The organism is Flavobacterium coralii (assembly GCF_019891545.1).
In the GTDB taxonomy this organism is placed as follows: Bacteria; Bacteroidota; Bacteroidia; order Flavobacteriales; family Flavobacteriaceae; genus Flavobacterium; species Flavobacterium coralii.
Window position 1 is genome coordinate 171269 of sequence record NZ_JAHDIU010000003.1, and the last position, 230686, is coordinate 401954.

The 230686-nt window shown below is 41.0% G+C and carries 229 protein-coding genes, 4 tRNA genes and 1 riboswitch (2 of these 234 cut by a window edge); of the genes, 151 read left to right on the plus strand and 82 right to left on the minus strand.

The window, feature by feature from the left end:
- The 3 genes from KJK34_RS05940 to KJK34_RS05950 all read right to left on the minus strand — a co-directional run.
- Nucleotides 1-1069 carry the 5' portion of a GNAT family N-acetyltransferase gene (locus tag KJK34_RS05940; RefSeq protein ID WP_236937599.1) on the minus strand. The gene continues 101 nt to the left of window position 1, outside the view, so the window shows 1069 of its 1170 coding nt (coding positions 1-1069); the start codon lies at nucleotides 1067-1069; its stop codon lies off the left edge, out of view.
- 140 nt (nucleotides 1070-1209) lie between these two features.
- A complete protein-coding gene (locus tag KJK34_RS05945; RefSeq protein ID WP_223052944.1) occupies nucleotides 1210-1692 on the minus strand; it encodes a DUF1761 domain-containing protein in 483 nt (160 codons plus the stop codon).
- Nucleotides 1693-1765: 73 nt separating this feature from the next.
- Nucleotides 1766-2092: a hypothetical protein gene (locus KJK34_RS05950; protein WP_236937600.1), complete on the minus strand. Its 327-nt coding sequence runs from the start codon at nucleotides 2090-2092 to the stop codon at nucleotides 1766-1768.
- 28 nt (nucleotides 2093-2120) lie between these two features.
- Between KJK34_RS05950 and KJK34_RS05955 the strand changes: the two genes are divergently transcribed.
- The 3 genes from KJK34_RS05955 to KJK34_RS05965 all read left to right on the plus strand — a co-directional run bounded on the left by KJK34_RS05955 (nucleotide 2121) and on the right by KJK34_RS05965 (nucleotide 4957).
- A complete protein-coding gene (locus KJK34_RS05955) occupies nucleotides 2121-2297 on the plus strand; it encodes a C1orf53 family protein (protein ID WP_223052945.1) in 177 nt (58 codons plus the stop codon).
- A gap of 63 nt (nucleotides 2298-2360) precedes the next feature.
- A complete protein-coding gene (gene hutU, locus KJK34_RS05960) occupies nucleotides 2361-4349 on the plus strand; it encodes a urocanate hydratase (protein ID WP_223052946.1) in 1989 nt (662 codons plus the stop codon).
- Between the two features lie 68 nt (nucleotides 4350-4417).
- Nucleotides 4418-4957 carry a DUF4136 domain-containing protein gene (locus tag KJK34_RS05965; protein WP_223052947.1) on the plus strand — a complete coding sequence of 180 codons (540 nt, stop codon included), beginning with the start codon at nucleotides 4418-4420 and terminating at the stop codon, nucleotides 4955-4957.
- 56 nt (nucleotides 4958-5013) lie between these two features.
- Here the strand turns inward: KJK34_RS05965 and KJK34_RS05970 are convergent, their stop codons facing one another.
- Nucleotides 5014-6618 (minus strand): S8/S53 family peptidase, encoded by a 1605-nt coding sequence (locus tag KJK34_RS05970; protein WP_223052948.1) that lies wholly within the window; start codon nucleotides 6616-6618, stop codon nucleotides 5014-5016.
- A gap of 400 nt (nucleotides 6619-7018) precedes the next feature.
- Between KJK34_RS05970 and KJK34_RS05975 the strand changes: the two genes are divergently transcribed.
- Entirely contained in the window at nucleotides 7019-7450 is a 432-nt protein-coding gene (locus tag KJK34_RS05975; RefSeq protein WP_223052949.1) for a DUF4890 domain-containing protein, read from the plus strand.
- 82 nt (nucleotides 7451-7532) lie between these two features.
- Nucleotides 7533-7898, plus strand: coding sequence for a hypothetical protein (locus KJK34_RS05980; RefSeq protein WP_223052950.1), 366 nt, complete (start codon nucleotides 7533-7535; stop codon nucleotides 7896-7898).
- A gap of 63 nt (nucleotides 7899-7961) precedes the next feature.
- On the opposite strand, the gene lysS is transcribed toward KJK34_RS05980, so the two are convergent.
- Nucleotides 7962-9653: a lysine--tRNA ligase gene (lysS, locus tag KJK34_RS05985; protein WP_223052951.1), complete on the minus strand. Its 1692-nt coding sequence runs from the start codon at nucleotides 9651-9653 to the stop codon at nucleotides 7962-7964.
- Nucleotides 9654-9786: 133 nt separating this feature from the next.
- On the opposite strand from lysS, the gene lipB reads away from it, so the two are divergent.
- Nucleotides 9787-10509 (plus strand): lipoyl(octanoyl) transferase LipB, encoded by a 723-nt coding sequence (lipB, locus tag KJK34_RS05990; protein WP_223052952.1) that lies wholly within the window; start codon nucleotides 9787-9789, stop codon nucleotides 10507-10509.
- Here lipB and rnhB read toward each other — a convergent pair.
- Nucleotides 10501-11118: a ribonuclease HII gene (gene rnhB, locus KJK34_RS05995; protein ID WP_223052953.1), complete on the minus strand. Its 618-nt coding sequence runs from the start codon at nucleotides 11116-11118 to the stop codon at nucleotides 10501-10503. The genes lipB and rnhB overlap by 9 nt on opposite strands.
- A 172-nt stretch (nucleotides 11119-11290) precedes the next feature.
- On the opposite strand from rnhB, the gene KJK34_RS06000 reads away from it, so the two are divergent.
- From KJK34_RS06000 to KJK34_RS06145, 30 genes are all read left to right on the plus strand, one after another.
- On the plus strand, nucleotides 11291-13198 hold the full coding sequence (locus KJK34_RS06000) for a S8 family serine peptidase (RefSeq protein WP_223052954.1): 1908 nt from the start codon (nucleotides 11291-11293) through the stop codon (nucleotides 13196-13198).
- A gap of 193 nt (nucleotides 13199-13391) precedes the next feature.
- On the plus strand, nucleotides 13392-16469 hold the full coding sequence (locus KJK34_RS06005) for a SusC/RagA family TonB-linked outer membrane protein (RefSeq protein WP_223052955.1): 3078 nt from the start codon (nucleotides 13392-13394) through the stop codon (nucleotides 16467-16469).
- A gap of 11 nt (nucleotides 16470-16480) precedes the next feature.
- Complete coding sequence (locus tag KJK34_RS06010; protein WP_223052956.1) at nucleotides 16481-17929, plus strand: RagB/SusD family nutrient uptake outer membrane protein; 1449 nt, start codon at nucleotides 16481-16483, stop codon at nucleotides 17927-17929.
- 17 nt (nucleotides 17930-17946) lie between these two features.
- Nucleotides 17947-18807 carry a hypothetical protein gene (locus tag KJK34_RS06015; protein WP_223052957.1) on the plus strand — a complete coding sequence of 287 codons (861 nt, stop codon included), beginning with the start codon at nucleotides 17947-17949 and terminating at the stop codon, nucleotides 18805-18807.
- 23 nt (nucleotides 18808-18830) lie between these two features.
- On the plus strand, nucleotides 18831-19685 hold the full coding sequence (locus tag KJK34_RS06020; RefSeq protein ID WP_223052958.1) for a hypothetical protein: 855 nt from the start codon (nucleotides 18831-18833) through the stop codon (nucleotides 19683-19685).
- 102 nt (nucleotides 19686-19787) lie between these two features.
- On the plus strand, nucleotides 19788-21758 hold the full coding sequence (locus KJK34_RS06025) for a putative porin (RefSeq protein WP_223052959.1): 1971 nt from the start codon (nucleotides 19788-19790) through the stop codon (nucleotides 21756-21758).
- Nucleotides 21759-21835: 77 nt separating this feature from the next.
- A complete protein-coding gene (locus tag KJK34_RS06030) occupies nucleotides 21836-23197 on the plus strand; it encodes a pyridoxal-phosphate dependent enzyme (RefSeq protein WP_223052960.1) in 1362 nt (453 codons plus the stop codon).
- A gap of 56 nt (nucleotides 23198-23253) precedes the next feature.
- Nucleotides 23254-23766, plus strand: a complete 513-nt coding sequence (locus KJK34_RS06035) for a 3'-5' exonuclease (RefSeq protein ID WP_223052961.1) — start codon at nucleotides 23254-23256, stop codon at nucleotides 23764-23766.
- A 23-nt stretch (nucleotides 23767-23789) separates the two neighbouring features.
- Nucleotides 23790-25058, plus strand: coding sequence for a DUF2851 family protein (locus tag KJK34_RS06040; protein WP_223053207.1), 1269 nt, complete (start codon nucleotides 23790-23792; stop codon nucleotides 25056-25058).
- 55 nt (nucleotides 25059-25113) lie between these two features.
- Nucleotides 25114-25341, plus strand: a complete 228-nt coding sequence (locus tag KJK34_RS06045; protein ID WP_223052962.1) for a PspC domain-containing protein — start codon at nucleotides 25114-25116, stop codon at nucleotides 25339-25341.
- 4 nt (nucleotides 25342-25345) lie between these two features.
- Nucleotides 25346-26248: a helix-hairpin-helix domain-containing protein gene (locus tag KJK34_RS06050; RefSeq protein ID WP_223052963.1), complete on the plus strand. Its 903-nt coding sequence runs from the start codon at nucleotides 25346-25348 to the stop codon at nucleotides 26246-26248.
- 15 nt (nucleotides 26249-26263) lie between these two features.
- Complete coding sequence (locus KJK34_RS06055) at nucleotides 26264-27406, plus strand: acyl-CoA dehydrogenase family protein (protein ID WP_223052964.1); 1143 nt, start codon at nucleotides 26264-26266, stop codon at nucleotides 27404-27406.
- Nucleotides 27407-27571: 165 nt separating this feature from the next.
- Nucleotides 27572-28936 carry an alpha-amylase gene (locus KJK34_RS06060; protein ID WP_223052965.1) on the plus strand — a complete coding sequence of 455 codons (1365 nt, stop codon included), beginning with the start codon at nucleotides 27572-27574 and terminating at the stop codon, nucleotides 28934-28936.
- Nucleotides 28937-29005: 69 nt separating this feature from the next.
- Entirely contained in the window at nucleotides 29006-29200 is a 195-nt protein-coding gene (rpsU, locus tag KJK34_RS06065) for a 30S ribosomal protein S21 (protein WP_223052966.1), read from the plus strand.
- A gap of 71 nt (nucleotides 29201-29271) precedes the next feature.
- On the plus strand, nucleotides 29272-30168 hold the full coding sequence (locus KJK34_RS06070) for a tyrosine-type recombinase/integrase (RefSeq protein WP_223052967.1): 897 nt from the start codon (nucleotides 29272-29274) through the stop codon (nucleotides 30166-30168).
- A 30-nt stretch (nucleotides 30169-30198) separates the two neighbouring features.
- Nucleotides 30199-30501 (plus strand): ribosome hibernation-promoting factor, HPF/YfiA family, encoded by a 303-nt coding sequence (gene hpf / locus KJK34_RS06075; protein WP_223052968.1) that lies wholly within the window; start codon nucleotides 30199-30201, stop codon nucleotides 30499-30501.
- Between the two features lie 95 nt (nucleotides 30502-30596).
- Nucleotides 30597-30670: transfer RNA gene (locus KJK34_RS06080), tRNA-Thr, on the plus strand.
- Between the two features lie 36 nt (nucleotides 30671-30706).
- Nucleotides 30707-30788 (plus strand) — tRNA-Tyr (locus KJK34_RS06085).
- 9 nt (nucleotides 30789-30797) lie between these two features.
- Nucleotides 30798-30869 (plus strand) — tRNA-Thr (locus KJK34_RS06090).
- Between the two features lie 54 nt (nucleotides 30870-30923).
- Nucleotides 30924-32111 carry an elongation factor Tu gene (gene tuf, locus KJK34_RS06095; RefSeq protein ID WP_223052969.1) on the plus strand — a complete coding sequence of 396 codons (1188 nt, stop codon included), beginning with the start codon at nucleotides 30924-30926 and terminating at the stop codon, nucleotides 32109-32111.
- Between the two features lie 58 nt (nucleotides 32112-32169).
- Nucleotides 32170-32240: transfer RNA gene (locus KJK34_RS06100), tRNA-Trp, on the plus strand.
- A gap of 16 nt (nucleotides 32241-32256) precedes the next feature.
- Nucleotides 32257-32451 (plus strand): preprotein translocase subunit SecE, encoded by a 195-nt coding sequence (gene secE / locus KJK34_RS06105; RefSeq protein ID WP_223052970.1) that lies wholly within the window; start codon nucleotides 32257-32259, stop codon nucleotides 32449-32451.
- Between the two features lie 11 nt (nucleotides 32452-32462).
- Nucleotides 32463-33014 carry a transcription termination/antitermination protein NusG gene (gene nusG / locus KJK34_RS06110; RefSeq protein ID WP_223052971.1) on the plus strand — a complete coding sequence of 184 codons (552 nt, stop codon included), beginning with the start codon at nucleotides 32463-32465 and terminating at the stop codon, nucleotides 33012-33014.
- Between the two features lie 70 nt (nucleotides 33015-33084).
- Nucleotides 33085-33522, plus strand: a complete 438-nt coding sequence (gene rplK, locus KJK34_RS06115) for a 50S ribosomal protein L11 (RefSeq protein WP_223052972.1) — start codon at nucleotides 33085-33087, stop codon at nucleotides 33520-33522.
- 21 nt (nucleotides 33523-33543) lie between these two features.
- Nucleotides 33544-34233 carry a 50S ribosomal protein L1 gene (gene rplA, locus KJK34_RS06120; RefSeq protein WP_223052973.1) on the plus strand — a complete coding sequence of 230 codons (690 nt, stop codon included), beginning with the start codon at nucleotides 33544-33546 and terminating at the stop codon, nucleotides 34231-34233.
- Between the two features lie 22 nt (nucleotides 34234-34255).
- Nucleotides 34256-34777, plus strand: a complete 522-nt coding sequence (gene rplJ, locus KJK34_RS06125) for a 50S ribosomal protein L10 (RefSeq protein ID WP_223052974.1) — start codon at nucleotides 34256-34258, stop codon at nucleotides 34775-34777.
- Nucleotides 34778-34838: 61 nt separating this feature from the next.
- Nucleotides 34839-35219: a 50S ribosomal protein L7/L12 gene (gene rplL / locus KJK34_RS06130; RefSeq protein WP_223052975.1), complete on the plus strand. Its 381-nt coding sequence runs from the start codon at nucleotides 34839-34841 to the stop codon at nucleotides 35217-35219.
- Between the two features lie 125 nt (nucleotides 35220-35344).
- A complete protein-coding gene (rpoB, locus tag KJK34_RS06135; protein WP_223052976.1) occupies nucleotides 35345-39157 on the plus strand; it encodes a DNA-directed RNA polymerase subunit beta in 3813 nt (1270 codons plus the stop codon).
- Between the two features lie 69 nt (nucleotides 39158-39226).
- Nucleotides 39227-43528: a DNA-directed RNA polymerase subunit beta' gene (rpoC, locus tag KJK34_RS06140; RefSeq protein WP_223052977.1), complete on the plus strand. Its 4302-nt coding sequence runs from the start codon at nucleotides 39227-39229 to the stop codon at nucleotides 43526-43528.
- Between the two features lie 4 nt (nucleotides 43529-43532).
- Nucleotides 43533-43841, plus strand: coding sequence for a DUF3467 domain-containing protein (locus KJK34_RS06145; RefSeq protein WP_223052978.1), 309 nt, complete (start codon nucleotides 43533-43535; stop codon nucleotides 43839-43841).
- Nucleotides 43842-43906: 65 nt separating this feature from the next.
- Here the strand turns inward: KJK34_RS06145 and KJK34_RS06150 are convergent, their stop codons facing one another.
- The 12 genes from KJK34_RS06150 to KJK34_RS06205 all read right to left on the minus strand — a co-directional run bounded on the left by KJK34_RS06150 (nucleotide 43907) and on the right by KJK34_RS06205 (nucleotide 53698).
- Complete coding sequence (locus KJK34_RS06150; RefSeq protein ID WP_223052979.1) at nucleotides 43907-44953, minus strand: endonuclease/exonuclease/phosphatase family protein; 1047 nt, start codon at nucleotides 44951-44953, stop codon at nucleotides 43907-43909.
- 72 nt (nucleotides 44954-45025) lie between these two features.
- On the minus strand, nucleotides 45026-46171 hold the full coding sequence (gene alr, locus KJK34_RS06155) for an alanine racemase (protein ID WP_223052980.1): 1146 nt from the start codon (nucleotides 46169-46171) through the stop codon (nucleotides 45026-45028).
- The gene (locus tag KJK34_RS06160) at nucleotides 46168-47289 is read right to left on the minus strand and encodes an amidohydrolase (RefSeq protein WP_223052981.1); all 1122 of its coding nucleotides are present in this window, start codon (nucleotides 47287-47289) and stop codon (nucleotides 46168-46170) included. Before KJK34_RS06160 ends, alr begins: the two co-directional genes overlap by 4 nt.
- Nucleotides 47290-47351: 62 nt before the next feature.
- Nucleotides 47352-47975 carry an alpha-ketoglutarate-dependent dioxygenase AlkB family protein gene (locus KJK34_RS06165; RefSeq protein ID WP_223052982.1) on the minus strand — a complete coding sequence of 208 codons (624 nt, stop codon included), beginning with the start codon at nucleotides 47973-47975 and terminating at the stop codon, nucleotides 47352-47354.
- A 28-nt stretch (nucleotides 47976-48003) separates the two neighbouring features.
- A complete protein-coding gene (locus tag KJK34_RS06170) occupies nucleotides 48004-48456 on the minus strand; it encodes a hypothetical protein (RefSeq protein ID WP_223052983.1) in 453 nt (150 codons plus the stop codon).
- Nucleotides 48441-48926 (minus strand): dihydrofolate reductase, encoded by a 486-nt coding sequence (locus KJK34_RS06175; protein ID WP_223052984.1) that lies wholly within the window; start codon nucleotides 48924-48926, stop codon nucleotides 48441-48443. The genes KJK34_RS06170 and KJK34_RS06175 overlap by 16 nt, the downstream gene beginning before the upstream one ends.
- Complete coding sequence (locus tag KJK34_RS06180) at nucleotides 48926-49264, minus strand: 2TM domain-containing protein (RefSeq protein ID WP_223052985.1); 339 nt, start codon at nucleotides 49262-49264, stop codon at nucleotides 48926-48928. The genes KJK34_RS06175 and KJK34_RS06180 overlap by 1 nt, the downstream gene beginning before the upstream one ends.
- A 33-nt stretch (nucleotides 49265-49297) precedes the next feature.
- Nucleotides 49298-50143, minus strand: coding sequence for a thymidylate synthase (locus KJK34_RS06185; RefSeq protein ID WP_223052986.1), 846 nt, complete (start codon nucleotides 50141-50143; stop codon nucleotides 49298-49300).
- Nucleotides 50144-50336: 193 nt separating this feature from the next.
- Complete coding sequence (locus tag KJK34_RS06190; protein WP_223052987.1) at nucleotides 50337-50954, minus strand: bifunctional nuclease family protein; 618 nt, start codon at nucleotides 50952-50954, stop codon at nucleotides 50337-50339.
- 93 nt (nucleotides 50955-51047) lie between these two features.
- On the minus strand, nucleotides 51048-52016 hold the full coding sequence (locus tag KJK34_RS06195) for an electron transfer flavoprotein subunit alpha/FixB family protein (RefSeq protein ID WP_223052988.1): 969 nt from the start codon (nucleotides 52014-52016) through the stop codon (nucleotides 51048-51050).
- Nucleotides 52017-52103: 87 nt separating this feature from the next.
- The gene (locus KJK34_RS06200; RefSeq protein WP_223052989.1) at nucleotides 52104-52850 is read right to left on the minus strand and encodes an electron transfer flavoprotein subunit beta/FixA family protein; all 747 of its coding nucleotides are present in this window, start codon (nucleotides 52848-52850) and stop codon (nucleotides 52104-52106) included.
- A gap of 185 nt (nucleotides 52851-53035) precedes the next feature.
- Nucleotides 53036-53698, minus strand: coding sequence for a hypothetical protein (locus tag KJK34_RS06205; protein WP_223052990.1), 663 nt, complete (start codon nucleotides 53696-53698; stop codon nucleotides 53036-53038).
- 184 nt (nucleotides 53699-53882) lie between these two features.
- Between KJK34_RS06205 and KJK34_RS06210 the strand changes: the two genes are divergently transcribed.
- The 7 genes from KJK34_RS06210 to KJK34_RS06240 all read left to right on the plus strand — a co-directional run bounded on the left by KJK34_RS06210 (nucleotide 53883) and on the right by KJK34_RS06240 (nucleotide 63022).
- Complete coding sequence (locus KJK34_RS06210; protein WP_317196872.1) at nucleotides 53883-54887, plus strand: pyruvate dehydrogenase complex E1 component subunit beta; 1005 nt, start codon at nucleotides 53883-53885, stop codon at nucleotides 54885-54887.
- A gap of 70 nt (nucleotides 54888-54957) precedes the next feature.
- Nucleotides 54958-57450, plus strand: a complete 2493-nt coding sequence (locus KJK34_RS06215) for a DUF5686 and carboxypeptidase-like regulatory domain-containing protein (RefSeq protein ID WP_223052992.1) — start codon at nucleotides 54958-54960, stop codon at nucleotides 57448-57450.
- 64 nt (nucleotides 57451-57514) lie between these two features.
- Nucleotides 57515-58009, plus strand: coding sequence for a hypothetical protein (locus KJK34_RS06220; RefSeq protein ID WP_223052993.1), 495 nt, complete (start codon nucleotides 57515-57517; stop codon nucleotides 58007-58009).
- 96 nt (nucleotides 58010-58105) lie between these two features.
- Complete coding sequence (locus KJK34_RS06225) at nucleotides 58106-58669, plus strand: hypothetical protein (protein WP_223052994.1); 564 nt, start codon at nucleotides 58106-58108, stop codon at nucleotides 58667-58669.
- A gap of 188 nt (nucleotides 58670-58857) precedes the next feature.
- The gene (locus KJK34_RS06230) at nucleotides 58858-59388 is read left to right on the plus strand and encodes an inorganic diphosphatase (RefSeq protein ID WP_223052995.1); all 531 of its coding nucleotides are present in this window, start codon (nucleotides 58858-58860) and stop codon (nucleotides 59386-59388) included.
- Nucleotides 59389-59502: 114 nt separating this feature from the next.
- On the plus strand, nucleotides 59503-61959 hold the full coding sequence (locus KJK34_RS06235; RefSeq protein ID WP_223052996.1) for a sodium-translocating pyrophosphatase: 2457 nt from the start codon (nucleotides 59503-59505) through the stop codon (nucleotides 61957-61959).
- A 394-nt stretch (nucleotides 61960-62353) separates the two neighbouring features.
- A complete protein-coding gene (locus KJK34_RS06240) occupies nucleotides 62354-63022 on the plus strand; it encodes a hypothetical protein (protein ID WP_223052997.1) in 669 nt (222 codons plus the stop codon).
- Nucleotides 63023-63054: 32 nt separating this feature from the next.
- Here the strand turns inward: KJK34_RS06240 and KJK34_RS06245 are convergent, their stop codons facing one another.
- Together KJK34_RS06245 and KJK34_RS06250 are read right to left on the minus strand one after the other, a co-directional pair.
- Nucleotides 63055-63669, minus strand: coding sequence for a deoxynucleoside kinase (locus KJK34_RS06245; RefSeq protein WP_223052998.1), 615 nt, complete (start codon nucleotides 63667-63669; stop codon nucleotides 63055-63057).
- Nucleotides 63669-64475 carry a hypothetical protein gene (locus tag KJK34_RS06250; protein WP_223052999.1) on the minus strand — a complete coding sequence of 269 codons (807 nt, stop codon included), beginning with the start codon at nucleotides 64473-64475 and terminating at the stop codon, nucleotides 63669-63671. The genes KJK34_RS06245 and KJK34_RS06250 overlap by 1 nt, the downstream gene beginning before the upstream one ends.
- A gap of 195 nt (nucleotides 64476-64670) precedes the next feature.
- Between KJK34_RS06250 and KJK34_RS06255 the strand changes: the two genes are divergently transcribed.
- The 4 genes from KJK34_RS06255 to KJK34_RS06270 all read left to right on the plus strand — a co-directional run bounded on the left by KJK34_RS06255 (nucleotide 64671) and on the right by KJK34_RS06270 (nucleotide 69806).
- Nucleotides 64671-65549 carry a GLPGLI family protein gene (locus KJK34_RS06255; RefSeq protein ID WP_223053000.1) on the plus strand — a complete coding sequence of 293 codons (879 nt, stop codon included), beginning with the start codon at nucleotides 64671-64673 and terminating at the stop codon, nucleotides 65547-65549.
- A gap of 90 nt (nucleotides 65550-65639) precedes the next feature.
- The gene (locus KJK34_RS06260; protein WP_223053001.1) at nucleotides 65640-66419 is read left to right on the plus strand and encodes a GLPGLI family protein; all 780 of its coding nucleotides are present in this window, start codon (nucleotides 65640-65642) and stop codon (nucleotides 66417-66419) included.
- A 29-nt stretch (nucleotides 66420-66448) separates the two neighbouring features.
- Complete coding sequence (locus KJK34_RS06265) at nucleotides 66449-69196, plus strand: TonB-dependent receptor (RefSeq protein WP_223053002.1); 2748 nt, start codon at nucleotides 66449-66451, stop codon at nucleotides 69194-69196.
- A gap of 118 nt (nucleotides 69197-69314) precedes the next feature.
- Nucleotides 69315-69806, plus strand: coding sequence for a hypothetical protein (locus KJK34_RS06270; RefSeq protein ID WP_223053003.1), 492 nt, complete (start codon nucleotides 69315-69317; stop codon nucleotides 69804-69806).
- Nucleotides 69807-69879: 73 nt separating this feature from the next.
- Here KJK34_RS06270 and metK read toward each other — a convergent pair whose 3' ends face one another.
- A complete protein-coding gene (gene metK / locus KJK34_RS06275) occupies nucleotides 69880-71130 on the minus strand; it encodes a methionine adenosyltransferase (RefSeq protein ID WP_223053004.1) in 1251 nt (416 codons plus the stop codon).
- 227 nt (nucleotides 71131-71357) lie between these two features.
- On the opposite strand from metK, the gene KJK34_RS06280 reads away from it, so the two are divergent.
- The 8 genes from KJK34_RS06280 (at nucleotide 71358) to KJK34_RS06315 (ending at nucleotide 83266) form a co-directional block, all read left to right on the plus strand.
- Nucleotides 71358-72530 carry a hypothetical protein gene (locus KJK34_RS06280; protein WP_223053005.1) on the plus strand — a complete coding sequence of 391 codons (1173 nt, stop codon included), beginning with the start codon at nucleotides 71358-71360 and terminating at the stop codon, nucleotides 72528-72530.
- A 450-nt stretch (nucleotides 72531-72980) separates the two neighbouring features.
- Nucleotides 72981-73418 (plus strand): OsmC family protein, encoded by a 438-nt coding sequence (locus tag KJK34_RS06285; RefSeq protein ID WP_223053006.1) that lies wholly within the window; start codon nucleotides 72981-72983, stop codon nucleotides 73416-73418.
- Nucleotides 73419-73517: 99 nt separating this feature from the next.
- Nucleotides 73518-74039: a hypothetical protein gene (locus KJK34_RS06290; protein WP_223053007.1), complete on the plus strand. Its 522-nt coding sequence runs from the start codon at nucleotides 73518-73520 to the stop codon at nucleotides 74037-74039.
- A gap of 90 nt (nucleotides 74040-74129) precedes the next feature.
- Nucleotides 74130-74236, plus strand: a riboswitch (SAM riboswitch).
- Nucleotides 74237-74353: 117 nt separating this feature from the next.
- A complete protein-coding gene (metH, locus tag KJK34_RS06295) occupies nucleotides 74354-78640 on the plus strand; it encodes a methionine synthase (protein ID WP_223053008.1) in 4287 nt (1428 codons plus the stop codon).
- Between the two features lie 90 nt (nucleotides 78641-78730).
- Nucleotides 78731-79687: a methylenetetrahydrofolate reductase [NAD(P)H] gene (gene metF, locus KJK34_RS06300; RefSeq protein ID WP_223053208.1), complete on the plus strand. Its 957-nt coding sequence runs from the start codon at nucleotides 78731-78733 to the stop codon at nucleotides 79685-79687.
- Nucleotides 79688-79740: 53 nt separating this feature from the next.
- Nucleotides 79741-81423 (plus strand): RDD family protein, encoded by a 1683-nt coding sequence (locus KJK34_RS06305; RefSeq protein WP_223053009.1) that lies wholly within the window; start codon nucleotides 79741-79743, stop codon nucleotides 81421-81423.
- The gene (locus KJK34_RS06310; RefSeq protein WP_223053010.1) at nucleotides 81423-82526 is read left to right on the plus strand and encodes an acyloxyacyl hydrolase; all 1104 of its coding nucleotides are present in this window, start codon (nucleotides 81423-81425) and stop codon (nucleotides 82524-82526) included. The genes KJK34_RS06305 and KJK34_RS06310 overlap by 1 nt, the downstream gene beginning before the upstream one ends.
- Nucleotides 82523-83266 carry a head GIN domain-containing protein gene (locus tag KJK34_RS06315; protein ID WP_223053011.1) on the plus strand — a complete coding sequence of 248 codons (744 nt, stop codon included), beginning with the start codon at nucleotides 82523-82525 and terminating at the stop codon, nucleotides 83264-83266. The genes KJK34_RS06310 and KJK34_RS06315 overlap by 4 nt, the downstream gene beginning before the upstream one ends.
- On the opposite strand, the gene gldA is transcribed toward KJK34_RS06315, so the two are convergent.
- Nucleotides 83263-84171, minus strand: coding sequence for a gliding motility-associated ABC transporter ATP-binding subunit GldA (gene gldA, locus KJK34_RS06320; RefSeq protein ID WP_223053012.1), 909 nt, complete (start codon nucleotides 84169-84171; stop codon nucleotides 83263-83265). The genes KJK34_RS06315 and gldA overlap by 4 nt on opposite strands.
- A 67-nt stretch (nucleotides 84172-84238) precedes the next feature.
- Between gldA and KJK34_RS06325 the strand changes: the two genes are divergently transcribed.
- The 12 genes from KJK34_RS06325 (at nucleotide 84239) to kynU (ending at nucleotide 99116) form a co-directional block, all read left to right on the plus strand.
- On the plus strand, nucleotides 84239-85330 hold the full coding sequence (locus tag KJK34_RS06325) for a bifunctional 3-deoxy-7-phosphoheptulonate synthase/chorismate mutase type II (protein ID WP_223053013.1): 1092 nt from the start codon (nucleotides 84239-84241) through the stop codon (nucleotides 85328-85330).
- A gap of 48 nt (nucleotides 85331-85378) precedes the next feature.
- Nucleotides 85379-86335, plus strand: a complete 957-nt coding sequence (gene rsgA, locus KJK34_RS06330) for a ribosome small subunit-dependent GTPase A (RefSeq protein ID WP_223053014.1) — start codon at nucleotides 85379-85381, stop codon at nucleotides 86333-86335.
- Nucleotides 86335-86787, plus strand: a complete 453-nt coding sequence (gene dtd, locus KJK34_RS06335; protein ID WP_223053015.1) for a D-aminoacyl-tRNA deacylase — start codon at nucleotides 86335-86337, stop codon at nucleotides 86785-86787. Before rsgA ends, dtd begins: the two co-directional genes overlap by 1 nt.
- 50 nt (nucleotides 86788-86837) lie before the next feature.
- Nucleotides 86838-88733 (plus strand): DUF3858 domain-containing protein, encoded by a 1896-nt coding sequence (locus tag KJK34_RS06340; protein ID WP_223053016.1) that lies wholly within the window; start codon nucleotides 86838-86840, stop codon nucleotides 88731-88733.
- A 31-nt stretch (nucleotides 88734-88764) separates the two neighbouring features.
- Nucleotides 88765-90771, plus strand: coding sequence for a DUF3858 domain-containing protein (locus tag KJK34_RS06345; protein WP_223053017.1), 2007 nt, complete (start codon nucleotides 88765-88767; stop codon nucleotides 90769-90771).
- A gap of 3 nt (nucleotides 90772-90774) precedes the next feature.
- Nucleotides 90775-92766 carry a DUF3858 domain-containing protein gene (locus tag KJK34_RS06350; RefSeq protein ID WP_223053018.1) on the plus strand — a complete coding sequence of 664 codons (1992 nt, stop codon included), beginning with the start codon at nucleotides 90775-90777 and terminating at the stop codon, nucleotides 92764-92766.
- A gap of 7 nt (nucleotides 92767-92773) precedes the next feature.
- On the plus strand, nucleotides 92774-94717 hold the full coding sequence (locus tag KJK34_RS06355; RefSeq protein WP_223053019.1) for a transglutaminase family protein: 1944 nt from the start codon (nucleotides 92774-92776) through the stop codon (nucleotides 94715-94717).
- 2 nt (nucleotides 94718-94719) lie between these two features.
- Nucleotides 94720-95046 carry a nucleotide pyrophosphohydrolase gene (locus KJK34_RS06360; protein WP_223053020.1) on the plus strand — a complete coding sequence of 109 codons (327 nt, stop codon included), beginning with the start codon at nucleotides 94720-94722 and terminating at the stop codon, nucleotides 95044-95046.
- A 35-nt stretch (nucleotides 95047-95081) separates the two neighbouring features.
- Nucleotides 95082-95294 carry a hypothetical protein gene (locus KJK34_RS06365; protein ID WP_223053021.1) on the plus strand — a complete coding sequence of 71 codons (213 nt, stop codon included), beginning with the start codon at nucleotides 95082-95084 and terminating at the stop codon, nucleotides 95292-95294.
- A gap of 10 nt (nucleotides 95295-95304) precedes the next feature.
- On the plus strand, nucleotides 95305-96543 hold the full coding sequence (locus KJK34_RS06370; protein ID WP_223053022.1) for a 3-phosphoshikimate 1-carboxyvinyltransferase: 1239 nt from the start codon (nucleotides 95305-95307) through the stop codon (nucleotides 96541-96543).
- Nucleotides 96544-96681: 138 nt separating this feature from the next.
- Nucleotides 96682-97731, plus strand: coding sequence for a tRNA preQ1(34) S-adenosylmethionine ribosyltransferase-isomerase QueA (gene queA, locus KJK34_RS06375; protein WP_223053023.1), 1050 nt, complete (start codon nucleotides 96682-96684; stop codon nucleotides 97729-97731).
- Nucleotides 97732-97838: 107 nt separating this feature from the next.
- Nucleotides 97839-99116: a kynureninase gene (kynU, locus tag KJK34_RS06380; protein WP_223053024.1), complete on the plus strand. Its 1278-nt coding sequence runs from the start codon at nucleotides 97839-97841 to the stop codon at nucleotides 99114-99116.
- Nucleotides 99117-99259: 143 nt separating this feature from the next.
- Here the strand turns inward: kynU and KJK34_RS06385 are convergent, their stop codons facing one another.
- The 5 genes from KJK34_RS06385 to KJK34_RS06405 are packed head-to-tail and all read right to left on the minus strand — an operon-like array spanning nucleotide 99260 to nucleotide 101650.
- Complete coding sequence (locus KJK34_RS06385) at nucleotides 99260-99760, minus strand: DinB family protein (protein WP_223053025.1); 501 nt, start codon at nucleotides 99758-99760, stop codon at nucleotides 99260-99262.
- Between the two features lie 36 nt (nucleotides 99761-99796).
- Entirely contained in the window at nucleotides 99797-100177 is a 381-nt protein-coding gene (locus KJK34_RS06390) for a VOC family protein (RefSeq protein ID WP_223053026.1), read from the minus strand.
- A gap of 36 nt (nucleotides 100178-100213) precedes the next feature.
- Nucleotides 100214-100669 carry a VOC family protein gene (locus KJK34_RS06395; protein ID WP_223053027.1) on the minus strand — a complete coding sequence of 152 codons (456 nt, stop codon included), beginning with the start codon at nucleotides 100667-100669 and terminating at the stop codon, nucleotides 100214-100216.
- Between the two features lie 22 nt (nucleotides 100670-100691).
- The gene (locus KJK34_RS06400; protein WP_223053028.1) at nucleotides 100692-101222 is read right to left on the minus strand and encodes an SRPBCC family protein; all 531 of its coding nucleotides are present in this window, start codon (nucleotides 101220-101222) and stop codon (nucleotides 100692-100694) included.
- Between the two features lie 8 nt (nucleotides 101223-101230).
- Nucleotides 101231-101650 carry a DoxX family protein gene (locus KJK34_RS06405; RefSeq protein WP_223053029.1) on the minus strand — a complete coding sequence of 140 codons (420 nt, stop codon included), beginning with the start codon at nucleotides 101648-101650 and terminating at the stop codon, nucleotides 101231-101233.
- A 164-nt stretch (nucleotides 101651-101814) separates the two neighbouring features.
- Here KJK34_RS06405 and KJK34_RS06410 point away from each other — a divergent pair, with 164 nt between their 5' ends.
- Entirely contained in the window at nucleotides 101815-102780 is a 966-nt protein-coding gene (locus KJK34_RS06410) for a GlxA family transcriptional regulator (protein WP_223053030.1), read from the plus strand.
- 1 nt (nucleotide 102781) lies between these two features.
- Here the strand turns inward: KJK34_RS06410 and KJK34_RS06415 are convergent, their stop codons facing one another.
- Together KJK34_RS06415 and KJK34_RS06420 are read right to left on the minus strand one after the other, a co-directional pair.
- Entirely contained in the window at nucleotides 102782-103231 is a 450-nt protein-coding gene (locus tag KJK34_RS06415; protein ID WP_223053031.1) for a thioredoxin family protein, read from the minus strand.
- 3 nt (nucleotides 103232-103234) lie between these two features.
- Nucleotides 103235-105484 carry a TonB-dependent receptor gene (locus KJK34_RS06420; RefSeq protein ID WP_223053032.1) on the minus strand — a complete coding sequence of 750 codons (2250 nt, stop codon included), beginning with the start codon at nucleotides 105482-105484 and terminating at the stop codon, nucleotides 103235-103237.
- Nucleotides 105485-105663: 179 nt separating this feature from the next.
- On the opposite strand from KJK34_RS06420, the gene KJK34_RS06425 reads away from it, so the two are divergent.
- From KJK34_RS06425 to KJK34_RS06435, 3 genes are read left to right on the plus strand one after another with little or no spacing between them, the layout of a single operon-like run.
- A complete protein-coding gene (locus KJK34_RS06425) occupies nucleotides 105664-106725 on the plus strand; it encodes an efflux RND transporter periplasmic adaptor subunit (RefSeq protein ID WP_223053033.1) in 1062 nt (353 codons plus the stop codon).
- A 2-nt stretch (nucleotides 106726-106727) separates the two neighbouring features.
- On the plus strand, nucleotides 106728-109808 hold the full coding sequence (locus KJK34_RS06430) for an efflux RND transporter permease subunit (RefSeq protein ID WP_223053034.1): 3081 nt from the start codon (nucleotides 106728-106730) through the stop codon (nucleotides 109806-109808).
- 7 nt (nucleotides 109809-109815) lie between these two features.
- Nucleotides 109816-111117, plus strand: a complete 1302-nt coding sequence (locus tag KJK34_RS06435; RefSeq protein WP_223053035.1) for a TolC family protein — start codon at nucleotides 109816-109818, stop codon at nucleotides 111115-111117.
- An 88-nt stretch (nucleotides 111118-111205) separates the two neighbouring features.
- Here the strand turns inward: KJK34_RS06435 and rpe are convergent, their stop codons facing one another.
- The 4 genes from rpe to KJK34_RS06455 all read right to left on the minus strand — a co-directional run bounded on the left by rpe (nucleotide 111206) and on the right by KJK34_RS06455 (nucleotide 113827).
- Nucleotides 111206-111868 (minus strand): ribulose-phosphate 3-epimerase, encoded by a 663-nt coding sequence (rpe, locus tag KJK34_RS06440; protein ID WP_223053036.1) that lies wholly within the window; start codon nucleotides 111866-111868, stop codon nucleotides 111206-111208.
- 248 nt (nucleotides 111869-112116) lie between these two features.
- Nucleotides 112117-112980, minus strand: coding sequence for a sigma-70 family RNA polymerase sigma factor (locus tag KJK34_RS06445; RefSeq protein WP_020212501.1), 864 nt, complete (start codon nucleotides 112978-112980; stop codon nucleotides 112117-112119).
- 164 nt (nucleotides 112981-113144) lie between these two features.
- The gene (locus KJK34_RS06450; protein WP_223053037.1) at nucleotides 113145-113459 is read right to left on the minus strand and encodes a DUF2752 domain-containing protein; all 315 of its coding nucleotides are present in this window, start codon (nucleotides 113457-113459) and stop codon (nucleotides 113145-113147) included.
- Nucleotides 113460-113482: 23 nt separating this feature from the next.
- Nucleotides 113483-113827 carry a TM2 domain-containing protein gene (locus tag KJK34_RS06455; protein WP_236937601.1) on the minus strand — a complete coding sequence of 115 codons (345 nt, stop codon included), beginning with the start codon at nucleotides 113825-113827 and terminating at the stop codon, nucleotides 113483-113485.
- A gap of 59 nt (nucleotides 113828-113886) precedes the next feature.
- On the opposite strand from KJK34_RS06455, the gene KJK34_RS06460 reads away from it, so the two are divergent.
- Nucleotides 113887-114765 carry a hypothetical protein gene (locus tag KJK34_RS06460; protein WP_223053039.1) on the plus strand — a complete coding sequence of 293 codons (879 nt, stop codon included), beginning with the start codon at nucleotides 113887-113889 and terminating at the stop codon, nucleotides 114763-114765.
- 17 nt (nucleotides 114766-114782) lie between these two features.
- Here KJK34_RS06460 and KJK34_RS06465 read toward each other — a convergent pair whose 3' ends face one another.
- Nucleotides 114783-115745 carry a hypothetical protein gene (locus KJK34_RS06465; protein WP_223053040.1) on the minus strand — a complete coding sequence of 321 codons (963 nt, stop codon included), beginning with the start codon at nucleotides 115743-115745 and terminating at the stop codon, nucleotides 114783-114785.
- Between the two features lie 98 nt (nucleotides 115746-115843).
- On the opposite strand from KJK34_RS06465, the gene KJK34_RS06470 reads away from it, so the two are divergent.
- Together KJK34_RS06470 and KJK34_RS06475 are read left to right on the plus strand one after the other, a co-directional pair.
- Entirely contained in the window at nucleotides 115844-116497 is a 654-nt protein-coding gene (locus tag KJK34_RS06470; protein ID WP_223053041.1) for a hypothetical protein, read from the plus strand.
- A gap of 25 nt (nucleotides 116498-116522) precedes the next feature.
- Complete coding sequence (locus KJK34_RS06475; protein ID WP_223053042.1) at nucleotides 116523-117125, plus strand: CDP-alcohol phosphatidyltransferase family protein; 603 nt, start codon at nucleotides 116523-116525, stop codon at nucleotides 117123-117125.
- Nucleotides 117126-117327: 202 nt separating this feature from the next.
- On the opposite strand, the gene KJK34_RS06480 is transcribed toward KJK34_RS06475, so the two are convergent.
- The 3 genes from KJK34_RS06480 to KJK34_RS06490 form a co-directional block, all read right to left on the minus strand.
- A complete protein-coding gene (locus KJK34_RS06480) occupies nucleotides 117328-119640 on the minus strand; it encodes a polyribonucleotide nucleotidyltransferase (protein WP_223053043.1) in 2313 nt (770 codons plus the stop codon).
- A 159-nt stretch (nucleotides 119641-119799) separates the two neighbouring features.
- Nucleotides 119800-120069 (minus strand): 30S ribosomal protein S15, encoded by a 270-nt coding sequence (gene rpsO / locus KJK34_RS06485; RefSeq protein ID WP_223053044.1) that lies wholly within the window; start codon nucleotides 120067-120069, stop codon nucleotides 119800-119802.
- A 213-nt stretch (nucleotides 120070-120282) separates the two neighbouring features.
- Nucleotides 120283-120738, minus strand: a complete 456-nt coding sequence (locus tag KJK34_RS06490; RefSeq protein WP_223053045.1) for an XrtF-associated fRMsr-like GAF protein — start codon at nucleotides 120736-120738, stop codon at nucleotides 120283-120285.
- Between the two features lie 85 nt (nucleotides 120739-120823).
- Here KJK34_RS06490 and xrtF point away from each other — a divergent pair, with 85 nt between their 5' ends.
- The 8 genes from xrtF to KJK34_RS06530 all read left to right on the plus strand — a co-directional run bounded on the left by xrtF (nucleotide 120824) and on the right by KJK34_RS06530 (nucleotide 127267).
- A complete protein-coding gene (xrtF, locus tag KJK34_RS06495) occupies nucleotides 120824-121369 on the plus strand; it encodes an exosortase family protein XrtF (RefSeq protein ID WP_223053046.1) in 546 nt (181 codons plus the stop codon).
- Nucleotides 121353-121790: an exosortase F system-associated membrane protein gene (locus KJK34_RS06500; protein WP_223053047.1), complete on the plus strand. Its 438-nt coding sequence runs from the start codon at nucleotides 121353-121355 to the stop codon at nucleotides 121788-121790. The genes xrtF and KJK34_RS06500 overlap by 17 nt, the downstream gene beginning before the upstream one ends.
- A gap of 56 nt (nucleotides 121791-121846) precedes the next feature.
- Nucleotides 121847-122290 (plus strand): HYC_CC_PP family protein, encoded by a 444-nt coding sequence (locus tag KJK34_RS06505; protein WP_223053048.1) that lies wholly within the window; start codon nucleotides 121847-121849, stop codon nucleotides 122288-122290.
- 69 nt (nucleotides 122291-122359) lie between these two features.
- A complete protein-coding gene (locus tag KJK34_RS06510; RefSeq protein ID WP_223053049.1) occupies nucleotides 122360-124627 on the plus strand; it encodes a TonB-dependent receptor in 2268 nt (755 codons plus the stop codon).
- Between the two features lie 46 nt (nucleotides 124628-124673).
- Nucleotides 124674-125015, plus strand: coding sequence for a heavy-metal-associated domain-containing protein (locus tag KJK34_RS06515; RefSeq protein WP_223053050.1), 342 nt, complete (start codon nucleotides 124674-124676; stop codon nucleotides 125013-125015).
- Nucleotides 125016-125212: 197 nt separating this feature from the next.
- Nucleotides 125213-125665, plus strand: a complete 453-nt coding sequence (locus KJK34_RS06520; protein ID WP_223053051.1) for a gliding motility lipoprotein GldH family protein — start codon at nucleotides 125213-125215, stop codon at nucleotides 125663-125665.
- Between the two features lie 64 nt (nucleotides 125666-125729).
- The gene (locus tag KJK34_RS06525; protein WP_223053052.1) at nucleotides 125730-126830 is read left to right on the plus strand and encodes a carboxypeptidase-like regulatory domain-containing protein; all 1101 of its coding nucleotides are present in this window, start codon (nucleotides 125730-125732) and stop codon (nucleotides 126828-126830) included.
- A 77-nt stretch (nucleotides 126831-126907) separates the two neighbouring features.
- The gene (locus KJK34_RS06530) at nucleotides 126908-127267 is read left to right on the plus strand and encodes a CoA-binding protein (protein ID WP_223053053.1); all 360 of its coding nucleotides are present in this window, start codon (nucleotides 126908-126910) and stop codon (nucleotides 127265-127267) included.
- On the opposite strand, the gene KJK34_RS06535 is transcribed toward KJK34_RS06530, so the two are convergent.
- Entirely contained in the window at nucleotides 127251-128756 is a 1506-nt protein-coding gene (locus tag KJK34_RS06535; RefSeq protein WP_223053054.1) for a sodium:solute symporter, read from the minus strand. The two genes, KJK34_RS06530 and KJK34_RS06535, sit on opposite strands and share 17 nt — an antisense overlap.
- Before the next feature lie 111 nt (nucleotides 128757-128867).
- Between KJK34_RS06535 and recR the strand changes: the two genes are divergently transcribed.
- The 33 genes from recR (at nucleotide 128868) to KJK34_RS06700 (ending at nucleotide 163871) form a co-directional block, all read left to right on the plus strand.
- On the plus strand, nucleotides 128868-129488 hold the full coding sequence (gene recR / locus KJK34_RS06540; RefSeq protein WP_223053209.1) for a recombination mediator RecR: 621 nt from the start codon (nucleotides 128868-128870) through the stop codon (nucleotides 129486-129488).
- A gap of 251 nt (nucleotides 129489-129739) precedes the next feature.
- Nucleotides 129740-130723 (plus strand): SDR family oxidoreductase, encoded by a 984-nt coding sequence (locus KJK34_RS06545; RefSeq protein ID WP_223053055.1) that lies wholly within the window; start codon nucleotides 129740-129742, stop codon nucleotides 130721-130723.
- A gap of 27 nt (nucleotides 130724-130750) precedes the next feature.
- Nucleotides 130751-132022, plus strand: coding sequence for a nucleotide sugar dehydrogenase (locus KJK34_RS06550; protein WP_223053056.1), 1272 nt, complete (start codon nucleotides 130751-130753; stop codon nucleotides 132020-132022).
- 21 nt (nucleotides 132023-132043) lie between these two features.
- Nucleotides 132044-133435, plus strand: coding sequence for a UDP-glucose 6-dehydrogenase (locus KJK34_RS06555; protein ID WP_223053057.1), 1392 nt, complete (start codon nucleotides 132044-132046; stop codon nucleotides 133433-133435).
- Between the two features lie 33 nt (nucleotides 133436-133468).
- On the plus strand, nucleotides 133469-134476 hold the full coding sequence (locus KJK34_RS06560; protein WP_223053058.1) for an NAD-dependent epimerase: 1008 nt from the start codon (nucleotides 133469-133471) through the stop codon (nucleotides 134474-134476).
- 14 nt (nucleotides 134477-134490) lie between these two features.
- On the plus strand, nucleotides 134491-135285 hold the full coding sequence (cysQ, locus tag KJK34_RS06565; protein ID WP_223053059.1) for a 3'(2'),5'-bisphosphate nucleotidase CysQ: 795 nt from the start codon (nucleotides 134491-134493) through the stop codon (nucleotides 135283-135285).
- The gene (locus tag KJK34_RS06570; RefSeq protein WP_223053060.1) at nucleotides 135282-135716 is read left to right on the plus strand and encodes a DUF2061 domain-containing protein; all 435 of its coding nucleotides are present in this window, start codon (nucleotides 135282-135284) and stop codon (nucleotides 135714-135716) included. The genes cysQ and KJK34_RS06570 overlap by 4 nt, the downstream gene beginning before the upstream one ends.
- Nucleotides 135706-136299, plus strand: coding sequence for an adenylyl-sulfate kinase (cysC, locus tag KJK34_RS06575; RefSeq protein WP_223053061.1), 594 nt, complete (start codon nucleotides 135706-135708; stop codon nucleotides 136297-136299). Before KJK34_RS06570 ends, cysC begins: the two co-directional genes overlap by 11 nt.
- Before the next feature lie 4 nt (nucleotides 136300-136303).
- Nucleotides 136304-137209, plus strand: coding sequence for a sulfate adenylyltransferase subunit CysD (cysD, locus tag KJK34_RS06580; RefSeq protein ID WP_223053062.1), 906 nt, complete (start codon nucleotides 136304-136306; stop codon nucleotides 137207-137209).
- A gap of 48 nt (nucleotides 137210-137257) precedes the next feature.
- Entirely contained in the window at nucleotides 137258-138517 is a 1260-nt protein-coding gene (locus KJK34_RS06585; protein WP_223053063.1) for a sulfate adenylyltransferase subunit 1, read from the plus strand.
- A 2-nt stretch (nucleotides 138518-138519) separates the two neighbouring features.
- Entirely contained in the window at nucleotides 138520-139965 is a 1446-nt protein-coding gene (locus KJK34_RS06590; RefSeq protein ID WP_223053064.1) for a lipopolysaccharide biosynthesis protein, read from the plus strand.
- A 4-nt stretch (nucleotides 139966-139969) separates the two neighbouring features.
- A complete protein-coding gene (locus tag KJK34_RS06595) occupies nucleotides 139970-141199 on the plus strand; it encodes a UDP-N-acetylglucosamine 1-carboxyvinyltransferase (RefSeq protein WP_236937602.1) in 1230 nt (409 codons plus the stop codon).
- 7 nt (nucleotides 141200-141206) lie between these two features.
- Nucleotides 141207-141719 (plus strand): serine O-acetyltransferase, encoded by a 513-nt coding sequence (locus KJK34_RS06600; protein WP_223053065.1) that lies wholly within the window; start codon nucleotides 141207-141209, stop codon nucleotides 141717-141719.
- A 4-nt stretch (nucleotides 141720-141723) separates the two neighbouring features.
- Nucleotides 141724-142584 carry a sulfotransferase family protein gene (locus KJK34_RS06605; RefSeq protein ID WP_223053066.1) on the plus strand — a complete coding sequence of 287 codons (861 nt, stop codon included), beginning with the start codon at nucleotides 141724-141726 and terminating at the stop codon, nucleotides 142582-142584.
- 13 nt (nucleotides 142585-142597) lie between these two features.
- Nucleotides 142598-143455 (plus strand): UDP-N-acetylmuramate dehydrogenase, encoded by an 858-nt coding sequence (gene murB / locus KJK34_RS06610; RefSeq protein ID WP_223053067.1) that lies wholly within the window; start codon nucleotides 142598-142600, stop codon nucleotides 143453-143455.
- Nucleotides 143456-143459: 4 nt separating this feature from the next.
- Nucleotides 143460-144620 carry a glycosyltransferase family protein gene (locus tag KJK34_RS06615; RefSeq protein ID WP_223053068.1) on the plus strand — a complete coding sequence of 387 codons (1161 nt, stop codon included), beginning with the start codon at nucleotides 143460-143462 and terminating at the stop codon, nucleotides 144618-144620.
- Nucleotides 144621-144630: 10 nt separating this feature from the next.
- Nucleotides 144631-145926, plus strand: coding sequence for a hypothetical protein (locus tag KJK34_RS06620; protein ID WP_223053069.1), 1296 nt, complete (start codon nucleotides 144631-144633; stop codon nucleotides 145924-145926).
- 10 nt (nucleotides 145927-145936) lie between these two features.
- On the plus strand, nucleotides 145937-147049 hold the full coding sequence (locus KJK34_RS06625; RefSeq protein WP_223053070.1) for a polysaccharide (de)acetylase: 1113 nt from the start codon (nucleotides 145937-145939) through the stop codon (nucleotides 147047-147049).
- Complete coding sequence (locus KJK34_RS06630) at nucleotides 147049-148185, plus strand: polysaccharide (de)acetylase (protein WP_223053071.1); 1137 nt, start codon at nucleotides 147049-147051, stop codon at nucleotides 148183-148185. Before KJK34_RS06625 ends, KJK34_RS06630 begins: the two co-directional genes overlap by 1 nt.
- Nucleotides 148178-149335 carry a glycosyltransferase family 4 protein gene (locus KJK34_RS06635; protein ID WP_223053072.1) on the plus strand — a complete coding sequence of 386 codons (1158 nt, stop codon included), beginning with the start codon at nucleotides 148178-148180 and terminating at the stop codon, nucleotides 149333-149335. Before KJK34_RS06630 ends, KJK34_RS06635 begins: the two co-directional genes overlap by 8 nt.
- A gap of 5 nt (nucleotides 149336-149340) precedes the next feature.
- Entirely contained in the window at nucleotides 149341-150447 is a 1107-nt protein-coding gene (locus KJK34_RS06640; protein ID WP_223053073.1) for a glycosyltransferase, read from the plus strand.
- Between the two features lie 4 nt (nucleotides 150448-150451).
- A complete protein-coding gene (locus tag KJK34_RS06645) occupies nucleotides 150452-151621 on the plus strand; it encodes a glycosyltransferase family 4 protein (RefSeq protein WP_223053074.1) in 1170 nt (389 codons plus the stop codon).
- Nucleotides 151622-151632: 11 nt separating this feature from the next.
- Complete coding sequence (locus KJK34_RS06650) at nucleotides 151633-152730, plus strand: acyltransferase family protein (RefSeq protein ID WP_223053075.1); 1098 nt, start codon at nucleotides 151633-151635, stop codon at nucleotides 152728-152730.
- 98 nt (nucleotides 152731-152828) lie between these two features.
- The gene (locus KJK34_RS06655) at nucleotides 152829-153947 is read left to right on the plus strand and encodes a glycosyltransferase family 4 protein (protein ID WP_223053076.1); all 1119 of its coding nucleotides are present in this window, start codon (nucleotides 152829-152831) and stop codon (nucleotides 153945-153947) included.
- Between the two features lie 2 nt (nucleotides 153948-153949).
- Nucleotides 153950-154567 (plus strand): sugar transferase, encoded by a 618-nt coding sequence (locus KJK34_RS06660; protein WP_223053211.1) that lies wholly within the window; start codon nucleotides 153950-153952, stop codon nucleotides 154565-154567.
- A gap of 13 nt (nucleotides 154568-154580) precedes the next feature.
- Nucleotides 154581-154805, plus strand: a complete 225-nt coding sequence (locus KJK34_RS06665; RefSeq protein WP_223053077.1) for an acyl carrier protein — start codon at nucleotides 154581-154583, stop codon at nucleotides 154803-154805.
- Nucleotides 154806-154814: 9 nt separating this feature from the next.
- The gene (locus tag KJK34_RS06670; protein WP_223053078.1) at nucleotides 154815-155873 is read left to right on the plus strand and encodes a ketoacyl-ACP synthase III; all 1059 of its coding nucleotides are present in this window, start codon (nucleotides 154815-154817) and stop codon (nucleotides 155871-155873) included.
- Nucleotides 155870-156643, plus strand: a complete 774-nt coding sequence (locus KJK34_RS06675) for an SDR family NAD(P)-dependent oxidoreductase (protein ID WP_223053079.1) — start codon at nucleotides 155870-155872, stop codon at nucleotides 156641-156643. Before KJK34_RS06670 ends, KJK34_RS06675 begins: the two co-directional genes overlap by 4 nt.
- Nucleotides 156644-156668: 25 nt before the next feature.
- Nucleotides 156669-157322, plus strand: a complete 654-nt coding sequence (locus KJK34_RS06680; RefSeq protein WP_223053080.1) for an acetyltransferase — start codon at nucleotides 156669-156671, stop codon at nucleotides 157320-157322.
- A 104-nt stretch (nucleotides 157323-157426) separates the two neighbouring features.
- On the plus strand, nucleotides 157427-158563 hold the full coding sequence (locus KJK34_RS06685) for a DegT/DnrJ/EryC1/StrS family aminotransferase (protein ID WP_223053081.1): 1137 nt from the start codon (nucleotides 157427-157429) through the stop codon (nucleotides 158561-158563).
- A gap of 86 nt (nucleotides 158564-158649) precedes the next feature.
- Nucleotides 158650-160629, plus strand: coding sequence for a polysaccharide biosynthesis protein (locus tag KJK34_RS06690; protein WP_317196870.1), 1980 nt, complete (start codon nucleotides 158650-158652; stop codon nucleotides 160627-160629).
- 91 nt (nucleotides 160630-160720) lie between these two features.
- A complete protein-coding gene (locus KJK34_RS06695; RefSeq protein WP_223053082.1) occupies nucleotides 160721-161491 on the plus strand; it encodes a polysaccharide biosynthesis/export family protein in 771 nt (256 codons plus the stop codon).
- A gap of 1 nt (nucleotide 161492) precedes the next feature.
- Nucleotides 161493-163871 carry a GumC family protein gene (locus tag KJK34_RS06700; protein WP_223053083.1) on the plus strand — a complete coding sequence of 793 codons (2379 nt, stop codon included), beginning with the start codon at nucleotides 161493-161495 and terminating at the stop codon, nucleotides 163869-163871.
- Nucleotides 163872-163914: 43 nt separating this feature from the next.
- Here the strand turns inward: KJK34_RS06700 and KJK34_RS06705 are convergent, their stop codons facing one another.
- The 3 genes from KJK34_RS06705 to KJK34_RS06715 are packed head-to-tail and all read right to left on the minus strand — an operon-like array spanning nucleotide 163915 to nucleotide 166888.
- Complete coding sequence (locus tag KJK34_RS06705) at nucleotides 163915-164646, minus strand: tyrosine-protein phosphatase (RefSeq protein ID WP_223053084.1); 732 nt, start codon at nucleotides 164644-164646, stop codon at nucleotides 163915-163917.
- Between the two features lie 26 nt (nucleotides 164647-164672).
- Nucleotides 164673-165803, minus strand: a complete 1131-nt coding sequence (locus KJK34_RS06710; RefSeq protein ID WP_223053085.1) for an Lnb N-terminal periplasmic domain-containing protein — start codon at nucleotides 165801-165803, stop codon at nucleotides 164673-164675.
- An 11-nt stretch (nucleotides 165804-165814) separates the two neighbouring features.
- Nucleotides 165815-166888, minus strand: a complete 1074-nt coding sequence (locus KJK34_RS06715; RefSeq protein WP_498366260.1) for a putative type IX sorting system protein PorV2 — start codon at nucleotides 166886-166888, stop codon at nucleotides 165815-165817.
- 101 nt (nucleotides 166889-166989) lie between these two features.
- On the opposite strand from KJK34_RS06715, the gene KJK34_RS06720 reads away from it, so the two are divergent.
- Together KJK34_RS06720 and KJK34_RS06725 are read left to right on the plus strand one after the other, a co-directional pair.
- Nucleotides 166990-167733 carry a CDP-alcohol phosphatidyltransferase family protein gene (locus tag KJK34_RS06720; RefSeq protein ID WP_223053086.1) on the plus strand — a complete coding sequence of 248 codons (744 nt, stop codon included), beginning with the start codon at nucleotides 166990-166992 and terminating at the stop codon, nucleotides 167731-167733.
- Nucleotide 167734: 1 nt separating this feature from the next.
- Nucleotides 167735-168625, plus strand: a complete 891-nt coding sequence (locus KJK34_RS06725) for a glycoside hydrolase family 25 protein (RefSeq protein WP_223053087.1) — start codon at nucleotides 167735-167737, stop codon at nucleotides 168623-168625.
- Between the two features lies 1 nt (nucleotide 168626).
- Here KJK34_RS06725 and KJK34_RS06730 read toward each other — a convergent pair whose 3' ends face one another.
- The 7 genes from KJK34_RS06730 to recF form a co-directional block, all read right to left on the minus strand.
- On the minus strand, nucleotides 168627-169199 hold the full coding sequence (locus KJK34_RS06730; protein WP_223053088.1) for an RNA polymerase sigma factor: 573 nt from the start codon (nucleotides 169197-169199) through the stop codon (nucleotides 168627-168629).
- A complete protein-coding gene (locus KJK34_RS06735; RefSeq protein WP_223053089.1) occupies nucleotides 169190-170296 on the minus strand; it encodes a glycosyltransferase in 1107 nt (368 codons plus the stop codon). Before KJK34_RS06735 ends, KJK34_RS06730 begins: the two co-directional genes overlap by 10 nt.
- A 113-nt stretch (nucleotides 170297-170409) precedes the next feature.
- Nucleotides 170410-171423, minus strand: coding sequence for a UDP-N-acetylmuramate dehydrogenase (gene murB / locus KJK34_RS06740; protein WP_223053090.1), 1014 nt, complete (start codon nucleotides 171421-171423; stop codon nucleotides 170410-170412).
- A gap of 31 nt (nucleotides 171424-171454) precedes the next feature.
- On the minus strand, nucleotides 171455-172129 hold the full coding sequence (locus KJK34_RS06745) for a DUF2461 domain-containing protein (RefSeq protein ID WP_223053091.1): 675 nt from the start codon (nucleotides 172127-172129) through the stop codon (nucleotides 171455-171457).
- A 1-nt stretch (nucleotide 172130) separates the two neighbouring features.
- On the minus strand, nucleotides 172131-172412 hold the full coding sequence (locus tag KJK34_RS06750; protein ID WP_223053092.1) for a type II toxin-antitoxin system RelE/ParE family toxin: 282 nt from the start codon (nucleotides 172410-172412) through the stop codon (nucleotides 172131-172133).
- Between the two features lie 2 nt (nucleotides 172413-172414).
- The gene (locus tag KJK34_RS06755; RefSeq protein ID WP_223053093.1) at nucleotides 172415-172645 is read right to left on the minus strand and encodes an addiction module protein; all 231 of its coding nucleotides are present in this window, start codon (nucleotides 172643-172645) and stop codon (nucleotides 172415-172417) included.
- Nucleotides 172646-172696: 51 nt separating this feature from the next.
- On the minus strand, nucleotides 172697-173776 hold the full coding sequence (gene recF / locus KJK34_RS06760; RefSeq protein WP_223053094.1) for a DNA replication/repair protein RecF: 1080 nt from the start codon (nucleotides 173774-173776) through the stop codon (nucleotides 172697-172699).
- A gap of 144 nt (nucleotides 173777-173920) precedes the next feature.
- Here recF and KJK34_RS06765 point away from each other — a divergent pair, with 144 nt between their 5' ends.
- From KJK34_RS06765 to KJK34_RS06775, 3 genes are all read left to right on the plus strand, one after another.
- On the plus strand, nucleotides 173921-174697 hold the full coding sequence (locus tag KJK34_RS06765) for a tetratricopeptide repeat protein (protein WP_223053095.1): 777 nt from the start codon (nucleotides 173921-173923) through the stop codon (nucleotides 174695-174697).
- A gap of 5 nt (nucleotides 174698-174702) precedes the next feature.
- The gene (gene ribH, locus KJK34_RS06770; RefSeq protein WP_223053096.1) at nucleotides 174703-175194 is read left to right on the plus strand and encodes a 6,7-dimethyl-8-ribityllumazine synthase; all 492 of its coding nucleotides are present in this window, start codon (nucleotides 174703-174705) and stop codon (nucleotides 175192-175194) included.
- Nucleotides 175195-175352: 158 nt separating this feature from the next.
- Nucleotides 175353-176717, plus strand: a complete 1365-nt coding sequence (locus KJK34_RS06775) for a TIGR00341 family protein (protein WP_223053097.1) — start codon at nucleotides 175353-175355, stop codon at nucleotides 176715-176717.
- On the opposite strand, the gene nhaA is transcribed toward KJK34_RS06775, so the two are convergent.
- The gene (gene nhaA / locus KJK34_RS06780; protein ID WP_223053098.1) at nucleotides 176707-177906 is read right to left on the minus strand and encodes a Na+/H+ antiporter NhaA; all 1200 of its coding nucleotides are present in this window, start codon (nucleotides 177904-177906) and stop codon (nucleotides 176707-176709) included. The genes KJK34_RS06775 and nhaA overlap by 11 nt on opposite strands.
- A gap of 142 nt (nucleotides 177907-178048) precedes the next feature.
- Between nhaA and KJK34_RS06785 the strand changes: the two genes are divergently transcribed.
- Complete coding sequence (locus tag KJK34_RS06785) at nucleotides 178049-178504, plus strand: GNAT family N-acetyltransferase (RefSeq protein ID WP_223053099.1); 456 nt, start codon at nucleotides 178049-178051, stop codon at nucleotides 178502-178504.
- Nucleotides 178504-179601, plus strand: coding sequence for an alanine racemase (locus KJK34_RS06790; RefSeq protein ID WP_223053100.1), 1098 nt, complete (start codon nucleotides 178504-178506; stop codon nucleotides 179599-179601). Before KJK34_RS06785 ends, KJK34_RS06790 begins: the two co-directional genes overlap by 1 nt.
- Here KJK34_RS06790 and KJK34_RS06795 read toward each other — a convergent pair.
- Complete coding sequence (locus KJK34_RS06795) at nucleotides 179594-181129, minus strand: SulP family inorganic anion transporter (RefSeq protein ID WP_223053101.1); 1536 nt, start codon at nucleotides 181127-181129, stop codon at nucleotides 179594-179596. The genes KJK34_RS06790 and KJK34_RS06795 overlap by 8 nt on opposite strands.
- A 246-nt stretch (nucleotides 181130-181375) precedes the next feature.
- On the opposite strand from KJK34_RS06795, the gene KJK34_RS06800 reads away from it, so the two are divergent.
- The 6 genes from KJK34_RS06800 (at nucleotide 181376) to chrA (ending at nucleotide 185485) form a co-directional block, all read left to right on the plus strand.
- Nucleotides 181376-181708, plus strand: a complete 333-nt coding sequence (locus KJK34_RS06800; protein ID WP_223053102.1) for an ArsR/SmtB family transcription factor — start codon at nucleotides 181376-181378, stop codon at nucleotides 181706-181708.
- Nucleotides 181709-181721: 13 nt separating this feature from the next.
- Complete coding sequence (locus KJK34_RS06805) at nucleotides 181722-182192, plus strand: DUF6428 family protein (protein WP_223053103.1); 471 nt, start codon at nucleotides 181722-181724, stop codon at nucleotides 182190-182192.
- Between the two features lie 19 nt (nucleotides 182193-182211).
- Nucleotides 182212-182628: an arsenate reductase ArsC gene (locus tag KJK34_RS06810; protein ID WP_223053104.1), complete on the plus strand. Its 417-nt coding sequence runs from the start codon at nucleotides 182212-182214 to the stop codon at nucleotides 182626-182628.
- Nucleotides 182629-182713: 85 nt separating this feature from the next.
- Complete coding sequence (gene arsB, locus KJK34_RS06815; RefSeq protein WP_223053105.1) at nucleotides 182714-183775, plus strand: ACR3 family arsenite efflux transporter; 1062 nt, start codon at nucleotides 182714-182716, stop codon at nucleotides 183773-183775.
- 181 nt (nucleotides 183776-183956) lie between these two features.
- Nucleotides 183957-184382, plus strand: a complete 426-nt coding sequence (locus KJK34_RS06820; RefSeq protein ID WP_223053106.1) for a DoxX family protein — start codon at nucleotides 183957-183959, stop codon at nucleotides 184380-184382.
- A gap of 11 nt (nucleotides 184383-184393) precedes the next feature.
- On the plus strand, nucleotides 184394-185485 hold the full coding sequence (gene chrA / locus KJK34_RS06825) for a chromate efflux transporter (RefSeq protein ID WP_223053107.1): 1092 nt from the start codon (nucleotides 184394-184396) through the stop codon (nucleotides 185483-185485).
- A 1-nt stretch (nucleotide 185486) separates the two neighbouring features.
- Here chrA and KJK34_RS06830 read toward each other — a convergent pair whose 3' ends face one another.
- The 3 genes from KJK34_RS06830 to dnaA are packed head-to-tail and all read right to left on the minus strand — an operon-like array spanning nucleotide 185487 to nucleotide 188091.
- Nucleotides 185487-186200, minus strand: a complete 714-nt coding sequence (locus KJK34_RS06830) for an SAM-dependent methyltransferase (protein ID WP_223053108.1) — start codon at nucleotides 186198-186200, stop codon at nucleotides 185487-185489.
- On the minus strand, nucleotides 186200-186664 hold the full coding sequence (locus KJK34_RS06835; RefSeq protein WP_223053109.1) for a low molecular weight protein-tyrosine-phosphatase: 465 nt from the start codon (nucleotides 186662-186664) through the stop codon (nucleotides 186200-186202). Before KJK34_RS06835 ends, KJK34_RS06830 begins: the two co-directional genes overlap by 1 nt.
- Nucleotides 186664-188091: a chromosomal replication initiator protein DnaA gene (gene dnaA, locus KJK34_RS06840; RefSeq protein WP_223053110.1), complete on the minus strand. Its 1428-nt coding sequence runs from the start codon at nucleotides 188089-188091 to the stop codon at nucleotides 186664-186666. The genes KJK34_RS06835 and dnaA overlap by 1 nt, the downstream gene beginning before the upstream one ends.
- A gap of 187 nt (nucleotides 188092-188278) precedes the next feature.
- On the opposite strand from dnaA, the gene KJK34_RS06845 reads away from it, so the two are divergent.
- On the plus strand, nucleotides 188279-188677 hold the full coding sequence (locus tag KJK34_RS06845) for an acyl-CoA thioesterase (RefSeq protein ID WP_223053111.1): 399 nt from the start codon (nucleotides 188279-188281) through the stop codon (nucleotides 188675-188677).
- Between the two features lie 5 nt (nucleotides 188678-188682).
- Here KJK34_RS06845 and KJK34_RS06850 read toward each other — a convergent pair whose 3' ends face one another.
- From KJK34_RS06850 to gntA, 3 genes are read right to left on the minus strand one after another with little or no spacing between them, the layout of a single operon-like run.
- Entirely contained in the window at nucleotides 188683-189288 is a 606-nt protein-coding gene (locus KJK34_RS06850; RefSeq protein WP_223053112.1) for an IMPACT family protein, read from the minus strand.
- A 53-nt stretch (nucleotides 189289-189341) separates the two neighbouring features.
- The gene (locus KJK34_RS06855; protein WP_223053113.1) at nucleotides 189342-189923 is read right to left on the minus strand and encodes a DUF1989 domain-containing protein; all 582 of its coding nucleotides are present in this window, start codon (nucleotides 189921-189923) and stop codon (nucleotides 189342-189344) included.
- A complete protein-coding gene (gene gntA, locus KJK34_RS06860; protein WP_317196873.1) occupies nucleotides 189901-190626 on the minus strand; it encodes a guanitoxin biosynthesis heme-dependent pre-guanitoxin N-hydroxylase GntA in 726 nt (241 codons plus the stop codon). Before gntA ends, KJK34_RS06855 begins: the two co-directional genes overlap by 23 nt.
- Before the next feature lie 142 nt (nucleotides 190627-190768).
- On the opposite strand from gntA, the gene KJK34_RS06865 reads away from it, so the two are divergent.
- Nucleotides 190769-191356, plus strand: a complete 588-nt coding sequence (locus KJK34_RS06865) for a hypothetical protein (RefSeq protein WP_223053115.1) — start codon at nucleotides 190769-190771, stop codon at nucleotides 191354-191356.
- Nucleotides 191357-191370: 14 nt separating this feature from the next.
- Nucleotides 191371-191811, plus strand: coding sequence for a hypothetical protein (locus tag KJK34_RS06870; protein ID WP_223053116.1), 441 nt, complete (start codon nucleotides 191371-191373; stop codon nucleotides 191809-191811).
- Nucleotides 191812-191814: 3 nt separating this feature from the next.
- Here the strand turns inward: KJK34_RS06870 and KJK34_RS06875 are convergent, their stop codons facing one another.
- Together KJK34_RS06875 and ribD are read right to left on the minus strand one after the other, a co-directional pair.
- The gene (locus KJK34_RS06875; RefSeq protein ID WP_223053117.1) at nucleotides 191815-192432 is read right to left on the minus strand and encodes an HAD-IA family hydrolase; all 618 of its coding nucleotides are present in this window, start codon (nucleotides 192430-192432) and stop codon (nucleotides 191815-191817) included.
- Nucleotides 192425-193483 (minus strand): bifunctional diaminohydroxyphosphoribosylaminopyrimidine deaminase/5-amino-6-(5-phosphoribosylamino)uracil reductase RibD, encoded by a 1059-nt coding sequence (gene ribD / locus KJK34_RS06880; protein WP_317196871.1) that lies wholly within the window; start codon nucleotides 193481-193483, stop codon nucleotides 192425-192427. The genes KJK34_RS06875 and ribD overlap by 8 nt, the downstream gene beginning before the upstream one ends.
- 59 nt (nucleotides 193484-193542) lie before the next feature.
- On the opposite strand from ribD, the gene KJK34_RS06885 reads away from it, so the two are divergent.
- On the plus strand, nucleotides 193543-194031 hold the full coding sequence (locus tag KJK34_RS06885; RefSeq protein ID WP_223053118.1) for a GNAT family N-acetyltransferase: 489 nt from the start codon (nucleotides 193543-193545) through the stop codon (nucleotides 194029-194031).
- A 16-nt stretch (nucleotides 194032-194047) separates the two neighbouring features.
- The gene (prmC, locus tag KJK34_RS06890; RefSeq protein WP_223053119.1) at nucleotides 194048-194893 is read left to right on the plus strand and encodes a peptide chain release factor N(5)-glutamine methyltransferase; all 846 of its coding nucleotides are present in this window, start codon (nucleotides 194048-194050) and stop codon (nucleotides 194891-194893) included.
- Here the strand turns inward: prmC and KJK34_RS06895 are convergent, their stop codons facing one another.
- Nucleotides 194894-196138: an ABC transporter permease gene (locus tag KJK34_RS06895; RefSeq protein WP_223053120.1), complete on the minus strand. Its 1245-nt coding sequence runs from the start codon at nucleotides 196136-196138 to the stop codon at nucleotides 194894-194896. It lies immediately after the preceding gene.
- A 138-nt stretch (nucleotides 196139-196276) separates the two neighbouring features.
- On the opposite strand from KJK34_RS06895, the gene hisS reads away from it, so the two are divergent.
- Nucleotides 196277-197647, plus strand: coding sequence for a histidine--tRNA ligase (gene hisS / locus KJK34_RS06900; RefSeq protein ID WP_223053121.1), 1371 nt, complete (start codon nucleotides 196277-196279; stop codon nucleotides 197645-197647).
- A 54-nt stretch (nucleotides 197648-197701) separates the two neighbouring features.
- Here hisS and KJK34_RS06905 read toward each other — a convergent pair whose 3' ends face one another.
- A complete protein-coding gene (locus KJK34_RS06905; RefSeq protein WP_223053122.1) occupies nucleotides 197702-197935 on the minus strand; it encodes a hypothetical protein in 234 nt (77 codons plus the stop codon).
- A gap of 149 nt (nucleotides 197936-198084) precedes the next feature.
- Entirely contained in the window at nucleotides 198085-198714 is a 630-nt protein-coding gene (locus KJK34_RS06910; protein WP_223053123.1) for a hypothetical protein, read from the minus strand.
- A gap of 165 nt (nucleotides 198715-198879) precedes the next feature.
- Here KJK34_RS06910 and KJK34_RS06915 point away from each other — a divergent pair, with 165 nt between their 5' ends.
- Nucleotides 198880-199161, plus strand: a complete 282-nt coding sequence (locus KJK34_RS06915) for a hypothetical protein (protein WP_223053124.1) — start codon at nucleotides 198880-198882, stop codon at nucleotides 199159-199161.
- Nucleotides 199162-199195: 34 nt separating this feature from the next.
- On the opposite strand, the gene KJK34_RS06920 is transcribed toward KJK34_RS06915, so the two are convergent.
- Genes KJK34_RS06920 through KJK34_RS06930 form a run of 3 tightly spaced genes read right to left on the minus strand, consistent with a single transcriptional unit; the run spans nucleotide 199196 to nucleotide 200636 of the window.
- Nucleotides 199196-199657: an NUDIX hydrolase gene (locus KJK34_RS06920; RefSeq protein ID WP_223053125.1), complete on the minus strand. Its 462-nt coding sequence runs from the start codon at nucleotides 199655-199657 to the stop codon at nucleotides 199196-199198.
- Complete coding sequence (locus KJK34_RS06925) at nucleotides 199647-200312, minus strand: EcsC family protein (RefSeq protein ID WP_223053126.1); 666 nt, start codon at nucleotides 200310-200312, stop codon at nucleotides 199647-199649. Before KJK34_RS06925 ends, KJK34_RS06920 begins: the two co-directional genes overlap by 11 nt.
- A gap of 57 nt (nucleotides 200313-200369) precedes the next feature.
- The gene (locus tag KJK34_RS06930) at nucleotides 200370-200636 is read right to left on the minus strand and encodes a hypothetical protein (RefSeq protein ID WP_223053127.1); all 267 of its coding nucleotides are present in this window, start codon (nucleotides 200634-200636) and stop codon (nucleotides 200370-200372) included.
- Between the two features lie 166 nt (nucleotides 200637-200802).
- Between KJK34_RS06930 and KJK34_RS06935 the strand changes: the two genes are divergently transcribed.
- Entirely contained in the window at nucleotides 200803-203265 is a 2463-nt protein-coding gene (locus KJK34_RS06935; RefSeq protein WP_223053128.1) for a DUF5686 and carboxypeptidase regulatory-like domain-containing protein, read from the plus strand.
- Nucleotides 203266-203324: 59 nt separating this feature from the next.
- Entirely contained in the window at nucleotides 203325-205805 is a 2481-nt protein-coding gene (locus tag KJK34_RS06940; RefSeq protein ID WP_223053129.1) for a DUF5686 and carboxypeptidase regulatory-like domain-containing protein, read from the plus strand.
- Between the two features lie 132 nt (nucleotides 205806-205937).
- On the opposite strand, the gene KJK34_RS06945 is transcribed toward KJK34_RS06940, so the two are convergent.
- The 5 genes from KJK34_RS06945 to KJK34_RS06965 form a co-directional block, all read right to left on the minus strand.
- Nucleotides 205938-206348, minus strand: coding sequence for a hypothetical protein (locus tag KJK34_RS06945; protein WP_223053130.1), 411 nt, complete (start codon nucleotides 206346-206348; stop codon nucleotides 205938-205940).
- 11 nt (nucleotides 206349-206359) lie between these two features.
- The gene (murA, locus tag KJK34_RS06950) at nucleotides 206360-207670 is read right to left on the minus strand and encodes a UDP-N-acetylglucosamine 1-carboxyvinyltransferase (RefSeq protein ID WP_223053131.1); all 1311 of its coding nucleotides are present in this window, start codon (nucleotides 207668-207670) and stop codon (nucleotides 206360-206362) included.
- A 34-nt stretch (nucleotides 207671-207704) separates the two neighbouring features.
- Nucleotides 207705-208409: a DUF4290 domain-containing protein gene (locus tag KJK34_RS06955; protein ID WP_223053132.1), complete on the minus strand. Its 705-nt coding sequence runs from the start codon at nucleotides 208407-208409 to the stop codon at nucleotides 207705-207707.
- A gap of 11 nt (nucleotides 208410-208420) precedes the next feature.
- Nucleotides 208421-208705 (minus strand): DUF493 family protein, encoded by a 285-nt coding sequence (locus KJK34_RS06960; protein ID WP_223053133.1) that lies wholly within the window; start codon nucleotides 208703-208705, stop codon nucleotides 208421-208423.
- Nucleotides 208706-208921: 216 nt separating this feature from the next.
- Nucleotides 208922-209218 carry a hypothetical protein gene (locus KJK34_RS06965; protein ID WP_223053134.1) on the minus strand — a complete coding sequence of 99 codons (297 nt, stop codon included), beginning with the start codon at nucleotides 209216-209218 and terminating at the stop codon, nucleotides 208922-208924.
- 219 nt (nucleotides 209219-209437) lie between these two features.
- On the opposite strand from KJK34_RS06965, the gene KJK34_RS06970 reads away from it, so the two are divergent.
- Together KJK34_RS06970 and ddpX are read left to right on the plus strand one after the other, a co-directional pair.
- Nucleotides 209438-209737: a hypothetical protein gene (locus tag KJK34_RS06970; protein ID WP_223053135.1), complete on the plus strand. Its 300-nt coding sequence runs from the start codon at nucleotides 209438-209440 to the stop codon at nucleotides 209735-209737.
- 15 nt (nucleotides 209738-209752) lie between these two features.
- On the plus strand, nucleotides 209753-210433 hold the full coding sequence (gene ddpX / locus KJK34_RS06975; protein ID WP_223053136.1) for a D-alanyl-D-alanine dipeptidase: 681 nt from the start codon (nucleotides 209753-209755) through the stop codon (nucleotides 210431-210433).
- A gap of 5 nt (nucleotides 210434-210438) precedes the next feature.
- Here ddpX and KJK34_RS06980 read toward each other — a convergent pair whose 3' ends face one another.
- A complete protein-coding gene (locus tag KJK34_RS06980; protein WP_223053137.1) occupies nucleotides 210439-211938 on the minus strand; it encodes a T9SS type A sorting domain-containing protein in 1500 nt (499 codons plus the stop codon).
- Nucleotides 211939-212080: 142 nt separating this feature from the next.
- Between KJK34_RS06980 and KJK34_RS06985 the strand changes: the two genes are divergently transcribed.
- The 9 genes from KJK34_RS06985 to KJK34_RS07025 all read left to right on the plus strand — a co-directional run bounded on the left by KJK34_RS06985 (nucleotide 212081) and on the right by KJK34_RS07025 (nucleotide 217150).
- A complete protein-coding gene (locus KJK34_RS06985) occupies nucleotides 212081-212866 on the plus strand; it encodes a 3'-5' exonuclease (protein ID WP_223053138.1) in 786 nt (261 codons plus the stop codon).
- Nucleotides 212867-212878: 12 nt separating this feature from the next.
- The gene (locus KJK34_RS06990; protein ID WP_223053139.1) at nucleotides 212879-213490 is read left to right on the plus strand and encodes a fumarylacetoacetate hydrolase family protein; all 612 of its coding nucleotides are present in this window, start codon (nucleotides 212879-212881) and stop codon (nucleotides 213488-213490) included.
- Nucleotides 213490-213837, plus strand: coding sequence for an Hpt domain-containing protein (locus KJK34_RS06995; RefSeq protein ID WP_223053140.1), 348 nt, complete (start codon nucleotides 213490-213492; stop codon nucleotides 213835-213837). The genes KJK34_RS06990 and KJK34_RS06995 overlap by 1 nt, the downstream gene beginning before the upstream one ends.
- A gap of 3 nt (nucleotides 213838-213840) precedes the next feature.
- Nucleotides 213841-215088 (plus strand): competence/damage-inducible protein A, encoded by a 1248-nt coding sequence (locus KJK34_RS07000; protein ID WP_223053141.1) that lies wholly within the window; start codon nucleotides 213841-213843, stop codon nucleotides 215086-215088.
- A gap of 79 nt (nucleotides 215089-215167) precedes the next feature.
- The gene (gene rpmB, locus KJK34_RS07005; RefSeq protein ID WP_223053142.1) at nucleotides 215168-215404 is read left to right on the plus strand and encodes a 50S ribosomal protein L28; all 237 of its coding nucleotides are present in this window, start codon (nucleotides 215168-215170) and stop codon (nucleotides 215402-215404) included.
- A 32-nt stretch (nucleotides 215405-215436) separates the two neighbouring features.
- On the plus strand, nucleotides 215437-215619 hold the full coding sequence (rpmG, locus tag KJK34_RS07010; RefSeq protein WP_072785033.1) for a 50S ribosomal protein L33: 183 nt from the start codon (nucleotides 215437-215439) through the stop codon (nucleotides 215617-215619).
- Nucleotides 215620-215628: 9 nt separating this feature from the next.
- Nucleotides 215629-215781 carry a DUF4295 domain-containing protein gene (locus KJK34_RS07015; protein WP_223053143.1) on the plus strand — a complete coding sequence of 51 codons (153 nt, stop codon included), beginning with the start codon at nucleotides 215629-215631 and terminating at the stop codon, nucleotides 215779-215781.
- Between the two features lie 95 nt (nucleotides 215782-215876).
- Nucleotides 215877-216830 carry a signal recognition particle-docking protein FtsY gene (gene ftsY / locus KJK34_RS07020; RefSeq protein ID WP_223053144.1) on the plus strand — a complete coding sequence of 318 codons (954 nt, stop codon included), beginning with the start codon at nucleotides 215877-215879 and terminating at the stop codon, nucleotides 216828-216830.
- Entirely contained in the window at nucleotides 216830-217150 is a 321-nt protein-coding gene (locus tag KJK34_RS07025) for a hypothetical protein (protein WP_223053145.1), read from the plus strand. The genes ftsY and KJK34_RS07025 overlap by 1 nt, the downstream gene beginning before the upstream one ends.
- A 14-nt stretch (nucleotides 217151-217164) precedes the next feature.
- On the opposite strand, the gene KJK34_RS07030 is transcribed toward KJK34_RS07025, so the two are convergent.
- Entirely contained in the window at nucleotides 217165-218238 is a 1074-nt protein-coding gene (locus tag KJK34_RS07030) for a serine hydrolase domain-containing protein (protein ID WP_223053146.1), read from the minus strand.
- 93 nt (nucleotides 218239-218331) lie between these two features.
- Complete coding sequence (locus KJK34_RS07035) at nucleotides 218332-219387, minus strand: serine hydrolase domain-containing protein (protein ID WP_223053147.1); 1056 nt, start codon at nucleotides 219385-219387, stop codon at nucleotides 218332-218334.
- Nucleotides 219388-219502: 115 nt separating this feature from the next.
- Here KJK34_RS07035 and KJK34_RS07040 point away from each other — a divergent pair, with 115 nt between their 5' ends.
- Complete coding sequence (locus KJK34_RS07040; RefSeq protein WP_223053148.1) at nucleotides 219503-219919, plus strand: hypothetical protein; 417 nt, start codon at nucleotides 219503-219505, stop codon at nucleotides 219917-219919.
- Between the two features lies 1 nt (nucleotide 219920).
- Nucleotides 219921-220217 (plus strand): DciA family protein, encoded by a 297-nt coding sequence (locus KJK34_RS07045; protein WP_223053149.1) that lies wholly within the window; start codon nucleotides 219921-219923, stop codon nucleotides 220215-220217.
- Nucleotides 220218-220267: 50 nt separating this feature from the next.
- On the opposite strand, the gene KJK34_RS07050 is transcribed toward KJK34_RS07045, so the two are convergent.
- The 3 genes from KJK34_RS07050 to KJK34_RS07060 form a co-directional block, all read right to left on the minus strand.
- Nucleotides 220268-220687, minus strand: a complete 420-nt coding sequence (locus tag KJK34_RS07050; protein ID WP_223053150.1) for a nucleoside-diphosphate kinase — start codon at nucleotides 220685-220687, stop codon at nucleotides 220268-220270.
- 75 nt (nucleotides 220688-220762) lie between these two features.
- Nucleotides 220763-222352, minus strand: a complete 1590-nt coding sequence (gene bshC / locus KJK34_RS07055) for a bacillithiol biosynthesis cysteine-adding enzyme BshC (RefSeq protein ID WP_223053151.1) — start codon at nucleotides 222350-222352, stop codon at nucleotides 220763-220765.
- 68 nt (nucleotides 222353-222420) lie between these two features.
- Complete coding sequence (locus KJK34_RS07060; RefSeq protein ID WP_223053152.1) at nucleotides 222421-222945, minus strand: hypothetical protein; 525 nt, start codon at nucleotides 222943-222945, stop codon at nucleotides 222421-222423.
- Between the two features lie 66 nt (nucleotides 222946-223011).
- Between KJK34_RS07060 and KJK34_RS07065 the strand changes: the two genes are divergently transcribed.
- Complete coding sequence (locus KJK34_RS07065; protein WP_223053153.1) at nucleotides 223012-225252, plus strand: B12-binding domain-containing radical SAM protein; 2241 nt, start codon at nucleotides 223012-223014, stop codon at nucleotides 225250-225252.
- Here KJK34_RS07065 and KJK34_RS07070 read toward each other — a convergent pair.
- The 7 genes from KJK34_RS07070 to KJK34_RS07100 all read right to left on the minus strand — a co-directional run.
- A complete protein-coding gene (locus KJK34_RS07070; RefSeq protein ID WP_223053154.1) occupies nucleotides 225249-225665 on the minus strand; it encodes a hypothetical protein in 417 nt (138 codons plus the stop codon). The two genes, KJK34_RS07065 and KJK34_RS07070, sit on opposite strands and share 4 nt — an antisense overlap.
- A 68-nt stretch (nucleotides 225666-225733) precedes the next feature.
- Complete coding sequence (gene rimO, locus KJK34_RS07075; RefSeq protein WP_223053155.1) at nucleotides 225734-227059, minus strand: 30S ribosomal protein S12 methylthiotransferase RimO; 1326 nt, start codon at nucleotides 227057-227059, stop codon at nucleotides 225734-225736.
- A gap of 144 nt (nucleotides 227060-227203) precedes the next feature.
- Nucleotides 227204-228379, minus strand: a complete 1176-nt coding sequence (locus tag KJK34_RS07080) for a lipase family protein (protein WP_223053156.1) — start codon at nucleotides 228377-228379, stop codon at nucleotides 227204-227206.
- Between the two features lie 187 nt (nucleotides 228380-228566).
- Nucleotides 228567-228779: a hypothetical protein gene (locus KJK34_RS07085; protein WP_223053157.1), complete on the minus strand. Its 213-nt coding sequence runs from the start codon at nucleotides 228777-228779 to the stop codon at nucleotides 228567-228569.
- Nucleotides 228780-228969: 190 nt separating this feature from the next.
- On the minus strand, nucleotides 228970-229287 hold the full coding sequence (locus KJK34_RS07090) for a hypothetical protein (RefSeq protein ID WP_223053158.1): 318 nt from the start codon (nucleotides 229285-229287) through the stop codon (nucleotides 228970-228972).
- Nucleotides 229288-229321: 34 nt separating this feature from the next.
- The gene (locus tag KJK34_RS07095) at nucleotides 229322-230170 is read right to left on the minus strand and encodes an SDR family oxidoreductase (RefSeq protein ID WP_223053159.1); all 849 of its coding nucleotides are present in this window, start codon (nucleotides 230168-230170) and stop codon (nucleotides 229322-229324) included.
- Between the two features lie 33 nt (nucleotides 230171-230203).
- Nucleotides 230204-230686 carry the 3' portion of a YciE/YciF ferroxidase family protein gene (locus KJK34_RS07100; RefSeq protein WP_223053160.1) on the minus strand. 48 nt of this gene lie beyond the right edge of the window, so only the last 483 of its 531 coding nucleotides appear in the window; the start codon falls outside the window, past its right edge; it ends in the stop codon at nucleotides 230204-230206.

Genomic DNA, 230686 nt, shown 5'->3' on the forward strand with positions numbered 1-230686 from the left:
TGCCAAATACTTCTTCGGCCTGAGCGCCTACTGAGCTTTTGATTTCCATGGCAGAACGTGCAAAAATGATATGCTTAAATCCTTTTTTTATGGCATAGGCAACCATATCATACAGCATATTGAGATACAGCATTTTCTCTTTCTGAATTTCTTCATCATACCCTAAAAAATAGGTATCTATGTCGGAGCCATTTTTTATCACCGTGTTAAACCCAACCAGCTTCTCGCCCTGAAAGTAGCCGTAAAACCTGAAATTATCTTTCAGTTCCCGCTTCATTACCTCAAAATGATTCAGCGGCAGGTAAAAGGTATTAAAAGCAGCTTTCTCAGCTACGGTAAGATACAGTTCATGTATCCGCGCGCTTAATGCTGAAATTTCTGAGAGGCTAAGCTTCTTTTTGGTTATGCCGGTTGCTTTTTTTCGTGCGCGGTTGTGCTGTGTTCGGTATTTAGTATTGAGTTCTGATAGATAATCTTCTACCGATTGCCACCCGGGGCGTATGGTAAAGATCATATTAGGCTGTGTGCAGAATTTATAATAACTGTTATAACCCGCAGCCTCAAAATCAGGCATTTCTTTTTCATTAAAATCTTTTACTGCCAACAGGTGTATGCGCTTTCCTTTTTTATGATATTCTTTCTTTAAATTAAGCATTGCCATCTGCAAAAGGCTCAGGGCTTCTGCCTCAGTAATCTCTTTATTAAGCAGATAAGCATTTTGCCCTGTAAGGGTATTATTACCGATAAACAGCACGTGCGAAGAAAACTTCCTGATAAGGTAATCTTTAAGGCAAAAAGAGCGCTCTTGGTTTTTAAATGTAGCCACACGGGCAAGGTCTAAATACTGTATCAGGGCTATACCGCACAACCGGCCATTGCTGAACAGCCCCACAAAGTGGCATTCCATATTGGCAGGAGGCGCTTTTTCTAAAATCGCCAAACCATTGCGTGACAGGAATATATTTGCGCGGGCAATGGTATCCCATTCTTCCGGAAGTGCCGATGTGCTGTCGTATATACTGTAGCTGTATTTGCCCAAAGTGTTGTAATAAAAAAGGGGCCGTCTCAAAAGTGCTTTTACCAGCATTTTGTCATTCCGAAGATAGGAGGAATCTTAAAGAAATCAATCATTTAAGATTCTTCACTTCGCTATTGCTCCGTTCAGAATGACACTTTTGAGACAGCCCCCCAAAGGTATAAGTTATTTTTTTATTCCCATGCAGAAAGGATGCCGCCCATAAGGGTAAAGCACACAATCCAATAGCCGGCATTTACAAAAATGTATTTCCAGCTTTTCATTTCAAACATAGCATTTGTGCCAATAATGGGCAGTGCCAGGAAAAGCCCCGACATAAATCCGTGCAGCATGCCGTGCTTAAAAGTCCTGAAGGCATGCCCATAGTCGGTCATAAATTCATTGTAAGAAGGTTTTGCCGTTAGCGCAAGATCCGGACCGCCTACCATGCCCAGTGCGCCAAGCTGGTGTATTACCAGAAACTGTATTACAAACGCAGCCATAATAGAAAAGAGTATTACAAACCCGAAAACTTTAAACATATTGGCTGTTTTCGCTTTTTCCTCGGTCATGCCGCTTTCGCGCATCCAGATGGTGCCGAACACCTTTGGGTTAAACCAGATAAAGCCTACCGGCAGGGTGCACAGTGCGGCTACAAGTACTGCTGTAAAATTCATAATGTGCTAAATTTTGTTTGGTGATTACAGCAAATGTATAAATTAATTAACATAATTTAACATTTAGTGGTATTTAAAGATACTGTATAAAATTCCATAACGGCCTGCTGCTTAAAAAGTTGATGGCTGCTTCATTGGCATAAGCCTCTCTTTCAAAGCAGATGTTGATATAGGCTTTACGATGATTTCTGTAGATAACGAGCCTGATAAAATATTCAGTAATATACCAAATATAAAAAGGCAGTATCAGTAATTCTGCCTGCTGCCGAAAGTGAATCTTTTCATGCTGGAGCAGCACCCGGTTATTGCTGTATTTTTTCGCCTTAAGCAGCAGAAACGGGAACAGTGCCATTGCTGCGTATCCTTTCGGAATTAAATATTTAGATGTTATTATTATCATTAATTGTAAAGTTCATAAATTTGTTGGCATGTACAGCCAAAAACCTGATAAATTAACTGAAGGCGAAGATTATTACCTCTCGCCCGAAGGCTATAAAGTGTTTACCGAAAAATACCATTTAAAGCGCGGCTACTGCTGCAAGAGCGGTTGCAGGCACTGTCCTTATGGTTTCGACAAAAATAAAGGTGAAATTAAGAAAAAGTAACAGTTATCTGTGCACCGCAAGCCAATGTGCTTACGCATGCCAGCCTAAATACCAATAAAACAAATGACATTTCAGGAACAGATACAGGAAGGTATTCCGTCGGTTTTGCCACAGCCAAAACCTTATGAAACCGACATAAACCATGCACCGAAGCGCAAAGAAATACTATCGGCAGAAGAAAAGAAGCTTGCGCTGCGCAATGCGTTACGTTATTTTGAGCCGCAACACCATGCCGAACTGCTGAAAGAATTTAGCGAAGAGCTGGAAAAGTACGGGCGGATTTACATGTACCGCCTTAGGCCTGATTATAAAATGTATGCAAGGCCAATATCAGAATATCCGGGCAAGTCAGAACAGGCTAAAGCCATAATGCTGATGATACAGAATAACCTGGATTATGCCGTGGCACAACACCCGCACGAACTGATTACTTATGGCGGTAACGGGGCGGTGTTCCAGAACTGGGCGCAATACAGGCTCACCATGAAGTACCTGAGCGAAATGACAGATGAGCAAACGCTTGTTATGTACTCGGGCCACCCGATGGGGTTGTTCCCTTCGCATAAAGATGCTCCGCGTGTTGTGGTTACCAACGGTATGATGATTCCTAACTACTCCAAACCGGATGACTGGGAGAAATTTAATGCGCTTGGAGTAACACAATACGGGCAAATGACGGCAGGCAGCTATATGTACATAGGCCCGCAGGGTATAGTGCACGGCACAACCATTACCGTACTTAATGCAGGCAGGAAGATAGCTAAGAACGGGGAAGGATTGGAAGGTAAGCTATTTGTAACTTCAGGGCTTGGCGGAATGAGCGGTGCTCAGCCAAAAGCAGGAAACATTGCAGGCTGTGTAACTGTTTGTGCTGAGGTAAACCCAAAGGCAGTACACACGCGCCACAGCCAGGGCTGGGTAGATGAGGTGGTAACTGATATAAAAGAACTTGTAACCCGCGTGCGCAGGGCTAAAGAGAATAAAGAAGTGGTTTCTATAGCTTATCAGGGTAACATTGTAGATGTTTGGGAGCGTTTTGATGAGGAAGACATTTATGTTGACCTGGGCAGCGACCAGACGTCACTGCACAACCCGTGGGCAGGGGGCTATTATCCTGTTGGGCTTTCGTTTGAGGAGGCTAATGATATGATGTCCGAAAACCCGGAACTTTTCAGGGAAAAAGTACAGGAGTCACTGCGCCGCGAAGCCGATGCCATCAACAAGCATACAGCAAAAGGCACCTACTTTTTTGATTACGGCAACGCATTTTTACTGGAGGCATCCCGTGCCGGGGCCGATATAATGGCAAAAGACGGTATCAACTTTAAGTACCCAAGCTATGTGCAGGATATAATGGGGCCAATGTGTTTTGATTATGGCTTTGGGCCGTTCCGTTGGGTTTGTGCTTCGGGCAAACCGGAAGACCTGCAAAAAACAGATGAAATTGCCAGCAAAGTACTGGAAGAAATGGCTAAAACAGCACCTGCCGAAATAAAACAGCAGATGGAAGATAACATCCGCTGGATAAAGGGTGCCCAGCAAAACAAATTGGTGGTAGGCAGCCAGGCGCGCATACTGTATGCCGACTCTGAAGGGCGCATCAACATTGCAAAGGCATTTAACGAGGCTATAAAAAATGGCGAGATTGGCACTGTAATTTTAGGCCGCGACCATCATGACGTTAGTGGTACCGATTCGCCTTACCGCGAAACAAGTAATATTTATGACGGCTCGCGTTTTACAGCCGATATGGCTATCCATAACGTTATTGGCGACAGCTTCCGAGGGGCAACGTGGGTAAGCATCCATAACGGCGGCGGCGTAGGCTGGGGAGAGGTTATTAACGGGGGCTTTGGTATGGTTCTTGATGGTTCTGAAGATGCATCAAGACGCTTAGAATCAATGCTTTTCTGGGATGTTAACAACGGTATTGCCCGCAGGAGCTGGGCAAGGAATGACGAGGCTATATTTGCTATAAAACGTGCAATGAACAGCCAGCCGCTCCTTAAGGTTACATTACCCAATAAAGTAGATGATGCGCTGTTAGGCTGATAGTTAACCCGGCGTTAATTGTTAGCTATTGATGCATAATTGCTATGTAAACTATTAACTTTGGGATTATGAGAACAATAAAATTGCTATCAGTACTATTCATAACGGCCCTTGTTTCATCGTGCAGCTCCATTCGCGTAGCTTCCGATTATGATGATGCCGCTGATTTCAGCCGCTATAAAACCTATGCTTTTTTTAAAGAGGGCATAGATAAGGCTGAAATATCTGACCTTGACAAAAAGCGCATTATGCGTGCCATAGATGCCGAAATGCAGCGAAAGGGATTCGCCAAAAGTGAAAACCCTGATATGCTGATAAACCTGTTTACACGCTCTAACGAGCAGGTAAATGTAAACAACTGGGGCTACAACTACGGCTGGGGCTGGGGTTGGGGCTGGAACCCGTGGATGTGGGGAGGCAACTACACCACAGTAAATACATCTACCGAGGGCACATTGTATATAGACATTATAGATGCTGCTAAAAAAGATTTGATATGGCAGGGTATAGGTAGTGGTGTATTAACACTGGACAGGGAGAAAAAACAGGAACGGATTAATGAATTTGTTACCGAGATATTAAAGGAGTACCCTCCGCAAAAAAAGTAATGTTATAATTACAAGGGCTGACTCACTTTTGAGACAGCCCCTTTTTAATTATTGCTTTATGATGCGTTTAGTATGTTGTTTGGTTTTGTTTTTACCTCAACAATATAAATACCACTACCTAAGCCAGAAAGGTCAATATCTGCCTTGCTAATTACTTTGTCCGCACTGTAAACTACCTGGCCTAACGTGTTATGGATATTAATCTTAAAATTGTCACTATCATCTTTAACTGCTATCCTTAGCTGATCATTTACAGGGTTGGGGTATAACCGCATCATATCAGCATCTGCAGTATAGTCACGGCTGCTTAACAGGTTAGCATTTATAAATGCGATTGCCGCCTGCATATCAGGCAGCGGCCCTATGGGTTGCACCTGTGTTAAAAAACCCTGCTGTACTCCTGTCTGCACCAGTATGTCCCTTATTTGCTGGCTGGTTAAATAATTCCCTGTCTTATCATAATAGTAGGATTGCAACACTACAGCACATGATGCCACTATGGGTGTAGCAGCGCTTGTTCCGCTAAATAGGGTATAGTACTGGTTAAAATCATTACCTATCGCAAACAAATCGCCATAGCCTGTTGTCATTACATTATAGCCCCATGCCTGCACATTAACCCTGTCGCCATATGTACTGAAGCCTAACCTGTCGTGGTTGGTATCATACGTTCCTGCGCCTACTATTATGGCGCCACTGTCTCCACGATTATTATATTCAGAAAATGCTGTCGAGTCAAGGTTCTGGCTGCCGTTACCTGCAGCGGCAACTATTACTATACCTGCATCGGTAGCTGCTTTGGTTAAATCCCAAACTAAGGGGTCATATTCAGCAGGAACAAAGTCAAATTCTGAAAATGCAGGTACCTGCATCTCATAAATAATTACATCACCTGTATCAGAACCGGCTATTGCCTGTGTAATTGCATAAATGCGGTTATATCCATTCTGTATCGTCCATTCAGGATACAACACTGCCTCTTCAGCCTCATGTGCCATCCCGCTGATACCGTAAGAACCATGATCGGCATAAACCACCCCGATAACTGCTGTGCCATGCTCTGTAAACGCTACAGTTGCATCAGGTGAAACGGTCATTCCCGCAGCAATAGAGACATTCTTTTCGCTCAGGTCTTCATGGTTTACGTTTACGCCATATTCTATATCACGCACTTTAATGCCGAACCCTGCGTAACCCAAATCCCACGCATACTGCATATTCACACCCGGGTTACCCTGTATATATTCCTGAGAGAGAAAATAATCGGGTGTAACGGGTAAAATATCAATTGGAGGCTGTACAGGTTGTTGTTCCCTTACGGCATAAGCTATACCATTTAATGAAGAGAGCTTGCCTGTAACACTTTTTATAAAAGCTTCGTCTTTACCTGTAAAAGTAATTTTGTATATCCTTTCCAGTTTTTCAACCGCAGCACTGTTGCCCTGTATCTTTTCAGCTTGTTGCTTCAGGTAATCCACACGGTCTTGCGGCATTTGTACTGCCTTCTCCACAACAGCACCAGCAAGTTCTGTTACAGGTTGTAAAACCGTATTAACAGATGCGCCTGAGTCAAGGCATATATAAACCGAATTTTTGTTAGCTGGCTGGGCTAACGACAAATATGCAACCAGCAGCAATACTACAGATAGTAATTTTCTCATAAAGCGTTTTTTACAAATCTACAAAAGCTTAACATATCTTTAGATATTTTTTACAGGCTATAGTTAATGTTTACGCTCCATCTGTAATTTGCTTCTATTTTACCACCTGCAAGGTTCTGGCTCAAGGGTAGCATTGCATTAAACCCTTACTGAAAATCCATCTGCAACTCCGCTTTTCTTTGTTTTCGCAAAGCACGTTAGTAATATAGTCGTAATTAATAATGTACTCTAAAACCGGAATAACAGGCTTTACAAGCAACATTAATGTAATTATTACTATAGCGTTTTTCACGCTGCAAAGCTACACTACAAACCCATCTGAAAAAAATTTTTGTAACATTAATTAAACCTTTTGTTTTGTTTAACGTCCTACAGTTAATAATCTTAAAAATTTAGAGTTATGAGAATGTTGATGTTAGTAATAGTTATGGCTTTAGGGTTAACCGCTAATGCACAGGGAAGAAGAGGTGAACGTATGGAAAGGCTAACGCCAGAGCAAAGGGTTGAACTGCACCTGAAGAAAATGACCCTTGACCTTGACCTGAATGAGAAACAACAGGTAGAAGTTAAAAAACTGCTTACTGAGCAGAGCAAGAAACATGAACAGGTAAAAGCAACAGTAAAAGCCCGCAAGGAAGAAGGTGTTAAACCCACCGCTGACGAACGTTATGAAATGCAAAGCAAAAGGCTTGATGATGAAATTGCAATGCAAAAAGAAATGAAAAAGATACTTACAGCGGAGCAGTTCGAAAAGTTTAAAAAAATGAGGGAAGAACGAAAAGAAAAAGTAGCAAGAAGAGCGAATAAAATTAAAAAAAGAGAGAGACGATAAAATTTCAATGTTAAAGTTTTGTTGTGTTTTGATTTTTAGTTAGATTTGAATTCATAAACACTAAACAAATATTAGTTTTACCATGAAAAAAATAATTGCTGTATTCGCTATGATGCTTGCCTTTGGCTATACTGCCAATGCGCAACAGAAAAAAGTTGCTACTCCTGCACAACAACAGGAAACTATTGATAGAGAAGCGCTTAAAAAAGCTGTAATGAAAGACATAACTGCTCTTTCTGAGAATATGGAGATCTCTGACAGTCAGTTGACCAACCTTAAAGGCCTGTTTGAGTATAAACACCAGGCTCTTGCCGATAAAACCCTTAGCAAAGAACGTAGGGATGCTATTTCTGAAGCTATAGAAGCAAAACTAAGGTCTGGTTTGCCACAAGACCAGGTTGGCAAGCTTGATGAAAACCCTCAACTTCTTTACCAATTAACTCATTAAGAAGAAATAATATTAAAAAGGCTGCCCAATCAGGCAGCCCTTTTTTGTTTATGTAAAAGATAGTTACAGCATATGTATTTCTAACGAGTCATCGGTTTTTACAACTTTTACAATTCCGTTAGATGTTAAGCCTTTTAATGCTTTATCCCATTTTTTGCCGCTAAGCCCGGCCTGATTTTTAAGCGCATCAAGGGCAAGTTGGCTGCTGGCTTTTAGTATCTCTACAATAGCTTTTTCGTCTTCGCTTAATTCAGGTCCTTTTTTCTCCGGCCTCATCTGTGGGAAGAAAAGCACTTCCTGTATCGACGGGTTATTGGTTAAAAACATTATAAGCCTGTCCATACCAATACCAAGGCCAGATGTTGGCGGCATTCCATATTCAAGCGCACGCAAAAAGTCAGAGTCAATAAATTGCGCAGCCTCTACATCGCCGCGTTCACTCAGCTTAAGCTGGGCCTCAAAACGTTCACGCTGGTCAATAGGGTCATTAAGCTCGCTGTAGGCATTCGCAATTTCTTTTCCGCACACCATGAGCTCAAAACGCTCTGTAAGCTCAGGGTTATCACGGTGCTCTTTGCAAAGCGGGCTCATCTCTTTAGGATAGTCGGTAATAAAGGTTGGCTGTATAAAGTTGCCCTCGCATTTCTCTCCGAATATTTCATCGATAAGCTTTCCTTTGCCCATAGTTGCATCAACCTCTATACCCATGCCTTTGGCAGCTTCAAATATTTCCTCTTCTGTTTTTCCTGTAATGTCGAAACCTGTAAACTGCTTAATGGCATCGGTCATGGTGACACGTGCATAAGGTGCTTTAAAGTCGACCTTATGCTCGCCAAAAGTAGCCTCGGTAGTACCGTTAACTGCAATAGCACAATGCTCAAGCAGTTTTTCAGTAAACTCCATCATCCAGTTGTAGTCTTTATAGGCTACATATATCTCCATAGCGGTAAATTCAGGATTATGTGTCCTGTCCATACCCTCATTACGGAAGTTTTTAGAGAATTCATACACACCGTCAAAACCACCTACTATAAGCCTTTTCAGGTAAAGCTCGTTAGCAATACGCATATAAAGCGGAATATCCAGCGAGTTATGGTGCGTTACAAACGGCCTTGCCGCCGCGCCACCCGGTATAGGTTGTAATATTGGTGTTTCTACCTCAAAATAACCTTTGTCGTTAAAGAAGCTGCGCATAGCATTAAATAGTTTTGTGCGCTTTACAAATACTTCTTTCACCTGTGGGTTTACCACAAGGTCAACATAGCGCATACGGTAACGCAGTTCGGGGTCGGTAAAGCCGTCGTGCACTTTACCGTCAGCATCTGTTTTAGGTAATGGCAATGGGCGGAGTGTTTTGCTTAGCAGCGAAAAATCGGTAACCTTAATGGTTTTTTCACCCACCTGTGTGGTAAAAAGTTCGCCTTCAACGCCAATAAAGTCGCCAAGGTCTATCAGTTTTTTAAAAAGCTCGTTATATTTTGTTTTGTCTTCGCCGGGGCAAATTTCGTCGCGGTTCAGGTAAAGCTGAATGCGACCGGTGCTGTCCTGCAGCTCGGCAAAAGAAGCCTTGCCCTGTATGCGGAAACTCATGATGCGGCCTGCCACGACCACCTTTTTGCCTTCAGAAAAATCTTCTTTCACCTGTTTGGCAGTATGGTCTACAGGGAAAAGGTTAGCGGGATACGGATTGATGCCAAGTTTCCTGAGCGCATCCAGTTTTTCTCTACGAATGATTTCTTGTTCTGAAAGCTGCATGATTATTTTGTTTTATAAGCCCGCAAAGATAGTGAATATTAAGAAATAAGCAATTTGGTTTTTGTAATGCACAGCTCGTTAAATGTAACCGTGGCTTAAACTTTTAGTATCTTTGTGTTTCATATTACTTCAAATGAACAAAACTGTTTTATATAAAGACCTGGGAAGGAAAGATTATAAAGAAACCTGGGATTACCAGGAAGAACTTTTTAAAGGTATACTCGATGTAAAAATAAAGAACAGGAGGGAAGAGGCTAATGAACCCACACCGAATTATTTTCTATACGTAGAGCATCCGCATGTATATACATTAGGCAAAAGTGGTGATGCGCAAAACATGCTGCTTAATGAAGAACAGCTTAAAGAAAAGGGAGCCACTTTTTATAAGATAAACCGCGGAGGAGACATTACCTACCATGGCCCCGGGCAGGTTGTGGGCTATCCGATACTTGACCTCGAAAATTTTTTTACAGATATACACAAATACCTGCGCCTGCTTGAGGAATGTATTATCTTAACAATGGCTGACTATGGCTTAGCAGCCGGAAGGAGTGAGGGCGAAACAGGAGTGTGGCTTGATGTGGGCACGCCATTTGTCCGCAAAATATGTGCTATGGGTGTAAGGGCCTCGCGCTGGGTTACCATGCACGGTTTTGCTTTTAACGTAAATGCCGACCTTGGCTACTTTGATAATATCATTCCATGCGGGATAAGAGGGAAGGGGGTAACATCTTTAAATGTTGAACTCGGTAGAGATTATGTAGATGAGGATGATGTTAAAAACAAGATACTGCAACACTTTAGCATGCTTTTTGAGGCACACTTAGTACAGGAAGAAGAAAATAGATTATACTAAACTCTCAGAACCGAACTCGAGCTCAAGTTGCTCCGGCAAAAGTCGGAAAGACATGCGGTGGTATTTTGTAGTGCCGTATTTGCGGATAGCTTCACGATGCTCGGCTGTAGGATATCCTTTGTTGCTTTTCCAGTTGTACATCGGGTATTCCTCATGTATCTTATTCATATACTCATCGCGGTAGGTTTTAGCAAGTACAGAAGCAGCGGCAATGCTGAGGTATTTGCTGTCGCCTTTAACTATGCAACTGTGCGGAATATTACTTACGGGCTTAAATCGATTGCCATCAACAATGATGTATTCAGGAACCGGGTTAAGTGCTTTAATACATTCCTGCATGGCATGAATAGAAGCGTTAAGTATATTGATTTCGTCTATTATAACGGGTTCTATATTGATTACATGATAGCAAAGCGCGGCTTTTTCAATTAACGGGCGCAACCTGTCGCGTGTCTTTTCACTTAATTGCTTAGAATCGTTAAGCTGTTCCATTTCAAAATCAGGCGGTAATATAACGGCCGCTGCAGTAACGGGCCCTGCAAGACAACCCCTGCCTGCCTCGTCAGTACCTGTTTCATATTTAAACCCTGAATGATTAAGTAACAGCATAAAACCCGCTTTGCATATTTAACGTACAAATCTATGTATTATGGTGTGAACTAAAAAATTAACATACGTAGAATGATTTTAATTTATATTTTTGCTAATCATTTTTTTGGGAAAATGTTATAAATTAAATTTTTCGAAGGAAATACGCTATTAACTATTAATTATTTAAGAAATGAAGAAAAATACCGTAAAGTTGTTCATGCTGGCATTTGCCATCGGGGGCAGCTTAACTGCTTACTCCCAAACCAAAGAGCAGGCAGCAAAAATCCTGAGCCATTATGATTTGGTAAAGACCAGGGAGCTTGTTGAAGAACTCAGGATTAAGAATGAAAAGAGCTACAACAGGGCAATGGAACTTGCTGAAGCAAATGGATGGCCGCTGGTAATAAAAATGGACGGTTATAATCAGACATTGATAGGTGTTACAGAAGATGATGAACCTATATATATACAGCCCTATAATGATGCTGCAGCATTTACTGCAAGGGTTAACCTTATAAACTCTGGTGGCTCTTTAGGATATGATTTAAACGGCCAGGGTATGATTGTCGGAATGTGGGAGCCCGGAAAGGTGAGAACATCTCATAATGATCTTTCAGGTGCCGTTACTGTAAAAGACGGAGCTGTTTTTGATGGCGACAATACATCGAGCGACAACAGCCATGCAACACACGTTGCCGGAACAATGATTGGAAGAGGTGCTGTGAATCAAAATAAGCGTGGACTGGCTTATCAGGCAAATATGTTTGCTTATGATGCTGCCAATGATACGGCAGAAGCATTGGCTGCGGCAACAGACCCAAACCAGCCTATTTTAGTTTCAAACCATTCTTACGGGTGGAACCCTGCACAATGGCCTGAGTGGAGAAGAGGGGCTTACACATCTGAAAGTGCAGCATGGGATAATATATGCTCTTCTGCTCCTTACTATCAGCCTGTATTTGCAGCGGGTAACTACAGGGTAGGTGAGACTAAAGACTGGCTTATAAGCGACGGGACTTCAAAAAATTTAGTTGTTGTGGCTGCTAGTGAGCGTATTTTCAGCTCTAACCCAAGCCCATCTGCAATAACAATGAGTAATTTTAGTAGCTATGGCCCGACAGATGACAGGAGGGTTAAGCCGGATATTGCTGCCGATGGTGTAGATGTGATTTCGTGCGATTCTTTTAACAATACATCTTATACACTTAAAAGTGGTACTTCTATGGCGTCTCCGGGTGTAGCAGCTTCACTTTTACTTATGCAGCAGCATTATAATAATGAGAATGGTAATTTTATGAGGGCTTCTACCCTAAGGGGGCTTATGATTCATACGGCTGATGAGGCAGGTTTATATGACGGGCCCGACCACAGGTTCGGATGGGGCTTAATAGATGCTGCAGCAGCGGTACAGCTTATAACAAAAGACAAAACCGGTACAGGTGCGCTTATAGAAGAAAACACCCTTAACCAGGGAGGCTCTTATACGAAAACGGTTAAAGGTACCGGCGGAAAAATGAAAGTAACCATTTGCTGGACAGATCCTTTTAAACCTGGTTCTGTAAACACTGGCTCTAATAACTCTACCACTCCTGTGCTTGCCAATAACCTTGATGTAAGGGTTACTAAAGGCGGTGAAACATTTTTTCCATGGAGGTTAAACAATATTGTTGATCTTGCTCCAATTAAAGCAGATAATAATGTTGATAATGTTGAAGTAATAGAAATCGAAACAACTGAAGCAGGAGCAGACTATATAATAACTGTCACTCATAAAAACAGTCTGCAGGGCGGAATTCAGAACTATGCGTTAATTGCAGATGGTATAACTAATATTAATGGTGTATCTGACAAAGAAAACAGCCTTGTTGGTGTTTATCCTAACCCTGCAACAGATGTACTTAACTTTAACTTAAGCAATTCACTTGCAACTGAAGGGTGCATCATCACCTTATATGATATGCAGGGAAGGCAGGTAAAAAGAGTTGAAAAGTTTGTTGGATCTATAGATGTTACTGACCTTAATTCGGGTGTTTATATGCTTACTGTAGAATTGCCATCACAAAACTATTCGCAAACAGAAAAGATTGTAATTAACTAAACTTTACATAAATTTCAAAATTAACTAATTATTTCACGCAACCTTTTTCTTAATAATTTATCTATATAATACAAAGTGCTAAGATTTCATAATAATTTACACGTGTTGTAAAACATTATTATTCCGAAGTAATACTTGTTTTATTAATAAATTATTAAGAAGTTTGCGGTTAACTAACTCAAATTAATAAAGTATGAGATCGAAGTTTACTTGGATTATGACGCTCTTGCTGGCGTTTTCATTTGGTTTCTCTTTTGCGCAGGAGAAAACAGTAACCGGTACGGTGTCGGATGAAGTCGGTCCGCTTCCTGGTGCCAGTGTGCTAGTTAAAGGTACACAAAGAAGTGTGCAGACTGATATTAATGGTAGGTACTCTATCAATGCTAATGTTGGGGATGTTCTTGAATATTCTTATGTTAGTTATCAGTCACAATCAGTAACAGTTGGCGCATCAAATACTATTGATGTAGTACTTACAGCTACTGTTCTTGACCCTATTGTAAAAGACGTGTACAGGACTACTACAGAAAGAAAATCAGTTTCTGCAGTTAAGGTCTTATCTGTTGAAGCAGTAGAAGACAGGGCGAATGCCAACATCCTGCAAAGCCTTCAGGGCCAGGTTGCAGGTCTTAACATTGCTACAGGTTCCGGACAGCCGGGTGCCGACGTTACCATTATCCTTCGTGGTATTGGTTCGATAAACGGTAACATTGAGCCTTTATTTGTAGTGGATGGTATACCTGTTGATGAAGATGGTTTTAGGAGTATCAACCAAAATGATATCGCTTCTTACCAGATTCTTAGTGATGCTGCTGCTACCTCTATCTATGGTAACAGGGGTGCTAACGGTGTAATCGTTATTACCACTAAAAAAGGTAGCTACGGTCAAAAATTAGGTATCCGTTATACTTCTCAGTTTGGTTTTACTCAATTGCAGCCTCTTAACATGGAGTTAATGAGCTCAAGGCAGTTACTTTACTTCCAGAAAGAGAACGGCGTAGGTTTGGGTTCAACTTTAACTGATGCCGAAATTGATGCAAGGGCTGCTCAGACCAACACATACTGGGCTGATATATTCTTCAGGACTGGTGTTACAAAATCTCACGATATTGCAATAACTTCAGGTTCTGAGAACACGAACAACTTTACATCTCTTGGATATTTTGAGCAGGATGGTGTTTTCCTTAATACAAACCTTAAGCGTTTTACTGTAAGGAATAACTTTCAGGGTAAATCTGAAAACGGTAAGTTTAACTATGGTATGAACCTAAACGCTAACTTCTCAAGGTCTAGCGGTATAGATGGTGCCGGTAGTAATGCTGTATTCTTTGCGCCTTTCAGGGCTGCATTACATGGTTTACCATATCTTTCTCCTTACAATCCTGACGGTAGTATTACTATTGATGGTGGCTTGACTCCCGGTGATCCTAATGGTGTTATTGTAGATAACGTTCCTTACGTATTATTGAATTCTGCAAGAATGAATACTGATATTGAGGATGAGATTAAAATACTTGCCAGCTTTAATGCTGATTATAACTTTGCTGAGCACTTTACTGCTGCAATGCAAATGGGTGTTGACTTTAGCAACTTTAAAACACTTGAAATACTTCACCCTGACAGTTTACTAGGGCCATTCCAGGTAGATCAGGATGCAGAATTTGGTGGTATTCAGCAGGAAGCTTCTTCAAGAGACTTCAGGTTTAACTCACTTTTCAGTGTAAACTACCAAAATACTTTTGCTGAGAAGCACAATGTAAGCATTTCTGCTTATGTAGAGTATAATAAAGCGCATTTAGATGGAATAAACTTTACGCAGCTTGGTTTAGATCCAAGGCTTGTAGGTTCTGGTGCAGCTTTCATTGCAGGTGATACTTTTGAAGATCTTGATGGTAACCCTGCTACTCCTGACACGCAGCCATACATACCAACTGTAGGTTCTACTAAGTTAGAGGAAGGTCTTTTCTCTTATTTTGGTAACGTTGATTATGATTATGACGGAAGATTTGGTTTAACTGCAACTGTAAGGCGCGATGCATCTTTCAGGTTTATTGACGATAATAGGTGGGGTACTTTCTACTCTGTTGGTGGTCGTTGGAATATCGATACTGAGTCATTTATGGATGGTTCTTCTTTCAATCTTCTTAAGCTAAGGGGTTCATTTGGTACATCTGGTAACCAAAGGATAAGCAATACTCAATATGCTGCACTTAACCTTTACAGGAGCCTTTATGGTGCAGGTGGCGGATACAACGGTTCAGTATCTACTGTACCTACTGTTATTGGTAACCCTGACCTTAGGTGGGAGCAAACTGAGCAGACAAACATAGGTGTTGACTTTGGTGTATGGGAGAACAGGCTGACAGGTACAGTTGACGTGTATAGAAAACTTACAACAGATCTTTTCCAAAGCACACCTGTTTCGCCTGTAAATGCAACTACTGCTATCAGTACAAACATTGGTGCGATGGAAAACGAAGGTGTTGAGTTAACATTAAAGTATACCCTTTACAACAAAAACGACTGGAGGATTGAAGTGAATGGTAACACATCTTACAACAAGAACAAGATAAGGGATTTACCTGAAAGCTTTGAAGGTGTTGTAAATGATGGTGGTTCTACTGCACTACTTGAAGGAGAATCATTCGGTACCTTCTATGTAGTTCGTTATGCAGGTGTTAACCCATCTAACGGTAACCCACTTTTCTATACTGCTGAAGGTGGCTTAACTGAAACTTTAAACGATGCTGACAGGGTTTCTACTGGTAAATCATATATACCTGTTTGGCAGGGTGGTTTCGGTACCTTTATAAGCTACAAGCGTTTCGAATTCAGTACTCAGTGGGCTTATGTGGCTGATATATACAGAAATAACCTTGACTATGCTGAACTTGAAGAGACAAACGTACTTGATGATGGTTCTAACAGGGTTGTAACAACTGCTAATGCATGGAAAAATCCTGGCGATATTACAAGTGTACCACGTATAGGAAATGCTTTTGGTGCAGTAGATTACATCAACTCTACCGACAGGTACCTTGAAGATGCTTCATACCTAAGGCTAAGGAATATAATGCTTGGTTATACATTTAGCCCTGAATTATTAAAGGAAACTCCTTTTACAGGTTTAAGGTTCTTCGTACAGGGTGAAAACCTGCTTACTTTCAGCTCATGGAGAGGTTGGGATGCTGAAGGTGGTTTCAGGAGCACAGACAGGGGTAACTATCCAACTCCTAAAATTTATACTCTTGGAGCAGTTATTAATTTCTAAAAAAAATGAAAATGAAAAACATATTTAAATTTAGCTTATTAGCGCTGTTTTTAGGATTTGTTTCCTGTGATGATGCTATCGATATCAGACAGGAGTCGGAGCTTGATGAGGAAGTTGCTTACCAGACGGTAGATGACCTTCAGACAGGACTTAATGGTGTATATGCTGCATACGGGCCTGATTTTGGTGGTAACGGTGCAGGAGATATTATCTTGTTTAATGCATTGTTTACCGATAATATAAAGAGAGGTATTAACAGTAGCGGACAGGGTAACCAAGAGTATAATTTTATACTTCAGCCGGGTACAGATTTTCCTAATAGGCTGTGGTCTAACCGCTATGCTGTAATTAACTTTTCTAACAGGTTATTAAGGGCATGGGAAAGAGTAGCGGCTGGCCTTACTGATGAAAATGAAATAGTTCGTGCAAACCATATTAAAGGACAGGCAATTGCTATGAGGGCTCTTTGCCACTTTGATTTGCTGCAGTACTTCTCACCTAACTATCAGGATGATAATGCACCTGGCGTGATCATAATGGATTTTGTGCCTAATGTTACTGAAACTTACCAAAGAAACACAACAGGTGAAGTATTCGAATTTATAAAAGCTGACCTTGATGAAGCAACCGGATTATTAGCTGGGTTCACTAACCCTCCTTACTATATCAACGGTGATGTTGTTCAGGCAATAAGGACAAGAGTAGCACTTTGTGAAGGCGACTACGAAACTGCAAGGACGCTGTCTACAGATCTTGCTACCCGTTTTGCGCCTGTACAACCTGAAGAATATTTTGCTATGTTTATTGATGATGCTACTTCTGATGAAGAAATATTTACATTGGCAAGGGTTCAGGGTGATAACGGAGTTGTAAGCCTGTTCTACGCTAATGAGGCAACAATAAGCGGTAGCCCTTTCTTTGAGCTTTCTAACAGTTTATTTAATGCTATTCCTAGCGGTGATATCAGGAGGCAGGTTCTTGTAGAGCCAACTTCAGACATAAGTGAAAATATCATACTTATTGGTAAATACAGAGGTAATGCCGCAGACCAGCAAATCAATGATATTAAATTGATACGCGGTTCTGAAATGTACCTGATCATGGTGGAGACTATGGCTCGTGCAGGTATGTTAAACGAGGCTGAGCAGGCAATGCTTGCGTTCCGTCAAACTCGTAATTTGTCAGGTACTGTATTTGCTCCTGACTATCCGACTGTTGATGCTGCTCTTGTTGATGTTTTAGCTGAAAGGCGTATTGAGTTAGCTTTTGAAGGCCACAGATATCTTGACCTTAAGAGGCTTGGTACTGAGCTTGGTATAGGAATTGATCGTGATGATGCAGACTGCGCATCATTCTCAGCTCCTTGTAACTTACCTGCAGGTGATTATAGGTTTACACTGCCTATACCACGTAATGAGGTTAGGGCTAATCCTTCAATACAGCAAAATCCCCAGTATTAAAATAAAAAAAATTGATTATGAAATTAATTGTTAAATTATTATTTATTGCTTTAGTTTTTGCATCATGCGAAGACGTTGAGCCCATTGTATACAATGGTAATATAGAGCAAAACCAGACTTTTTTAAGTTTTTCTAGATCATCTTACTTATTGCCTGTTGTACAAAATACTACAGGTGAAGTAGTAGTTACTTTAAATTCTAGTACTGTTGCTGATTATGACAGGACTTATAACCTTGAAGTTACGCTTCCAGATAACCAGTCTGCTGCTAATCCTGAGACGTTTGAAGTACCAAGTACTATCACAATTCCTGCAGGAGAGTATCAGGGTTTTATAACTATTACAGGTGTAGATAACAATCTTGTTGATGAAAACAGGAAATCATTTACTATTACAATCACTAATGTTGACGAAAATACTGAAATTGCCGACAGCAACTCTGCAGTAATCAACATATATGAGGTATGCCCATTACAGGATGATTTCCTTGGCCAATACCAAGTGCAGGTAATCCAGCCATGGTTAGCGCCAACGCTTCCGGCTTTCTCTGCCGGTGTAGTTACTCTGACTCAGGGTGATACTCCTTTTGAAAGGGTATTTACAGCTAACGTATATCCTGGATATTGTGGTGCTACACAGTTAACAATTGCATTTGCTTGTAACTTTGTAAACCTGTCAGAAGAAGTTGAAACTTGTCTTCGTTGTACAAGCGACCCTGCTGATTTACTTATAACTTTTGCTCCGGTTGATTTAGATATGAGATCTCCTTATAACACTAATGATGATTCTTATTTCGAATTAACATTTAACGAAAACTCTGTGGGTAACTGTGGTGATGGTGATCAGTTTACTGTTGTAACATTTACTAAGGTTGAGTAGTAATTAAAAACTTAAAATCAATTATGAAAAAAATATTTTATAGCATTTTAACAATAGTTACCGCTCTGTCAATAGCTAGCTGTGATTACAACAATCCTAACGAAGATAAATTCGGCTTGGATTCAGAAAGTGGTTGGTTAGAATTTGAGGTAGCTAACACATATGTAATTTCCGGTCTTCAAACTGAATTTACTGTGCCGGTTAAGCTTATGGCGCCAACTAACAAGTCTGGTTTAAGTTTTAACTATACTATTACTGATGTTGAAGGTACTCTGGAAGGAGTTATCGGATATACAGGTACCGGCAGTGTTCCAAAAAACAGTGTTGACGGTAGTATTGTGTTTACTTTACCGGAAGCTGAACTTACTTCTTGTGTTAGTTTTACTATTACTTTAACTTCTACCAGCCGAAGCAATGTACAGATTGGCCTTGAAGATAACAGTAAGCCAATAACGCATACAGTAACTGTAGGAAGAGGCCGTAACTTTTTACTAGGAAATTATAATACAATAGAAGACGGAACATTTACATATACTACAGTTGTTTCTGCCGGTGAAGCACCAAATGAAATAATTGTTAATAATATATATGATGCAAATCCTGATTCTGAAACACAACTTTTCCTTCAGGCTGTTTCAAGAAGCGCTAACGGAATGGTTTCTTATCCTAATTTCTTAGGTAACTACCTGTTTACAAATAGTAATGTCGGAGATCTTTATGTAAGTAATGATTACTCTACTTTCTTTGATGAAGAGGCTCCTGCAAGTACTATTGATGCATGTTCAGGTGTTTTCGATCTTAATTTCTTCCTGGTATATGGAGACCCGGGAGCATATGAAACAACAAACACAATCAATGTTGTAATGACAAAACAATAATTCCTAATTATTGTATTTATATAAAACCCGCTTTATAAGCGGGTTTTTTTATGAATAGTAGTTTTTAAAATTTATATTTGCTACCGCACATTATTGCAGGATATGTTTAGGAAACTCATACTTCTTTTTATTTTTTTTCTGATATCTGCCGGGGCAGATGCACAGGTATTGCGAAGTAAAGCAGATAGCCGCAGTGCTATCGACACAACCGGTACGTCAAGGAGGGCTTTTAATGCTTCACCTGCAGCAAAAACCGCATCTGATTCTATTGCTACAATTGATATGTATAAGATTGTAACTTTAGATCGTGATACTACCTATGTAGATACATCGCTTACCATTAAAGCAGAATATAAAGCTAATTATTTACGTAAAGATAATTTTGGCTTATTGCCGTTCAATAACATAGGTCATACCTATAATATCCTTGATTACAGCCAGGTAGAGTATGACCCTTTCCCGCAGTTCGGTTTCAGGGCGAAGCAATTTGCTTATATGGAAGTTGATGATATCAGGTACTATAATGTAGCAACACCATTTACGGATCTTTTTTACCGTTCTGTATTGCAGCAGGGTCAAATAATGGATGCCTTTATTACTGCGAATACATCACCCAACCTTAACTTTGCGGTGGGGTATAAAGGAATACGCTCTATCGGTAAGTATATAAACTCTATCGTTAGTAATGGTAACTTCAGGTTTATTACAAGTTATAATACTACCGACAGGCGTTATATACTGAAACTTCACATCACTGCTCAGGACTTTTCGAGTCAGGAAAATGGCGGGATAGTAAACCTTGAAAATTTTGAAAGTGGCGAAGAGCCCTACACGCAAAGGGAACGACTTGAAGTATATTTTAATGATGCAACATCCTTACTAAAAGGCAACCGTTATTTTGTAGATCATACATTCAGGCTGAGTAAAGATAATCCCAATAGTATAGTACTGCGCCACAGGTTTAATTACGAAAATAAATTCTTTAATTATACTCAAGCCACCGTTAGTGACAGGTTTGGTGATGCCTTTACCAACAGGGTATACGACAAAACCCGTTATAACCGTATGTATAATATGGTTGGTGCTGCTTACTCTAATCAGAATATTGGTGATTTAGAATTTTACCTTGAAGATTTTAATTATAACTATTATTATAACAGAATTGTTTTAGCTGAAGATGGAACTATAGCGATACCAAACTCTATTAGCGACCGCATAAATACCTATGGTGCCCGCTACAGCTATCAGAAAGGAAAGTGGAAAGGAAGTCTTTTAGTGTCGAATTCTATAACCGACCAGTCGCTTGCCAATATAGAGGGTGCTGTAAGATATAAACTTGACGAAGATAATAGCATCAGGTTGCGCTACCAGAAAATGAATAAGCTGCCTAACCTCAATTTCAGGTTGTATCAAAGTGATTATGCCAATTACAACTGGAGCAACAACTATAAGAATGAGAAGATAAACAGCTTTGAAGCCGAAGCTGTAACAAAATGGGTTTCTGCATCAGCACAATATACTATACTTAACGACCATCTTTATTTTAGAAATACCAATACACTTGTTAATGAGCAGGGTTTAGATTCGCTGCTACTCATCAAACCTGATCAATATAGCAATACTATAAATTACTTTTCGGTAAAGCTGAATAAAGAGTTCCGTTTCTGGAAACTGGCGCTCGATAACACGGTACTGTACCAGCAGGTAGCGCAGGATAACAACATCCTTAATGTTCCGGATTTTGTAACCCGTAATACATTATATTTTTCAGACGCTTTCTTTAAAAAGGCCCTTTACATTCAAACGGGTGTAACCTTCCAGTACTTTACCGAATATTATGGTAATGACTATAATCCGCTTATTGGTGAGTTTTATGTGCAGGAGCGTAAAAAAATAGGTGGTTATCCTTTGTTTGATTTCTTCATAAATGCAAAAATCCGGCAGTTCAGGTTATTCCTGAAAGCGGAACACTTTAATTCCGGTTTTAGCAATCCGAATTTCTACAGTGCACCTAATTACCCATACCGCGATTTTACAATCAGGTTTGGTGTAATATGGGACTTCTTTACCTAAAAGCATAATTAACTATTATATCTGAAGGATTCGCAATATCTTTGCCCTGAAATTATAATTCAGATAAAACTGCTGTAATGAAATACGCAAAAAATATACTTGAAACCATTGGTAACACCCCCTTGGTAAAACTCAACAAAATCACGAAAGAGATAGATGCTTTGGTGCTGGCTAAGGTGGAAACCTTTAACCCCGGCAACTCTGTAAAAGACCGTATGGCGGTGAAAATGATAGAGGATGCCGAGGCTGATGGCAGGCTAAAACCGGGAGGCACTATTATAGAGGGTACGTCGGGTAATACAGGTATGGGCCTTGCCCTTGCGGCAATCGTAAAAGGCTATAAGCTGATTTGCGTTATATCAGATAAGCAGTCTAAAGAAAAAATGGATATACTGAGGGCTGTTGGCGCCAAGGTAGTGGTTTGCCCTACCGATGTTGAGCCGACCGACCCACGTTCATATTACTCTGTATCAAAACGCCTGGCTACCGAAACGCCAAATGCGTGGTATGTAAACCAGTACGATAACCCGTCTAACGCGGTTGCACATTACGAGCAGACAGGCCCTGAAATCTGGGAACAGACAGAAGGTAAAATTACCCATTTTGTAGTTGGCGTGGGTACGGGCGGTACTATATCAGGCGTGGCAAAATACCTGAAAGAACGCAATCCTAACGTTAAAATATGGGGTATAGATACCTATGGTTCGGTATTTAAAAAATATCATGAAACAGGTGTCTTTGACGAGAACGAAATTTATTCATATATAACAGAAGGCATTGGTGAAGACATACTTCCTAAAAATGTTGACTTCTCATTAATCGACGGCTTTACCAAAGTTACCGATAAAGATGCTGCGGTATATACGCGCAAGCTGGCTCTTGAAGAGGGTATTTTTGTGGGTAACTCAGCCGGGGCGGCAATAAAAGGTGTATTACAGCTCAAAGAGCATTTTAAGCCCGAAGATGTTGTTGTAGTGCTTTTCCACGACAGCGGCAGCAGGTATGTTGGTAAAATGTTTAATGATGACTGGATGCGCGAGCGCGGCTTTTTAGAAGAAGAAATAACCAAGGCAGAAGACCTTATTAAAGAACATATTGATAAACCGCTTGTAGTGGTACGTACTGAGGAGCTGGTATCGCATGCTATAGAGCGTCTTCGCAAGTATAAAATATCGCAGATACCCGTAATAGACACAACAGGCTTTGTAGGCTCTGTTGATGAAACAGACCTTTTCCGCAGCTATGTGGAAGATAAGGATATTTCAGAAAAGCCGATTAAAGATGTAATGGGTAAGCCTTACCCGGTTGTGCAGGCCAATACCCCCGTAGAGGAAGTGTCTAAACTTATCAATAAAGACAACCAGGCAGTGCTGGTTGATCTGGGAGATGGAAGGCACCACATAATAACAAAGCACGATATAATAAGCGCCATAAAATAACACTAACCCCTGCCACGGCAGGGGTTTTTATTTATATTTGTTTTTTCGCTCAGGATATGGACTTTACCGCAATAGATTTTGAAACCGCTACAGGCCACCCGCACAGTGCCTGTGCTGTTGGTATCGTTACGGTACAGCAGGGTATCATTACCGACGAATATTACACACTGATACAGCCACCCGATAACGAATACTGGTACCGCAATGTAATGGTACACGGTATCCGCCCTGCTGAAACCTTAAATGCTCCATTATTTGACGATTTATATCCCGAAATTCACAAAAGGCTACACGGGCGTACTATAGTGGCACACAATGAAGTTTTTGACCGTAATGTGCTTAAAAAAACCATGCGCTGGTATGGGCTGTATTATGATGAACTTGAAATAGCCGACAGATGGGAGTGTACATGCCGAATCTACAGGGCGAAGGGTTACAAACCAGCCAATCTGAAAGCTTGTAGTGAGCGTAACGGCATAGAACTAAACCACCATGAGGCATTGTCTGATGCGCGGGCTTGTGCAAAATTGTATATATTGCACCAGCGCCAGGTAAAGCTTGTGTTGTAGTAAAATGCATACCAACTAAAATGATGAAAGAAGACTTTCTGCACCATGTGTGGCAGTTTAAAAAGTTTAAGGTCCAGGACTTAAAGACGGTGCAGGGCGAACCCTTGCAGATAATCAGTGCGGGGCAGTACCTGCAACAATCAGGCCCTGACTTTTTTAATGCACAACTACGCATCGGTAATCAAACCTGGGCGGGGAATGTGGAGATACACATAAAGTCATCCGACTGGTACCTGCACAGCCATGAGCGGGATGCTGCCTATGATAATGTGATACTGCACGTGGTGTGGGAGCATGATACAGAAGTGATGCGTGCCGATAATACCGAAATACCTGTCTTGGAATTAAAGCATTATACAGATGAAAATTTGCTGAACAGCTATAACGCGCTTGCTTCTCAAAAAACATGGATTTACTGCGAAAAAGAACTGGAGCATCTCAATGCATTTGTAAAAGAAAACTGGAAGGAAAGGCTCTTTTTTGAAAGGCTGGAACGAAAGGCACAACCCATTTTACAGCTTGCCAAAGAAACAGGAGGCGACTGGGAAGCGGCTTTATTTTGTTTTCTTGCTAAAAACTTCGGGCTTAATACCAACGGCATGGCATTTTTAGATATTGCCAAGTCGGTGCCGTTTGCCATAGTACGCAAAGAAAGTTTTGAGATAGAAAATATTGAAGCATTGTTATTGGGAAGGGCAGGGCTGCTTGACTGTGACTATGAAGAAACTTACCCTAAAGAGCTTAAACAGCGTTATGCCTACATAAAAACAAAGCACAGGCTTGAACCTTCGCATGCATTACCTTTAGAGTTTTTCAGGCACAGGCCGGATAATTTCCCTACTATCAGGCTGGCACAACTGGCGCAATTATACCACACACACCAAAACCTTTTTTCTAAAGTAATAGCTAACGATAGCCTGGAAGAAATCAGGAGCCTTTTTTCGGTTAAAGTATCAGCATACTGGGAAACACACTACCGTTTTGATAAAGAAAGCCCTAAAAAGAGGAAAGCGCTGACGCAGTCATTTATAGATTTACTTATAATAAATACTGTTGTACCTTTTCGGTTTGCTTATGCAAAAGCAACGGGTAACGAAAATAGCGAAAGTCTTATACAGCTTTTACAACAGCTCCCTCCCGAAAAGAACAGCATTATAGATAAGTTCAGTTTGTTTAAACTCCCGTCGGTATCAGCTTATGACACGCAGTCACTGTTACAGCTTAAAAATGAATACTGCGCAAACAAACGCTGCATGCAATGCGCCTTTGGTTTGGAATTGCTGAAAAAATAACCACATATAAAAAGATTACTTACATTTGAAAAATATAACAGCTAAAGCATACTCAATGTCTTTTGTAACTAACATACGTCATTTTTTCGAGAAGCATGGGTTTCATGTGTCATCGCGACTTGCTGACAGGCTGGGTATGCGCGCTACCAACGTTAGGCTCTTTTTCATTTATATATCGTTTGTAACAGTTGGGCTTTGGTTTGGCGTATATCTTACCCTTGCTTTCTGGCTAAAGCTGAAAGACATGATATACACAAAGCGCAGTTCTGTTTTCGATCTTTAGCCTCATGAAGCCCCTGCGTTTTTTCTTCCGGTTTACAAATCAGCAGCAAAAAGGTGTGCTGGCACTGTTTATTCTTGTAATACTATTGCAGGCAGGTTATTTTATCATAAATAATTTTACCAACAAAACTACTGTTACCAGTAAGGAAGAGCAGGAATGGCTTGCATTACAGCCGGAGATAGACGCCCTTAAAGCGGCACAGGCAAAAAAGCAGTTTACCATATATCCTTTTAACCCTAATTTTATTTCTGATTATAAAGGCTACACACTTGGCATGTCAGTACAGGAGATTGACAGGTTGCACAAGTTCCGCGAAGGGAATAAATACGTAAACAGCGCGGCAGAATTTCAGCAGGTAACGCAGGTATCAGACAGTCTGCTTGCAGCAATATCGCCCTATTTTAAATTTCCGGACTGGGTTATAAAAAAGCAGGCGCAGCAGCAAGGCAACCAAAGCTTTGCAAACTCATATTCTAATAAGCCTTTTGCTAAAGAAGAAAAGAAAGTAGTGCAGCTTGATATAAACGAAGCTGTGGAAGAAGATTTGGTAAAAGTTTATGGCATCGGCCCTGCTTATGCAAAAACAATACTCCGCAAAAGGGCTAAGCTTGGTGCATTTGTAAGCATGGAGCAAATGAACGAATTTGAACAATTTTCTCCTGAAGCGGTTACAGGGCTAAAAAAAGCTTTTTACGTGGGCACTAACCCAACAGTTACAAAATTAAATGTCAACACGGCATCGTTAAGCCAGCTTACGTACTTTTCTTACTTTAACAGGGATATAGCCAAAGCCATAATAACCCGCCGCAGCATGCAGGGCAGGTTAAACAATGTTGAGGATTTAATAAAAATTAATCAATTTCCTGTTGATAAAGTAAAAATAATTGCCTTATATTTGGAATTCTAAAAAAACAATCAAAAAATGAATTTCGAATACAGCGAAACCCAATCCATGATTGCACAGTCAATCAGGGATTTTGCAGAACTGAACATTCGCCCTTATGTGCGCGAGTGGGACGAGAGCCAGCATTTTCCGGTAGATCTTTTCAAAAAACTCGGTGAAATGGGTTATATGGGTGTGCTTGTGCCTGAAGAATATGGCGGGGCAGGCCTCGGCTATCACGAATATATAACCGTTATTGAGGAAATTTCGAAGGTTGACCCTTCTATAGGTTTGTCGGTTGCGGCTCACAACTCTCTCTGCACCAACCATATACTTACCTTTGGTGACGAGGAGCAAAAGAAAAAATGGATACCTAAACTTGCCACTGCCGAGCATATTGGCGCATGGGGCCTAACAGAGCACAATACGGGTTCTGATGCCGGTGGTATGAATACTACAGCCGTAAAGGATGGCGACCACTGGATTGTTAATGGCGCCAAGAACTTTATTACACATGCCAAATCGGGCGATGTTACCGTGGTAATTGTACGTACAGGCGAAAAAGGCGATTCTCGCGGAATGACAGCTTTTGTGTTTGAAAAAGGCATGGAGGGCTTTACAAGCGGTAAAAAAGAAGATAAACTGGGTATGCGCGCCAGCGAAACTGCCGAGCTTATTTTTGATAACTGCCGTATCCCGGACTCAAACAGGCTTGGGGAGGTAGGCGATGGCTTTATACAGGCCATGAAGATACTTGACGGCGGCAGGATCTCTATTGGTGCACTGTCTCTTGGTATTGCCAAAGGCGCTTATGAAGCCTCTTTAAAATACAGTAAAGAGCGTTACCAGTTTGGCCAGCCGATAAGCAACTTTCAGGGCATAGCATTTAAACTTGCCGATATGGCTACAGAGATAGAAGCTTCTGAACTTTTACTTCATAAGGCAGCTTCACTTAAAAACAATAACAAAAAAGTAACCGTAGCCGGTGCGATGGGCAAGATGTATTCTTCAGAGGTATGTGTAAAAGTATCTACAGAAGCAATACAGATACACGGGGGCTATGGCTACACCAAAGATTATCCTGTAGAGAAATTCTTCAGGGATTCTAAACTTTGTACTATAGGCGAGGGTACTACCGAAATACAGAAACTGGTAATTTCGAGAAACCTGCTTAAAGAATAATAGTTATTATATAACTACAAAAAAAGAGCGGCTTGTTTAACAAGTCGCTCTTTTTTGTTAAACTGCAAGGGTTAGCTACAACGATGTAGTGTTAAAAATGTTATAAATTTGTTAAGAAAACGATTTCGTATTTATACATTCTGCTGATAATCAAACTATTTAATTATGAAATGTATATTTACGATTTTAGCGTCAGCCCTCATTCTCTGGGGCTGCAGTAAAGACTCGCAGGAGCTTTACGATGAAGGGCAGGCAACAACTGTTGCCGAAACACAAAATAACAATGATGCCGCCCGTTCGGCAGGCTCAAAGGTTATGATGCAGGCTTTTTACTGGGACTGTCCCGGTGGAGGTACCTGGTGGAACACCGTTTCATCTAAAGTGCCTTCGTGGGCATCTGCGGGTATAGATGCCATTTGGCTGCCGCCTGCCACAAAAGCATCCAGCGGGGGTTTTAGCATGGGGTATGACCCTTTTGATTATTTCGATTTTGGTAACTTTAACCAGATGGGGAATACCGAAACCCGTTTTGGCTCTAAAACAGAACTCCAGAACCTTATTACCACGGCACATAACAGCGACTTGTATGTGCTGGCAGATATAGTGGTTAATCATTGCAGCGGAGGGGCCTCTCAGGCTAATCCGTTTACCGGCGGCAATACATATACGAGCTTTACTCCGGCTTCCGGTATGTTTGCCCGTTCGTATTATGATTTCCATCCTAATGATGTGCATAGTAACGATTCAGGCTCATTTGGTGGCTATCCTGATCTTTGTCATGATAAGAGCTATGTGCAGGGCTGGCTGTACAATAACAGTAACTCTATTGCCAAATACTACAAAAACGTTATGGGGTTTGATGGCTGGCGTTTTGACTATGTTAAAGGTTTTGAGCCTTGGGTGGTAAAGAACTTTAAAAATGCCGTTGGTGGCTTTACAGTAGGGGAGTACTGGGATGGTAACGCTGCCACACTCGACTGGTGGACAGGGCAGGCAGAAGCCAGCGCTTTCGACTTTGCCTGCTATTACCGCATGCGCGATGCTTTTATGGGTAACGACCTTACGCAGCTAAATGGCGATATGTTGCTAAAGCGAAATGCATACCGCGCTGTAACCTTTGTGGCTAACCACGATACTGATGAGATAATTAACAACAAACTATTAGCGTATGCTTACATTCTTACCCACGAAGGTTACCCGTGTATTTTTTACCGGGATTATGAAGAGTGGCTGGACAAGAACAAGCTGAATAACCTGATATGGATACACAATAACAGGGCTTCGGGCTCTACTACTTATCTTCATGCCGATAATGACGAATATGTAGCAAGGCGTAACGGGGGCCAGGGCATTATTATTTACATCAATAACAGCAACTCGTGGCAGGAGCGCTGGGTAGATACCAACTGGTCTAACACTAAAATTAAAGATTATACGGGCCACTCCGGCTGGGAACCAACCACTCAAAGCGATACCTGGGTAAAAATACAGGCACCGCCGCATGGCTACACCGTCTGGTCTGTAAAATAATCAGATAAGTGTTTGCAGGATAAATATATTTTATATCTTTGCAGCCTTAAAGAAAGGAGGTGTTACAGCATGTTGATTATACCAATTAAAGACGGAGAAAACATTGACAGGGCGCTTAAGCGTTACAAAAGAAAGTTTGACAAGACCGGAGTGGTGCGTCAGCTAAGAAGCCGTCAGCAGTTTACTAAGCCATCTGTTGAAAGAAGGGCCGAAATACAAAAAGCAGCTTATATCCAGGGATTAAGGGACGCTGAAGAAAACTAGTCCGTAATTTCAGGATTACTATACTAACCGTTAGCAGTAAAATACTAATTTTGCTGTTAACGGTTTTTTTTATGGCAGATTCTAAACAGGCTTTTGCGGATTACTTACTCAAGGAGAAAAATTACTCCCTGCTAACCCTGCGTGCCTACACCGATGATGTTGCTGCTTTTGAATCATTTCTTACACAGGATGATGAAGCTGCCGCTCTGGAAGAAGTTAATTACAGCCAGATTCGCTCCTGGATTGTACACCTTGTAGAAAGCGGTATCTCTAACACCTCTGTTAACCGTAAGGTTGCTTCATTAAAAGCTTTCTATAAATTTTTGCTTCGCTCCCGGCAAATTGAGGCTAACCCGCTTCAGAAACACAAGTCGTTAAAAACAGAAAAAAAGGTGCAGGTGCCATTTTCTGAAAAAGAACTTAACGATGTAGTAGAGAAAATAGATTACCCTGATGATTTTGAAGGCTTGCGCAACCGCCTAGTCGTGGAATTATTCTATACCACCGGCATTCGCCGTGCAGAGCTGATTAACTTAAAGTTAACAGGCTTTGATGCGGCAGCCAAAACGCTTAAAGTATTAGGCAAGCGCAATAAAGAGCGCGTGCTTCCGCTGTTAGGTTGCACTGTAGATATTATAAATCAATATCTTACAAAAAGAAAAGAGCTTTCGGTTATAGCAAACCCCGAGTTGTTAATTTTGAATAACAGGGGAAATAAATTAACAGAATCTTTTGTTTATAGGTTAATTAATTGTTACTTTAGTGTTGTCTCTGGTAAGGTTAAAAAGAGTCCGCATGTGCTCAGGCACACATTTGCAACGCACCTTCTTAACAACGGGGCCGATTTAAATTCTGTAAAAGAGCTATTAGGCCATTCCAGCCTTGCGTCTACCCAGGTGTACACCCACAGTAGTTTGTCAGAACTTAAAAAGGTGTATGGGGCGGCGCACCCCCGCAGCAGGGAGTAGCAATGTTTAACCATAAAATACATTTAGATTATGAAAGTAAATGTTCATGCGGTAAATTTTACTGTAGACAGAAAGCTGGTAGGTTTTACCCAAACAAGGCTTGATAAGCTTGAAAAGTTTTATGACAGGGTGGTAAACTCTGATGTGTTCTTTAAGGTAGATAACACCAGCGGTAAAGAGAATAAAATTGCCGAAATAAAAATTAATGTGCCCGGCGATGAGTTTATGGTAAAAAAACAATGCAAAACCTTTGAGGAGGCTGTAGAGCTTGCAGCCGAATCCATGGAGCGTTTACTGGTAAAGAGAAAACAAAAGATAAGGGCTTTCTCATAACCACAAAAAATTTTTAAGAAAATGTTTTGATTAAAAAATAAAATCTATACATTTGCAGTCCGTTAGAAATAGCGGACTTTTTTTATATTCAAGTTGCCGGTGTAGCTCAGCTGGCTAGAGCAGCTGATTTGTAATCAGCAGGTCGTGGGTTCGAGTCCCTCCATCGGCTCAAAGTTATTTGAAAGCAACTGAATGAATTAAGGCCGGGGAGATACTCAAGCGGCCAACGAGGGCAGACTGTAAATCTGCTGACTATGTCTTCGCAGGTTCGAATCCTGCTCTCCCCACAAAACAATGCCGGTGTAGCTCAGGGGTAGAGTGCTTCCTTGGTAAGGAAGAGGTCACGGGTTCAAATCCCGTCATTGGCTCAAGTTTGGTAAATTTGAACACTAATTATATAACTAAGATTAAATTATTAAATCATGGCAAAGGAAACTTTTGATCGTTCCAAACCCCACTTGAATATTGGTACTATTGGACACGTTGACCACGGAAAGACTACTTTGACTGCTGCTATTACTAAAGTATTAGCTGATGCAGGTCTTTCTGAGGCTAAATCATTTGACCAAATTGATAACGCTCCTGAAGAAAAAGAAAGGGGTATTACAATTAATACATCTCACGTAGAGTATGCTACTGCTAACCGTCACTACGCTCACGTTGACTGTCCTGGTCACGCTGACTACGTTAAGAACATGGTTACAGGTGCTGCCCAGATGGACGGCGCTATCCTTGTGGTTGCTGCTACAGACGGACCAATGCCACAAACTCGTGAGCACATACTTCTTGGTCGCCAGGTAGGTGTGCCTAGGATTGTTGTTTTCATGAACAAAGTGGACATGGTTGACGACCCTGAGCTTCTTGAGCTTGTTGAAATGGAAATCCGTGACCTTCTTTCATTCTATCAGTATGATGGTGATAACGGTCCTGTTATCCAGGGTTCTGCTCTTGGTGCACTTAACGGTGAGCCAAAATGGGTTGATACTGTAATGCAGCTTATGAACGCTGTTGACGAGTGGATTGAAGAGCCGGTTCGTGACAGGGAGAAGCCATTCCTTATGCCGGTTGAAGACGTATTCACCATTACTGGTCGTGGTACTGTTGCAACAGGTCGTATCGAAACTGGTATCGCTAACACAGGTGATCCTGTAGAGATCATCGGTATGGGTGCTGATAAACTTACATCTACAATTACAGGTGTTGAGATGTTCCGTAAAATCCTTGACAGGGGTGAGGCTGGTGATAACGTAGGTCTTCTTCTTCGTGGTATAGATAAAGCTGATATCCGTCGTGGTATGGTTATCTGTAAGCCGGGTTCTGTTAAGCCACACGCTAAGTTTAAAGCTGAGGTTTATATCCTTAAGAAAGAAGAAGGTGGACGTCACACTCCATTCCACAACAACTACCGTCCTCAGTTCTACGTTCGTACAACTGACGTAACAGGAACAATTTCTCTTCCTGCAGGTGTTGAGATGGTTATGCCTGGTGATAACCTTACTATAGAGGTTAACCTTCTTAGCCCAATTGCACTAAGCGTAGGTCTTCGTTTCGCTATCCGCGAAGGTGGCCGTACAGTAGGTGCTGGTCAGGTTACAGAAATCCTAGACTAATTATAAGTAATTATATATAGAGCCGGCCGGTGCTTAGCTCCGGCCGGTTTTTAATCAAACGGGTGTAGTTCAAGGGTAGAATAGCGGTCTCCAAAACCGTTGATGGGGGTTCGAATCCCTCCACCCGTGCAAAAATGTATTTACAATGAAGGTTACTAACTATATATCGGAAGCATTCAACGAATTAAAAACGAATGTAACCTGGCCTGAATGGTCGGAAGTGCAGCGCCTAACTATAATAGTGGCTGTTTTTTCGATCATATTTGCATTGCTGACATTTGGTGTAGATCGTGGCTTTGAAGTTATTGTAGAGAAACTATATACCTTCTTAAACAGTTAATTTTATTTGGGATGACTGATAACAATGTCAAAAAGTGGTATGTTGTAAGGGCGGTAAGCGGTCAGGAAAATAAAGTTAAAAACTACATTGAGACCGAGATAAACAGGGTCGGTATGTCAGACTATATTTCCCAGGTGCTTGTGCCAACTGAAAAGGTGGTACAGGTTCGCGACGGAAAAAAGATAAGCAAAGACAGGGTTTACTTTCCGGGCTATGTAATGATAGAGGCTAACCTAACAGGTGAAGTTCCGCACATTATAAAATCTATAACAGGGGTTATCGGCTTTTTAGGCGAAACCAAAGGTGGCGACGCTGTGCCTTTAAGGGAGAGCGAAGTTAACCGTATGCTTGGTAAAGTGGATGAGCTTTCTGTTAAGACCGACAATGTATCTATACCGTTTACAACAGGTGAAACCGTAAAAGTTATTGATGGGCCGTTTAACGGCTTTAACGGTACTGTAGAAAAAGTAAACGAAGAAAAGCGTAAGCTGGAAGTTATGGTGAAAATTTTTGGAAGGAAAACACCATTAGAACTTAGCTTTATGCAGGTAGAAAAAGTATAATTTTTTTGTTACATATATAAACTCACATCATTCGCTTCCAATTGAAGATGTGCTAAATCTTTTAAAAGAAATGGCTAAAGAAATTAGTAAAGTAGTTAAATTACAAGTTAAGGGAGGCGCCGCGAATCCTTCGCCGCCGGTTGGACCTGCTTTGGGAGCTGCTGGGGTTAACATTATGGAGTTCTGTAAGCAATTTAATGCAAGGACCCAAGATAAGCCCGGTAAAGTATTGCCAGTGCAAATCACTGTTTACAAAGACAAATCTTTTGATTTTGTTGTTAAAACTCCGCCAGCTGCAGTACAGCTAATGGAGGCTGCCAAACTTAAGTCAGGTTCAGGAGAACCAAACCGTAAAAAAGTAGCAAGCGTTACCTGGGATCAGATCAGGGCTATTGCTGAAGACAAAATGGCCGACCTAAATGCTTTCACAATAGAGAAAGCTATGAGTATGGTTGCCGGTACAGCGAGGTCTATGGGTATAACAGTATCAGGAACTGCTCCTTTTTAATCGAAAAAAGACAAAGAAGAAATGGCAAAATTGACAAAAAAACAGAAAGAGGCTGCTTCAAAAATTGAGAAGAACAAACTATACTCTCTAAAAGATGCTTCTGCATTGATTAAAGAGGTTGCTTCTGCAAAATTTGATGAGTCTGTAGACATCGCTGTTCGCCTTGGTGTAGACCCGAGAAAAGCGAACCAGATGGTAAGGGGCGTTGTAACGCTTCCTCACGGAACAGGTAAAGATGTAAGGGTTCTTGCTCTTGTAACTCCGGATAAAGAAGCTGAAGCTAAAGCTGCAGGTGCTGACTTTGTTGGCCTTGATGAGTACCTTCAGAAAATTAAAGACGGCTGGACAGATGTTGATGTTATCATCACTATGCCTGCTGTAATGGGTAAGCTTGGTCCTCTTGGTAGGATTCTTGGTCCTCGCGGCCTTATGCCAAACCCTAAAACAGGTACTGTAACCATGGAAGTGGGTAAAGCTGTTGGCGAAGTTAAAGCCGGTAAAATAGACTTTAAGGTTGATAAAACCGGTATAGTACACGCAGGTATCGGAAAAGTATCTTTTGATGCTGATAAAATATCTGATAACGCTCACGAGATAATCCAAACTTTAATCAAACTTAAACCAACTGCTGCTAAAGGTACATATATTAAGAGTATCCATATCTCTAGTACCATGAGCCCGGCTATTGCTTTAGATCCTAAAGCGGTATAATTGGTAGTTAAAAATATTTATTATGACCAGAGAAGAAAAATCAAGAGTTATTGAAGATTTAACTGCACAGTTGGCCGATACAAACGTTGTTTACGTTGCAGATATTTCGGGGCTTGATGCAGAGACTACTTCTAACTTAAGGAGAGCTTGCTTTAAAGCAGGTATAAAGCTTGAAGTGGTAAAGAACACCCTGCTTGAAAAAGCAATGGCTACCTCTGAGAATAACTATGGCGACCTGCCTTCTATTCTTAAAGGAAACACTTCTATAATGATTGCAGAGAACGGTAACGCTCCTGCAAAAGTAATTAAAGAATTCCGTAAAAAGTCTGATAAGCCACTTTTAAAAGGTGCTTACATTCACGAAGCGGTATTTATTGGCGACAACCAGCTTGATGCTCTTGTTAGCCTTAAATCTAAAGAAGAAGTTATCGGCGAAATTGTTGGTATCCTTCAGTCTCCTGCTAAAAACGTTATCTCTGCCCTTAAATCGGGTGGCGGCATAATAGCAGGCTTAGTAAAAACATTATCCGAGAGAGAAGGATAATAAACGGCGAGTACGCACTTAATAAATTATATATTACAAACTTTTTTAAATCGATAGAAAAATGGCAGATTTGAAACAATTCGCAGAGCAACTTGTTAACCTAACTGTAAAAGAAGTTAACGAACTAGCTACAATATTAAAAGATGAGTATGGCATTGAGCCTGCAGCTGCTGCTGTAGCTGTAGCAGGTCCTGCTGCTGGTGGTGGTGAAGGTGCTGCTGCTGAAGAGCAAACAGAATTTACTGTAGTTCTTAAAGATGCAGGTGCTTCTAAACTTGCAGTAGTTAAAGCTGTTAAAGAACTAACAGGTCTTGGACTTAAAGAAGCTAAAGACCTAGTTGACGGTGCTCCTGCAAACGTAAAAGAAGGTGTTTCTAAAGATGAGGCTGAAGGTCTTAAAAAATCTCTAGAAGAAGCCGGAGCTGTAGTTGAGCTTAAATAAGCCATCTTAGGTTAAAAATTCCAGGTTTAGGCCTTGAGAAACGTCTCAAAGGCCTAAACCATTTTTCGTATAATAACCTGTTATACGTTCTCTATATATTACTTTAATCAAAATTTTGTCCATTGATGATAACAAATCAGACTGAAAGATTAAATTTTGCCTCTACAAAAAACATCCCTGATTATCCGGATTTCCTGGACATACAGGTAAAGTCCTTTAAGGATTTTTTCCAGCTGGAAACCAAATCGGATGAAAGAGGCAACGAAGGTCTTTACCTAACCTTCATGGAAAACTTTCCGATTACTGATACAAGAAATCAGTTTGTACTGGAGTTCCTTGATTATTTTGTTGATCCGCCACGTTATACAATTGAGGAGTGTATAGACAGGGGACTTACTTACAGCGTGCCGCTTAAAGCTAGGCTTAAGCTGTATTGTACCGACCCCGAGCATGAAGATTTTGAGACAATTGTACAGGATGTATACCTGGGGACTATCCCATACATGACTCCAAGCGGTACTTTTGTTATCAACGGTGCAGAACGTGTTGTTGTATCGCAGCTACACAGGTCGCCCGGTGTATTCTTTGGCCAGTCGTTCCACGCTAACGGAACAAAACTTTACTCTGCAAGGGTAATACCTTTTAAAGGTTCTTGGATTGAATTTGCTACAGATATAAACAATGTGATGTATGCGTATATCGACAGGAAGAAAAAACTACCTGTTACCACATTGTTCAGGGCTATCGGTTTTGAAAGGGATAAAGACATCCTTGAAATCTTTGATCTTGCAGAAGAGATAAAGGTTTCTAAAACAGGTCTTAAAAAGTATATCGGCAGGAGGCTTGCTGCTCGTGTGCTAAACACATGGCATGAAGACTTTGTTGACGAGGATACAGGTGAAGTTGTTTCTATAGAGCGTAACGAAATTATATTAGACAGGGATACTATAATCGACAAGGACAATGTTGAGGAAATTATCGACTCTAATGTAAAAACGATACTGCTTCATAAAGAGGATAACAACCAGGCAGATTACGCCATTATCCATAACACTTTACAAAAAGACCCTACAAACTCAGAAAAAGAAGCCGTAGAGCATATTTATCGTCAGCTGCGTAATGCAGAACCGCCTGATGAGGAAACTGCCCGCGGTATTATAGATAAATTGTTCTTCTCAGACCAGCGCTACAACCTTGGTGAAGTAGGCCGTTACAGGATGAACAAAAAACTTGGTCTTGATATCCCTATGGAAAAGCAGGTGCTTACCAAAGAGGATATTATTACCATTGTAAAATATTTGATAGAGCTTATAAACTCTAAAGCTGAGATTGATGATATCGACCACCTTTCTAACCGTAGGGTAAGAACAGTGGGCGAGCAGCTTTCAGCTCAGTTTGGCGTGGGCCTTGCCCGTATGGCAAGAACCATCCGTGAGCGTATGAACGTAAGGGATAACGAGGTATTTACCCCGATAGACCTTATCAATGCTAAAACGCTTTCATCTGTAATAAACTCGTTCTTTGGTACCAACCAGCTTTCGCAGTTTATGGACCAGACTAACCCTCTTGCAGAGATTACCCACAAAAGGAGGCTTTCTGCTTTAGGTCCGGGTGGTCTTTCAAGGGAGAGGGCAGGTTTCGAGGTTCGAGACGTTCACTATACACATTACGGACGCCTTTGCCCGATTGAAACGCCGGAAGGTCCTAACATCGGTCTTATCTCTTCTCTTGGTGTATATGCTAAGGTAAACGGTATGGGCTTTATCGAAACGCCATACCGTAAGGTAGAAAATGGTAAAGTAGATTTACAGTCAGAACCTATTTACCTGAGTGCCGAAGAAGAAGAAGGCAAGATGATAGCGCAGGCTAACATTGAAATGAGCGATAGTGGTGAAATTACTGCCGAAAGGGTAATTGCCCGTGAGGAAGGCGACTTCCCGGTAGTGGAGCCGACAGTAGTACATTATACTGACGTTGCTCCTAACCAGATTGCATCTATCTCTGCATCACTTATTCCTTTCCTTGAGCACGATGACGCGAACCGTGCATTGATGGGAAGTAACATGATGCGCCAGGCAGTACCGCTTTTACGCCCTGAGGCGCCAATTGTGGGAACAGGCCTGGAAAGACAGGTAGCTTCAGATTCAAGGGTGCTTATAAATGCCGAAGGGCATGGCGTTGTTGAATATGTTGATGCCAACAAGATTACGATTAAATATGACAGGACCGACCGTGAGCGCAGTGTAAGCTTTGACACGGACGAGAAAACATACCAGCTTATCAAGTTCAGGAAAACCAACCAGAGCACAAGTATTAACCTTAAGCCAATTGTAAGGAGAGGCGACAGGGTAGTGCCGGGCCAGGTTCTTTGCGAAGGCTATGCTACGCAAAACGGTGAGCTTGCTCTGGGCCGTAACCTTCAGGTGGCGTTCATGCCTTGGAAAGGTTACAACTTTGAGGATGCTATCGTGATCTCTGAAAAAGTAGTTCGTGATGATATCTTTACTTCTATCCACGTTGATGATTACTCGCTTGAAGTGAGGGATACCAAACTTGGTAATGAAGAACTTACCAATGACATACCAAACGTATCTGAAGAGGCTACAAAAGACCTTGACGAAAATGGTATGATCAGGATTGGTGCCGAGGTTAAGCCTGGTGATATCCTTATTGGTAAGATTACACCGAAAGGTGAAAGCGACCCTACACCGGAAGAAAAACTTCTTCGAGCAATATTCGGAGATAAGGCCGGAGACGTTAAAGATGCTTCATTAAAAGCTTCTCCGTCATTACACGGTGTGGTACTTGATAAAAAACTTTTTGCACGCGCCGTGAAAGACAAGCGCAAGCGCACAAAAGATAAAGACGATTTAACCAAGCTTGAAATGGAGTTTGAAGTTAAGTTCAATGAGCTTAAAGACAAACTTATTGATAAGCTGTTTGATATTGTTAACGGTAAAACATCTCAGGGTGTAATGAATGATCTGGGTGAGGAAGTACTGCCAAAAGGCAAGAAGTTTACCCAGAAAATGCTTTATGCTGTTGAAGATTTTGCTCACCTTACCAAAGGGCAGTGGACAACGGACGATGAAACCAATGCAATGGTTAACGATCTTATCCACAACTATAAAATTAAGCTTAACGACCTTCAGGGTGCACTGAGGAGGGAGAAATTCACAATTACTGTGGGAGACGAACTACCAAGCGGTATCCTTAAACTGGCAAAGGTTTACATTGCTAAGAAACGTAAGCTTAAGGTGGGTGACAAGATGGCGGGACGCCACGGTAACAAAGGTATTGTTGCCAAAATAGTTCGTGCAGAGGATATGCCTTTCCTTGAAGACGGAACACCTGTTGACATTGTTCTTAACCCGCTGGGTGTACCATCGCGTATGAACATTGGCCAGATATATGAAACTGTATTAGGGTGGGCAGGTCTTAAGTTAGGCAAGAAATTTGCAACACCTATTTTTGACGGTGCATCTCTTGAGCAGATAAACGCACTTACCGATGAGGCAGGAATACCGCGCTTTGGCCATACTTATCTTTATGATGGTGGTACAGGAGAGCGTTTCCACCAGCCGGCAACCGTAGGTGTTATCTATATGCTTAAACTTGGCCACATGGTAGATGATAAAATGCACGCGCGTTCTATCGGTCCGTACTCACTTATCACGCAACAGCCTCTTGGAGGTAAGGCACAGTTTGGTGGCCAGCGTTTTGGTGAGATGGAGGTGTGGGCACTTGAAGCGTATGGCGCATCAAGCACGCTTAGGGAAATACTTACCGTTAAATCGGATGACGTTATCGGAAGGGCTAAAACTTACGAGAGTATCGTTAAGGGAGAAACCATGCCGGAACCTGGCCTGCCTGAATCTTTCAACGTGTTAATGCACGAACTGAAAGGTCTTGGCCTCGACATCAGGTTAGAAGAATAAATTTACACGGGAGTGGTGCCATGCGCCACTCCCTATATACTGTTTTTAATAAATCGATAGATCTGTATCATGACGAGATTAAAAGATAAAAATACGGTTAAAAGATTTAACCAGATCTCAATAGGACTGGCTTCGCCGGAGTCTATCCTGGCTGAGTCGAGAGGTGAGGTTCTTAAACCCGAAACCATTAACTATCGTACCCATAAACCGGAAAGGGATGGCTTGTTTTGCGAGCGTATCTTTGGCCCGGTTAAAGATTTTGAATGTGCCTGCGGTAAATACAAAAGGATACGTTATAAAGGTATCGTTTGCGACCGTTGCGGTGTAGAAGTTACTGAAAAGAAAGTTCGACGCGACAGGGTAGGCCACATCAATCTTGTTGTGCCTATTGCACACATCTGGTATTTCCGTTCGTTACCAAACAAAATTGGTTACCTTCTTGGTTTGCCTTCTAAAAAGCTGGATATGATTATATACTATGAAAGGTATGTAGTTATACAGCCGGGTATTGCCAAAGGGCCGGATGGAGAAGCACTAAATGCATTAGACTTTTTGACAGAAGAAGAGTATCTGAATATTGTAGATTCTCTTCCTATGGAAAACCAATACCTTGATGACAACGACCCTAATAAGTTTATCGCTAAGATGGGTGCGGAGTGTATCATGGACTTATTAGCGCGTATTGACCTTGACCAGCTTTCTTATGAGCTGCGCCACAGTGCCAATACCGAAACCTCTAAGCAGCGTAAAACAGAAGCGCTTAAAAGGCTTCAGGTTGTAGAGTCGTTCCGTGAGAGCAACATGAACAGGGAGAACCGCCCTGAGTGGATGATACTTAAGGTAATACCTGTTATCCCGCCGGAGCTTCGCCCGCTTGTGCCGCTTGATGGTGGCCGTTTTGCAACGTCTGACCTTAACGACCTTTACCGTAGGGTAATTATCCGTAACAACCGTTTAAAAAGGTTGATGGAAATTAAAGCGCCTGAGGTTATCCTTCGTAATGAAAAGCGTATGCTGCAGGAATCTGTAGATTCACTATTCGACAATACAAGGAAAGCTTCTGCTGTAAAGACAGAAAGTAACAGGCCGCTTAAATCACTTTCAGATTCATTGAAAGGTAAGCAGGGACGTTTCCGTCAAAACCTGCTTGGTAAGCGTGTTGATTACTCTGCACGTTCGGTAATTGTTGTAGGCCCTGAGCTTAAGCTTTATGAGTGCGGTCTTCCTAAGGATATGGCTGCCGAGCTTTACAAGCCGTTTGTTATCCGTAAGCTTATAGAGCGCGGAATCGTTAAAACGGTTAAGTCGGCTAAAAAAATAATAGATAAGAAAGAGCCCGTAGTATGGGATATCCTTGAAAATGTAATTAAAGGACATCCGGTACTGCTAAACAGGGCCCCTACGCTTCACCGTCTTGGTATTCAGGCTTTCCAGCCGAAACTAATAGAAGGTAAGGCGATACAGCTTCACCCGTTGGTATGTACGGCATTTAACGCCGACTTTGACGGTGACCAGATGGCGGTACACCTTCCGCTTGGGCCGGAGGCTATACTGGAGGCGCAGCTATTAATGCTTGCTTCTCACAATATCCTTAACCCTGCAAACGGTGCGCCTATTACCGTACCTTCTCAGGACATGGTACTTGGTCTTTATTATATGACCAAAGAGCGCCTTAGTACTGAAGATAACAAAATTAAAGGCGAAGGCCTTACTTTCTACTCGGCAGAAGAGGTTAATATTGCCCTTAATGAAGGCAGGCTGCACCTTAATGCCCGTGTAAAAGTACGTGCTAAAGACTTTAATGATAAAGGTGAGCTTGTTTATAAAATTATACAAACTACAGCCGGTAGGGTACTGTTTAACGAAGTAGTGCCTGAAGCTGCAGGATATATTAACGAAGTTCTTACCAAGAAATCGTTAAGGGATGTTATCGGTAAAATTTTAAGTGTTACCGATGTGCCTACAACGGCAGCATTCCTTGACAGTATGAAAGACATGGGGTACCGCTTTGCATTCCAGGGTGGTCTGTCATTCAGCTTGGGAGATATCATTATCCCTGACAGGAAACAGGAACTTATTGCAGATGCAAACTCTCAGGTTGAGGCTATTACCATGAACTATAACATGGGTCTTATAACCAACAACGAGCGTTACAACCAGGTGATTGACGTGTGGACTTCTACCAATGCTTTGCTTACAGAGCTTGCCATGAAGAACATCCGCGAAGACCAACAAGGTTTCAACTCGGTATATATGATGCTTGACTCCGGGGCGAGGGGTAGTAAAGAACAGATACGCCAGTTAACGGGTATGCGTGGTTTGATGGCCAAGCCTAAAAAATCTACAGCCGGTGGCGGAGAAATTATCGAGAACCCGATCCTTTCTAACTTTAAGGAAGGCCTTTCGATTCTTGAGTATTTTATCTCGACCCACGGTGCGCGTAAAGGTCTTGCGGATACGGCTCTTAAAACGGCTGACGCGGGTTACCTTACCAGGAGGCTTCATGATGTTTCGCAGGATGTTATTGTTAACACAGTAGATTGCGGTACATTAAGGGGTATAGAGGTTACAGCGCTTAAAAAGAACGAAGAAGTTGTAGAAAGCCTTGGAGAAAGGATTTTAGGCCGTGTTGCCCTTCAGGATGTTGTTAACCCTCTTACAAGCGAAGTACTTGTTGCTGCCGGCAACCAGATTACAGAAGCTGAAGTAAGAAGGATAAGCGCAGCTCCTATAGAAAAGGTAGAAGTGCGTTCGCCGCTAACCTGCGAGGCAAAACAAGGTATATGTGCCAAGTGTTACGGACGTAACCTTGCCACCGGAAAAATGACCCAGAAAGGTGAGGCTGTTGGTGTAATTGCAGCACAGTCTATTGGTGAGCCTGGTACACAGCTTACACTTCGTACCTTCCACGTGGGTGGTACTGCGGGTAACATTTCTGAAGAATCAAGCATTATTACCAAATTTAAAGGTAGGCTTGAGATTGAAGACCTTAAAACAGTTAAAGGAGAAGACAACGAGGGTAATGAAACCGATATTGTAATATCGCGTTCTACAGAACTTAAGCTTGTTGACGAAAATACAGGTATTGTACTTAACACACACAATATACCTTACGGTTCCAGCATTTACGTGAAAGACGGACAAGTGGTAGACCAGGGTACAACGGTGTGTAAGTGGGACCCTTATAACGGTGTAATTATTTCTGAATACACAGGTAAGGTAGCTTATGAAGATATCGAACAGGGACAATCTTTTGTTGTTGAAATTGACGAACAGACAGGTTTCCAGGAAAAGGTAATCTCTGAATCGAGAAACAAGAAACTTATACCAACACTTCTTATCTATGGTAATGACGGAGAACTTATTCGTTCTTACAACCTGCCGGTGGGTGCCCACCTTATGGTAGATAACGGTGAGAAGATTAAGTCAGGTAAGGTACTTGTTAAGATACCAAGGCGTTCATCTAAAGCAGGTGATATTACCGGTGGTTTACCAAGGATTACCGAGCTTCTTGAAGCACGTAACCCAAGTAACCCTGCTGTTGTATCAGAAATTGATGGTGTGGTGTCATTCGGTAAGATTAAGAGGGGTAACCGCGAGATTATCATCGAATCTAAATTTGGTGAAATCAAGAAGTACCTTGTAAAGCTTTCTAACCAGATACTGGTACAGGAAAATGACTTTGTAAGGGCAGGTATGCCACTTTCTGACGGTGCTATTACTCCGGAGGATATCCTGAGGATACAAGGCCCGTCTGCGGTACAGCAGTATCTTGTAAACGAAATTCAGGAGGTTTATCGCCTTCAGGGTGTAAAAATCAACGATAAGCACTTTGAGGTTGTTATCCGCCAGATGATGCGTAAGGTACAGATACAGGATCCGGGTGATACGCTATTCCTTGAAGACCAGCTGGCACACACCAGCGACTTTATCGAGGAAAATGATAAACTATATGGAATGAAGGTAGTTGAGGATGCAGGCGATTCTGTAAACCTTAAACCGGGCCAGATTGTTACGCCACGCGAACTTAGGGATGAGAACTCCCTGCTTAAGCGTAACGACCAGAACCTTGTGGTAGCAAGAGATGTAATACCGGCAACGGCTACACCTATACTACAGGGTATTACAAGGGCATCGCTTCAAACCAAATCGTTTATTTCTGCGGCATCATTCCAGGAAACAACAAAAGTACTTAACGAGGCTGCCGTAGCCGGTAAGATAGATACTCTTGAAGGCCTTAAAGAGAACGTTATTGTAGGACACAGGATACCTGCAGGTACAGGTATGAGGGAATATGATAACATTATTGTAGGCTCTAAAGAAGAACTAAGTGAATTATTAATTCCTAATACAGAGGAAGTAAACTATTAATACAATGAGTGAACAAAAGCAACAGGGACAGATCAATATTGAACTGGACGAGAAAACAGCCGAAGGCACATACAGCAACCTTGCCATCATCAATCATTCTGCTTCAGAATTTGTGGTAGATTTCGTTTCAATTATGCCGGGTGCTCCTAAAGCTAAAGTTAAGTCGCGCATTGTGTTAACGCCTCAGCACGCTAAAAGGCTGCTTAAGGCACTTGGGGAAAACATTCACCGTTTTGAAAGTGCCCACGGTGCTATTCAGGAAAGTGAGCAGGCCCCGCTTCCGCTTAGCTTCGGCCCCGCCGGACAGGCTTAGGAAATCAGATTATAAAGTAAAACCCACTCGATTGAGTGGGTTTTTTTATTACTTTTAAGTGGTGATTATGTCTTAGCCTTTTTTTCTTCCGCTTCCTCTGTATCGTCACTATCGGCATGCATCGGCTTTTGCTCTTTGTCAGCCTGTGAATCATATTGTATGTCAAGAAAAATAGGGAAATGATCAGACCCAAAACTGTCGAGCCTTTTAATGCGGTTCAGCTTAAAATCAGGCGATATAAAGGCATGATCGAGCGGGAAACGCATAAATGGGTATTTCGCATGAAAAGAGTTAAAGAAGCCCCTGCCACGGCGCGGGTCGAGCAGTCCGCTCATCTTCAGGAAGAGTTCAGTCGTATGGCTCCAGGCTACATCGTTAAGGTCGCCAATAACTATTACCGGGAGTGTTTCTTCTTTTGCCATATCTGCCACGAGTAGTAATTCTTTATCCCGTTCTGTACTGCGTACGTTTTCATTTGGTACCGGCGGTGTGGGGTGTACAGCATGCAGCATTACCTCCTCACCATTCTTTAAAAGTACCTTAGCATGTATAGAGGGCACATCATCTTCAACAATATAGCGTATTTCATCATCTTTAAGTTCCAACTTAGAGAACAGCAGCATACCATAGGTGTTATCTTTTGCCGCTTTTACAGAATATTTATACTCTTTCTCTAAACCGCTAACTGCCTTTTCCCATTTTTCATCAGTTTCAAGCAGTAGAACAACATCAGGATCGGCTTTGTGTATTTCATTAAGGCAGCCGTTAAAATTAGTGTTGTCCTGATAAACGTTAGATATCATTAAACTTATACTGCAATCGCAGTTATGCGACTTTACTTTTTGTACCTGCTTTTTACCCAAGATAGTAAAAGGTAGTATAAGGTACAACAGGTAAATTGTATTAACAGTTACAACAGCAGTCAGCACCCAATATAAAGTGCCGGTACCATTGTAAAAGTAAAGTAACAGCCCCAGGCATATAATGGAAAGTGTAAACTTTTGCAGCCTTGGATAATCAAATACTCTGAATGTCCAGTAATCATTCCTGATTAATGCCATTACAGAGAACAATACCAATATTGCTGTGAAAGCTATTAAAAAAGTATTCACGGTTCTATTTGTTTGTTATAAAGATAATAATCAAACTCTTTGGTAAATGTTATTGCTTTTATAAAACTATTCTCACACTATGCGCCTTTCTATATCTTGGGGCAGCCGGGTTAATAATTCATAGTTTAACTGGCTGCTTCGTTCCCCGAAAGAGGCCACGGTTATTTCCTGTCCGTCCTGTGTGCCAATTAAAATAACGCTGTCACCAGTTGCAATGTTGGGTATGTTGGTAACATCTACAGCTATACAGTTCATGTTTACGGTGCCAGTTACAGGTGCACGCCTGCCATTTACCAGCACGATCCCCATATTGCTGAGGCTTCGGCTAAACCCGTGTGCATAGCCAACAGGTATAATGGCAAGCGTCATGGCTTCATGCGAGAAAAAAGATGTGCCGTAGCCTACAAATTCACCCGGTGGTACATGCTTTAGGCTCATAATGCTGCTCTCCCACCTTATTATACGCTTTAATGGCGAAACATCTGTTTTATGCCTGCTAAGGTATTCTACCAGTACTTCCGGGCCCGACCAAAACCCGTACTGCATAATACCTATGCGCAGCATATCATAATGCATATCCGGCAGGCGCACAGCCGCTGCAGAGCAGCAGGTATGTACTATCTGTGGCTCAAGTCCTGCTTCCCTGAAAGAAGACAGGGCCTTTTTAAATAGCTTTTTCTGCTTTTTGATGCGTACATAGTTAGCAATGCTTTCGGCTCCTGCAAAGTGCGTGCAAAGCCCCCTGAAGGTAAGGTGTTCTTTGTGTTCTTTAAGTGTTTTGATGAGAGCATGTATTTTTTCCAATTCAAAACCAGTGCGGTACATACCGGTTTCAACTTCTATATGAATGAGTGCTTTTTTAGCAAGTTGTTTTGCCGATTGTAATGCTGCCGACAGCCTTTCTTCTGTAAATACATAAAATTCTACGTTGTTGCTGATGCACCATTCCATATCGGAATCTTTGAGAGAACCCATTATCATGATGGTAGTATCAGCCGAAGCTACATCAAAAACTGCTCTTGCCTCTTCTGCATTAAAAACCGAGAAATGGTTTACACCACAGGCTTCGGCTAACGGAACATACACGCTGATGCCGTGACCGTATGCGTTCCCCTTTACTACTGCACTTATTTTAGTGCCTTTAAAATAGCTCCTTAAAAAATTCCAGTTGGTTTGTAATGCTTCTTTATTAAGGGTTATAACCGAAGATTCCTTCATGCCTGTTGTGCTTCTTTCTGTATTTGTATAAACATTTTAATTCCTGTATCCGTAATTTCATCCGGGTAGTCATAAGCAGGGTGATGCAAAGGGTAACAGTCTTTTCCCGATCCTACGCCAAACATAGCCCCCGGCCATATATTTGTAAAAATGCCGAAATCTTCACCAAAACGGAACCCTTCTTTTATATCCTCATAAATTAAATCATTAGAGATGGCAGCCTTGTTTATTATGGCAACCGCATCAGCATTATTCTGGTTCGACTCAAACGGTTCTATCATTTCAAAACTGACTTCAAGCAATTCTTTCTCTGCTTCCTGTGTGGCAAACTGCTTAAGCTGCTCTATGGCGTTATCAAGCCTTTCGTTACTGTCAGCGCGTACCGTAAGATGTACTTCGCCTTCTCCTGCCGAAATACCATAAGCTTTTTCGCCCATTTGGGTATGTACAGGTGTTACGGTAACATAGGCAGGCTTATCTTCATTATTCAGTTCTAATGCCCTTACCATGTACCTGCTCATGGCAGCAGCCGGATTACGCCCGTTCCACGGTTCGGCGGCATGCGCTGTATAACCTTTAAAATATACTGCAAGGCTCACCACGCTCGATGTAAAGCTGCCTGTTTTACACACAATAGTATGCATTGGGAATCCCGGCAGGTTGTGCAGGGCGAATACAAAATCAATATCAAGTTTATTTAAGAAACCATCGGCAACTACATTCCTTGCACCCCAGCCATTTTCTTCGGCAGGCTGAAGAAGCAGGTACACATTACCTTGTTGCGGCCTGTTAGCTGAAAAATGTTTGGCTACACCATACAGTATAGTGCTGTGCCCGTCATGCCCGCATTTGTGGGAAACACCGTCGGTTACCGATTTATATACAGTGGTAATGGTTTCCTGTATCGGCAGGGCATCAATATCAGCACGGAGTAGTATGTTTTTACCGGGCGACTGTCCTTTAAAAGTTACTAATATCCCTGTGTTGGCTGTTTTTTGTATGCTGTCAGCGTCAAGCTTTTCAAGTAACCCTAAAAGATATTCCTGTGTATTATATTCGTATTGCGAAACTTCGGGATGGCGGTGTAGGTAATGCCGTATTGCGGTAAGTTCTTCCATGCTGAATTTTAGTTTTCCTCAATATACTAAAAAACAGGCAGCCGCAAAAGCGTAGCGGGTTATTAAATTAAAGTATTACTAACGACGATTGTCCTGAAGGTGAGATTAACGCGCGGGCTGTTTACAGTTTTAGTAGGGGGCAGGCGGTGCAGCCAGTGGGTTTGGGTGGTATCTTTCATTACCAGCAGGCTGCCGTGTTCTAAAATAACTGAAACCGTTTCTTTAGTCTGCTTGTGCTTAAAAGCAAATTTACGGGTTGCACCAAAGCTGAGGGAACCAATTGCACCGTTTTTCTTCAGGTCTTTTTCGCCATCGCTGTGCCAGGCCATGCCTTCGTTGCCATCGTGATACAGGTTTAAAAGGCAGGAGTTGTAGGTTTCTCCTGTCAGCTTTTCGGTAATAGCTTTAAGTTCTGCCAGCTCTTTGGTAAAAGGCATGGCGCGCTTGGTGACTTTGCTGTAGGTATATTCAAAAGGATGCTCGGCATACCAGGCTACTTTGCGTTTGGTGGTTATAAGTTTGCCGAAAATAATAGCTTCATCATTACGCCACTCTATAGTAGTGAGTAGTTTCTCTAAATAGAAATCAGCCTCTTCTTTTTTAAATACGGTACCAAAATAATTAACCACACCATCATAGGGGAGGAGGTTATCATCTTGCGAATTTTCGAGGGAGAAGAGGTTCATTTATTTAATATAAACAAAAACTAATGTATTATTTAACTGTTGTAATAATTTCTAAAAAGCTACTGTAGTTAAGGCTTGAGTTAATCCATTTTTTATCTTCCCATTTACCGTTGATTAAATGCTGGATATATAAAAAAGAATCTTTTCCATCAAATGCTATTCGCCAATTGTTCTTTAATTCAATATACCAAGAGCCAAATGCCTGATCATTATACTGAGACGTTTTAATATCTTCATTTTTGAAGTATAAAAGTGTGGTTTCATAAAGGAAATTATTCCAACCTTCTAATTGCTTTTGATATTCAAAAGCAAATTCGACAGCCTTAAACAGTGCATCTCCAACAGGATATTGAGTATTTTCCGCAATTCTGTCTAAGTTGTCTTTTAAAATTACTTTACATCCCCCATTTAAAACTTCATCAATTATAGTATTCCACCCATATAGGTGTTTGTCCATTTCAGTTATTATTTCTTTACCCATGACTTATAGGTAAAATCCAGTTTATGCTTTTCATCTTTCGGATGATATTCTTCGCTTACAAGCTGCCATTTGCTTTCATCAATTTCAGGAAAGTAAGCATCGGCATCAACTGTGGTGTGTACGCGGGTCAATTCTATTTTATCAGCCATGTCAATAGCCTGTTTGTAAATCTCACCGCCGCCAATAATAAAAACGTCCTCATCCTGCGGGCAGGCAGCAAGGGCTTCATTAAGGCTGTGCACTATGGTGCAGCCTTCATAGGTAAAATCTTTTTGGCGGGTAATAACAATGTTGGTACGGTTGGGCAGCGGGCCGTTCATGCTTTCCAGCGTTTTACGCCCCATGATGATACAATGACCTGTAGTTAACTTTTTAAACCGTTTAAAATCATCAGGCAGGTGCCAAACCATCTGGTTGTCTTTACCTAAAGCATTGTTTTCGGCTGCCGCCGCTATAAGGGTAATCGTCATTACTGCACGTTATTATTATCGCTTTCTATTTTCTTTTCCAACTGGCCTATGCGGCGCTCCTGGCGGGCTACCAGTTTTTCTATCTGTTCCTGTTCCCACTTTTTATTTATAAAGCTTTCAACAACAAAAATCTTTACAAAATGCATGATAAACAAAAATGCCCAGGCAGTTATGGCCCACAGATACCAATTGTATTCTTCGCGCACATTGAGCCATTTGTTGATAATGTATAAAAAAATACTCCCCACAAAAAAGAGGATAAAATGCAGGTAAACCCGTTTTTTCTGCTTTACACGCTTTCGAGCATACTCATACAATTCCTGTTGGTTTTTTTCCATAAGTTGGTTTTTACCTAAAGATAATGAAAAAAATTATACAGCAACAGCTCCTTTTATGTGCGGGTGCGGGTCGTAATTCACCAGTGTAAAATCATCATACGTAAAGCTGAAAATATCTTTTACATCGGGGTTCAGTATCATTTGCGGCAACGGGCGCGGTTCGCGCGATAGCTGTAGCTGCAACTGCTCTATGTGGTTGTTGTATATGTGCGCATCTCCAAAAGTGTGTATAAAATCGCCCGGCTCCATATCGCAAACCTGTGCTATCATCATGGTAAGCAGGGCGTATGATGCTATATTGAAAGGCACGCCTAAAAATATGTCGGCACTACGCTGGTATAATTGGCACGAAAGCTTTGGTTTGCCACCGTCTTTATCGGCAGGTGCTACATAAAACTGGAAAAAAGCATGGCAGGGTGGGAGTGCCACTTTACCTTCAGCTACATTTTCAGCAAACGATTTTGAAGTATCCGGCAATACGCCGGGGTTCCATGCGCTAACCAGCATACGGCGGCTGTTAGGGTTTGTTTTCAGCGTTTCTATAAGCTCTGTAATCTGGTCTATTTCGCGGCTGTCCCAGTTGCGCCACTGGTGACCGTAAACAGGCCCCAGGTTACCATTTTCATCTGCCCACTCATCCCAGATGCGCACGCCGTTTTCATTAAGGTATTTTATGTTGGTATCGCCTTTAAGGAACCAAAGCAATTCATGTATTATCGACTTGAGGTGCAGCTTTTTGGTAGTTACCAAGGGGAAGCCTTCACTGAGGTTAAAACGCATCTGGTAGCCAAACACGCTTATTGTTCCTGTCCCTGTCCTGTCGCCCTTTTGGGTGCCGCTCTCCAATACATGCTTTACTAAGTCGTGATACTGCTTCATATTAATTTGAAAATTTGAAAATTAGACAATTTGAAAATGCTTTAGTGTCTGCTTATTGACTACTGCATTGTTCAAAATTAACCTTTCCGCAAAGTAAAAATAAAACAAAAAAAAAGGGCAGTATGCCCTCTCTAGTTTTTATAAAATTATAAACAATTTTCAAATCTTCAAATTAATAAATTTTCAAATTGTATCAGCTTTCCCGCTTTGATATTTCATCGCGAATTTTTGCCGCCTTTTCATAATCTTCATTCTGCACTGCGCCTTCAAGCATTTCGTTAAGCTCCTGCAGGCTGTACTGGCTGTAGCCTTCTCCCGATACTGTTTCGGTACCAAAGGTTTCAGGCTGGCTTAATATGTCGGCTCCCTCTTCGCCCTCGCCTTCCGGCTCGGGGTTAATTTTCAGGTATATACCGGCTTTATCAAGTATGTTCTTGTAGGTGAATATAGGGGCATTAAAGCGAAGCGCCAGCGCAATGGCATCTGATGTGCGGGCATCTATAATTTCTTCTATTTTATCCCTTTCACAAATAATGCTCGAAAAGAAAACACCATCTACCAGCTTGTGGATGATAACCTGCTTAACGGCAATATCAAACCTGTCGGCAAAGTTTTTAAAAAGGTCATGTGTTAGCGGCCTTGGCGGCTTAATTTCTTTTTCAAGTGCAATTGCTATGCTTTGTGCTTCAAAAGCGCCTATAACTATAGGTAATTTACGTTCTCCGTCTACTTCATTCAGGATTAGTGCATATGCCCCGTTTTGTGTTTGGCTGTATGATATCCCTTTAATGTTAAGTTTTACTAAGCTCATATTAATCTTTACGATAAACTAAAAAAGGCTATCCGCCAAAGATACACCATCCCTGTGCGGATAGCCCTTTTATGGGCACAATTTATAATAAAATTATGAGTTATTGGCTTTAAACTCCTTTATTTTTTCGGTAAGCTTCGGTACAATTTCAAAAGCATCGCCAACCACGCCATAGTCTGCCACTTTAAAGAAAGGTGCATCAGGGTCAGAGTTTATAACTACTTTTACTTTAGAGGAGTTGATACCTGCTATGTGTTGTATAGCACCGCTGATACCTACTGCCACATACAGGTTGCTGGCAACCGGTTTACCGGTTTGGCCCACGTGTTCGCTGTGAGGCCTCCAGCCCAGGTCTGATACCGGCTTAGAGCAGGCAGTAGCTGCGCCAAGTGCCTGTGCAAGATCTTCCAGCATTCCCCAGTTTTCCGGGCCTTTAAGTCCGCGGCCACCTGATACAACAACCTCGGCATCTGCTATGGTTACTTTACCTGTTACTTTTTCGGTAGATTCAACCTTAACTGTAAAGTCATTATCGTTTAATGAAGGTGCAAAATCTTCTGTTGAAGGAGATGAAGCCGACTCAACCAGGCCGTAAGAGTTTTTGGCAAGGGCAAGCACCTTTATATCTGTATTTATTTCGGTAATATTAAATGCTTTATTAGAGAAAGCATTACGCTTAACGCGGAAAGGTGAAAGGCTTTCCGGCAATGCCACTACGTTGCTCGCATAGCCTGCCTCAAGGGCAACAGCTACAAGCGGTGCTGTGTAAAGGCTATCAGTAGTAGCACTGAAAAGTACAATTTTAGCACCTTCTTTTTGTGCAGCCTGCTTAATAACATCGGCATAAGCCTTTGCGTTGAACGACTTTAGTTTGTCATTCTGAACAGTAAGCACTTTATCTACACCATAGTTGCCAAGTGCTGAACTGTCGGCAGCATTAATAGTAAGTGCGGTAACAGTTGTACCGGCTTCTCCGGCTATTTTTTTAGCATAAGAAGCAAGCTCAAAAGCGGTTTTTTTGAATTTGCCATCTGCCGATTCTGCGTATATTAAAATTGACATGATCTTAAAATTTGAAAATTGTTTAATTTGAAAATTTGAAAATTGAAGAGGGCATTTTCAAATTGCCTCATCTTCAAATTGCCTAATTTAGATAACTTTAGCCTCGTTGTGCAGCAGGTTTACAAGCTCATCAAGGTTATCAGGGCTAATTAGCTTAACAGCCGATTTTGGAGCAGGCTTTTCAAACTTAACTGCTGAGGTGGCATTAGTTGCCTGTACAGGCTCAAGAACGTTAAGCTGCTTTTGGCGCGCCATCATAATACCGCGCATGTTAGGTATTTTAAGGTCTTTCTCTTCCACAAGCCCTTTTTGCCCACCTATAACCAGTGGCAGTTTAGTGCTAAGAGTTTCTTTACCACCATCTATTTCCCTTACGGCAGTAGCATCGGTTCCGTTAACATCAAGCTTTATACATGAGTTAACAAAATCGTAGCCCAGCATGGCAGCAAGCATACCCGGTACCATACCACCATTATAATCTAAAGACTCTTTGCCGGCTATAACAAGGTCATAAGAACCATTCTTAACCACTTCGGCAAGCTGCTTTGCAACAAAATAACCATCGGTAGGGTTTGCGTTTACCCTTATTGCCTCGTCAGCGCCAATAGCAAGAGCCTTGCGCAGTGTAGCTTCGGCATCGGTGCCGCCCACATTAACCACGGTAACATTAGCTCCCTGCTGTTCTTTGAACCATATAGCGCGCGTAAGCCCGAATTCATCATTCGGGTTAATTACAAACTGCACTCCGTTGGTGTCAAATTCGCTGTCTCCGTTAGTAAAATTGATTTTTGAAGTAGTATCAGGCACGTGGCTGATGCAAACTAATATTTTCATTTCTATTGTTTTATAGGAGTTGATTGTTTTCCGTTACGAAATTAATAAAATATTCCGAATAAAAAACTATGCATGCATATAAAATAGTGTATTTATAAAGAATTGCCTTTTAAAATATGTGTGTTATAAAAAAAAGATGCTAATGCGTAATAATATTGCGGGATATTTAATTTTTATAACCACGATTATTTTTTATAAAGAACATAGGTTTTTAATAATTCGGGTATATCATCAGTTTTGAACTCCTTGTCAATGATGCGCTTCGCTAACTCAGTAACATCTTTAAAGTAGTGGGCTGCACTCTTTCTAAATTTACTCTCCCGTCCAAGAGCATTGGCGCCTTCCGTTTCGCTGCTGGTTATCATAGTAAGCACTTCTTCTCCGGGGCGTAAAAAAGATATGCTGGTCGAAGCCATACCAATATTACTTTTTAATGTAAGTGTAATTTCTCCTTCATTGTCTATATGATAATTTTCTCCTGTTTGGTAACACTTAATGACAGGGTCGGCAAATGTTAACAACGACCAGTACTTTACTTTAAAAGTATGCTCACGTGGATTATTCTTAGATCCATATATTGTCTTGATATTTCTATATTCAAATAAGTATTCCCTGCCAGAATCGGTACTATAGGCTATATATTCGATTTCATCGGAATCATATCGGATAATTTTTCCTTTTTCAGATTCTCTAAATTTAATTGCACCTTCCAATATACTATTACTTGGCAGCTCAGCATAACCATTTTTTAGCTCGCCGTTACGAAATTGAATTTCAGCTTTATAATATTTTTCTGCTTTAGCAACAACTACTACAAAAAGAAATAGCAGAGTAATAATTTTTTTCATGATTAATATTAATTAGTTGATTGTTATCTTACAAATAAACAAAAACTTTTTTATAGGGTATGTTTACGAAAAGGTTTTCGTGAGGCTGCCTTTTATAAAAGAGCTTAAATATTGAAATGTGTACAGTAGAATTGCATTTTAAAGACGCTAATAATAATTAAAATGTTTTATTTTTGCCATTCACATTAATACCGATAAACGTACATACATGAGAACGATACAATTCAGGGAAGCTGTTTGCGAGGCTATGAGCGAAGAAATGCGCCGCGACGAATCAGTATATCTAATGGGTGAAGAGGTTGCCGAATATAACGGTGCTTATAAAGCCTCTAAAGGCATGCTTGATGAGTTTGGCCCGAAAAGGGTAATAGATACCCCGATCGCAGAACTTGGTTTTGCCGGTATTGCAGTGGGCAGCGCCATGAACGGCAACAGGCCTATTGTAGAGTTTATGACCTTTAACTTCTCTCTGGTTGGTATAGACCAGATTATTAATAATGCTGCCAAGATACGCCAGATGTCGGCGGGACAGTTTGATTGCCCTATCGTTTTCCGTGGGCCAACTGCTTCAGCGGGGCAGCTTGCGGCAACCCACTCTCAGGCGTTTGAGAACTGGTATGCCAATACTCCCGGATTAAAGGTAGTGGTGCCTTCTACTCCTTATGATGCAAAGGGACTTTTAAAGTCGGCCATCCGCGATAATGACCCGGTTATCTTTATGGAGAGCGAGCAGATGTATGGAGACAAGGGTGAAGTGCCTGAAGGTGAATATACTATTCCACTTGGTGTAGCCGATATTAAAAGGGAAGGTAAAGATGTAACCATAGTATCTTTCGGTAAGATAATTAAAGAGGCGCTTAAGGCTGCTGAAGAATTAGAGAAAGAAGGCATCAGCTGTGAGGTTATAGATCTTAGAACTGTTCGCCCTATGGATCACAAGGCTATTCTGGAATCTGTAAAGAAAACCAACAGGCTTGTAATTCTTGAAGAGGCATGGCCTTTTGCAAGTGTGGCATCAGAGATTACATATATAGTGCAGGAGCGCGCTTTTGATTACCTTGATGCCCCGATACAACGTATAACAACAGCCGATACGCCTGCTCCATATTCTCCGGCTTTGCTTAAGGAATGGTTGCCAAATGCAGATGATGTTATAAAGGCAGTTAAAAAAGTTACCTACAAAAAATAAGGAGAAATAAAACTCTTATATTTGAAACTTCATCATACTATTATGGTGAAGTTTTTGTTTATAAGCATATATGAAAGAGAAAATACTGTTTTTAGGGGCCTTCCTGCTTTTGGCGGGTTCCCTTTTTTCACAAACAAAGGTAGAGGGAACGGTTGTAGATAATGCCAATTTGCCCCTGCCTTTTGTAAACGTATATTTTAAAGATTCCAGCGAAGGTGTTATTACAGATGAAAACGGAAAATTTTATCTCGAATCTCCTAACAGCCATACAGCAATAGTAGTTTCTTTCGTAGGCTTTTCTACCAAGCAGGTTGAGCTTACAGGTCCGGTTAATTATGGAATAAAAGTAAAACTGGCCGAAGCCCAGGAACTTAAGGAGGTAGTGCTGTATTCGGGTAAAACTTCTAAAAAGAACAACCCTGCACTTGATATACTCCGCAAAATATGGGAAAGAAGGCGCAAAAACGGCCTTCGCATGTTTAAGCAGTATCAGTACGACAAGTATGAAAAGGTAGAGTTTGACATGAATAATATAGACAGTGCCTTTATGGAAAGCAAGATATTCCGGGGCATGGAGTTCATATTCGATCATGTTGATACATCAAGCGTTACCGGGAAAACCTACCTGCCTATATTCATAAACGAAAGCATAAGCGAGGTATATGGCGACAATACAACCAACAGCGAAAAGGAAATACTTCAGGCTAATAAGAACTCCGGTTTTAGTGATAACCAGCAGATTATTGCCTTCGTAAAAGACCTGTATGCCGAATATGATGTATATGATAACTACCTGAAGTTTTTTGATAAAGACTTTGTGAGCCCTTTGTCGCGCACGGGTATAAATGTATATAACTATGTACTGGCCGATACAGCCTATATAGATAACAAATACTGCTTTAATATCGTTTTTTACCCAAGGCGTAAAGGCGAGCTTACTTTTAAAGGTAACTTTTGGGTAAATGATACCACATTTGCCATTAAAAAAATAAGCATGGCAGCCAGCAAAGGTGCTAACATCAACTTTGTGAAGGATATGTATATAGAGCAGGAGTTTGATGTGCTTAACGACTCTGTTTTCCTGCTGAAGCGCGACCACCTGATGACTGACTTTGCACTTCGCAAAAAAGACGAATCAAAAGGGGTTTACGGTAAGCGTACCACCTTGTTCCGCGATTATGAGTTCGATATTAAAAAACCGGATGATTTTTACAGGAAAGAAGTCAACTATTATAATGACACTATAAATAACCGCTCCGACGAGTATTGGGCAGAAAACCGCTTTGAGTCGCTCAACAAAGACGAAAAGGCGGTATATAAAATGCTAGATACCCTTAAAACAGTCCCCAAATTTAAACGAATGTACACTGTAGTCGCGACACTGGGTAGCGGCTATTACCAGATGGGCAACTTTGACTATGGCCCTATATTCTCCACTTTCGGGTATAATGATATTGAGGGTATAAGGCTGCGCACAGGCGGGCGTACCTACTACGGGCAAAACGACCCCTGGAGGCTGGAAGGTTATACGGCCTACGGCTTTAAAGACAACCAATTTAAGTATGGCATATCGGGCAAATGGATGGTTGATAAAAAAAAGCGCATTATACTGGCAGCAGGTAACCGTCGCGATATAGAGCAGATAGGGGTAAGCCTTACCGGTTCTCCGGATGTGCTGGGCAGGAGTTTTGCCTCGTCGGCTATCTTTGCAAGCGGTGATAATACCAAGCTGACATCAATCAATTATTCCAACTTTTCGGCAGAAATAGAGCCATGGAAAAATGTTGTTTTCAGGAGCAGCTTCTCATACCGTACTTTAAAATCGGCTTCGCCTACTTTTACGCTTGATTATTACATTGATCCGGCTGACCCTTCTAAAGGTGTCCGCAGCGATTTACAGCAATATGAATATGGCCTTACTATAGACTATACTCCCGGCAGGCGCACTATTGGCTATGGTGTAGAACGCTCTGATGTGGATGATAATGATTATCCGAGGTTTTATGTAAACTTCTCACAGGGGCTGGAAGGTATCTTCGGTAGCGATTTTAATTACCAAAAGCTTCAGTTCTATTACAGGCAGCCGATACTTATAGGAGGTTTCGGGCGTTTCTTTTCTACTGTAGAAGCCGGTAAAACTTTCGGAGCTGTACCGCTTGGTTTAATGAGTGTTATTCCCGGTAACCAGTCCTATTTTATTATTGATAACACCTATAACCTGATGAACTATTATGAGTTTGTGGCAGATGAATATGTATCATTGCACCTGGAGCATAATTTTAACGGCAGGCTGTTTTCAAGAATACCGATATTGCGCGATTTAAACCTTCGTGAAATAGTGGGTATAAAAGGCGTTTACGGAACTGTTTCGGAAGAAAATATAAGGCTAAATGCCAGTACAATCACCTATCGCGCACCCGAAGATGTGTACTGGGAATACCATGCGGGGATAGGTAATATCTTTAAGGTTTTCCGTATCGATTTTGCATGGCGTGGCAGTTACCTTAACCTGCCTGATGCCAACAGATTTACAATTAAAGGTGTTTTTGGCCTGCACTTTTAAAAAAAAAGTTAATGTTATACAAAATGTTGTATTTTCGTAAGCAATAACATCTACCCTTATTATTATGAAGGTTTTTTGCATAATTGCTTTTTTTGCCCTGACCTTGTTTTCATGTAAAAACAACGACAAAGAAGTGCCATCAGTAAATTATGCTGATATTGTTGTAGGAACTGTTAATAGCGGGGAGCCACAACTTTCGGATATACAAGCTGTTAAAGCTAAGTGGGAAGACGCTATTAAAGACAAAAATAAAGACGCCAAACTTACAGGCTTCGAAATTGTTAAGGGAATAGCCGAAGGAAAAGAAGGTGGCGAATATTACATGCTTTTGGCGCGTACAGAAGACGGCTCGGTAAGGACAGCTTCTTTGCTGACAATTAACGAGGGGAAACTGTATTTTGAACATTCTGAAGATTCGGGCAGGGCAATGCCACTGGTTGTTTGTACCGGCCTTTGCGATGATGGATGCCTGCCTGTGGTAACGGTACGCAATGGTAAAAAGTACATAAACTGTACCCCGTGCCTCGATTGCAAAAAACATGAAACAGAGGTGCGTTAATCTTTTCTTAAACGGTCTATTCTTAACACTTCTTTGGTAATAGATAGTATCTTGATGTGGTACCTTAGCAGGGTAACTCAGCTAAATTATATTGCCATGAAAAACTATCTACTAAAAACCACAGCTTTTTTTGCCGTTGCACTTGCAGCAACAGGCTGCAGCAATGATGCAACAGTATCTGATATTGATATGAACAACAGTACCTCTGTACTGTCTGATGAACAGGTAGCCGAAGATATGAACAGGGCCTATTACTGGCAAAGTGAAATAGGTGAGGAAGTTAACGGCGAGTATATTATAACTGCTGATGTAAACCTGCTTAAAGCCGATCTTGAAGAAGTACTGGCTAATGAAGGCAGGCCAACAACACTACAGGATGTTTTTATTACAGGAATGATTGCCGATAACGACCCTACGGATAAAGGGTTCTTTTTAATTGGTAGCGATAAGAACGGGCAAACCATAAGCCTGCAACTTGAAAAGGTAGATACCAAATTTATTTTATATTCAGATAACGGTTTTGTAAAAACTGTTTCATGCGATGGCTGTGTTAGCGGCTGTAACCTGTCTTACCTGCTTATAAACGGTAAAAGGGTTGCATACTGCCAGGAAAATGGCTGCTCTGAATACGACTGCTCTAAAAGCGAATCGTCATTTTAATACAATAGTATAAGAAAATTATATAGACAGCCCCCATAGCGGGGCTTTTTTATTTACATGCTATCCTGCTGTTATCATTATGTAAATATGTTAAAATGATGTAGTCATTAACCTGATTTTAGCTTGCATTACTGTATTTTTGTGCTACTTTTGCACCGCTTAATACGTAACTAATATATAGATAAAAAATGTCTGCAGCGAAACTGAAAACTTTTGATGTTCTTATCGAAATCCCAAAAGGGAGCAGGAACAAATATGAATACGACTTTAAACTGAAAAAAATACGTTACGACAGGATGCTTTTCTCATCTATGATGTATCCTGCCGATTATGGTTTTATACCGGAGACCCTTGCGCTTGACGGCGACCCGCTTGACGTGCTTGTTTTGGTAACAGAACCTACTTTCCCCGGTTGTGTTATGGAAGTTAAGCCAATTGGCGTTTTCCACATGGCCGATGAAAAAGGCCCGGACGAGAAAATTGTATGTGTGCCGGTTAGCGACCCTGTTTGGAACAAGTTGGAAGACCTTAGCGATATGAACCCCCACCTGCTAAAAGAAATTGAGCATTTCTTCCAGGTATATAAAGACCTTGAGCAGAAGAAAGTTGATGTGGAAGGTTGGGGAGATGTAAACGAAGCGCGAGAAATTATCGACAAATGTGTTGACCGCTTCGAAACGCTTGACAATAAACCTGAAGAACTTTTCAGTATAAGATAGTTTTTACTGTAAAAATGATACCATAAAAGCGACATTCCTTATCGGGATGTTGCTTTTTTTGCTTTGGTTTTGTTACATTTACAATATGTTAACAATTAACCAAACAATTATTTTATGGATTCAATTATGATTTACGTGCCGGCCATACTGGCCATACTGGGCCTCCTCTTCATGGCTGTAAAGAGGTCCTGGGTGCTGAAGCAGGATGCAGGGGATGGAAAGATGAAAGAAATTTCAGATTACATCTACGAAGGGGCGCTTGCTTTTCTTAAAGCCGAATACAAACTGTTAACCATTTTTGTAATTGTTGCAAGTATAGCCCTTGCCGTAATTGCATACATTGTACCCACTACCGACTGGCTCATTATACTGGCCTTTGTTTTTGGTGCCATCTTCTCGGCGCTGGCCGGTAACATGGGTATGAAAATTGCCACCAAAAGTAATGTGCGCACCACACAGGCAGCGCGCACCAGCCTTCCGCAGGCGTTAAAAGTATCTTTTGGCGGCGGTACGGTTATGGGGCTTGGCGTTGCCGGTCTTGCCGTACTGGGGCTTACTGCCTTTTTCATTTTCTTCTTTTATTATTTTATGGATGGTCAGTGGGCATCTGCCATGTATGGCGGTGAAACCCGCACACCACAGGAGCTTATGACGATAGTGCTGGAAACCCTTGCAGGCTTCTCGCTTGGTGCGGAGTCTATAGCGCTTTTTGCCCGTGTGGGCGGTGGTATCTATACTAAGGCAGCCGACGTGGGTGCCGACCTTGTAGGTAAGGTAGAGGCGGGAATCCCTGAAGATGACCCGCGTAACCCGGCAACCATTGCCGATAATGTTGGTGATAACGTGGGCGACGTAGCCGGTATGGGCGCCGACCTTTTTGGTTCGTACGTGGCAACGGTACTTGCCGCTATGGTACTGGGTAATTATGTGCTTAGGGATATTACCCTTGCTAACCCGGGCTTTACAGATGCGTTTGGTGGTATAGGCCCTATATTGTTGCCAATGGCTATTGCCGGTTTTGGTATATTATTCTCTATAGTAGGCACAATGCTGGTTAACATAAGCAGTAACGATGCAAAAGAAGCACAGGTTCAGGGTGCCCTTAACAGGGGTAACTGGGTATCTATAGTGCTTGTGGCGGTTTCATGCTACTTTTTGGTAGATTATATGCTGCCCGAAACCATGAGGATGGATTTTTATGGTGAGGAAGCTAAAGATATATCTTCTATGAGGGTGTTTTATGCAACGCTCATAGGTTTGGTTGTAGGCGGTGTTATATCATCGGTTACCGAGTATTATACGGGTCTGGGCAAAAAGCCGGTGCTTGCCATAGTGCAAAAATCGAGTACGGGTGCGGGCACTAATATTATTGCAGGGCTAGCTACAGGTATGGTTTCTACATTCCCTACCGTGCTGCTGTTTGCAGGAGCAATATGGGCTTCTTATGCCTTTGCAGGCTTTTATGGCGTGGCGCTTGCCGCTTCGGCTATGATGGCTACTACTGCCATGCAGCTTGCTATTGATGCCTTCGGCCCAATATCGGATAACGCAGGCGGTATTGCCGAAATGAGTGAACTGCCTAAAGAAGTACGTACACGTACTGATATATTAGACTCAGTTGGTAATACTACCGCAGCTACAGGTAAAGGCTTTGCCATTGCCTCTGCGGCGTTAACATCGCTAGCGTTGTTTGCGGCCTATGTAACCTTTACAGGTATAGATGGAATCAACATCTTCCGTGCGCCGGTACTTGCCATGCTGTTTGTTGGTGGTATGGTACCTGTGGTGTTCTCGGCGTTAGCCATGAACTCGGTGGGTAAGGCTGCAATGGATATGGTATATGAAGTGCGCAGGCAGTTCCGTGAGATTGCAGGCATAATGGAAGGTACAGGCAAGCCGGAATATGGCAGGTGCGTAGAAATATCTACCAAGGCCGCTTTGCGCGAAATGATGCTGCCTGGATTGCTTACAATAGGTATGCCTATTGCCATAGTGCTTATTGGGATGCTGATTTATCCTGACAATAACCAGATGGTTGCCGAAATGCTTGGTGGCTATATGGCGGGTGTAACGGTTAGCGGTGTGCTTTGGGCGGTGTTCCAGAACAATGCAGGTGGCGCGTGGGACAACGCCAAGAAATCTTTCGAGGCAGGCGTACTGATTAACGGGGAAATGACCTTTAAAGGCTCTGACGCGCATAAAGCGGCTGTAACAGGCGATACGGTAGGTGACCCGTTCAAAGATACCTCCGGGCCGAGTATGAACATCCTGATAAAGCTAAGCTGCCTTATAGGGCTTGTAATAGCCCCAATACTGGGAAGCCATGATGGGGGCGAGGGCATAAACCCGGCAACTGCTACCGTTATAGAGCAACCCATAATAACAGGGCAGGAAAGCCGTGAGGAAGTTACCATAGAAAAGCAGAGGAATGATGATGGTACCATGACGGCGACTGTTATTGTTTCTACCGTAAGCGAAAAAGAAACGGTTAGCACCCACCGCGAAACCTTTAGCGGTACCGAGGATGAGGTTAACCAACGTATAGAAGAATGGCGTAGCAGCAGGAGATAATTTTGCTGTAGTTTTTAGATAATAAAGGGGCTGTCTCAAAAGTGTCATTCTGAACGACGCGATAGCGAAGTGAAGAATCTTAAATGATTGATTTCATTTAGATTCCTCCTATCGTCGGAATGACAAAGTGCTGGTAAAAGCACTTTTGAGACAGCCCTTTTTTTATTCCATTTCGACTATAGCGGAGAAATCTGTTTTTATTGATGTTGAGATTTCTCGGTTTCATTTCATTTCACTCGAAATGGAACTACGCCTTTTGTTGTTTTTCCATTTCGAACGTAGTGGATAAATCTTCAATAATTATGATGTTGAATCTAAAAATATAAGATAATATTTATAATATTTTTACCTATCATTTAATAGAAAATTTATGTTTGTAAAATAATTATAATACATGAAAACGATATCAATACTACTGTGCTTTTTGATTATATCGTGTGGAGTTCCCTCTATTCCATATAACAAAGAATTATATTTTGAGCCTGATTTAGAATTATTTATGACTCGTGAGGTAGGCGATAAAATTATTGAAAGTGGCGAACGGGGTTTTAGGAATGCTTATAAAATTATCAGTATAAGTAAAGATTTAAAAATTTTAAATATTAGCTTTCCTTATAAACAAGGAGATGTACTTCCTATTTCTGAAATTACGCCAAATTACTATCTATATCATAATAATACAAAGGTAATATTTAATAATATCGCATATACAGTTGGTCTCGCAGAAAATAAGAAAGATGGAAGTATAAAGCCTTTCATTAATTCTATTAATGGTTTTGAGGTAAAACACACCGATGATTTAAAATTAGAAAAATATAATTATTACATTGATGGATGTAATAATTGCTTTAGAAATGAAATTGTTTATAGTGGTAAGTCAGGTAACACTATAAAATTTATGTATAGGGAATATATAGATGATTTAGCACGTCCGTCTTTTTATCAGGAACTTCAATATGATTTAACTGAAAATAATATAATAGGCTTTAGAGGATCACGAATAGAAATCCTGAAGGTCACAAATACGCAAATTGAATATAGAATCATAAAACATTTTAATTAACCTATTTGATGGTTAAATAAGTACTTTATGTGCTAAAACAACCCGTTCAGTTCAGCGTTTATGTTGTTGATGATGGTACCTAAATCTTCCGGGTTATCTACAAAGTCCAGTTTATCTACGTCGATAATTAAAAGCTTGCCTTTGTCGTAGCCCTGCACCCACGCTTCGTAACGCTCGTTAAGCCTGCTCAGGTAATCTATAGATATAGAGTTTTCATAATCCCTGCCACGTTTGTGTATTTGCTTTACCAGGTTGGGTATAGAGCTGCGCAGGTATATCAGCAGGTCGGGTGCCGCAACAAAGCTTTCCATCAGCTCAAACAACGATTTATAGTTATTATAGTCGCGGTTGGTCATTAACCCCATAGCGTGCAGGTTGGGCGCAAAAATATGCGAATCTTCATATATCGTCCTGTCCTGTATAATGTTCTTGCCACTTTCACGTATTTGCAGTATCTGGTTAAAGCGGCTGTTTAAAAAGTATATCTGCAGGTTAAACGACCAGCGCTCCATCTGGTGGTAAAAATCATCCAGGTAGGGGTTGTCAACCACATCTTCATAGTGGGGTTCCCATTTAAAGTGTTTTGCCAATAATCCTGTTAAAGTGGTTTTCCCGGCGCCAATGTTTCCGGCTACAGCTATATGCATTATTCAGGTAGTGTTATATTATATTCAATTATGTGTGTGCCCGTAAAAATAGTCAAAATTTGCGCTGTGTAAAAAAAGTCGGTACTGGTTTTTTCAACCGTTTCAACCTTTTGCAGGCTGTTTTTCCCAAAGCTGTACAGGTACAGCGTGTTGCCTTTTTGCAGTAAAACCTGTGTGGCGCTAACAGGCTGCATACGGTCAAACTCCGGCAATGTGCCAATATTGGTAACCTTCCCGAAAAGGTTTACAGCATAGTAATTAAGGCTGTCATCTGCCCAGTAAAAATAGTTGTAATCGCTGTAATAGGCTTTAAGCTGCTGGTTAAATGGCGGCGTTACGCTTTTAAAAGTGCGCGCTGCGGGGTCATAAAGCCCTGCCTGCTGGGTGTTCATGTCATATAGCCAGAGCCTGTTCTGCGATGCCAGCCCAACGGCTTCGGCTACTATAGGCAGCTGGCGGTTTTGCGGTATGATATCATTAAAATCGAAACGTGCCGTTTCATTTAGCTGATTATCCAGCATTACAACCGTATTGAACTTTTTGTAAAACAGTACTATCTGTAGCGGATTCTGCAAATCTACCCTGTATATAGTACCCAAAGAGACTGCTTTGTAGCGCACTGTTACCCCATCCTTCTGTTTCCTGAATTCGTTATTGGCGATAGTGTAGTGCCACCCAAACTGGTCGCGCCCCGCATAACGGTCGGCTGCTGCTTCGGTATCGGTAAGCAGCTTTACAGGAACGCTTAATTCCTGTGCTGAGGCAATGCCCGAAACTAATATCAATAATAACAGCAGCTTTTTCATTACTGTAAAAATAGTTTTTAATTACATACACAACGCTGTAAAGCTGTTGTTTGTTTTAGCTGTATTATTTATAGTGTTTACCGCTATTTATTTAAATAAAGCTGCGTAAATATTACTTTAGACTGAAATTTAAGAAAAAATCATGTAACAACATAGATGCAAAATAGTCTAAAGTGCATATATAATATTTAAAGCATGAAAAATTTATCACTATTACTTATACTTTTTTTAGCAACTGTAAACCTTAATGCACAGGATTTTCAGGGTATGGCAGTATATGAATCGAAAACAGGGGTGGGCGACCAGATGGCAAAGCTGGACGAGAACAAAGAGATTACCCCCGAAATGAGGACGATGATAGAGGCACAGATGAAGAAAATGTTTGAAAAGACATTTGTGCTCAACTTTAACCGCACCGAGTCTATATACAAAGAAGAAGAAAAGCTGGATGCACCCGGTTCTAACCCTGCATTTAAAATGATGTCTTCTATGATGGGCGGCGGCGGTGTGCAGTATAAGAATATCAAGGAAAAAGTATCCTTGCAGGAAAAAGATATTTTTGGGAAAGAGTTCCTTGTTACCGATACGCTGCCTAAAATACAGTGGAAAATGCTGAATGAGACCAAGAAGATAGGCGAGTATACCTGCTATAAGGCTACTGCCGAAGTGCCTGTTGACAGGAGTAACATGATGAACTACAAACCCAAAAAAGGGGCAGAGGAAGCCATGAAAGAAAAGAGCGAGGAGGAGCTAAGGAAAACTAATTTTATGGATATGGTAGAGATGCCCGACACTAAAATAATCACCGCATGGTACGCTCCCGAAATACCCGTTAGCCAGGGGCCTGAAAATTACTGGGGGCTGCCGGGGCTTATATTAGAGGTTTCGGATGATAAGACTACCATATTATGCAGCAAGATAGTTTTAAATGTAAAGGAGAAGGCAGAGATTAAAAAACCTACCAAAGGTGAAAAGGTCAGCCCACAGGAGTTTGCCGACCTGATGGTAAAAAAGATACAGCAAATGCAGGAAATGTATGGCGGTGGCCGGGGTGGCATTCGGATAGGCGGCTAATAGAATTGCTAAATTAGTTTTATAACTATAAATATAGTTTTGTAACTAAAAAAATAGTTATATTTGTGATGAACTGTAAAATCAATCATCATGAAAAACTTTTTTGTATGCTTATTTATGCTCGCAGGATTTGCCCTGCATAGCCAAAACTTCAGGGGGATGGCTGTTTACGAGTCGAAAACCATGCTGGAAATGAAAACCGGAGACGGTAAGGAAATTGACCTGGGTGAAGATTTTAAAGAACAGCTTGCAAAGGCTTTCGAGAAAAAATACACATTAAAATTTGATGCACAGGCCTCGGTATATGAAGAGCAGGAAAAACTGCAAAGTCCGGGTCCGGTGGGTATAACTGTAAAAGTAACGGGAGATGGCAGGCGATACAAAAACCTTAAAGAGAAATATTACCTTTTGGAAGGCGATATTTTCGGGAAAGAGTTTTTGGTTAAAGACTCACTGGTAAAGCTTAACTGGAAACTGGAAAACGAAACTAAAAAAATAGGCAGCTACAACTGTTTCAAGGCTACTTATACCATTAAAAAAGATAATACAAAGTCCGGCCTTTTTGGTACAGAAAAAGATGTTGTGGTAACAGCCTGGTACACACCTGATATTCCTGTCGGGCATGGGCCAGGCATTTATTGGGGGCTGCCGGGGCTTATACTTGAAGTTAACGATGGCTCAACTTCACTTTTATGTTCTAAAATAGTGCTTAACCCGGCCGATAAGTTTGAAATTACGAAACCATCTGTAGGCCAAAAAGTGTCTCAGGCTGAGTTTGACAAAATTCATGAAGAGAAAATGCAGCAGATGGAGCAAATGGAAAATACAGGCCCCGAAGGAACTACAAGAGTTTTCCGTATAGGGGGATAAAACAAACACACTACCAACAAAACAACCTAATGAAATCAGTATTAATTGCTTTAGCTTTATTATTTTCTGTAAATTTTTATTCTCAAAACATACGTGTGCAGGGTGTGCTTAAAGACTCTACAGGTGTAGGACTGGAGATGGCTAACGTTATGGCGGTAGAAAAAGCTACCGGAAATATGGAATCTTATGCCATAACCAATGAGGCGGGTAAATTTCAGCTTGCGCTTAAGGCAAATACCACTTACCTGCTAAAAGCAAGTTTTATAGGCTATACCCCTTTTGAGGAAGAACTTACCACAGGTACTGCCAATATCGATAAAGATATTACCCTGCAGCAGGGCATACAAATGAAAGAGCTTGAAATTGTGCATGAAATGCCTGTAACTATAAAAGGCGATACCATTGTATATAACTCTGATTCGTTTACAAACGGCTCTGAGCGTAAGCTGGAGGACGTATTGAAAAAATTGCCCGGGGTAGAGGTTAACGAAGACGGCGAAATAGAGGTAGAAGGCAAAAAAGTGAGCAAGCTGATGGTAGAGGGCAAAGACTTTTTTGATGGCGATACAAAGCTTGGGGTTAAAAACATTCCGGCTGATGCCGTTAGCAAAGTTGAGGTGCTTCGCAATTATAATGAGATAGGGCAACTTCGCGGGGTGCAGAATAATGAAGATAATGTTGCCATGAACATAAAGCTGAAGGATGGCAAGAAGAACTTCTGGTTTGGAGATATGAGTGCGGGTGCCAGCATAGGCGAAGGTGAGCGCTATATTGTAGCCCCGAAAATATTTTACTACAGCCCCAAATACAGTCTTAACATTATCGGCAACATCAACAATACGGGCGAACTGCCGCTTACAGCACAGGACTATTTTAAATTTACCGGCGGTTTCAGGAATTTAATGAAGCGAGGAGGTACCTCTTTCAATGTTAGTTCCAATGATATAGGTATTTCGTTGTTGCGTAATAACAGGGCAAAGGAGATAGAAACAAAATTCGGGGCGGCAAACTTTACCTACAACCCCAGTAAGAGCTGGACACTTAGCGGATTTGGTATTATAAATTCCTCGCTTACCGATATGGAAACCGTTAGCCGTAATACATTGCTAAACCCGCTTACAGGTGAGCCTGAAACGATACAGGACACCCGCGAAACAGCAGAGCAGCGAAATGATTTTGCACTCTTCAAGTTAAGTTCAAGCTACAAACCTAATGCAAACTTTCAGTTTGATTATGATGCTTTTCTTAAAACTTCAGACCAAAAAGAGATGAACGAGTTACTTACAACTGTAACTCCGGAAACAGAGCAGAGCCAGGATATTTATACTGACAAAAGGCAAAATCCTTTTTCGTTTAACCAGAATGCAAACATTTATTATACGCTGAACGAACGGAATATATTTGCTTTTGAGGCACAGCACCTGTATCAGGACGAAGACCCGCTGTATAATGCCAATCTCGCTCAAAATCCGTTTCCTTCTGTATCAGAATCAGGTTTAAACCTGGGACTTTTACCTGCCGGACGTTATGACCTTTCGCAAAAGCGCTTCGTAACCACTAATAAAACAGATGCTAAGCTCGACTATTACTATATGGTGACCGATAAGAGCAGCCTTAACATAACCTTTGGCAATACGTACTCGTATCAGAACTTTAATTCGGATATATTCCAGATACTTGACAACGGCGAGGTGAATGAAATGGATACAAGTACTAAAAATGACGTAAGTTTTGTATTTAATGATGCTTTCGTGGGCGTGCACTATCGCTTTATAAAAGGAAAATTTGAATTAAATCCTGGTGTAAGCTTCCATGCCTACAGCATGAAAAATGATCAGGCAGGCACTACTGTAAATAATAATTTTTTCAGGATATTGCCCGATGTTTTTGCACAGTACCAGATTCGTAAAATGGAAAGGCTTATTTACAACTACTCCATGACTAACCAGTTTACAGATGTTGCCAACTTTGCACGCGGTTATATACTTAACAGCTACCAGTCATTATTCAGGGGTAACCCGGATCTTGAAAGCTCGCTGTACCAAAACCACAGCCTTAGCTACTTCCGTTATGATATGTTCAACTTTACGCAGATTTATGGTAGTGTTGCCTACACCAAGCAGATGGATGCCGTTAAAAGCATAGCTGCATTTGATGGTATTAACCAGGTGCGCACAGTAGAGAATTCCCCTTTTGCAGATGAAACTTTTACAGCTTTTGCAGGCTACAACCGTAATTTTGCCCGTTTTTATAAAGCATCATTAAATGCTTCAATATCATGGAGCAGGTTTAATAACTTCCGTTTTGACAGTGAGTTTTCAGGAACTGATGCTACTATAGATAATTCGATAAGGCAGGTAAATGAACAGGTAAGCCATAACTATACAGCCAGCCTTGCAACCACCTACAGGAAATTCCCTAATATAGAAGTAGGTTTTGAATACAGCCTGAATGATTATGCCGATAATAAGTTTTACAACCACAGGCCGTTTGCTAATATTAACTATTTTTTCTGGGATGCTTTTACAATAAAGGCAGAGTATAATTATAACCATTATTTTAACAGTGACAGGACATCAGACAACGAATATGATTTTTTAAGTGCCGAAATTATGTACCGCAAAAAAGACAGCCATTGGGAATTTAAGGTTGGAGGTACTAACCTTTTAAATACTACATCTCTTAACGATGACAGCTTTAACCAATTCTCTACCTATACGTCAAGATACAGGGTACAGCCGCGTTACCTGCTGCTTACTGTACGATATGATCTTTAACATCATTAATTCTTTGAATGTTATAAAAAAGTTAAATTAAGTTAAATATTAGATTAAAACTTTGTCGCTTTTGGGTTATCAATATATTTGCCGCATTAAACAAAAAAATTATACCCACATGAAGAAGTTTTTTTATTCAGCTATTGTAGCTGCTGCCCTGATGGTTTCTTGTTCTGATGACGATTCTTCAGACAACAACAACAACAACAACAACAATTCAGACGGCTTTTCAAACAATCCTGTATCAGGAGTTATTTACAATGAAGATTTCGATTTAGGCGGTGGTACTGCAACTCCAATCACTCTTAACGGTGTAGAGAGCCTTAACATCGACCTTAGCGAAAGTGATATTACCTGCGACGATACTAACGAGCAGCCAATATGGATAACAGTTCCGGCAGCAGTAGGTTCTTACAGCAGGCAGGATGGCGAAGTAACAGTACAGTTCAGGGATGTGAATGGTGACAGCTTTGAAGGCTCGCTTGATGCTGAAGTTGAAATTACCGAAATGACTGAAACTATGGTTAAAGGCAGGATAATGGCCGGAGGTTTTGATGAAACCGAAAACAGCATAAACGGTACTTTTGAAGTAACCTATTGCCCGCTTTAATCGTTAAAGCTTAAAAAGTAAACATAAAAAATGCCCCATCAACTGATGGGGCATTTTTATCTATAAGGTTTTATTATAATCCGAAAGCCTCTTTTACTTTTTCTACATAATCCAGTTTCTCCCAAGTAAACAGTTCAACCTCTACGGTTTTTTCTTCACCATTCGGTGCGGTAAAGGTTTTGGTAACGGTTTGTGGCTTTCGGCCCATGTGCCCGTAGGCAGCCGTTTCGCTGTAAATTGGGTTACGCAGCTTTAGGCGCTGCTCTATAAAGTAAGGACGCATATCAAAAAGCTGCTCTACTTTCTTAGCTATTTCACCATCGGTAAGGTTAACCTTTGCGGTGCCATAAGTGTTTATATAAATACCCATAGGTTTTGCCACACCGATAGCATAAGATACCTGTACCAGTATCTCATCGGCTATGCCTGCAGCTACAAGGTTTTTGGCAATGTGGCGGGTAGCATAGGCCGCGCTGCGGTCAACCTTGCTTGGGTCTTTACCAGAAAACGCCCCACCACCGTGGGCACCTTTACCGCCATAGGTATCTACTATAATTTTTCTTCCGGTAAGGCCGGTATCGCCATGCGGGCCACCAATTACAAATTTACCCGTAGGGTTTATGTGGTAGTTAATTGTATCGTTAAACAGGTGTGCATACTGCGGGTTGTTTTTTATAACACGCGGTATAAGTATCTCTTTAATATCTTTCTCTATTTTGGCAAGCATGGTTGCCTCATCGGCAAAATCATCGTGCTGGGTAGAAATAACAATGGCATCTATGCGCACCGGCTTGTTATTGTTATCATATTCCAGCGTAACCTGGCTCTTGGCATCGGGGCGCAGGTACGTTATTTCTTTGCTTTCGCGGCGCAGTGCTGCCAGTTCCTGCAACAACTTGTGCGAAAGGTTTAGCGCAAGCGGCATGTAGTCTTCGGTTTCGTTGGTGGCATAGCCAAACATCATACCCTGGTCGCCCGCACCCTGTTCTTCTTTGCTTTGGCGGTCAACTCCCTGGTTTATGTCCTGAGACTGTTCGTGTATTGCCGAAAGCACCCCGCAGGAATTAGCCTCAAACATATATTCGCTCTTGGTATAGCCAATTTTCCTGATAACATCACGTGCTATCTGCTGTACATCAAGATAAATTTTAGATTTTACCTCGCCTGCCAGTATTACCTGTCCGGTAGTTACAAGCGTTTCGCAGGCTACTTTGCTTTCCGGGTCAAATGCCAGGAAGTTATCAATAAGTGCATCCGATATCTGGTCAGCAATTTTATCAGGATGCCCTTCGCTCACTGATTCTGACGTAAATAAATATGCCATAGTATAAATAAATGTTTTGGGGAGAAAAGATTGCGCAGCATTACGCTAAAGGGGAGGAATATCCTGCTTTAGCATTTTTTAATGAGGTTGCAATCAGTACAAATCTTTCCTCTGTGTTTACGGTGCAAATGTATGAAAGGTATTTGGAATATGAAAAATATGCAGCCTGATTTAAGAAACGTACTTAAAACAGATGTATTATATTTGACGGATACCAACTTTAAAATATGACAAGTTTTAAATACTTCTGCCGACTATTCCCTTTATTACTGGTTCCTGTTACAATGGCAAGCCAGATTCGAACTTCCCTTTCGCTTGAGGGATATGGAAGAGTAGATATAGATTTGTTCGGTAAAGTAAAAGAGTTTAAGGTTGAAGTTCACCGAAAGCCCAGCGGACCTATGGAGAGCAGAACCTATCTTTTTGATGAACACGGAGAACCCCTTGATATTTTAGAAACTACACAGGGACTAAATGCTTTTAGAATGAGTCTCGAAGGGAAGAAGTATCACTATATCTTTAAAAATGGAAAGTTACTATCTGCTCTGAATGTGGGCCCGGAGAAAGATGGTGAGGTTTTTTCGTATGACTCTTCCGGAAACAGGGTTCTTGAAAAGCATTATATGTCGGGTATTTTGGTTAAAGAAATCATTTCGGGTTATTACGCATCCGGCAGGATTAAAAGTGTAATTGAGTACTTGTATAGTGGTTTTAGCGACTATGACGAAAAAACTGAAAAGGATAAAGATAACTATAGGAATGAGTCAAAAGAATATAGTTATGACGATGCAGGTAATCTTATTTTAGTATATACAAAAAATTACAGGAAGAGTTTTAGAGAAGAAGAAATATTCAGGTACGACAGCCTGAATAATTTGGTGGAGGAAGGTCGTTGTTACATACCTAAAGAGCTGGATACTTGCAATTATCGCGGGCTTTTTGGATACATTTATAACGATAAAAACCAACTCATAAAAAAATTCGACTTAGCTCAATTTTCGCCTCATAATACTGACCAAATTTATGTTTATGATGAAAAAGGTAATAAAACAGAATCCATAGGTTATTATCTTTATCCAGAGAATGAACCTGAATTAGGTTACCATTTTAAATATGAATATGATGAATATGGCAATATAATAAAAGATGTTGAAGTTGTAGGTGAATATAGAAGTTTAGGTTTTGAAAGGTACAAAACGGAGGTTACTAAATACGACGAACATCAAAATATTGTACTCAAAAAATACCTCACCGAAAATGGAGACCCGGTTAAAATTGAAACATTTGAATATCGTTATGATAAAAAGGGAAACTGGATTAAAAGCGAGCACAGAGAAGGAAAAAATTACAAAGATTTGAAGGTGACAGAGGTTACTAAGCGAAGAATAGAATATTATTAGATGAGTTCCCATAGATGGAGGTCAAATGTTAAAATTGAAAATTTATCTTGTTTTGTATTGAAATAGTTCGGAAGTTTGTTACAACAAAATACAGTTAAAAAAATGAAATGTAATATTCACCAGTACTTCTGTCATACAATGTGGACTATATCCGCAGGGGGAAGTATTGTCTTGTAGTACATATCAGCAAGCATATAATACAAAGCCCCCTGCACAAAGCAGGGGCTTTTTTTTGTTAAGGTTATTATACAATTTAAAATGAACACATTTTTCGCACATAACGCTACTTACCGCTGCCATAATACTTGTATTACATGGATGCAGCAGCAGTATATACCGTTACCAAAGCGAACAAATTAATTTTAGTATATAATTTAAGGTTCGGCCCCTTTTGGTAACACATCCAGAAGGGGCTTTTTTAGTTTTAATCATCAGTTAATACCAATAGTTATGAATGCAACACCCATAAATGTACTTGGCTACACTGGCAACAGCAGGCAGTTTGTAGTAAAAACGCTTAATACCGATTTAAGGATGAACCAAAATGCCCAATATCCGGAACTTGACGGGCCCAACCCCTATGAGTACCTGCTTGCAGGCTTTGCAGGGTGCATAAACGCACTTGGGCAGCAGGTGGCAAAAGAGCAGGGCATACCGCTGCGTTCGCTGCAAATAGAAATTACAGGTAACCTTAATGAAGCCCCTGCCAACAGGCAAAAGCCGGGCTTTAGTAAAATAGAGATCAAGCTGAAACCCGCGGCAGCCGTTTCTCAGGAAATCCTTCAAAAATGGATTGCCGAGGTACAGCAGCGCAGCCCTGCCTACAATATGCTGGTTAACAATACTCCGGTAGAACTTGTGCTGCACAGGGAGTATGCCTACGTATAAATTAGATAAGATTAGTTGTTCATAAGTTGTTTTTTGTTTGTTTGTTTTATTTCTGAAGGGCTGCCACCCGGCAGCCTTTCTTTTTAATTAGTAAAGATCATGACCCAAAGGATAAATATAGTACTGTTTGGTATAGGTAATGCCGGCAGCGCCCTAATTAATAAAGTAGTAAAGAACAGGAAAGACCTTGTGCTGGAGCGCAGGCTCGATATAAGGTTCCCCATAATAACCAACAGCACCGTGGCTTTTTATGAAAAAGAGGGTGTTAATTACTCATGGGAAGCCAATTTTATACAATTCGGCATACCGTTTAAAATGGATGATGTACTCAACTTTATAAAAGCCTACAGCATGGAAAACCTGATAGCCATAGATGCTACAGCAAGCCAAGACCTGCCGGGGGAATATCTTGATTTGCTAAGAAACGGTTTCAGTATTATATCGGTAAACGAAAAGCTTGAGACTCTGCCGGAAAGTTTTGGCAAAGGTGTAAAGTTCCTCGCCGACAGCCGCGGGCTGGAGTATGTCGTACTGCCACAACAGCCGGGAGGCAAGAAAGCAATAGCGGAGAAGTTGTTTGAGAGTGTTATCAGTATTGCGGAGAAAGAGAAAGTTATCTGACTATAATATTATCCTGCATTTCTTTATTTATAAAATTTGCCCGATAAAATTTTATTCCATTAATTTGCAGTGTTCTTATACACACTGATTATGTTATCATGAAAGGCGGAGGGAATAGACCCGGTGAAGCCTTAGCAACCCTTTAATCTTTAAAGAAGGTGCTACATTCTACCACAGTAAATGCGGATAGATAACACAAGCAATATTGCCATCGGCAATATTCCTGCCCCACTTTTTTTGATGACATAACGGTTCGTTAAGATTTGAAGTCCCAATAAGGAACTTTAAACATTAAACTTTGAACTAATATTGTTATGTCAGAAATAGAAAAGGCTTTGCAAAACCGCATACTGGTGCTTGATGGCGCTATGGGCACCATGCTGCAACGCTACAAATTTACCGAAGAAGATTTTCGCGGCGGGCGCTTTAAAGATTTCCCTTATCCGCTTAAAGGCAATAACGACTTGCTGTCGCTCACGCAGCCGCACGCTATAAAAGAAATACACCGGCTGTATTTTGAAGCCGGCGCTGATATTGCCGAAACCAACACCTTTAGTAGCACGACCATAGGCATGGCCGATTACCACATGGAACACCTGGCATATGAGCTCAATTATGAGTCGGCGAGCCTTGCCCGCGAAGTAGCCGATGCATTTACCGCTGCCAACCCCCAAAAGCCCCGCTTTGTGGCAGGCGCTATTGGCCCAACCAACCGTACCGCGAGCATGAGCCCCGATGTAAACAACCCGGGCTTCCGCGCCATTACATTTGATGAACTGGTTACTGCTTACAAAGAGCAGGTAAGGGCACTAATAGACGGTGGCGTAGATCTACTTTTGGTAGAAACCATTTTTGATACCCTAAACGCTAAAGCCGCCCTTTTTGCCATTGAAGAAGTAAAGGAAGAGTTGGGTAAAAATATCCCAATCATGGTAAGCGGTACGATAACCGATGCATCGGGAAGAACGCTTTCAGGGCAAACCGTTGAAGCATTCCTTATCTCAATATTGCATATCCCGTTGTTAAGTATCGGTTTTAACTGTGCACTGGGTGCCGATCAGCTAAAGCCTTACCTTAAAAGGCTGGCATTAAATACCACGCTAAACATTTCGTCGCACCCCAACGCAGGGTTGCCAAATGCTTTTGGCGAGTATGACCAGACACCGGAGCAGATGCAACAGCTTATTAAGGAATATCTTAATGATAACCTTGTTAATATAATTGGCGGTTGTTGCGGCACCACACCGGAGCATATCAGGCTTATTGCGGAAGCGGTAAGTTCCCCAATATCAAATAGCATAGCTCCTCCTGTGGAGGGGTTGGGGGGGCAGGATGTCGGGTTAAAACTTTCCGGCCTTGAACCGTTATTTTTATCTTATCGTCCTTATAGTGAAACTCCCACTTCGGGGGATGAGGGGCTTGCATTTATCAACATAGGCGAGCGTACCAATGTTACCGGTTCGCGTAAGTTTTTACGCCTTATACGCGAAGAAAAATATGAGGAAGCGCTTGAAGTGGCACGTGCACAGGTAGAAGGCGGGGCACAGATTATTGATATTAATATGGACGAAGGAATGCTGGACGGCGTTCATGCAATGACTACCTTTTTGAACCTAATTGCCTCTGAACCTGATATTGCCCGCGTGCCGGTAATGATAGACAGCTCTAAATGGGAAATTATAGAAGCGGGGTTAAAGGTAACGCAGGGTAAAAGCGTAGTAAACTCCATCAGCCTTAAAGAGGGAGAGGAAGTATTTATCAGCCATGCCAAAAAAATAAAGCGTTACGGTGCCGCTGTAATTGTTATGGCGTTTGACGAAGAAGGCCAGGCCGATACCTACCAAAGACGTATTGATATCTGTAAACGCAGTTATGACATACTGGTAAACAAGGTTGGCTTCCCGCCGCAGGATATTATTTTCGACCCGAATATATTTCCGGTAGCAACCGGTATGGAGGAGCACCGCAAAAATGCCGTTGATTTTTTTAACGCTGCAAAATGGATAAGGCAACACCTGCCCTATGCACATGTTAGCGGTGGCGTAAGCAACGTGTCGTTTTCCTTTCGTGGTAACGACAGGGTAAGGGAGGCCATGCATTCGGCTTTCCTGTACCATGCCATTCAGCATGGTATGGATATGGGTATTGTAAACCCCGAAATGTTAGAGGTTTATGATGCGATAGATAAACAGCTTTTAGAATATGTAGAAGATGTATTACTGGACAGGCGCAATGATGCTACCGAACGCTTACTGGCCTTCGCCGAAAAAATCCGCGATATGGGCTCCCCTCTCTCAGGGAAAGGAGCTGGGGGAGAGGCTGAATGGCGCACGCTACCTGTACAGGAAAGGCTTACTCATGCCCTGGTTAAAGGCATAGATGAGTTTATAGAGCAGGATGTGGAGGAAGCACGGTTACAAGCTGCAAAGCCTATTGAAGTAATAGAGGTTAACCTGATGGCGGGCATGAATGTGGTGGGCGACCTTTTTGGAAGCGGTAAAATGTTCCTGCCACAAGTAGTAAAATCGGCAAGGGTGATGAAGAAAGCTGTAGCTTATTTGCTGCCTTATATAAATCAAGCCCCCCCCGCCCCCAAAGGGGGAGCTAAAGAAAACTCAGGTCAAGTCCCTCCTTTGGAGGGGTTGGGGAGGCTTAAAAATGCTACGAATATTGACGCTTATCATTGGAAAACGGCTAACCCTGCAAATTATAAATTGCTGAAGGAGTTTTGTAAACAAATGCGTAATAAGCCTACTGAAGCTGAAAAGCTTTTATGGTACGCATTAAGCGGTAAAAAACTCGAAGGTTATAAATTCAGGAGGCAGCATATAATAGGCAATTATATAACTGATTTTATTTGCTTGAAGCAAAACCTTATTATTGAGGTAGATGGACTAATACATCAACTACCTGATAATAAAGCTAGCGATGCAGAAAGAACAGAATGGCTGGAAGAGCAGGGATTCAAAGTTATTCGGTTTACGAATGATGAGGTTTTATCGGGTATAGATTCTGTTTTAGATAGGGTATTGACCGTAGTTACCGATAAAGCCCCCTCCGCCCCCAAAGGGGGAACTCTTGATTCCGACATTCAAGCTCCCCCTTTGGGGGCGGGGGGGGCAGGCAAAATCCTCATGGCTACTGTTAAAGGAGATGTTCATGATATCGGCAAGAATATAGTATCGGTTGTGCTGGCCTGTAATAATTTCGAGATTATAGACTTGGGCGTTATGGTTCCGCCCGAAAAGATCATAGAAACCGCTGTAAAAGAAAAAGTAGATATTATAGGGCTTAGTGGCCTGATAACGCCATCGCTGGACGAAATGGTGTACCTGGCCAAAGAAATGGATAAACTCAATATCAGCATACCGATGATGATAGGCGGGGCAACAACATCGCGTGCACACACTGCGGTTAAAATTGCCCCTGAGTACCGAGAAACGGTTGTGCATGTAAACGATGCCTCGCGTGCTGTTACCGTGGCAGGAAACCTGCTTAACAAAGCAACAAGGCAGGAGTATGCCAGGGCATTAAAGGCAGAATATGATGAGTTACGTGAGGGCTATCTGGGCCGTAGCCGCGAAAAAGAGTACCTTACTATAGAACAGGCAAGGGCAAACAAATTGCAATTGGACTGGGATAATTATACACCTGCCAAACCGAATTTTATTGGTGTTGCAACCATAAGCCCGGAGGTTGCAGACCTTATCCCTTATATTGACTGGACGCCTTTTTTCCGCACGTGGGATTTACATGGTAAATATCCCGAAATACTTAAAGATGAGGTTGTAGGCGTCCAAGCACAGTTGCTCTATGAAGATGCCCGGCAAATGCTGGACAAAATTGTAGAGGAAAAATGGCTTAAAGCAAAAGGGGTATATGGTATTTTTCCTGCCAGTCAGGTTAATGACGATGATATAGAGGTAAGCCCCCTAACCCCCAAAGGGGGAATTTCCGAACCGGACGTTAAAGCCCCTCCTTTGGAGAGGTTAGGGAGGCTTTTAACCCTCCGCCAGCAATCAGTGAAAACAAAGGACGCGCCTAACCTTGCATTGGCCGATTTTATTGCGCCAAAAGAAAGTGGCAAGCAGGATTATATAGGTATGTTTTGCGTTACTACAGGGTTTGGTGCTGATGAAAAGGCTGCCGAATATGAAAAAGCGCATGATGATTATAATGCTATTATGGTTAAAGCGCTTGCCGACCGCCTTGCAGAAGCCTTTGCCGAATACCTGCATGAAAAAGTGCGGAAGGAAATATGGGGTTATGCCAAAGGTGAAAACCTTAGCAACGAAAGCCTGATAAAAGAAGAATATAAAGGCATACGCCCAGCGCCCGGCTATCCTGCCTGTCCTGACCATTTGGAAAAGACGACTATCTGGAAGTTGCTGGATGCCGAACAGAATACAGGTGTAAAACTAACGGAAAGCCTCGCCATGTGGCCTGCAGCATCAGTATCGGGGTACTACTTTGCACATCCTGAAAGCAGGTATTTCGGATTGGGAAAAATCAAGGCCGATCAGGTAGCTGATTATGCACAACGCCGCGGCATTACTATAGGGCAGGCAAACAAATGGCTGGGGCCGAATACTGCCCCTTAATCCGCGGCACCGGAAACTCGTGATAAATTGGAAATAATAATAGAAAAGAAATAATATAAAGCCCCTCCTTTGGAGGGGTTGGGGAGGCTCATGAAAGTAACAGAACATATAGAGAAAGCAAACGGGAAAGCCTTATTTTCCTTTGAGATACTGCCGCCATTAAAGGGGCAAAACATTCAGAGTATTTTTGACAGTATAGACCCATTGATGGAGTTTAACCCTCCGTTTATAGATGTTACCTACCACCGTGAGGAATATGAATATAAAGAGCTGCCAAGCGGCCTGCTCGAAAAGCGCGTGGTTAAAAAACGCCCGGGTACAGTGGGTATTTGTGCAGCTATACAAAACAGGTATAAAGTAGATGCTATTCCGCATATACTATGCGGTGGTTTTACCAAAGAAGATACCGAAAACTTTTTAATAGACCTCGACTTCTTAGGCATTCAAAACGTACTGGCACTTCGTGGTGATGCCGTCAAGAGTGAAATATACTTTAAGCCTGAAAAAGAAGGCCACCAATATGCAACCGAACTGGTTACACAAATTGACAATCTTAACAAAGGGATTTACCTTGATGATCATTTACAGAATACCTCTGCTACCAATTTTTGCATTGGGGTGGCAGGCTATCCCGAAAAGCATATGGAAGCACCAAGCCTTGACAGCGATATTTATTTTCTGAAGCAGAAAATAAAAAACGGGGCAACTTATATTGTTACACAGATGTTTTTCGACAATAAAAAATTCTTTGATTTTGTAGCCAAATGCAGGAAAGAAGGTATTACTGTGCCCATAATACCCGGTTTAAAGCCAATATCCACCAAAAAACAACTCAACCAGATACCGCACCGCTTTAAGGTAGATTTACCCGATGAGCTTATTATGGAAGTAGTGCGCGCCAAAGATAATGATGCGGTAAAACAGGTGGGTATAGAATGGTGCATCAGCCAGAGCAAAGAGCTTATAGCAGAGGGCATACCTGTATTGCATTATTATTCTATGGGTAAATCAGATAATATCAGGGCAGTGGCAAAAGCTGTATTTTAATGATAACATTAATCTGCTGTGTTTAAATTGCTATTTTTGGGCAAATTTAAATGATGAGAAAAAAAATAGCGCTTGTAAGCATAGTTGTGGCCATCATAGGCTTAACTATCGATATTATTATGGCAAGGGGTGTAGCAGGAGGGCTTTATATTAACCTGATGGGTGTAAATATCCCTGATATTATTTTCAGGTTTAGCGGCCTTAACTACATAAATGTATTTTTTAATATGCTGTTGCTTACAGGCGGCCTCCTCCTTTTAAAAAACGGCAAAGAAAAACGGCTTATACGTTATGTTTTTTCATTGATACTGTTTTCTAAAGTACTGTGGCTTTTAATAATATTCATAGCGCTGATTATCGAGATTTTTAAAGGCTTTGATTCCCAATACATTTGGTTTATACTTTTAGCTGTAGTTGCCTATTTTGCCTGGGGTGCTCTTGCCTATTTTATATTGAGGTATTTTCAAAAAAAAGTACCGTTAGAAGTTGTAGTAAAAAATGATTTTGATTCGCTTGTAGAAGCATCAAAATGGAAAAGGGTTGTTAACAGGCTCGCCGATTTTACAATCATGGTGCTTATACTGTTTCCCTATCTCAAAGAGCTTGTTTTTTCAGGGTTTATGCGTTCGTTTGCAAGAGAACCCGGTGGAGAGGTAGTGGCGCAAATTATATTAATGCTTTTTATAGCGTTTCTGCAAGTGCTGTACTATTTTATTTTTGAACTTGTATTTCAGGCTACACCCGGTAAAATGTTAACCGGTACAAGGGTAGTAACATCAGATGGTGGCAAACCATCTGTTAAGCAGTTGTTTATAAGAAGTACAACCCGTTTAGTGCCTTTTGAAGCATTTTCTGTTTTCGGGAATCTCTGGCACGATAGCTGGTCTGATACCTATGTTGTAAATGAGAAACGGGAAGGAGCAAGCGGAGCAGCCTATTTTCTTATATTTCCGATATATGCTGTGCTTGGTGGTGGCATTTATGCAGGCCTTGAAGCCTACCGGACGATGCAGTATAAAAAGCGAAATATGGAAATATTTGAGCATAATAAAGAGGAACTTCTATCAGGGCTGGATAAGCTTACAGATAAATATTTCATAACGCTTATTGAAGGATTTATTGAAGAACAATCATTCCTTAAAGTTGAAAAGATTGACGGTGACAGTATCACTTTTACCTATATTGATGCTAATGACAACTTTAATAACTACAGTACCGACCAGTATGAAGTTGAAAGGTTTTATTCTGCTAAAAAAGACAGCCTGCCCCAATTTACAATCTCTAAAAAGCAGCTTAAGGCTGCCATAGATACAGAATATAAGGAGGATGATATATACGGTAATAATAAAGGCAAACCAATATTAAACAACGGCAGGAATTATGTACTTTCTGATATTTCGGAATGGTTTGCACCCAATATAGTCCTTAACAACGTTTATGTCAATCCGAATGGCGATATGAAAAACCTTAATATCAACATTACGAATAAAGGATGGGCTGCTGAACTTGTAAAAATTTCCGACAAGGTAAACTTACAATGGCACCCTCCATTGCCTGCACGTATTGCTGCATCGCGATATGGGATGGGAGACCTGACAATGTATGCAACCACTGAAGAGATCGACGAGTTTGAAGCAGAACTGACATTTAAGGATTCATTAAACAGGGTGCAGGTCTATACAGTAAAAGGCAGCGGCCCGGATTTTAGGGACGCTGAAATGAAACGAATCAAATAATGTTGGAGCGCTTAAACTATTTTTACCTGTTGTTATTTTCAGCAGTTGTTTTTGCCCAGGAAACCCCGAACGGCAAATTTAGTGCAGATGCCAGCTACTTTTACGGCAATATCATTCCACACCGCAAGTCCATACAGCATCTTATAACAGGTCATCCTGAAGGGGTTATCATTAGCTTTAATCGCAAAACGTTCGGCAGGGAAGAGTGGGAGCGCACTTATAATTATCCCGATTATGGCTTTTCGTTTCATTATGAAGATATGAAGAACGAAAGCCTGGGCGAAATGTACGGGCTTTACGGGCATTACAGCTTTTACTTCTTTAACAGGCAACTGATGTTCCGAATAGGGCAGGGACTCGCTTACAATACCAACCCGTATGACAGGGAAACCAATTTCAGGAATTATGCCTATGGCGCCCATTTAATGCCCAGTACTTATTTTATGCTTAATTACAGCAGGCAGGATATATGGCAGGGGCTTGGGGTGCAGGCTGGCTTGTCTTTTATTCACCATAGTAATGCAAGTATGAAAGCTCCTAATACCAGTACCAATACATTAGCGGTAAACGCGGGGCTTACCTATACATTCAACCGAAAAGAAGATAATACTTACATACCCCGTGTGGCTGACAGTATTGATTATAGTGAGCCCTTTAAATTCAATATCGCCTTCAGGGGCGGGTGGAATGAGAGCGATGTAATTGGCAGCGGACAAAAGCCCTATTATGCACTATCTGTTTATGCCGATAAGCGCATCAGCCGCAAAAGTGCCTTTCAGCTTGGCGCTGATGTTTTCTGGCCCAAGTATCTTGAGGAGTATATAAAATTTAAATCGGTTGCCTATCCTGAAGAGAATGTAGATGCCGATACCGATTACAGGAAAGTCGGTGTTTTTGCAGGTTATGAACTTTTTATCAATAATTTGTCGGTAGAAGGGCAGGCGGGGCTGTACGTTTACGAACCCTTTAATTCTACAGGAAGCCTGTACCAAAGGGTAGGGATGAAGTATTATTTTGCAAAAAAAGTTTTTGGGGCAATATCGTTAAAAACACACGGCGCCAAGGCTGAAGTACTGGAATTTGGAATAGGGGTAAGATTATGAAACAGGTATATTTTATAATTGTATTTATAGGCCTGCTGCTTTCAGGCTGTAACAGCGAAAACGCACCTGAATGCTTTCGCGCTGCAGGGGATGAGGTTATGTATGATATATCTGTTACCGAATTTAACGCGATACATATTTCTCCGGGAATAGAGCTTGTAATAAAACAGGAAGCAGTGCAAAAAGTTACGGTACATACAGGTGCCAACCTTAAAGAGTTTATTACTGCCGAAGTTAAAGACGGGACTTTGTTTATTACCAACAGCAATAACTGCAATTGGACGAGAGACTATAACAGTACAACTGTATATGTAACCACACCGGTTTTATCGCGTATATATTCTGCGTCGCAATTTGCAGTAAAGTCAGATGGGGTGCTTACTTACCCAGTTTTAGCATTGCAGTCAGGTTTAAACAGCGAAACCGCTTCGGGGACGTTCGAGTTAAATGTTGATGTGCAGCAACTGTCCGTAGAAGATAACCAGTCTTGTTATTATGATATTACAGGCAACGCGGAAGAACTTTCTGTTAGTTTTTATTCAGGAGATGCCCGTTTTAACGGGGCCAACCTTATTGCTCAAAAAGTGTGGGTCTTCCACCGTAGCTCTAATGATATTATAACTAACCCGCAACAGGAAGTTAAAGGTACATTATACTCAACAGGAAACCTTATTTTAAAAAACCAACCGCCTTTAGTAGACGTAGAACGTTTATATACCGGGCGTGTAATTTATAATTAATCCTGTTCTTCGTCTTTGGTCATCTCCCTGAAAATAGCCTCGAGGCTTTTGTTCTTCTGGTTCAGCTTCAGCGTTTTCAGGCCATTATCATGGGCAAAATCAAATATAACAGGGCGCATATCCTTTTCGGTAGAAAAGCTAAGCAGCCAGTTAAAATCATGCGTATTGCGATATTCTTTCAGGTTCGGAATCTGTTGTATAAGCTGTTCCTCTACACGATTGTCAAACTCAACCTCAATAACCTGCTCTTTACTCTCGGTAAGGTTGGTAATCTTGCGGTCGGCTGCAATTTTACCTTTGTTTATAATAATTACCCTGTCGCAAATGGCTTCAACCTCCTGCATAATGTGGGTTGAAAGAAATACGGTTTTATTCCTGCCAATGTTTTTTATCAGTTCGCGTATTTCGGCAAGCTGGTTCGGGTCAAGCCCCGTTGTGGGTTCGTCCAGTATCAATACTTCCGGGTCGTGCAGCAGCGCAGCGGCAAGCCCCACGCGCTGGCGGTATCCTTTAGATAGCTGCCCTATTTTTTTATTGGCTTCGGGTGTAAGCCCGGTAAGGTTTATTACTTCTTCTATCCTTGCCTTAGCCACTTTATACACATCTGCATTAAAGGCAAGGTACTCACGTACATACAGGTCAAGGTACAGAGGATTGTGCTCCGGCAGGTAACCAACAGATTTTTGCACGGCTTTCGGGTTTTGCGAAACATCTTCACCGTTTACCATAGCGTTACCTTCGTCTGCGGTTAAATAGGTGGTAAGTATTTTCATCAGGGTAGATTTACCCGCACCGTTTGGCCCCAGGAAGCCTACAATTTCACCCCTGTTCACTGTAAACGAAACACCATCGAGCGCCTTTTGCGTCCCGTAGCTTTTAGTAATATCCTGTACCTCTATCGACATGGTTTTATGGCATTAGTTTTGAACAAAAGTAGTAAGAATTAGCTAATTTTGCATTATACTCAAGAAGATGGAAAACTACAGCGGAACAAAACAATGGCTTGAAGCATTCGGGCTTTCTCACCCATTGGTAATAGCAGGGCCATGCAGTGCCGAAACCGAAGAGCAGGTGCTGGATATAGCAAGGCAGCTAAAAGACAGCGATGTAAGTATATACCGTGCCGGGATATGGAAGCCGCGCACCCGCCCTGGAGGGTTTGAAGGTGTTGGCGCTATAGGGCTTGAGTGGCTGCAAAAGGCAAAGGCCGAAACAGGGCTTATGATGGCTGTTGAGGTAGCAAACGCCAACCATGTTAAGCTGGCACTGGAGCACGATATAGATGTTTTATGGATAGGGGCACGCACTACCGTTAACCCTTTTGCAGTTCAGGAGATTGCCGATGCGCTTGAAGGGACAGATAAAATAGTACTGATAAAAAACCCCGTAAACCCCGACCTTGCCCTGTGGCTTGGCGGTGTAGAGCGTATTTATAATGCAGGCATTACCAAACTGGGTGTGGTGCACAGGGGTTTTTCCACCTATGAGAAAACAAAATACCGCAACATACCCGAATGGCAGATACCGATAGAACTCCACGGGCGTTATCCTGACCTGCCCATTATATGCGACCCCTCCCATATTACCGGGCGCAGGGATATGATACAGCAGGTATCTCAACAGGCGCTTGACCTTAATTATGACGGGCTTATGATTGAAACCCATAACAACCCCGACAAGGCATGGAGCGATGCGGCACAACAGGTAACGCCACAGGTACTGAAAGAAATACTTAAAAGCCTTGTGCTGCGCAAAAAATCGGATGATACGGATGAGTTTAACACACAGCTTAATAATTACAGGCTGCGCATGGATGAATATGACACAAAAATGCTGGAAGCCATAGGCCGCCGTATGCAAATAGCCGAAGACATTGGTGCGCTTAAAAAAGCTAATAATGTTGTGGTACTGCAAAACAAGCGCTGGCAGGAAGTTAAGGAACGGATGATGGCAATGGGTACTGAAAAGGGACTGAGCGAAGATTTTATAAACCTGCTTTTTAAAGCCATACATCAGGAAAGCATCAGCCACCAGGAAAAGATAATAAACAGCGGTAATGAGTAACAATTGTCTTTTAACACAGCTATGGGTTAAACTGCTTATCTTTGCGGTATGACAGGATTAGTTTATAAATCTACCGGAAGCTGGTACACCGTTAAAGTTGATGACGGCACATTTTATGAATGCCGCATTAAAGGTAAATTCCGTATCAAGGGAATTACAAGCACCAATCCTGTCGCGGTGGGCGATGTAGTTGATTTTGATGTTGAAGAAAATAACAACGGTGTTATTACTAATATCCACGAAAGGAAAAATTATATTATCCGTAAATCGGTAAACCTTTCTAAGCAAGTGCATATAATTGCATCAAACATAGATAAGCTTTTCCTGCTTGTTACGATTAACAATCCGCCTACAACTACCAGTTTTATAGACAGGTTCCTGGTAACAGCCGAAGCCTATGATATAGAAGCCATACTGGTATTCAACAAACTTGATACTTATACAAGAGAGGCAGAAGATGAAATGCTTTACCTGAAGTTTATTTACAGCCGCATCGGTTATAAATGCCTTAAGGTATCTGCTACGGAAGGAAAGGGCCTTGATACACTTAAAGCCGAAATGCAGGGCAACGTGAGTATGTTTTCGGGACACTCAGGTGTGGGTAAATCCACCCTTGTAAATGCCTTGCAGCCCTCTTTAAACCTCAAAACAAAAGAAATATCTGAACAACACAGCCAGGGGCAGCATACCACGACCTTTGCCGAAATGTTTGACCTTGATTTTGATGCAAAAATAATTGATACACCCGGTATACGCGGTTTTGGTATTGTAGATATGGAGCCTGATGAAATAGGAGATTATTTCCCTGAATTCTTTGCATTAAAGGAAGACTGCAAGTTTAACAACTGCCTGCACAAGGAAGAGCCGCATTGTGCTGTTAAGGATGCACTTGATAACGATGAGGTGGCATGGTCGCGCTACCGCAGTTACCTGCAAATGCTTGAGGGCGATGATGAAACCTACCGCACCGATATTTATGGTGAGGGTAAAAACGAGCAAGAGTAATGAGGGTAGTACTGCAAAGGGTAAATAGTGCATCTGTAACCATAGCAGGCGAAACGGTAGCTGCCATTAAGCAGGGCTTACTTATACTTTTAGGTGTAGAAGATGCCGATACTGCGGAAGATATTGAATGGCTTACCGCTAAAATTGCAAAGCTGCGGATTTTTAATGATGCCGAAGGTGTTATGAATCTTTCCGTTACCGATGTAGATGGAGAAGTTATTGTAGTGAGCCAGTTTACGCTTCATGCCGCAACCAAAAAAGGCAACCGCCCAAGCTATATAAAAGCAGCAAGGCCGGAGGTGGCCATTCCGCTTTATGAAGCCTTTGTTGACCAACTTGGGCAGCTCATTAATAAGCCTGTACAAACCGGCAGGTTTGGTGCTGATATGCAGGTAGCGCTCGTTAATGACGGCCCAGTTACTATATTAATAGATAGTAAAAACAGGGAGTAATAATTTCAGGATTTGGGAAATTCTTCTATTTTTGGAGAAATTTATTTAACATGTTTTTAAGAAAACCCATCCTTTTCTTATTATTTATTGCTTTTAATGCCTACTCCCAACAAGACTTATCAGTACTCTCCATACCTCAGGAGCTACGGGAAAATGCCAATGCTGTTATACGCTCGTATAACAAAGAAATTACCATAAGCTCAAGAAAATCAATGTCAGTAAAAACAAGCCGGATTGTAACAGTACTTAACGATTATGGTAATGATTATATAGACGCTTCAGAATTTTTTGATAAGTCTACAAAAATAAAATCTATAGAAGCCATAATTTATGATGCTTTCGGTAAAGAGATTAAAAAAATAAAGAAGAAAGATTTTCGCGACAGGTCATTGTCGGAAGGCTCAATATTGACTGATAATCGCATCCTGTATCTGGACTATACTCCTGTACAATACCCTTACACAATAGTTTATACAAGCGAAACCGAAACATCTAATACCGCCTTCATTTCATCATGGATGCCACTGGAGGGCTTATATGTAAGCACAGAAAAATCGTCTGTTACCATTAATCACGATACTTCACTGGGTTTTAAATATAAAGCCTATAATTTTGATGAAGGTATCCTGAAAAAGCAGGAGCAGCCCGGTGTACTTGCTTTAAGCGTAGAAAACCTGCCGGCACGACGTTCTGAAGATTATTCCCCTTATTTTTTACAGATAATGCCGCATGTACTTTTCGGGCTCGATAAGTTTAATCTTGAGGGTGTAGAGGGCGAAGCTTCAAACTGGGAAGCTTTTGGTACATGGATGTACAACAACCTGCTGAAAGGTACTGAAGAGCTGCCCGAAGAAACCATCGTAAAGATAAAAGCACTTACGGCAGGTGCGGCTACCCCACTGGGAAAAGCAAAAATTGTATATGAGTATATGCAGAACAAAACCCGCTACATAAGCATTCAGCTTGGTATTGGCGGCTGGAAGCCAATGCCAGCTAAAGATGTTGACAGGCTTGGCTATGGCGACTGTAAAGCGCTTACCAACTATACAAGGGCTTTGTTACAGGCAGCCGGAGTGGAATCTTATTATGCTGTAGTGTACGGAGACAGGCGCGCACGCAGCCTGCGTGAAGATTTTGTGAGCATGCAGGGCAACCACGTTATACTTGCCATACCAAACAATGAAGATTTAGTGTGGCTGGAATGTACCAGTCAGCAACTGCCGTTCGGCTTTCAGGGCAGTTTTACTGACGACAGGACAGCACTGTTGGTAAAGCCTGAAAAAAGTGAGCTTGTACGCACTCATGTATATGATGATAAAAACAATTCTCAAAACTCTAAAGGTGCATATACCATAAAGCAGGATGGCACAATAGAAGGTACTGTAACTTTTACATCGGCAGGCCTGCAGTATAATGATAAGTATGGTTATGAATTCCTGTCTCCTGATGAGCTTGATAAAAAGTACAAGAACAGGTTCAGTTATATTAATAATATAAAGTTCAAAAACATTAAGGTAAACAACAGTAAGGATAAACAGCTGCTTAGAGAAGATTTAGCTATAGAGGCCGCAGGTTATGGTAACATCAGCGGCAACAGGATGATTTTTGCGGTTAATGCATTTAACCAGTCCGTTAGTGTGCCGCAACGCTACAGAGACAGGAAAGCACCATTTGAGATTGGCACAGGTTACTATGATACAGATGAAATAACCATTAACCTGCCTGAAGGCTTTACAGTAGAAGCAAAGCCGGAAAACATGATTTTTAAAGATAAGTTTGGCGAGTATAAAGCCGAATACATAATAACAGGCAACCAGGTTACATACAAGCGTTCTATGCATCTCTATAAAGGCAGGTATGATAACACCGAATATGAAAACTACAGGCAGTTTTGCGATAAAATTGCCAGGAATGATAACGCTAAAATGGTACTTGTAAAACAATAAAACTCCTGAAACCACCAACACTTAACGAATAATGAAACAGTATTTACTTTACTTTTTTTTACTTATTGCCTGCTCTGCCGTATTACAGGCCCAAACTTATGAGCTGGGCGAAGTAACCAGGCAGGAACTTGAAGAGAAGAGCCACCCTAAAGATCCTTCGGCTCCGGCCGCAATACTTTTCAGTAAAGGTGAAACATATATGACATATTCTCAAAGGGATGGTTTTATTTTGGTTACTGAGGTTGATATGAAAATAAAAATTTACACTAAAGACGGCTATGAATGGGCTAACAGGAGTATTTCTTTTTATGATGCCGGCTCTAACAGGGAAAGTGTAGATATATCTAAAGCCTATACCTACAATCTTGAAGGTAACAGTATAAAGAAGACCAAACTGAAAAATGAAGGAGAGTTTACAGAAGAGGTAAATAAGAACTGGAGGCTTAAAAAAATTGTAATGCCCGATGTTAAAGAAGGGAGTATTGTAGAATACAGGTACAAAATCGTATCGCCTTTCATTCATATTTTTCCTGAATGGAAATTCCAGCACGGCATACCTGTAAATTATTCGGCTTACACTACAAGGATACCGGAATACTTAGGCTACACGCCCAATTTCAGGGGCTATTTTGCGCCAAAGGTTACAAAATCTACCAAAAGCCAGTCGGTAACCCTGACCAACACACAACGTGTCGAAAACAGGCCTTCTGAAATCAATACCAACAAGATAGACTATGTAGATAACATCGTAAAATATGAGATGCAGGACCTGCCTGCGCTTAAAGATGAGGCTTTTGTAAATAATATTGAGAACTATGCATCCAGCATTGAGCATGAAATTACTTATACAAAGTATCCTAACAGCCCCATAAAATCATATTCTTCTTCTTGGGAAGATGTGGCAAAAACAATTTATGATAATGAAGATTTTGGAGGCGAGTTAAAGAAAACAGGATATTTTGAAGATGATATTAATGCTTTGCTCAATGGGTTATCTTCTCCCGAAGAGAAACTGGTTGCCCTTTTTTACTATGTACGGGAGCGCATGAACTGGAACGGTAACTACGGTTACCACTGCGATAAAGGTGTTAAAAAATCCTATGCCGAAAGAGCAGGTAATGATGCGGAGATTAACCTGATGCTTACAGCTATGCTTCGTTATGCAAAGCTGGATGCTAACCCGGTGCTGGTTACAACAAGGTCTTCTAAAATAGCTTTGTTTCCCAGCCGTGCCGCTTTTGATTATGTGGTTACTGCGGTAAACCTGGGTGACAGAACTGTTTTACTGGATGCTACTTCTAAATCTGCCGTGCCCGGCATTTTACCAATACGTGCGCTTAACTGGACGGGCAGGCTTATAAAGCAGGATGGTAGCTCTGCCCTGATTCAAATGGTACCTACCCAACATTCTAAAGAGGCAAACGTCCTTACAGTTTCTGTTACTAACAACGGGCAAATTGCTGGTAAGGCGCAAAGGCAATATGAGCATTATAATGCTTATATATTCCGTGAAGCATTTTTGGGGATGAGTAAAGAAAGCCGCATGGAAAAAATTGAGAAAGCATATGCAGGGCTTGAACTGGATAATTATACAGTGCCGGAAGATAAAGATTTATCAAAACCGGTTAATGAAGAATATGAGTTTAAGCACAACGGCATGACTGATGTAATTGGCGATAAAATATATATAAAGCCTATGCTTTACCTTGGCGAAACTGAAAATCCGTTTAAACAGGAAAAGCGTGAATATCCTGTAGATTTTATTTTCCCGAGGCAGGAAAGGTATATAATCACTTTTAACTGTCCTGAAGGTTACCATATAGAGTCAGTTCCCGAAGCACTGGCGCTTGCTATGGAAGAAAATATCGGTACATTCAGGTATAACGTGGTGCAGGTGCAGAACCAGGTGCAGGTAAGGGCAATGGTAGAACTTAATTATGCATCAATATCTCAGGATTACTATCCTACTATTAAAAACTTTTTCGATAAAATGATCGAAAAACAAAATGAAAAAATAGTTTTAGCAAAAAATAACTAAAAAATGAAAAAGATAATTTTTACCGCTGTATCGGTTATTTACACAGTACTTGCATTTGCACAGGATTCTGAATTTGGAAAAGTAAAAGAAGAAGAAGTTTTTGAAAAACAAAACAAGCAATACCCATCTGCAGGTGCCGTAATTTTATATAAGAAAGGGGCTACTTATTTTGATTTTGACAGTGCCGGAGACTGGATATTGGTAACCGACGTTAAAGCCAGAATAAAAATTTATTCTAAAGAGGGTTATAATACCGCAAATATTGAGATACCTTTTTATATAGGTGGCGCACGCAGCAGCCAGGAAGAAGTGAACCTTATAGAGGCCTATACCTATAACAATGAAGGTGGTAAAGTAGAAAAAACCAAAGCTCGTAAAGAAAATGAGTTTACAGAACAATATAACGAATTCTATAAGATTAAAAAAATAGCACTGCCTGCCGTTAAGGAGGGCAGTATTATAGAATATCATTACCAAATAAAGTCGCCATTTTTCAGGACAATACCTACATGGTATTTTCAGGGAGAGTTACCGATTAATTATATGGAATACAAAATAAATTTCCCACAATACTTTACATACAACCGTATCTTAAGCCCTTATTTACCCGTACAGGAATCTCAGGAAACCGTTAAGGTTACAAAACGCTTTTCAAACGGGTCTGCTAAAGGAGGATATGGCACCGTTAACGGTTCTTTGCAAAACCAGACAGGCTCTATAACTTTTTATGAAATCAGTAAAAAATATGTTGCAGAGAATGTTCCGCCATTAAAGGATGAAGCCTATGTAGATAATATAAAAAATTATACGTCGTATGTAAAGCACGAGCTTGCCAAGACAAATCTTCCTAATCAGATAGAGAAGAACTATGTAACAGACTGGTTTACGGTTGTACAAAAAATATATGGCGAAAAAACATTCGGCCCTCAGCTTAATGAAAGAGGTTATTTTGAAGCAGACCTGCAGCCATTGCTAAAGCAGGGCATGAAGAAGGATGAGCTAATAAATACCATATACACTTTTGTTAAAAACCGTATGGCTTATAACGGCAGGAATACCTATGAAGCCGTTACAGGTGTAAGTAAAGCTTATGCAACTAAAACGGGCAGTGCAGGCGATATTAACCTGATGCTGATTGCTATGCTGCGCTCGGCTGGCCTAAATGCAAACCCTGTACTTTTAAGCACAAGGGATAACGGGCAGGTTTCTTTTATAAACAGAGATGAATTTAATTATGTTATTGCCGCTGTAGAGTCTCAGGGCGGTCTTATTTATCTTGATGCTACTGATAAAAACTCTAAACCGGGGCTTTTGCCGGTAAGGGCACTTAACGGTACAGGCAGGCTTATAAAAGACAACTACTCATCAGAAGAAGTAAACCTTGCACCGTTGGTAAATTCTAAGGAATTAGTAGTTGTTATGGGTACTATTCATGCAGATGGCTCTGTAAAAGGACAAGTCAGGGATCAGCGATTTGACTATAAAGCTTTTTTGTTCAATGAAAAAACAGATGGGCAGGATGCATACAAAAATGTAAATATAAGCGACTATAATACTGTAAAAGCAGATGATAATACAAAACCACTTACACAGTCTTATAATTTTTCAACCAATAATGCTGTGGAGATAATTGGCGGAAAGATGTATGTATCGCCAATGCTGTTCTTCGCCCAGACAGAGAATCCGTTTAAATCGGAATCACGAAATTATCCTATTGATTTTATTTACCCGGCGCAGGAAAGGTACACCATTAGCCTTACCCTTCCTGACGGCTATAAAATAGAGTCATTGCCGGAGCCTGTTCAGATGGAAATGCCTGCAAATATCGGCAGCTTCAGGTTTAGCGCCGCCAGCAATAATAACCAGGTACAGATTGTAGTTACCAAAGAAATGAACAGTGCTATGGTAGGCCCGGAGTATTATACAGGGCTGAAAGCGTTCTTTGCCGATATGGTTAAAAAACAAAACGAAAAAATAGTACTTAAAAAGCTATAAGCATTCCATGGGTTTAAAACATTATGTACTGCTGTGTGTGCTACTGTTTGCTTTTACCGCAAACAGCCAGGATTTTAAATTGGGCAGGGTAAGCATTGAAGAGCTCGAGCAAAAACAGCACCCATTAGAGCCATCGGCTCCTGCCGCGATACTCAATAAGGCAGGCTATACTTATTTTGTGGTAAGTTCCGGCATATGGACCATGGTTACAGAGGTAGAAATGCGTATTAAAATCTACAATAAATCAGGTGTAGAGTATGCAACGCATGAACTCGGATATTTATCAGATTCAAAAAAAATGAGCGTTAATTATTCAAATGCGGCTACTTATAATCTTGTTGATGGAAAGGTGCAGAAAACAAGTGTAAACAAAGAAGGGAAGTTTAAAGAAGAGCTTAATGAAAATGTAAGTATTAAAAAAATAACCTTTCCTGATGTAAAAGACGGAAGTGTTATTGAATTTAAATATACCATCAGGACACCTTTTATACACAGCTTCAGAGATTGGTATTTTCAATATGAAATCCCTGTCAATAATATGTCTTATAAAGTAGCAATACCATCATGTTTTGTTTATCAGCGTTATATTAAAGGATACATAAAGGATGTTAATGTATCTGAGCCTAAAATAGTGCTGGGTAAAACAATGTATAATGATGTTACTGTAACTTATACCGCATCTGATATTAAACCGGTTAAAGAAGAACCGTTTGTAGATAATATAGATAATTATAGGGCTGCAATTGCCTATGAGCTGGAGTATATACGTTTTGAGGGTCAACCGGAAAAACATTTTTCGAGTACCTGGGGTGATGTAGCTAAAGAAATTTATAAGGATGATGATTTTGGTAAAGAGCTGGGCAGGACAGGATATTTTAAAGATGATTTAGATGCACTGCTTGGAGGTATAAACACAGTAACAGAGAAAACAAACGCTATTTTTGGGTATGTACAAAAGCGTATGATGTGGAACGAAGACTCCAGTTATTATTGTGATAAAGGTGTTAAAGAGGCATATGAAGAAAAAACAGGCAATAGTGCCGAAATAAATTTTATACTTATTGCAATGCTGCGCAGCGCCGGTATAGATGCCAACCCGGTCCTGGTTAGCACAAGAGATAATGGTATCTCTTTATACCCCGGTAGATCCGGTTTTAATTATGTTGTGGTTGCTGCAGAGATAGAAGGTATAACCATGCTTTTAGATGCAACTTCAAAATATAACTGTCCGGGCATTTTGCCGGAAAGGGCCCTTAACTGGTATGGCACTTTAATCAGGGAAAACGGTACTTATAAGGAAATTGACCTGAAGCCTGAAAAGGAATCCCTAGAGGCTGCTACACTTTCAGCAGTTGTTGATGATAATGGAAGCATTACAGGAAGGGTAAGGTTTCAATACACTAACCAGCTTGCCCTTAATTACAGGGAGGAACATTCTTCTGAGAAAAGTATAAACCGGATAGCGGAAATTGAAAGGGAGTACAATAATTTACTGGTAAGTGATTTTCTTTTGAAAGAGACTTCAAATCTGTCAGAACCTGTTATTGAAGACTACTCTTTTACACATAATAATGCTGCCGAAATTATAGGTGACAGGATGTACCTCAACCCTTTGCTTTTTATGACTGCGCAGGAGAACCCGCTAAAACAGGAGAAAAGAGAATATCCTGTCAGTTTTGTATATCCTAAACTATATAAAAATATATTCATCATAACATTACCTGACGGATATGAGATAGAATCATTGCCAAAATCGGTAAACATAGCTATGGAAGAGGGTATAGGCGACATGACATATAGCATAGCTGCAAAAGACAAAATAGTACAGGTGTCTATGCAGCTTAATATCAACTATAGTTTGGTATCTCAGGTATACTATGATACAATACGCAATTTTTATAAAAATGTTATAGATAAACAAAACGAAAAAATAGTACTGAAAAGGATATAATTATGGATATAAAAAATGCCCAGCAGGATGTAGATAACTGGATAAAAGAGCATGGGGTACGCTATTTTAACGAGCTTACTAACATGGCCCAGCTTACCGAAGAAGTAGGAGAAGTAGCCCGTATTATTGCGCGTCGTTATGGCGAGCAAAGTGAAAAAGAAAGCGATAAGAACAAAGACCTTGGCGAAGAACTTGCTGATGTGGTTTTTGTGGTGCTGTGCCTCGCTAACCAAACGGGGGTAAACCTGCAGGAAGCTTTTGATAAAAAAATGGCGCTTAAAAGCAAACGCGACCACGACAGGCACCATAATAACGAAAAGCTTAAATAGTTTTGTATCTTTATAGATAGTAAACTGCTATTGTTATGAAAAAATGGATGGCGAACATTATTGCGGGTATAATGGTATATGCGCCGATAGGCTGGCTTACAACATTATTTATGGATGTGGAGACTGCTGCTAAAGTAAGGTATATCCTGTTTTTTACCATTACTATGACGCTTGCCGATATTTTTATTTTTCAGCCATTGCGTAAAAAGTTGGAGGCAAAAAAAGCTGCTAAAAAAGGTAATACATAGCAATAAAACTATGGATGTTTTTTTGCCAAAAATAAATTCGGTAACTCCTGCACATATAACAATAACAGGCAGCAAGAGCGAGAGCAACCGCCTGTTGCTTCTACAGGCACTTTTCCCCTATATAATTGTTGACAATATTTCTGATTCTGATGATAGCGCTGTAATGCAAAAGGCATTACACTCTGATGCATCATTAATAGATGTTCACCATGCCGGTACGGCAATGCGGTTCTTAACAGCTTACTTTGCCATTCAGGAAGGCAGGGAAGTTGTCTTAACGGGTTCGCAGCGAATGAAAGAACGCCCATTAGGCGTTTTAGTAGACGCATTGCGGGTTTTAGGAGCCGAAATATCATACGAAGAAAATATAGGCTACCCGCCTTTACGTATAAAAGGTAAAAAACTTGCAGGAGGCGAGGTAGAAATTGATGCCAATATAAGCAGCCAGTACATTACTGCCCTAATGCTGATAGGTGCACGCCTTGAAAAGGGACTTACAATTATACTCAAAGGCGAAGTTACCTCAAGACCCTATATCGAGATGACTGCCGCGCTGTTAAAGCAACTTAATATAAATAGTACGGTTACAGATAATAAAATCATCATTCCTAATAAATCTTTGGCTTTTAATCTGGAAACGGTTGTTCTTGTGGAGAGCGATTGGAGCTCAGCATCCTATTATTACAGTATAGTAGCCTTATCTAAACCCGGTACTGAAATCTCACTTTCATCATTTGCAGCAGAAAGCAACCAGGGTGACAGCGCCCTTGCCGAAATCTATAAACAGTTTGGTGTTACCACAACATTTAGGGGCGATAAAATTATACTGACAAAGGGCAACTTTAAACATGAAACTTTAAACCTGCAACTGAACAATACCCCAGATATAGCCCAGACAATAGTGGTAACCTGTTTTGGGTTGGGTACAGGTTGTACCCTTACAGGTTTACACACCCTTAAAATTAAGGAAACCGACAGGCTTGCAGCACTTAAAACCGAACTTAAAAAATTTGGTGCAGATGTACAGGTAACTAATGACAGCTTAACGCTGAAACCTTTTAACTGGAATAAAAGCAGTATGGCTTTGGTGTCTGTTGAAACGTATAATGACCACCGCATGGCAATGGCTTTTGCCCCGCTTGCTTTAAAAACCGGGCTAATTATTAAAGATGCAGGGGTGGTGTCTAAATCCTATCCAACATTTTGGGATGATATGGCTAAGGTGGGATTTATGATACAAGAACAATAGCTTTACGCTAAAGATAATTCCTGTAAATATTTATAGCAGAAATATATTGCAAAACACTTGACAACGCCTGTTTTGCAGTAGTATATTTGCACCTCACAAAAATTAGGTGCCACAGCACTGAAAATTAAAGCTGAACAAATGAAATTATCAAACTTCAATTTTAACCTTCCTAAAGAATTATTAGCCGAGTTTCCTGCAGAAAACAGGGATGAATCGCGCCTTATGGTGGTTGACAGGAAAACCAAAACCATAGAGCATAAGCTTTTTAAAGATATACTGGATTATTTTGATGAAGGCGATGTAATGGTACTTAACAATACTAAGGTTTTTCCTGCGCGCCTGTATGGTAATAAAGAAAAGACCGGTGCAAGGATTGAGGTTTTCCTGTTAAGGGAACTTAATTCTGAGCAGCGTTTATGGGATGTGCTTGTAGATCCTGCCCGTAAAATAAGGATAGGCAATAAGCTTTATTTTGGAGATGATGATTCGCTTGTGGCAGAGGTTATAGATAATACTACCAGCCGTGGGCGTACGCTGCGTTTTCTTTATGACGGTTCGTATGAAGAATTCAGGAACAAATTAAAAGAACTGGGAGAAACCCCAATACCTAAATACATAAACCGCGAGGTGGTGCCGGAAGATGCTGAGCGTTACCAGACAATTTATGCAAAAGAAGAGGGTGCGGTTGCCGCGCCTACTGCCGGGCTTCACTTTAGCAAGCACCTGCTGAAAAGGCTTGAAATTAAAGGTATAGATTTTGCCGAGATAACCCTGCATGTTGGTCTTGGTACTTTTAACCCTGTAGAGGTAGAAGACCTTTCTAAACATAAAATGGACAGCGAGGAGCTTATAATTACCCAACAGGCTTGCGACATTGTGAACAAGGCCAAGATGAGCAGGAAAAAAGTATGTGCAGTGGGTACTACCAGCATGCGTGCAATGGAAAGCTCTGTGTCGTCTCAAAAAACACTTAACCCTTATGTGGGATGGACAAATAAGTTTATTTTCCCTCCATACGATTTTAGCGTGGCAGACTGCATGATAACCAACTTCCACACACCAAAGTCAACCCTGCTGATGATGATATCTGCTTTTATGGGCCATGATTTAATGAAGAAAGCTTATGAAGAAGCAGTGAAAGAAGAATACCGTTTCTACACCTATGGTGATGCAATGCTTATTTTATAATGCAATCAGTATAATTCATAACAAAATCCTGCCATTGTGCAGGATTTTTTATTTTATTCCTTTTTTTATTTGTTTTATTTTTACAACCCAACAACAAACAGCAAAAAATGGAATTTCAGAATACACGTGAATTTGCCCGCCAGCTTGATGCTAAAGATAAGCTGGCAAAATACAGGGACGAATTTATTTTTCCGCATGTAAACGGCAAACAGGTTATATACTTTACAGGAAACTCGCTGGGGCTACAGCCAAAACGCACCAAAGCCTATGTGGATGAGGTAATGGACGACTGGGCAAAGCTGGCGGTAGAAGGCCATTTTTATGCCGATAAACCATGGTGGGATTATCATGAGCGTTTTCAGGAGCCGCTGAGTAAAATAGTTGGCGCACTGCCGGGCGAGGTAACAGTAATGAACACTCTTACGGTAAACCTGCACCTGCTTATGGTCACGTTTTACAGGCCTACACCTAAGCGTTTCAAAATAATTTGTGAAGAGAAAGCATTCCCGAGCGATCAGTACATGATACGCAGCCAGGTCCGTTTTCATGGCTATGAGCCTGAAAATGCTATTGTGGAAATTAAGAGGCGCGAGGGTGAGCATAACATCCGCCTTGAAGATGTGCTTGATAAAATTAAAGAAGTAGGCGATGAGCTTGCGCTCGTGCTTATAGGTGGTGTTAACTATTATACAGGCCAGGTTTTCGATATGGAGACCATAACAAAAGCCGGGCAGGATGCCGGTGCTTATGTGGGTTGGGACCTTGCACACGCTGCGGGTAACGTTCACCTTGACCTCCACAACTGGAATGTAGATTTTGCAGCATGGTGCAGCTACAAATACATGAATTCAGGCCCGGGCAATGCATCCGGTGCTTTTGTACACGAAATGCACCATAACGACCTCGACCTTCCGCGCTTTGCAGGCTGGTGGGGGCATAACAAAGAGCGCCGCTTTTTAATGGAACCCGAGTTTGACCCTGTTCGTGGTGCCAATGGCTGGCAGGTAAGTAACCTTCCGGTGCTTTCGCTTGCGCCATACCTCGCTTCGGTAGAAATGTTTGATGAGGTGGGCATGCCTGCTCTTATACAAAAACGCGACTGCATAACATCATATCTTGAATTTATATTACATGAAATTGATAAAGAGGTTGACAGCTCTTTTGAGATTATAACCCCTTCTGACCCTAAAGAACGCGCGTGCCAGCTATCGGTTTTCCTGCATGGCGAGGGAAGGTCGTTGTTTGACTACCTGATGAAGAACGGCGTAATAACCGACTGGCGTGAGCCTAATGTTATTCGCTTGGCGCCTGTACCGTTTTACTCTTCATACGAAGATATGTATGAATTCGGGCAGATATTAAAACAAGGTATTTTATCGCATTAATATAAAGGGCTGTCTCAAAGTGCTTTTACCAGCATTTTGTCATTCCGACGATAGGAGGAATCTTAACGAAATAAATTATTTAAGATTCTTTACTTCGCTATCGCTTCGTTCAGAATGACACTTTTGAGACAGCCCCTTTCTATTTAAAGCGCATTCAGGATGTTCCTGATCTGCCTGTTGTGTCTTTGCGTGTGATATACAGCGAAATGCAGCAGCTCAAGTTTTGTATAACCTTTAAGAGGATTGTTATCCTCTGTTTCAGGTGTCTCATCAAGCTGTGCGTTTCTTAGAACCTCAACTGTTTGGCTCCTGATGCTTTCGGTGCCTGTAATAAGTTCTTCTTTAGTGTATTGTTTATCTTCCGGTACAATAAAATCGGGCGAATCCATTTTAAGGCCGAAGTCTAAAAGCATTTCTTTTAGTTCAGCAGCCTTCTCATCGGCCGCGCGATTGGCTTTAGGGGCTTTAGTATTAAACATTTCCGCCATACCGCTACCCGCTTTTATAAGATGCCTTGCGGTTTGCGCCGCGGTCCAGCTACTTTTAAAAGGAATTTTATTTATATCACTTTCATTTGCAGAACTGATTAACGAAATTGTTTCCTGCATTGCTTTATCCAGTTCAGCAGCTATACTTTTATCCATGATTTTTGATTGATTTGATGATTAAACTCCTGCCTTTTACTCCTGTACCAAGCTTAGTATATTGCCCGAAGGGTCTTTAAACCAAGCTACTAATGGCCCCTCACCCCTGAAAATGTTATCTTCATCGGTTTTAATGTTCCCGTTATCATAATTTTCAAAGACAACACCTTTATCTTTTAAAGAAGCTACAGCTTCCCCGATATCATCTACAAGAAAATTGAATACGGTAAAATCAGCCGGGCGATGGTCTGGCTTTTGGTAAATTATAAATGGTACGCTGCCGTTCATCTCAAAATCAAGCACCATTCCGCCCATGCCCTCGGTAGCTTTTAAGCCGAGAACCCCTTCGTAAAACTGCCTTGTTTTCGCAATATCATCAGTAGGAAAACTACTGAACGCCTTACAGTCCTGTAACATCTTTTTTTTAATTTTTAGTTGAACAAACAGCATTAATTACTGATAGGCTTCATTAAAGTTAACCATCCACTGTATGCCGAATTTATCGGTCAGCATCCCGAAATAATCACCCCAAAAAGCGTCAGCCATAGGCATTATAGCCTGTCCCCCTTCGCTTAGCCCTGCATATACCCTGTCGGCTTCCTCTTTGCTTTCCACGTTAATGCTAAGCGATATATTGCTTCCTGCTTTTGCCTGCTCCATGTGGGGCGGCACATCTGTTGCCATTAGTATGCTCTTGCCAACAGGTAAACTAATGTGCATTATTTTGTCGCCAATATCCTGTGTGTTAGCGTTACTGTTTTCATCTACGCAACCATCCATAGGTACATCGGCAGGCACATCTTTATAGCGCATTACTTGTGTAAATTCTCCGCCAAAAACGCTTTTGTAAAAGTTAAATACCTCTTCGGTATTGCCGTTAAAATTCAGGTACGGATTCAGTTGTTTCATAGTACTTTTTTAATAGTTAATATTATTGTTCAAGTTTTACTTTTAATGTATCAAGCCCCTGCTGCAGGTCATTGCCAAGCATGCTGCCCATAAAAAGATTCATAAAATTCATGGGGTAGCTGCTTTCACCTTTCATACCCCAGGTAACTTTTGTACTGTTTGGCTGTACAGCATCTGTTGTCATCCATGTATCTGCCTCACCCTCCCAAGGCCTCTTAAAGTGCAGATCCATCTCTATACGCTCATTTTCAATTACATTTGTTATTTCCTGTATGCCTTCGCCCACATCGTCATTACCATTCCAGTGATATTTAAAACCAGCGCTGCCGTCAGTACCGGTATAATCTTTCTTCATTGCAGGATCCTTTTGATTCCACACGCTGTAATTATCCTGGTTCTTAATATATTTTATATAATCAAAAACTTCAGCTTCAGGCCGGTTGATAACCACATCACGTTCTACATTATATTCCCTCGGTACAAATAGGGCTATAATTAAGGGTAGTGCAATAATAATAAGTACGACAATCAGTATTTTTTTAAATGTTTTCATCTTGCTGCTTATTGAATTCTGTTTTTAGGTTTAAAAATAAGGTAATCTAAAGAGTACCTGCCGCTGCCCAGTATAAATACAGGTATGCATAATACCAGGAATATAAATGCGGGCATCTTTGCCTGGAATTCATCCTGGCCATGGGCAATGAAATAAGCCACTATCATAGTTATGAAAACAGGTATAACTGACAGCCTTGTAAACAACCCGAGTAGTATCAGCAGCCCGCAGAAAAATTCGGAGAAGATTACCAGATGGAAAGAAAGCTCTGAACCTATGCCTATTATATCACCGAATTGCGGCAATATTTCATTGTACATAGCAATTTTTCCGTAGCCGAAATAAACAAACATACCACCAAAAAACAGCCGCAGTAAAAGTGTGGCGGCATCTGTACCCACAGATAAGGGAGAAAGTAATTTTTTCATAGATAAAAGGTTAATGGTTTTGAGCAAAAAAATTACGATAAATTCATTTATCAACCACTTAAACAAAGATATTTTAAACGCTTTCAGAATGAGGTTGCATAAAAAGTCAATCAGGAGGGGCATACAGGACAAAAATCTTTATATTTGAAATTAAATCCGCAGCTATGAAATTAGGTATAGTATTAAGCCGTAACCACAGGCTATTAAGCGTTGCAGCTATGCTTGACGTATTTGATTCGGTAAACAGTTTTTACGAAGAAGACGGGCTTGAGAAACCTTTTGAAATAAAACTGCTGTGCAAAGATGAGGATGATGCTGTAAGCTATGGCAGCTATTCGGCGGTTAGCCCGGCAGAAGGAGATGTATATACCATACTTTTTATCCCTGCTTTTAAAGATGATGCCATTGCTAATAATATCCAGGCTAATAAGTCATGGATACCCTGGTTGCATAGCCAGTACCGGCAGGGGGCTGCAATAGCAAGTTACTGTACAGGTGCATTTTTATTGGCGGCAACGGGGCTTTTAAACGGACGCCCTGCAACCACACATATAAATGCATGGCCTGTTTTTTATAAACTGTTCCCTGAAGTGAAGGTACAGGCAGAGGCTGTTGTTACCGAAAAAGATAATATCTATACAAGTGGCGGCGCTACTAATAGTTTCCACCTGATGATGCTGTTGCTGGAAAAATACTGTAACCGCAGCGTGGCAGTGAGGGCTGCTAAGTTGTTTTCTGTTGATATGGACAGGAACCTGCAATTGTATTTCGGGACGTTCACCCACATCGAAGACCATGACGATGAGCTCGTGCGCAGGGCACAGGAAGAAATCAAGAAAAATTACAGCACTGCTGCTACAATAGAAGAGATTATTACCGATGTGCCCGCAAGCCGCCGTAACCTGGTGCGCCGCTTTAAGCAGGTTACAGGGCTAACACCCATAGAGTACCTCCAAAAAACACGTATAGAAGCCGCAAAGCAGCTTTTAGAGACCTCGCGTTGCAGTATATTAGAAGTAATGCTGCAGTCCGGTTATAACGATTTAAAAACGTTCCGTTCGCTGTTTAAGAAAAACGTAGGTATGACACCCAAAATGTACCGTGATAAGTTTAGCGGACAAATGGTGTAATTTATAGCTTTTGCAGTATTTGTTTTAATGTATCACTTTTTAGAAAACCTTTAAAAGTACCTTTTATTTCATATTCTTCAGAGAGCAGTACCCACATTGGGTATGCATTATCTGTACAGCCCAGTGCTGTTGCCAATTCGTGCCTGCCTTTGCCTTTCGCATTGGGTGTAAAGCGGTAACTGTTATTGGCAAAGGTTATGGTTTCTGTTGTTTCCGCATCAAATGTTATGAAATAGACTTTTGACGAAAGCAAATCCTTCAGCTCCTCTTCACTTTCAATCTGCTTGTCCTGCATTTTGCAGATACTGCACCATGCTGTTTCTATTTTTATAAGGATGTGCCGCGGCTCCTGTTGCATCTTTTCTGTGAGGGTGTCAAAACTAATCCTGTATTCCTGCCCGGGGGCAGCAGTACTTACTGTAAGTATTATAAGAAGAAGCAGCTTTTTCATAGGTTAAAACAAATTATAGCGCATACCTACATACACCCTGCGACCTTGTAGTGAAGCATAATTATAGCTTGGGTCGAAAGTGTAGCCATTCGGGTTATTAACAGGGTCATCAGTATATTTATCAAAAGGGTCAAAAGGGCGGATGATGGGGTCTTTTGGTACAAAATCAAAAATATTTTTCATACCAGTATAGATTTCAATACCGCTGCTAAACTTCTTTGTAAATTGTACATTCGCTATTGCAAACCAGGGTGAATATTCAGGGCGGTAATCATTTGGCAATATGGGCAGGCGCATAGGGCCAAACCAGTTCCCGGTAACATCTATACTATAATCGTTTGGCAGGGTATAGGTAGCTATAAAATTACCCGACCATTTTGGCGCGTGCAGTTGCTGTATGCGTTGCAGGCTTCCGGTTTCGTTTTCTTCCATCTGGAAAACATCCATCCATGTAACACCAGCCATTATTTTAAGCGGAAAGCTAAAGGTAGCATCTGCATTAACGGATATACCCTGAGATATGGCATGCCCGCGCAGGTTATCATAAATAATTTTATCAGGGTCAGTGTCAAAATCGCCGACTATCTTATTGGTAAAGTAAGAATAGAAGCCGGTAAAATCTAAATTAAGTGCATAGTTTTCAGCAGGTATTTTTAAAACGTAGTTCAGGTTTCCGTTATAAGAGCGTTCGGGTTTTAATGCTTCAGCAATTACTACTTCGCGTGCCCCGGTAAGCGCTGCATGGTCTTCCGTAAAAAGGTTAACCACCCTAAAGCCTGTACCAAAGCTCGCCCTTACCGTATTATTTGTGTTAGGTGAGAATTTATAAGCTACCCTTGGTGAGTGCACACCGCCATGGTTTTCATCATAGTCAAAGCGGTAACCGCCAAGCAATTTATGTTTTTCATTCAGCTTCCATTCATCCTGCACAAAAAGGCCTGGCAACGGTGTTTCGGCGGGACGGTTAGCGGTGCCATCTGTAGAGGCTGTAGCAGGGGTGTTGTCATCATATTTAGTATAACGGAATGACGCCCCTACTAACAGCGAGTGCTTTTCGCCTAAAGTTTTGTCCCAGTAGGTTTGTACAAATGCCACCTGTTGCGTAGCCATGTAAGGTGTGTTGCCATACCACGAGTTCTGGTCATGCCAGTTATAAGAGAACTGGGTATATATTTTTTCTGGCAGCGGCAGCTCATACAGCCCGATAAGTTCTACCCGGCTGGTATAAATGCTTTCACCATAAATACTGTCGCTGCCGCGCCATTGCTTGTCCCATTGCATTTCGCCGCCCCAGCGGTCTTCATAAACATAACGTGCGGCAAGGCTTGCCGCACGGTTGCCTTCTCTTTCAAATGCCCATTTGTTGAATACAGATATACGGTTTTGTAGGGTAAGGTCGGTAAAGTTATCTCCGTTATTATCTATCCTGCTGTTATAGTTAAAGTAATTAATACCAAGAAGTGAGGTTGCCTTACCGATAGTAAACTTACCTGCGGCATCTACATTAAGCTCACCCCAGCTTGTCAGGAAGCTGTCGGCGCTAAAAACAGGTGCCTTATCCGGGTTTTTGGTAATAACGTTTATGGTGCCCCCCATAGCCTCAGAACCGTATAAAGATGACGCAGGGCCTTTAACTACTTCTATACGATCTACCATGCTATTGGGTATGCCATTAAGCCCGTAAACAGTAGATAATGCGCTTACTATCGGCATACCGTCTATAAGTATTAGGGTGTAGGGGCCTTCCATACCATTTATATGGATATCGCCTGTATTACAAACATTACAATTAAGCTGCGGCTGCACACCGTTTACCATCCCCACAGCTTCAAACAAGGTAGCGGTTGGGTTCTTTTTAAACAGTTTTGCGGTAACTATTTCTACAGGTATAGGGCTTTCGCTGCGGCTTACCTCTTTCATTGTGCCTGTTATCACAACCTCGTCAAGTGCCATTTCATCTTCCTGTAATGTAATGTTCAGTACAACTGGCTGAGGGCTGTTTACCGTTATCCTCTTTTTTTCTGTTTTGTAGCCTAAGAAGCTAAAGGTAATTTCATAATTGCCATAAGGCAGATTGGCTATACTGTAATTCCCGCTTTCATCTGCGGCTGTATATTCAGCTAATGCTGCTATACCCACAGTTACACCCGGAACAGAATTTCCTTGAGATGTTATAGTGCCGCTTACAGAGCCTGTTTGTGCAAATAATGAATATGAAATAGTAAGTAAAACTAAAAGTATAATTCTTTTCATTAAAAATAAATATTAGCATTACAAAATTATAAATTTAGATTTGTCTAAAAATATATTTTTAATTTTTTTCTGAATTAAAATTAAACAGCTTTTAAAATCACTGTTAATTAGTAACTGTTATATTGAAAATAACAGATATTAACTTAGATTTGCGTTTCGCATCATTTTTACTACGATCAATGAGACTTAAATATATAGTTCACACGCTTTTAATTGCCGGTATTGGCGCCCTTATATATTACCGAATTACGGAAAACCAGAAGAGTAAGGCTCCCGAAGGCGGGGGCGGCAAGCAGGCTATGGCAGTTAGCGGTGTGGTGGTAGAACCTGAACCGTTTACCAACATACTTTCGCTTTCAGGCTCTATAGAAGCCAATGAGCAGGTTGAGATAAGAAGTGAGGTATCGGGTATAGCCGAAAAGATATATTTTGAGGAAGGCACTACCGTAAAGCAGGGACAGGTTCTTTTAAAGATTAATGATATAGAGCTAAGGGCACAGGCAGGAGAGGCACGCACCAGGCAGCAGCTTGCTTCAGAAAATGAAAGGCGCGCTAACCTGTTATTAAAAAAGCAGGCCATAAGTCAGGAAGAATATGATATTGCAAGTGCCGACTTTAAGACCGCACAGGCACAAACCCAGCTTATAAATGCACAGATAGCAAAAACATCTGTAAGGGCACCGTTTTCCGGAACAATAGGATTAAGGAATATTTCTCCGGGAACCTATGTTACACCCGAAACCTTAATTGCAAGGCTTGTAAACAGCAGTAAAGTAAAAATTACCTTTTCTATACCCGAAAAGTATGCATCTGAAGTCAATCAGGGTGCAGAGGTTACTTTTACCGTTGCCGGAAGTAAAGAAGAATTCAAGGCAAAGATATATGCCTTAGAACCTGCTATTGAAGAAACCACAAGAACTTTGCGGGTGCGTGCCATAGCCGATAACAGCAAAGGCAGGCTTATACCGGGTACTTTTGCCAGTATCAAGTTGCCGCTCGAAACTATTCAGGATGCCTTTTTAGTGCCGTCGCAGGCTATAGTACCTGTTCAGGGCGGTAAAAAAGTATTTACATCGGTAAACGGAAAAGTAAAAGAAGTGGCTGTAGAAACAGGCGCACGTACAGAAAAGGATGTTGTGGTTACCGAGGGCCTTAAAGAAGGCGATACAGTAATAACCACGGGGATATTGTCATTAAAAAATGAAATGCCCGTTAAAGTATCGGTTAACACTAAAAAATAGCTATGAGTTTATCTACCTTAAGTATTAAGCGGCCGGTACTCGCAATAGTTATGAATGTGGCTATTATCCTTTTCGGGATTATAGGCTATACTTTTCTTGGCGTACGCGAGTTTCCTTCAATAGATCCTGCACAAATTTCGGTGCGCACCAATTATACAGGTGCCAATGCCGATATTATAGAATCTCAGATAACAGAGCCATTAGAAAAAGCCATCAACTCTATAGATGGTATTCGCACCATAACCTCGTCAAGTAATCAGGGCTCCAGCAGTATTAATATTGAATTTGAGCTTGAAAAAGACCTTGAGGAAGCAGCTAATGATGTACGCGATAAGGTATCGCAGGCCATACGGCAGTTGCCCGAAGATATAGATGCGCCCCCTGTGGTATCTAAAGCGGATGCCGACTCTGAACCGATTATTGTAATGACAGTGCAGAGCGCACAACGTACACCTCTTGAAATTGGCGACTATGCCGAGAATGTTATCGCCGAAAGGCTGCAAACCATACCGGGAGTCAGTACCGTGCAGGTATGGGGAGAAAAAACCTATGCGATGAGGCTGTGGATAGACCCGCTTAAGCTGGCATCATACGGGCTTACAGTAGCAGAGGTGCGCGAAGCGCTGAATAACCAGAATGTAGAGTTGCCAACAGGAAAGCTTACAGGTAACAATACAGAACTTACCGTAAAGACGATGGGTAACCTGAGTACGGAAGAAGAATTCAACAATATCATTGTAAAGACAGAGGGAGAGCGTATCGTTACATTTGGTGATGTAGGGCGCGCTTCGCTTGAGGCTGAGAACCTTGAAACCAAAATGACCAATAACGGCAAGGTACTCGTGGGGCTTGCCATAGTGCCCCAGCCGGGCACCAATTACCTTGAAATTGCCGACAGGTTTTATGAGCAGTATGAGCAAATGAAGAACGACCTGCCGCAGGATATTGAGCTTAATATTGCCATAGATAATACCGTTTTTATAGAAAAATCGGTGCATGAGGTTGCCGAAACGCTTTTAATTGCTATTATACTGGTAACGCTTATTATTTATGTTTTCTTCAGGGACTGGGCCATTGCGCTGCGCCCGCTGTTAGATATACCGGTATCGCTTATAGCTACCTTTTTTATCATGTATATTTTCGGTTTTTCGATAAATGTGCTTACCCTTTTGGCAATTGTACTGGCAACAGGGCTTGTGGTAGATGACGGTATTGTAGTTACCGAAAACATATTTAAAAAGGTTGAGGAGGGCATGTCGCCCATAGAGGCAGCCATAAAAGGCTCTAACGAAATTTTTTTTGCGGTGCTCTCCATATCCATTACACTGGCTGCGGTTTTCCTTCCTGTTATTTTTCTCGAAGGTTTCGTGGGCAGGCTCTTCCGGGAGTTTGGGGTCGTCATCGCGGCAGCGGTACTCATATCGGCTTTTGTGTCGCTTTCGCTTACGCCAATGCTTAATGCTTACCTTATTAAAGGCGGCGGACATAAAAAGTCTAAGTTTTATGAAGCCACCGAAAAGTATTTTGAGCGCATGAATGCCGGTTATGCCGGTTCGCTTAAAAACTTCATGAAAAAGAAGTGGCTCAGTTTCCCGATACTGATAGGCTGTATAGGCTTAATAGCACTATTTTACACCCTGCTACCAAAAGAAACCGCCCCTTATGATGACAGGAGCTTTGTAGGGATGAATATAACTGCACCCGAAGGCGCATCTTATGAATATATGGACCGTTTTATGCAGGAGATAGAAGAATTGATTAAAGATTCTGTACCCGAGAAAAAGGTGAGCCTTGTTATCACATCGCCGGGATGGGGTTCGGCCTCTGTGAACAGCGGGCGTGTGCGTATTGCGCTTACAGAACCGGGAGAACGTGAACGTTCGCAGGATGAGATAGCACAGAAGTTAACGCAATGGACAAAGCAATATCCTGAAGCACGTACATCTGTATCGCAACAGCCAACTATTGCTGTTAACAGGCGTGGTGGCTTCCCGATACAATATATTATACAGGCACCCACATTCCAGAAACTGGAGGAAAAGCTGCCGCAGTTTATGGAGGTTGTAAATAATGACCCTACGTTTTCTATGACCGACCTTAACCTGAAGTTTAATAAGCCTGAAATAAATGTGACCATAGACAGGGAAAAAGCGCAAACACTGGGTGTATCGTTAATGGATGTTGCGCAGACATTGCAGCTTTCACTCAGCGGGCAGCGTTTCGGGTATTTTATGATGAAGGGCAAGCAGTACCAGGTGATTGGCCAGTTTGAGGAAGAAGACCGTAATGCCCCGCTTGACCTGACCTCTATTTTTGTAAAAAGCGATACAGGGCAACTGATACAAATGGATAACCTTGTTACCATAACCGAGCAAAGCAGCCCGCCGCAACTGTACCACCACAACAGGTTTATGTCGGCAACCGTATCTGCAGGGCTTGCACCGGGCATGAGTATAAATGATGGTATAGAAGCTATGGAAAGGGCAAAGGAAAAGGTGCTTGACGACAGCTTTACCACCGATTTGGGAGGCGAGTCGCGCGACTTTGTGGAGAGTAGTTCTAATACCCTTTTTGCATTCGGGTTGGCGTTACTGCTCATCTACCTGATACTGGCAGGCCAGTTTGAAAGTTTTATAGACCCGTTCATCATTATACTTACCGTTCCTATGGCAGTTGCCGGGGCACTGCTTTCGCTTTGGCTTTTCGGGCAGAGCTGGAATATCTTTAGCCAGATTGGTACCATTATGCTGATAGGGCTTGTAACTAAAAACGGTATCCTGATTGTAGAATTCGCTAACCAGCTAAGAGAAGAAGGCAAATCTAAATATGATGCCATTGTAGAGGCGGCTGAGTCGCGACTTCGCCCAATATTAATGACGAGTCTTGCCATTGCACTGGGTGCATTGCCTATTGCACTATCACTGGGTGCGGCATCTACAAGCCGTATCGGTATGGGTGTGGTAATTGTGGGCGGAACAATATTCTCGCTTGTGCTTACGCTGTTTGTTATCCCCGGTATTTACTACATGTGGTCGAGGCCGAAGAAACACAGGCCGGAGTTTGATAATATAGATAAACTATAATTGCTGTATGAGGAGTATAATCATATACCTCTTTGCCTGCATTGGCTTTACTGCCGGTGCGCAGGAGCTTTTAACAGTAGAGGAAGCTGTTGCCATTGCACTTAAAAATAATTACGAAATAAGAATAGCGGCTAACGATCTTAAAATTGATGAGCAAAATGTAAGCCTGGCAAACGCAGGGCTATTGCCCAACCTTAGCGGTACTTTTTCTCAGAATAACCAGATACAGAACTCAAGACAGGTAAGGAGTGACGGTACTGTGCAGGAGCTTGACAATGCCCTGAACAACCGCATGGAATATGGCATTAACCTGGGCTGGACAATTTTTGACGGCTTCGGCATGTTTGCCCGTTATGACCAGCTTAAGGAATTTGAAGATTTAGGTGAAACGGAGCTTAAGCTAACGGTGCTTAACCGCGTTAGCGATGTAATGACAACATATTTTGATATAGTGCAACAGCAACAGGTGCTTAAAGCGCTTGATACCGCTATTGTTATATCTAACGAAAGGGTAGAGACAGCACAGAACCGTTTTAGTATTGGTAAGGCCGCCAAACTGGAAGTGCTTAATGCGCAGGTTGACCTAAATACTGACCAGACCAACTTTTTAAGGCAGAAAGAGCAGTACCAAAACACGAAGACTTATCTTAATGAACTAATGGCCCGTAAACTTGATACTGATTTTGTAGTGGCAGATTCAGTAATTATTGATGACAGGCTTAAGCTGGTTGACCTTATGTCGTTAGCAGACAGCCAAAACCCCGAAATAAAAATTGCCCTTATCAATAAACGTATAGCCGAGCTTAACCTGAAACAGGTACGAGCAAACCGCTATCCGCAGATTAATGTAAACACAGGCTATGTAATAACCGATGCTGAATCGAGCCTTGGCTTTGCGAGAGAGAACTACGGGCGCGGATTTAGTTATGGTGTCGGGGCTTCCATCAATATCTTTAACGGATTTCTTCAAAATCGAAACGAAAAGATTGCAAAGCTGCAGATAGATAATTCGCAACTACAGATAGAGCAGCAAAAGCAAACGGTAAACTCGCAGTTAATGACAGCTTTCCAAACCTATCTTACGAATTTAGAGCTGGTAAAGCTTGAAGCCCGCAATGTGGAAATAGCTGAGGAAAACCTTGATATTACCATGGCAAAATTCAGGATAGGTACTATAACCACACTTGAGGTGCGCACTGCACAGCTAAACTACATCAATGCAATGGCACGAAACAGTTCAGCACAGTTTCAGGCAAAAATGTCGGAAGTAAGGCTTAAGGAGCTTGCCGGCAACATAGAACTGGAATAAAAAACAGCCTTAAGAATTACAGCTATTGCACCATGTTTGTGTGCCGCCGTAATTTTAAGGCTGTTCTTTTAGGTATTAAATCTATCTTTTACACAGAAGCAATTTTCTTTAGGCTTGCTATGGTATCGGTAGGGTTATCACTTTTAAACACAAAATTACCGGCTACAAGTACATCTGCACCCGCCTCAGCAAGCTTAGCCGCATTTTTGTCAGATACACCGCCATCAATTTCAATAAGTGTATTTGCACCATTGCGCGTTATTATCTCTTTTAGCTGCCTTACTTTTTTATAGGTATTTTCTATAAATGACTGACCGCCAAAGCCCGGGTTAACACTCATCATGCAAACAAGGTCAGTGTCGTTAATCACATCTTCCAGCAGGTTTACATTAGTGTGCGGGTTTATCGCTATACCTGCTTTCATGCCTTCGGCTTTAATAGCCTGTAGTGTGCGGTGCAGGTGGGTGCAGGCTTCAAAGTGCACACTCAGGTTTGTAGCGCCAAGTTCGGCAAAGGTTTTTATATAACGGTCAGGCTCAACAATCATAAGGTGCACATCAAGCGTTTTTTTGGCGTGGCGTGCAATGGCATCGAGCACTGGCATCCCAAAAGATATATTCGGCACGAACACCCCATCCATAATATCAATATGAAACCAGTCGGCCTCACTATTGTTAATCATTTCGATGTCACGCTGCAGGTTGGCAAAATCTGCCGAAAGCACCGATGGTGCAATAAGGGTATTTTTCATTTGTATGCTGTGTTGTTGTATGGCTGCAAAGATAATGCGTATAATGCATTTTTACAGTTATAAAGAGAGGTAAAAAAGAAAAACTCCGGTAATCAGCCGGAGTTCAATCATCAATCAAAAAACGAACAGTTATTGAACTGTAAGTACTTTAAATATTTTAAGTATCAGGAATTGCATATTTACCGCGCCAAAATACAACATTTAGCTAAAATATAAAATTCCTGAAACAAAATTTTCGGAAAATATGCTTATCCTAAGTAGGTTTTCAGGATCTTGCTGCGCGATGTGTGCTTTAACCTCCTGATGGCCTTTTCTTTAATCTGGCGCACACGCTCGCGGGTAAGGTCAAAAGTTTCACCTATCTCCTCAAGTGTCATTGGGTGCTGGTCTCCCAAACCAAAGTAAAGGCGCACTACATCAGCCTCACGCGGTGTAAGTGTTTCAAGCGCCCTTTCGATTTCTGTACGTAGTGATTCGTGAATCAGCTCGCGGTCAGGGTTTGGCGATTCGCCTGAGCGTAATACATCATAAAGGTTAGAGTCTTCGCCTTCAACAAGAGGTGCATCCATAGATAGGTGGCGGCCCGAGTTTTTCATGCTCTCCTTAACATCGTTAACAGTCATGTCAAGCTCTTTCGCTATTTCTTCTGCCGAAGGGGCACGCTCATTACTTTGCTCAAGCAAAGCATACATTTTATTGATCTTGTTGATAGAGCCGATTTTATTCAGCGGAAGGCGTACAATCCTTGATTGCTCTGCAAGAGCCTGCAATATAGACTGGCGAATCCACCAAACGGCATACGATATAAATTTAAAACCGCGGGTTTCATCAAAACGCTGAGCGGCTTTTATAAGTCCTAAGTTACCTTCGTTAATAAGGTCAGGAAGGGTCAAACCCTGGTTTTGGTACTGCTTTGCTACCGATACCACGAACCTTAAGTTAGCTTTAGTCAGTTTTTCAAGTGCCCTCTGGTCTCCCGCTTTAATGCGTTGTGCCAGTTCTACCTCCTCATCCGCAGTAATCAAATCTACTTTTCCAATCTCCTGAAGGTATTTGTCCAGTGAAGCAGTTTCCCTGTTGGTTACCTGCTTGGTTATTTTTAATTGTCTCATGTAATAAATCCTGAGTGTTTAAAGTATGTGGGTAGTTATACGTAACAGGTAAAGAAAAAGTTACACACAGCTAACAAATTTTTAAAATTTAACTTTTAGGCATATAAAAACCCTGCCGTTTCTGGCAGGGTTGGTTCTGTTTGTTGCTTTACTGGTAAATTATGTTAGGTAAGTCTGCCTAAAAGTCCAGGCATTTGTTTGCCCTGAACTTCAAATACCGCCTTTAGCCATAAAGGAAATAAAAGTGGCACTACTATAAAGGATAGCTTGTTAAAGCCCCATGCCTCTGCAAATTCAAAATGAATAAAGTGCATGGTAGCCCTGGTTAATCCGCAGGCATAACATTCCATACCGGCCAGCATTTTAGAAAGGCAAACACTTTCGCCTTTGTCAAAAAAATCAGACGGTAACAGGAACAATACAAACGGAGCCAGCAATGTAACCCACACCCTTGTATAGAAAACAAACTTTTTAATCATTATTTACTATTAAAGGTAAGCTGTTACAGTGTTTTAGAGTACCTTCCGTTCTTAGGCTGAAGATCTCCTGTGATGATCCTTACAAGGTCAATAAGAGCCCAGATACCACAACCACCAAGAGTTAGTAACTGAACGATACCTTGCCAAGTGTAGCCAAGGTAAAAACGGTGGATACCAAGACCACCTACAAGAGCACAAAGAACAAGTGCGATAACCTGGCTTTTTCCGCTTGCAGCAGCTGCAGGAGAAGAAAGTTCGTCATTTTGCTCTTCAACAACTGTTACGTTGTTTGTAGTAGTTCTTTGCACAGGGAAAGAAGCATACATAGCCGTTACTGAAAGCATCAGCACAGCAACTAGTGAAAACAATAGTTTTAATTTCATAGATAAATGTTTTAAGTTTGTGCCAAATATATAAAAAACTTCACATGAAAATAAAACTGCTTTTAACTTTCTTTATATTTTCTTTAACTATTTATTCACAAGAGAAGTATGAGTACTACGGCGGTGTTAAGTTAAATGGTGATGATAAGACAATTATATCCTACAGGTTAGTATTTACAGAACAGGACGGAAAAATTACAGGATACTCTGTTACAGACCTTGGCGGCGAACATGAAACAAAAAATGTGGTATCAGGCTTTTATAATAAGAAGACAAAAGAGTTTACTTTTAAAGAAAAAGATATCCTTTACACTAAGTCACCCATAAGTGATGATATGTTCTGTTTTATCAATTTTACAGGAAAAGTAAAGCTTGTAAACGATAACAGCGCTATGGAGGGCGACTTTAAAGGGCTCTTTAAAAACAATACAAAGTGTATTGATGGAACAATTACGCTTATTGGCAACGCCAAAATATATAAGATGTTAAACAAGCTGAATAAGAAAATTCAGCGTTCCGGTAAAGTGGATGAGGAGACCAAGCGTAAAGTTAACCCTGTAGCTATACTTGACAGCCTGAAGGTAAACAACCTGATTAAGAACCAAAACTTAAACGTATTTGTAGATTCTGACAAGGTATTACTGGAGATTTGGGATGCCGGTAAGGAAGATGGCGACAAGATAAGCCTGCGCCAGAATGGTGAGTTTATACTGCGCGATTACCAGGTAACCAATAAGAAAAGGATTGTAACGATAGATATGTCTAAAACCACTACCTTCCAGATAACAGCCCTTAATGAGGGAACTGTAGCGCCGAATACTGCTATGATAAGGCTGGTAGATAAAGACAGGACGGTTGAGCTGATGAGTAACCTTAAGCAAAACGAAAGTGCCTCGATAACACTGATAAAAAGAAAAGAATAGCCGCAAGGCTATTTTTTTTATAATCCTGTGTGAGTCTCCTCCTGCATCCGCAGCAGGTAGTGTGCCGTTTTTTGCCTTGCCCTGTTAAAGAATATTTTACGGTCTCTGGTACCCGACTGGTTCAGCGATTTTGAATTGCGTATCTGGTGGCGGAAGAAGTCTTTTGCATTGGTACAGGTTTCTTTATCTGATGTAATAAAGTAGCCCAGCATTGTATAAGGCACAAAAAGTGCCTGCTTGTCAGGGGCGGTTATCAAAACATTATTGTTAAGGATTAAAAGTTCGTTATAATAAAGGCAGTAATTTGCACTCTCTGCATTGCATTTATGTTCCACTTCAGTAAGAACCTTTTCAAGGTCTGCGCACAGCAGTTCGGCGTTTTGCAGGCTTAATAGTCCAGCCTGAAAATAATAATATATTTGTTGCAGCGTACTGTTTATAGTGGTGTCATTCCATATTTCATGCACTTCCGCACTTTCATATACCGCTTTGAGTTTAGTGCTGTGCTCCAGCAACGAACGGCTTAGCGTAAAGTTTTCGAAAGTATTATCGGTTTGTGAGCCTCGCAGCAGGTTAAGCCATACATACATTTTAAATTTAGAAAGCAGTGTGCCGCCAATAGTATGGAATAAGGGTATGTCCTTAGCTGAATAATACATTTTTGCACCTTCTGTATTTTTAAAGTACTCCAGCCTTTTCGCAGACTCCATGAAATAGGCCTCCATATCGGCTTCGCTCTGTATCTCTTTCGTTTTCTCGACAATAACTTTTTTGCTATCGGTAAAAAGTAAATCCATTGACAGCGAAAAGTGCTTGCAAAGCGCTACCGTTTCTTCTATAGAAAACTTACTTTTTAGTGATATGCGCCTGTGTGCCGCATCATAGCTGATATTAAGTATAGCAGCAACTTCATCTATTACAGATGCGTTTTGGGGTATGTGATTTCGTATAATACGAATTAATTTATCCTGGTTACTCATTTGCGAAAAACACAAATGTAGTGTTTATTATTATTCATTATCACAACACGCATTGTTTTTATCACAATAGATTTGCTTCAGATATAAAACAAATATTTATGAAGACATTTAGTTTAATTGCAGCACTATTCAGTTTTTTAATTTGTTCTGCGCAGTATGATACGCTGCCGTATAGCAGTAATTTACCACAGGATGTACGTAAAAAAAATGAAAATGTAAGTTTTGAACCCGGGCTGCGGCTGCCTGTAGGCAGCCTTGCCGATGTTATGGGAGCTTCACCGGAACTCGGCATATGGGTTCGCGGAAAAATTAATGATGACAATTACCTTGATATTGGGGGTTCTGCTTTTGCAGTGGAAGAAAAAAATGAGTTCATGTACACCAGCAGGGGCGATACTTATGGTGTTAAGCTAAAAGGGGCAGGGGGTACGGCAGGTTTCAGGCTCGCGAAGCTTTATGATTTATCTTCAGGTAAGTATAAAACAGGGCTTGAGTGGCTCTCTACCTTCGGGTATGCCTTTTTAACGTATGAGGATAAATATACTATAGAAAACAACCAAGGCGAAAATTTTGAAAAAACAGACCTTAAAGCATTTCATACGTTTACACTTGGGCAGGGCTTTCGTTTTACGGTTGATAATGTTGGCTTGCAGGTTAACTACAACTATTCGCCCTACGGGCAGTTTAACAGCCATGTAAGCAATGGTTTTGGCGCACACAGCCTTAGCGCAGGAATTATTTATAAGCTTTAGTTAACTCATCACCTGTATAAAAGTCATGAAGAAGTTACCAATATTACTCATAGCGTTTCGCCTTATCATCGGCCCTGTAATGATTGCACTTACATATTGTTATGGTGAAAGCTCTTCCGGCGTTTTAGTTGCCTTATTATTTTTAGGGATACTCTCTGATATCTTTGATGGTATTGTGGCGCGCAGTACCGGCGTTTCTTCGGCAAAGTTAAGGCGCATGGACAGCCAAACCGACCTTGTGTTCTGGCTCTGTGCCGGATGGTGCGCATGGCTGCTGCACCCGCAGATAATTATAGGCAATAAATATGCTATCATTACTATTTTTGTAATGGAGGCAGCAACATATGTGTTCAGCATTTTAAAGTTTGACAAAGAAACCTGTACGCACGCATGGCTTTCCAAGCTATGGGGTATTACACTGTTTGTTGCTTTAACATCAATTATCGGATTTGGAAACGGGGGTGTGCCACTTGCGCTGGCGGTTGTTTTCGGGATAATTTCGCATATAGATGTATACCTCATAATATTGCTTTTGCCACAATGGACACATGATGTGCCAAGTTGTTACCATGCATGGCTTATTCGTAAAGGGAAGCCCTTTAAAAGGTATAAAATGTTTAATGGTTAAAGAGGCTTTTCTGGGTCTTAATCGGAGTTAATCTCCATTCCGGCCGCGGTGGAGAAATCCCTTGTTTTGTATAAAGATTTCTCGACTTCACTTTGTTTTGCTCGAAATGGAAATGCGTTTCATTCCTAACTTGTGGAGGAATCTTTATATGAAAAAACCCGGTGCATTGCACCGGGTTTAAGTTATGTTCAGGGAATAATTATTATTCCTGAGAGTCATTGTTCTGGCTTTCGCCTGCAGCATCATTCCTGTGTTCTTCCCTCGGGCCACGGTCGCGTGAGTTCCTGTCGTCCCTTCCGCCACGGTTATCTCTGTTGCGGTTGTCGCGGTTACGGTTATCACGGTTGCCGCCTTCCCTTGGTCCCCTGTCCTCGCGCGGAGGGCGGTTCTCATCCCTTGGAGGGCGCGGAAGCAATGCTTTTCTTGATACTTTTTCCTTGCGGGTTTTAGGGTCTATACCAATATATTTAACTTCAAATACATCGCCCATATTAACCACATCGGTAACATTTTCAGTACGCTCCCATGCCAGCTCACTAACGTGTAGCAGCACTTCATTGCCCGGCGCTTTGGTATATTCTACCACCGCACCAAAATCAAGCATCTTGATAACCTTAACCTCATATGTTTCGCCAACTGTAGGCTTAAATATGATAGAGTCTATTTTATCAAGTACTGCCTTAATTCCTTCAGGGCTTGTACCTAAAATTTCTACTTCGCCCTGCTCATCCACTTCATTAATAACAATAGTAGTGCCTGTGGCTTTCTGTAGTTCCTGTATCACTTTACCACCAGGGCCAATAAGCGCACCTATAAATGCACCAGGTATAGTGGTCTTGATGATCTTAGGAGCGTGGCGTTTCACGTCTTCCCTCGGCTCTGCAATAACTTCTGTTAGCTTACCAAGAATGTGCAAACGGCCTTCACGTGCCTGGTCCAGGGCTTTCTCCATGATCTCATAGTTAAGGCCCTCTATCTTAATATCCATCTGGCAGGCAGTAATACCGTCTTCGGTACCTGTAACTTTAAAGTCCATATCACCAAGGTGGTCTTCATCACCAAGAATATCGCTTAACACGGCATAACGCCCTGTCTTATCATCAGAGATAAGGCCCATTGCGATACCCGATACAGGTTTTTTCATTTTTATACCGGCATCCATAAGTGCAAGTGTACCCGCACATACAGTAGCCATAGAAGATGAACCGTTAGATTCCAGTACTTCAGAAACGATACGTATTGTGTAAGGCACCTCGTCCGGTATCATGTTTTTAAGCGCACGCTGTGCAAGGTTACCGTGACCTACTTCGCGCCTTGAAGTTCCCCTTAGCGGTTTTGCTTCACCTGTAGAGAATGGCGGGAAGTTATAGTGCAGGTAAAAACGCTCTTCGCCCTGCTCTGAAGGAAGGTCGATTACATTTGATTCGCGCGATGTACCAAGAGTTACCGTAGCAAGCGCCTGGGTTTCACCACGTGTAAATAAAGCCGAACCGTGTGGCGAAGGCAGGTAATCTACCTCGCACCATATAGGACGTATCTCGTTGGTCTTACGTCCGTCAAGACGAAGGCCAAGATCAAGTACTACGTTACGAACCGCTTCTTTTTGCGACTGCTTAAGGTATTTGCTGATAAGCTCGCCTTTTTCAAGCAGTTCTTCTTCTTCAAAAGAAGCCAGTATTTCTTCCTTAATTTCGGCAAATTTCTCACCACGCTCATGCTTGGCAGAACTTTCTTTTGCAATGGCGAAGTATTTTTCGTAGCTCAGTTCAAATATCTTAGCTTTAAGCTCGTCATCATTAGCTTCAGCTTCATATTCCCTGAATCCTTTGTTAACGGCAGCCCTAAGGCGTTGCTGAACCTCTATCTGTTTCTTGATGGCTTCGTGTGCAAATTTAATTGCCTCCACCATTTCAGCTTCAGATATCTCCTTCATTTCACCTTCTACCATCGCAACAGAGTCAGCGCTCGCACCAATCATCATGTCAATGTCGCTTTCTGCAAGCTGCTCACGGCTTGGGTTTATTATAAGCTCTCCGTTTACACGGCCTACGCGCACTTCAGATATAAGAGTGTAAAAAGGCACATCTGATACGGCAAGCGCTGCAGAGGCGGCAAGGCCGGCAAGCGAATCAGGCATAACGTTTTCGTCATGGCTCATCAGCTGTATCATTACCTGTGTCTCGGCATGGTAATCATCCGGGAACAAAGGGCGCAGTACCCTGTCAACAAGGCGCATGGTAAGTACTTCTGCATCGCTTGGGCGTGCCTCGCGCTTAAAGAAACCACCCGGAAAACGCCCTGCGGCAGCAAATTTTTCACGGTAATCTACCGTAAGGGGTAAAAAGTCTATACCTGGTGCGGCAGTCCTGGCCGATACCACGGTGGCAAGCAGCATGGCGTCTCCCATGCGAACAACTACTGATCCATCAGCCTGCTTTGCCAGTTTGCCGGTCTCGATGGAGATGGAGCGTCCATCACCAAGATCAATAGTTTCTTTAATAACGTTTAAACTCATACGTTTTTAAGTCATTTGATTAAACAATGGGTTTGTTGTAGTTGTGTTGTTGTGTGTCGTTGTGTGTCGTTGTTGTTGTAGTAACCCAATGAAAAACCAAAACTTTTTCTGCAATATAAAAAACAAAAAGAGGCGCGCGGGCACCTCTTCTCATCTCGATTATTTTCTGATGTTCAATTCTTTGATAATCTCACGATACCTGTTAATCTCTTTTTTCTTGAGGTAGTCAAGAAGGCTCCTTCTTTTACCTACCAGCTTAACAAGCGAGCGCTCTGTGTTAAAATCATGACGATTTTTTTTAAGGTGCTCTGTAAGGTGGTTAATCCTGAATGTGAAAAGCGCAATCTGGCCTTCGGCAGTACCTGTGTCCTGTCCGTTTTTGCCGTGCTTTGCGAAAATTTGTTCTTTAACTTCTTTAGTCAAGTACATGCCAATATTATTTAAATAATTTTTATGTAACCTCAGGTCTATCCTGATTGGGTGCAAAGGTAAACTAAAATTCCGAATTATAAAGTCTTAAAGTCAAAAGTTTTTAAAGCCATAAAGACTTCGCTTAAAGTGCTGTCGATGAGTAAACTGTACGATATTAAATTGTGCTTTGGCTATGTTTTACTTTACGACTTTTTAACTTTCCTCTTTCGACTAAAACAGCTTTGCTACTTCCTCGTTTACAAATTCAAGAAAACGTTCATCATTTTCAGTAAATGCATCCAGTATGTTAGAGTCGATATCAATCTGTCCTATGTTTTTGCCGTCTACAAAAAGTGGTACTACAATTTCAGATTTTACTGTTATGCTGCACGCAATATAATTGTCCTGTGCAGTAACATCCGGCACTACGAAGTTCTGGTTAGATACTGCTACCTGCCCGCATATACCTTTGCCAAACGGTATAACGGTATGATCTGTAGGCTCGCCTGCATAGGGGCCAAGTATAAGCTCTTCTTTCTCTCCGTTCCTGAAATAGAAGCCCACCCAGTCATAATAATCGATGTTGTCTTTTAGCAGGTGGCATACCTGCAGCAGCTTTTCATCGCGCAGGGTGTTATCGTGGTGCAGTATGTCGGTTACTTTAGGTTTTAGTTCTTCAAATGTCATATTCAAAATATATTTACTGCAAAAGTACATATTGGCTGTTATTTTACCTTAGCTGTTTTTGTTATTTTTGTTGAAAATAGCGTAAATGAGCATCTGGCAAAAAAACCGCCCTTTCTTTCTGTTCCTTATCAAGTTCGGGCTTAGTTACCTTATACTTTCTGTACTGTATTGGCTTTACCTGAGCCAGTATAATGCCGAGGCAAACGAAGCCGACGGCATGACCACTATTGTTGCGGAACAATCTCAGGATGTGGCGCTGTGGCTTGGGCAGGAAGCATATATTACAGAGCACCCCGAACAGCCGTCTTACAGGTTCTTTATTAATAATAAAGCCGTGGCAAGGGTAGTGGAAGGCTGTAATGCCGTGAGTGTAATGATTTTGTTTGCTGCATTTGTAATAGCTTTTTCTACAACATTTAAGCGGACATCACTTTTTATACTCGCGGGCATTGTTATTATACACATACTAAATGTAGTGCGTGTAGCCCTGCTTTCTATGGGGTTTTATTATTACCCCGAATATAAAGAGCTGATGCATGACATACTTTTCCCTCTGTTTATCTATGGTGTCGTTTTTGCTTTATGGGTGCTGTGGGTAATGAAAATATCAGGATATGGCAAAAAGCATTAAAATAAACCCTGTTTCGGCAGCCGGCATTGTTGTACTGGTTGTAATGCTGGTGCTGGTACGTTTGTTTCAGCATGAGCTATTCTATGACCCGCTGATACCGTTCTTTAAGAAAGAAGGTGCACCACTGCCGCAGATGGATGATTTTGATCTTTTTCTCGGGCTTGGGTTCCGTTATTTCCTTAACAGCTTTATATCGCTCGGTATATTATGGCTCGTTTTTAAAGACGGGGCAATAATAAGGTTGTGCTTTATGTTGTATTGCGGGCTTTTTATGCTGCTTACGGCTGTCTTCTTTACCGTGTTAAAGGCAGATGATGTTAACCTGCTGTTGCTGTTTTATGTAAGGCGTTTTCTTATACAGCCTCTGTTCCTGATACTTTTCTTACCTGCTTTTTACTACCAAAAAGTTGTAAGAAAGTGAAAAAAATTAACGTAACACGCTGCATTATAGTGGTAATTTATTAAGTTTGCAGGGTAATGAAATTAAAAATGCACATAAGTTTCCTTTTGTCGTTTCTCATATTGGCAGCCAATATGGGGTTCGCGCTTAATGTGCATTATTGCAAAGGTGAGATCTCTCAGGTTTCAATTGCTTACAAATTACACGAGCCTTGCAGTACACACCCTGTAAATAGCCATCACGGAAAAAAAGATAACAAAAAATGCTGCGGTACTGCCGATGGCACTCACAAAAGCTGTTGCAAGAATGAATTGGTAAAGCTGAAAGACAAGGCAGATAATCCTGTTCTTGTAAAATCCTTACAATTAGAGCTTTCAGGTTTTTATGCTGTTAATGAATGGAAACCTCTGCATTTTTTCGTTCCGCAACAACATGTAAGGCAGGAGTCTCCCGCTTACTATTGCGATTCTCATGCACCGCCTCTTTTTAAGTTATACTGCAAGTATATTCTATACGCCTGATGTAATGTTATAACCTCATTTTTCCTTTTCGGGAAATAACTGATTTTATAAACATTACATTACTTATTTATGCAAAAAATATTTTTAATGTTATTTCTGTTGTCAGCAGCATTTGCACAGGCACAGGAAACATTAAGCGGTAAAATTCTGGACGAGCAGAAACAGCCGCTACCGGGAGCCAGTGTATATTGGCTAAATACTTCAACAGGCACCTCTACAGATGGTGATGGACTTTTTGAACTTCCTTACAAGCCCGAGAACAAACAAATTGTTATAAGCTACATAGGCTACCGCACTGACACACTTGCTGTGAGCAGCCCGGCTTATATTACCCATACCATGACACCTGATAAAGGCAGGGAGCTTGACGTGGTGGAGGTAAACAAAACCCGAAGCAGCCTCGAACGTTCTCACGTAGAGGCAGCAAATGTAACCAATATGGGCAGTAAAGAACTGCTGAAGGCAGCGTGTTGTAACATTGCCGAGAGCTTTGAAACCAACCCTTCTGTAGATGTTAACTTTTCTGATGCTTTAACCGGGACAAGGCAGATAAAAATGCTTGGGCTTACAAGCCCTTACTTGCTTATAGCAGAGGAAAATATTCCTGCGGTTCGCGGGGCATCTCAGGCTTACGGGCTTTCGTTTGTGCCGGGCACATGGGTAGAAAGCATACAGATAACAAAAGGGGCAGGCCCTGTAATCAACGGATATGAAAGTATATCGGGGCAAATAAATTATGAGCTTATAAAGCCTGCTGATGATATACCTTTCTTCCTTAATGCCTATGGCGCTATGGGTGGCCGTTTTGAACTGAATACCCATTTTAATAAAAAGGTGTCTGATAAATGGAGCAGCAGCCTTTTTGTGCACGGTAACACACGGGCGTTTAAAAACGATATGAACGACGACGGTTTTCTTGATAACCCGCTTGCAAAGCAAATTAATGTGCTGAACCGCTGGCAGTACAGCGACCCTGATAAAGGTTGGGTAAGCTTTATTAATGCCCGCTATATGCGCGATGAAAAACAAACAGGCGAGGTTGACTTTGACCCTGATACCGATAAGTTTACCACAAACCAATGGGGTTCAGAAATTGATACGGATAAGCTGGACCTTTCCGCTAAGCTTGGTTATGTATTCCCTGATATGCCTTACCAGAGTATTGGGCTGCAAACAGCCTATAACTGGCACAGGCAGGACTCTTATTTTGGCTTTAACCGTTATGATATAGACCAGAAGAGTTTTTACTCTAACCTTATATTAAACTCTATTATTAATAATACGCTCAATAAATTTTCGGCAGGTCTTAATTTTAGTTACGACAAGTATAAGGAGTTTGTGGCATTGCCGGGAACATTCGGTTTAACATCGCGCGATTTTGACAGGGTAGATAACTCGGTAGGTGCATTTTTTGAATATACTTATGATAATACTGATGATCTTACCATAGCAGCCGGTGCGCGCTTTGATGTGCACAACCGCCTGGGGGCTTTCTTTACGCCGAGGCTGCACCTTCGCTATAATCCGTGGGATAGGGGAGTACTTCGCCTTTCGGCGGGCAGGGGTAAGAGGGCTGCTAATATTTTTGCCGAAAACCAACAGTATTTTGGCAGCTCCCGCCAGTTCTTTATAAATAATAATAACGGAAACGTGTACGGCCTTAATCCTGAAATTGCGTGGAATTACGGTATCAGCTTTATGCAGGGCTTCACATTGTTCAACAAAAATGCAGAGTTTGTACTTGATTTTTACAGGACAGACTTTCAGGAAAAAGTAGTGGCAGATGTATATGCATCTCCGCAGCATCTGGTGTTTTATAATGTTGGCAGCGGCAGTGCATATGCTAACAGTTTTCAGGCGGAGCTTAACTATGAAATTACACGCCATTTTAATATCCGTACTGCATACAAATACTATGATGTAGCTACAGATTACCTATATACAGGCAACCAACAGATGCCTTTGCAGCCCAAGCACAGGTTTTTTACCAACCTGGCCTATGAAACCCATGTGCATGAAGGCGGCAAACAATGGAAGTTCGACTTTACGTATAACTGGCTTGGCAAACAGCGCCTGCCATATACCGGAAGCAACCCTGTTGCAGACCGTATGCCTGAATATTCGCCTTCGTTCTCTTTAATGAATGCACAAATTACACGAAGCTTTTCAAGCGTATTTGAAGTATATGTAGGCGGGGAGAATATAGGTAATTACAGGCAGGATAAAGCTATACTGGGTGCAGATAACCCTTTCGGCCCAAATTTTGATACTTCTGTTATATATGCGCCTGTATTCGGGCAAATGTATTATGCAGGACTGCGCTTTAAAATTAAATAAACCAATCAATACAATTTATATATTTACAAAACTTAAATTACAGATTATGAAAAAAGTAATTGTTATACTTATTATTATTTTAACTGGTTTTGCAGCACAGGCTCAGGAAAAAAAGAATAAAAATGCGAAGCATGAAATCGCCGTTAAGGGTAATTGCGAAATGTGCGAAAAGCGCATAGAAAAAGCTGCTTTGGGAGTTAAAGGTGTAAAATCTGCCGACTGGCATGCCGATCATCAGGACCTTCATCTTATAATAGATGAAAACAAATGCAGCCTTGATGATGTAAGAAAGGCAATAGCCAAATCAGGGCACGATACTGATACGGTAAAGGCAGATGACAAAGATTATGAAAAGCTGCACGACTGCTGCCAGTACGACAGAGGATAATATAATTCAGATTAGTTGATGTTTAAAGCCCCGCATTATGCCGGGGCTTTATTTTTTAGAAATAAATTTATTACTTAATAAAAATTATGTTAAAAATTTGTTTAAATTTGTTTGTAAGGTTTTCTTATTCGGGACAATTACAGGCGTGAAGTTAAATTTTTGAATATATAATTTACTAATCTTTTAATATAGTGCTTATGAAAAAAGTTTTACTCCTGTTACCACTGCTTGTACTGTTTTCGTGTGATAAAACTGTAGTCTTTACAAAAACATTTAGTGATTTTGAGAGTAATCGCTGGGGAAAGAGCGATACTAAATCATTTGATTTCAATGTAAAAAAAGATATAGAATCTGCAGATGTTACCTTAAATTTTTCGCACACACCCGACCCGAATTACGCAAACCTGCCTATACAGGTTGCAATACAATTCCCAGACGGTAATAAAGAAAATGTTTCTGTAAACCTGCCTTTTGGTGAAGATGCAGGAATGTCTGAGTGCGAGGGTGATATATGTTCTGTCTCTATGGGTATAAAAGAAGGAATAAAGATGCCTGCGGGTAAATATCTTATAACAGTAACAAATTCCTATCAGGACGAATATGTGCCAAACGTCCTGTCTTTAGGTATAAATGTTGAAAATGGTAATTAAGTGTTAAGTAAGTAGGAGCGGCTTTTGCCGCTCTTTTTATTTAAAAGTATGCTATATTAGCAACATGAATCCTTCAAAATTACTACTTGTTGCCTTTCTATTTTTCTGGTGTGGCCATTATGCGCAAACACTATCAGGTTATGTATATGATGAAGCCGAAGACCTTCCGCTCGAAGGGGCATTTGTTTACCTTGATGGTACAACTTATTCTGCCACTACCGATGCCGAAGGTTATTTTAGCATGACTGTAGCACAGCCAATTCCGGCTGACCTTATTGTTAGCTATATCGGCTTTCGTAACTTCAGGCTGCCTAACCCATTCCAGTACGGTGAGCCTGTAAAACTCCTTATGCGCCCTGATGCCATAAACCTGGGCGAAGTGGTTATCAATGCGGGCAAAAGCCCTTTTAACCGTAAAGACATGATGAAGGCTTTTTATGGGGCTTTTATCGGCGAAACCAAAGCAGGAAGATCATGTGTTATTTTAAATGAAGATGATATCAGCTTCTTTTACGATGAAAAAGTTAACACACTTACGGCCTATGCACGCAAACCTTTACAGATAAAGAACAGCTATCTGGAATATAACCTTGTTTTTGATTTGCAGGAGTTTGTAATTAAATACAATCAAAAAACATTGGCATCTAAGGGGCAGCGGGGCATATACTTTACCGGAACTACCTTTTTTACCGATATTTCAGAGAACAATTCGGCTTACGATAAAAGAAAAGAGGCTTATCTTGGTTCGATAAGGCACTTTATGCGGAGCTTTGCCGCAGGAGAATTAACTAAACAGGGATTTGATTTTTACAACGACAGGCACAAAGTAAATCCTGCAGCATTTTTTACCATTACAGACACACTTGGTATAAAAAAGGTAACACTGAGGCCGGAAGAGAAAAACTCACGCCTGCTTAACATCAACCTCGGGGGAGATAATGTGCAAACGCTTGCGCAAAAACAGGAAGAACACCGCCGGAGAGTTAACGCAACACGCCTTACGCTTGTGTATAATAAAGAATATTCAGGCCTTTCATTTGATAAAGGTGAATTTTACATAGCGGCAAACGGTTATTACTATCCGATACAGGAAGTGCGCTTTAGCGGCGATATGGCCGAAAGGAAAGCGGGTGATATGCTTCCTGCTGATTATACTTATCCGTAGCCTAAAATGTTAGGGCAAACCTAAAACGGTATGCATTAACAGGTAATTTCATTATTTTTATGTAAAATATTACTGATATGAAAAAGACCTTAGTAATGGGCGCTTCTACAGAGCCTACCCGCTATTCTTATAAAGCTATAAAAATGTTGAGCCGTTACGGACATCCGGTGGTTGCGCTTGGTAAAAAAGAAGATAACCTCGACGGTATTAAAATAGAAAAAGGCCAGGTTCCTTTTGATGGCGTGGATACCGTAACACTTTACCTTAACCCAATGAACCAAAAGCCGTATTACGACTATATAATAGGGCTAAAGCCCAAACGTGTGGTTTTTAATCCCGGTACTGAGAACCCTGAGCTTTATGCATTGCTGCAAAAAAACGGAATTATGGTTGATGTAGGCTGTACTCTGGTTATGCTTTCTACAAACCAGTACTAAGTGCAGGCTTTTTACTTATGGCTAATAACAGCAAAAAGGTAATAGCGCCGTTAACTACTATCAGCTCCACATCAAATACATAACTGCCGAATAGTATTGAAGAATTCATGCTGAGCAAAAGGGTAAGCAGTGGCGCTGCAAGGCATACTACAGGCACCAGCCTGTCGTGAACGGCACGGTTTTTAAGCAGGAGCCCAAAGCTGTAAAGTCCTAAAAGGGGGCCATACGTATAAGATGCCACCCTGAATATCATGCTGACTACCGAGTCGTTATTGATTACATTGAATATAATAATCACCAGGAACATCAGTAACGAAAAAGAAATATGTACCAAATGCCGGGTGCGGACAAAGCTGTTGGCTTTCTTTTCCTGTTTTTTATCCATACCTAAAAAGTCCACACAAAAAGAAGTCGTTAATGCAGTAAGTGCCGAATCTGTTGTAGCAAAGGTTGCCGCAGTAAGCCCCAGCAAAAAAACTATGCTGGGTATAAGTGTAAGGTGGTTAAATGCTATTTCAGGAAAAAGCAGGTCGGTACGAGGGTTGCCCATAGGGCCTTTTGGTATGGGTACTCCAAATTTATCAGCATAAATGTAAAGCAGTGCGCCAACGCCTAAAAAGAAAAGGTTTATCACTACAAAAATTGCTGTAAAAGAAAACATATTTTTTTGTGCCTCGCCAATATTCTTACAGCTGAGGTTTTTCTGCATAAGGTCCTGGTCAAGCCCCACCATAGCTATAGTTACAAAAATACCCCCGATAATCTGCTTTATAAAATGGAAGCGGCTGCTAATAAAATCTTCAAAGAAAAATATTTTAGAGTAATTACTTTCCTTAACTGTTTCAAAAGCTTCAGGTATGCTAAGGCTAAGGCTTTCGCATATAAAATATATGGTAAAAAATACCGATGATACTATAAAAAAGGTTTGCAGGGTGTCAGTAATAATAATGGTTTTTAGTCCGCCTTTATAAGTATAGGCAAATATCAGCAATAGTGATATCATTACAGTAACCCAAAAGGGTACCTCAAAAGCATCAAACACATATTTTTGCAGTACAATAACCACAAGATAAAGCCTGAAGGCAGACCCAATAGTACGGCTTATCAGGAATATCATGGCGGCTGTTTTGTAACTGTAATAACCAAGCCTTTCTTCAATATATCCATATATAGAGGTCAGGTTCATGCGGTAATAAAGTGGCAGCAACACTTTTGCTATAATGATAAAGCCTATAGCATTACCCAATACAAACTGAAAATACTTAAACTGCTCACCATTAGGTGAGCCTACCTCTCCGGGTACAGATATAAATGTAACGCCTGATAGTGCCGTGCCTATCATCCCGAAGGCAACCAGATACCATTTAGAATTTTTATTGGCTTTAAAAAAAGCATCATTGCTGCTGTCTTTTCGGCTCACAAGGCGCGATATGGTTATCAGTAATCCGAAATAAACGATTATAATGGCAAGTATGGTTACCGGCTGCATAGTGTTGTAGTTTACTACAAAGCAACTAAAATTTTTAAAACCTGCAACCACAACAGCGGCTATTGTTTAGCGTGTGCATAAATGTGTAACCTGTTTATTACCTTTGCAGGTATGGAAATGTCTTCTAAATTACTTGAAAAAGCAGTAGCCGAAATATCACAACTGCCTGGCATTGGCAGGCGCACCGCTTTAAGGCTTGCGCTTCATTTGCTAAAGCAGCCCGAGGAGCAGGCGCTGCACCTTGCAGACGCCATAAAAAAGCTGCGTGAAGATATCAGGTATTGCACCAGGTGCCATAACATATCGGATAACGAAGTCTGCGAAATATGTGCCAACCCACGTCGCGACAACTCTGTTATTTGTGTAGTGGAAGATGTGCGCGATGTAATGGCAATAGAGAATACAGGGCTCTTCAGGGGGCTGTACCATGTGCTTGGAGGTAAAATTTCACCCATAGACGGTATTGGCCCGAGCCAGCTAACCATAGCACCCCTTGTAGATAAAGTAAGGGCAGGCGGGGTTAAGGAACTTATATTTGCGCTTAGCTCTACAATGGAGGGAGACACAACCAATTTTTATATTTATAAGCAGATAAAAGATTCAGGAATTGTTACATCTGCCATTGCAAGGGGGATAGCTATTGGCGACGAACTTGAGTTTGCCGATGAGGTAACCTTAGGGCGCAGTATTGTGCAGCGGGTGCCCTTTGAAAATTCTTTAAGAAATATTTAGCAATAATTTAAGTATTGCGGGAGGCTCCTGAAGATATTGTGCTTAACTATCAATAAATAAATAGTTTAAGCCTTGCAGATTGTAAGAGTGCAATGAAGAATTTTCTTGTGAATATTTAAAAAGTTACTGCTATTGTTGAATTATTTTAAATTCTTAACATTGCAGGTACAAATAATATTATGTTAATGTATAAGTACCTATATTTGCAACTTGAATAAGGGATAAATGTTAAAAAAATTAACGATATTTTGATGGAAAGTTCTTTGCACAAAAAAATTCTCATAACCGGTGGAGCGGGTTTTATAGGCTCAAATCTGTGTGATTACTTCTTAAACAAACACTATCGTGTAACGGTGCTTGATAATTTTGCGACTGGCCACAGAAAAAACATCGAACATCATTTATCTAATCCTGACTTTACACTTATTGAAGGCGACATACGCAATCTTTCTGATTGTGAAAGGGCAGTAGAAGGCGCTGACTATGTGCTGCACCAGGCCGCTTTAGGCTCTGTACCCCGCTCTATAAAAGACCCTGCTACCAGTAACGATGTAAATGTGAGCGGTTTTGTAAACATGCTGCTTGCAGCGCGTGATGCAGGCGTTAAGCGTTTTGTTTATGCAGCAAGCTCTTCAACTTATGGCGACTCTGAATCGCTTCCTAAAGTTGAGGATAAAATAGGCAGGCCGCTTTCGCCTTATGCTGTAACCAAATATGTAAATGAGCTTTATGCTGATGTATTCAGCAAGACCTACGGTATAGAAACCATCGGTTTAAGGTACTTTAACGTGTTTGGCCGCAGGCAGGACCCTAACGGCGCTTATGCTGCTGTTATCCCAAAGTTTGTAATGCAGTTTATGAAGCATGAAAGCCCGGTAATTAACGGCGACGGTAATTATTCGCGCGACTTTACTTATATAGATAACGTGGTACAGATGAACGAACTGGCCATGACTACGGAAAATACTGCTGCTGTAAACACTGTTTACAATACAGCTTACGGAGACCGTACTACACTTAACGACCTTATAGGTTACCTGAAACAATACCTTGCTGAATTTGACCCTGCTATAGCAAATGTAGATGTGGTGCACGGGCCAAACAGGGTAGGAGACATACCACACTCACTCGCCAGTATAGATAAGGCTAAGAGCCTGCTTAACTACAACCCTCAGTTTTCATTACAACAGGGCTTGCAGCAGGCGGTAAAATGGTACTGGGAGAACCTTAAATAAATAAAACAAACTAACCGCACAATATATATGAAAATTGCTGTAATTGGATTAGGATATGTAGGATTGCCGCTTGCAAGGCTGTTTGCAACCCAATATTCTGTTGTAGGATTTGATATCAATCAATCCAGGGTAGATGAGCTTAACTCAGGTATAGACAGTACACTTGAAGTTGAAAACGAACTGCTTCAGTCGGTTTTAGTATCTGCCCCGGGCAACAGCAACGGGCTTTACTGCTCTACAAACCTTGATGACATTAAAGACTGCAATTATTATGTAGTTACTGTTCCTACACCTGTAGATAAAAACAACAGGCCAGACCTTACACCACTGTACAAATCAAGCGAGACAGTAGCTAAGGTGCTTAAAAAAGGCGATATTGTAATATATGAATCTACAGTTTATCCCGGAGTTACAGAAGAAGAATGCGTTCCGGTACTGGAGCGTGTAAGCGGGCTTAAGTTTAACGAAGACTTTTTTGCAGGCTATTCACCGGAAAGGATTAATCCAGGCGATAAAGAACATACTGTAGAGAAGATACTTAAAGTAACCGCAGGCTCTACGCCTGAAGTTGGTAAAAAAGTAGATGAACTTTATAAATCGGTAATTAAAGCAGGTACACACCTTGCACCAACCATTAAGGTTGCCGAGGCTGCAAAGGTTATAGAGAACTCACAAAGGGATATTAATATAGCATTCGTTAATGAGCTTAGCAAGATATTCAACTGCATGAATATAGATACCCATGCGGTACTGGAAGCTGCGGGTACAAAATGGAATTTCCTTCCGTTTAAGCCGGGGCTTGTGGGCGGGCACTGTATAGGGGTAGACCCATACTATCTTGCGCAAAAAGCACAGGAAGTTGGTTACCACCCTGAAATTATTCTTGCAGGCAGAAGGCTTAACGACAGCATGGGCGAATATGTAGCCAGCCAGGTAGTGAAGCTTATGATTAAAAAAGGTGTTATCGTTAACGGCTCTGATGTACTGATGCTGGGGATCACGTTTAAAGAAAACTGCCCTGATGTAAGGAACACCAAAATTGTAGATGTAATAAAAGCATTGAAAGAATACGGCATTAATGTAACCATTTTCGATCCGTGGGCAAGCCCTCAAGAGGTAATGCACGAATATGGCCTTACTACAGTTAAAGAAATGCCGCAGCAGAAATTTGACGCAATTGTGCTTGGCGTTGCACACAAAGAATTTACCGAAATGGATTTCTCTGCTGTTAAAAAAGATAAGAGTGTAGTTTATGATGTAAAAGGCATATTGGGTGACAAGGCCGACGGAAAACTATAATTTTTTAGAAAGGAGTATTAAATGAAGATAAAGAATATTTGCTGTATAGGTGCAGGATATGTGGGCGGGCCAACAATGGCAGTTATTGCCCATAAATGTCCTGACATTAAGGTAACTATTGTAGACCTTAATAAGCAGCGTATTGCCGACTGGAACGATGAAAACCTTGATAACCTGCCGGTTTATGAGCCGGGTCTTGCGGATGTTGTAGCCTCTGCACGCGGCAGGAACCTTTTCTTCTCTACAGATGTGGAAAAGGCTATTGAGGAAGCCGAGATGATATTTATATCGGTAAACACTCCTACCAAAACGTATGGTTTGGGCAAAGGACAGGCGGCAGATTTAAAATATATTGAGCTTTGCGCAAGGCAGATTGCCGCTGTGGCAAAGAATGATAAAATTGTGGTAGAAAAATCTACCCTGCCGGTAAGGACGGCACAGGCTATTAAAGATATCCTTGAGAATACCGGTAATGGCGTTAAGTTTGAAATACTTAGCAATCCTGAATTTTTGGCGGAAGGCACAGCAGTAGAAGACCTTATGCATCCTGACAGGGTGCTTATAGGCGGAGATACTGATGAGGATGGGCAGAAAGCCATTCAGGCACTTGTTGATGTATATGCCAACTGGATACCTAAAGAAAAGATACTTACTACCAACGTTTGGTCTTCAGAGCTTAGTAAGCTAACAGCAAATGCGTTTTTGGCACAGCGTGTTTCTTCTATAAATGCAATGTCAGAGCTTTGTGAAAAAACAGGTGCTGATGTAACCGAAGTAGCAAGGGCCATAGGTATGGACTCGCGCATCGGGCCAAAATTTCTTAAGGCATCAGTTGGTTTCGGAGGCTCTTGCTTCCAGAAAGATATTCTTAACCTGGTTTATATTGCCAAGTCATACGGGCTTACTGAAGTTGCCGATTACTGGGAACAGGTTATTATAATGAACGACCACCAGAAAAGGCGCTTTGCCTCTAATATTGTAAAAACACTTTACAATACGGTTTCAGGTAAAAAGATAGCGTTCTTAGGCTGGGCTTTCAAAAAAGATACAAACGACACCAGGGAGTCAGCCGCAATTTATGTTGCTAATGACTTGCTGAACGAACAGGCTGAGATTGCTGTTTATGACCCTAAGGTTGAAGACGATACTATTTATGCAGACCTTAATTACTTAGGCTCAAGAAGTGCAGAGGATAATACCAAAGGTGTTAAAACATTTACTGATCCTTATGAGGCTTGTAATGATGCCCATGCAATTGCAGTGCTTACAGAGTGGGATGAGTTTAAGGATTACGACTGGCAAAAGATATACGAAAACATGAAAAAGCCTGCCTTTGTTTTTGATGGCAGGAACTTGCTGGATGGTAAAAAAATGAACGAAATAGGCTTTATCTACCAGGAAATTGGTAAGTAGCGCTTTATGGGTTTAACTGTTAAACATTAGGATATGAAGATACTTGTTACCGGTGCCGCAGGCTTTATAGGGTTTCATCTTTGCAACAGCTTACTTTCACTGGGCCACACCATCGTGGGGCTTGACAGTATTAATGACTATTATGATGTTAAGCTTAAGTATGCCCGCTTAAAAGAACTTGGCATTACTTCTACAGATTATAATGCTGTTACAGAAAGCACGCTGCATGGTAGCAGGCTTAAGTTTATAAAGCTGAACCTGGAAGATAAGGACGCTTTATTCAACCTGTTTGAAAACGAAAAGTTTGATTCGGTTTGCAACCTTGCCGCACAGGCCGGGGTACGCTACAGTATCGAGAATCCTTTTGCTTACATAGACAGTAACATTACAGGTTTCATCAATATACTTGAAGCATGCCGTAACTACAACGTGAAGAGGCTGGTTTATGCAAGTAGCTCAAGCGTTTACGGGCTTAATGAAAAGATACCTTTTTCTACCGAAGACAGTGTAGATAACCCGGTAAGCCTTTATGCCGCGACCAAGAAGAGCAATGAGCTGATGGCGCATACATACAGCCACTTGTTCGGCATACACACCATAGGGCTAAGGTTCTTTACAGTATATGGGCCGTGGGGCAGGCCGGATATGGCTATGTTCCTGTTTACAGATGCGATATTTAATAACAAGCCTATTAAAGTATTTAACAACGGAAACCTTTCGCGCGATTTTACTTATATAGATGATATAGTAGAGGGCGTTGTGGCAACCTTGCTTAAAGATGTGCAGGGCGCTCCGCTATACCAGTTGTATAACATTGGTAACAGCCAGCCTGTTAAGCTGATGGATTTTATATCTGAAATAGAAAAAGTTACAGGTAAGGAAGCCGTAAAAGATTACCTGCCAATGCAGCCGGGCGATGTTGAAAAAACATGGGCAGACACATCAGGGCTTGAAAAAGATTTTGATTATAAGCCTGCTACGCCTATCAGTACAGGAGTAAAGAACTTTGTTGAGTGGTACAGGCAGTACTATAACATATAATTTAAAACAAATAAATGAAGCAGATATATAAAACAGCAATAACTGCCGCCATTGAAGGTGGTAAGGCTATAATGCAGATTTACACTAAAGACTTTAGCGTAGAATATAAAGAAGACAAATCTCCGCTTACAGAGGCCGACAGTGCTGCAAATGCTGTTATTATGCAATATCTGTCTCAAACCGATATACCGGTTATAAGCGAAGAGAACAAGCTCCTGCCTTACTCTCAACGTAAAAACTGGGAAACCTGCTGGATAGTAGATCCGCTTGACGGTACAAAAGAATTCATTAAAAAGAATGATGAATTTACTGTAAATATAGCATTGGTTACTAATGGCGTGCCGCAGTTCGGGGTTATTTATGTTCCGGCACTCAATACGCTTTACTATGCAGATACGGCAGAAAACAAGGCATTTAAGTTTGTAGTTGCAGATGAAAACACAGGTATTGAGAATATACTTGCTTCGGCTACAGAAATAAAACCTGCAGAAGATAAAGCCAAACTTCGTGTTGTGGGCAGCCGTTCTCATATGAGTGAGGAAACCGAAGCATTTATAGAAAGCCTTAAAAAAGGTACAGATAAAGAAATTGATATAGTTTCTAAAGGAAGCTCGCTTAAATTCTGCCTTGTGGCAGAAGGCAATGCAGATGTTTATCCGCGTTTTGCCCCTACAATGGAGTGGGATACAGCTGCGGGGCATGCAATATGCAAGGCAGTAGGGCTTTCGGTAATTAATAATGACACAAAACAGGAAATGGTTTATAACAGGGAGAACCTGTTAAACCCGTACTTCCTTGTTTCTGTATGAGTGGTAACTCGCACAAAAGGCATATAGCCAAAGCGGTTACCTGGCGCATACTGGGTACAATAGATACTATGGTGCTCGCCTGGATAATTTCGGGCGACCCAATGATAGGGCTAAAGGTTGGCCTTGCTGAAGTTCTTACAAAGATGGTGCTGTACTACCTGCACGAGCGTATATGGTTCAGGGTTAACCTTACCAAGAACGGTAAGTTGCTCGAAAGCAGGAAAAGGCATTTGGCAAAAGCCGTAACATGGCGGTTTTTCGGTACTATAGATACTATGCTGCTGGCATGGTTAATATCAGGAAGCCCGGTTGTAGGAATGAAGGTAGGTCTTACAGAAGTGATAACAAAAATAGCTTTATACTACCTGCACGAACGTGTATGGTACAGAATAAATTTCGGTTTACCCCAACGCACAAAAGATGAGCAATAACATCATAGCACAGGATTACAGCATTTGCAGGCAAAAACGGAACCAAAAGAACAGGCACCGCTCTTTTGTTATATGGTTTACAGGGCTTTCGGGTTCCGGTAAATCTACCATTGCCAACCGGGTAGAGGAGGAGCTTTTTAATACAGGCATACAAACCTATACGCTTGATGGCGATAATATCCGTTTCGGGATAAGCAAAGGCCTTGGCTTTGATGAGGAAAGCCGTTATGAGAACCTGAGGCGCATTGCAGAGATTGCCAAGCTTTTTACAGATGCAGGGTTGGTAACAATAGGGGCGTTTGTATCGCCGCTGCAAAAAGACAGGGATTTGGTTAAAGATATTGTGGGCACAGAGAATTTTGTAGAGGTTTTTGTAGATACCAGCCTGCAGGAATGCGAACGCAGAGATGTAAAAGGCCTGTATAAAAAAGCAAGGGCCGGAGAAATAAAGCACTTTACAGGGATAGATGCACCTTATGAAAAGCCTGCAAACCCTGATGTACTGATTGAAACTGAGAAAGAAAGTATAGAAACAGCAATACAAAAAGTACTTACTTTTGTAAAGCACAAATTAGAACTTTAAAGTTATGAGTAAATACTATCTAAATTATTTAGATGAATTGGAATCTGAAGCCATATATATCCTGAGGGAGGTATGGGCGCAATTTCAAAACCCCGTAATCCTTTTTTCGGGTGGTAAAGATTCTATAGTTGTTACCCATCTGGCAAAAAAAGCCTTTTACCCGGCCAAGATACCTTTTGCACTTTTGCACGTAGATACAGGCCATAACTTTCCTGAAACAATGGAGTTTAGGGATAACCTGGTAAAAGAGCTTGGAGTTAAACTTTTAGTTGGTTCTGTACAGGAAGCTATAGATAAAGGCAGGGTTATGGAAGAGCGCGGCAAGAATGCAAGCCGCAACGTACTCCAGATTACCGCACTGCTTGACGCTATAGAAAGCAATAAAATTGATTGTGCTATTGGCGGAGGCCGCAGGGATGAAGAGAAAGCACGTGCTAAAGAAAGGTTCTTCTCGCACAGGGATGAGTTTGGGCAATGGGACCCGAAAAACCAAAGGCCTGAGCTTTGGAACCTACTTAACGGTAAACATTTTCAGGGAGAGCACTTCCGTGCATTCCCGATAAGCAACTGGACTGAAATGGACGTGTGGAACTACATTAAACGTGAAAACATTGCTATCCCTTCATTATATTTTGCACATGACAGGGAAGTAGTTTGGCGTAATGATTCGTGGATACCGAAATCTGAATTCCTTAAACTTGACGGCAGGGAAGAAATTGTAACCAAAAGGATACGTTTCAGGACACTGGGAGATATAACCATTACAGGTGGTATAGAGTCTGATGCTGATACGCTGGAGAAAATTGTTGATGAAGTTGCTACCATGAGGCATACCGAAAGGGGCAACCGTTCTGACGACAAGCGCTCAGAATCTTCTATGGAAGACAGGAAGAGGGAAGGTTATTTTTAATATCCTTTTTTAGAAAAAGTATTTGCCTAAACATTAAAGCACAGTAAAATGCAGATAAATAACAACCAATTATTACGATTTACCACGGCCGGAAGTGTAGATGACGGAAAAAGTACCCTGATAGGCCGTTTATTATATGATTCTAAATCTATTTTTGAAGACCAGCTTCAGGCCATAGAGGCCACAAGTAAGCGAAAAGGTATGGAGACCGTGGACCTTGCTTTATTTACAGACGGACTTAGGGACGAAAGGGAGCAGGGTATAACCATAGATGTTGCTTACAGGTATTTTACTACCCCCAAAAGAAAATTCATTATTGCCGATACTCCGGGCCATATACAATATACCCGTAACATGGTTACCGGAGCCTCTACAGCCAATGCCGCAATTATACTTATAGATGCGAGGCATGGAGTTATAGAGCAGACAAAAAGGCACGCCTTTATAGCTTCTCTTTTGCAGATACCACACCTAATTGTTTGTGTAAACAAAATGGACCTTGTAGGCTTTGCAGAGCAGGCCTTTAATGATATTGTAGTACAGTTTGAAGAGTTTTCTTCTAAGCTTGATGTGCAGGATGTACGTTTTATACCAATAAGCGCATTACTGGGCGATAACGTTGTTAACCGTTCAGAGTCAATGGCGTGGTACCAGGGTTCGCCTTTACTGCACGAGCTTGAAACATTGCACATAAGCAGCGATATCAATAAAATAGACGCCCGTTTTGCCGTGCAAACCGTTATTAGGCCACAACGTGAAGGCTTTATAGATTACAGGGGCTATGCAGGCAGGATTAGCAGCGGTATATACCGAGTGGGTGATGAGGTTGTAGTACTTCCTTCAGGATTTACATCAAAGATAAAATCTATAAACACAGGAGAAAAGGAAATTGAGGAGGCTTATGCGCCTATGTCGATAGCTATGACTCTTGAAGATGATATAGATATCAGCAGGGGTAATATGATTGTTAAGAAAAACAATCAGCCGGAAATGCTGCAGGAGTTTGATGTAATGATGTGCTGGCTAAACAACCAGCCTGCAAGGCCGGGAGCAAAATATACGTTAATGCACACATCTAACGAGCAGCGCGCCATTATAAAAGAGGTTGTTTATAAAATAGACATTAATACCTACGAGCGTAACTCTGAAGATAAAAATCTTAACATGAATGATATTGCCCGTATCAAAATAAGGGCTGCACAAAATATTATGCTTGACCCGTATAGGGATAACCGCAATACCGGTAGTATTATTTTAATTGACGAAGGTACCAATGAAACTGTAGCTGCCGGCATGGTTGTCGGGTAATTATGAGCAAAGAAGTAGCAAGTAGAACCAAAGTAGCCCTTGTCTGGGATTTAGCGGGAAGTTTTTTCAGGCAGTTTGCCTCGCTGATTATATCAATAATACTGGCAAGGCTTCTTTCTCCCGAAGAATTTGGTGTTATCGGGATGTCTTTAGTCTTTGTTGGTATAACAGAGGTTTTTATTGATATTGGTTTTACGAGTGGGCTTATACAACAGCGCGATGTAAAAGATATAGCTTATTCCTCAATATTTTATGTTAACCTCGGGATAAGCATACTGCTCTCGCTACTTATAATGTTCTTTTCTCCTTATATTGCTGAATTCTATGAGGAGCCACAGGTAGGGTCGGTATTATTTTATCTTGCATTTATACCGCCCATTGCGGCGCTTGGCAGGATACAATCTACCATACTTACCAAAAATATGGATTTTCGCAGTTTAACAATGCGTAATATTTTTGCCACGGTGGCAGGTGGTATAGTGGGTGTTGCCGCGGCATTTATGGATTTTGGGGTTTACAGCCTTGTTGTACAGCAAATAACAGCAGCGGTAATGTCAACCTTTTTATTATGGTATGCCACAGGATGGAGGCCAAAGTTTGAATTTTCATTTAAAGAAGTCAAGGCTCTGTTAGGTTATTCGAGCTATGTGTTTTTTGATCAGGTTTTAAGGCAGATATTCAACAAGATAGATACTATATTTATTGGTAAGGCATTTTCTACCGCTACTTTAGGTTTCTATTCTCGGGCGGAATCATTAAAAGCTCAGATAGATACCTATACAAGTACCAGCCTTCGCAAGGTTATGTTTCCTGCATTTAGTGCATTACAACAAAACATTCAGGCATTTGAACGTGCTTATTTTAAGGCATTCAATACGGTAACGGGCTTAATTGCCTTGCTTGTAGCACCAATATACCTGCTTTCAGATAAAATTATTATCGGGCTTTTGGGCGAAAAGTGGGCACCCAGTATTATCTTTTTCCAGATATTACTGTTCACTACGTTAACAAGTCCGCATATCGGCATAATGGCACAGGCTGTACTGGCAAAGGGTTACTCAAGGCTAAAGTTTAAAATGGGCCTTGCACAAAGGCTTTTAAGGCTATCGCCCATACTTATGGGCTCTTTGTTTGGTATAGTAGAATTTGCAATAGCTGTGGTGGTGGCAAACACCATAGTATTTTTTGTATATACTTATATTGTACACAGGTCTTTACATTTAAGCTTTTATAAGCAGTTAAAGGGTTTTATTGTGCCAAATGTTATGCTGGCAGTGTTTGTGGTACTTTACCATTTTGTAAATGATTATGTGGATTCATGGATTTTAGCAGGATTATTTATAATATTTGACCTTGCATATTTAAAAATCATAAAGCATGAAAGTTTTGCCATGGTTATAGAAGGTTATAACATGGTAAAAAAGAGAATTTTAAAATTAAAACGCTAATATTATGGCATTATCTATATCTAAAACACGATTAAACGGACTTGTAAAAGTAAGTGGGGCGAAGAACAGTTCGCTGCGTCTTCTTGCAGCCTCTTTATTAACAGAAGAAACGGTGTTTCTTACCAATTTTCCTAATGGTTTGCTTGATGTAGAAATACACCTTAGGATGCTGGAAGCGTTAGGTAAAAAAGTAACATCTGCCGCCGATACGGTTTCAATAAGTGTTGGTGACGAAAAAATAAAAACCCAGTTGGTATGGGATGAAAGATCTATACGCAACACCCTTTTAATATTAGGCGCACTAACAGCAAGATATGGCGAGGGGAAAGTGCCATTGCCGGGTGGCTGTAAGCTTGGTGAAAGAAAGTATGACCTGCACGTAATGCTGCTTGAAAGGCTTGGTGCAGAAGTTTGGGAAGAGGGCGATTACCTATGTGCAAAAGCCAAAACGGGCAGGCTTAAAGGTAATGAAATCCATTTGCCCCTTCGCAGTACCGGCGCTACAGAAAATACCATAATTGCAGCATCACTTGCCGAAGGTAAAACGGTTCTGTATAACCCGCACATAAGGCCTGAGATTATGGACCTTATTGATATGCTTGGCAAAATGGGAGCAAAGATAAATGTTTACGGGCAAAAGTGTATAGAGATAGAAGGTGTAGAGCAGCTAACAGGCGTTAAGCATGCTGTTATACCCGATAATATGGAAGCACTAACATGGGCAATAGGCTCTGTTATTACAAATGGTGAGGTTGAAATAGAAAACTTTCCGTATGAGCACCTTGAAGTACCTTTGGTTTACCTAAGGGAAAGCGGTATGAAGTTTTACAGGGGTACCACAAGCCTTATTGTAAAAGGCGGAACTCCTTACCCTGTAGAAATAAGTACAGGCCCTTATCCGGGTATTAACTCTGATATGCAGCCGCTTTTTGCTGTTTACGGAGCTATGAGCAAAGGAGAAACAAAGATAGTGGATTTACGCTTTCCGGGTAGGTATGCCTATGCAGAAGAGCTTAACAAGCTGGGTGTAAACTCCCGCGTAGAAGGTGATATGCTTGTTATAGACGGTGGTAACCCTATAAAAGGAGGTACAGTAAGAGCTTTAGATTTAAGGGCAGGCATTGCACTGCTGCTTGCGGGAATGACATCTGATGAGCAGATAACAATTGAAGACGACTGGCAAATATACAGGGGTTATGAAAACCTTGCGCAAAAATTAGAGAACTTAAAGTAATTGTATTTTGGGACTCTTAGGCATTATAAATAAAGATTTAGAGCATTGCGGGGGTAAAAGCGTTCCTCGTAAAATGCTTACATTTTTCTTTAATGTATCCTTCAGGCTTACGCTTAATTACAGGCTGGGTTATTATCTTGCACGCAGGCGTAATATTGTAAACAATATACTAATACTGTTTCTTAAAAAAAAGCAGTTAACAAAATATGCCTGTGATATATCCTATGATGCGGTTATCGGTAAAAAAGTAAGCTTTCCGCATCCAACCGGTATTGTTATAGGGGTAGGCTCTGTGGTAGGTGATAATGTTATGATATGGCAAAATGTTACTCTTGGCAGTAAGGGTGCTGTAGAGAAAGCCTATCCTCACATTAAAAGCAATGTAAAAATATATAGTGCCGCACAAATTATTGGGGGCATTACTGTTGGCGAAAATGCTAAAATAGGCGCTTTCAGCCTTGTGCTTAAAGACGTTCCAGATAACTCAACAGCTGTGGGTATCCCGGCAAAAACAATATAATAATATGGTACCAGATTTTATATTAGGAGGCGCTATGAAGAGTGGAACTACCTTTCTTCATAATCTTTTAGAAAACCATCCGCAGATAAAGATTATAGACCGGAATATGGATCATGCATATTTTGATGATGACCGTATTTACCCTCGTGGCAAAGAGTGGTATATGAGCCTTTTTAACGGTGTTATGAAAGATAAGGAGCAGGGTAAAATTATTGGGCAAACATCTGCCGACTGTAATTTTAACCCCGGTAGTGTTAAGCGTATTATAGAGCATAACCCGGATACCAAGCTTATTTTTGTGTTAAGGCACCCTATAGAGCGTTCTTATTCACTCTACTGGCACCAGTACAGCATGGGGAGGGAATACAGGAAGTTTGAAGATGCCATTAAGATGGAGCCTAAACTGATAAAAAAATCATACCATCATTTTAAGCACTACTCATACCTGGAGCGCAGCAGGTATCACCAGCAGTTTGAAGAAATTGCAAAGCTATTGCCGTCGCAAAACCTGCTTATACTCGATTTTGATTCGCTTGTAAAAAATACCTTGCCCTCAATAAACATTGTTTTAGAGTTTTTAGGTGCTGAAAAGGTTAATGACCTTAAAGAACTTAATTATGAAGTTTTAAGGCGTAACCCGGCAAAAATACCTACAAACCATACTGTAGTACTTTTCTCTGCAGCATTGCATAAACTTGGGCTTATACGTGTTTCAAGGCGAATACTCAATATGTTCAGGAAAGAAATGAGGCCACCAAAAATTGATGATGCCATGCAGGCTAAGCTTGAGCAGGAACTTAAAAATGATATTGCTTTCTTTGATAAAGTGAAAAAAGATTTTCACGCAAAAATTAATCAAAACTAAAAATACCGCTATCGTGAGGACAGAACATAATTTTGATCTTACCAACTATAACAGCTATCGCATAAAGGCTAAATGCCGTACTGCCTATTTTCCTGAAAACGAAGATGATTTTGTTAAAATTTTTAAGAATGGAGAGGAGGACAAAATCATTATCGGAGGTGGCTATAATATTATACTGGCAAGTGACTATTATGATAAGGATTTTATAATTGTGGGCGAAACCTACTCTTCTGTACTTCTTGAAGAGCCTGGTGTTATAACCTGTGAGGCGGGAGCAAGTACTTTGCAGCTAAGCGAATTTGCATTGGAAAAGTCGTTAAGCGGTGCCGAAATATTTTTTGATATACCAAGTTCTATCGGTGGGGCTGTTGTTATGAATGCAGGGGCCAGTGGAGAGGAAATTAAGGATATACTTTTAAAAGTAAGGTATCTGGACCTGAAAGATATGACCGTTAAAGAAATCCTGAAAGATGATATCGGCTACCAGTACAGGAACAGTATCTTCCAGAAAGAAGGAGGCAAAATAGTGCTTAAGGCTTGGCTTGGGCTGCAACCCGGCAATGCGAAAGAAATTAAAAACAAGATGGAAACCGTAAAGGAAGCAAGATGGGCAAAGCAGCCTAAAGAATTTCCTAATGCAGGTAGTGTATTTAAAAGGCCACCCGGGCATTATGTAGGACCAATGATAGATGAACTACAGCTAAAAGGATACAGGATAGGCGGTGCCGAAGTATCTAAAAAACATGGAGGCTTTATAGTAAATGTAGATAACGCTACAGGGCAGGATATCATAGGCATTATAAAGCATGTGCAGCAAAAAGTAAAAGAGCGTTTTAACGTTGACCTTGAAATAGAGCAACGAATAATATAATATTATGAATATACTTTTTTTAGCATCTAATGACGGGGGCAATGGTGTAGGGGGGCATTATAATTCCCTTAACCAGGTTTGTAATGAAGTTGCGAAAGAACATAATACCAAAATTTTGACATTTGGCAGTGCCACCAGTCCTGTTTTAGCGCAAAACAAGCATTTTGGCGGGCATATACAAGCAGCTAAATCATTATCCGGGTTATTTAAGGTTAAGAACGAGCTAAAAAAAGTAGTAAAAGAATTTAATCCTGATATAGTTCACTGTTTTGATTCGCAGTCACTAAACAGGATTTTGCCGGTACCCTCGCTGTTTAATGTACCGGTAGTATTTAATAAATGCGGAGGTAAAAACCCATTAAAATCTAACTATCAGCATGCTGACAGTATAGTGGTATTCAGCCCTGAAAATAAGGAATGGTTCACTAAAAATCCTAATTACAACAAGGAAGATATTTTTTTGATACCCAATAGGGTTCAAAAACTTGAATTCATAGATGAGTCATCAAGAAAAGAACAAAAAAAGCAGGATAAAATTACCTTTGTCCGCATCAGCAGGCTTGGTGGTGCTTATGAAAAAACCCTTCTGGATACTTTTAACCTGGTTGCAAAGCTATCAGAAAAATATCCTGTAGAATTAATTGTTATAGGCAGGATACAGGACAGGGAAAGATTTGAAAAGCTGGTAAAGGCAGGAGAGGATAAAAACGTTCCTGTTACATATATAACGGATGATAGGGCTGTTAAAGGTTCAGACTTTTTGTATCTTGCCGATTTTGTTGTAGGCACAGGCCGCAGCTTTATGGAGGCAACATCATTAGGCATACCATCGCTCACACCGGTTCAGAATGCAGATTACCCGATGCTGGTAAACAGCAGGAACTTTCAGAATTATCTGAATACTAATTTTTCTGAACGTAACAGGGCAGATGATTATTCGTTGTCTTATAATATTAGTAATATTGAACAACTTATAGAAAGTAAGGAAAAGTATGCGCAGGCTAAAGACGAAACCCTTACAATATTTAAAGATTTTTTTGGAACAGAATCTATCCTGCCAAAATATAATGCGGTATATAAGTATGCTTTGCAAAACAGGAAGCCGCGTATGAGTTTAATTACCAGTAATTTGCAATATTTATTTAAATTTATATTGGGTAAATAAAAGTTTAGGATTGATACACGAAAAACAAGCAAAAGGATTATCAATAATCCTGTTATTTTTTTCACCGCTGATAGGCCTTTTTTCGGGCCTAAAGTACTTGTCGTGGGATAATAAGAAGGTCCTGATCGTATTATTCTTTATAATTTATGGTTCGTTAATGCAGTATGGTGAAGAAGCCGATGCTGCTGTTTATATGGAGATGCTCGATTTATATGAAGGCATGTCGCTATCAACCTTTTTACTTTGGTTAAAGCATATAATCGAACTAAACCCGCTCCCGGACTCCCCAAATGATGTATATGTACACTTTCTTTCCTTTATAATAAGCAGTATATTAGGCGTAAAGTTTTTGTTTTTTCCGGTAGTTGCAGCAATATATGGTTATTTTTATGCCAATGCACTTTCAAAAATACTTGTTTGGGACAAGAACAAAAAAATTGCCATTTCAGTAGTTTTTATAATAATACTGTTTATAATACACCGGAGTGTTACCAGTTTCCAAACGGTTCGCACCTGGACGGGGATGTGGGTAATGTTTAACGGTGTTTTGGGCTATGCCCAGACTAAGCAACGTAAATATATAATACTCATACTTGCCGCACCTCTTATACACTTTGCTTATTTTGTTATTGCGCTGCCCGTTGTACTGTCGTTATTTGCAAAGCGCATACCAACAATATTTATGTCAGTGCTTTATTTTTCTTCTTTCTTTATAACATTAAGCGGTAGTATAACAGAAAAGTTAGCCGGAGAAAGTTCTCTTGCAGATAAAAAAATTCACTCTTATTACAGGCAAAACCAGTATGGTGAGGCTATAGACCCGATTATGGAGAGGATGAAAACAGACAATTCTGTATGGTACACCAGGTATGGTAAAACAGATGCTGTATATTATGGCGGGCACGCATTTGCCCTTTTTATAATTTTAGGGGGTTTTTTCAGGTCTAAAATGACGAGTGCCGAAGCTGCTGTGTTTACCGCAGGCCTTCTTTTAGCAACCTTTGCCAACTTTGCTTCGTTCTCCTATGCTTTTTACAGCCGAACTATGGGTAATGCAGTTATCTATATATTAGCTGCAGCCTGTATGATGGCAATAAGGGGGGGGTATGATTACAGTAAACTTAATCCTCGGTTAATAAACTTATTTAAGTGGGTTTGCATATTAATTTTTGTTCCTAAAATTGTATATTTTGTTGCAGACTTTTTAATACGCACAAGTATTTTCGTTCTCGGTTTACCGTTTGTAGGCTGGTTTGCCGATTCTTTAAATGTATCAATAAGAGAGTTTATAGGGCAATTTCTTTAAATCAATTTTCATGGCAGTTTCTACAATTATTAAAAATATTTCGAATATACCGGGCTGGTCAAGCAAACGAAAAATAGTGATTTTTGAGAGCGACGACTGGGGCAGTGTGCGTATGTCTTCGGCTGAAGCATATCACTCATTAAAAACTGCCGGTTTAAATGTAGAAGAAGGCGCAGGTGGCAGGTATAATAAATATGACACCCTTGCCTCTGCAGAAGATTTGTCAATGCTGTATGAAGTATTAACTTCCGTAAAAGATAAAAATAACTCTGGAGCAAAAATAACAGCGATTAGCCTGACAGCTAATCCTGATTTTGAAAAGATAAAAGCGTCGGGCTACCAGCAGTACTTTTATGAACCTTTTACTACTACATTAGAAAGATATAATAAACAGGATGCTTTCAGGCTTTGGCAGGAAGGTTATAATGCGGGCATATTTGTGCCTGAATTTCACGGGCGCGAACACCTTAATGTTGCCGCATGGATGCGAGCTTTGCAGCAGGATGATAAAGAAGCGCTGCTGGCATTTGACAAAGGTGTGTGGGGATACAAACGCAAGCATGGCAAAATAGGCTTTCAGGCTGCATTTGACCTTGAATTTGCCGATGATATAGAGTTGCAGAAATCAATTGTGAGCGACGGGCTTGACCTGTTCGAAAAGCAACACGGGCGCAGGGCAAACTTCTTTGTACCGCCAAACGGCCCTTTCAACAACGCTCTTGAGCCTGTTGCAGCTTCAAAAGGCATACAGTTTATGTCAACTTCAAAAATCCAGAAAGAAGTACTTGGTGAAGGTAAATCAAAAAAGAACTTCAGGTATCTCGGCAAAAAGAACAAATACGGGCAAATCTATATAACCAGGAATGCCTTCTTTGAGCCGTCAGGTTCCGGGAAAAATGAGATAGATTCCTGCCTTGCAGAAATTGAGCTTGCTTTTAAATGGAAAAAGCCTGCTGTTATAAGCTCGCACAGGGTAAATTTTATTGGCGGACTGGATACAGCCAATCGCGATAACAGCCTTAAGCAGCTGAAGCAGCTACTGGATACCATAGTAAAAAAATGGCCTGATGTAGAGTTTATGACATCAACAGAATTGGGCTTAACTATCAGCGGAAAAAAATAATGATACAGGGTATTAAATCATATATTGGGCAAAAGCTGGTAAACCTGCAGGGTTGGAAAACCAATCGCAGGATTATTGTTATAGAAAGCGATGACTGGGGGGGTATTTCTATGCCGTCTAAAGATGCTTACAACAAATTGCTTAAAAGTGGTATAGATGTAGATAAAAACCCTTATTCTAAATATGATTCGCTTGCAAGTACAAGCGACTTCGAAATCCTTTTTGAAACGCTGTCAAAATATAAAGACAAAAATGGCAATTCTCCTGTAATAACAGCTAATACAAATGTAGCTAACCCTGAGTTCGAAAAAATAAAAGAATCGGGATTTGAGGAGTATTTTTACGAACCGTTTACAAAAACCCTTGAGAAGTACCCTGAGCATAAAAATGCTTTTGCTTTGTGGCAGCAGGGGATAGCCAATAAAATTTTTGTGCCGCAGTTTCACGGGCGTGAACACCTTAATCCGCTGCTTTGGCTCAATGAACTTAAAGAGGGCAAAAACCCGAAATTAAGATTAGCTTTTGATTTAGGCTGTTTTAACCTTTCTAAAGATGGTTTTCTGCAAAAGTCAAAAATATACAATACTGCTTTTTATCCGTATGATGAAGCACAGAGGCAAGCCATGTTTAAAGCAATACCTGTCGGGCTTAATTTATTTGAGGAGCAGCTTGGTTACAGGGCGGAGTCTTTTATCGCCACCGGATATTTCTGGAACAGTGAAATAGAAAAACTGCTAAGCGAAAACGGCATTACTTCACTACAGGGATTACCCATACAAAAAGAACCAAAAATTGGAGAGAAACACGGTAAAAAGCTTAACTATACAGGTAAGCATAATAAGCATGGACAGGTTTACCTGGTAAGGAATGCCTTTTTTGAACCCTCTTTAGAACAGGCAACAGATACTGTATCAGACTGCCTTAACAGGATACAGACGGCATTTGATAATAAAAAACCGGCTATACTTTCTGCGCACAGGTTAAATTTTATTGGATATATAGATGAGGCTAACCGTACAAAGAATATAGCGTTACTGAATGAATTGCTTGCCGGTATTGTAAAGAAATGGCCTGACGTAGAGTTTATGTCGTCTAACGAGCTTGCGCAAATTATAAATGCAAAGAAAAATGGCTGATAGAAAAGAAGCAGTGAAAACGGTTGTTCATGTTATGGGCTATGACTCAAAAAAGTTCGGTGGGTTGGAAAGGTACATACTTGACCTTGCCAAAGCTGCTGCACCTAAGGGAATAAAGATTGTTGTAATGTACAATCTTAAACCAAAGTCTGAAGAGTATCTGCAACAGCTAAAAGAAAATAATATAGAGTTATATGTTGCCAACGCACTAAAGCCTAAAGAATTTTTTAAGGTGTTCTATAAAGTGATGAAGCTGCATAAACCAGCCATAATACATTCACATTTTCAGCCTTTGTGGCCCGGCATATTTGGTTACATGCTTGGTTGTAAGCACCGTTGGAACACGATAAGGCTCATGTTGGTTGACGAAAACATAAAAGAGGCGGATAACATAAGCCAGCTTAAAAAATCTACGCGCATTTACAGGGCACTGATAAATAAGTTCAACACACGTTTTTTTGCTGTATCTAATGCGGTAAACAAGCAGTACACGGCTTTTTATCCGTCACATGCTCACAAATTTGAGGTCTTGCACAATGGTGGTAAGACAAATCCTTTCAGTAAAGAAGAGTCGCGTGAAAAACTCGGCTTTAGTAATGATACGTTATATATCTGCTGTATCGCTTTCGCCTCTAAAACAAAAGGTGTAGATATATTAATTGATGCAGTTAATGAGCTTACAAAAAAAGGCATAAACAAGCCGTTTAAGCTTTGCCTTATCGGGCTTATGGAAGGTGCGGAGATAACCAACCAATTAATGGACAGCATAAAAAAATATGGCCTTCAGGACAAGGTAATTAACTTTGGTATTATTAATAATGTACCCGAGGTTTTACCTGCAATGGACATTTTTGTACAGCCTTCACGGTCAGAAAGCCTTTCTAATTCTATAATAGAGGCAGGTTTTGCAGGCGTGCCCGCAATAGGATCTGATGTTGGGGGTATTCCTGAAGTCATTGTAAATAACGAAACCGGAATGCTTTTCCCTGTGGGGGATTTTAAAGAGCTTGCCAACAAGCTGGAAACGTTGTTAACAAATGATGGCTTAAGGCTGGAAATGGGTACAAAATCCCGTCAGCACAAAATTGACAACTTCCTGATGCAGGATAAAATTAATACGCTTATCAACTATTACATATCAGCAAAATAGCGGCAATGTCTCACAAATTAAAAATATGCTTTATAATACCTACGGTTAAATCTGGAGGTATCGAAACATACTTGTTGAGGTTCCTTAAATACCTTAATAATAGTATGGATGTTACCGTTTTAGTGCGCAATACTAATAAAGATGAACTGTTAGAGGCATATCAAAAAACGGGTGCCCGCATGGTTTTTCAGCCGCTGGGTAACTTCAATCCCTCTAAAATGATGTGGTATTACCGCTTCTTTAAAGAAAATGCCTTTGATGTTGTATGCGATTTTAATGCTAACTTTGCAGGGCAAACCATGATGCTCAGCAAGCTGGCGGGTGTTAAAAAACGCATTACATTTTACAGGCAAAGCAGCCACCTTTTTGTTAACCCCACAAAGTTCAGGATTGCTTATTCAAACTTTTTAAACAGGCTGGTATATAAATACAGTACGAATATTTTTGCTAATTCGGCTACGGGCTTAAAGTTCTTTTTTAAAAATGAATACCCTGCCGACAAACGTTTTGAAGTTATTAAGAACGGAATTGAGCTTGAAGAATATATAAGCCCTGCACCTGAAAGTAAAGAGCAGCTTAGGCAGAAGCTGAACTTACCTGCTGATAAGTTTATAATAGGCCATACCGGACGTTTTACCGAGGCAAAAAACCATTATTTTTTGCTTGATGTAGCCAAAAGGCTTATTGATGCGGATAGTAATATATTTTTTGTACTGATAGGTAATGATACGGATAAGCTATTACCATACATCGAAAAAATAAAAATAAGTGATAATGTCCGGGTGTTAGGTTATAAAAGCAATATACCGGAGTATCTCAAGGCTTTTGATATGTATTTCTTCCCTTCGGTTACAGAAGGGCAGCCCAATGCCTTAATAGAGGCTATGGTTACAGGCCTGCCGGTACTTACATCTGATATTGCGGCAATTGCAGAATGCCTGCCACAGGAAGGCCGCCATTGCCTTATAGACCCTTATGATGTAGCGGCTACAGCACAAAAATTTACTGAATTAAGGAACGACAGTACTGCATATATTTTTAAGGAATATGCTGTAAGTAATTTTGATTCGGGTATCCAGTTTAAAAATTTTAAAGATAAATTATCAGGTTAGTAGTATGAGAAAAGTTTTATTTGTTCACGATGGCCCTATGCTATGCAATCTTGATAAGACAGTGTTTTATGGTGTTCACTATAAAGATGAAATTGTAGAAAGGTATAGTTTTTTTGGAGATGTTGTAAGCTTCCTTATGAGGTATAAGACCATTCCGGATTCAGAAGGTGAAAAATATTCACGAATATCACATCCTGCTTTTAACGCTATTGAAGTTCCTGATTACAAGTCTATTCAGTCCAGATTTAAAAAAGGTGAGGCTGAAAAGATTATTGAAAAAGCTGTAGCAGAACATGATATAATACTATTGCGCCTGCCAAGCGCAAATGGTGTTATTGCTCAAAAATATGCACGTAAATATAATAAGCCTGTTTTTGTTGAGGTTGTTGCCTGTGTATTTGATGCGCTCTGGAATTATGACTGGAGGGGTAAACTTATTGCACATTATAAAATGTGGAAATATAAACAGCATATAAAAGATTCAGAACATGTTTTATATGTAACTAAAGATTTTTTACAGGGAAGATACCCTACAAAAGGTAAATCTATAGGTTGTTCGGATGTAATTTTAAAACATTTTGATGATTCTATCCTTGAAAAACGCCTTGTAAAGCAAACTTTAGAAGAGCCTGTTATTACATTAGGCACAGTTGCAGCCATTGATGTGCCTTATAAAGGACAGGCAGATGTTATTAAAGCCTTGTATTTATTAAAACAAAAGGGCAAAACCAATTATATCTATAAAATTGTTGGGCAGGGAAAACCTGATTTATTACAAAACCTGATTGATAAATATGAACTTAATGATCAGGTAGAAATTCTGGGCTCATTACCGCATGATAAAGTATTTGACTTTCTTGATTCGCTTTCGCTATACATACAGCCCAGCAAGCAGGAGGGCTTACCCCGTTCTGTAATTGAGGCAATAAGCAGGGCGTGCCCTGTACTGGCTACCAATATTGCAGGGAATCCTGAGCTTGTAGACCCTGATGCATTGTATAAGGCAGGTGACATAAAAAAATTAGTAAGTTTGCTGTCTGATTATGATAATCTTCCTTTGGAAAAGTGGGCTACAAACAATTTTGAAAGGGCGCATAACTTCACCGCTGAAAAGCTAACCAGCCAAAGGCTGAATTTTTATATGAAATTTTTAAAAGATAACAATATTGAATAAAGAACTACTTAATGCACAAATTACCTAATCTATATTTTTTACGCTTTTTTTTAGCAATTACCGTTGTAATTTATCATTTGCCTATTACGAGTAGAAGAATAGGCGTACCTGAGTTTGACGATATATCATTTATCCACAAAGGGGGAGTTGCCGTATTTTACTTTTTTTCATTATCAGGATTTTTGATTATCCGCAATTTATATTTAGAATACAAGCGAACGGAAACAATTGACCTGAAAAAGTTCTTTGGGAGGCGTATAGGCAGGCTTTGGCCGGTTTACTATCTTGTTATTGTGCTGGGGCTTTTTATACAGCAAGTTTTAATACCGTTGTTAGGTGTTGGGTATCAATTAGATTATAGTGTTAAAGAGCTTTTGCTGTATTATGTTTTTTTTCTTCCTAATGTGTTCAATGACATGCACAAAGTGGGGGGAATTTTAAATATAACCTGGTCTATAGGTATAGAAGAGCAATTCTATTTATTATTTCCACTGATTTTTTTGATATTCAGAAAAAATATTAAGCTGGCACTATCCATATTGTTAGTTATTTTAATAAGTATATTATTTGTTTACAAGGCATTTTACAGGTACGAAAACTTTTATTTTTATTTTATACTTGCAGGCCTTTTTGCAATACTTGCCGAAGAAGGTAAATTGAATTTTATGAAAAGCAAATTGCTGAGGATAGTACTAATTGTATTATTTCTCGCATCATTTTTCACAGATATTTTTGTTTTTCGCGATGTCAGGTACACCCACATGGCAAATTTAATTATTTCGAACCTGCTTATTGTTTCGTTAGCTTATTATCCAATTATAGTGCTCGATAAGTTGAAATTAAACTACTTGGGCGAAATATCATACGGTATTTACATGTACCATATGATTGTAACAACATTTTATCTTTATGCTGTTAAGCAGTTTAATTTAGCAAAATATTTTGGAGAGGGTTTACTAATCGTAATCAACAATATAATCATAATTGCAGTTACACTTTTTGTATCTCATCTTTCATACAGGTATTTTGAAACATTATTCTACAAGAAAAGGCTGCGTATTCCATTTAAAGAAAAGTTTGCAAGAGTAGGCAGGATATTCAGCAGATAATAGCATACATTTAATAGAGCAGCAATATGCCCACTCTATTTACATTTTTATAAAATGCAGGTTGTAGCTGCACTGTTTTTTTTAACTAAGTTTGCTCTATGAAAAAAAAGGTACTTTTTACTGCTTCTATAGCAAAACATTTGCTAAGGTTTCATTTACCTTACCTGCAATGGTTTCAGGAGCAGGGATATGAAACCCATGTAGCTTGCGAAGGAGACGAAAAGGTGCCGTATGTTGATAAACAATGGAACGTTCCTTTTATCAGAAGCCCTTTTTCAGCAGGCCATATAAAGGCATACAAGAAATTAAAAGCGATAATTGACAGCGAAAAATATGCAATGGTTCACTGCCATACACCAATGGCAAGTATTGTAACCAGGTTAGCAGCAAAAGATGCAAGAAAAAAAGGGACTAAGGTTTTATATACCGCCCATGGTTTCCATTTTTATAAAGGTGCCTCTTTAATAAACTGGCTTACATACTATCCTGTAGAAATTCTTGCAAGTGCACAAGCTGACGCTATTATAACAATTAATAGCGAAGACTATAACAGGATAAAAGAAAAAGGGAGCAAAAAAACTGAATATTTCCTTATTCCCGGAATTGGTGTTTCAAAGAATAAGTTTTTCCCGGTAGAGAATGATGAAAAAACAAGATTAAGAGCAAACAAAGGGTTTAAACCCGAAGATGTTATAGCGGTTTATGCTGCGGAGTTTATACACAGAAAAAACCATCAGTTTTTAATTGAAGCTATTTCAAAGCATAAAGAAGAATTTCCTGATCTGAAACTACTTTTTTGCGGAAGAGGGGTTTTAAGTGAGAAGATGGAAGCATTTGTGCGCGAAAAGAATTTAGGATCTGTCATTTTATTTATGGGATTCAGGAATGATATTGATGAAATATTTAAAATGGCAGACATAGGGGTTTCTTCGAGCAGGCAGGAAGGGCTGGGGCTTAACCTTGTAGAAGAAATGATGTGCGAATTACCTATTTTAGCCACTGTTGACAGAGGCCATAAGGAAATTATAAGGCACGGTGTAAACGGGTATTTATTTGCACAGCAAAATGAATCAGAATTTATTAAATATTTAAAAGAACTTTATACTAACAAACAGCTTAGAAAAGATTTTGGTAAAGAGTCTGCAGCAATAGCGGAAAATTTTGAGGTAACAAATTCACTCGCTGTTATGGCTTCAATATATAAAAAGTTTCTATAATGATATACGCGGGATTTTTAAAACCACTTTCAGATTTTTTGATAGCCTTTGCGGTACTGCTTTTGGCATCGCCTGTTTTACTGGTGCTTATAATACTGCTAGCCATTTTTAACCAGGGCAGTATATTTTTCTTCCAGGACCGTCCGGGTAAGCATGGCAAGGTGTTCAGGGTAATAAAATTCAAAACCATGAACGACAGGAAAGATGCTAACGGCAACCTGTTGCCGGATGAGGTAAGGCTTACCAAAGTAGGCAAATTTATCCGTACCACCTCTTTAGACGAGCTTCCGCAGCTTATAAATGTGGTTAAGGGAGATATGAGCCTTGTTGGCCCAAGGCCGCTGCTTGTTAAATACCTGCCCCTGTATAATGCAAGGCAGGCGCGCCGCCATGAGGTAAAGCCCGGCATTACCGGATGGGCACAGGTAAACGGTAGGAATGCCATATCATGGGAGCAGAAATTTGAATATGATGTATATTATGTGGACAACCTCTCTTTTGCGTTAGATTTAAAAATTATATATTTAACAGTGCTTAAGGTTATAAAGCGCAGTGACATTAACACGCAGGGCGTGGCAACAACAATACCTTTTACAGGGACTAAAGAAAATAATACTTAAAAACATACCAATCATGGAAGAAAAATTTATTGATGCTCTTAAAGAAGCCCTTGAAATGGAAGATCAGGAAGTGAACTTTAGTGATAACTTCAGGGATTATGATACATGGGATTCGTTAAGCAGGCTATCGCTTATAGCTGTTTTAGACAGTGAGTTTGATGTACAGATAGAAGATGCTGAATTTGCAAAACTGGTAACAGTAGAAGATTTATATAACGCTGTTGCCGCTAAACAATAATAATAAACTATGGCTTTACTGGAGTTTAAAAATATCGGGATAAAAGGAATTGCCGCGGCAGTGCCCAAAACAGTTATAAATAACTATGAATATACCCGTTATTTTCCTGCCGAAGATGTAAAGGATATTGTAGATAAAGTGGGTATTTATGAAAGAAGGTTTGCGGATGAAGATACATGTGCGTCAGACCTTTGTTATCATGCTGCCGAAAAGCTTATCGAAGATATGCAGATAGACAGGAGCGAAATAGACCTTTTGGTGTTTGTATCGCAAACGGCAGATTACCGCATGCCCGCAACATCAATTATATTGCAGGACAGGCTGGGGCTCGGTAAAAACACCATAGCTTTTGATGTTAACCTGGGTTGCTCAGGGTTTGTTTACGGGCTATCCATTGTTTATAATTTTGTGCAGCAGCAGGGCATACGCAAGGCACTGCTTTTAGATGGCGAAACCCGTTCGCGTGTTTACAGCCCTAAAGACAGGAAAACTGCCTTTTTGTTTGGAGACGGCGGTATTGCTGCCCTTATAGAGAAAGACGAAGCCTTTGGCAAAAGCTGGTTCTCGTTGAATTCTGACGGCTCACGTTCTTCACTTATAAAAATGGATGCCGGGGGCTACAGGAATCCCAGCACACCCGAAACACTTAAAGAAAAAGTAGTTGATGAGCATGGCAACATCCGTACGGATGAGCACGGCTACATGAACGGTGCCGATGTGTTTAATTTTGTATTGGCAGAAGTGCCGAAGGACATAAAGAAAACTTTTGCTTATGCCGAAGCGGATATGAGCAGGCCTGACTTTTTTGTTTTCCACCAAGCAAACAGCTACATGAACGAATATTTACAGAAAAAATTAAAGCTGGATGCCGAAAAAGTACCTGCATCCGTAGGTAAGTTTGGCAATACCTCGTCGGTTTCCATACCGCTCACAATAGTATCAGAGCTGCAGGGCAGGCTTCAGGGCGAAAAAGAGCTGTTCTTGTGCGGCTTTGGTGTGGGCATGTCATGGGCATCTGCACTAATAAAAACCAATAACTGCCATGTTAGCGATATAGTAGAAATATGAACGAAGCAGTAAAAGCTTTTCAGCTTAATGGTAAAGTTATAGCAGTTACCGGTGCATCATCCGGTATTGGCAGGCAGATAGCAATAACCTGCAGTAAACTTGGCGCCACACTGGTGCTTTTTGGCAGGAACCGCGAAAGGTTACAGGAAACACTTGATCATACTGATGAGCCACAGCGCCATTTAATTTTTGATCTTGATATAAACGACTCAGGGCTTGTTGCCGATGCAATAAAGCAGGCTGTTGCGCAAAAAGGTGCATTCAGCGGGCTTGTTAACTGTGCAGGCGTATCGCCAACCATGCCGCTCCGCGCTACAACCGAAGCTAAAATGCAGGAAGTTTTTAATACAAATGTTATTGCAGCCATGAGCTTAACAAAAGCAATATGTAAAGCTTCTAACAGTAGTCCTGATGGTGCCAGCGTGGTGTTTGTAGCCTCTGTAATGGGCACTGTGGGCGAAATGGGCAAATCGTTATATGGCATGAGCAAAGGTGCTCTTATTGCCGGGGCAAAGTCGCTGGCTGTAGAGTATGCCTCAAAAAACATCCGTTTCAATACCATATCGCCGGGTGTAGTGGTAACGCCTATGTCTATGTCTTCAGAATATAGTAAGGATGAGCAAAAGCTGCAGTTCGTAACCGGGCTGCACCCGCTTGGGCTTGGCAAACCCGAAGATATAGCTAACGGTGCTGCTTTCTTACTTTCTGATGCCTCGCGCTGGATTACCGGAACCGACATTATAATAGATGGCGGTTACACAGCAAAATAGCAAATAAACCAACCTTATCAACCCAATGGAAAAATACATAATTATAGGTGCCGGAGGCCATGCAGCCGAGATAGACGAATATCTTGCACATGCCAATATGCTTTCAGGTACTTCTAAATATTCAGTTTGCGGATTCATAGATGATAATGCGGCAGGTTATAATACCTATGCGTTTTCGGCGCCATACCTGGGCACTATAAAAGATCATGTTATAGATAATTCCTCTTTTTATATAATGGGTATTGCCAATCTTGCTTTCCGTAAAGCCATTACCGAAGACTTTCTTGCAAAAGGCGCTGTGTTTAAAACCTTTATACATCCGTTAGCGTATGTATCACCATCGGCAAGAATAGGCGAGGGGGTTGTTATAGCTCCTTATGTTAATGTAGGGCCTAATGTGGTGGTGGGTAATTATACACTTATCAATTCAAGGGCAAGCATGGGGCACGATACCAGGATAGGCAATTACAACTTTATCAGCCCTAATGTGTGCTTTTCAGGATTTACTACAATTGGAGATGAAAATCTTTTTGGCATAAACTCGGCATCTATACCTAAGATAACTATTGGCAGCCGAAATAAAATTGCGGCAGGGATGATTATAGAGCGTGATATTGAAGACGATACCACTTACTTTCACAGGTTTAAGGAAAAGGTTCTGGCCATACCTAAAGTTTAGATAACATAAAACCCTTATAAATTACTTAAAATTTAAATAGCCTGTTAAAAACGTTTCACTAAAACCGCTACTTTTGCGGCTTAAACAAACCTTACCACATTATCATGGAAAAAAGCAAAATATGGCTCTCTTCACCACACATGGGGGGTAATGAGCAGGGATACATTAAAGAAGCGTTTGATACTAACTGGGTAGCGCCATTAGGGCCTAACGTAAATGGTTTTGAACAGGATCTTGAAAAATATCTTAATGCTGATATTCATGTTTCCGCTTTAAGTTCCGGTACTGCAGCACTTCATCTGAGCCTTGTTATGCTTGGTGTGGGTGCAGGTGATGAGGTTATATGCCAGAGCATGACGTTTTCTGCAAGTGCAAATCCTATAGCATATCAGGGGGCTACTCCGGTTTTTGTTGACAGTGAACCTGAAACATGGAATATATGCCCGGTAGCACTTGAAGAAGCTATAAAAGACCGTATGGAAAAAGGCAAAAAGCCGAAAGCCATTATAGCAGTGCATTTGTATGGTATGCCGTTTAAGGCAGACGAAATTACAGCAATAGCTGATAAATATGAAATTCCTTTGGTAGAAGACAGCGCCGAGGCACTTGGCAGTACTTATAAAGGCAAAAAATGCGGTACGTTTGGCGAGTATGGGGTACTTTCGTTTAACGGGAACAAAATTATTACTACTTCCGGCGGGGGTGCACTGGTTACCAAAAGCAAAGAGAAGAAAGATAAAACAGTTTTTTTATCTACACAGGCAAGAGATAATGCTCCGCATTACCAGCACAGCGAAATAGGTTATAACTACCGTATGAGCAATATATGTGCAGGTATTGGGCGCGGACAGATGGAGGTGCTTGACAGCCATATAGAAAAGCGCAGGGCAATGAACCATTTTTACCGTGATTTATTTAAGGATACAGATGCGGTTACTGTGCTTACAGAGCCTAATGATGATTATTTTTCCAATCACTGGCTTACGGCTGTTACTATAGACCCGCAAAAAAACGGTGGCAAGACACGAGAAGATTTGCGACTTGCTCTTGAGACTGAAAATATAGAATCAAGGCCGCTGTGGAAACCCATGCACATGCAGCCCGTTTTTGAGAAATATCCGTATTATGGCGGAAAGGTTTGCGAACAGTTATTTGAAAACGGACTTTGCCTGCCATCAGGTTCTAATTTAAACGATGACGAACGTTTGAGGATTAAAAATGCAATTGCACGATATTTATAATGATTTTAAGGGCTTTATGTTAAAAAAGTTATAAATTTGTTTCGAAGGGGGGCTTGATAGATGATTAAGTTAAAATTGAAGAAGTAGTGGAGAAAAAAGTTAAAAAGAATGTTGCTGATGCAATTGATTATGCGTTAGACAGCACTAAGCTCTGGCATACTTTTCATAACCTGGGCTACCTGCCAAGATGGATAATTTTCCTCCTTGATTTATTTGTTGTGTCTGTAACTGCCCTTATAAGTTACCTGCTTATATACCGCACAGGCGAAATATATATTAAGCATCACCTGCTTAGCATAAGCGTACCTGCCTATTTGTTTATAAGTGTACTAACCTTTCGCGTTTTCAGGACATATTCAGGTATTATAAGGCACTCTTCCTATATAGATGCGGTTAAAATCTTTTTTTCGCAATTTACAACAGCATTCCTGTTACTGGCACTAAACAGCTTTTATAAATCAGTAACAGGAGATCTACTTTTCCTGAATATTGGTATTCTCATTAATGCTGTTTTCTCTTTTAGTTGCCTTTTCCTGTACAGGGTTCTTGTAAAGCAGTTTTTTGAGAATTACCTTAACCAGTCTAAAAAACTTCAGTTAACCCGTGCCATTATATACGGTACCGATGCAAATGCGATTGCGGTGGCCAACGCGCTAAAATCGGAAGTGCCTGCAAGGTTTAAACTGGTTGGCTTTATAGATAAGTACAGCCAGAACAAATCTAAAATGATTCTTGGGCTGCCTATATTGCAGCACAAAAAGAAAACATCTACCCTTATGCGCGTTTTTAATGCGCAGGCTTTAATACTTGCAGATAAAAGCCTTACTAAAGACGAAAAGCTTGCCATTGTAGATGAATGCCTTGATTTTAACTATAAAGTTTATACTGTTCCGTTGGTATCTGACTGGGAAGACCAGAAAGAAATTTCGAAGAAGATTAAAAACTTCCAGATACAGGATTTACTGGAGCGTAAGCCTATAGTACTTGATAACTATTCCATATCGTCACAATTAAAAGGGAAAAGGGTACTTATAACGGGCGCTGCAGGCTCTATAGGCAGCGAAATTGTGCGCCAGGTTATACAGTTTAATCCACAATGCGTTATTATGCTCGACCAGGCTGAAACACCACTGCACCACCTGAGCCTCGAGATAAGCAAAATAGAATCTAAAAGTGAACTTGTAACTGTTATTTCTGATGTCAGGAACAGGACACAGGCAGAACAGGTGTTTAAAAAATATAAGCCGCATGTGGTATATCATGCCGCTGCTTACAAACATGTGCCCCTTATGGAGCAAAACCCGTCTCAGGCAATATTTGTAAATGTATTAGGTACTAAAAATATAGCGGACCTTTCCTGCGAGTATGGAGCCGATAGCTTTGTAATGGTATCTACTGATAAGGCGGTTAACCCAAGTAATGTTATGGGGGCAAGCAAACGTATAGCCGAGAAATATGTACAGGCGCTCCATAATAAATTTATTGCTGAAAATGCCACAGGCCCTAAGTTTATTACTACACGCTTTGGTAATGTTTTAGGTTCTAACGGTTCTGTTGTTCCGTTGTTTACCAAACAGATAGAAAATGGAGGCCCCATAACACTAACGCACCCTGATATTATAAGATATTTTATGACTATACCGGAAGCCTGCCAGCTTGTGCTTGAAGCAGGGGCTATGGGTAAAGGCGGCGAAATCTATATATTTGATATGGGCAAGCCGGTTAAAATTATAGACCTTGCCAAAAAAATGATTCGCCTTGCAGGTTTTGTACCTGATAAAGACATTGATATAAAAATTGTTGGTTTAAGGCCGGGAGAAAAGCTGTATGAGGAGCTTTTAAACGACAAATCGAAAACACTGCCAACCCACCATGACAAAATAATGATTGCCGAGGAGGAGTATGATGACTTTAACCAGTTGCGTTACCTTACTGACAGCCTTATAGAGAGTGCCTACACATTTAATAATGAAGATGTGGTAATGCAAATGAAAATGATTGTGCCTGAATTTAAAAGCATGAATTCAACCTTTGAGGCTTTGGATAAGGATATCGTTAAGAAATGATGTTTTTTTATTAAGTAGTACATTTAGTAGGTATAAAAAATTATCTTTGCCACAAAATCAGGATTAAATTCCCAGTTAAACTTAACTTTTCATGATAAAGAGGATTTTAGCGTTATTTTCAATATTGTTTTTAATCACTTCATGTGTTTCAAATAAAAAGATTGTTTATCTGAGTGAGAGCAATGCAGACAGTGAAACTATAAATGCGGTAAACTACGCTAATGTACTGCAACCGGATGATAATCTTGTAATTACTGTTACAGCCGACGAACCCGAACTGGCTGCCCCCTTTAACTTACTGTATCTGAATTCACAAAGTAGCCAGGTAAACAGCGGGGTTAATAACGATGTTTTAATCAGTTATCTTATAGATTCTAAAGGCGAGATCGATTTTGCAGGTTTAGGCAAAGTAAAGCTTGCCGGGCTTACCCGGGTTGAGGCTGAAGAGAAAATAAGGAAATTGCTTGAAAAGCAGATTACCAACCCAAGTGTAAACTTAAGGGTGATAAATTTTAAAGTATCTGTTATAGGAGAGGTAAACCGCCCCGGGCCAGTGAATGTGGTAGGTGACAGGTTAACATTACTTGAAGCATTAAGTAGCGCCGGCGATATGACTATTTATGGAAAAAGGAAGGAAATAATGGTTGTTCGAGACAAAGACGGCGTTGTTACACTTAATACAGTAGATATTACAAGTGCTGATTTTATTAAGAGTGAGTTCTTTTACCTGGACCATAATGATGTGGTATATGTTAAGCCTAATAAAACAAGGGTAAATTCGTCAATGATCGGGCCTAACCTGACTGTAGGTATATCTGCAATTTCACTTATAGTTACAATAATTGCCTTAAGCACAAGATAAAATGCAAATAGAGGAAAAAATCAATCAGGAATCTCAGTTTGACCTTAAACGTTCTATATATACCTACCTTTCAAAATGGCCCTGGTTTATTGTGGGCGTATTGGTGTGTTTGTCATTTGCCTTTGTTTATTTAAGGTATACCATACCCAGCTATAGCGCCTCTGCTATGATACTTGTAAAAGATGATAAAAAAGGAGGTATGGTTTCTGAACTTGCAGCACTTAGCGAGGTTGACCTTATGGGTAATATTAAAAGTACTGTTGATAATGAGATTGAAATAATTAAATCGCGTACAATAGCAGAATCGGCAGTAAGAGATCTTAACCTCAATGTAAAATATAAGCGTGAGGGCAGGGTAAAAACTGTAGATTTATATACCAGCTCGCCTATAAGTGTTATACTTGCCGATAAAAATGCAGTTAAATCAAGCCACAAGTATAAAGTAGAATATACCGGCGGAAATAATTATTCACTTCTTGATGACGAAGAAAATAAAATTGGCAGCTACAAATTTGGTGAGACTGTAAAGCATAAGAATATCACTTTCACTGTAATCAATAAAGCGGAAGATAACCCAAAGTTTAAAATATCAGTAAACATTGAACCATTATCTTCTGTAACTTCAACATTTAAATCAAAACTTAATGTAAAGCTGATAAGTGATCGTACAAGTGTTGTTCAGCTTTCAATTATAGATCCTGTTAAAGCAAGGGCAGAAGACTTTTTGAATAAGGTTATAGCGAATTATAATAAAGATGCGGTAGAAGACAAAAGCCAGGTTTTTAAAAATACTGCTGAGTTTGTTGACGAAAGGCTCAAGATAATATCTGCTGAGCTTGGTGATGTGGAAAAAGAGGGTGAACAATATAAAATAAAGAACAGGGTTACTGATATTACATCTGAAGGTGGCTTATTTCTCGAAAATGCATCAGAGTTTCAAAAAGCGCTTATTGAAACTGAAACACAGTTAAGTGTTGCTGAATCCTTAATCAATTATGTTAAGAGTTCATCTAATACAGATTTAATCCCAAGTAATGTATTATCATCTACAGCGGTAGATCCGAGCCTTACCCCTTCACTAATTGCTGAATATAACAGTTTGGTTTTAAAGCGTAACCGATGGGCCAGTGCCGGTGCAACTGAAGAAAATGTCAGGCTGCAGAAAGCCGACGCACAATTAGAGTCTTTAAAAGAGAACGTTCTTGCAAACCTCGGACGTTTAAAGAACACGCTCCTGATTAAAAAAAGGGATTTGTCTGCGCAGCAAAGAAGACTTGATTCAAAAATTGCTGAAATACCAACACAGGAAAGGGAATATAAGTCTATAGCACGCCAGCAAAATTTAAAGGAAGCCCTATTTGTTTATCTTTTACAAAAAAGGGAAGAAACCGCGATAGCTCTTGCTTCTACTGCTCCCAATGCCAAGATTATAGACCCTGCACTCGCATCTAACATACCGGTTTCGCCAAGAAGGAACATTATACTTATGGCAGCATTTTTAATCGGCCTTATTCTGCCCTTCAGTATCATTTACATTAAAGATTTGCTGGATACTAAAATACATACAGCTAATGATTTAAGGCATTTAACCATTCCTTATCTGGGAGATGTGTCAAGTACTGATAACAGTAGTGAACTGATAAGCCTGAACAGCAGGTCTAATACTGCTGAATCTTTAAGGATTGTGAGGACTAACCTCGAATTTATTCTCGGACAGTTGCCAAAGGGCATTGCAAAAACAATTTTTATAACCTCTACAATACCAAAAGAAGGTAAAACCTTTATCTCTGTAAATCTTGCTGCAACAATAGCATTGTCGGGTAAAAAAGTTATCCTTTTGGGTATGGATATCCGTAATCCTAAACTTGATGAATACCTTGATTTACCGGCTAAAGGTTTAAGTAACTATCTTTCTACAAACGACACTACACTTGATAACTATATTATTAGTGTTCCGGGCTTTGAAAACTTTGATGTACTGCCTCCAGGCATAATACCACCCAACCCTGCAGAGCTTTTAATGAGCGACAAAGTTGCCGATATGTTTGCCGAGCTTAAAAAAGAATATGATTATGTAGTTGTGGATACAGCACCAGTTAGCCTGGTAACTGATACAGTTGTTATTGCTAAGTTTGCAGACTCTGTTGTTTATGTGGCAAGGGCTAACCACCTTGACAAACAGATGCTGGCTGTACCTGAAACGTTATACAGGGAAAAGAAACTGCCTAATATGGCTATTGTACTTAACGATACCGATCATAAAAAAGGCTACGGCTACGGATATGGTTATGGCTACGGTTACGGTTACGGCTATGGCTACGGCCCCGAAATTAAAAAGAGAAGCTTTTTTGATAAGTTATTCGGGCGCAACAAAGATTAGACGCTCGTGTAGTAATATATATCGAAATAAAATAATTCCTTCTTTACATTTTAAAGAAGGAATTATTTTTTAGTGCCTGTTCAAGATTGCCGTATTCTTTGAGCAGTACCGGATTTTCAAATGACTTTGCGTGTCTTTCGTGGTGTACGTCAGACCCGCAAAAATCAATCATATCATCCTCAATAAGTTTCTTTGCAATATCGAGTACCGGCTTGCCATAATAGCCTGTAACCGACAACAGGTTTATCTGGAAAAGGCATCCTGCTTTCTTTAGTTTTTTATATTCGTCTGTATTTTGCAGGTAGAACAGATATCTTTCGGGATGTGCCAATACGGGCTTGAAGCCTGCCACCTGAAGGTCGAAAAGTACCTCATAAAGCTTTAGCGGCGCGTTCAGGTAAGACATCTCTACCAAAACATAATTGTCCTTAAGTGTAAGCAGTGCTTCGTTGTTAAGTAGCTTTGCAAAAGTATCGTCTATTATATATTCAGCAGCGGTTTTAAAGGGTACTCCCGCATCTTTAAAAATGGGCTTTGTACTTACCTCTTTTTTAAGGATGTCTTCTTTGGTGTTGTTCCATACTCCTGTAAGTACATGCGGAGTAGTAATAAACTGGCTGAATCCGTAACTTTTTAATGTGCTGATCAGGCTGGTTGTATCTTCTTCATTTTTAGCGCCATCATCTATGCCCGGCAAGAGATGCGAATGTATATCTACATAACCATCAGGAATGATATCGCAAAGCCTTTTCTTAGGTTTCTTAAAAAACAGCATCGTTTATTTTATTTAAATAAATATAGTTAAACGCTTTTAGTACGTTGGTTTATCCGCAAAACGCGAAGTAATGTAACAGTATTAAGCGCAAGCAGCGGTAAAACAATTAGCAGGTGCGGCTTGTTCAGCATAAAAAGTATATAAATCGCAAAGCAGGCAAAGAGTATATAGCAAAGCGTCCTTACTGCTTTCGCTTTACCAGCAAAGATTGCTATAACCAATAATAAAAACAATGGGTTAACAAGCAGCGCATTATAGTTTTGTGAAATTTCATCATGGAAAGAGTAAAACCCTACCGTGCAGAAGAACAGGCCTATTAGCCCTGTAATTGCCATATAGCTTAATCTTATAACTTTATATCGTGTTAGCCACATCAATAGTAATATAGAAAGTGCATAGCTGTAAAAGCTATTCCAGAAGGTAAATGACTTCACCTTTGGCTGTGCCGCATTTACAAGCGCTGCCTGCGTAGCAAGCGGTTTTCCATTAATACTGGTGTTAGTTATACCTTCTAAGAGTTCCTGAGGCAGGAAAAGCTTATCGCTTATCTTGTCTGTTTTATATCCGAAAATAAGGTTGATGCCAAGATTCTCGTAAAAGTGGTTATCCAGGTAACTGTAAATAATTTCCCTGTTGGTTTTACCTTTGTCTGATGTTTCATCTGATATTTTACCCTCTATATTAGCTGCAATAATATCGGCAACCATAGTTGTACAGTTACGGTCTATAAACTTATAGGTATAGAACCTGCGGTCAGACAATAATATACTGTTTAGCTCATTTGCTATGCTTTGCTTTTGTTGCTGGGTTAACAGTAACTCCTGCTCCTGTACCGAGCGCCCGTAGTATTCGTATTCCTGTAAAAATTCTCTGTAAGATGTTACCGATACAAAATATTGCAAATCGCCCTTTACAAACTTCAGGTAAAAATTAGGAGTGCTGAAGTCGAAAGTACCAAAGTTGTAAACAATATCTAATCCCCGTCCACTATCAGCAACACGAATGGCCGTATGCCCGAATGTAGAATACAGCTCATCGCCGGGGCCACAGGTAAGCAGTGTAACTTTTGCCTGGTCTGTAAGCTCAAACTGTGCCTTTGCTGTAAAAGGTAAAAAACAAATAGTGAATAGCAGCAGTACAAATAAGGTGCTTCGCATTGGTTTAGGTTTTACCGTATAAAGGTACCTAAATCTACCTTAAGTGAGAAAATATTTGAATAAAGTGCTGCACTTTGGTCGCCAATATCTGTAAGGGCATAATCTACTGCAATACCTTTGTATTTAAACCCAAGCCCGATATTGGGCTGAAAGCTCAGTTTTTCTGAATTATCTATCTGGGTTATATTCTGGAAATTGCCGACACCTGCACGAAGGTAAACAAGGTCTATATAGCCAAACTCAAAACCTATGGCGGGGTCTATACTCACAATTTCAGAAGATATGATATCATTGGTCTGTGCAAACTGCATATTAAGGTTTGCAGCGGCAAGTATGCTGTAATCATATCTGATTATAAACTTCTTAGCAAAGCCAAGCTGCGCTTTAGGTAATGTAATTTCAGAGGTTTCAGGCAATTCCTGATTTTCACCGGGTATAGCACCGGCTATGGTTTCATATTCTTCCTCGTTAATATTCCATACATTATAGGTAGTGGTAATATCGCGTAGCATAAGGCCAATCATCCAGTCATTTTTTGTTTGATACTGGAGGCCAATATCAAAACCAAACCCCCATGAATCTGCAAACTTACCTATCACCCTTCGGATAACCTTGGCATTTATACCATAATTAAGCCCATCCAGCGGTAAAGAGCGCGCATATGAAATGGTAAAGCCATAATCAGCGGTAGAGAACAGGCTGATGCGGTTGTAGTCGATGTTACCTTCATCGTCTATAAGCTGGGTGGTATTCAGGATGTCATCTACACCAAAGCGGATAACAGAAAATCCAAAAGCCGAACGGTTGTCTATAGGCATGGCATAGCCCGCATAGTCATACTGTGCTATGTTGGCAAAGTAACTGGCATGCATTAGCGCTACCTGCTTGTCTTTTACCTTTAGCAACCCTGCCGGATTCCAGTAACCCGAGTTAACATCGGCAGTATGGGCAGTAACGGCATTGCTCATACCGAGTGCCGCTGCATCTACGCCTATGTTCATAAACTCGTTGGAGTATTTCCTTACAGACTGCCCGTAAGTAATTACGGGTAAAAGAAATGATAAAAAAATTAAAAACCTGTTCAATGCTGTTAATTTGTGCAAATATGACATAAAATTCTCAATTACTAAACTCCATTTCAATTAACTTATTGTGTTAACTTTGTGCTTATAAAAAATTACATGCTATGCCTTTAAGGAAACACGTTCCGAACATTATTACATTACTTAATTTAACTGCCGGCCTTGTTGCCCTTGTTTATGCTTTTGACACTAACCTGCAAATGGCATTTATATGGGTATGCATCGGTATTTTTCTAGATTTCTGGGATGGTTTCTTTGCACGTATCTTAAATGCACAAAGCAAAATCGGGTTACAGCTCGACTCGTTAGCCGATATGGTCACGAGCGGTGTGGTGCCGGGTGTTGTAATGTATAAAATGCTGGAGAATATATACGAACTCAGCGAAACCTATGCGCCTGATAATTTTTATATGAACCTGCTGCCCTATATTGGCTTTATAATAACTATAGGCTCATGCTACAGGCTTGCTAAATTTAATGTTGATACACGCCAGACCGACTCCTTCATCGGTTTGCCGACTCCTGCAAATGCGTTGCTTATAATAAGCCTTCCGGTTATTTTAAATCATTCAGACGGTACCGGGTTTGTTTTCGATATGCTTTCTAATCCTTATGTACTGGTAGGCATTAGCCTGCTTAGCGCATTTTTGCTGAATGCTGAAATTCCGCTTTTTTCGCTTAAGGTGAAATACTTTAACTGGGAAACAAATAAGATACAAATCTTCTTCTTAGTACTTTCGGTGCTATTACTGTTCTTTTTCCAGTATCTGGGTATACCACTGATTATATTGTCATACGTTATCCTGTCGGTATTCAATAATAAACTTTCCGAAAAAAAGGCAGTATAGCATGAAGCGCCCTGCGCCACCTAAAAAAGTAACAGCAGCGAAGAAAAAGCCTATAGCCAAGCGCAGGACTACACACAAAAGCAAACAGCCTGATGCCTGGCAAAAAGCAAAGCGTTGGGTTATTCTTGTTTTTATTGCTGTATTAGTTGTTGCCGCATACAAATACCATAACGGGCTGCTGTATTACCTCGGGTTTAAAACTGATAAAAATATAGATGCACTAACCAAAGAAGAACGAAAGCTTGCCGACCTGCGTATTTATGAAATTGTGGGGCGAAACAAGGATAAAGTATTTGGTATTGATGTATCGCACTACCAGGGACGCATTAACTGGGAAGAATTACAAAAGGCAGAAGAAGAATTTCCGCTGCATTTTATATTTATGCGTGCCACGGCAGGTAAAGATGGTAAAGATACCCGTTTTGCCCACAATTGGAAGAAAGCGGGAGAGAATGGCTACATTCGCGGTGCGTACCACTACTACAGACCCGACGAAAACTCACTTGCACAGGCAGAGCATTTTATAAAAACTGTTAAACTGGCTAAAGGCGACCTGCCCCCGGTACTTGATATTGAAAAGATACCTAACCGACAGAGTATGGACAGCCTGAAAGTTGGCCTGCAACGCTGGCTGGGCAGGATAGAGGCGCATTATGGCATGCAGCCGATACTGTACAGTGGTGAAAGTTTTTATACTGATTTCCTTAAAAAAGAATTTTCCGATTACAGGGTATGGATAGCCAATTACAGCTTTTTTGAGGAAGATATAAAAAAGGAATGGCTGTTTTGGCAATTTACAGATCAGGCACAAATAAAGGGTATAGAAGGGAATGTAGATGTAAATATTTACAACGGCAGTTTGGAAAGCCTCCTTACTCACGTTAAAAAGTAAATCAGCAGTTACCTTTGTTCTTGATGATATCGGCCAGCAGCTTTTTCGCCCTTAGCAGTTTTACCTTGATGTTATTAAGCGGCTCATTAAGCTGGTTTGCAATTTCCTGATAGCTTTGCTCCTGAAAGTATCGTAGCTGTATTACTTCCTGGTATTGTGGCTTTAGCTTTTTAATACACTCCAGCAGCCTCGAAAGGTTTTGTTCCTGTATCAATTCATCTTCAGCAGATGCCGACTCGTCAGCAATATTATAGGCGCGCCTGTCATCGTCCTCGCTTATATCTACAAATAGCGAAGAGCGCTTTTTGCGCAGCATATCTATATGCACATTTTTGGCAATGGCTATAAGCCAGGTGTTAAAAGCATACTCAGGATTATAGGTACTTATCCGGTCAAAAGCCTTCGAAAAAGTTTCTATAACAATATCCTCGGTATCGGTTTCATTCTGGGTGCGTTTCAGCATAAACCCATAAACCTCATTCCAGAAAAAATCAAGGAGAAATGTAAAAGCCACCTGGTCGCCTGTTTTGGCTTTGGCTATATTTTGCTGTATAAGCGCTGAATTTATTTCCAATGTACCGGTTTTGAAAACATATTGGTAAAGAAAACATTTACCCTTGTGAAGATAAGGATAATTTCTATAACCGGAAACCAGTACACCACATCTTTTTCTTTCAGTTTAGCAGCACTGTACCCAAAGGCAATCCAGCTGCACAGGTAGCGCAAGGCTATAACAGGCACTACAAACATCCAGTTATATTGCAGGGCAAGCAGTACAATAAGCAGTATAAAAAATAATACCTGGCTGATGTTGAACAGCTTTAGCTGAAACTTATCTGAAGCCCTGAAAAACGATGCCGTATACTCCTGCCTGCGCTTTTGTATAAACCATGCTTTATAGCTTTTTTTAGGCTCGCAATAGGTAAAACTGTCAGGTGTAAAACAAACGGTTGTGTTATGCTTGCGTGCTGCCTGGTTTATAAAAAGGGCATCTTCACCCGTGCGGATGCTCATGTGGTCTATAAAACCGTTTACCTTGAAAAACTCTTCTTTTTTATAGGCAAGGTTACGGCCTTCGCCGGTGTAGGGCCTTCCCAGTTTAGCCCATGCAAAATACTGCGTTGCGGTAAGCACGGCATCAAAACGAATAATTTTATTAAGGAACGAGCCTTTAATTTTTTCATAAGTCCCGTAGCCCAACACTATAGTTTTTTTAAGAGTAAAGTGTGAGCTCATCTGCGAAATCCAGTCTGCGGAAGCAGGGTAGCAGTCACCATCTGTAAAGAGCAGGTATTCTTTAGAGGCTGCTTTTATACCCAATGTAAGCGCATATTTTTTATTCCCCCAAAAGGCTTCGTTGTTTTCTACCTTAACCAGCCTTATGTTAGGATACTGTTTTTCAAACTCCTCAAAAACATCCAGTGTTTCGTCAGATGAAGCGTCGTCTATAAGCACAAGCTCAAAGTCGGGGTAATTCTGCGCTGCCAGTAGCGGAACAAACTGCCTTGCTTTTTCGGCTTCGTTCTTAGCACAATAAATTACCGAAACGGGAATTTTTTTAGGATTGGATTCTTTGGGTTTGGAAAAGGCAAACTTTCCGAATATACCCAGATAGTAAACCAGTTGCAGTACGGTTATACCCACAAACACATAGAAAGTAATGTCAAGCATAAAAGGTGATGGCTGTTTTCTACAGCCGCAAAATTAGTTAAAAGTAACAAAGCGGTAAGCTTTCGGCTTTTAGTTTTTTATAAAAAATTTGATTTATCAACTAAAGCTGAAAGTTATATGATATTTACTTCGGCTTCTATTTGTATGCCAAACTTTTCAAAAACTGTTTCCTGTATTTTTTTTGAGAGTTCCAATAGCTCTTTACCGGTAGCGTTGCCATAATTAACCAGTACAAGTGCCTGTTTGGTATGTACACCGGCATCGCCAAAGCGTTTGCCTTTAAAGCCGCTTTGCTCTATAAGCCAGCCGGCAGGTACTTTTACCTGACTTTCAGATACTGCATAATACGGCATCAAAGGATGCTCAGCCTGTATTTTTTCAAATAAGGCTTTAGGCACTATCGGGTTTTTGAAAAAGCTTCCGCTGTTGCCCAGTTCTTTAGGGTCGGGCAGCTTACTCTGCCGTATGGCTATTACTGCATTGCTTACATCTTTAATAGTGGGTACAATTATACCTTTATCAATTAATTTGTCTGTAATATCTCCGTAGGCAGTATTAATTCTATGCTCATCAGTAGTTAATCTGAACGTTACAGAAGTAATTATGTATTTGTCTTTCAGCCTGCCTTTAAAAATACTTTCCCTGTAGGCAAATTCGCATTCTTCTTTTGTAAAGGTTTTGATTTCCTGTGTTTCTATATCCATTGCCTCACAAGATTCGAAAGTGTCTTTTATCTCAGTGCCATAGGCGCCAATGTTCTGTATTGGGGTTGTGCCCACATTACCGGGAATGAGTGACAGGTTTTCCAGCCCGCCCAGGTTATTCTCTATACAAAACAGTACAAACTCATGCCAGTTCTCGCCTGCCATTGCTTTAACATGCGCATACCCGGTTTGTTGTTTGGTAATTTGCTTTCCTTTTATATTGATATGGATAACAAGCGCATCTATATCCTGCGTAAGCAGCATATTGCTGCCACCGCCCAAAATAAAAAGCTTTCTGCCTTTGTTTTCCGCAAGAACCGTTGCAAGTTCTTCTGTAGTTTCTACCGATATAAACTCTTTAGCGTATGCGGTTATGCCAAATGTATTGTACTCTTTTAAATTAAAATTGGTGCTGATTTGCATGGTTTGTAATTTGAGCGCAAAAGTAAGCTATTTATTCGGTGGTAAGCCCACGGTTTATAAACTCCACCAAAGGTTTTAATACCAAAAGCTTTTTAGAAGTTTCTGCCACAAAATTTTCGTTCTCAAGTTCCTTATCGGTAATTTTTGCTGTTGCAGTAAAGCTTTTCAGCTTAAGGAATTCTATTGCCGGATGGTCTTTAGGATAATCTTTAGGTGCGGTTTTTAGTGTATTGTTTTCGTCACGGTCAAAACCTGCATATATCTTTTTAAAGTTTTTATCTGCAACTATTTCTTCAAGGTCTTCATAAAATCCGGCTATTTCACGGCGTGTTTTTTTCAGTTCCTCTGCCTGGGGGCAATAAAGCCCTCCTGCAATAAAGCTTGCTCCTTTTTCTATATGGACATAGTAGCCAGCCATGTTATTGTGTTTGCTGCCAGCCGAAAACCACATGCCCATATTGGTCTTGTATGGCGATTTGTCTTTACTGAACCGTATATCGCGGTTAATACGGAAGGTACAGTTCTTAAATTCAAGTTGCTGTAATGATGAGTCGCCTTTACCCATTTCAGCTATAAAAGCCTCTGTAATGTTTTTGTAGGCTTTTTTATATTCATTATAGCGTTTTTGGTTGGCCTGAAACCACTCGCGGTTGTTATTGTTTTTCAGGTCAGTAAGAAAATCAAGCACTTCAGTTGGTATTGCCATATTATTTTCTGTTTACAGGATTAAGGGAGGTGTGCAGTACACCAATGATAATTATCGAGTCTTCTTTTACGTAATAATGAATCAGGTAAGGAAAAACAGACACAACTGTAGTACGCACATCTTTATATTGGGTAACTGCTGCGTCAGGATTTTTTCTCAAAAAAGATACTTCGTCCTTTATGGTCTTTAAAAATCTTTTTCCGAGTCCTTTTTGCCTGCTTTCATACCATTCCGCAGAAGCTTTTAATTCAGCTTTTGCTTCTTTAGTAATAATTACTTTCAAGACTACAGGTCTTTGTCGAGTTCATCTATTGTTGCCTCAAAGTCCAGTAATTCGGTCCTGCAGTCAGTAATACTTTCAAGGCGCCTGTCAATTTCCTGCTTATGCCAGTCAGGTATTTCTGTAATCTCACTTTCAATACCTTTAAATTTTTTCTTAAATGACAGCCATTCTTTAATAGGGATAAAAACACCTGTTGTTTCTCCTTTGCTGTCTAATATATACTGAAGGTTCATGATGATAAGTTTTTACGAATTTAATTAAAAAACATATCTGCTACAAGTCTGCTACAAGTTAAATATCCTGTAGCTCTGGTGGGTAGCTTTTACTATGTTTTCGGTACGATCCGGGTGGGTGTCAGATATAAAGATTTGCCCGAAGGTTTTATTGTTGATCATCTGTACAATTTTTTCTACCCGGGTTTCATCCAGCTTGTCAAAAATATCATCAAAGAGCAATATCGGCAGTACACCGCTTTGTTTTTTGATGAACTCAAATTGTGCGAGTTTAAGCGCTATAAGAAAAGATTTCTGCTGCCCCTGCGAGCCAAACTTTTTTATGGGATGCTCCTCAATCTCAAAAGAAAGGTCGTCTTTATGTATGCCTGTGCTTGTATATTGCAATACCCTGTCGCGTTGCAGGTTTTCATCCAGCAGGACAGAAAGCGGCTTTTCAGAAAGCTGGCTGTCATACTTTAATGTTACTGTTTCGGCAGAACCTGTAATGTTATGATGATGGCTGTTAAAAATGGGTATAAAATCCTGTAGAAACTGTTTGCGTTTTTCAAAAATAGCATGGCCTAACGCTGCCATCTGCTCATTATAAATACCAAGTGTGTCTTTATCAAAAGTATGGTTCAGGGCAAAATACTTTAAAAGGGCGTTGCGCTGAGACACTATCTTTTGGTAATTAATGAGTTGTTGCAGGTAAGCGGCATCAAGCTGCGATATAACACTGTCTATAAACTTGCGGCGGGTTTCGCTGCCTTCCGTAATAAGGTCATTATCGCTGGGCGATATCATTACAAGCGGAATAAAGCCTATGTGTTCGCTGAACTTTTCATAGGGCTTGCCATTGCGCTTCAGTACTTTTTTTTGTCCGCGTTTCAGGCTGCAAACAATATTTTCATTGCGGCCTTCTTTTTCAAAAACACCGTCTATTACAAAAAAATCTTCGGTGTGTTTTATATTTTGCAATGCAAGCGGGTTAAAGTAGCTTTTGCCATAGGCAAGGTGGTACACCGCATCGAGCACATTCGTCTTGCCTACCCCGTTTTTGCCCACAAAACAGTTTATTTTGGCATCAAACTCATAATCTGCCTCGGCAATGTTCTTATAATTGAGAAGTGATAATTTCTTTAAGTACATTATGAAATGGCTTCTGATTGTGAGAACCTTGTATAAATTGGCGGTAATTAATAAGGAAGCCGCAAATTATCGAAAAATATCGACAAAAAGATATTTTATTATTGAATAAAAATTTTATTTTTGCGGCTCATAAAATTATAATAAATGGCTACTTATAACAAAAGAGGATATAAAGCTCCTAAACCGGAAGAGGTAAAAGAAGTTGAACCTGTTGAGGAAACTTTTGATGATAACAGTACTACTGCTGAGGTTTTTGAAAGTTTAGACCAGGGTGCTTCCAAAACGGAGGAGTGGGTTGAGAAAAACCAGAAAATAATCTTTTCATTAATTGGTGCCATTGCCGTTGTTACAATAGGATATCTGCTTTACAACAAGTTTGTTGTAACACCAAACGAAGAAGAAGCTGCCAATGAAATGTTTCAGGCTCAGCAATATTTTACACAGGCTGTAGATGCACAAACAGCTAACGATTCTTTATATAACCTTTCGCTTAACGGCGGAGAGGGTAAACTGGGCTTTCTTGGTATTATAGATAATTATTCGGGTACTGATGCTGCCAACATTGCACACTATTTTGCAGGTATGGCTTACCTTAACACAGGCAAATATAAAGAGGCGGTTGCACAGCTTGACGAGTTTTCTACAGAAGATGAAGTGCTTAAAGCAATGGCTTTTGGTGCTAAAGGGGACGCTTTTGTACAGGTAAACCAGACAGAAGACGCGCTTGAGTATTATGTAAAGGCTGCAGATGCAAGCAAGAACGACCTTACAAGGCCACGTTTCCTTTTCAAGGCGGGGCAGGCTGCTTTAACGCTTAATAAAAAAGAAGATGCACTTAAATATTTCCAGGAAATAAAAGACAGCTACACCGCATCGCCCGAAGCTACTTCTATAGACGGTTATATTGCAATGAGTGAATAAGCACTATGGCTACAGCAAATAAGAATTTATCAGAATATGATAAGAACACAATCCCAAACGCGAAAGGTTTTCGGTTTGGGATTGTTGTTTCAGAGTGGAATACCAATATTACAACGGGGCTTTATAATGGCGCTGTTGAAGCACTATTAGACTTAGGTGCTAACGAAGCAGACATAACCCGTTGGGATGTACCCGGAAGCTTTGAGCTGATATACGGCTGCAAGCGCATGATACAAACCCAAAAGGTAGATGCTGTTATAGCTATTGGCAGTGTTATACAGGGCGAAACCAAGCATTTCGATTTTGTATGTGAGGCTGTATCGCAGGGTATAAAAGACCTGAACGTGCAGACGGATATACCGGTAATTTTTTGTGTACTTACCGATAATAACCTGCAACAGGCAATAGACAGGAGTGGGGGCACTCACGGTAATAAAGGTACCGAGGCCGCTGTTGCTGCAGTTATAATGGCCAACCTGAAAAGAGAAACCGAATAGTTACAGAAAATGTAATACATGATATAAACCTTCCTGAGAACAGGGAGGTTTTTTGTTTTAAAAAGCTGTTAAAGTTTAATTGTCTTGCAGGATAATTCTTGCTGCTGCGGCTAAAATTGCTATTTTTATATTGCTATAGTTTAAGCAGTACAATGTTTATGAACAAACTTACTTCCCTGTTCAACCTTCATGAAGGTGAAGACGACCGCGAAAAGATCTTTGAAAGCGTAAAGAAAAACATCAGCTATCGTGGAGCAAACCTCTGGATACTCGCCTGTGCTATTATAATAGCCTCTATAGGGCTTAATGTTAACTCTACGGCGGTAGTTATAGGTGCGATGCTTATATCGCCGCTAATGGGCCCTATTGTGGGCGCCGGGTTCGCGCTGGGTGTTTATGATTTCAGCCTTTTGCGTAAATCGTTACGAAACCTGCTAAACTCTACTTTGGTAAGCCTTACGGTATCTACCGTTTATTTCTTTGCCAGCCCTTTTAAAGATGTACAGTCAGAACTGCTGGCACGTACCTCGCCTAATATCTATGATATTCTCATTGCTTTTTTTGGTGGTATAGTAGGGGTTATTGCTGTAACCCGTACCGAGAAAGGAAATCCGATACCCGGCGTAGCCATAGCAACAGCGCTTATGCCACCTTTGTGTACTGCAGGTTACGGGCTTGCTACATGGCAAATCAGCTATTTTTTAGGTGCTTTTTACCTGTACTGTATTAACTGTGTTTTTATAGGTATCTCTACCTTTTTTATAGTGAAATACTTAGGTTATCCTGCCGTAAAGCAGGTAAACGAAAAGCAGCAAAAACAGGTACGTATATCTATTACTGTCCTGATAATTGCTATGCTGGTGCCAAGCAGTTACCTTGCCTATTCATTATACAGGCAGCAGCAATTTGCTAAAAATACTAACGATTTTATAAACGATGAGTTTACCAAAAAAGGTTATACGGTTGTTTATAAAAAAACGGACTACAATACCAATCCGAAGCTGCTTGAGCTTGCTTTCCTGTCTAAACGGTTTGAAAAAGAAGAAATTACGAGACTGGAAAACCAGATAAATCAAAACAAATACCTGCGCGGCACTCACCTTGTAATAAGGCAGGACAGCACCGACAGGCTGCGCGCCCTTAAAGGCGATATCCTTAATGAAATTAAAAGTACCGAAAACGAAATTGACCAAAAAGATCTCCGTATTGTTGCACTTGAAAAGCAGATAGCACAAAATACATTTGACAATCAGAAGCTGCTGAAAGAAGCCCAGGCAATTTTTCCAAAAATTACATCGCTGTCCGTATCTAATCACAGTATGGCTACCGCAAAAGACAGTGCTTTTGTGGTAACAGCAGTAATTTATGAAAGCCCGGAAGTACTACCCGCAGCTGACAATGAAAAGTTTCGCAACTGGATGAACCAAAGGCTTTCTGTAAAAGATGTGGCTGTATTCAGGCGGGTTGTGCCTCCTGCGCCACAACCCACTACCAACAAATCAGGTAAGAAAGCTAAGAAGTAGCTACTGCTGCTTTTTTACGCTGCTTTTTGTTATATGCACTAAGTATAACATAACCGAATACTCCTGAAAGTACAGATGCGGTTAATACGGCAAACTTGGCTTCGTTCTGAAAGAATTCACTTTTAAAGGACAGTAGTGCAATAAATATCGACATGGTAAAGCCTATCCCGCCGAGCAGCCCAAGCCCAAGTACATGTGTCCAGTTAGAGCCTGCAGGCAGTTCGGCGACCTTTAGTTTAACCGATAGCCACGACATTAAGAAAATACCTATTGGCTTACCTAGAAATAAGCCTAATACAATACCAAGGCCCAGGTTGCTGGCAAGCCCTTCTACCATACCATCCTCAAAAGTTATGTTGGTGTTGGCTATAGCAAAAATGGGCATTATTAAAAAGTTAACCGGTTTGGCAAGCATGTGCTCCAGCTTTTCCAGCGGAGATTCGGTAGCATCGGGTGTGGTAGGCAGCGTAAGCGCGGTAAGTACACCTGCAATAGTGGCATGTATGCCCGAATGGTGTATAAAATACCACATGAAAATTCCGGGAATGATATAAAACAGTATATTTTTAACCCCCGCACGGTTAAGTATGATCTGGAACAGGAATATACCTGCGGCATACATAAGGTATGTCAGGTGCAGGTTAGTTGAATAGAATATTGCAATAACAAGTATAGCCATAAGGTCATCTACAATGGCAAGGGCGGCAAGAAATACCTTAATGCCCGAAGGTACTTTATCGCCAAGCAACGAAAGGATGCCAAGCGCAAAGGCTATATCTGTAGCCATTGGTATGCCCCAGCCGTGAATAGTATCAGGCTCTGCGTGATTAAAAAAGGTATATATAAGCGCCGGTACCACAACGCCGCCTATGGCTGCAAGCACCGGCAAAGATGCCTGGCGCAGCGATGAAAGTTCGCCTTCTACAATTTCACGTTTAATCTCTAAGCCTACAAGCAGGAAAAATATAGCCATAAGGCCGTCATTTATCCATAAAAGTACCGGGTAGCGCAGTTGCACCGAATCGTTTGCAAAGCCAATTTCTGTACTAAGCAGCTCATTAAAGCCTTCGCCTGCACCGGTATTGGCTATTATTAAAGATAGTACCACACAAAAAAGCAGGATAATACCACCTGCCGAAGAGGAACGAAAAAATTCCTTAAACGTTTTTAGATTGATCAGTTTTGCCATAGTCGCAAAATTACGAAATCATAGTGTATTTCATGTTATCAATAAGTTTAGTAAGCCAATTTTTACACTTTTTAACATTTATAACTTTCAATTCGGTTTTTAAAGGGGTAACTTGCAAATTGTGTAAAAATAACCTTATAAAATGATAAAAATTCAAAAATATTCGAAGGATGAGCCAATGTCAGATCAGGAACAGAAAAGGACAGTAAATTTCCTGTTTAAAAGCCTTGAGCAGTACGGAGATCCTGAAAATGATATACATAAGGCAATACAATATGCCATGAATACATTGCACGCCAACCGCGAAACCGGCGGGAATGTTTTAACTGCCGAAACCGATGGTAAAATAGTGGGTGCAGTTGTGCTTAACGAAACCGGTATGGGCGGGTATATACCCGAAAACATATTGGTTTATATTGCAACCGACCCGAATTACAGGGGGCAGGGCATAGGCAAAAAACTGATGCATGAAGCTATTGGTGCCGTTAATGGCGACATAGCGTTGCACGTAGAGCCTGATAACCCCGCGAAAAAGCTGTATGAAAGCCTCGGTTTTACTAATAAATACCTCGAAATGAGATTTAAACAGGTAAAGTAATGGCATTTATAACCTTAGACACCAAAAAACTTAAAAGCAATTTTGACTACCTGAACGGCTTTTTCAAAGAGCATAATATAGACTGGTCGGTAGTTACAAAAATACTCTGTGGTAACCGTGATTATTTGGCAGAATTGCTTAAAATGGGCATCAGCCAGTATTCCGATTCGCGGATAAGCAACCTCAGGGTAATAAAGAGCATCGACAAGAATGCCCAGACCATTTATATAAAGCCTCCAGCAAAGGGGGTTATTAAAGATGTAATTAAATATGCCGATATCAGTATGAATACTGATTTCCGAACGATAGAAATGCTTTCTAAAGAAGCTAAAAAACAAGGCGTTACCCATAAGATTATCATTATGATCGACCTTGGGGAGTTAAGGGAAGGCGTAATGCGTGATGATTTCATAGACTTCTACTCACGGGTTTTCCGTATGGAGAATATAGAGATTATTGGCTTAGGCACTAACCTGTCTTGCCTTTATGGTATTTTACCGAATAATGATAAGCTGATACAATTAAGCCTGTATAAGCAACTGGTTGAGGCAAAATTTAATGTAAGCATCCCTTTTATATCCGGGGGCTCTTCTGTAACCATCGCTTTGGTTCAGCAGGGGCTTATACCAAAAGGCATAAACCACTTCAGGGTAGGTGAAACGCTTTTTATGGGAACTGATGTATACAACAACAACCGTTTTGAGCATATGGAAAACGACATTTTTAAGCTGTATGCCGAAATAATTGAGCTGTATGAAAAGCCTGTAGTACCAACCGGTGAATTAGGTACCAACCTTGAAGGCGATACTTTTAATTTTGAAGAGTCGGACTATGGTAAAACTACGGTTCGCGCCATAATTGATATTGGGTTACTGGATATCGACATGAAACATCTTGACCCGACAGATACTGATATTAAATATGCGGGGGCAACCTCTGATATGGTTGTGCTTGACCTGGGTGAAAACCCTAAAAATTATAAAGTGGGTGATAAAATTGAATTCACTATGGACTATATGGGTATAGTGCGCATAATGAATTCAAAATATATTGAAAAGCGTATTATCAATACACCTGACGCTGTAGCCGCTATTTAACCTTGTCTGTAACAACTTTATAGGTAGGGTCTTCTATAATATTTACATCAACAACTGCCCTGGCATTGGCTAAAAGGCGCCTGCTGTCTTCACTCAGGTGGCGCAGGCGCACGGTCTTGCCAGCTTTACTGTATTTGGCTGTAAGTTTATTAATGCTCTCAATAGCCGACATATCGGCAATACGGCTTTCCTTAAAATCTATTATTATCACATCGGGGTCGGCTTCTACATCAAACTTTTCCATAAATACAGTTGTAGAAGCGAAGAAGAGCGGGCCGTAAATTTCGTAATGCTTCACACCTTCGCTATCCGTATAGTGGCGCGCACGAATGCGTTTTGCGCTTTCCCACGCAAACACGAGTGCCGATATAACCACGCCAATAAGTACTGCCAACGCAAGGTTGTGCAGCCATACTGTTATAACGGCAACCAGTATGCCGGTAATAATATCATGCTTCGGCATTTTGTTGATGATGGAAAAGCTTGCCCATTCAAACGTGCTGATTGCTACCATAATCATTACCCCAACAAGTGCGGCAATAGGCACTTTACCGATTATGGGTGCGCCAAACAAAATAATCAGCAATATGGTTAGTGCGGCAACTATGCCCGCCAGCCTTGCACGTGCCCCGGCAGATAGGTTTACAAGCGTTTGTGCAATCATGGGGCAGCCGCCCATTCCGTAAAAAAAACCGTTAAGTATGTTAGCGCTGCCCTGTGCTACACATTCGCGGTTGCTATTGCCGCGTGTGCCTGTAATTTCATCTACAAGGTTAAGTGTCAGCAGCCCTTCGGTAAGGCCAACGGCAGCCATGATAAGCGAATATGGGAATATAAGCTGCAATGTTTCAATATTAAACGCTATCTCCGGCACATGAAAAGGAGGGAAGCCACCGCTTACAGAGGCTATGTCTTCTACAGTTTTTGTTTCTATACCAAAACCGAACACTATTGCAAATACTACCATTATGGCAACCAGTGATGCAGGTACTGCCTTTGTGAGCTTTGGCAGCAATACAACAATAGCAATGGTTAACGCTACCAGCCCCGCCATTATATACAGCGTTGTGCCTGTTAGCCAACCGCATCCATCGGCAGATTTAAACTGCTCCAATTGCGACATAAATATTATTACCGCAAGCCCGTTTACAAAACCATACATAACCGGGTTGGGTACCAGCCTAATAAATTTGCCCAGCTTAAACACCCCTACAAGTATCTGCAATACGCCTGCTAGTGCTACTGCCGCAAAAACATACTCAATGCCGTGCGACTGCATCAGTGCGATTAATACTACTACCGTTGCACCCGCACCGCCCGATACCATTCCGGGCCTGCCGCCCAATACTGCAGTAACCAGCCCCATTATAAAGGCTGCATACAACCCCACAAGCGGTGGAAAGCCAGCCAGTATGGCGAAAGATAGCGACTCCGGTATCATGGTCATGGCTACGGTAAGCCCTGCCAGGATTTCATTTTTATAGTTTACTTTTTGGGAAAAATCAAAAAAGTTAGATAATGCTTTCATACTGAAAATTAAAGTTAAGTCCATGCAATACCGCTAATGGGCTAATGCATATCATTTGTATTAAATACTGTTGGTTAATGATGTTTCTGTTTACCGGGTTGTAAATCAGGGCGGAGTAACTTTAATAAAGTGTGCAGTACTTTTCATGACGGCAAAAATAAATCCTTTTTAAGAGGCAAACTAATTTTCCCTGAATTTTTGGTGGTTAAATTATTTATCGTAATATTGCGATATAGTAATAAAGTAATGGGTATATCAAAAACAGAAGGATTTACAAGTCTGCAAAATGAGCTTGCAGCTACAGCAAAAGCGTTAGGGCATCCTGCACGCATTGCTATTATAGAGCACCTGCTCAAGGTTAACACGTGTATATGCGGCAACCTTGTGGGGGAGTTGCCACTTGCGCAGCCCACCGTTTCGCAGCATTTAAAAGAACTCAAAAACGCCGGGCTGATAAAAGGCTCTATAGAGGGTACATCGGTTTGTTATTGTATAGACGAAGCAGGCTTTGCCAAAATAAAATCATTTTTTGAGCATGTACAGCTAACGCTGAATCAAAAAAAGAACGAATGTTGTTAATACTATATATGTTATGAAACTATCTGATATAAAAGTAATTCTTGAAACGGTCACTAATGTAAACTTTATGCTGGCGGATGGTACTTATGTGCCTGAACATTTTCATGTTACAGAAGTAGGTGAAGTAGCCAAAAAGTTTATTGACTGTGGCGGAACGGTGCGTACCGAAACAGTTGTAAACTTTCAGCTTTGGGATGCTGATGATTATGAGCACAGGCTTAAACCGGCCAAACTGCTTAATATAATAAAGCTATCTGAAGAGGTTTTGGGTTTAGCCGATAATGAAATAGAAGTAGAATATCAGGGAACTGAAACCATTGGCAAGTACAACCTCGATTTTAACGGTACCGATTTTATACTGCTTCCTACCAAAACGGCTTGTCTTGCACAAGACCAGTGCGGGATAACGCCAAAAAAACAAAAAGTGCAGTTAGGCAGCCTTTCGGCTACAGGAGGCTGCACACCCGGCGGCGGCGGTTGTTAACTAAAAATCACATATAAAAATGAAGAAAATTTTAGTACTCTGCACAGGTAACAGTTGCCGGAGCCAGATAGCCGAGGGTTATTTAAGGCATTTTGCAGGCAACAGGGCACAAGTTTACAGTGCCGGTGTAGAAACGCACGGGGTAAACCCCAAAGCCATTGCCACAATGCAGGAAGACGGTATAGATATATCCGGGCATACCTCTAACCATGTAGATGAATACAGGGATATTGAGTTTGACTATGTTATTACCGTGTGCGATAATGCTAAAGAAAACTGCCCTTACTTTCCTTCAAAAGCAGAGCGTTTTCACTATAACTTTCCCGATCCTGCCAAAGCACAGGGAACTCCTGAAGAGATTACAGAGGAATTCAGGAGAGTGAGGCAAATGATAAAAGACTATTCCGAAAATTTTATTCAGCAAAATAATATTTAAAAATCTGTTAGCTGCCTTAAGGTGCACTTATTCGTGTTGTTTAATAAAAGTGTGCCTTTAGGGCGGCGTACAGCTCCAGTAAATCATGGAAATAATTACCGAAGTACCCGCATGTAAAAAGAAAAAATTAGGCTTTTTAGACCGTTACCTTACCCTGTGGATATTTCTTGCAATGGCAGCAGGTATAGGCATAGGTTATTTTTTTGACGGTGCAGAAGCTTTTTTAAATTCCGGCTCTAGCGGTACTGTAAACCTGCCGCTTGCCATAGGGCTTATCGTGATGATGTATCCGCCACTGGCAAAAGTTAGGTATGAAAGTACCGGTAAGGTTTTCCGTAATATAAAGGTGCTTTCGGCATCATTGCTTTTAAACTGGGTGATTGGTCCGGTAATCATGTTTTTTCTTGCCATACTTTTTTTAAGTGACTATCCGGAATATATGTCGGGCTTAATACTAATTGGTATAGCGCGCTGCATTGCAATGGTTATTGTGTGGAATGAGTTGGCACAGGGCAACAGGGAATATGCCGCAGGCCTTGTGGCGCTTAATAGTATTTTCCAAGTGTTGCTGTACAGTGTGTATGCTTACCTGTTTATAACCGTACTGCCACCGCTTTTTGGTATAGAAGGCCTTGCGGTTAACATTACGATGGGCGAGATTGCAAAGAGCGTTTTTATTTACCTGGGAATACCATTCTTGGCGGGAATACTTTCCCGTTACGGTTTAATCATGCTGAAAGGGGAGGAGTGGTATACAAAAAAATACATACCGTTTATTTCGCCTTTAACGCTTATTGCGTTATTATTTACAATAGTGGTAATGTTCAGCTTTAAAGGCAAGCTCATAATAGAAATACCAATGGATGTGGTGCGTATAGCCATACCGCTGGTTATTTATTTTGTTATTATGTTTATCGTAAGTTTTATTATAGGTAAGAAAGCAGGAGCCGATTATTCGCAGTCGGCAGCCATATCTTTTACAGCGGCAGGCAATAATTTTGAGCTGGCTATCGCCGTTGCCATTGGGGTGTTCGGCATTAACAGCGGCCAGGCTTTTGCAGGGGTAATAGGTCCTCTGGTAGAAGTGCCCGCACTTATCCTGTTGGTTAACTTCTCATTTTGGATAAAACGCCGGTATTTTGATTAACAGAAATATCATTCGGGATATGTAAAATTTATAAAATAAGCCGAATCATTACGATATTTGCAATGAAATGATTTGGATAGTGATATGTGTAATGTAATTACGTGAGGATAATGCAAAAAAAAGTACATCAAAAAAGTGTGGCTTAAATATTACTATTTTTAAGAAAAATTGTAATAATTGAATGAATACACCAATTCTTCGTTGTGTCCCCTCACGCACAACCATAATAATAAGGATAATGGTAGGAGTAGTTTTTTTGTCTGAAGGCTTACAAAAATTAATTATTCCGGAAGTGCGGGGCGCCGAAAGGTTCAGGGCACTGGGACTGCCCGCTCCTGAATTCCTGGGGCATCTTGTAGGCTGTACAGAGATGGTTTGCGGGCTACTGATACTAAGCGGTTTTTTAACCCGGCTGGCTGCCATACCTTTAATGATCATAATGCTTACCGCGTTTGCGGCAACAAAAGCAGATATATATGTAAATGAAGGCTTTTGGGGCTTTATGCACCAAAGCCGTACCGACTGGGCCATGTTTTGGGGTTGCATCTTCCTTTTTATTAAGGGAGGCGGCAGATGGTCTTTGGATAATAAGATTGCAGGTGTATAATTTTTGCTGATATGGGCAAGTCGCTGAAAGAGGTTATAGAAGTTTTTGCCCGCCTTGGCATTACTGCTTTTGGCGGCCCTGCAGCCCATATTGCCATGATGCGGCAGGAGTTGGTTAACCGCCGCAGGTGGATGGATGATGCCGAATTTTTAGACCTGCTTGGCGCTACCAACCTGATACCCGGCCCCAACAGTACCGAAATGGCGATACACCTCGGTAAGCACCGCGCCGGGTGGAAAGGGTTACTTATGGCGGGATTACTTTTTATTGTGCCTGCAGTGCTTATAACAGGTGTTATAGCCTGGCTGTATAAAGAGTATGGCAGCCTGCCGCAGATTCAGCCTTTTATTTACGGAATAAAACCGGCTATTATAGCTGTTATTATTTTTGCGGTACTCCCATTGGCAAAAGCATCTGTAAAGAATAATTTACTTGGCATTATTGCAGTAATTGCTGTTGTTGCAGCCTTTCTTGGTTTGCATGAAATAATAGTGCTTTTTGGTGCAGGTGCTTTATATGCCGCACTTACATACGGAAATGACAGGCTTATGCTCCTTCAGCCTTTACTGATTGCTGCCACTCTTTCTGAAACACGCATATTCCTCATCTTTTTAAAAATTGGTGCAATATTGTATGGCAGCGGATATGTACTTTTTGCCTTTATAGAGACAGAGCTTGTAGATACAGGATTCCTGACAACACAACAACTTGCAGATGCCATTGCGGTAGGGCAGTTTACACCCGGGCCTGTTTTCTCATCGGTAACATTTATTGGCTATCAGCTAAAAGGCATTAGCGGTGCTTTGGCGGCAACAACGGGAGTGTTCCTGCCTTCTTTTATTTTTGTAGCGCTTATAAGCCGTATAGTACCTAAAATACGCACCTCAAAACTGTTCGCCGCATTTTTAGATGCGGTAAATGTAGCATCCGTAGCGGTTATTGCTTCTGTGTGCTGGCAAATGGGCAGGGAAAGTATTGTAAGCTGGCAGGCTGCCGTGATTTTTATAGTGAGTGCCATACTTTTTTGGCGCTTCCCGAGAATAAACAGCGCACTTATTGTGGTTTTCGGGTCTGTTGCCGGCTGGTTGCTGTATATGCTGTAACTTAAAATTTATGGATAATAAAGATACACGGCCTGTTGTGCAGGTCGGGCTTATCTTTTTTCCATTGTGCAGCCGTTTTGGTTTTAATATATTCTGTAGGCAGGGTTATATCTGCCGCTATACATAAATGTGTGGCGGGCTGTAAAGTAGCCAATATATCATCAAGCAATTTATTGTTGCGGTAGGGTGTTTCTATAAAAAGCTGCGACTGGTTTTTATCCTGCGACAGCTTCTCATAATTTTTAAGGGCATTCTTTTTTTCGACTTTGTCTATGGGCAGGTAACCGTTAAAGGCAAAGCTTTGTCCGTTCATGCCGCTTGCCATCATGGCCAGTAGTATAGACGAAGGCCCTGTTAACGGCACCACCTGAATGTTATTATCATGCGCCAGCTTTACTATTGCAGCGCCGGGGTCAGCTACACCGGGGCATCCGGCTTCGCTCATCAGGCCAACGTTTTTACCGTCAAGGCAGGGCTTGATAAACTCAAAGTGCTCCTTTGGCTCGGTATGCTTGTTTAGTATGGATATTATGAGTTCAGGCTGTTTTTTAGTAGGGAGTATTGCTTTTATAAAACGGCGTGCCGTTTTTTCATTTTCTACTATGTAGTGGTCTATAAATTCTATAGAGCGCGCTACCGAATCTGGCAGTACTTCTTTAGGGTCGGCATCAGGCCCAAGCGGAACGGGTAACAGGTATAATTTACCGGCAGCCATTACAAATGCTCCTTTTTCAGATTGTCGGCAACAAGGGTACAGGCTTCATCCAGCATATCATAAACCTTATCAAAGCCCTCATCACCGCCAAAATAGGGGTCGGGTACATCTATACCTTCTCCTGGATACAGTACATCCATCATCAGGCGCACTTTGGCTTTAGCATCTTCATTTGGTGCCAGTTTTACTACATTACTGTAGTTCGAAGCATCCATAACATATATATGGTCAAACTCTTCAAAATCAGAAACCCTGAACTGCCTTGCTTTTTGGCAGCTTATATCGAGCCCGCGGTTTTTGGCGGTGGCTATAGAGCGTTTGTCGGGCTGTTGCCCCACGTGCCAGTTGCCAGTTCCTGCGGAATCAACAAAGAATGTATCAGAAGGAAGTTTAGATTGAAGTATGCCTTCGGCCAGCGGAGACCGGCAAATGTTGCCCAGGCATACCATCAGTACTTTTACCATTACACAGAAAGCTTTTTATTGATGTCATCTACAAACTTGCGGAACTGCTTATCGGTAGTTACAAGGTTGTCAACCGTTTTGCAGGCATGCAGTACTGTAGCATGGTCGCGGTCGCCAATTTGCGAACCAATGTTTGCAAGCGATGACTTGGTATATTTTTTTGCGAAAAACATAGCAAGCTGCCTTGCCTGTACTACATGGCGCTTACGGGTTTTGCTCTGAAGGGTATCAACATCCAACTGAAAATAATCTGATACTACTTTTTGGATATAGTCTATCGATATTTCACGCTTCACATTTTTCACAAACTTCTCTACAACCTGCTTGGCAAGGTCTAACGTAACCTCGCGCTTGTTGAAGGATGATTGTGCAATAAGCGATATGATAGCGCCCTCAAGCTCACGCACATTGGTTTTAATGTTGCGTGCCACATATTCTATTATCTCTTCGGGCATTTCTACGCCGTCGCGATACAGTATGTTGTTTAATATCGAAATACGGGTTTCATAATCGGGCTGGTGCAGCTCGGCAGAAAGCCCCCACTTAAAGCGTGACAGTAGCCTTTGCTCTATGTCCTGCATATCTACAGGTGCCTTGTCACTGGTAAGGATAACCTGCTTGCCGTTTTGGTGCAGGTGGTTAAAGATGTGGAAAAACACATCCTGCGTTCCTGTCTTGCCGGAAAGGAACTGAACATCGTCTATAATAAGCACATCGATAAGCTGGTAGAAGTGGATGAAATCATTCCTGGTATTACGCTTTACCGAATCTATATATTGTTGTGTAAATATCTCTGCCGAAATGTACAGTACCGTTTTATCCGGATACTTATCTTTTATTTCTACACCAATAGCATGGGCAAGGTGGGTTTTACCCAAACCAACACCTCCAAAAATAAGCAACGGGTTAAAAGACGTACCACCCGGTTTGTTAGCTACCGCCATACCTGCCGACCTTGCCAGCCTGTTAGAATCGCCTTCAAAAAAGTTATCAAAGCTGTAATTGGCATTAAGCTGAGATTCTATTTTAAGGTTGCGGATGCCCGGTATTATAAAAGGGTTTTTAAGCTCGGGGTTCTTGTTTTGTAAAGGCACATCAATTTCCTGTGGCTTTACAGGGGCACGGTTGGCACTTGGCAACTGCTCTGTAAAAGGCTGCTTGTTGCCATAAGTGTTTTCCATCTTAATTTTATAGAGTAACTTTGCCCCGTTACCCAGTTCTTTGGTAAGTGCAACTTTAAGCAGCTTTACGTAGTGCTCTTCCAGCCACTCATAAAAAAATTTGCTGGGTACCTGTATGTAAAGTGCGTTGTCAGTAAGCTCAACTGCACGTATAGGCTCGAACCAGGTCTTGTATGCCTGTTCCTGAATGTTGTCCTTTATGAACACAAGACAGTTATCCCATACCGATTGCGCAGTTTTAGTCATAAATCCTGAAATTTGTTGTTATAAAAGTTGTCTTACAAAATGGAGAAAGAAAATTTCACTCCTGTTCGGGAGAACAAATATGTAAACAAATTTTTTCAAAAAAAAACTTTGGGTGTATTGATTTTTCTAAAAAAAAATTGTAAGCCTCATTAATAGATTATTAAGATAAAATTAACGTTATTTAAATATGAAAATTCATCAGTTTACCGTAAGGGTACGATATGCAGAAACCGACCAAATGGGTGTAGTTTACCACGGCAATTATGCGCAATACTTCGAAATGGGAAGGGTGGAATGGCTTAGAAATCTGGGTCTTACCTATAAAGAAATGGAGAGCAGGGGAATTATGCTGCCGGTTGTTAGCTTATTGTTAAATTTTAAGAAACCCGCCAGGTATGATGATCTCTTAACAGTAAAAACAATTTTCAAAAAACAGGAGTCTGTCAAGATAGAATTTGACTATGAAATCTATAACGAGCGGGAGGAGTTATTAACAACGGGTAACTCGGTTTTGGTATTTGTAGATATGAAAACAGGCCGCCCTGTAGCCCCGCCAGAGTATGTTACAGAGAAGCTTTCTTTTTAAGTTTATCAAGAAGTTTTTACTTCTATTTCATATAAGTTTTGTAATGCCTCAAGTACTGTTGGGGCATTATTTTTTCGGGTAGCAACTATTATTTCACAGTCCATTTCCATTTTTTGCGATATAATATCAAGGTTCTTTTCTTTGATAACCCGCATTACCTTGTTCATATTTTGGTAGCCGAACTGTAGTGTGAAGTGTACATCAATTGTCTTTTCTATAATCTCCGAGGCTTCAAGTGCCATTTGTGCAGAAGTACGATAAGCCGATATAAGCCCGCCTACACCAAGTTTTACACCGCCAAAGTATCTGACAACCACAACAAGCACATTGGTTACATCAAACGACTGTATTTGCCCATATATAGGCATGCCCGCCGAGTTATTTGGTTCGCCGTCGTCATTTGCACGGTAATTAACTTGTTCAGTACCCAGTTGCCACGCGTAGCACCAGTGCCTTGCCTGGTTGTGTTGTTTTCGCAGTTCTTCGAGTATGGCTTTTACCTCATCCTCACTATTAACAGGATAGGCATAGCCAAAGAACTTGCTGTTCTTTTCTTTAAAAAGAGTTTCTTCGCCGGGGGCGGCAAGGGTTTTATAGGTGTCTTTTTCCAAATGGCAAAGTTATCTGCCGCAAAAATACCTTTTACATGAGCCAATTGCAAGTGCTACTCTATAACTTCATAACCTATCGGCTTAAAAGCATAATTGTTACTCATCTCTGCAGAGCAGGCTGTAAGCCCAACCAGCAAATCCATTTCTGCCTCAATTATAATGTAATCGCCCGCTTTGCTTTTTGGTGGCAACACATCCACTTTTCCGCTCTCGCCGTTCACTGTTACGTGCATAAAAACATTAAAAGTAATGGGTATGCTGTCGGGCGCTATGCCATGAGATTTAAATGCCTCGCATAGGTTACCGAAGCATCCACGGTGCGGATGTTCATGTCCATAGATTATCCTGAAGGTATCGGCACTGCAGGGTGTAAGTAAAAAATCATGACGGCCAACGGTGTCTTCAATAATATTGAACATCACATTGCTGCGGTTTGAATAAAAAGGATGCCCTTTGGTAAGGAAGATGGTTTCGGCATAGTCTATCGTCCTGCCGGAAGACAAATACTCCTGTTTATCGAGTAGGTTATAGCACATAAGGTCGGCTACCTGTTCGCCTTCAATGTCTGTAATCTTTAATTTTTGTCCTTTTTCAAGGATGAAAGAAACGCCGCTACGCGGATTTATTACGTTCATGTTTTACATGGTTATGGTTGCTGTGGTAAGGGCATTTCCAGTTATTATCATACTGGCGCCCGGTATATTGGTACACTTCAGATGCTTCGCCGAAATCCTGTAGCATAGGGTTAATACTACCGGAATACTCAACATCTTTCTTTCGTACAATATTCTTCATTTTCTGGTATTGCCCATTCTCCCTAAGCTGCTCAAACTGCGCATGCGGGTTAAAAACAATTGCCGGGCTGCTAAAGCGTCTTGCTTCCCTGCTGCTGGCCGGGTGCAGCCCTATTATAAAAAAAGCCTCGCCACCCAGGCTGAAACTGAAGTTTTCAGATTCAGGCTCAGGGTCTACCCGAGGGTCATAATCATGTTTTTCGGCATCGAGGTCGGCAAGTGCCTGCAGCCGGTTCCAGAAAAGCTTTTCAAACATTGCTTCGCTGTATATTTCTGTTTCGGGAAAAATAATTACCGCGCTGTGAAAGAGCTTGTCAGACTTACGGTAGTCTTTTATAAAGGTATAAATAAATTCCAGTATGGCTTTATCATCTTTTGGGCATGCCATATGCCCTGCTGAAAAAACGTGAAGCTGCTCTTTAGTAAGTGCAGCCTTGGCTGCCACACACGGAAAAAGCTTATCAGCAATTTTCGCTGTAAATTCGTCTTTATAATCCTGTACATTCATCTCTTTCGCTCTTTTGTTGTAATAAAGTTCTTTTATAAGGCTTGCAAATACAAGATATTTAGGCTTACTTTAGGCTTTGTAAGAATAGTACTGGTAAGGGTTTGTGAATTTCCATATTTAAGATTATGAAAATTTATTTCCTTGTAATTGCAAGTCAATTTTTATTGATGAGTATTTCATGAGACATTTTTATTCTTTAATATTTTTATTAAATTTCTCGGTGGCCTTAGCCCAGTCTCCGGAGCCTATCAATACGTTTGTTGGACTTACGGATACTTTAGCTACTCATGAAATCAGGATTTATAAAAGAATAAGTATCACCAATTGTACTGAAGTATTTAGATTGTACGAGTCAGAAAAAGAGGGTTGGACAGCAGAGTTGTATTTCTTTTACGAAGCAGCGGGAGACAAGCACAGATATTATGAAAAACAGCTTTTAAAAAACTTGATTGATTTTGATGTGCTATGGTTTAATATTACTAAAACACAGGTTTTACATATTTTGCCAATGGATTTGTTTAAATACAAGTTTAGGAGAGCTGATGAAATTTTATGTGAAGATAATCGGTATGTTTATAAGCAGAAAATTATTTCAATATTAGATGGTGTATCATATAATCTATTTATCAGGCAAGGTGATAAAACTAACTCGGTAAATTATACCAATCCAAAAACTTTACTTAAGCACTATCCCGGTGTTGATGAGCTTGAATACTTTTGTGAAATGCTTGATGTAGTAAGCGAAGGCTTTGATATTTGGAAATAAAATAATTGAATAAAATGAAAACAATATTTAAGACATTATTAGTTACATTGGTATTAACTTTAGCAGTTTCCTGTGGCGAAAAACAGGAAGTAAAAGAACTTGGCTGTGGTGCCGAAATGAGCGGGTATGAAGTTATGGATGTAAAAGCACTCGGCAACACTCCTTTTATTTATAGTGAAGAAAACCGAAAGCTGGCGCTCGAAATGGCCGATATGGCTAATAAGGCTATGGGAGCAGAGGACGAAATTAAAATTGCCTTTGTAAAAATTGATGATAAAGATTTTGCTGCTTTTGTGGTAGGCCCGGCAGATGTAGCCGAGGTAGAGAAAATAAGCTGTGTGCTGGTAAATAATGATTTTGGTGGCAGGCTGCCCCAAAACAGGAAGTTTTTATATTATACAGAAGACCATAACACGCTTGTAGCTGCCATAAAGAATAAAAAGCAGGAAGAATAGGTTTTACGCTTCGTTAAACGGAATTATCTTTTTATCGAATAGCTCGGTAACATCTTCTGAACCTTTTTGCAGGTGCCATACTTTAAACCCAAGTGCTTCAGCGGCATCGGTATTAAATTTTTTATCATCTACCAGTAGTGTACGCTTAGGCTGTATGTCATGATTATTAATAAGGTAATTATATGCGCCTTCATCCGGCTTGCGTATGCCAATTTCATGGCTGAAGTACACTTTCTCAAAGCACTGGTAAAAGTCGCTGTAAAAAGAAGCACCTGAGTCATGCTCGAATTTTTCTATATGTATAGGGTCGGTATTGCTTAACAGGAACAGGCGATAGCTGGTAGCCAGTTTTTGCAGGAACTCCAGTCGGTAAAGCGGAAAATTCTCTATACCTGCGTTCCATGCTTCTTTTATAGCTTCTAAAGAAGCATTGTCAGTATAAGGCTGCAACCCTTTAAGGAATTCCTTTGCAGAAATAACTCCTGTTTCGAGCTGCTTTTCCAGCTCTTCAAGATCTTCATTCCACTCAGTAAGTCCAAGGCTTGCCAAAGCCTCATCTTTGGCTTTACTGTTTTTGTTTATAAAAACATCTCCGAAATCAAATACTATCGTGTTAACCATAATTCCTGAAAATTAAAAGTTCGTCTTCTGCAATGCTTAACTTTTTTGTGGGTGCGCCGGTTAGCGACGGGGCTTTGGTGCCTCCGTTAAAGACGCTCTTACCCTTAAATATCCTTGCCTCATCCCATAAGCCTGCATCTATAAACAGTTGCAGCGTTTGCTGCCCGCCCTCTACAATAACCGACTGTATAGTGCGGTGGTACAATACATTTGCAATTGTGGTGGCAATGTTCTCATCAAAGCTGATGTTTTCATATTCAAGGTTCTCTAAGTTACTTAAACCTGTAACCTCTGTCAAGAATATTGATTTTATTTTAAGATTTTTAACAGCATATCTGTTGCTAATCCTGCCGTTACGGTCAAGGATTATACGAACCGGGTTTAGGCCTGTCCAGTCGCGAACATCCAGTTGCGGGTTGTCGTCAATCACGGTTTGCGTGCCTGCGAGTATCGCCATTTCTTCGCTGCGCCATTTGTGCACCAGTTGGCGCGCGTAGGGCCCTGTTATCCAATACGGCTTTTTTTCAGTATTTTCTCTTTTTTCCGTAGGCGGTGCTATGTAACCATCGGCCGTCTCTGCCCACTTTAATATTATGTACGGGCGTTTCTTTTCATGAAAGGTAAAAAACCTGCGGTTAAACTCCCTGCATTCTTTTTCCAAAACCCCGACAATAACATTTTTGCCAGCTTCACGCAGCCTGCGGATGCCCTCCCCGGCAACTTTTTCGTGCGGGTCGGTAGTGCCTATAACTATGTTAGGTATCTGCTGTTGGATGATAAGGTCGCAACAGGGCGGCGTTTTACCGTAGTGGCTGCACGGCTCAAGGCTTACATATAACGTGGCATGTGGAATATGGTGTCTGTCCTGCTCTTTAACTGAGTTGAAACAGTTAACCTCTCCGTGCGGCCCGCCATAAGCAGAGGTATAGCCTTCGCCAATTATACGGCCTTCGTGTACCAGTACCGAGCCCACACAGGGGTTGGGCATGGCAGCTCTTAGTCCGTTTGCTGCCAGTTCAAGGCAGCGCTGCATGTATATTTCGTGATCCATCAGGCAGGTTTAGCAAAGCGTAAAGTTACAAAATCCGCAAATAGTAGTAGCTTTGCCTTATGAATAGTGTAATCCGTAAAATTGAGCAGCAGGATAATGCAGCAGTAGCAAAGGTTATACGCACCGTGCTGGAAGAACACAATGTACCTAAAGTGGGTACTGCTTATGCCGACAAGTCTTTGGACTGTATGTATGAAACCTACTCAGCACCCGGCGCTTCCTATTTTGTGGTTGATGATAATGGCATGATAACCGGTGGTGCAGGCATAGCCCCGCTTGAAGGCGGCAACCCTGATACATGCGAATTACAGAAAATGTATTTTCTCGACACTGCAAGGGGCAGGGGCACAGGTACTGCCATGATGCAGGCGTGTCTTGATTTTGCAGTTGAAGCAGGTTATAAATACTGCTACCTCGAAACTATGCCTTATATGGAGGCGGCACAAAAGCTATATAAAAAATCGGGTTTTGAATATATAGATGCGCCTATGGGCAATACAGGCCACACCTCCTGCCCGGTATGGATGCTTAAGAAATTAACTGCCTGACGTAACGCCCACACCAATGAAACTTAGAGACTACCGAAATAATTTTACTGAACAATTATCCCAGTTATATGACACTGTTGAAGCAGAGCGCTTTTTTATCATTACGCTTGAAGAGCTTAAAGGCTGGAACCGCAGCAGGCTTGCACTGAATTCTGATGAAGAAATGACACCTGATGAGGTTAGGCAATGGGATGAGGTACTGCAACATCTTAAGGAGCAGAAACCAATACAATATATTTTTGGTAAAGCCTGGTTTTATGGGCTTGAATTCAGGGTAAACGAAAACACGCTGATACCCCGCCCCGAAACGGAAGAACTGGTAGAGTGGATAATATCTGAAAATAAAAACAGGCAGGATATTACAATACTTGATATAGGTACAGGCTCCGGGTGCATAGCGGTATCACTTGCTAAAAACCTGCCCTATGCGAAGGTGTTTGCGCTGGATGTTTCTGAACAGGCTTTAGAGGTTGCCAAACATAATGCTAAGGCTAACGGTGCTAACGTAACTTTTATTAAGGAAGATATACTATCCGTAGAGGCATTGTCCCAGCAATTTGACATTATAGTTTCTAACCCGCCCTATGTGAGGCATCTTGAAAAGGCTGAAATTAAAGACAATGTGCTTCAGTATGAGCCGCACCTTGCCCTTTTTGTCGAAGATGACGATGCATTGTTGTTTTACCGCACTATAGCGCAACTCGGTAAAAGCAGCCTTAAACAAGGCGGAATGCTCTACTTTGAAATAAACCAGTATCTGGGTAATGAAACCGTAAACATGCTGGCCGAAAGCCACTACAAAGACGTTATCCTGAAAAAAGATATGTTCGGGAACGACAGGATGGTAAAAGCACAACTGTAACTATTCATAACGAAGTGCTTCTACAGGATCAAGCGCAGCAGCTTTTATGGCAGGATAAGAACCCGAAAATAATGTAACTACCAGAATTGTGGTAAGCGCTGCCGTAATAGCAAGCCACGGCATAGGGAAGGAAGTGTCCATTATAAGTGATACACCTACGCCACCAACTAAAATTCCGAGTAAGATGCCAAGGAAACCCCCGATAAGGCTTATTACCAGTGTTTCAGTGAAAAACTGCATGGCTATGGTGCCTTTTGTAGCTCCTAAGGACTTTCGCACGCCAATTTCCCGCGTACGCTCGGTTACTGACACCAGCATAATGTTCATTAGGGCAATGGATGAGCCGAATACGGTTATAATACCGATAACCCATGCGGCAATTTGTAGTGTGTCGGTTTGCGAGCGAAGGGTTTCTATTAGCTCATCGCTGCGTTCTATACCAAAGTTATCATCTTCCACCGGGTTAAGGCTCCTTACGCGCCTCATGCTTATGATAGCTTCATCTACGGCAGCATCAAAAAACTGGCGGTTGCCAATCATTACCTTTATCTCATAATCTATATTAGGCGCTGTAAAAAGCGAGCGTGCCAGTTGTATGGGTATTATAACCCTTAAGTCCTGCCTGTCGCCAAAGGTAGAGCCACGCTCTTTAAGCACACCTATAACCTTAAACCTTGCCCCGCGTATGGATATCGTTTTGCCTATAGGATTAACATCTTTAAACAGCCCCTCTTCAAAGTCAGAGCCCAGTATGCAGACATAGTTGTTGTTGCTTACATCAAAATTATTAAAGTTGCGGCCTTTGGTAAGTTCCAGTCCTGAATTGGGCAGGAAATTCTCATCGGCACCCACAATATTTATTTCAGGGTCGGTTTTTTCATCCTGGTGCTTTACCTCTATGCCGCTTGCCGCCGTAAACGATAATGATACCTGCGTTGTTGGGTAATTATATTTCTCTTTAAATTCTTTTGCCTGCGGATAGGATATTATAGGGTTAACTTTTGCATTCTGCCTGTTGCGTCCAAGCTGCTCAGAAAAGTCATAGCGGCTGATAGAAAAAGTATTGGTACCCATGCTGGCAAAGTTGCCCGTTATAGTATTCTCTAATACCGCAACACCCGCAAGTATACCCACCAGTGCAAAAATACCTATGCCTATAATGGCTACGGTTAGTATAGTACGTAACAACTGGCTTCGGATAGCACCCAGGGCTATTTTGGTATTTTCGCGGAACAGGTTAAACATCGGCTGGTAATTTATGGCACTAAAATACAAATTTGTTTCAGCATTTGCAGGTAAAGTTGCATAATCAGTATGCCAAAGCTTTTACGGCTAACGCCCGAGTGCGTATATTTGCAGTAAATAACCTCAATAATTTAAACAATGGCACAAAAACCGGGAATACCAAAAGGCACACGCGATTTTTCACCTGCAGAAGTAGCAAAAAGGCAATACATTATTTCGGTGATGAAGCATCATTTCGAGGCTTTTGGTTTCCAGCCCATTGAAACACCTTCTTTTGAAAATTATGATACCCTGATGGGTAAGTATGGCGAAGAAGGCGACAGGCTTATTTTTAAGATTTTAAACAGTGGTGATTATCTGGCCAAAGCCAATGAAGAATATCTTACTTCAAAAGACAGCAACAAGCTGACATCACAGATATCCGAGAAGGCACTGCGCTATGACCTTACCGTGCCTTTTGCGCGCTATGTAGTACAGCACCAGAATGAGATTGAGTTCCCGTTCCGCCGTTACCAGATACAGCCGGTATGGAGAGCAGACCGCCCGCAGAAAGGCCGTTTCAGGGAGTTTTACCAGTGCGATGCAGATGTAGTAGGCAGCACCTCTTTATGGCAGGAGGCAGAGCTTGTACAGCTTTATGACAGTGTATTCTCTGACCTCGGGCTTAAAGGCGTTACCATCAAAATTAATAACCGCAAGGTATTATCAGGCATTGCCGAAGTAATAGGCGCAAAAGATAAACTTATCGATTTTACCGTAGCGCTGGATAAGCTTGACAAGGTAGGCGAAGAGGGTGTAAAGAAAGAAATGCTGGAAAAAGGCATAGCTGCCGAAGCTATAGAAAAGGTGCAACCGTTGTTCAGCTTTACAGGCAGTGTTAACGAGAAACTGGAACAATTATCCCAACTCTTAGCATCATCTGATGAAGGTATGAAGGGAGTAGAGGAGTTGCGCTTTATCTGCGAAAAAGTGCTTGAGCTTGGCCTGAACCAATCTATACTCGACCTTGATGTTACGCTTGCACGCGGGCTTAATTATTACACGGGGGCTATTTTTGAAGTTACCGCACCAAAAGAAGTAGCAATGGGCTCTATTGGCGGTGGCGGCCGTTATGACGACCTTACCGGTATATTCGGGCTGAAGAACATGAGTGGTGTAGGTATCTCGTTTGGATTAGACCGTATTTACCTGGTGCTGGAAGAAATGGGGCTTTTCCCCGATACGGTTACCGAAGGCACAAAAGCATTGTTTATAAACTTTGGCGATGAAGAAGCGTTTTACAGTATGAAGGCTATAAAGAAATTGCGGAGCCTGGGCCACAAGGTAGAACTGTACCCTGACAAGGCAAAAGTGAGCAAGCAGTTTCAGCACGCCGATAAACGCGGTATTACCTTTGCTGTGCTTACCGGCCAGGAAGAAATAGATAAAAATATGTTTACCCTTAAAAATCTTATAACAGGTACTCAGGAAACCCTGCCGCTGGAAGATTTGATACAGCGTTTAGGTTAAAAAAAGAATCCCGCCAATGGCGGGATTTTAATTTAATTGTGTTTTTAGGATAGCTTACTTAACAGCATCCAGGATATTGATCTTGCTTTTTTGCACACTACCGGAGTTGTCCTGTAGTATCTCAATACCCAAAATTTCGAAAGGACGTTCAATCTGGTTGCCGTTGTGATCAAGATAATCCATAACCAGTTCGTCAAAATTGTCCGGATGAAGTGTGATAGCTACACTGTCGGTAAGCTCATTTTCAAGAATGAAATTACGCATTCCGTCGTAAGTAATTTTTTCCATAAGCATATAAGTTTAGTTAGTATAAAAGTATATAAGTTGGATGAATAAAATATTGTTAAAACTGTTAAAGTTTGCTAATTTAACACATGTTGGAACTTTTGTTAGAAAATAACAGAATTATTCTGACTAATAGTTGAAATATCCTCAATTCAATTTTTTGCTTCTGAAAAGTCGATTATGCCCCCGCCGCTGTCACCGGATGTTACTGTTTTATCGGTAGCCAGGCTCCAGTTAATACCGCTGAATTTCTTCTTTAATTCGGCTACATCCCTGTTAAACCTGTTCCATATAAATATGCGTGGCGAGCCGGGTGCTGCACTTTCGGCATAGGAAAGCTCTCCTATATAGGTTATTTCGCCCTTCTTAATTTCAAAAGGTATAGCAAACTTTTTGCTGTTGTTTACCATGCCTGTATAACCGATATGGTCAAGGTAATTGTATTGAGTAAATGCATATTTGCCGGGCGGCCTGTTAATAACGAACAGGTATGTTTTGCTGTTATTAAAATCGCCGTTATAGGCACGGTCGCTTTTTACACGTGTGCGTATCTCGATTTTACCATCGTTCTTCTTAATGAATTTGCTGTCGCCTTCGATGGGTTCATAAAAAAAGCGATAAATATCATTTCGCGGAGCATCGCCTTCAAAAGTAATAGTACCTACCGCAAGGCCGTTTTCGGCACCTGCATCAAACGTATCGGGAACTTCGTCGGCTGCTGCCGGCCTGCACGACACCATCATTACCAAAAGCAGGGGCAGGACTGTAAAAATTGTTTTCATAAAAGATAATTAAGCATTTATGTAAAGATACAAAATTGGCAGCTATGAGTTGGTTTAACGTAACCTTACCACTAATTAACATTACCCTATAACATGTTTATTATCAGTATAGCTAATTTTACTGTTACTGATAAGAGGTTAATTATTAATTCAAAAAACAAAATTATGACACTTAAAAACGATCACTCAGAAGGTAAAGTGGCAAAAGCCATAGAAAGCCAGACATCTAAATTGCCATCAGACACTTTTTTATGGGCTGCGCTTGGCTCTATGGCAGTATCTGCTACATTAAAAATATTTGGTAAAGATAAGTCGGCACTATTTGTAGGGCAGTGGGCAGCGCCTTTCCTGCTTCTAGGCGTTTACAACAAAATTGTAAAGGTAGAAGGCCATGATAAGGAAGATCACTCTATAAGTGATTATGCAGAGCCGGACGGCATTCTGTAACTAAAGCATTGAGCCCTGCATTATGCAGGGTTTTTTATTGCTGTTTTATGAGAAGTATTGCTTCATCCAGAAATCCAACCTGCCGTTCGTTTATAAGCTTTACAGCTTCATTGTAGGTGAACCAGCCTGCCTTATCTACTTCGGGAAAGGTTTTCTTTAAACCCGACTTTGGCGGCCATTCTATTTCAAATGTATTGCATTTAAGAGTGTTGCAGTCAAAATCTCCATTTGCAGCCCAGCAATACACTTTTTTGCCGCCTCTCTGTATAATGGGTTGCAGCTCCTTGAACGGAGGCCGGGGCCTGTAACCGGTTTCTTCCTCAAATTCGCGCAGTGCACAATCCTGTAGCGCTTCACCTTCTTCGGGTTCGCCTTTTGGTATAGTCCACCAGCCCTCATGCTTTTTGGCAAAGAAGGGCCCGCCGGGGTGCACGAGTAAAAACTCTGTTGCAGTTTCACCCTCGCGGTACAGTAGTATGCCGGCACTAACTTTCATTAGTTTGTGTTTCTGTATAAGTTGTACTTCCGAAACTCCTGAAATATTCCGTAGCAATATCACCAAAATTTTTCATGGTAAAGTAGTTGAAGCCCCCACCTACAACAGCGCCTATACCAAAAGGGATAAACCTGCCCATTGCGGTACCGCCTTTTTTAGCCCCATATTTGGCAATTAGTTTTTTACCGATTTTCTGGTTGACGCGGTTACGGATACGGTCATTAAAATGTGAATTAAAGTGTTGCACTGCCAAAGAGGAATTATTGTTGGCAATGGCAGCTTTAGGAGTAAGCACCCCCGACCATACCCCCAGTACAGAAGCAAACTCTACGTCGAAGTTATGTTCTATATCCCTGCCATATATAAGTGCTGTACCATAGCATACAGAGCCCATCCACTTCAGCATAATAAGCATATCGGCAGAAAAGGTACCTGCTTCTACTGCTGCCTGTGCAATGGTTCCCAGCCCGGGCACAATACCCGGCAATGCGCTCACGGCGCCAACAGAAGTGTATTTATTGCGAATCTTTTTTATATAAAGTTTTGCAATATCTTCAGTCGGCATGCCGGGGTGCGACAGCCGCAGCATGTTTACATTTTTACGCACTTCTTTATAATCAGGGCGCACTTTGGCTATGATTTTGCTTAAATCCATGCTATGGGTACTGCAAATAGCGTTCCATGTAATTTATAAGTGCCTTGTGCCTTTGTTTCAGCGTTTTGTCTTTTTAGATATATTATCCTGAGTATCTTCAAAAAGCTCTTTGCGCAGTATGCGTTCTACATCTTCAAGCGTGGCACAGCGCAGCTTTTGTGTGCCGAACTCCGTGCGTACCTCAAGCGTAACCGTTTCTATGCCGGTAAGGTCTTCTTTAAGGTAATCCTGCATATCGGTAATAGAATAAAACCATTCTTTATCATACTGCACCTTCCTGATTGACGAATCTTTGCGTATAACTTCTTCCTTTAGCTTTTTCATTTGCTGCTTTTTGCAAAGATACAGCAAAACAAAAGCAGCAGATGTTATGAATAACTTAATTGAAAAAGTGCTATTTTTAGCAAAATCATACTTAGATGAGAGTATGTATGTAAGAAAAAACAAGTAGCAGCGTTACCATAATTAACCAAACATAACCGACTAAAACATGCACAAATTTATACTTGCAATAGTACTGCTTTGCACTTCAATTACTTATGCTCAACTGAAAGGCAGGATAACTACAACAGGTGGCATACCTGTACCCTATGTAAATGTGAGTATAGAAGATACTTACATCAGCACCTCATCTAATACCGAAGGGGAGTATGTTTTGCCTGTAAACAAAGCGGGGCAGTACACTGTTAAATTTCAGTCTATAGGATTTAAGCCTAAAAATGTAGCTGTTACCATTACATCCTTACCATTTACGCTTAATGCCGAATTACAGGAAGAAGCCTACCAGCTTAACGAAGTGGTTATTGCACAGGGCGAAGACCCGGCCTACGAAATAATGCGGCAGGCGATAGCCCACCGGAAAGAAAACGCCAGGAAAGCGGGGAAGTATGAAGCTGACTTTTATTCTAAAGGTATCTTCATGGCTAAAAATATCCCAAAACGAATTGCAGGTGTAAGGGTTGAAATGCCCGATGAAGCAACGCTGGACTCTACAGGGAGCGGTGTGATCTCTTTATCAGAAACAGTATCCCACATATATGTAGATTATCCTGATAAGCTGAGGGAAAACATAATCGCCACCAAAAAGAGCGGAAGCAACAGTGAATTCAGCTTTAACAGTGCCAGTGAAGCCCAATATAATTTTTATGACGATTTCATGGATTTTGATTTCGATATAGAAATGATATCCCCGTTAAGTAAAATAGCCATGAATTATTACCGCTTTAAGTATGAGGGCAGCTTTACTGATGAATATGGCAACAATATCAACAAGATTAAGGTAATACCGCGCCGCGATAAAGAGCCTGTATTTGACGGCTATATTTATATAGCTGATGACAGCTGGGCAATACAGGCCGCCGACTTAACCCTGAAAGGGTATCGCCTGCGGCAGCCCGTGCTTGAAACGCTGACATTAAAGCAGAATTTCAGTTATAACAAAGATACCCAAATATGGGCGCTTACCCTGCAAACATTCGATATTAGTGCGGGTATGCTGGGTATGGGGGTAAATGGCAGGTACACCCATGTTTACAACAATTATGTATTCCATGATTCTTTTGAAGAGGACACTTTTAAGAGCAGGCTAAAATTTGAAGAAGATTCAAATAAAAAAGATTCAGTGTACTGGGCTGTAAACAGGCCGGTACCGTTAACGGTAGAAGAGAAAGAAGACTACGCCAAAAAAGACAGTATAGCAGCGCAAAAAAAAGCCGGGGCCCCTTCGGTTGTTGTAACCAATGTAAACAGGTTCAAAGTATTGGATGTGCTAACCGGCTATACCTACCGCAATAAAGAAAAAGGCATTTACTACAGTTATGACGGCGTTATAGATTTGCCGGGGTACAACACAGTACAGGGCTGGAACTTTAGTACGGCTATGGCTTTGAGCTTTACAAACAAAGAAAAGACATATACGCGGAGGTTTGCAGCCTATTTTAATTATGGTATTGCCGAAGACCGTTTCAGGGTATGGGGAGAAGCACCTTTAAGGATAGGTAAGCAGACATTCTATTTTTCAGGAGGAAATAAAGCAGCGCAGTTTAATGCTTCAGAACCGATTTCGCCTGTAATAAACACTTTCAGTTCGCTGCTGTTCAAGAATAACTTTATGAAGGTGTATGACAAAACGTTTGCGGATGTACATTACAGCAAAACCATATTTAAAAAACTGAAACTGACAGCCCGTGCAGAATACCTGCGCCGCAGGCCATTGTATAACAACACAGATTATGTGCTTATAAAAAATGATGACGATTATACATCAAACAATCCGCTTGCACCTTTAGATGAACAGTCTGCGCCTTTTCTAAAGCATACAATTTATAAGGCCAGCCTGGGCGGGGGCATACGCTTCGGTAAAAGTTATTATTACCAAAACCCTTCAGCTTGGGTTGCAGCAACAGAGACCGACGAACCGGGGCTGTATTTTATGTATGAAAAAGCTTTTGCATCTAATGTTGAAGAATATGAGTATGATTATATAAGCGCAAGGGCTGTTTATACATTTGCACTGGCTAACAAGGGTGATCTTGGCATGAGCATTAAAGCGGGTAAATTTTTTAATGCAGATGATATAGCTTTTACAGATTATAAGCATTTTAATGGTAACTTAACCCATATTAATGAAGGTAACCATAGCCTGAATGCTTTCAGCCTGCTGCCATACTATACCCACAGTACCAATGACTCTTTTATAGAAACCCATATAGAGCACAACTTTAAAGGATATATAATGAACAAGATACCACTGCTCGACCTGCTGCAATATAACCTTGTGCTGGGCTACAACGGGCTTGCACTGCCGGACAGGAAACCCTACCATGAGTTTTCGGCGGGTTTTGATAATTTCGGCTTTGGTAAATTCAGGTTTTTTAAAATTGATTATGTACGCGCTTACGAAGGCGGTTTTGTTACCGATGGCATCATGCTTGGCATAAAGCAAACATTTTAGATGCAACCTTTCTGCAAAGAAAATCGTCTTTACTTAAGTAACCCGATAAATCAATCACAATGCAAAAAACGTTTACCTTACTGTTCCTGCTTTTATTTACGGTAAGCTTTGCCCAGATAAAGGGTAAAATTACCGATACTAACGGTGAGCCTGTACCTTTTGTCAGTATAACCGTGGCTGACACCTATACAGGTACTAATGCCAACGAGAACGGCGAATATGAACTTAATGTAAAAAAGCCCGGCACCTATACGCTGTTATTCCAGTCTATTGGTTATAAAACGCATCGTGCGGTTGTTAATGCGCAATCGCTGCCACACACTCTTAACGTAGTACTTAAAGATGAAAGCTACCAGCTTAGCGAAGTTGTAGTATCTAATAAAGAGAACCCTGCGGTTGCCATAATGCGGAAAGCAATAGCAAACAAGAAAGAAAACTTTTCTAAGACAGGGAAGTTTACAGCCGACTTTTATTCTAAAGGTATTATACGAGTTAAAGATGTGCCTGATAAAATTATGGGTATAAAAGTTCAGGAAGAAGCCGAAGCGGTGCTAGACAGTACAGGCAGCGGTATCATTTACCTTTCAGAAACTGTTTCCGAAATTACTTTTGAACAGCCCAATAATTTAAAAGAAAGGGTAGTGGCCTCTAAAATAAGCGGTAACGATAATGGTTTCAGCTATAATACCGCATTAGGTACATTCTATAATTTTTATGCTAACTATGTCCCGTTCAATGTGAATATGGTGTCGCCGTTGGCAGATAATGCCTTTAATTACTATAAGTTTACTTTTGAGGGCAGCTTTTTTGATGAGAACGAAACCCAGATAAACAAAATAAAGATAACTCCAAAGAGAGATAAAGAGCCTGTTTTTGAGGGCTACATTTATATAGTTGAGAACAGTTGGGCCATATCTGCTATAGATGTAGATATTAAAGGCTATCGCATGCAGCAGCCCATTCTGGAAACCCTTAACCTTAAGCAGAACTTCAGCTACAATTCTAACAACAGGCTGTGGGCTAAAAACTCGCAGATATTTGATTTTAAGGCGGGGCTTTTCGGTATAACTATAACCGGTACATTTACCCATATTTATACCAATTACGATTTCAAAGACAAGTTCGAAAAAGGGACTTTTGGGAAAGAGATTGTGTATATAGAAAAAGATTCCAACAAGAAAGATTCATTGTACTGGAATGCTATGAGGCCTGTTCCGCTTACCCAGGAAGAGGTAACCGATTATGTTAAGAAAGACAGCATACAGGCTGTAGAAAAGTCTCCGGCTTACCTTGACTCTATCGACAGAAAGTATAATAAATTTAAAGTAACCGATATACTTACCGGATATACATACAGGAATTCACAAAAAAACACCAACTACAGCTATGACGGGCTTTTAGGTTTGTCTAACATCGGCTTTAATACAGTGCAGGGATGGAATTTTAATACCAGCCTTACATTCAGTAAATATGACGAAGAAAGCGGTAAATCTACTTATGTGGGTTCCTATTTTAATTACGGTATAGCAGAAGACAGGCTTCGTGTAATAGGCAGGTTTACGCACCGTTTTAACCGTATCAATAACGCCACAGTGTTTGTTTGGGGAGGCAGCGAGGCACAGCAGTTCAACCAGAGAGAGCCCATATCAGAGTTGGTAAATACAGTAAGTACATTGTTCTTTAAAGACAATTACATGAAGCTGTATGATAACACTTTTGCAAAGGCGCAGTACCAGCAAAATATCTTTACAGGGCTTTTTGCAGGTGCAAGTTTAGAATATACCCGCCGCAGGGCGCTTACCAACAATACAGATTATGTACTTGTTAAAGATGATGAGCCTTATACGTCTAATAATCCTCTGGATGCTGATGATGACGGGCTGTTCTTTGAAAAGCACGACCTGATGAAAGCAAATGTGTTCGCTACTATCCGCTTTGGTGAAAAATACATAACCAGGCCCGACGGTAAAGTACCGGTAAGGAGTGGTAAGTACCCTGCAATAACCCTGCAATATGAGAAAGGATTCGCTGCAAGCGAAAGTAATTATGAATATGACTTTGTAGCGGCACGCACTGCTTACAGCAGGACACTTGGTAATAAAGGTGAATTTGGTATTAACGCGGGGGTGGGTAAGTTTTTTAATGCTGATGAAATTGCCTTTATAGACTACAAGCACTTTAACGGCAACCAGACGCATGTGTATAACGGCCAGCAGAACCTCTCATCGTTCAACCTGCTGCCATATTACAGCCACAGTACCAACGACAGTTATTTTGAGCTGCATGCCGAGCATAACTTTAACGGCTATATAATGAATAAGATACCGCTGCTGAACAAGCTACAATGGAATCTTGTGGTGGGCTACCACCAGATAAGCACACCTGATTTTAAACCTTACCAGGAATTTACCGCCGGTTTTGATAACATTGGCTTCGGTAAGTTTAGGATGCTGCGTGTAGATTATGTACGTGCCTATCAGGGAGGTTTTAGTACAGACGGGGTAATGTTCGGGCTAAAGTTCCTTGATATAGTAGATTAGGAAAGCACATAAAAATAAGGCCGGCACAAAATATATTTCTATTTCGACCTTGTAGAGAAATCTAAAAATTCTTTGAGATTTCCCGACTTATGTCTCGCTCGAAATGAAACTTTTTGTGCCTGCCTTTATTATTTATTCTTCTATGGAGATTTCATCAGCTTCCCAGCCATCACGTGTTTGGAAAAGATGAAGGTGTACATTAATATTCTTTTCTTCGCCAACCACCTCAATGTCAAATTCGGCATCGCCACTAAAAGCGTCAATGTCAATTGTGGAGTTCATAATATTCACTTTTACTATTCCACCTGTAGCTGTAAGAACCTCTTCATTATCATAAATAGCCTCATGCGCTTCCACTATTACATCAGTATCTTTTATTACATTTTTGGCAGTAAAATAAAAGAACAGGATGGCAGCAATTGCAATTACAACTTTAAAAACAACAACAAGCAGTATAATGTTGCGCCTTTTTTTACGCTTGCGCCTGTAGTCGTTATAAGCTTCTTCGCTTACGGGAATTCCTTTTATACGATACTCCTCCATATCAAGATATTTTAATCGATTCTCTCAATCTTTGCGCCAAGTGCTTTAAGCCTTTCGTCAATCCTTTCATAACCACGGTCTATCTGCTCACCGTTCTGGATAATGCTTGTGCCCTTAGCCGAAAGCGCGGCAATTAAAAGTGACACCCCTGCACGTATATCAGGCGATGACATGTGGATTCCTTTAAGCTGCGATTTAAAGTCGTGCCCTATTACTGTGGCCCTGTGCGGGTCGCACAAAATAATTTTAGCGCCCATATCTATAAGCCTGTCGGTAAAGAACAGTCGGCTTTCAAACATTTTCTGGTGGATAAGCACACTGCCGCGTGCCTGTGTCGCTACTACCAGAACAATGCTCAGCAGGTCGGGCGTGAAGCCTGGCCAAGGGGCATCTGCAATAGTAAGTATAGAGCCGTCTATGTAATTCTGTATTTCATAGCCCTCGGTGTGGGCAGGTATATAAATATCATCACCACGCCTCTCTATGGTTATACCAAGCTTACGGAATGTGTTAGGAATAATGCCTAAATTCTCCCAGCTTACATTTTTTATGGTAATTTCACTCTGTGTCATGGCAGCAAGCCCTATCCAGCTCCCTATTTCAATCATATCGGGTAATATCCTGTGCTCACAACCGCTCAGTTTATCTACACCTTCAATTTCTAAAAGGTTAGATCCTATACCGGTAATTTTTGCCCCCATGCTGTTCAGCATTTTGCAAAGCTGTTGCAGGTAAGGTTCGCATGCGGCATTATAAATGGTGGTTTTGCCTTCGGCAAGAACGGCTGCCATTACAATATTGGCAGTTCCGGTAACAGATGCTTCATCAAGCAGCATATAAGCGCCTTTAAGCCTGTCGGCCTCTACGCCATAAAAATAATCTTCTTTATTGTAGCGGAATTTAGCCCCCAGGTTTATGAAACCTTCAAAATGGGTGTCAAGCCTGCGGCGGCCAATTTTGTCGCCACCCGGTTTCGGTATATAGCCTTTGCCGAAACGCGCCAAAAGCGGGCCAACAATCATTATAGAGCCGCGCAGCGCCTTGCCTTCATTCTTAAAAGCTTCCGATTCAAGGTAGGCAAGGTTTACTTCATCTGCCTGGAATGTATAGGCGCCGTGTGCAATTTTTTCTGTTTTAACCCCCAGGTTTTGCAGTAGCGTTATTAGTTTATTAACGTCTATTATATCAGGAATGTTGGTAATGGTTACCTTTTCGGGTGTAAGCAAAACAGTGCATAATACCTGTAATGCTTCGTTTTTGGCTCCCTGTGGGGTAATCTCACCGCTAAGTTTTGCTCCTCCTTCAATTTTAAATGTTCCCATGCCGTTTACAGAAATGTGATTTTATAGATGTATTTTATGATTTACGGTTCTTGTTCTGGTTGTTTTTGCCCCCGGCGCTGCTCCTGTGCATTTTTTGCTTGCCCCCGCTGCCGGTATTATACTGCGCCTTATTGCTTACTTTTTTGTTCACCTTCATAAGGTCTGATGAGGTAGAAAGCTCTTCATCTGTTTTAAGCAGGTTTATCTTTCCGCCAGATAGTTCAAGCAGGTGCTCAAATATAACCTCGTCCTTTACGGTATCTTTGTTCCAGCTCAGGTACGATTTTTTCATATGGTTGGCAATAACCATTATAAGTGCATTTTTCAGTTCGCCGTCTTCCCACTGGTTGGCAACCTCTATCATCCCGGTTATGTTATTGCCGTAAAAGCGGTATTTCGGGAAATTTTGGGGGTACTTAAGCCTGTCCGGCTTTTGCTCCAGCATCTCGCGGGAAGGTTTTGGGTAGGGCGAATCTACATCAAGCCTGAAATCTGACATGATAAAGATCTGGTCCCACAGTTTATGTTGAAAATCAGGCACATCGCGTAGGTGTGGGTTAAGGTTACCCATCACAGATATTATATATTTTGCTGCTTTGTTACGCTCCTCACGGTCTTCTATGGCTGCTGCCTGGTCTATCAGCTTTTGCAGGTGCCTGCCATATTCGGGTATTATAAGGTGCGTCCTTTCGCTGTTGTATTCCAGGTGATTTACCGCTTCTTCAGGGTTATGATGCATTATTGTTGTTTTTAAAGTGAAATTATGCCTTCAACAGAAGAAAGCTCTATGTATTTGTCTATTACCGCCTGTGCACTTTGCATACGCACATTAACAGAAACGCTGGTGTAAGTACCTTTTTTAGACTGAGTGGTTTCTATAACAGCACCCATGCCGTTAAAAGCATCTTCTACCTGCAGTATCCTGCTTTGGTCGGTAGGGACAATAAATTTAAATAAATATTCAGAAGGCCAAAGGGTTGAGTCTATCAGTTCCTGCTTCAGCCTTTCGTAAAATTCCTCGCTCTTTTTATCCATTATCGTTTGGGTATAGTAAGGCAAATATACGCCATACAGATGTAACTTCCTTAAAATTTGGCACAGAGCGCCATTTTTGCATAAAAAACATTTTTTCAGCGGTACACGCAACCTTTTTAGTACTGTTGCATCTTACTAATGTAACGTTTAGTAGGTTTTAAGGTTATAAATTTTGGTTATTAAAACCGTTGTGGCTACCACTGCAACGGTTTTTTGTTACCGTATCATCAGCATAGTGGTCAGGCAGGTACCTGCCATAAAAATATAGCTGTATTTTACCACCTTGCCCAGCAGCGTGCGGTTCCTGAAAAGCCGTATTACAGCAAAAAGTACCGTACCCATTACAAGGTTTAAAAGCAGCATGGCTGTAAAGGCAGGGTTAAGATCGGTGTTGCCGGTATCATAAAGGTTTATAAGAGCCATCCCGATTAATGTGCCGGTAACGGCAAACCATATAAAGTAGATGGCTATCAGGATATGAAATGCGGTATGTTTATAATCGAGCCTGCTCATTTTTTTTGCACAAATTAATACTATAACGCCACTAAAACCTGTTTATTTGAATGTGTCATGCAAAAGTAATGCCTGTAAATGTTATATTTTTTTGAATTAATGGTTGATATAAAAAAAATTTAACGCAGTTGTGTTAACATAATATTATAATATTTATCTTTACCGTCAGATAAAAGGCTCCCCAAGCCAATACCTTAAATAACTAATAACTATTTGCAAATGAAACTTAAAGACTTTAAGCAGTGGCTTAATACGCTCTCTGAAGAAGAGCTTGAAAAGGAGCTTATGTATAATGCCATGGACTACGGCATTTCGGGCAAGATTTCTGAAATAAATAAATCAGACGAAAATCTTTACTATGTTGGTGATGAGCCTGTATTACTGCACACAAGGCGCGAGTTAGAGCAGCTTGGTTACAGCAAGCCTGAAATTGACAGCCTTGATGTTGAAATTCCCGGCGGATGTTACTATGTGGAATTAAGTAACGAATACAGTATCATAGAAAAGTTTTTGCATTAGGAATAAAAACATTTAATGGAAGGGCAGGTACATAATTGTACCTGCTTTTTGTATTTTAGTGGTATGGATATATTAAAATATATTTTATTCCCGGCTATTGTATTAATCGGGCTTCAGGTAGATGCACAACAAACACACCATCCGGATAAAGACCTTTTGGAGTTTAAGCAACTTGATTTTAAGCAGGAGGCAATTATAAACCGTATGGCCTATGCCGATACAGCTAACTTTATGCATCAAAAGCTGTACCCGTGTGCCGAGTGCTGGTTGCGTCCTGAGGTGCACGATGCATTATTAAAAGCGCTTGATATTGCTAAAAAAAAGGGACTTCAGCTGGTGATATACGATTGTTACCGGCCATACCCGTTGCAGTTTAAGATGTTTGAAATAGTAAACGACCCGCGCTACGTAGCTAAACCCGGCAAAGGCTCTAACCATAACCGTGGTGCTGCCGTTGATATATCGCTGGCTGATGCCGAAGGTAACCTGCTGGATATGGGCAGCGGCTTTGATGAATTTACCGAAAGGTCGCATTACAATGCCTCTGCTATTTCTAAACAGGCAAAGAGAAACAGGAGGCTGCTGAAAAAGATAATGACCGAAGCAGGCTTTAGCCCGTATCCGCATGAATGGTGGCATTTTGATTACCTGAAAAAAGAATATATAACGGCAGAGTTTATATGGGATTGTGACTGATGATACTATTCTTTAATTATCTTATAAGTATCCACTCCATACTTGGTATATGTTTTAATGATATACAGCCCAGCAGTGAAGCCGGAGAGGTTTAAACCCGATGAAGGATTTTTTTCTGCAAGCAGCATTTTTCCTGAAACATCATAAAGTTCAACTTTTGTTATTGCATTGCTGGTACTAAAATTAAGTATGTCTTTAACAGGGTTAGGGTACATAGAAAAAACACCTGTATCATGTTGTTGTTCCGAAAGGATTGTTGCACTCATTTGTACAATAGCGCCACCCTGATAGCCTTGGTTTGGACATTGGTGAGAGGCGGTAGCAATTGTAAGTGTATTATTGTGTTCAATTGTCTTATATGTGAAAGTAGTATTGTAGGAGTCAGGATGCGTATAGGCAATAGACCCATTATTTCCGAAATTACTGTCTATAAATCCGTCAATAGATGTCTTGGTTAAAAATATCTGCTCGCTACCGGGATACAGATTGCCTGATAAAAGCAATGAGTTTCCTGAAAACTGAATATCGAACACTTCTTTAACGGTAGTTTGCATGCCCATATCTGATACAAAAGTGCCATCATTGCCAAAGGATAAATCAGGTAATTGTTGATTATTATATTTAGTAACAGATAAATTATTATTCTCTGTTCCATTAGCTGAAAATGTACTTGCTGTAAATATTTCTCCATCTTCAGTTGCCAAGAAAGTATAAATTCTATGCTGCTCAGGTAAAAGAAGTTCACCTGCACTGCCAAAATCCATATCCTGTTCGCCAGTCACAGTATTATATTTTAGAATTTTAGAATCAGTAAATTGATTATACCATATCAACACATACATGGCATTATTACTATTGTCATACTCAATATGCTTAATTTCATAACCCTGCTCCATAGGTATGGTAATTATTCCATTGTCACCTAAGGTTGTAATAAGTTCTCCCTGCATTGTATATTTAAATATCTTTATGTAAGGGCTGTAATCTTCACTGTTATTTCCGTTGCCAATCAATATTATCTCGTTATTTATTAGTTCAACTGTATGAAGATCAAGTACCTCATCAAAAATAGTGTAAACAAGCCCATCTGTGCCAAATGTGGTCTCTACATTACCATTTATATCAAACATTGCCATAAAAGCACCTTCAGGATCATTGGTAGGGTCGGCTATCGTGATTAATTTATTATCCGGAGTCAGTCTTATAAAGGCATTGGTAAAGTCGTCTGCCGTACCACCGAGAGCAAAAAGCCCGGTGTATCTGTAACCATCTTGGCCAAAAGATGTATCTATTTGTCCGTTTTGGTCAAATTTGAATAAGGAATGACTGGAATAACTGGTAAGTCCATAATATGAATTGTCTATTAACATCATATCGCCTACCGCGTGAACATAAGGGAAACACATATACCCGTTATCTCCAAAGTTTGTATTGGTATATTCGGTTTGGCTTTTTATATTAGATGTAGAAATTATTATTAAAATAAGAGTGAAAATTTTTTTCATAAGGCATGGCTTTTAAGTTTAGTTTTTTTCATAAATATATTCTTTTTTTCAGATTGTCAGCAAAATATCTTTTACTCTTTTTTAAGCACCCTATTTTTATTTACAAATTTCTAAGGCTATCTTTGTGATAAGACAAATTATTATGGAACTTAAATTACATCGCCCTATTTGCTTTTTCGACCTCGAAACTACGGGTACGGATATCTGCAAAGACAGGATAGTTGAAATATCAATATTAAAGATTTACCCTAACGGAAATAAGGAGAGCCGCACATGGCTTGTAAACCCTGAAAGGCCAATACCCCCGCATACCACTTCTTTTCATGGTATAACCGATGAAAAGGTGGCTAATGAGCCAACGTTTAAGCAACTCTCGCACCAAATCTATAACATGATAAAAGATTCAGACCTTGCCGGGTATAATTCAGACAGGTTTGATATACCGCTTTTGGCTGAAGAAATGCTGCGTGCCGGACTCGATTTTGACATGAAAAACCGGGTGAGTGTAGATGTGCAGACCATCTTCCATAAAAAAGAAGAACGTACCCTTAGTGCAGCTTATAAATTTTATTGCGGGCAGATACTGGAAAATGCACACAGCGCCGAGGCTGACACCAACGCCACATATGAAATATTGAAAGCCCAGCTCGACAGGTATGAAGACCTTGAAAATGACATGAAACTGCTTTCTGAATTTACCACCCGTAAAAGAGCCGTAGATTTTGCAGGCTTTATTGTGATAGACGATGCCTGTGGTGCAGAAGTATTTACATTCGGCAAATTTAAAGGCGTAAAGGTAGAGGATGTGCTGGAGCAGGAGCCGGGCTATTATGGCTGGTTCCAGAATGCTGATTTTCCGTTATATACTAAAAAAGTGCTTACAGCTATAAAATTGCGTAAGCTAAACAGTAACTTCACTATTAAGTAAATATCAGCGATAATGAAAATTATCTGTATAGGCAGGAACTACGCCGACCATATCAGTGAACTGCAGAACGAAAGGCCCGATGCCCCCGTTATTTTTATGAAGCCGGATACAGCAGTAGTACAAAAGCAGTTTCCGTTTGTAATACCGGAATTCAGCAATGATGTGCACCATGAGGTTGAGGTTCTGGTAAAAGTAAAGAAAGTTGGTAAGTATATTGATGCAAAGTTCGCACACAAATATTACGATGAAATAGGACTGGGTATAGACTTCACAGCGCGCGACCTACAATCAGAGCTTAAGGCCAAAGGGCTGCCATGGGAAAAGGCAAAAGCTTTTGACGGTTCGGCTGTTATAGGAGATTTTGTTGATAAATCAGAATTTACATCGCTTGATAATATTAACTTTGAACTTACCAGTAACGGTACTGTGGTGCAGCAGGGCAATACTGCACAAATGCTCTGGAAAATTGATGAGCTTATTGCCTACATTTCGCAGTACTTTACACTGCGTACAGGCGATATAATTTTTACAGGGACCCCAAAAGGCGTAGCAAAGGTTAATACTGATGATGTGCTGGAAGGCTACCTTGAAGGAAAAAAAATGTTCAGGATACAGGTAAAGTAATGGCACTAAATTATAATCTATCTAAAGTATATGCTATCTCTGACAATGATGTAGACTTTGCCAGGCAGATTGTTGTGCTTTTTACTGAAGAAGTGCCTGCAGAAATAGTGAATATTAAAGAGGGCCTTAAAGAAAAAGACTACCAGCGCGTATATCAGGCTGCGCATAAGATAAAGCCCACGCTCGACCTGCTGGGTATGGATATAGCTTACCGGGATGTTATTGCCATAGAGGCATGGACAAAAGCCGAAGGTAAAAAAAGGGAGATAAAAGATGTAGTTAAAAACCTCAGGAAGTATATAAAGCTTACACTTAAAGAGCTTAAAAAAGATTACGACCTCAAATAAAATATGAAGGCAGCCATAGTAACTGTTGGCGATGAAATACTCATCGGGCAGATAGTAGATACAAACTCATCTTACATAGCGAAAGCACTTGATAAAATAGGGATAGGAGTCCATGAAATGCTTTCTGTAAGCGATAATAAAGAGCATATTACAGATACACTAACCAAGCTTCAGGATAAGGTGGATGTGGTGGTGCTTACCGGTGGGTTAGGTCCTACAAAAGATGATATTACCAAAAAAACATTCTGTGATTATTTTGAAGACCACCTGGTGCTTAACGAAAGTGTGCTAAGTCACGTTACACAACTGATAGAGAAAGTACTGCAACGGCCTGTTTCGCAAATGAATAAGGACCAGGCGCTGGTGCCATCGCGCTGTACTGTGCTGTTTAATAGTGTGGGTACTGCACCGGGCATGTGGATGGAAAAGGGGGGAACTGTGTTTATATCGCTGCCGGGTGTGCCGTATGAGATGAAAGATATTATGGAAAAGGAGGCTTTACCCAGACTCATGCAAAAATACAAGCGGCCTTACATTTACCATAGAACAATACTTACTTATGGCCAGGGTGAAAGCGTTATTGCCGAGCGCATTGAAGATTGGGAAAATAACCTACCTGAATTTATAAAGCTGGCCTATTTGCCAAGCCCCGGCAGGGTAAGGCTGCGGCTTTCCGCACGCGGGGCAGATGAACAGCATTTAAAAGATGCTGTTGCTACCGAAATTGAGAAACTTAAAATACTTATTGGCGATATCATTGTTGGCTATGACGAGCAGGAAACCATAGAAGTGGTTGTGGGCAGGCTGTTAGCTGCAAAAGGCAAAACCATTGCCGTAGCCGAAAGCTGTACAGGCGGCAAGCTGGCTCAGGTTATAGCATCTGTGCCGGGTGCATCGGCCTATTTTAAAGGAGGTATGGTAACTTATGCCACTCAGTCAAAAACAGATGTGCTTGGTGTGCCTGCTGATATAATCAGAGATCATTCTGTGGTAAGTGCGGCAGTTGCCGAAGCGATGGCACAAAAAGCAAGAGAGGCTTTCTGGGCAGATTATGCCCTTTCAACCACAGGTAATGCCGGGCCTGACAAGGGTGATTCTGAAGCAGAGGTGGGTACGGTTTTTATTGGTTTTGCAACTCCGGAGGGTATTTACAGCGAAGAATTTAAGCTGGGGCAGCCACGCGAAAAAGTTATTGACAGGGCGGTAAACAAAGCACTCGAAAAAATTTATAAGGAAATATTAAAAAACTAACTTATTATGTTTGTGTAATATATTTCTTTTTTGTTTCTTTGCACCCTGATTTTGAATAACGATATAAAAGCTAATAATAATGTCAAGAGTTTGTGCCCTTACAGGTAAGAAAGCGATGGTAGGAAACAATGTTTCCCACGCAATGAACAAGACTAAAAGAAAGTTTAGTGTAAACTTGGTGAAGAAGCGTTTCTATCTTCCTGAAGAAGACAGGTGGATCACTTTAAGGGTAGCCGCTTCAACTATCAAAACGATAAACAAAAACGGTCTTGCTGCAGTTTTGAAAGAAGCTAAAGCTAAAGGATTTATTAAGTAATCCTAACAGGACTAAAATAATATATATTTAAGATGGCAAAGAAAGGTAACAGAATCCAGGTTATTTTAGAGTGTACTGAGCACAAGGCTACCGGTATGCCGGGAACCTCAAGGTACATCACTACTAAAAATAAGAAAAATACTCCTGACAGGCTGGAGATAAAAAAATTCAACCCTGTTCTTAAGAGAGTAACAGTTCATAAAGAAATTAAATAATTTTACGTCATGGCAAAGAAAACCGTAGCATCATTACAAACATCTTCAAAAAGGTTAACTAAAGCCATCAAGATGGTAAAGTCGCCTAAAACAGGTGCTTACACTTTTGTTGAATCTGTAATGGCACCCGAACTGGTGGATGAATTTCTTAAGAAGAAATAATTATCCTTACAAGATATAGAAAAGCTACTTTCCGGTAAAGAAAGTAGCTTTTTTATTTTCTATCTTTACCGTTGGAAAAAACCGATTGTACAACTATGAATTTCTTTAAAAAAATATTTTCTTCCGAAAAGAAAGAAACCCTTGACAAAGGGTTGGAGAAAACAAAAACGTCTTTCTTTTCTAAGCTGTCAAAGGCTGTTGCAGGAAAATCTAAAGTAGATGATGAGGTACTTGATAACCTTGAAGAGGTACTGGTGTCATCTGATGTTGGGGTAAACACTACGCTTAAAGTTATAGAACGCATAGAAGAGCGTGTTTCGCGGGATAAGTACCTGGGTACTGACGAGCTGAACAAAATTTTAAGGGAGGAAATTGCGGCTTTACTAAGCGAAACCAATACCGGTGAAGAAACCGAATTTGTAATACCTGCCAACAAAAAGCCTTATGTATTAATGGTAGTTGGCGTTAACGGTGTTGGCAAGACCACTACTATTGGTAAACTGGCGCACCAGTTTAAAAAAGCGGGGTACAATGTTGTGCTTGGCGCTGCCGATACCTTCAGGGCTGCGGCTATAGACCAGCTTCAGGTATGGGCTGACAGGGTAGGCGTGCCTATTGTAAGGCAGCAAATGGGCAGCGACCCGGCTTCTGTTGCGTTTGATACACTGCAATCTGCCGTTAAACAGGATGCCGATGTTGTTATTATAGATACCGCCGGAAGGCTTCATAACAAAGTAAACCTGATGAACGAGCTTAGTAAAGTGAAGCGCGTTATGCAAAAGGTAATAGATGATGCCCCGCATGATGTGTTGTTGGTGCTTGATGGCTCTACCGGACAAAATGCATTTGAGCAGGCAAAGCAGTTTACTGCGGCTACCGAGGTTACCAGCCTTGCTGTGACAAAGCTTGACGGTACTGCAAAAGGTGGTGTTGTAATAGGAATATCAGATCAGTTCCAGATACCCGTAAAATATATTGGAGTAGGCGAGGGTATAGAAGATTTACAGGTATTTAATAAGCACGAATTTGTAGATTCCTTTTTTAAGTAATGAGTAGCAGGACCAGGAAAAGAAAAATATTTGTTTTAATTTTTGCAGGTCTTTATCTGCTCAAAATCATTACCGCCTGGGCATCCTATCTGCAAAATTCCTATAACCTGAACAATCCTTTAATACCTACATCTTTACTGGACGGTATTCGCGATTATACCATATTTATTACAGGTATATCAGTAATCGCAATAGTGTTGGCATTACTTTATATTATTACCAAAAGGTTCTTTTGGCTAATAGCTGCACTGCTTATTGTAACCTTTATAGTTCTTGCTTTAAAAGGGAATGATATTCGGTATTATTATACCAGAATTTAATAAATGAGCTGATATTAATTAATCAGCTCATTTATTTTTACCCAAAGTTGCTCATCAAAATCTGAGAGTGCAAAATTTTCTCCGTCCGCAGATTCGCCCATCCTTATTATAACCATCTTTTTAGAAGGTATTACATAAATTTTCTGGTCATTTTTACCCAATGCCATATACATATCATTGGGTGCAACAGGTATAAGGCTACCCGGAAACTGCAACTGCGTCTGCGGCAGGCGGAAACTCTCTTCTCCGTTAATCCACCACAGGTAACCGTATGATTTGTTGATATTCTGCGAAGTGGTTGTGGCATTTGTAAAGTAGTTTGCATTTACAATCTGCTGGTCTTTCCACTTTCCGTTATTAAGGGCAAGTAACCCAAAACGGGCCATACTGCGGGAGTTGCTCCAGTATACACTTAAATCTTCAGAAGGTATCCACGCACCCGATATGCCAATAGGCGCTTTAAGTTTAGTATTGAAATAGTTATCCCAACTCTGGCTGGTCGCCGCCGCAACAACATCCTGAAGCTTTACATATACATTATGGTACGCCCAACGGGTACCGGCATCAGCTTTATAAATAAGATTATCGGGAGAAACATTATCACCCATTGCATCGTCAAGCCCGCTGCTCATCGTTAAAAGATGTTCTATAGTAATAAGGTTTTCTTTAGCAGGAGGAGCGCTTGTCCATCCTGTGCCTAAATGGTCGGAAACTTTATCATTTCTGTTTAAATAATTTTCCTGCTCTGCAATGCCTGTTAGGGTAGCCGTCAGTGTTTTGCCGGCACTTGCCCAGTACCACGGGGAGGTAGCTGTATGCCCATTAAAGTACTCCTCAATGGCAATACGGCCGTTAACCAATACAATAAAAGACTTTGTATTCTTTTCTTCTAAGTAAGAAAACAAATCAGCCTTGGCGGTTTCATCCCACCCAAGTTCTGAAGTGCTTACTGTTTCCCAGACATCGGTATTGTTTTCAGGAAAATACATTGCTTCGCCATTGTTGGCAGGCGGATTATTATTGTCATTATCTTCAGAGCTGCATGCTACAGATAAGCACACTAAACTAAGCCACAGGTATTTTTTCATAGTGCATTATTTAACTAATATGACATTAAAAATATCAAATAGTTTAATGCTGTGTGAAAATTCTGCAAAATTTTTACAACATGTAAATTGTATTTACTGTATGAGGCTGTTCAACCTTACCCAAAGTTGCTCATCAAAGCCTGAAAAAGGAGTAGTACTCTCATCTGCCGCTTCGCCCATACGCACCACAACAATGTTTAGGGAAGGCACTACATAAATGCGCTGCTGCATATCACCATATGCCATATACATATCATCCGGAGCCGAAAGTACGATACTACCGGGGAATATATAGTCATTTTTAGGGAGCATGTGGCTTTCCTGCCCGTTAACCCACCACAGGTAACCGAACGATTTATTTATATCCTGTGAAGATGATGTGCATTCGGTAAAGTAGCTGCTGTCTATAATTTGTGTGCCGTTCCAGTTACCATTGTTCAGTGCTAAGAGCCCGAAGCGCGCCATGCTGCGTGTGTCACTTTTATACATCTTTTGCCCGTTCACTTTATACCAGCTTCCGTTCATGCCTATCGGGTCTCCCAGTTTTTCAGAAAAATAGTCTTCCCACCTCTGGCCTGTGGCAGCCGAAACAATATCAGTAAGCGCACAATCTGTATTATTATAATTCCACGTAGTTCCTGCGTCATAATCATATCTCACGCTCTGCGGTGAGTCGGCAACACCTGCGGTAAAGTCAAGCCCCGATGTCATGTTCAGCAGGTGCCTGCATGTTATTGCAGTTTCTTTGTCTGAAGGGGCGGTTGTCCAGCCCTGTCCCAAATAATTGGTTATACTGGTATTAATATCGATATATCCTTCCTGTTGGGCTATGCCTGTCATGGCGGCGGTAAGTGTTTTATCGGCATTTGCCCATTGCCAAACCGAGTTTCGGGTGTGCCCTCTAAAGTAATTCTCCATTACTATTTTACCATCGGCAATTACCATAAAAGATTTGGTATTCTGTGTTTCAAGAAAGTCAAGCAGTGGTGCAATGGCCTTTTCATTCCAGCCCATCCCGCTTACAGAAGTTTCCTTCCAGTTATCTCCGTTACCGGGAAAATAGGCTTTTTCATCATTTACCATAGTACTGTCATCCTCAGAGCAGGATATCAGCATTACGGCAGTAAATAAAAGTGTCAGTCGTCTCATGGTCCTTTTCATTTTATAATGTAAAATTACTGTGCCTAGTGCGGTAAAGCATTATAAATGTTAAAACCATAACAGTTATTTTTTACTTAAATTTGCCTGTGTAATGCTTAAGAATATGAAAAAATTACTGCTGCTTGTTGCCTGTGTTGCTTTTCTGTCCTGCAATAAAACCTATACTGCCGAAGAGCTGAAACAACTTAATGGCTATTGGGAAATAAAGCTTGCGGAAATGCCCGACGGTACTGAAAAAGAATATACGGTAAATCCTACAATAGACTTTTTTGAAGTTAAAGGAGATAAAGGTTTCCGGAAAAAGGTAATGCCCCAGTTTGACGGTACTTACAGGGTTAATGACCTTTCGGAAGATATTTCTGTAATAAATGAGGATGGTAAGACTTACCTTAGCTACAAAACAGAATACGCCGAATGGAAAGAGCAGATACTTGAGCTCGACAATGAAAATCTTGTACTGAAAAACGAACAGGATATAGAATACCACTATGTAAAACCCGAACCTTTTACGCTTAAATAATATGGCAAAACGGCTGAATGATGAAAGCCCCATCGGGGATGTGCTGAAGGAGTTTATACGCGCAAACAACCTGCAAAATGGCATTGATAAAATAGATGTGCGTGAAGCCTGGAAAAACCTTATGGGCAATGGTGTGAACAACTATACCCGCGAGATAATGCTTAAACATGAGGTGCTGTATGTAGAACTTACATCGGCAGTGCTGCGGGAGGAGCTTAGCTACGGCAGGGAAAAAATAATCAAGATGATTAACGAAGAACTGGGTCGCGAGGTTGTAAAAGATGTGGTGTTACGATAACAAAAATGCCGCTGTTAAAGCGGCACTTTTTATTTTCTGTCTGTAAAGGATTAGAACTGCTCCCTTCCTGCAAAGTGGAAGTTGCTTTCTATCTCAGCATTTTCATCGCTGTCAGAACCATGAACAGCGTTTTCGCCTACAGATGTAGCATATTTTTTACGGATAGTACCTTCGGCAGCATCAGCCGGGTTAGTAGCACCTATAAGTTTCCTGAAATCTTCAACAGCGTTGTCTTTCTCAAGTATGGCAGCCACGATTGGGCCACGAGACATAAACTCTACAAGCTCGCCATAAAAAGGCCTTTCGCTGTGAACAGCATAAAATTTCTGAGCGTCAGCTACAGTAAGCTGCGTAAGCTTTAATGATACGATCCTGAAACCTGCTTCAGTTATCATAGATAAAATTCCACCGATGTGCCCTTTTTCAACAGCATCCGGCTTAATCATGGTAAAAGTCCTGTTTGTTGCCATAGTCATTTTTAAATTTGCTGCAAAAGTAACGGTTTTTACATTAATAACTTTAATTAATTATTAATGATTTTAGCCCTACAGCACAATTATGGTAAAATCCTGCTCAAGAGGCTTTAGCCTTTGCAGCAGCGCTTCGGTAAGCCTGCCGTCAAACTCCAGGTAAAACTCACTAAAGTTGGCTTTGCGCTCCTGCAGCCCCTGCCCGGGAAACAATTCGTTTTGCAGCGCGGCTATCCGTGCCAGTTCATCCGAGTGGTGCTTCTTTTCTGCTTTTAGCAGGCGTTTTTCAAGGTTGGCAAGACCTTTTAGCTGTTTTACCTTTTGCGCCTCTACAGCGCCTGTAAACGACTTGTCTGTTTTGGCAGCTATGGCGGCAAGTTTTTCAAATTGTTGGTTAAGATGTTCTTTTTGTTCGGTAAAGTCAAGTTCAAATTCAGAGTATTCCTTTACTTTTTTATTCATCAGTTCCTGCTGTTTCATAAAAACATCTGCCCACGTAAGGTTCAGCCTGTCCAGTTTAGCAGCCTGTTTTTCGGTTGCCAGCAGTACCGAGTTGCGCACCAGCAGCATAGGGAAAGTAATGCCCGAAGCATTAAAGAACGATTTCAGCTCCAGCCAGTAGGCAATTTCACCACCACCGCCAATGTAGCACAGGTTGGGCAGTATAACCTCCTGGTATAGCGGACGCATAATAACATTAGGGCTAAACCTTTCGGGGTGGTTTTCCAGTTCTGCCAGTATCTCCGCTTCGGTAAAAGTAATATCGGTATTGTTGATGTAATACACCCCGTCCTGCAAAATAATACGCTCACGAAGGTTATCCTGTATGTAAAACAGGTTTATCTCGCGCGGGTTTACCTGAATGTTATAATCACTAAGCAGTGCTGCCGTTTCGGCGACTTTACCGTGGCTTAGCTGCTCAAGCAGTTCTGTTTTTATTTGAGGAATGTACAGCTTTTTAAGTGCAGCGCTGTCGGCATCTATAATAACAAGCCCCTGCTGCCCGAAAAGCTCATTCGCAAGGTAGCGCGTGGCATCGGCAAGGTTAGTGTGGTTTAGGTATGCCTCTTCAAAAAGCTGCTTTAAATAAGTTGCGTTAGTACCCGGGCCCAGTTCGCTGGCAAAAGCCTTAAGCACGGCATCAAGCCCTTGTGTGCTTAGCCTGCCCACCGGCCCTGTGCTCTCACGGTTCCACTTTATTTTTTTATCACGGAAGTTAAAGTAGTTTATCTCTTCAAAATCATGGTCTTCGGTTGCCATCCAGTACACCGGCACAAAATTATATTCAGGGTAAGCCTGCTTTAGCTCTTCGCACAGGTTTATGGCAGAAACTATTTTATATAAAAAATATAGCGGCCCGGTAAACAGGTTAAGCTGGTGGCCTGTAGTTACGGTAAAGGTATTGTTTTCAGTAAGTAACTGTATGTTTTGTAAAGTCAGTGAAGATGCTTCAATACGCTCATACTGCTCTAAAAGTGTATTTACAAGCGTTGTGCGAAACTCAGGTTTGTAATTTTCCTGCTTTTCGGCTATCTGTGCTTCAAAATTTTTGAGGGTAGGGAAGCGGTTGTATAATGGTTTAAGGTTCTCCTTTTGGTTAAGGTAATCTGTAATTAAAGGGGTAAAATATCCTGAGCTTTGGTAGCTGATACAGTCTGAAGGCATTTATAAAGTATTTTACCGTAAAGTTAGGGAAAAATAATAGATTGAAGAATTTCTATTGATTTGAGTTATTAAGGATTTTTGATTGTTATAATGTTCGCGACTTCATATAAAAAAATATCCTGCCATCCGTCAGGCAACATTGCATTTTGAATTTTTAGCTTTCCACTAACTTCTTTAACTAACATAAATGGGTAGTTTTTATCAGGTGCAACTTTTCCAATATTAACATCAAAACGCTCATTATTAATACCAATAGCCGAATCAAAGTGAACATAATAGTTTTGCGTATGGTTAAAACCTGAGCCTGAAAGGTAATTTTGTTGTAAGCAAATTGTCATCAGAAATCCGGGAGGCCCCACTATATGGTGATACCTTCCGGATAGCGTAACTATAACATCACCTCGTGATTTTTTAGTTGTAAGCTCACATTGTTCTAAATCTACCGCACCTCTGTGGCATATAAAATTTAATGAAGTTTTTTCAAAATCCTTCTTATCCATTATAAAAGAAATAGCAAATTCTCTTGTGCTGCTCGCCTGCGAAAAAGAATTGACAGCAACAACAAGAAATAAAAATGAAAGTAGCTTTTTCATCTTACCAAGTTAGCTAATTAAAATCAGATTTAAAGCGTATTTTTACACCCCAAAATCTTTTACCTTTTGAGCATCAAACTTTTTTTAATAACACCACCTTTCACCCAGCTAAACACGCCCTACCCGGCTACGGCCTACCTGAAGGGTTTCCTGAATACCAAAGGCATTGCCGCCGCGCAGGCCGATTTGGGTATTGATGTTATTAATAAGCTGTTCTCAAAACAGGGTCTTACCGCTTTGTTTAATTATATTGAGTCACACAACTCCCAACTCTTTCAGAGAGGGGCTGGCGGGGAGGCTAACCCGCAACCCGCAACCCCAAACGCGCAACGAATAATTTCCCTTAAAAATGAATACCTGAAAACGATAGAACAGGTAATGCTCTTTTTACAAGGAAAGAACCCCACGCTGGCGCACCTTATCTGTACCGAAGACTTTCTGCCCGAAGCTTCACGCTTTGAACAGCTTGATGAACTGGACTGGGCGTTTGGCACGATGGGCGTTCAGGATAAAGCCAAGCACCTTGCCACGCTGTACCTTGAAGATCTGTCTGACCTTATTGTAGAGTGTGCCGACCCTCATTTCGGGTTCAGCCGCTATGCCGAAAGGCTGGGGCGTTCTGCCAACTCTTTTGATGAACTTTATGATTACCTGCAACAGCCTTACACCTATATAGACGAATTGCTAATCACCCTGCTGCACCAAAAGCTGGAAGCAGAGCAGCCCGATATGGTTTGTTTTTCGGTGCCTTTTCCGGGAAATTTATATTCCGCTTTCCGTAGTGCACAGTACATCAGACAGCATTTTCCGCATATCAAAACGGCGATGGGCGGCGGCTTCCCCAATACGGAGCTACGCTCACTTACAGATGCACGTGTAATAGAGTTCTTCGACTTTATTACCCTCGACGATGGCGAAGCACCGATAGAATGCCTTACAGAATATCTGCAGGGCAGGAGGGATGCCTCACAGCTAAAACGCACGTTTATACTACAGGATGGCAGTGTAACGTATATAGACAACTCCGCTAAACCCGATTATAAACAAAGCCATGTAGGCACGCCCGATTATACCGGCTTACCACTGGATAGCTATATCTCGGTAATTGAAGTGATAAACCCCATGCACCGCATGTGGAGCGATGGCCGCTGGAATAAACTCACTATGGCGCATGGCTGTTATTGGGGTAAATGTACTTTTTGCGATATATCATTAGATTATATAAAGGTTTATGAGCCTGTTGCCGCAAAAATGCTGGCAGACAGGATGGAACAGCTTATAACCCAGACTGGGCAAAACGGTTTCCATTTTGTAGATGAGGCTGCTCCCCCGGCACTGATGCGCGAGCTTGCGCTTGAGATATTGCGCCGCGGGCTTTCGGTTACATGGTGGACGAACATCCGTTTTGAAAAAAGCTTCTCTGCCGACCTGTGCAGGTTATTAAAAGCGTCAGGCTGTATTGCGGTTTCCGGCGGGCTTGAAGTAGCTTCTGACAGATTGTTAGACTTCATACAAAAAGGAGTAACAGTAGCCCAAGTGGCGCGTGTAACCCGCAACTTTACCGAAGCGGGTATTATGGTGCATGCCTACCTGATGTATGGTTTTCCCACCCAGACCGCACAAGAGACAATTGATTCGCTTGAAATGGTGCGCCAAATGTTTGAAACCGGGATTTTACAGTCGGGTTTCTGGCACCAGTTTGCCATGACGGCACACAGCCCCGTTGGCCTTGAACCTGAAAAATTCAGCGTAGTAAAAGAAAGTGATATTGTAGGCAGTTTTGCCAACAACGATATTGTGCACATTGATACAACCGGCACCGACCACGATAAGTTTAGCTACGGGTTAAAGAAATCGCTCTTTAACTTTATGCACGGCCTATGCTTTGATTATCCTTTGCAGTACTGGTTCGAGTTTAAAGTGCCGAGAACCAAAGTTCCGCATGATTATATTTATAATGTACTGCAGGATGATGCTGAATATATGGTAAAGCCAACCTCTAAAATTGTGTGGTTAGGTACTAAGCCAGTAGCAGAACGCTATGTAAAATCTAAAAAGGGTCGGACATTCAACATGATTGCACTCACCTTTTATTTAAAGCGGGAAACCATTACCATTCAGCTTGCTGAAGCGCAGGGCCAATGGCTGATGCAGTTTGTTAATGATGTTTCGGCTTATGGGGGTACACCCATAACATTTGCAAAGGCAAAAGCACTTTTTGAAGAGGCAGTTGCAGAAGATTTTGAACCTTTTTGGTACAGTAAGCCTGTAACTGTTTTAAAGCAGAATGGATTGCTGGTGCTTTAGTATTTGCGGTCGTCAATCATTTTCTGATAGATTTTTTTCTGGTCATCATTCAGCAGCGCCATGATTTTGGCATCAATCTTTTCAGTTAGTTCCCTGCCTTTTTCCTTCTTGGCTTCGTAAGGAATATCCTCATCTGCCAGCCCCATTATCTCGTCTTTATTCTCGTTGTAGATTACCTTAACCGCCGCTTTCTGGAAACCATCAAGGTTCAGTTTTTTAGAAAGTTGTTCAACAGTAAGCTCTACAATATCAACTTTTTCTTCTTTTTTCTTTTTAGAAGGTGTTCTTGGCTGTGCAGTAATGCTCCTGTCGAGCCCCGGGTTGCTGCCCTGCCCGTAATACGGATTGTAATACTGTGCGGAAGCAGTTAACGAACCGGCTAAAAATGCTATAATGAATAAAAACTTTTTCATAATACAGACTGTTGTATATTCAAAATTAGAAAAAAAAGCCAAAAATCATCTTTTTGGCTTTGGGTATTTTAGTTTTGTACAGATGCCGGTATGCCATACAGGTCAAACTCGGTTGCATCGGTTATTGTAATATCTGTGAATTCACCTGTTTTAAGGTAAATGTTGGTAGCATCAATGAGCACCTCATTATCAACATCCGGGCTGTCAAACTCGGTACGGGCTACAAAATACTGCCCTTCTTTGCGGTCTATTACACATTTAAAGGTTTGCCCAATTTTCTCCTGGTTCAGCTCCCATGATATCTGGCTTTGCAGTTCCATTATCTCGTTGGCACGCTGTTGTTTCACCTCGGCAGGCACGTCGTCTTCCAGCAGGTAGGCGTGTGTGTCCTCTTCATGCGAATAGGTAAAGCAGCCTAAACGTTCAAAGCGCATTTCCTCTACCCAGTTTTTCAGGGTTTGGAAGTCTTCTTCTGTTTCTCCGGGATAGCCCACTATCAGTGTAGTACGGATAGCCATACCCGGAACCCTTTCGCGGAATTCTTTCAGCAGCTTTGTTGTTTTTTCCTGTGTTGTGCCGCGGCGCATTGATTTGAGTACGTTATCAGCAATATGCTGTAGCGGAATATCTATATAGTTACAGATTTTAGGCTCGCGCTTCATCAAATCCAGTACATCCATCGGGAAACCTGAAGGGAACGCATAATGCAGCCTTATCCACTCTATACCTTCAACCTTTACAAGGTTTTCCAGCAGTTCGGCAAGGTTACGCTTTTTATACAGGTCAAGGCCGTAATACGTAAGATCCTGCGCAATGAGTATTAATTCTTTAACGCCGTTTTTAGCAAGGCTTTCGGCTTCCTTAACCAGTTTTTCGATTGGTTGAGACACGTGCTTGCCACGCATAAGCGGTATAGCGCAAAAGCTGCACGGGCGGTCGCAGCCTTCGGCAATTTTAAGGTAAGCATAATTTTTTGGTGTGGTGGTAAGACGTTCGCCTAAAAGCTCGTGCCTGTAATCGGCTCCCAAAGCTTTAAGCAATAATGGTAGTTCGGTAGTGCCAAAGTACTGGTCAACGTTAGGTATTTCTTTTTGTAAGTCCGGCTTGTAGCGCTCGCTAAGGCAGCCTGTTACAAATACTTTATCTACTATGCCCTGCTCTTTTTTGTCAACATAATTAAGTATCATGTTAACCGATTCTTCCTTAGCATTATCAATAAACCCGCAGGTGTTTATAACAATGATATTGCCTTCCTCATGAGCAGGTGCTTCATGCGCTACATCTTTGCCGCTGGCTTTAAGCTGCCCCATAAGTACCTCGCTGTCATAAACATTCTTAGAGCACCCAAGGGTAATTACATTGATTTTATTCTTCTTTAACGATTTGGTTCTCATGTACTTAAAAATAGGGTGCAAAATTACGCTTTTTATTGGGAGTAATGAACGTGAGAGAGTTAAAAATTTATCTGACACTATTTAAAAACGTATCAACTTGTACACAAATAAAAACCCGGCTCAAGCCGGGTTTACAACTAATCTTTATTTAATTATCCCACAGCCACAAATCTTTTTGGCATAAAGCTCGGTAGCGGTAGAGCACGGTTTAATAGCCGATGGCAACACTGGTATACCAAACTCAACAGAATAAGCAGCAATGTGCTGGTACAGCATTTCTGCCACAAAGTCGCAAAGTCCTGTCGGTAAATTTGCCGCACAAGTGCCGCAATCATATCCCGGAGTATCAGACGGAGTTACGTATTTTGCAGTAAACTGTCCTTTCTTATCCGGATCCATCGAATAATAATTGTCGAATATTAGGGCAGCACTCGCAACCCTTATTATGCACTTCACATAATCAGGCGTGTTGAGTCCGTTACTTTGGTAAATTGTATTTATCACAGAAAGATTTGCCCATGCCTGCGGCACTACGTCCAGCGAGTTCCATATCTTTTGGTTATACTGCTGCCAGCTTACGCCATTTGTTGCACCGGTAGGTTTAAAGCTCGAACTATAGTAACTGTAATAGTCTTTGTTACCCACATCCGGACCGGCAGTGGCAAATACCTGCGCTTTCTGGCTAAAATTATACCCAAGGTTGCTTGCGCTGCCAAAAAGTGCAAGTGCAAGTGCAGGAGCAAGTGCCCCACCCAGGCTATGCCCGGTAATTGTAATAACATTTGTAGCATTATCTATACTTTTTAGGTATCCTGCAATATTATTGCCCTGCACTGGATCGGTCATTTGGGTTAGCAATATACCTACCCCAATACTTGTACCGTTAGATATTTTAGGGTTCATGCCCTGTGGTATGCCATAAGGCCATTTTTTAGTAATAAGCACGCTGCCATCTTCTGTCACGGCATCAAAAACAGATGTTGCTTTTGTACCGGCAATGGCTAATGTGTAGTTGTTAGCCCCGGTTTTAAATACTACCATTGTGTTGGTAGCAGTAGCAGTATAAGTATTGTTCTGCGTGTTGAGGCTAAAATCTTTTTCTGCATCTATATACACCGATGGGCCCCATACAGCCTCAGGTGCATCAATGCCCATTTTCTGGAAGAAGCCCGGTAAGGTATCATTCATTTGCTTTTCCATAAGTGCTGTAGCCTGCTCTATTGGAGAAAGTGCAGATGAAGTATCTACAGGCTGGTTGATTAGCTCCTGTGCCATGTTGCTGGCAATAGAGCAAACAAAGGTTTGTTGAAATTCATTCATAATCAGTAATAGTTTTAGTGAATAATTTAGTTGAGATAAAATTATAGTACTAATGCTATGTGATTTAAGATGAATTTACCTGTTTTTAATAATTAGGTGTAATTGCCTGCTAATTATTTGAAAATTAGATTTTTAATTATAAAATAAGGGGCAAATGCCCCGTTAATCTTTTTTGAAGTTTGAATGTTTACATAAAACCATACTTATCAGGATGGTTATCAGTACGTGTAATGTTTCTTCCGTCCCGCACAGGCGTCGACTTCATGTGGTGGTGATGGTGGTGGTGGTGCGGATGATGTAAATCATCTTTTTTTACCTGCTTCGGGAAGGTGGCGAGTTCATCAGGATTGATAAATGCCGGATCATCATACGGCAAGCCCGAACCGTATGCATTGGTCATACCTTCTGTAGGATGCCCGCTCTGATTTTCGGGATTGTGGCGGCCATCGAAATAATCGTTTGCCATAATCGTTTGATTTAGATGAACTTAAATTTACAAAAAATTTAGGAATATTCATTAAGAATCCGCAATTAATTTTTGCAGTAGTTTAGGATATAATAAAAAGAGAGAGCTTTTGCTCTCTCTTTTATTACAGAAATCCGTTGTCATCGGGCTTAGTGTCGGTATTGGTAATGTTCCTGCCTTCCCTTACAGAACCCCTTACCTTGTTGGCAAGGTGGCTGTCTCTTTCTTCTTCAAGGTCAGGGTCAGTGGTCCTTTTCTCTTCCGGAAAGCTTGCCAGCTCATCAGGGTTTATAACCGCCGGGTCATCTTCAGGCAGCATGTTGCCTGTTTTAAGGCTCTCGGCATCATTTTTTAAGCCGGTATTCTGATTTGTCCTTGTAACATCCCTGTCCGGGCGTCCGTCAGTATCATATTCTCTTTTGTCATTTTCATTAATAGCCATAACATTAGTTTTTAAAATTATCAAATAGTTTTATTTATCCGCCAACAACCTCGCCGCCGTTAACGTGTATTATTTGTCCGGTAATATAAGATGCATCTTCAGAAGCTAAAAACACATAAGCAGGGCCTACCTCGCTGGGTTGGCCTGCACGTTTCATGGGTACCTGCTGCCCAAACTCCGTTACATCATCAAAGGTTGCGGGTATCAGCGGAGTCCATATAGGCCCGGGCGCCACTCCGTTAACGCGTATGCCTTTTTCGGCAAGCATGGCAGAGGTAGAGCGTGTAAAGCTTACAATTGCACCTTTAGTGCTGCTGTAATCTATAAGGTGCTCACTGCCCCTGTATGCCGTAACCGATGTGGTGTTAACAATACAATCGCCTTTTTTAAAATGCTTTAAAGCTTCGCGCGTAAAGTAAAAGAACGGTAGAATGTTGGTTTCGAATGTTTTCCGTACCTGTTCTCCTGTAATATCCTTAAACTCTGATTTAGGGAATTGTACAGCGGCATTGTTTACCAGTATATTTAACCCTCCAAGTTCATTAACTGTTCTTTCTACAGCATCTTTACAAAAGTTCTCATCTTTTACATCTCCTTTTATAAGCAGGCAGGTGCGGCCCTCTTTTTCTACCATCCCTTTTGTATCCTGGGCATCTTTATCTTCATCAAAATATACAATTGCCACATCTGCACCTTCGCGGGCAAAATGAACCGCTACACTACGGCCAATGCCGCTATCGCCACCTGTTATCAGTGCTTTTTTACCTTGCAGCTTTTCACTGCCTGTATAATTGTCGCGGATAACTTCCGGTTCCGGTGTCATTTTATGCTCATCGCCCGGCTGGCTTTGTTGTTGTTGCGGAAATGAATCGGGTTTTTGCATGGTTTTAGTTTTATAGTTTTTGTAATGTGTGGTTTATATTTCCTTGTCTGCGGCTTCGGTATTTATATGCGATTCCGCTATTTTGGAAAGGGTAAGGTCAGCCTGTTTTTCTTCTTCAAGCGTACGCTCAAGCAGCGTTACGGCATCTTCCTCCCTAAGCGCTAAAGCGTGTGCCCTCATAGTGCCGTAGCAGGCAATTTCATAATGCTTTATTTTCTGCATTACCGATATTATGCCGGCATCTCTTACAACGCCGCGCCTGGTGGCAATAAGCAGTTCTTCTCCTTCTTTAATCAGGCAGTCCAGTGCTTCATATCGTTTGGTTTCTGGAGCTATACCTATTACCCTGAAAATTTCTTCCAGCCGGTCAGAGTGCTTCATAGCCTGTAATGATTGCAGTTGCATCGCACTTACCAGGTCAGCTGACTTAATATTGGCAACACAATCAGAAATTACATTTACCATAACGGTTTCTGCCCAGTATATCTCTTTAAGCTGCTTTTCAAACAACGCCCT

Coding starts and splice junctions, on each gene's coding strand:
- KJK34_RS06315 (WP_223053011.1), top strand. CDS start 82,523: ATGAAACAGGTATATTTTATAATTGTATTTATAGGCCTGCTGCTTTCA.
- KJK34_RS06245 (WP_223052998.1), bottom strand. CDS start 63,669: ATGCATATAGCTGTAGCCGGAAACATTGGCGCCGGGAAAACCACTTTA.
- KJK34_RS05950 (WP_236937600.1), bottom strand. CDS start 2,092: ATGATAATAATAACATCTAAATATTTAATTCCGAAAGGATACGCAGCA.
- rimO (WP_223053155.1), bottom strand. CDS start 227,059: ATGAGAACCAAATCGTTAAAGAAGAATAAAATCAATGTAATTACCCTT.
- KJK34_RS06855 (WP_223053113.1), bottom strand. CDS start 189,923: ATGAACGTAATAAATCCGCGTAGCGGCGTTTCTTTCATCCTTGAAAAA.
- KJK34_RS06940 (WP_223053129.1), top strand. CDS start 203,325: ATGCAAAAAACGTTTACCTTACTGTTCCTGCTTTTATTTACGGTAAGC.
- KJK34_RS06870 (WP_223053116.1), top strand. CDS start 191,371: ATGAAAACAATATTTAAGACATTATTAGTTACATTGGTATTAACTTTA.
- rpmB (WP_223053142.1), top strand. CDS start 215,168: ATGTCAAGAGTTTGTGCCCTTACAGGTAAGAAAGCGATGGTAGGAAAC.
- KJK34_RS06640 (WP_223053073.1), top strand. CDS start 149,341: ATGTCTCACAAATTAAAAATATGCTTTATAATACCTACGGTTAAATCT.
- KJK34_RS07070 (WP_223053154.1), bottom strand. CDS start 225,665: ATGAAAAAGTTTTTATTCATTATAGCATTTTTAGCCGGTTCGTTAACT.
- KJK34_RS06680 (WP_223053080.1), top strand. CDS start 156,669: ATGGAAAAATACATAATTATAGGTGCCGGAGGCCATGCAGCCGAGATA.
- KJK34_RS07030 (WP_223053146.1), bottom strand. CDS start 218,238: ATGAAAAAATACCTGTGGCTTAGTTTAGTGTGCTTATCTGTAGCATGC.
- KJK34_RS06200 (WP_223052989.1), bottom strand. CDS start 52,850: ATGAAAATATTAGTTTGCATCAGCCACGTGCCTGATACTACTTCAAAA.
- KJK34_RS06500 (WP_223053047.1), top strand. CDS start 121,353: ATGGCAAAAAGCATTAAAATAAACCCTGTTTCGGCAGCCGGCATTGTT.
- dtd (WP_223053015.1), top strand. CDS start 86,335: ATGAGGGTAGTACTGCAAAGGGTAAATAGTGCATCTGTAACCATAGCA.
- KJK34_RS06405 (WP_223053029.1), bottom strand. CDS start 101,650: ATGAAAAAATTACTTTCTCCCTTATCTGTGGGTACAGATGCCGCCACA.
- KJK34_RS06755 (WP_223053093.1), bottom strand. CDS start 172,645: ATGAACCTTCAGTATATATTAGACAGCAAAGGAGAAACAACAGGTGTT.
- KJK34_RS05970 (WP_223052948.1), bottom strand. CDS start 6,618: ATGAGAAAATTACTATCTGTAGTATTGCTGCTGGTTGCATATTTGTCG.
- KJK34_RS06545 (WP_223053055.1), top strand. CDS start 129,740: ATGGAAAGTTCTTTGCACAAAAAAATTCTCATAACCGGTGGAGCGGGT.
- KJK34_RS06460 (WP_223053039.1), top strand. CDS start 113,887: ATGAAAATAAAACTGCTTTTAACTTTCTTTATATTTTCTTTAACTATT.
- ribD (WP_317196871.1), bottom strand. CDS start 193,483: ATGGATCACGAAATATACATGCAGCGCTGCCTTGAACTGGCAGCAAAC.
- rplK (WP_223052972.1), top strand. CDS start 33,085: ATGGCTAAAGAAATTAGTAAAGTAGTTAAATTACAAGTTAAGGGAGGC.
- KJK34_RS06400 (WP_223053028.1), bottom strand. CDS start 101,222: ATGAAAACATTTAAAAAAATACTGATTGTCGTACTTATTATTATTGCA.
- KJK34_RS06160 (WP_223052981.1), bottom strand. CDS start 47,289: ATGGAAGAACTTACCGCAATACGGCATTACCTACACCGCCATCCCGAA.
- KJK34_RS06835 (WP_223053109.1), bottom strand. CDS start 186,664: ATGGTAAAAGTACTGATGGTATGCCTGGGCAACATTTGCCGGTCTCCG.
- KJK34_RS06980 (WP_223053137.1), bottom strand. CDS start 211,938: ATGAAAAAAATTTTCACTCTTATTTTAATAATAATTTCTACATCTAAT.
- KJK34_RS06800 (WP_223053102.1), top strand. CDS start 181,376: ATGGGTATATCAAAAACAGAAGGATTTACAAGTCTGCAAAATGAGCTT.
- KJK34_RS06190 (WP_223052987.1), bottom strand. CDS start 50,954: ATGAGCTTAGTAAAACTTAACATTAAAGGGATATCATACAGCCAAACA.
- KJK34_RS07080 (WP_223053156.1), bottom strand. CDS start 228,379: ATGAATGAATTTCAACAAACCTTTGTTTGCTCTATTGCCAGCAACATG.
- KJK34_RS06955 (WP_223053132.1), bottom strand. CDS start 208,409: ATGCATCATAACCCTGAAGAAGCGGTAAATCACCTGGAATACAACAGC.
- KJK34_RS06055 (WP_223052964.1), top strand. CDS start 26,264: ATGAATTTCGAATACAGCGAAACCCAATCCATGATTGCACAGTCAATC.
- metF (WP_223053208.1), top strand. CDS start 78,731: ATGAAAGTAACAGAACATATAGAGAAAGCAAACGGGAAAGCCTTATTT.
- KJK34_RS06280 (WP_223053005.1), top strand. CDS start 71,358: ATGACAAGTTTTAAATACTTCTGCCGACTATTCCCTTTATTACTGGTT.
- rsgA (WP_223053014.1), top strand. CDS start 85,379: ATGACAGGATTAGTTTATAAATCTACCGGAAGCTGGTACACCGTTAAA.
- alr (WP_223052980.1), bottom strand. CDS start 46,171: ATGAAGGAATCTTCGGTTATAACCCTTAATAAAGAAGCATTACAAACC.
- KJK34_RS06585 (WP_223053063.1), top strand. CDS start 137,258: ATGCAGATAAATAACAACCAATTATTACGATTTACCACGGCCGGAAGT.
- KJK34_RS06515 (WP_223053050.1), top strand. CDS start 124,674: ATGAAAAAAGTAATTGTTATACTTATTATTATTTTAACTGGTTTTGCA.
- KJK34_RS06000 (WP_223052954.1), top strand. CDS start 11,291: ATGAAGAAAAATACCGTAAAGTTGTTCATGCTGGCATTTGCCATCGGG.
- KJK34_RS06645 (WP_223053074.1), top strand. CDS start 150,452: ATGAGAAAAGTTTTATTTGTTCACGATGGCCCTATGCTATGCAATCTT.
- KJK34_RS06535 (WP_223053054.1), bottom strand. CDS start 128,756: ATGCAGCCGGTAACCATACTTGCCATTATAATCGTTTATTTCGGATTA.
- KJK34_RS06965 (WP_223053134.1), bottom strand. CDS start 209,218: ATGAGCAGGCTCGATTATAAACATACCGCATTTCATATCCTGATAGCC.
- KJK34_RS06960 (WP_223053133.1), bottom strand. CDS start 208,705: ATGGATAAAAAGAGCGAGGAATTTTACGAAAGGCTGAAGCAGGAACTG.
- KJK34_RS06910 (WP_223053123.1), bottom strand. CDS start 198,714: ATGAAAACAATTTTTACAGTCCTGCCCCTGCTTTTGGTAATGATGGTG.
- lysS (WP_223052951.1), bottom strand. CDS start 9,653: ATGCAGCTTTCAGAACAAGAAATCATTCGTAGAGAAAAACTGGATGCG.
- KJK34_RS06990 (WP_223053139.1), top strand. CDS start 212,879: ATGAAAATTATCTGTATAGGCAGGAACTACGCCGACCATATCAGTGAA.
- KJK34_RS06605 (WP_223053066.1), top strand. CDS start 141,724: ATGGTACCAGATTTTATATTAGGAGGCGCTATGAAGAGTGGAACTACC.
- KJK34_RS06865 (WP_223053115.1), top strand. CDS start 190,769: ATGAGACATTTTTATTCTTTAATATTTTTATTAAATTTCTCGGTGGCC.
- KJK34_RS06470 (WP_223053041.1), top strand. CDS start 115,844: ATGAAGACATTTAGTTTAATTGCAGCACTATTCAGTTTTTTAATTTGT.
- ribH (WP_223053096.1), top strand. CDS start 174,703: ATGGCTACAGCAAATAAGAATTTATCAGAATATGATAAGAACACAATC.
- KJK34_RS06670 (WP_223053078.1), top strand. CDS start 154,815: ATGGCTTTACTGGAGTTTAAAAATATCGGGATAAAAGGAATTGCCGCG.
- metH (WP_223053008.1), top strand. CDS start 74,354: ATGTCAGAAATAGAAAAGGCTTTGCAAAACCGCATACTGGTGCTTGAT.
- arsB (WP_223053105.1), top strand. CDS start 182,714: ATGGAAATAATTACCGAAGTACCCGCATGTAAAAAGAAAAAATTAGGC.
- murB (WP_223053090.1), bottom strand. CDS start 171,423: ATGCAAATCAGCACCAATTTTAATTTAAAAGAGTACAATACATTTGGC.
- KJK34_RS06705 (WP_223053084.1), bottom strand. CDS start 164,646: ATGCTGTTTTTTAAGAAACCTAAGAAAAGGCTTTGCGATATCATTCCT.
- KJK34_RS06525 (WP_223053052.1), top strand. CDS start 125,730: ATGAATCCTTCAAAATTACTACTTGTTGCCTTTCTATTTTTCTGGTGT.
- KJK34_RS06250 (WP_223052999.1), bottom strand. CDS start 64,475: ATGAAAAAGCTGCTGTTATTATTGATATTAGTTTCGGGCATTGCCTCA.
- KJK34_RS06015 (WP_223052957.1), top strand. CDS start 17,947: ATGAAATTAATTGTTAAATTATTATTTATTGCTTTAGTTTTTGCATCA.
- KJK34_RS06215 (WP_223052992.1), top strand. CDS start 54,958: ATGAAAGAGAAAATACTGTTTTTAGGGGCCTTCCTGCTTTTGGCGGGT.
- KJK34_RS06505 (WP_223053048.1), top strand. CDS start 121,847: ATGAAATTAAAAATGCACATAAGTTTCCTTTTGTCGTTTCTCATATTG.
- KJK34_RS07095 (WP_223053159.1), bottom strand. CDS start 230,170: ATGCAAAAACCCGATTCATTTCCGCAACAACAACAAAGCCAGCCGGGC.
- KJK34_RS06920 (WP_223053125.1), bottom strand. CDS start 199,657: ATGAAAGTTAGTGCCGGCATACTACTGTACCGCGAGGGTGAAACTGCA.
- KJK34_RS06390 (WP_223053026.1), bottom strand. CDS start 100,177: ATGTTACAGGACTGTAAGGCGTTCAGTAGTTTTCCTACTGATGATATT.
- KJK34_RS07025 (WP_223053145.1), top strand. CDS start 216,830: ATGAGTAGCAGGACCAGGAAAAGAAAAATATTTGTTTTAATTTTTGCA.
- KJK34_RS06175 (WP_223052984.1), bottom strand. CDS start 48,926: ATGACGATTACCCTTATAGCGGCGGCAGCCGAAAACAATGCTTTAGGT.
- KJK34_RS06255 (WP_223053000.1), top strand. CDS start 64,671: ATGAAAAATTTATCACTATTACTTATACTTTTTTTAGCAACTGTAAAC.
- KJK34_RS06170 (WP_223052983.1), bottom strand. CDS start 48,456: ATGGGTAAAGAAATAATAACTGAAATGGACAAACACCTATATGGGTGG.
- KJK34_RS06810 (WP_223053104.1), top strand. CDS start 182,212: ATGAAGAAAATTTTAGTACTCTGCACAGGTAACAGTTGCCGGAGCCAG.
- KJK34_RS06595 (WP_236937602.1), top strand. CDS start 139,970: ATGGCATTATCTATATCTAAAACACGATTAAACGGACTTGTAAAAGTA.
- KJK34_RS06270 (WP_223053003.1), top strand. CDS start 69,315: ATGAAGAAGTTTTTTTATTCAGCTATTGTAGCTGCTGCCCTGATGGTT.
- KJK34_RS06490 (WP_223053045.1), bottom strand. CDS start 120,738: ATGACATTTGAAGAACTAAAACCTAAAGTAACCGACATACTGCACCAC.
- rpsU (WP_223052966.1), top strand. CDS start 29,006: ATGTTGATTATACCAATTAAAGACGGAGAAAACATTGACAGGGCGCTT.
- metK (WP_223053004.1), bottom strand. CDS start 71,130: ATGGCATATTTATTTACGTCAGAATCAGTGAGCGAAGGGCATCCTGAT.
- KJK34_RS06820 (WP_223053106.1), top strand. CDS start 183,957: ATGAATACACCAATTCTTCGTTGTGTCCCCTCACGCACAACCATAATA.
- KJK34_RS06915 (WP_223053124.1), top strand. CDS start 198,880: ATGACACTTAAAAACGATCACTCAGAAGGTAAAGTGGCAAAAGCCATA.
- cysQ (WP_223053059.1), top strand. CDS start 134,491: ATGAAGCAGATATATAAAACAGCAATAACTGCCGCCATTGAAGGTGGT.
- kynU (WP_223053024.1), top strand. CDS start 97,839: ATGGAATTTCAGAATACACGTGAATTTGCCCGCCAGCTTGATGCTAAA.
- KJK34_RS06725 (WP_223053087.1), top strand. CDS start 167,735: ATGAAGCGCCCTGCGCCACCTAAAAAAGTAACAGCAGCGAAGAAAAAG.
- KJK34_RS06260 (WP_223053001.1), top strand. CDS start 65,640: ATGAAAAACTTTTTTGTATGCTTATTTATGCTCGCAGGATTTGCCCTG.
- KJK34_RS06970 (WP_223053135.1), top strand. CDS start 209,438: ATGAAACTTAAAGACTTTAAGCAGTGGCTTAATACGCTCTCTGAAGAA.
- KJK34_RS06230 (WP_223052995.1), top strand. CDS start 58,858: ATGTCTGCAGCGAAACTGAAAACTTTTGATGTTCTTATCGAAATCCCA.
- KJK34_RS05965 (WP_223052947.1), top strand. CDS start 4,418: ATGAGAACAATAAAATTGCTATCAGTACTATTCATAACGGCCCTTGTT.
- KJK34_RS06885 (WP_223053118.1), top strand. CDS start 193,543: ATGAATAGTGTAATCCGTAAAATTGAGCAGCAGGATAATGCAGCAGTA.
- KJK34_RS05980 (WP_223052950.1), top strand. CDS start 7,533: ATGAAAAAAATAATTGCTGTATTCGCTATGATGCTTGCCTTTGGCTAT.
- KJK34_RS06325 (WP_223053013.1), top strand. CDS start 84,239: ATGGAAAACTACAGCGGAACAAAACAATGGCTTGAAGCATTCGGGCTT.
- KJK34_RS06875 (WP_223053117.1), bottom strand. CDS start 192,432: ATGGTTAACACGATAGTATTTGATTTCGGAGATGTTTTTATAAACAAA.
- KJK34_RS06185 (WP_223052986.1), bottom strand. CDS start 50,143: ATGAAGCAGTATCACGACTTAGTAAAGCATGTATTGGAGAGCGGCACC.
- KJK34_RS06020 (WP_223052958.1), top strand. CDS start 18,831: ATGAAAAAAATATTTTATAGCATTTTAACAATAGTTACCGCTCTGTCA.
- KJK34_RS06045 (WP_223052962.1), top strand. CDS start 25,114: ATGTCTTTTGTAACTAACATACGTCATTTTTTCGAGAAGCATGGGTTT.
- rplA (WP_223052973.1), top strand. CDS start 33,544: ATGGCAAAATTGACAAAAAAACAGAAAGAGGCTGCTTCAAAAATTGAG.
- KJK34_RS06340 (WP_223053016.1), top strand. CDS start 86,838: ATGTTTTTAAGAAAACCCATCCTTTTCTTATTATTTATTGCTTTTAAT.
- KJK34_RS06060 (WP_223052965.1), top strand. CDS start 27,572: ATGAAATGTATATTTACGATTTTAGCGTCAGCCCTCATTCTCTGGGGC.
- ftsY (WP_223053144.1), top strand. CDS start 215,877: ATGAATTTCTTTAAAAAAATATTTTCTTCCGAAAAGAAAGAAACCCTT.
- recF (WP_223053094.1), bottom strand. CDS start 173,776: ATGTACTTAAAGAAATTATCACTTCTCAATTATAAGAACATTGCCGAG.
- KJK34_RS06930 (WP_223053127.1), bottom strand. CDS start 200,636: ATGAAAAAGCTAAAGGAAGAAGTTATACGCAAAGATTCGTCAATCAGG.
- ddpX (WP_223053136.1), top strand. CDS start 209,753: ATGGAAGGGCAGGTACATAATTGTACCTGCTTTTTGTATTTTAGTGGT.
- KJK34_RS06395 (WP_223053027.1), bottom strand. CDS start 100,669: ATGAAACAACTGAATCCGTACCTGAATTTTAACGGCAATACCGAAGAG.
- queA (WP_223053023.1), top strand. CDS start 96,682: ATGAAATTATCAAACTTCAATTTTAACCTTCCTAAAGAATTATTAGCC.
- dnaA (WP_223053110.1), bottom strand. CDS start 188,091: ATGACTAAAACTGCGCAATCGGTATGGGATAACTGTCTTGTGTTCATA.
- KJK34_RS06665 (WP_223053077.1), top strand. CDS start 154,581: ATGGAAGAAAAATTTATTGATGCTCTTAAAGAAGCCCTTGAAATGGAA.
- KJK34_RS06945 (WP_223053130.1), bottom strand. CDS start 206,348: ATGGAGGAGTATCGTATAAAAGGAATTCCCGTAAGCGAAGAAGCTTAT.
- KJK34_RS06735 (WP_223053089.1), bottom strand. CDS start 170,296: ATGCTTGACATTACTTTCTATGTGTTTGTGGGTATAACCGTACTGCAA.
- KJK34_RS06480 (WP_223053043.1), bottom strand. CDS start 119,640: ATGAGTTTAAACGTTATTAAAGAAACTATTGATCTTGGTGATGGACGC.
- hutU (WP_223052946.1), top strand. CDS start 2,361: ATGACATTTCAGGAACAGATACAGGAAGGTATTCCGTCGGTTTTGCCA.
- KJK34_RS06510 (WP_223053049.1), top strand. CDS start 122,360: ATGCAAAAAATATTTTTAATGTTATTTCTGTTGTCAGCAGCATTTGCA.
- KJK34_RS07015 (WP_223053143.1), top strand. CDS start 215,629: ATGGCAAAGAAAACCGTAGCATCATTACAAACATCTTCAAAAAGGTTA.
- KJK34_RS06570 (WP_223053060.1), top strand. CDS start 135,282: ATGAGTGGTAACTCGCACAAAAGGCATATAGCCAAAGCGGTTACCTGG.
- KJK34_RS06625 (WP_223053070.1), top strand. CDS start 145,937: ATGGCAGTTTCTACAATTATTAAAAATATTTCGAATATACCGGGCTGG.
- KJK34_RS06235 (WP_223052996.1), top strand. CDS start 59,503: ATGGATTCAATTATGATTTACGTGCCGGCCATACTGGCCATACTGGGC.
- KJK34_RS06475 (WP_223053042.1), top strand. CDS start 116,523: ATGAAGAAGTTACCAATATTACTCATAGCGTTTCGCCTTATCATCGGC.
- KJK34_RS06035 (WP_223052961.1), top strand. CDS start 23,254: ATGGACTTTACCGCAATAGATTTTGAAACCGCTACAGGCCACCCGCAC.
- KJK34_RS06830 (WP_223053108.1), bottom strand. CDS start 186,200: ATGGCTGCCGGTAAATTATACCTGTTACCCGTTCCGCTTGGGCCTGAT.
- rpsO (WP_223053044.1), bottom strand. CDS start 120,069: ATGTACTTGACTAAAGAAGTTAAAGAACAAATTTTCGCAAAGCACGGC.
- KJK34_RS06305 (WP_223053009.1), top strand. CDS start 79,741: ATGAGAAAAAAAATAGCGCTTGTAAGCATAGTTGTGGCCATCATAGGC.
- xrtF (WP_223053046.1), top strand. CDS start 120,824: ATGAGCATCTGGCAAAAAAACCGCCCTTTCTTTCTGTTCCTTATCAAG.
- KJK34_RS07060 (WP_223053152.1), bottom strand. CDS start 222,945: ATGAAAAAGCTACTTTCATTTTTATTTCTTGTTGTTGCTGTCAATTCT.
- KJK34_RS06005 (WP_223052955.1), top strand. CDS start 13,392: ATGAGATCGAAGTTTACTTGGATTATGACGCTCTTGCTGGCGTTTTCA.
- KJK34_RS06420 (WP_223053032.1), bottom strand. CDS start 105,484: ATGAAAAGAATTATACTTTTAGTTTTACTTACTATTTCATATTCATTA.
- KJK34_RS06290 (WP_223053007.1), top strand. CDS start 73,518: ATGACCCAAAGGATAAATATAGTACTGTTTGGTATAGGTAATGCCGGC.
- tuf (WP_223052969.1), top strand. CDS start 30,924: ATGGCAAAGGAAACTTTTGATCGTTCCAAACCCCACTTGAATATTGGT.
- KJK34_RS06445 (WP_020212501.1), bottom strand. CDS start 112,980: ATGAGACAATTAAAAATAACCAAGCAGGTAACCAACAGGGAAACTGCT.
- KJK34_RS06345 (WP_223053017.1), top strand. CDS start 88,765: ATGAAACAGTATTTACTTTACTTTTTTTTACTTATTGCCTGCTCTGCC.
- KJK34_RS06350 (WP_223053018.1), top strand. CDS start 90,775: ATGAAAAAGATAATTTTTACCGCTGTATCGGTTATTTACACAGTACTT.
- KJK34_RS06310 (WP_223053010.1), top strand. CDS start 81,423: ATGTTGGAGCGCTTAAACTATTTTTACCTGTTGTTATTTTCAGCAGTT.
- cysC (WP_223053061.1), top strand. CDS start 135,706: ATGAGCAATAACATCATAGCACAGGATTACAGCATTTGCAGGCAAAAA.
- KJK34_RS06360 (WP_223053020.1), top strand. CDS start 94,720: ATGGATATAAAAAATGCCCAGCAGGATGTAGATAACTGGATAAAAGAG.
- KJK34_RS06555 (WP_223053057.1), top strand. CDS start 132,044: ATGAAGATAAAGAATATTTGCTGTATAGGTGCAGGATATGTGGGCGGG.
- KJK34_RS06145 (WP_223052978.1), top strand. CDS start 43,533: ATGAGTGAACAAAAGCAACAGGGACAGATCAATATTGAACTGGACGAG.
- KJK34_RS06935 (WP_223053128.1), top strand. CDS start 200,803: ATGCACAAATTTATACTTGCAATAGTACTGCTTTGCACTTCAATTACT.
- KJK34_RS07040 (WP_223053148.1), top strand. CDS start 219,503: ATGAAAAAATTACTGCTGCTTGTTGCCTGTGTTGCTTTTCTGTCCTGC.
- KJK34_RS06430 (WP_223053034.1), top strand. CDS start 106,728: ATGAGTTTATCTACCTTAAGTATTAAGCGGCCGGTACTCGCAATAGTT.
- lipB (WP_223052952.1), top strand. CDS start 9,787: ATGAACAAAACTGTTTTATATAAAGACCTGGGAAGGAAAGATTATAAA.
- recR (WP_223053209.1), top strand. CDS start 128,868: ATGGAAATGTCTTCTAAATTACTTGAAAAAGCAGTAGCCGAAATATCA.
- KJK34_RS06225 (WP_223052994.1), top strand. CDS start 58,106: ATGAAAAACTATCTACTAAAAACCACAGCTTTTTTTGCCGTTGCACTT.
- KJK34_RS06700 (WP_223053083.1), top strand. CDS start 161,493: ATGCAAATAGAGGAAAAAATCAATCAGGAATCTCAGTTTGACCTTAAA.
- KJK34_RS06655 (WP_223053076.1), top strand. CDS start 152,829: ATGAAAAAAAAGGTACTTTTTACTGCTTCTATAGCAAAACATTTGCTA.
- KJK34_RS06040 (WP_223053207.1), top strand. CDS start 23,790: ATGAAAGAAGACTTTCTGCACCATGTGTGGCAGTTTAAAAAGTTTAAG.
- KJK34_RS06385 (WP_223053025.1), bottom strand. CDS start 99,760: ATGGATAAAAGTATAGCTGCTGAACTGGATAAAGCAATGCAGGAAACA.
- KJK34_RS06710 (WP_223053085.1), bottom strand. CDS start 165,803: ATGCGAAGCACCTTATTTGTACTGCTGCTATTCACTATTTGTTTTTTA.
- rplL (WP_223052975.1), top strand. CDS start 34,839: ATGGCAGATTTGAAACAATTCGCAGAGCAACTTGTTAACCTAACTGTA.
- KJK34_RS06415 (WP_223053031.1), bottom strand. CDS start 103,231: ATGAAAAAGCTGCTTCTTCTTATAATACTTACAGTAAGTACTGCTGCC.
- KJK34_RS07035 (WP_223053147.1), bottom strand. CDS start 219,387: ATGAGACGACTGACACTTTTATTTACTGCCGTAATGCTGATATCCTGC.
- KJK34_RS06165 (WP_223052982.1), bottom strand. CDS start 47,975: ATGAACCTCTTCTCCCTCGAAAATTCGCAAGATGATAACCTCCTCCCC.
- rnhB (WP_223052953.1), bottom strand. CDS start 11,118: ATGCTGTTACTTAATCATTCAGGGTTTAAATATGAAACAGGTACTGAC.
- KJK34_RS07050 (WP_223053150.1), bottom strand. CDS start 220,687: ATGGCAACAAACAGGACTTTTACCATGATTAAGCCGGATGCTGTTGAA.
- KJK34_RS06435 (WP_223053035.1), top strand. CDS start 109,816: ATGAGGAGTATAATCATATACCTCTTTGCCTGCATTGGCTTTACTGCC.
- KJK34_RS06195 (WP_223052988.1), bottom strand. CDS start 52,016: ATGTCAATTTTAATATACGCAGAATCGGCAGATGGCAAATTCAAAAAA.
- rpoB (WP_223052976.1), top strand. CDS start 35,345: ATGATAACAAATCAGACTGAAAGATTAAATTTTGCCTCTACAAAAAAC.
- KJK34_RS06985 (WP_223053138.1), top strand. CDS start 212,081: ATGGAACTTAAATTACATCGCCCTATTTGCTTTTTCGACCTCGAAACT.
- rpmG (WP_072785033.1), top strand. CDS start 215,437: ATGGCAAAGAAAGGTAACAGAATCCAGGTTATTTTAGAGTGTACTGAG.
- KJK34_RS06745 (WP_223053091.1), bottom strand. CDS start 172,129: ATGGCAATACCAACTGAAGTGCTTGATTTTCTTACTGACCTGAAAAAC.
- chrA (WP_223053107.1), top strand. CDS start 184,394: ATGGGCAAGTCGCTGAAAGAGGTTATAGAAGTTTTTGCCCGCCTTGGC.
- KJK34_RS06205 (WP_223052990.1), bottom strand. CDS start 53,698: ATGAAAAAAATTATTACTCTGCTATTTCTTTTTGTAGTAGTTGTTGCT.
- KJK34_RS06365 (WP_223053021.1), top strand. CDS start 95,082: ATGAAAAAATGGATGGCGAACATTATTGCGGGTATAATGGTATATGCG.
- KJK34_RS06905 (WP_223053122.1), bottom strand. CDS start 197,935: ATGGAAAAAATTACTTACGACGGAATGCGTAATTTCATTCTTGAAAAT.
- KJK34_RS06765 (WP_223053095.1), top strand. CDS start 173,921: ATGGCTACTTATAACAAAAGAGGATATAAAGCTCCTAAACCGGAAGAG.
- rplJ (WP_223052974.1), top strand. CDS start 34,256: ATGACCAGAGAAGAAAAATCAAGAGTTATTGAAGATTTAACTGCACAG.
- KJK34_RS06560 (WP_223053058.1), top strand. CDS start 133,469: ATGAAGATACTTGTTACCGGTGCCGCAGGCTTTATAGGGTTTCATCTT.
- KJK34_RS06240 (WP_223052997.1), top strand. CDS start 62,354: ATGAAAACGATATCAATACTACTGTGCTTTTTGATTATATCGTGTGGA.
- KJK34_RS06070 (WP_223052967.1), top strand. CDS start 29,272: ATGGCAGATTCTAAACAGGCTTTTGCGGATTACTTACTCAAGGAGAAA.
- rpoC (WP_223052977.1), top strand. CDS start 39,227: ATGACGAGATTAAAAGATAAAAATACGGTTAAAAGATTTAACCAGATC.
- KJK34_RS07090 (WP_223053158.1), bottom strand. CDS start 229,287: ATGGCTATTAATGAAAATGACAAAAGAGAATATGATACTGACGGACGC.
- KJK34_RS06465 (WP_223053040.1), bottom strand. CDS start 115,745: ATGAGTAACCAGGATAAATTAATTCGTATTATACGAAATCACATACCC.
- KJK34_RS06805 (WP_223053103.1), top strand. CDS start 181,722: ATGAAACTATCTGATATAAAAGTAATTCTTGAAACGGTCACTAATGTA.
- KJK34_RS06685 (WP_223053081.1), top strand. CDS start 157,427: ATGGAAAAAAGCAAAATATGGCTCTCTTCACCACACATGGGGGGTAAT.
- prmC (WP_223053119.1), top strand. CDS start 194,048: ATGAAACTTAGAGACTACCGAAATAATTTTACTGAACAATTATCCCAG.
- nhaA (WP_223053098.1), bottom strand. CDS start 177,906: ATGGCAAAACTGATCAATCTAAAAACGTTTAAGGAATTTTTTCGTTCC.
- nusG (WP_223052971.1), top strand. CDS start 32,463: ATGACTGATAACAATGTCAAAAAGTGGTATGTTGTAAGGGCGGTAAGC.
- KJK34_RS05975 (WP_223052949.1), top strand. CDS start 7,019: ATGAGAATGTTGATGTTAGTAATAGTTATGGCTTTAGGGTTAACCGCT.
- secE (WP_223052970.1), top strand. CDS start 32,257: ATGAAGGTTACTAACTATATATCGGAAGCATTCAACGAATTAAAAACG.
- KJK34_RS06650 (WP_223053075.1), top strand. CDS start 151,633: ATGCACAAATTACCTAATCTATATTTTTTACGCTTTTTTTTAGCAATT.
- KJK34_RS06520 (WP_223053051.1), top strand. CDS start 125,213: ATGAAAAAAGTTTTACTCCTGTTACCACTGCTTGTACTGTTTTCGTGT.
- KJK34_RS06925 (WP_223053126.1), bottom strand. CDS start 200,312: ATGGATTTAAGCAAAATCATAGCCAAAGTGCGCCCTGATTATAAAGAA.
- KJK34_RS06590 (WP_223053064.1), top strand. CDS start 138,520: ATGAGCAAAGAAGTAGCAAGTAGAACCAAAGTAGCCCTTGTCTGGGAT.
- KJK34_RS06425 (WP_223053033.1), top strand. CDS start 105,664: ATGAGACTTAAATATATAGTTCACACGCTTTTAATTGCCGGTATTGGC.
- KJK34_RS05955 (WP_223052945.1), top strand. CDS start 2,121: ATGTACAGCCAAAAACCTGATAAATTAACTGAAGGCGAAGATTATTAC.
- KJK34_RS07045 (WP_223053149.1), top strand. CDS start 219,921: ATGGCAAAACGGCTGAATGATGAAAGCCCCATCGGGGATGTGCTGAAG.
- KJK34_RS06265 (WP_223053002.1), top strand. CDS start 66,449: ATGAAATCAGTATTAATTGCTTTAGCTTTATTATTTTCTGTAAATTTT.
- gldA (WP_223053012.1), bottom strand. CDS start 84,171: ATGTCGATAGAGGTACAGGATATTACTAAAAGCTACGGGACGCAAAAG.
- KJK34_RS06995 (WP_223053140.1), top strand. CDS start 213,490: ATGGCACTAAATTATAATCTATCTAAAGTATATGCTATCTCTGACAAT.
- KJK34_RS06410 (WP_223053030.1), top strand. CDS start 101,815: ATGAAATTAGGTATAGTATTAAGCCGTAACCACAGGCTATTAAGCGTT.
- KJK34_RS06285 (WP_223053006.1), top strand. CDS start 72,981: ATGAATGCAACACCCATAAATGTACTTGGCTACACTGGCAACAGCAGG.
- KJK34_RS07085 (WP_223053157.1), bottom strand. CDS start 228,779: ATGACCAATGCATACGGTTCGGGCTTGCCGTATGATGATCCGGCATTT.
- KJK34_RS06720 (WP_223053086.1), top strand. CDS start 166,990: ATGCCTTTAAGGAAACACGTTCCGAACATTATTACATTACTTAATTTA.
- KJK34_RS06695 (WP_223053082.1), top strand. CDS start 160,721: ATGATAAAGAGGATTTTAGCGTTATTTTCAATATTGTTTTTAATCACT.
- KJK34_RS06775 (WP_223053097.1), top strand. CDS start 175,353: ATGAACAAACTTACTTCCCTGTTCAACCTTCATGAAGGTGAAGACGAC.
- KJK34_RS06895 (WP_223053120.1), bottom strand. CDS start 196,138: ATGTTTAACCTGTTCCGCGAAAATACCAAAATAGCCCTGGGTGCTATC.
- murA (WP_223053131.1), bottom strand. CDS start 207,670: ATGGGAACATTTAAAATTGAAGGAGGAGCAAAACTTAGCGGTGAGATT.
- KJK34_RS06635 (WP_223053072.1), top strand. CDS start 148,178: ATGGCTGATAGAAAAGAAGCAGTGAAAACGGTTGTTCATGTTATGGGC.
- cysD (WP_223053062.1), top strand. CDS start 136,304: ATGAGTAAATACTATCTAAATTATTTAGATGAATTGGAATCTGAAGCC.
- rpe (WP_223053036.1), bottom strand. CDS start 111,868: ATGAAAAATACCCTTATTGCACCATCGGTGCTTTCGGCAGATTTTGCC.
- KJK34_RS06050 (WP_223052963.1), top strand. CDS start 25,346: ATGAAGCCCCTGCGTTTTTTCTTCCGGTTTACAAATCAGCAGCAAAAA.
- KJK34_RS06630 (WP_223053071.1), top strand. CDS start 147,049: ATGATACAGGGTATTAAATCATATATTGGGCAAAAGCTGGTAAACCTG.
- KJK34_RS06845 (WP_223053111.1), top strand. CDS start 188,279: ATGAAAATTCATCAGTTTACCGTAAGGGTACGATATGCAGAAACCGAC.
- KJK34_RS06220 (WP_223052993.1), top strand. CDS start 57,515: ATGAAGGTTTTTTGCATAATTGCTTTTTTTGCCCTGACCTTGTTTTCA.
- KJK34_RS06355 (WP_223053019.1), top strand. CDS start 92,774: ATGGGTTTAAAACATTATGTACTGCTGTGTGTGCTACTGTTTGCTTTT.
- KJK34_RS06785 (WP_223053099.1), top strand. CDS start 178,049: ATGATAAAAATTCAAAAATATTCGAAGGATGAGCCAATGTCAGATCAG.
- hpf (WP_223052968.1), top strand. CDS start 30,199: ATGAAAGTAAATGTTCATGCGGTAAATTTTACTGTAGACAGAAAGCTG.
- KJK34_RS06795 (WP_223053101.1), bottom strand. CDS start 181,129: ATGAAAGCATTATCTAACTTTTTTGATTTTTCCCAAAAAGTAAACTAT.
- KJK34_RS06010 (WP_223052956.1), top strand. CDS start 16,481: ATGAAAAACATATTTAAATTTAGCTTATTAGCGCTGTTTTTAGGATTT.
- KJK34_RS06180 (WP_223052985.1), bottom strand. CDS start 49,264: ATGGAAAAAAACCAACAGGAATTGTATGAGTATGCTCGAAAGCGTGTA.
- KJK34_RS07000 (WP_223053141.1), top strand. CDS start 213,841: ATGAAGGCAGCCATAGTAACTGTTGGCGATGAAATACTCATCGGGCAG.
- KJK34_RS05945 (WP_223052944.1), bottom strand. CDS start 1,692: ATGAATTTTACAGCAGTACTTGTAGCCGCACTGTGCACCCTGCCGGTA.
- KJK34_RS06550 (WP_223053056.1), top strand. CDS start 130,751: ATGAAAATTGCTGTAATTGGATTAGGATATGTAGGATTGCCGCTTGCA.
- KJK34_RS06030 (WP_223052960.1), top strand. CDS start 21,836: ATGAAATACGCAAAAAATATACTTGAAACCATTGGTAACACCCCCTTG.
- KJK34_RS06675 (WP_223053079.1), top strand. CDS start 155,870: ATGAACGAAGCAGTAAAAGCTTTTCAGCTTAATGGTAAAGTTATAGCA.
- KJK34_RS06370 (WP_223053022.1), top strand. CDS start 95,305: ATGGATGTTTTTTTGCCAAAAATAAATTCGGTAACTCCTGCACATATA.
- KJK34_RS06025 (WP_223052959.1), top strand. CDS start 19,788: ATGTTTAGGAAACTCATACTTCTTTTTATTTTTTTTCTGATATCTGCC.
- bshC (WP_223053151.1), bottom strand. CDS start 222,352: ATGCCTTCAGACTGTATCAGCTACCAAAGCTCAGGATATTTTACCCCT.
- KJK34_RS06615 (WP_223053068.1), top strand. CDS start 143,460: ATGAATATACTTTTTTTAGCATCTAATGACGGGGGCAATGGTGTAGGG.
- KJK34_RS06450 (WP_223053037.1), bottom strand. CDS start 113,459: ATGATTAAAAAGTTTGTTTTCTATACAAGGGTGTGGGTTACATTGCTG.
- KJK34_RS06790 (WP_223053100.1), top strand. CDS start 178,504: ATGGCATTTATAACCTTAGACACCAAAAAACTTAAAAGCAATTTTGAC.
- KJK34_RS06530 (WP_223053053.1), top strand. CDS start 126,908: ATGAAAAAGACCTTAGTAATGGGCGCTTCTACAGAGCCTACCCGCTAT.
- hisS (WP_223053121.1), top strand. CDS start 196,277: ATGGCACAAAAACCGGGAATACCAAAAGGCACACGCGATTTTTCACCT.